Origin of the sequence: Pseudomonas sp. Irchel s3h9 (assembly GCF_900187475.1) — a bacterium.
Lineage (GTDB): Bacteria > Pseudomonadota > Gammaproteobacteria > Pseudomonadales > Pseudomonadaceae > Aquipseudomonas > Aquipseudomonas neuropathica.
Genome location: NZ_FYDH01000012.1, coordinates 1 through 208133 on the forward strand (window position 1 = coordinate 1; position 208133 = coordinate 208133).

The following is a 208133-nucleotide window of genomic DNA, read 5'->3' on the forward strand; positions in this document are numbered from 1 at the left end:
TCTTTATCGGCGCTTGGGTGAAAGGAGGAGGGGCGAAATCTCCCACGGTCTGTGCTGCGTCAACAGTCAGAATCGAGCCTTGTCCCTCCTCCTCCCTTCAAGTCCTACCATACAAGCGAGCCTGCTCACGAATGCGGCCTGCCAGCCAACCAATCTCTTGCTGATGCACCCGATCCAACTGTAGGAGTGAGCCTGCTCGCGATGACGACCTCACAGCCAACCAATCCCCACTGACCTCACCCAATTCCTGTGGGAGCTGGCTTGCCAGCGATGACGGCCTGCCAGCCAACCAATATCTACCGGTTGTACTCAATCCCTGTGGGAGTCTGGCTTGCCAGCGATGGCGGCCTGAAAACCGACCAATTTCCAACTGATTTCAACCAATCCCAATGTAGGAGCTTTGCAGGGATACGCATCAATCCAACGGCCCAATCACCTGCCGATACTTCTCCACCCCCTGCGCAGTCCCTCGACTCAACCGAATCTCCAACCCCAACGGATCCTCCCGCCGATTCCCGCTCAACTGCCGCCACCCCTTATCCACCTCCCAAACCCGCACCTGCACATCACTGACATCACTCAAAACAGCAACCCCATTCCCAGGCGCCGGCAACGGATACCGACTCCGCGACTCAGCCACCGCCCGATACAACGTGTCACCCTTGACCCACCACCGCACCCGCTGCAAAGCCCCCGGCTGATCCGCCGCCGTGCGAATAATGTCCAGCCGAAACCCCTTACTGTCGCTACTGCGCACAGTCAGAGCGGGCGGGGTGGTCGGCGGCTCATCATCCACCCCAACCTTCTTCGGCTCAGTCAACTCAATCCCCGCCCGCATCTCCACATCTCGCTGCAACTGATTCAGCGCCCGCAACAAACCGTCACTCTGCTCACTGCTCGCCTGCAAATGACTGTCCGCCCGCGTCACACTGTCCAGCCCCCGCCAGGCAATCAAACTCACCACCGCCATCAACAAAATCGCGACCATCACCTCAATCAACGTAAACCCTTGCTGGCGCTTCATTGCAGGCTGATCCTGCCACTGCCATCACGCAGCACACTCAAGCGATTCAAGCCATCCGACAACGTCAATTGCAGCGGCGGATTGATCCACTCAGCGTTCAGCACAACCTTCTGTTTCGGCTCCACCCGCACCTCCATTTTCGGACTCTGCCAGGCACGCGGCCGCAACTGCGGATCCTGCGCGAAATGATCAAACCCCTTGCCACTGTCACTGCGCCGACTAAAGCGAAACCCCTTGGCATCACTCACCCACACAATCGGCCGCCCATCCGCGCGCGCCTCCGCCTGCGCCACTTGCAGCAACTGCGCCACACGCTCGGCATCCTTGCGCAGCAACTGCAACGGATCGGGCTTGATACTCAGGCTGATCGCCGCACTGGCGATGCCGATGATCACCAGCACCACCATCAACTCGATCAGCGTAAAACCCTCTTGCCTGTTCATCGCGCGCGCGCTCCTTTGCGTCCTGCGCCATCGTGCACGGCCAACATGTAAGGCGTGTGAAATAAAACGGAGAGAATTGCCGCGTAGGCTGACAGCAGGGATAAAAAGGAGATTCAACCCATGACTTTCACCGCACGCTTTTCCCCACCCCAAATGGTCCAGGCCCTCGCGCTGCTCGCAGCGCTGGTCGGCGTGGCGACGTGGTCGTCGCTGCTACTGACCTCCGCCGAATCACACACCCCGGCAGCGGCCCCGCAGTTGCTGGCGGCGCGAAGTGATAGCCCGGCGTTGCAGTGGTTTTCCAATCAAACGGCGCCGATGGACATCAAGGTGAGCGGGGTGATGGCGGGGAGTCGGGGGGCGGTGGCGATACTGAGTTTGAACGATGGGCCGCCGAGAAGTTTTTTGCAGGGGGAGAGGGTTGGGCCTGGGGTGAAGTTGGTGGCGGTGGAGGGGGATGGGGTGGTGATTGAGCAGGGTGGGGAGAGGGTAAGGTTGGGGGTGGAGAGGTTGGGGGAGGGGGTGGTGTTGCCTAGGTTGGTGAGGCCGTGAGTTGTTGGGAGAAGGGAGTTATTTTGGCGTTTCAGTCGGGTAGAGGGTTTTGGATTGGTGGGAGATCAAGGCAAAGTGAGGCTTCGGCAATTTGCCAAGATGATGCATGGAATCCATCACGCTCTGCCTTGTGGAGTCACGCAACAGATTAAAGGCTTGTATCGATAGGAGTGATTTTAGAAAAAAATCTCTGCTGAAATTGGCGCCGACACTGATTCCAGTCTAAGAATGTAGAACTCACAGCGACTACCAATTTCGCATCAGGTAGTAAAAATTCCAAATGACGGGCTGTGGAGAAAACGGCGTGTGTTCTGATTTCGAAAAATGACGCTAATCAGTTAAAGCACCTATAGGCATGGAAGGCTGTATGTATATAAGCTCTCTTAAAATTAGAAATTTCAGGAATTTTTTAGCCTCAGAGCTTGTATTTAATAAGGGGGTCAATACTATATTGGGCGAAAATGGCTCGGGGAAGTCTAACGCTCTATACACTTTGCGTCTCCTTCTAGATGACACCCTTCCTAGAAATATTGTTAAGTTGTGCGAAGCTGATTTTTGTCGAAGTTTATCTTCCTGGCGTGGTCATTGGATAATTCTTTCCGTAGACTTTTCAGAGTTAACGGCTCACGAAGGGTGTCAGATATTAAAGCATCTTACTGGTCATATGGTGGGTGAAGGGCAAGGTACACTAACGTACTATTTTAGACCAAATCTAATTGTTAGAAAAAAATTGTTCGACTCTAATTATGATTTTGATGAGGCGAAGCAAGTATTAGATAGTATTGTTATCGATGATTACGAAGTGGTATTTACAGGAAGGTCTAAAGTAAATTTTCTGAGTGATGAATCGTATAAGGAGTTAGTTGGGGATTTTGAGAATGGTATTTTTCCTGATCCCGAAGATTTAAATTTTGATGCTTATGGAGTAAAGATATATCCAGTTCATGAAGAAGTGTCATTTACTTTTGTTAAAGCTCTCCGAGATGTGGTGTCAGATCTAAAGAACCATCGAAGTAGCCCATTGCTTTCTTTGCTGAAAGGACTTGAGTCAGAGATTGATGAGATTGAAGCGGATGGGATTTCCACGTTGGTCTCTGAGCTTAACGGAGCGATCTCAAGTCTGGATCAAATAAAGAGCTTGTCCAAAGGGATACAAAGTACACTGCATAATACGGTTGGTTATACATTCTCGCCAGTTATTGATATTCAGTCTTCACTGCCAAGTGAGCTTGATAAGTTGTTGCAAAAGTTATCGCTGACCGTTGGGGATAATTATATAGATGGCTATAGCGGTGACTTGAGTGAATTGAGTCTGGGTGGGGCTAATTTAATCTATATTGCACTTAAGCTTCTTGAGTATGAGCGTAAACAAGAGGCGGAAAAGGCTGGTCAATTTTTGATTATCGAAGAGCCTGAAGCCCATATTCATACTCATATACAAAAAACGCTATTCGAAAAGCATTCAACCGGAAAGACGCAAGTTTTTCTTTCTACACACTCCACGCATATTTCATCTGTGGCAAAAATCTCAGAGATGAATATTTTAGGGTTGGAGAGCGGTGAAGTTGATGTTTTTCAGCCAGCAAATGGGATTTCGCAAAAAGAGTGTAGTCGCATTGAAAGATACTTAAATGCTACACGTTCGACACTGCTATTCGCAAAGGGAGTAGTGCTTGTTGAGGGGGATGCCGAGCTTATAATCATTCCTGCACTGGTTAAGAATGTATTGGGTGTGTCCTTAGACGAGCTAGGGATTAGTTTGATAAATATGGAAAGTGCCTTTTTTGAGCATATTTCAAAGCTATTTGATGCTAAGAGAATTAGGAAGTGTTGCGCTATTATCACGGACTTTGATGAAAGTATTGTTGTGCTTCCGAATGATCCGGAAGATGATACGGACTATCAGCGAGATTGCCGAAACTCTCAGAAGTCCGGCCAGCAGAGAAAGGCAGCTCTAGATGATTTAATCGCTGATAATGTGTATGTTAAAGCTTTTTATGCGAGGCATACATTTGAAGTTGATTTCATCATGGCTGATAATTCACTGGAAGTAATCGAAGTTCTCTCCTCGATATACAGTAAGCCGTCTAACATAACTGCGTCAAAAAACAAGCTTTCAAATTCAAACATAGATATTTACGGAAAGGAAGTACTTCGATTAGCTGAAAAAGTAGGAAAGGGGTGGTTTTCGCTGCTGTTGGCAGAGAGGATTTCTTCACAGGTCTTCATTCCACCTTATATATTGGCTGCAATAGCCTTTGCTTGTGGCGGTCGACTATCTGAGCAGGTCTTGTACAAAATGTGTGCGCATCGCTTGAGAAATCCGATGCCGATATTAGAGGATAAGGACAAGCCGATTGCATTTTTTGAGGCAAATAAGATAGATCCTTCATCTTGTATAAATGAGTTTTTAAAGGTTTGCCCAGACGATGATTTGAGTCTTCTAATAAATTCGTTGCGTCGGTAATGTATGATATGGAATTAAGTTTGGAACAGTCTAATGCTGTTGTGTATGATGGGAATGCATATGTTTCCGCATGTCCTGGCAGCGGAAAAACAAGAGCATTAACAGCAAGAATTGCAAAGGGTGTTTTCGATTTATCCTCTCGGACAGAAAAGGTATTGGCTGTAACATTTACTAATCGTGCTGCTGAAGAGTTGCGGTCAAGAATTGAGGTCAATCATACTTATGACCATAATAAGCTTTGGGCGGGGACTATTCATTCTTTTGCGTTGGATTGGATAATTAAACCGTATGCTGCTTATTTAGATTTGACGAAAAATGGGTATTCAATTGTAGATGAGTATGAGTCAAAGAGAGTTCTCGCCAGGCTAAAAAAAGAGTGCGGGGTAGGAGTTTACGATGACGTTAATACAAGGCTTGATCGTTTTGGGAAAGCTTACAATAGGTCTAAATCAGCTGAGGCGGCATTAGAAAAGTATCACCAATTTTTAAGAGTTAATAAAAAAATTGACTTTGATCAGGTTTTGTATTTGGCTTTTCTAATCGTTTCCGGTCGCAAGGAAGTGTCCCAGCTTTTATGCTCACTGTTCCCGCTTATTTGCATTGATGAAGCTCAAGATGTCAGCGATTTGCAATATGCGATATTGTCAGGAATTTATGGTGGGGGGCAAATAAAGCCGAAATTGTTTATCGTCGGTGATACAAATCAGGCGATATATAAAAACATAGGTGCCGTTTCTAGAGATGTTGACGAACTTAATGTTGAGTTTAAAGGAGCCAACCTCAGGCTTTTTGAATTTAAGGATAACTACAGGTCTACTCAGCGTGTGGTTGATTACTTCTCTTACTTTAGAGAGGTCAAGGGAGTGGTGTCAAAGGCCTCATATTCTAATGAGCCTGGCGTAATTAAATTTTTTAATAAAAGTATAGATAAAGCTCAGTTGCCGGATGTGATTGCGGAAATAATACAGTCGACAATTGATTCAGGTGTCTCTGAAAGAGAGATTTGCGTGATAGCCCCTCAGTGGGCCCATATTAGATCAATTACTAGAGATTTGATAAAGCTACTTCCAGATGTAAAGTTTGATGCCCCGGCCCTTACTCCATTTTATGGGCAGCAAGACAATTTTTGGCTGTTAATTGCAAAGCTTGTTCTAACCGAACCCTCCGGGCGTTTGGTGGCTACTCGAAGCCGTTGGGCGTCAGAAGCACTTGAGAAGTTAGATAGGGAATTCGGCTTTGCAATTGATAGAAGCTCTAAGGAGTTACTGTATATTATAAATTCATTCTGCTCATTAGAGGTCGTAGGGACTACTTACTTGTCTAAGTGTTTTGTTTATATGATGTCCAAACTGGGTTTGGATATAGCAGGACGACTCAAGGATGAGTATGATGTTTTTTTTGAAAAGGCGAGCAAAAATATTGAGGCTAATGAAGGTCAATATGGAAACAATGTCTGTGTGTTTAAGAGCTTTTTCAAAGAGTCGGTTGGAGTTGTAATCAATACTTGTCATGGTGTGAAGGGTGAAGAATATAACACCGTAATTGCATATGGTTTGCTCCGCGGGTTTATCCCACATTGGAACGATATAATTGATAGGCCAGATTATGTTGGCTTGAGCTCTGAATCAAAAATGCTATATGTGATAGCTTCAAGGGCAAAAAAGAATCTTTACTTGTTTTCTGAGAGCGGGCGTATGACTAATAAGAAGCGTCCTTATCAGACTTCAGGGGTTATACAAGGCTATAAATATAGTTATGATTTATAGGGGAATGGGGAAGGGGATGGATTTATTTTAGAGGAAGGGAATGTTTCAAGATAATAAAACAATCCCCTTTTTTCGAATATAAAAATTTGGCGAGCTTATAAAAAATTTGCTGTCGGTACCAAATGCATGTGACTTTTATGCAGCAGTAGGTCTGTTGGTAAGTTTCTTAGGAAACCAAGTTCTAGAACCAATGCTCTTAAACGACTTTCGCCATGAAGCGCAACATGATAGAAGACAAGTATTTTTTCATACTCCGAAAGTTGAGCGGAAACCATTGATAGGTAAGGTTCGACCGAGTTTGATTCGGACTGTATGTATCCTAGAACGACAGATAGGCTTTCATGCCAACTGTGTAAGTTTTTCCTAGTTGGCTCCCAAAAGTCAGCATACATAAATTTAAGTTCATTCAGGCCTTCAAGCGTAGTAATGTGGAATTCCTTTCCGCCATCTCTAAACCTGTTTCGATATTTTGTTTTTAGCCTAGAGTGGAATCGTTCCATGCAGTCCGAGCCGGTGACTATTTTATTAGTTTTGGATAAAAGCAAGTCAATGGATTGGGTTAGAGTAGAGTGTATCTCAAGCATTTTAAGGAAAGTGACCTCAAAACTTTGTTTTCTGAAAGCGTCTACTTGCTCACTCAACGCATCTGCTGAGCGCCGCATTTCCTCCCTGGAATCTCTCAACTCTACTTTCTGAACGACTATCGTTAAAAGCAGACCCATAAAAGTGAGAAAAGTCAAAAATGGGTTAGCAATGCCACCAAAAAAATCGCCAAAAATACCGTGATTAGGCTCTTCAGATTTGTATGAATATGCAGTTAAACCAATATCGATTATAAAAATCGATAACACCACCATTAAAGCAAAAACAAAAATTCGATACAAGCCTCTAACACCTAGATCGTCGCCAGGTTTAACGAAAGACTCAAACCACTGATAAGGTTTATTCCATATTTGCAGTAGCTTTATCCACATCGGAGACATCCTTTATAAGTCTTAAGACTATTGCGACAAATTTTCAAAGGCCAAGAAAAAAAGGACCAGATTTATTTTTCAGAAAATAGATCAGTCTCCTTTGTTTTGATCCTCTTTTTTTCGTTTTTCAGTTCCATAGCCCCCAAAACCATGAGTGCTTTATCCAAGCTTCTATAGTCATTAATTTTCTGCTTGTCTAGGTTCGAATCCAGTAACTTGTCGATTACCTTGATGAATTGCCTATATTTTTTCAATTTGTTCGCGGCGGAGGTTCCCGGCGCAGGAAGCTCTGGATATTCATATCCAGCTAACGCTGGGTTTTGATCGATCAGCACTTTGCAAGCCGCTTGGACATTTCTATCTACAATCGGAAAATAATCTGGGTGGCAAAAATGAAATACTGCTGAAATTGTCGGTAACTGAAAGCCTCGAGTAGTCACGAGGGTATCGAAAAATGGCTCTAAGTTCTTAAATCGATCAGATGCGTCTATAGAGACCTTTCTGACGTTAAGGATAGCCTTGATCGCGGTAAATACATCTTCTGGAAACGGAATTTGAGACTTGTAATTTTTAATTGCAATTAAAGGTAAAATTACTTCCAAAGCTTGCTTGAATGAATCACTGGTCAATACCTTAGATGCGGTAGTTGAGTCGTATCTGGCCACCAATGCTAAAATTTCTGAATAGCGTGCGTCTGCATAGTTTGGATAGTTCGAATCAAACTGCTCCGCATATTTATCAAGGTTTTCCAATTCGCCCCTCCTGCCTCAGTTGGATACACAATCGCAAGCGCCTTCGTCGAGAAAGTGCAGGTGTTATTGAGTGTTTGCGCTCAGTTGTATTGTCCAGGTTAAATTTCCAGTTTTTTTCATTTGCTCTGACTTCATATAAAACTACGAAGGAGGGGGGCGAAAATAAGCTGCCCCTTTGTTTGCTTAACTCGCGTCGTCTTAATTGGTTTCTGGAGATGCATCCGGACATTCATCGGTCCATCGCGTAACCTTCATGTCTTTCAGTTGTTCACCAATGGTGTCAACGCGCAAGCAGGTGCCTTTCTTTGAGTAGAAGAGGATGCAGCGCGAGCTATCAAAAGAGCAGGTATCGAGTTCCAGGAAATTTTGTGCAGCCAGTTCGCGCTCTACACCGCTGTATTCATAGCCATCGCTGATGTGCATCCGGGTTGGCTTCCATCCTTGTTTGATCAACTTGAATCTGGCTGACACCAAGGGCTCATCGACTGCAATGCCAGTTGGCCCGTGCTTGTCGTTTGTCGCTTGCGTACCGCCGGCAAACGCGGCGCTTGTACCCGTGCAATATATTGCGAGGAGCAAGAAAATCGGGGCCTTCATTTAGTAGTTCCTCCAGCTGATTTGTAGCTCCCCAAAAACTTTGGATACTCGGCGTACGGTTGAGGCGGGTAGTGGTTCTTCTTGCCTGGCCCTTCCGGGAGTGCCGCCCACCTTGTGGCCGCCTTCGGCATTGCGCCCGGAATGTCTCCGGCTTTGATTTTGTCGATCACTCCGAGCGTGCGAAGAATGTCGACCGTAATAAGGTCTTGTGTATGGGGCGAAAAATCTGTCAGCCCCATCTTCTCGCCGTACTCTCGCCATGTGGCAACGTTGATTTGATACAAGCCCGATGCCGTAGTTTTACCGCCGTAGCCAGCGCCCGGATGGGTGGATTCGTCAGTGAAAGTCCATTTTCCGGTTTTAAATCCCTCGGCCCAGCCATGACCGTATTTCGCGTGATAGTCACCGCCTTCGGCTTCGCCAATAGCGAACAAATATGCCTTGACGTTTTTGTCCTTCAAATACTCTTCGTTCTCGGCCCGTCTTTTCTGTTTTTTTGCGTTCAGCTCTACAGTTTTCTGGGTTTCGTCTTTGACGGGCGTTACCGCTCTGGTGGCGACGGGAGACATCTTCCTGCCATTTCTGCTAAGGACTTCAGCCATGCCTTAGTCCTCCAGAAACAGTTGGATTGTCTCGGGCAGGTGCGAACTCACTACATGTGTGTATCCCATCTCATCACTTACGCCGTGTTCCAGGCTGCCATCAGCGCGTTGAATGGCATATTCAAGATTGGCCAAAGGTTCGCCCGACTCTTGGTCAACCAATCTGAACTTGTCGCTGAAGTGCACGGGCATCGACGTCAGACCGCTGAAAGGCGCTGATACGACGGTGTCGCCAATGATGACCGTGCCGGATCCACCGATAACCACGTTGCCGTGGCCACCGGTACTGTCTTTGGTCGCAGCATTCAGCCCATTGATGAAAACCGTAGCGCTGACGGCGCCCGTGATTGGGCTACCGCAGGCGGACTTGTCGGTCATTCGAGCGGCGGCAAGGCCGTCGAAATTTACATTGGGCGAGCCGCTGACAATAGGGTTTGTGCCATGCCCGGGGAGCGGGCAATTGGTTGGATCTGTCACTCGCGCAGCAGGTTTGCCACTCATGAAATGTTCCTTTTCAAAGTTTCAGTTTTCCTTGACCGGAATGGAGTCGATATAGGGGCGGGGGATATCGGCTGCCAAAATAATGCGGGGGTGACCAGCGTGTACGCGAGAAGAATGGGCATGTCCTGGGAGGGGCGCATAAAGTTTTACTGTCTATGTAAATGTGCTGCGCGCAGCATGCCCGAGGCAGGCGGCGCGCTCAATATTTACTTACAAATTATTGGTTGACTGTAGGAGACGGTCGCAATGCGGGGGGCAAGCTCGGGTGATCTCTAGCAACACGTGACGGGATCGATTTTAGAAATCGGGATGCGATGAGGCTCGATAAACGCCAACGTTTAAAAAGACATCTCCAAACACTCTCCCAGGCTACACATCCTTGCGCCTTTGCCTACAGCTACGCCAGAATCCGCCGGCTTGTGCGCTTTTGGGTCGGATTCTATTGTGGTCGGGTCGCTGACGAATCAGCGATCGGGTTTGGTAGCCCGGCTTAGACTTGGCGCATAGCGTCACCCGATACAGACCTTTTGGGGCTGTGTATTTATGGTGGCCATGCGCAGGGCGTCTTCGGGCGCGCCGGTTCTCCAAGTCACCGGTCTACCAACCTTCGTATGGCCACCACCCCTTCGTTTGGTAGCGAAAGATGATGGCTCCTTTTCTACGATTTGGAGATTCACTCATGATCAAACCAACACCCAACCCGCCCGAAACCGCCTCGGTTTCCCCCTACGAATCCATCGATTCCAAAAAACTCCACGAAGCCGCCGACCGCGCGCTCGACCATTACCTCTGTCCGCCCGGGTCCACGCCGCCGCCACGTAAAAATCGTGGGATGTACGCCGTGACGGCCGACAACAAAAACGAAGAACTGCTGATCGATGCCAGTGAAACGCTCGCTTCGGCTCAAACCATTGCGCAGAACGTCGCCAGTTTGTTGCCGGCGTCGCAGCGTCGGGCGCTGTTGGGGATTGCGCAGTTGATCATGCTCGGGGAGTTGGCGGTGAATCGGGCGTTGGATAATTTGCAGTTGCCGGAGTGATGCGGGTGTCGGGATCACCTGCTGATTGATCGGGTGTTCATTCTGGCGCCTTCGCGAGCAGGCTCGCTCCCACCTTTGAGCGTGTTCCAAGGTGGGAGCGGGCTTGCTCTTCAGCCGCGATCAATGTTGAGACGATGTACGCGTATCTGTACCCGCGAGTGGCGGGTTGCTTTCTTTGCGTCAATCGACTGCCAAGTTATCCCGAGCCCACTGTTCCGCCGTAGTGACCTGAATCGACTGCCGCTCGTTGAACGTCCCCGCTTTAGGCCACGACACGCCTCTGCCTTGGGCAAATACGGCGCGGTATTTTTTGATGTGGTGAGTGGGGTCTTTTTCCAGTTCCTGCATCAGGTACGGAACCGTCCAGACGTTACGCTTGAACGGCCGCCCCAGCACACGTTCTAGCAGGCTCGCCACTTGTCCATAGGTCACCGTGTCGCCAGACAGGTAGACGATCTCATTGCGAAAGCGCGGTTCGAAGAAAACGATGTCCGCTGTCAGCTTGCCGATGTCCTGCGGTGTCGTGAGCGTCACGCTGGTTTCCAGGCTGCCCAAGGCGTTGACGGTGTGGTTCTCAAAATCGACGACTTCAAATACCGGCTCGAACAGAAAACTGGTGAACATGCCGGTCGAGATGATCACCCATTCGGTTTTATCCTGGGCGCGGAGCAACTCGCGCACGTCGAGTTGCGCATCGAACAAGTCCTGCGGGCTGCCCCGGCCAATCACTTCGAAATCGACGCCGAACTGCCAGGGGAAATAGCGCTTCACGCCGGACTTGAGCGCGGCTGTCGCCAGTTTCATCGGCGTTTCACGGCCCGCGACCATGCCTGCGCAGCCTATGACGGTGTCGAATGCTGCGAACACTTCGGCCAGTTGATCGATGGAATCGTTAACCAGGTCTGCAGCGACTAGCTGAATGCCCAGACTGCGCAGTTCATCGACTTCCAGTTTTTTCTCGGGAGCTTGTGTGTTGATGGTCGAATCCCTGAGCAGGACGCTGATGGAACTGCCGGGCGAGCGCTTGGCTACCCGCGCAAGATTGCGCAGCACCGGCAGGCCGAGTTCGCCGGCGCCGAGTACGAGAATGGATTGTGGGGAAGGGTGGGTCGCTGCGGTCATGATGTCTCCTGAGATCTGTCGTCTGTATGATTTGGCGATGCTGGCACGATTGCGCAGCGCTCAGAAGAAGGCACACGCGTGATACCAGGGGGACACATGACCGATGAGGAAACCCTTAGCCAGGCAGAAGCGATCTGCCAGACGCTAAGACGAGACGATGATGGCGTGCGGCGCGAAGTCCTGGCGCACGCCGGTAGCCGCTGGTCACTGGGTATCCTGCATGCCTTGGGTGTGTACGGCACGATGCGTCATGCCGAGATCAAACGGCAAATGACGGGCGTGACTCAGCGCATGTTGACCAAGACGCTGCGTGCGCTGGAACGCGATGGTCTGCTGATACGGCGGGAGTTGGATCAAGTGCCGCCCCATGTTGAGTATGAGCTGACGGCGTTGGGTATGGAGCTGTTGGTTCGCATGTCGCCGATTTGGACTTGGGTTGTGGAGCACGTGGATGATTTTCGCGAGGCGCGCCGGGTGTTTGATGGTCAGAGTGGGAAAAAGCCTGCTTGGCAGGTTCCGGTGGTGGGGCTGGTTGATTTGGATGGGGCTGATTGAATGGTTGCTTTGGTTCAGGCCATTGCGCAGAACGTGGCGAGTCTGTTGCCGGGTTTGGGGGCTTGCGATTAGAAGCAGCCCTCACCCCAGCCCTCTCCCGGAGGGAGAGGGGGCCGACCGAGGTGTCTTGCGGGGTACGTCGACCTGGAAGATTTTGGCGATTATGGCTTGGGTGAAGGATCTTCGATTTGGCTTTGTGAGCTTGGCAATTGTGGATTCAATGAATGGCTTTCAAGTCGGTGCAGCTCTCGAATATCCCCCAATCGGTTCCCTCTACCACTGGGAGAGGGCTAGGGTGAGGGGCTTTCGGTTCGGGACAGCAAAGTCTCAAGCCTGGCCAACGGCGGAGCATCCTGGTTGCGGTCAAATACCTGAATGCCAATCTTGAGTAAGCGGCCGTTTTCGGCTGCGCTGATCAGCTGTTCACAGCGCAACAACAACCGCCCCTGATCGCAGTCCTGAGCTTTCATCCCCATCGGCAACTTCCCTTCCAACCGCAACTCAGCCATCCGACTCTGCGCCGCAATCATCGCCACCGACCGATCCCTTAAAACCCCGCTACTCTGCGTCATCAACCCCGCCACCCGCACAGCCGCTGACATCGCCACGGCAATAATCGCCAGCGCCACCAGCACCTCAATCAACGTGAAACCCTCTTCCCGCGAACGCGCACGCATAAACCGCCCAAAACCAAAACCCAGCCCTCGACGCTAACCCGCGTCCTTGACGGCTTGACGACGAAAACACCCGAGGATTTTCAACATCACTGACATATCTTCTTGCAACACTGCGCGTCGAATCGAATCAAGCCAGGGAATGTCGAGATGGATATCGCACCTTTCAAATCGCGTCAGCAACCGATGCGCACGCCGCGTGGGCAGCATGGTTTTACCCTGATCGAGATCATGGTGGTCGTGGTGATTCTGGGGATTTTGGCGGCGATGGTGGTGCCCAAGGTGCTCGACCGGCCGGATCAGGCGCGGGCGACGGCGGCGAAGCAGGATATTGGTGGGTTGATGCAGGCGTTGAAGTTGTATCGCCTTGATCACGGTACTTACCCGAGCATGAACCAGGGGCTGAAGGTGTTGGTGGAGCGGCCGGCGGATGCGAAGAACAGCAATTGGCGCTCGTACCTGGAGCGCTTGCCTAACGATCCGTGGGGGCGTCCTTATCAGTACCTCAACCCTGGCGCGAATGGCGAGATCGACATCTTTTCCCTCGGTGCCGACGGTCAGCCGGACGGCGACGGCGTGAATGCCGATATCGGTTCCTGGCAGTTGTAAGGCCGGCCATGAACAGCCGCTCGCCTGAGGGGGCGAAGCAACAGGGCATGGCGATTATCAGCGCGTTGTTGATTGCGGCCGTGGTGGCGGTGATTGCGGCGGGCATGTTGACGCGCCAGAGCGTGTCGACCCGGGCGCTGGAGGCGGATCAGCAGCGTGTGCAGGGGCGTTGGCTGGTGCAGGGCGGGCTTGAGATCAGTCGTCAATTACTTTGGGATGCGCGTCAGCGCGATCCGTTGACGCGGCTCGATCAGCCGTGGGCGCAGCGTCTCTCCGCGCAAGGTTTTGAAGGGCGGCTGGAGGATGAGCAGGGCAAGTTCAACCTGCGCAATCTGGTGGCCAATGAGCGTGTCGATGAGGCGCAGGTCGCGGCGTTTCAGCGCTTGTGCGAGTTGATCGGGGTCAGCGCCGGTTTGAGTCAGCGCATCAGTCAGCGGGTGATTGCCTCTTATCCGCGACTGCTGAATCCGCAGATAGCCGAGGCGCCGAAAAGCGGTTTCGACAGTGGCCGCGCGACCTCGCCCAACGCTTCACACAAACCGCAAAAACCGACGTTGCCGATGCTGCGCAGCATCGATGATTTGCGCAGTGTCTACGGCGTGAATGAGGCGGTGATGGGCAAACTGGCGCCGTACCTGACGGTGATCCCCGCGACGACCTGGCTCAATGGCAATACGGCCACCGCGCCGGTTTTAGCGGCTTATGTACCGGGGCTGTCGCTGGAGCGTGCCAATGCGCTGATTGCTGAGCGCGATGCCGGGCGCTGGTTTATCAACCGTGGTGATTTTGTTAACCGCTTGCGCATGCCGCAATTGGAACTGACCAGCGTCAAGGTCGGCATTACCAGTGACTGGTTTCGCCTGCGCGGTGAGGCGCGGCGTGATCAGCGGCGGGTCAGTCTTGAGGCGTTGTTGCATCGCAGTCAGGACCGCTTACCGCAGGTGATCTGGTCGCGGGTGGGCGTATGAGCCAGTTGAAAGTGGCGTTGCCGCCCTTGGCGGAACTGGATCTGCACAGTGAATTGTACTGTGCTTGGCTGGATCGTCAGGGCCAGGTCACGCGGGAAGAACGCCACACTCTCAGCCAGTTGAGCCAGCAGTCGAAACTGCCGCCGCTGGTGTGTTTTCTGCACCCGGCTGACAGCCTGTTGGCGAGTCTCGATTTACCGCCGCTGCCTGCGAACAAGATTGTCGCGGCGGTGCAGTGTGCGGCGCAGGCATTGATGCTGGGCGACAGCAGCGAGATGCACATCGCGCACAGTTCGCGGGACGAGGCCGGGCAGGTGCAGATCGCCTGGGCGCCGCGGCAGCACTTGTTGCGCTTTGGCCAGTTGCTGAAAAGCGCCGGGCTGAACCTGCGTGGTCTCTACCCGGCGCCGTACCGTTTGCCGGTGCTGCCCGGCACCGTGGCGTGCGTGCAGGACGGGCATTTGTTGCTGCGCGATAGCGTACAAGCGGCGCGGGTGCAGCCGTTGTTCGATGACGGTTTTGACGGTGTTGTGTGGGAACCGGGCGTCACTTTGCATTGGATCGGTGAGCAACCGCCGCCGGGTGCTGAACTGCCGATGGCGGGTGTGCAGCGCTGGACCGGGCCGCTTCCGGGTTGGGGGCTGCATGGCGCGGTCCAGCAACAACAAACCGAGCATCGCGGCTGGGGCAGGGCGATCGCCCTGTCAGCGTTGGCCGTGGCCATTTGGGTGATCGGTTTGAACCTTTACGCCGCTCGCGAGGCCGGGCAGGGCCAGCAGTTGAAAACCCAGATGAACCTGCGGGTAAAGCAGGCGTTTCCCGAGTTGCCGGTGATTCTCAACCCGTTGCAACAGGCTCGCCAGCAATTGGCGGCGCGGCAGAAGGGCGCGGCGGATGATCCGGCGCAGACCTTCAATCGTTTGGTGTTGCAGGCCGGTAGTGGCATGCCGTCGATGGCCGGCAGTGTCGAGCGGCTGACGTTTATCGACGGCGTCTTGCAACTGAGTCTGCTGAGTGAAGCCCGTCGCGGCGGCAATGATCAGGAGTGGCAAAGTACCTTGGCCCAGGCCGGTATCAGCGTTACGGCGGATGACGAGGGCTGGACCTTGCGTCCGGCCACTGAAGCCAGCCCAAGCGACAGCGATGACAACGGCGGAGCAGAAGAAGATGAATAAGGCCTCGCTCGCGCTCTATCGCGCCAAGTGGCAACGCTTTAACGCTCAGGTGCAGGCCCGTTGGCAGCCGTTGGCGCTGCGCGAAAAACGCATGGTTGGCGGTATGGCTGTAGCGCTGGTGGGCCTGCTGCTGTGGGTTGCGCTGATCCAGCCACCGCTGAAGAAAATCGCTTATTGGGAAGCCGAGACGCCAAAGCTGCGCGCTCAGACTGAAGCGCTGGAAGTATTGCTGCGTGAAGTCAGCGTGCGTCCCGCCGGGCAAAGCGTGGCGCAGTCGCTGGAGCAGACTCTGCAGGCCAGCGGCCTCGCCGGGCACTATCAGTTGCAAGCCGGGGAGGCGGGCGCTTGGCAGTTGACCTTCGACGCGGCACCGGCCGACGCCGTGCTCGACTGGCTGTTGAGCAACCCGGCACAACTTTCTCTGCAAGTGGTCGAGGCCCGTTTGCAACGCGCAGACAACCCCTCGACCGAAGTCACCGCCGGCACTTTGTCAGGCACCGTTCGCATGGATCAGGCGCTGGGCGCTAAGGAAGCTTCATGAAGGGGTCAGGATCCAAACCGGCACGTCTGGCGTTGCCGATGCTGCTGATGGCGTTGAGCGCGTGCAGCAACACCACCACACCGCAGAATCAGCCGCCGTTGCTGGTCGACAGCGAGCTGGGCCGGCCGCTGGCCAACACCCAGCGCAGCGGCGACGCGGTGCTCGATCGCGAGCGCGCGCAGGCTCAGGCGCGACCTGTGCCGAAGCAATTGCACAACATCACCCAGCGTGCGCGCAGCGGTGCGGCGGCGTCGGGCATTGCCTTGCCGAGTAATCCTCTGGGCGATCAACCGGTGACGCTGAATTTTGTCGACGCGGATATTCAAGCGGTGGTGCGGGCGTTGTCGCGTTCGACTGGGCAGCAGTTTCTGGTCGATCCTCGGGTCAAGGGCACGTTGACGCTGGTCTCGGAAGGTCAGGTGCCGGCGCGGCAGGCTTACGACATGTTGCTGGCGGCGTTGCGCATGCAGGGTTTTAGCGTGGTCGATGTTGGCGGTGTGGCGCAGGTGGTGCCGGAGGCGGATGCGAAGTTGCTTGGCGGGCCGATTTACAGTGCCGACAAACCGGCCGGTAACGGCATGCTCACGCGCACGTTTCGTCTGCAATACGAGAACGCAGTCAACCTTATTCCGGTGCTGCGGCCGATCGTTTCTCCGAACAATCCGATCAACGCCTATCCGGGCAATAACACCATCGTCATCACCGACTACGCCGAGAATCTGACCCGCGTTGCGCAGTTGATTGCGAGCATTGATTCACCGAGCGCGATCGACACCGATGTGGTGCAGATCCAGAACGGCATCGCTGCCGACATTGCGCCGATGGTGGCGGATCTGCTCGATGCGCCGGGCAATGATCCGACGCAGAAAATCGCGGTGATTGGTGATCCGCGTTCCAACACCATCATCATTCGCGCTGGCAGCCCGGAGCGTACGGAGCTGGCGCGTAATCTGATCTACAAACTGGATAACGCGCAGAGCAATCCGAGCAATTTGCATGTGGTTTATCTGCGTAACGCGCAAGCGGCGAAACTGGCGCAGGCCTTGCGCGGTTTGCTCACCGGTGAGAGCGACAGCGGCACTAGTGACAGTGCGCGTTCTGTGCTCAGTGCGATGGGTGCAAGCACTGGCGGCAGCGCTGGACAGAATGGCCAGAGCGGCACGCAAACCAGCGGCAGCACCTCGACCACCAACAGCAGCGGCAGCACGGGTGGCAGTTACGCGCAGGGCAGCAGTGGCAGCGCAACCGGCAGCGGCGGTACGCAGAACAGCGAACAGAACGTCGCCTTCAGTGCCGGCGGCGTGACCATTCAGGCTGACGCCACCACCAACACTTTGCTGATTTCCGCGCCGGAGCCGTTGTATCGCAACCTGCGCGAGGTGATTGATCTGCTCGACCAGCGCCGCGCGCAAGTGGTGATCGAAAGCCTGATCGTCGAAGTCGGCGAGGACGATGCCAGTGAGTTCGGCGTGCAGTGGCAGACCGGCAACCTCGGTGGCAATGGCGTGATCGGTGGCGCGAATCTGGGTGGCTCGGGGATCAACGTCAGCGGCAAAACCAGCATCGACGTACTGCCGCAGGGTTTGAACCTGGGTTACGTCAACGGCACTGTCGACATCCCCGGCATCGGCAAGATTCTCGACCTGAAGGTGCTGGCCCGCGCCTTGAAAAGTAAGGGTGGCACCAACGTGCTGTCGACGCCGAACCTGCTGACCCTCGACAACGAAGCGGCAAGCATTTTTGTGGGGCAGACCATCCCGTTTGTCAGCGGCAGTTACGTCACTGGCGGTGGCGGCACCAGCAATAACCCGTTCCAGACCGTGACCCGTGAAGAAGTGGGTTTGAAGCTCAATGTGCGCCCGCAGATTTCCGAGGGCGGCACGGTCAAGCTTGATATCTATCAGGAAGTCAGCAGCATTGATGAGCGGGCTTCGGCCAGTGCCAATTCGGCGGGGATTGTCACCAACAAACGCGCGATCGACACCAGCATTCTGCTTGATGACGGGCAGATCATGGTGCTCGGCGGTTTGCTGCAGGACGGCTACAGCCAGAGCAATGACTCGGTGCCGTGGCTGGGCGACATTCCGGGGATCGGCGCCCTGTTTCGCAACGAACGCCGAGCGATCACCAAGACCAACCTGATGGTGTTTCTGCGCCCGTACATCATCCGCGACAGCGAAGCGGGGCGCAGCATCACGCTGAACCGCTACGACTTTATGCGCCGCGCCCAGGGTGGGTTGCAGCCGGAACGCAGCTGGGCGATGCCGGACATGCAGGCGCCGCAGTTGCCGACGGCGGCGCAAGGTGTGCCGGCGGTGTTACCGAGCTCCGGCCCACGCGCAACCATTAAAGCGGTGCCGATCCAATGACGCCGACATCGCCCCTTGATCTGGAAAACGGACCTGTAGGAGCTGCCGAAGGCTGCGATCTTTTGATCTTGCTCTTCGACGGACCCAAACGTCCAAAGATCAAAAGATCGCAGCCTTCGGTAGCTCCTACAGGGATTGGGGAGGGCTTGAGATGAGCGCGCTGCCTTACGCCTGGGCCAAGGCGCAGCGGATTTTGTTGTGCGATGGCGTGTTGACCGTGTGCCCGTCGACGCCGGGCTGGTCGATCAGCGAGGCGCGGCGTCAGTTTGGCGCGACCACGATTCAGCGGGTGCGCGATGATGAGCTGGATGGCTTGCTTGCCAGCGCTTATGCCGACACGGGCAGCGCGGCGGCAGTGGTCGGTGCGGCGGAAAACGAAGTCGACCTCGACCGCCTGATGCAAGACATGCCGGAAATCACCGACCTGCTCGACACCCAGGACGGCGCGCCGGTGATTCGCATGATCAACGCCTTGCTCACCCAGGCCGCGCGCGACGAGGCCAGCGACATTCACATCGAACCGTTCGAAACCCATTCAGTGGTGCGCTATCGCGTCGACGGCACGCTGCGCGATGTGGTCTCGCCGCGCAAGGCGTTGCACGGTGCATTGGTGTCGCGGATCAAGATCATGGCCCAGCTCGACATTGCCGAAAAACGCTTGCCGCAGGACGGGCGCATCGCGTTGCGCGTGGCCGGGCGTCCGATTGATATTCGTGTTTCCACGGTGCCAACCGGACATGGCGAAAGGGTGGTGATGCGTCTGCTCGACAAACAGGCCGGGCGCCTGCATCTGGAAACCCTCGGCATGGACGCGCAGGTGTTGGCCAAACTCGATCACCTGATCCGCCAGCCCCACGGCATCGTTTTGGTCACCGGGCCAACCGGCAGCGGCAAAACCACCAGCCTCTACGCGGCACTGGCACGGCTCGATGCGAGTACCAGCAACATCCTCACCGTGGAAGACCCGGTGGAATACGACTTGCCGGGGATCAGCCAGATTCAGGTCAACGCCAAGATCGACATGACTTTTGCGTTGGCGCTGCGAGCAATCCTGCGGCAAGACCCGGACATCATCATGATCGGCGAAATCCGCGATCTCGAAACCGCGCAAATCGCCGTGCAGGCCTCGCTGACCGGACATTTGGTGCTGGCGACCTTGCACACCAATGACGCAGTGTCGGCGGTCAACCGCTTGATCGACATGGGCGTCGAGCCGTTTCTGCTGGCGTCGTCAATGCTCGGGGTTTTGGCGCAGCGACTGGTGAGGCGGTTGTGCAATCAATGCAAGGAAGAAGACCCCACCGCGCCCGGCACCTGGCGCCCGGTCGGCTGCCCGGAGTGCAATCAAACCGGCTACAGCGGCCGCACCGGCATCCACGAATTGTTTTGCATCGACGACGACATCCGTACCCTGATCCACCAAGGGGCGGGGGAGCAGGCCTTGCGCGCCTCGGCGGCCAAGGCCGGGATGTTCAGCCTGCGTGAGGACGGTGAACGCTGGATCCGCAGCGGCGCCACTGCCCCTGAAGAAATCCTCCGTGTGACACGGGACGCCTGATGAATCGCTATCGTTTTGAAGCCGCCGATGCCACCGGCAAGATCGAATCCGGGCACCTTGAGGCGGACAGCCAGGCTGCCGCGTTCACAACATTACGCGGGCGCGGGTTGACCGCGTTATCGGTGCACAAGGAAAGCAACGTCGCCCAGCACGGCGGCGGTGGATTGTTCAGCGCCAAGCTCTCGGACAATGACCTGGCCTGGGCCACGCGGCAACTGGCGAGTCTGTTGGGCGCGAGTCTGCCATTGGAGGCAGCGCTGAGTGCCACGGTCGAGCAGGCCGAGAAAAAGCACATTGCCCACACCCTAAGTGCCGTGCGCGCGGATGTGCGCAGCGGTATGCGACTGGCGGAATCACTGGCGGCGCGGCCACGGGATTTCCCCGAGATCTATCGCGCGTTGATTGCCGCAGGGGAAGAGTCCGGTGATCTGGCGCAGGTCATGGAGCGGCTGGCCGACTACATCGAAGAACGCAACAACCTGCGCGGCAAGATTCTCACCGCGTTTATCTATCCCGGTGTGGTCGGGCTGGTGTCGATCGGCATTGTGATTTTCTTGCTCAGCTACGTGGTGCCACAGGTGGTCAGCGCGTTTTCCCAGGCGCGGCAGGATTTGCCGGGCTTGACCTTGGCGATGCTCAACGCCAGTGATTTCATTCGCAGTTGGGGCTGGCTGTGCGCCGGGATCATGGCCGGCGCGTTTTGGAGTTGGCGTCTGTATTTGCGTAATCCAGCGGCGCGCTTGAGTTGGCATCATCGAGTGCTGAAGTTGCCGTTGTTCGGGCGTTTTATCCTTGGCCTGAACACTGCGCGTTTCGCCTCGACGCTGGCGATTCTCGGCGGCGCCGGGGTTCCGCTCTTGCGTGCACTGGAAGCGGCGCGGCAGACATTGTCCAATGATCGCCTGAGCCTGAGTGTCACTGAGGCCACGGCCAAGGTGCGCGAGGGCGTCAACCTGGCAGCAGCGTTGCGGGTGGAAAATGTCTTCCCGCCGGTGCTGATTCACCTCATCGCCAGCGGTGAAAAAACCGGTTCATTGCCACCGATGCTCGAGCGCGCAGCGCAAACCCTGTCGCGTGATATCGAACGGCGAGCGATGGGCATGACCGCGTTGCTGGAGCCGCTGATGATTGTGGTGATGGGCGGGGTGGTGCTGGTGATTGTGATGGCGGTGTTGCTGCCGATCATTGAGATCAACCAACTGGTCCAGTAGCCGGTTTTGATGGTGTCTGATCGGGCCCCTTCGCGAGCAGGCTCGCTCCCACAGTGTTCTGTGTTGTGAAGTCAATTGCATTCGATCATTGAGAGCACTGAGTTGATCCAGTAGTGGTGTGTCAGATGTTTTTAGGGTGTCTGACCTGGCCTCATCGCTGGCAAGCCAGCTCCCACAGGTTCTTGTGTTGTGTCGCAGATCGCATTGACAACATGGCTCCTTGTGGGAGCTGGCTTGCCAGCGATGGGGCCAGTCAGGGCAACAAATAATCCATATTTTTTTCCAGCACTTCAGCATCACCCGACCCTCAAAAGAACCATCCTCGGGTTCTCCTTTCTGTCATCTGCAACCACCCGCCAACGCCTCCAGCCCGATTCCGCCAAACCCCCGATCCAGACGCTGCGCAGCATCCGACAAACACCCGAGAAAATCCCTTCGGAAACACCGCTCACCTCCCGAGGTTTTTTCCTTTATCTGTCACCGGAAACTGCGAATTTCTCAGTGCGACTTAACCAAGGCCAACGCTAGCGAGGGCCCCGGTGAGTCCTCCCAGTGTCATGCAAGTCACCCGAAAACCTGTGTTCCCAAACCTAGTTGAAAAGGAGATTCTTCATGTTCAAGCGCACTCTGATCGCAGCCTCACTGACCGTCGCCGCTCTGGCATCCGCCCAGGCCATGGCCGTAACCGGTGGTGGCGCTTCACTGCCTGCCGCTCTGTACAAAGGTTCTGCCAACAGCATCCTGCCTGCCAACTTCAGCTACGCCGTAACCGGTAGCGGCATCGGCAAAAGTGCTTTCCTCTCCAACACCGCTTCGCAATTCGGCACCACCGGCACTGTGCACTTCGCTGCCAGCGATTCGATTCTCAACGCTACGGAACTCAGCAACTACACCGCCAACTTCGGTACTTCCTACGGCCCGCTGATTCAGTTGCCATCGGTTGCCACCTCGGTAGCGATCCCTTACAAAAAGACTGGCAACACCACCCTCAACCTGACCAGCGCGCAACTGTGCGACGCCTTGTCCGGTGCCAAGACCACTTGGGGTGAACTGCTCAACAACGACGCCAAAACCGACCCGACCCTGATCCGCGTGGTCTATCGCACGGCTTCCAGCGGCACCACTGAAATTCTCACTCGTCACCTGAACTCGGTGTGCCCTGGCCAGTTCGCCGTCAACACTACCTTTACCAGCGCTCGTCTGGGTGGCTCTCCGCTGCCGGGCAACTGGGTAGGTGTGGTCAACACGGCTGACGTCGCTACCGCCGTGAACGCTGTAAACGGTTCGATCGGTTATGTCGGTCCGGACGGTGTGAACGCGTCGAGCAACGCCGTAGTGGCGCGCATCAACGGTGTTCAGCCTACCAGCGCCAACGTCAATGCTGCCCTGTCATCGGCTGCTCTGCCAGCCACTCCATCCAACCCGGCGCAGTGGGTACCGGTCGTAGCCAACCCAGGGACCGGCTATGCCATGGCGGCCTACACCAACTTTATCTTCGGCCAGTGCTACAAGGACGCCGCTGTTGCCGCTGACGTGAAGGCCTTCCTGACCCAGCACTACAGCACTCCAGGCAACGCTGTTGCTACCGCTGCCCACGGCTTCATTCCGGTTCCAACCAACTGGAAAAACGCTGTGACCGCCAACTTCATCACCAACTCCTCCGGCAACAACCTGGACATCAACAACGCCAGCGTCTGCAACGGCGTGGGTCGTCCTTTGTAAGTCCTGCTACACGCACAATGAAATGGCAGCAGCCTTAGGGCTGCTGCCATTTTTTTTGGCCGATTTACACCTCAATCATGAAGTTTGTGTGACATCCGTTCGGTCGTGGCCCTCGCCAACAGCCTATGTCGTAACAGCAGGTTTTTGCTGGCCTGCAGCTTCGTGTGGCAATCAAAAAGGATCTCGTAGTGATGCTCGCTCGCCCATCCCGTCGCAATATCCCCGGCCAGACTTTCAGGCGTGACGTTGCCGATCCGGCGCTGTGGTTGCTCAAGCCCCTGGCGCACGCGGTGGCATTGTGTCTGGTAGCCGGCAGTGCCGAGGCGGCGACCGCGTTCAGCTCTGGCTGGTTCGCGGCCAAGGGCGCTGCGCAACAAGCCGCGGCCGCCCGGCCCGGTGCGGCTGGTTTGCCGGGGATGACGCCACCCTTGGCGCAGCAGCAAAAAGCCAACCAGCAACTGCAACGCTCGTTGCAGACCCTCAACAACACCGTGGCGGCCATTGCCGCACAGCAGGCGGCTCAGGCTGCCGGGCGCGCGGTGGCCTTGGGCAGTCTGCAGACCGTTCCGGACGGGCTGGGCGAGGGCGGCCTCAAGGTCGACAACAGCCTGACTCAGGGTTGGCTGAACGCCAAAGGCCCGCAGCAGACGCAAGCCGATGGCAAGACCAACGTGAAGATCGAGCAGACGGCCGACAAGGCCATTCTCAACTGGGAGACCTTCAACGTCGGGCGAAATACCACAGTCGAATTTGCTCAGCAGTCGAATTGGGCCGTGCTCAACCGTGTCAACGATCCGAACGCACGCGCCAGTCAGATCCAGGGCCAGATCAAGGGCGACGGCACGGTGATGCTGATCAACCGCAACGGCATCGTGTTCAGCGGCAGCAGCCAGGTCAACGTGCGCAACCTGGTGGCCGCCGCTGCCAATATCACCGACATCCAGTTCCGGGATCGTGGTCTGTATTTCGACAGCAACGGCAGCCAGCCGACGTTCACCGATGCCGCCGGCAAGGTGCTGGTGGAGCGCGGTGCGCTGATTGAAACCCACAAGCCCGCCGTCTCGACCGACGCCGGTGGCTATACGCTGTTGCTCGGCAAAGACGTTGTCAATGACGGCACCCTCAACACCGCCAAAGGCCAGACCGTGCTGGGTGCCGGTGATCGTTTTTACATCCGCAAAGGCTCAGGCACAGAAGGCAACACGTTTTCGACAACCTTTGGCAACGAAGTCACGCCCGGCTTCAAGGCTGGCGAGAGTGGCGGCCGGGTCAGCAACAGCGGGTTGATTCAGGCTGCCACGGGTGACATCACCCTGACCGGGCATGAAGTGGAGCAGGGCGGCGTGTTGTTGAGCAGCACCTCGGTCGCCACTCGCGGGACCATTCACCTGCTCAATCCGGCGAGTGACACGAGCGGCAGCGTCACCCTGGCGCCCGGCAGTGTCACGGCGGTCATGCTCGACAGCAGCGACCTGACGGCGCTGGACAGTCAGCATCAGGCGGCCCTGAGCGGGGTCAACCTCAATAACAGGATTCGCGGCGATCAGTCGCGTATCGATCTCCAGAGCGGCGGCAGTGTCGAATTCCAGAACGGTTCGATCACCCTGGCCACCGGGGGGCAGGTCGCTGTCACCGCGCAGCGTCGCAGCCTGGTTGGCGAAGGCGCGGTGATCGACGTTGCCGGCGCTGTCGGCGTCAAGGTGGCGATGGAATCGAACAACATCAAGATCAACGTGCAGGGCAACGAGCAGCGCGATGCGTCGGTCAATCGCGAGAACGGCGCGCTCAATAGTAACGATGTCTGGGTCGATGTGCGTGAACTGGTCTACGTGCCGGCCGGCACCAATGGCTATGCGACGGACCGTTGGTACACCGCGGGTGGCCTGCTGGAAGTCGGCGGTTATCTGGGCACCCAGGGGCATGGCATCGGCGAGTGGATGGCGCAGGGCGGCACAGTGAGTTTTGCCGGCAACGACGTGGTCACGCGTAAAGGATCACTGATCAACCTGTCCGGCGGCACCCTCGATGTGCAAAGCGGCGAGATTCGACAGAGCTGGCTGCGCGGTGCAGACGGTCGTCTTTATGAAGTCTCGCGTGCGCCGGGGGATCAGCTCTACAACGGTTTGTACAAGGGCTACGAGGATCACAGTGAGCGGTGGGGCCAGACCCGCACGTTCTACAACCCGCTGATTGCACCGTCCAGTCGTACAGAGTCGGGTTACACCGTGGGTCGCGATGCCGGGCAACTGGTGGTCAGCACTGGAAACGCGGTGCTGGACGGGCAACTGCTGGGTGAGGTTTTCCAAGGTGAACGACAGACTCAGGCGCCGCGTGCGGTCATCGACGGTTATGAGCAGAGCCAGACTGCGCTGGCACGGCGCGCGCAGTTGATTGTCGGCAGTTATCTGCCGAGCTATCAGGCGGCGTCCGGCGGATTGCGCTACACCCTCAATCCGCTGCTGGATCAGGTTCTGATCGGCGGCGAACGGCGGGACGAGGAATTCACCGGGGATCTGAACGGCGCCGTCGCGCAAGACCGTCAGGGCAAGTTGTTTCTCGACGCCGGCCAGCTCAATGGCTTTGATCTCGGCGCACTGAAGATTTCGGCGCTTGAGCGGATTGAAGTCAACGACGCGCTCAAGGTAGACACCGGGGGTGACATCACGCTGTACGCACCGGATGTCCGTGTTGCGGCCGATCTGACGGCGCGCGGCGGCAGTCTGAATCTGGGCAACGTGCTGAACCAGCTGCGCAGCAGCACCCTTGACGACATGCTGATTGCTGCACCGGCGGGTGAACCGGTGCAGGTGACAATCGCCAGGGATGTACGCCTCGACACCCGTGGTCTCTGGAGCAATCTGCGTACCGATCCGGACGATGTGGCAAGTCTCGGATACCTGAACGGAGGCCGGGTCTCGATCCGCAGCAGTGGCGATATCGATGTGGCGACGGGCAGCTTGATCGATGTGTCGTCCGGTGGTGCGATTCTGGCCAATGGCAAGACCCGGGGCGGCAAGGGTGGCGACGTGAGTCTTGAGTCCAGCGCGATTTCTGCGCTGGGCGATTCGCATCTGACGATGGCCGGCGACATTCTCGGTCATGGCGTGACGGGCGGCGGTACGCTCGCTATTCAGGCCAATCGGGTGCGGATCGGTGCGTCCGCAGACACGCTGCCCGAACATGCCTTGCAGCTGACGCCCGAGTTGTTCGACAACGGTTTCTCTGCCTACCGGGTTACCGGTCTGAACGGTCTGGAGGTGACGGCGGGCACACAAATCGATGTGACGATGCCGGTCTACCGTTTTGCCGACACAACGCTGAATCCGGTCAGCGGGGTCGACCCGAGCCAGGCGATGGAGCGGTGGACACCCACGCTTTATCAGGAAGACCCGCTCAAGGGCGTACTCAGTCAGCGCGCCGGTGCGAGTCTGGCGCTGCAAGCCGGCTCGAGTGAACTCGACCGGTTCGACACCGCCAGCACCCTGACGCTGGGACGCGGATCGCGCATCACGGTCGATCCCGGACAACGGATCAATCTGCGCGGGACCGGGCAGATCACCCTGGAAGGCGAACTGCAGGCCTGGGGCGGAACCCTGGATATACGTCAGCAACAGTTCGGCTCGATCGACGTTGCCACTTCACAGCAACAAGCCGACAGCAAGGCGCACAACCGCTCGATCTGGATCGGCGAGCAGGCGCTGCTGGACGTCGCGGGGCGTGCCCACACGGCGGTCGATGCGTCGGGTCGGGTCTACGGTCAGGTCGACAAGGGCGGCAGCATTATCATCGGCGGCGAAATCGATCCCAAGCGTGCGACGGCGACGGCGGCCGATGCATTTCTGATTGTGCGCGAAGGTGCACGTCTGGATGCCTCCGGGACGCAGGCCGTGCTGGACATCTCCGGGCAGGGTCCGACCCGCGTTGCCTCGGATGGCGGACGTATCAGCCTGAGTTCGTATAACGGCCTGTGGATCAATGGTCAATTGCGCGCCGCTTCAGGTGGCAGCGGTGCTGCCGGCGGACGGCTGGAGGTAGCTCTGGAGACCCCGCTGTACGCTACGCAGAAGGCGGGTGCCGAGGTTCTGCGAGCTCGGGAAATCGTCATTGGTCACGGACCGGGCGATGCAGTGTTGCCCGTGGACCTCAAGCCCGGTGACGCCGCGAACACTCTTCGTTACGGGCATGCCCGCCTGAGCACCGATACGTTGATGTCGGGCGGATTCGACAATCTGAGCGTGTTCAGCAACGGCCTCTTGTCATTTGACGGCGACGTCGACCTGCACATGAATCAGAGTCTGAATCTCTATGCTGGGGCCTTGTCCCTGGCGCAGACTTCCAGCGACTCGACGCGGGTCAATCTATCAGCGCCTTCGGTGCGGCTGTCCGGTGTGGGGACTTATTACGGTGTGGTGGGCACCATTCGTCCCCGGGTCCTGAACAGTCCGACTGCGCAAGTTTCGCCGGCGCAGTTCAACGTCAATGCCAACGTACTGGATATTGCCAACAGCCTGTCGTTCGGCGCGCAAGGGTCGATCTTGCAGAACAACGACGCCCCGGTTGAAGTCAGCCGTCGCGGCTTTGACCAGGTATCGCTGACCAGCACCGGGGACGTGCGGTTTCTTGCGCCCACCAGTGGCCAGGTGAAGTCAGAGTTGTGGACACCGGGGGACCTGAATCTGCGCGCCGCGCAGGTCTACCCTGCGAGCGGGGTCTCGGCCGAAGTCCGGGTCGGCTATCAGAGTCAGAGTTCTCTCGCCGATACCCATCGGACATTGCGCATCACTGGCCAGGGTCCGGCGCCGACAGCGCTGCCGTACTCGGTGTTTGGCACGCTGGCGATGAGCGCCAGCCGGATCGATCAGGGCGGTGTTCTGCGTGCGCCTCTGGGCGTCATCAGTCTGGGTGATCTGCTGACCAAAACCCAGGAACTGCGCCTGCTGCCCGGGAGTACGACGTCGGTCAGTGCGGCCGGTCTGGTGATGCCTTATGGCGGCACCACCGACGGTATCGAATACCTTTACAACGGCGCGCCGATCATATTGAAAGGCATCAGTGGCGACAGCGCCGGGGTGAGCCTGCGCTCGCAGTACGTGGATGTGCAGTCCGGCGCGTTGATCGACCTGTCGGGCGGCGGAGATTTGCGCGGTGCCGGGTTTGTCTCCGGTCGCGGTGGCTCCACCGATGCGCGGTTCAGTCCACTGGTGCGTAATGCCAGCGATGGAACGTTCAGTCTGCCGGGGCTGGCCAGCAACCCGGTGTACGCCATTGTCCCGGGCGATCAGAGTGCATACGCACCGATACTGGGGGAAGCGGGAGCGGTCGATCCGCGCATCGGTCAGCAGATCACCCTGGGCAGCGGCGTGCCAGGGTTGGCGGCAGGCACTTATACATTGTTGCCTTCCACCTTCACGTTGCTGCCGGGCGCGTTCCGGGTGGAAGTGAACGGCCAGGCCGCACCGGGCGCCACCAACGGCGCGGTTGCAATGCGCAACGGCTCGTGGACAAGCAGTGCGCGGATGTCGATTGCCAATACCGGTGTGCGGGACAACCTCGCCAGCCAGGTCATCGTGACATCGGCGGATGTGTTGCGGCGTTACTCGCAATACAACGAAACCACTCTGGAGCAGTTCATCGTCAGCGATGCGGCGCGCCGGGGTGTTCCGCGTGCGCTGGCGCCCATGGACGCTAAAGCGCTTAACCTGTTTGTCATCGCGGGGGGCAAGCAGGATACCGCACTGGACTTCAACGGCCGGATCGCCTTCGCAGCCGCCAAGGGAGGCGTGGCCGGGACTGCGGTGATTCGTGGCGGCAGTGGCGACAGCTTTGAGATTCTCGCCACCGGGCAGTCAGCCACGAAAGGCTTTGCCGGCGTCTCGCTGAATGCCGATACGCTCAACCGGCTGGGCGCTTCTCGTCTGGCGATCGGTGCGACCCCGACGGTGAATTACGGCACGGCCGGTAACATCGTCAGTTTCACGGGCAGTACCTACAACATCACCTTGCGTGAAGGTGCGCTGCTTTCAGCACCCGAAGTGCTGCTCTGGACCAACAGTGGGGACGGTGCCATCACGGTCGAGGCCGGTGCCGGCGTCAACTCTCTGGGACGCGGCGAGGTGCCGTACGACTCCTCGAGCGGTTTCGTCTATCAGCCCGGCGCCGCGAGTCTGCTGGTGGTGTCCAACGGCTGGACGAATGTGCTGGCGCCAGAGGTCAACGTCAGCACTGCGTCTGGCAGCATCCGCATCGGTACCTGCGATCGCCAGGCATGCGCCAATCCGGCGATGCTTTATTCGAATGGCAGCATTACGGCGGCCACCAACAATCAGTTCGAACTGGCCGAAGCGGTGCGTTTCGGCACCCGTCACTTGGCATTGGCTGTGGGTGCGGTCAACATCGGTACCACTGAAACACTGGCGGCGGTCGGTCGCCTGCCTGCCGGCCTGACGTTGAATCAGGGCGTGCTGGACCGGTTGCTGCGCGGCGATACTCAGTTTGCTGCGCCAGCCCTGGAAACGCTCAGCCTGACCACTCGCGACGCGTTCAACTTCTACGGCAGCGTCGCGCTGGACACTCTGGATCCTCAGACCGGGCGCAGCAGGTTGCAGAATCTGATGATCACGACCCCGGCCATCTACGGCCTGGGGGATACGAGCGACGTGGCGACCATCCGCACGGCCAACCTGATCTGGAACGGCACCACTCAGGCGCCCGGGGCCGTGGCCAGCGGCGGTGCGGGCACCGGGCACGGCACGCTGAACATCGAGGCTCAGCGCATCGATTTTGGCTACGGCCCTTATTCCCAACCCAACGGCCTGGATCAGAACGCTCGTCTTGCGCTGGGCTTTGCCAACGTCAACCTCAACGCCAGTGACCGCATTACCGCCAACCACAAGGGCAGCCTCGCGGTTTATGAAACGCAGGGGGCTTACGACCCGATCAAGGGTTATCTCTACAGCGGCGGCAACCTGAACCTGCGCACACCTCTGCTGACCGGGGAGGGCGGCTCGGTGAATGCGCTCAAGGCCGGCGGCAGTCTGGTATTGAGCGGGCCGACCGGGGTGGCGCCCGCCGATGCACTGGGTGCCGAACTGACGCTGGAGGGGCGTAATGTGGTGCTCGACGGCCGGATTGCGCTGGCCAGCGGCAAATTGCAGGTCAAGGCCGAGGGCGATCTGACCCTGACGAGCGGGGCTACCCTAGACTTGGCGGGCCGCACCCTGCCATTCAACGATATCAATCAGTACAGCTGGGGCGGCGACGTGGCGTTGTACAGCCGCGACGGCAATATTCGTCAGGCGGCCGGCTCGCGCATCGATCTGTCAGCGCAGAACAATCAGGCCGGCAATCTGAGTGTCGTGGCACTGTCAGACACCGCGGGCGAGGTCGATCTGCAAGGCGAAATCCGTGGCAGCAGTACAGGGCATTACGATGCCGGCGGCACGTGGGTACCCTACAAATCCGCTGGCGTGGACATACGCGCGCAACACCTGGGTGGAGCGCTGAATGAACAGTTTGCTGCGCTCAACCAACGCTTGAACGCCGGGCAAGTCTTCGGCAGTCGCAGCTTCCAGTTCAAACAGGGCGACCTGGTGATCGGCGATGGCCTCAAGGCGGGCGAGGTCTCGGTATCGGTGGACAACGGCAGCCTGACGGTGAACGGCCTGGTCGATGCCAGCGGCGAACGTGTCGGCAATATTCGCCTGTCGGCCGCCCATGGCCTGAATGTGGCGGGCGGCGCGGTACTGGATGCTCACGGTCGGGTACTGCGGGTCGACAGTTACGGCAAGATTATCGACGCGCCCAACCGGGCCATGGTCGAGCTCAGCTCCGGCGACGGCCTGCTGACCCTCGCTCCCGGTGCACGGATAGACCTGCGCCATGGCACGGACGCGGCAGTCGGCACCCTGGCGGGTCAGAATGACGGTCGCCTGCGCGGCACACTGGAACTGAACGCACCGCGACTGGGCGCCGATGACATCGCCATCGATGCCCGTGGCGCGTTGATCATCCAGGGTGCGCGGTCCATCGGGCTCAATGCCGTGCGCCGCTATACCGATGCCGCCGACGGGGTAGATCCGGCGGCCAGCGGTCGGCCTTATCAAATCATCGACCAGGCTTACCTGAACCGCATCCACGGTGACAACGACCTGTTCATCAACGCAGCCTTGGGCAACGCTGATCTGTTGCAGCGCAAACTGGCAGGGTTGAACAATGCGGGGTATGCCGATGCCTTCCATTTGCGACCAGGTGTAGAGATTGCGAGTAAAACCGCCGACGGCGATATGGTGGTGCAGGGCGATCTGGACTTGTCCGGCTATCGCTACGCCAGTCTCAACCCGAACACCGGCAAAACTTCGCTCTACGGTTCTGGCGAGGCGGGGAGCCTGGTGATTCGAGCCGGGGGTGACCTGGACATCTACGGCAGCATCAACGATGGCTTCGCGCCGCCACCGGAAACCGTGGACGATGCGGGATGGAAACTGCTGCCGGGCGTCCAGCCGTTTGGCGGCGATCTGATTGTGCCGGGGGCGGGCGTGACGCTGGCCGAGGGCACGTTGTTCCCAGCGGGCGTCAAGCTGAACTATGACTTGCCGATCCAGGCCGCCGTCCTCGCCAGCGGTACGCTGTTGCCCACCGAGGGCGTGCTCGCCGGCCCCTACACGTTGCCGGCCGGCACCGTGTTGAGCGCAGCCGTACACGATGCCTCCGGTAACCTGCTGTATGTCGCCGGAACGCTGCTCAATGACAGTGTGATATTGCCGGCCGGCAGCCGCCTGGGCGCCGGGACCCGACTCGCTCAGGCTACCGGGATGCAGGCCATGCTCTGGCCAAAAGGCGTGCCGCTGCCCAGTGTTCTGGATGACCAACAGCGTGCGGTGGGGGCGAAGTTGAGTGGGTCGCTGGCACTGCTGCGCGGCTCCCTGATTCCGTCCATGACCGATGTGGTGCTGGCTGCCGACACACCCTTTATCGAACTTCGTTCATTGAACGGTACACGCCAGGGCGCGAACTGGGCGATCGCGAGCATGTTGCCGTCGGGCAGCGCATCGTGGTCGATGCGGATAGTTGCAGGTGCCGACCTGGAAGCCGCTGACAGTCGTGTGGTGAAACCCGTCACCAGTGGCGGTGACTTACGGCTGGCAGACACTCACCTCGGGATTATCGTCACCGAGAAAAAGCTCGACAGCACCTGGTCGGCGGATAACCCGTTGGGGTATCCGGCGGGCAGCGTCGTCAGCGATGAGGACAGTTTCTGGTGCGATCTGATTCCCGGGGTCTGTCTCCCACCGGCCAAGTTCCTGTGGGCGGATGGCAACATGATGGGCATACCCGCCGGAACCCCGGTCAGTGACGACGATCTGTTCTGGTGCGACATCGATCCGGGGAACTGCCTGGCCAACAAGGGCGGGATAACCGCCAATCCCCACTCGCAGATGTTCAGCGTGCTGCGCACCGGTACTGGCGATCTGGATTTGATGGCTGCGGGCAATCTGCGCATGGACTCACCGTTCGGCGTTTATACGGCGGGCACTCAGTCCAGCGATGTCGATTCACGTTTCAACCAGGCCCGCGGCCGCCTGTCTGACGATGGATCGGTACTGGGCAGCGCCGGCAGCGCTTACGAAAAATGGGTCAATGGCGGTTCAGAAAGCCTGTATCAGGCGTGGTATCCGCAGATGGGCGGCAACCTGACGATCGGTGCCGGTGGTTCGGTGTCGGGGGACACGCTCGGGCGGCGCAGCTACGCAATGAACGCGCCACTGCGTGAACAGGTCCCCAGCGTTGCTGTGGGCAACTGGCTCTGGCGTCAGGGCGACGCAAAGGCGGATCTTCCTACGGCCTGGTGGATCAACTTCGGCAGCTACGCCACGCAGCCCTTGCCGGACCAGAGCACCGACACCGGGTCGTACCTGGTCGGGTTCACCGGCTTCGGCACGTTGGGCGGCGGCAATATCAGCCTGCGCGCTGGCGCGGATGCAGGCATGCTCAGGGCCATAGGCGATCAGTTGCTTAACCCCCGCAGTCAGGGACTGATCGTGGCAGTGGGCAGCACCGGCCGCGTTGGCGCTGACGGTAGCCTGCAGTTGACCGGCGGTGGCGACATGGACATTCGTCTTGGCGGCATGCTCAATCCGTCATTGCAGGCGAGGTCGGGGCAGAACGGCACGACACCGCCGCGACACGACCTTCAAGGCGCCCTGATCAATCTACGGGGTGCGGCACAGCTGACCGGCGCTGCTGCGGGTGCGATCAACCTGCAATATGGCGTCGAGCAATTCCAGCAGGACGCCCGGGAAACCAGAGCCTACGATTTGTTCAGTGCCAGCACCGGAGCGGCCGGCGGTGGCGTGGTCTTGATACCGGGTGATTCGGGGATGCGCATCAGCACACGCGGCGACCTGGTGATAGGGGGCGCAGCGGATCCGGGTCGGGTCAGGCTGCAGAACTCCACGCCGTTCACCACTGACAATGGCGAGGTCCATGCGGGTGGTGGACTGAGCGGCTTCTCGTTGTGGACCGGGCACACGGCCATCGATCTGTTTTCCGCCGGAGGCAATCTCACACCGAGCACACAGATGGCTGAAGTCATCACGACGTCGTCTCAAACCGTAAGTGGAATGAACAGCTCGCCGACTGATGGTCGCTTTGTATACCCCTCGATTCTTCGGGCCGTTGCAGGCCAGGGTTCCATCTATGCGGGACCGTCGGCCGCTTTCGGTGCATCAAGCAATCTGTTTCCGGCGGTGGGGTACTCGTTATTGCTGGCGCCTTCGACAAACGGGCAACTGTCGTTGCTGGCCGGTGACTCCATCTACGCCGGCGGTTATGCGATCAATCAGTCCGGCGCGAGCCCGGCAGCCATTGCGACCCCCTTTGCGCCTGCCTTCTCGGGATACGGAGCCAGCGCGAACGTGCCGTTGGTCAGCAACTACAGCCCCGATGGTGTGATCCCGAAGGGAAACCTGCGTTATCCGCTGTTTGCCTTTGGCGCCGACACCTTCTCGGGGTTAAGCGATGTACAGGGCCCGGCGCGTTTCTATGCCTTGACTGGTGATCTGGTCGGTTTACGCAGCGGCGAAACGCTGAGTTTTTCCCCGTCCGCTCGTACCTGGTATGAAGCGGCGGGGCCGGTGTGGATGATGGCCGGTCGCGATATCGTCGCGTCCGGTACTTTCCTGGGGCAGCCGACAATCGCGCCGAATGAGGAATTGGGCGGAACCCGACAAAACGTCAGTTCGACCGGCAACCTGTTCATTCACAACGACCCGCGGGATGTCTCGCGCGTATCTGCCGGGCGCGACATTCTCTACAGCAGCTTCGATATCGCCGGCCCGGGCCTTTTGGATGTCAATGCCGGGCGCAACATCCTGATGGAGAATCAGGCCGCTATTACCAGCCTCGGACCGATCACGGCGGGAGACAGCCGATCGGGGGCAAGCATCGTGTTGCAGGCCGGCGCAGGAGTGCAGGGGCCGGACTACACGCGATTCATTGCGCGTTACCTTAACGCGCAGAACCTGGCCGATCCGAACGCTTCCCTCAACGGGCAACCGGGCAAAGTGGTCAAGACCTACCTGGACGAGTTGCAGAGCTGGCTGACCCTCGGCTACGGCTTCAGCGGCAGCGAAGAACAGGCGCAAGCCCTCTTCGCCGCACTGCCGAGCGCCGAACAGGCAATCTTCGCCCGCCAGGTGTACTTCGCTGAACTGCGTGCCGGCGGTCTGGAATACAACGACGTCGATGGCCCGCGTACTGGCAGTTATCTGCGCGGTCGCAACGCCATCGCTGCGTTGTTCCCGACCACTGATGTGGCGGGCAATCCGATCCGTTACGACGGCGACATCACGATGTACGGCGGGGCAGGGGTCAAGACCCTGTTCGGCGGCGACATCCAGATGCTCACGCCGGGCGGCGGTCAGGTGTTCGGCATCGAAGGCGCGGCGCCGCCATCGACAGCGGGGATCATCACCCAGGGTTCGGGCAATATTCAGCTCTATTCGCAGGGCAGCATTTTGCTCGGCCAGAGCCGGATCATGACCACCTTCGGCGGCTCGATTCTCGGCTGGTCCGCCGAGGGCGATATCAACGCCGGTCGTGGCTCGAAAACCACCGTGGTCTACACCCCACCGAAACGCGTCTACGACACCTGGGGCAACGTGACCCTGTCGCCGTCGGTGCCAAGCACCGGCGCCGGTATCGCCACGCTCAACCCGATCGCCGAAGTGGCGCCGGGCGACATCGACCTGATCGCGCCGCTGGGCACCATCGATGCGGGCGAGGCGGGGATTCGCGTGTCGGGCAACGTCAACATCGCCGCGCTGACGGTGGTCAACGCCGCGAACATTTCGGTGCAGGGCAAGGCGACGGGTGTGCCGGTGGTGTCGGCGGTGAATACCGGGGCGATTACTTCGGCCAGTTCGGCGGCATCGTCGGCCACCCAAGCGGCGGAAGACGTGGCGCGTCAGCAGCAGGCGGCTTCGCGACAGAATCAGGCTTCGGTGTTCACCGTGCAGGTGTTGAGCTTCGGCAATGAACAACTTGCGCCGTCCCGCGATGGCGCTAGCCGTGCACCGGCCCCGGGTTACAACCCGAACAGCCCGGTGCAGGTGCTGGGCGCCGGGGCGCTGGATGAACAGGCGAAGCAGCAGTTGACCGAGGAAGAACGTGGGCAACTGACGTTGTAAAAGACTCTCGTGTAGTACGTTTGGGCGGCCGGTTGGTCGCCCTTTTTTTATATTTATGAGGTTCGTGGGTATTGTTGTCGGGTGTGGACTAACGTCAGGATTTTGATGCGCCCGTTCACTCGATAGACCAGTAGATAGTTTGGATTGACCACCATTTCCCGAGTGCCTGGTACTCGACCGGATCTGTAACCATAGGGAATTGATGAAAGCCTTTGCGTTGCTGCACCCACTTTGCGCTGCAGAGCCGCTGAAGCGTTGGAATTGTATTGTTCAATGTAATCGATAATGTCAGCCAGATCGTCCAGAGCTTGATCACTCCATTCAAGCGGCAGTGCGTCGATTCTTGCGTTTCTCTTCTAATAGTTGGTCGAGCCGCACCATGGCTTCCTCATGGGGAATGCCTGGGCGAGGATCATCCAGTGCAGCCTGCACCTTGGCACGAAACCAGCGATCGTAGCTCTCTGCCTCTTCTTCGGATTCGAACTCAGAATAAAACGGGGAAAGCAATATGCTCATATGACCTCCGTGATCAATGTCAAGCAGTCTAAGGGGGGAACGGCCCGTTGTCGTCACTGGCTGACGATGCACCCCATGAACCCTTGAGCAACCATGGGATAACGGAGCCCAGTATCTGCAAGCGCACCCTTTAAATCTGCCAGACGTTTCCCCCCCGTTGTCCGGTAATCTCGACCGCCGCTGTAGGCGTATTCCTCCCCTCCGTTTTTCAGATTTTCAGATTTTCAGGCTACAAAACCGGGTGTTCTTTCCTACAAATGCACTCAGAACGCATAGGGAATACTCACCTTCGCCCACAACATTTCCCCCTCCGGCCGGTTCTCCACATCAAATTCCTTGGCCCAGCGAATCTCCGCACTGGCGTACTTGAGAAAGGTAAAGTGCAGCGCCGGGCCAATCGCGAACACCTTGCCGCGCACACCATCATCGACGTCCTGCCCGGCAAACTGCACGGTGTGGCCGAACTGTTTGTCGTCGGTGGTCTGCTTGAGGAAGTAGCCGTTGACGCCGAGCATCAGGTCGTCGGTGATCTTGTAGCTGGCCGAATAATCGAAGTGGAAGATCTGCCCGGACTTGTAGTCAGTGTCCTTGTTCTTCTCGTTGAAGCTGTAGGTGGTCTTCATCGAGACTTCGGTGCGTTCAGTCGGCAACCAGGTGAACGAGAACAGCGGCTTGTAGGTGTAGAAATTGTTGCTGGTGTTGGCCAGTCGATCGACGCTGTACTCGCCGGTGGGCACGGTGATTTCCACGGCGGCGCCGAGGGTCAGGTTTTTGCCCATGTCCCACAGAATGATCGGCGCGATGGTGGTATCGCCCATGCCTTCGCGGGTGTCGCTCAAGCCGAACACCGAGACTTCCTGCTTCAACCACGGCTGGGCGATGTAACCGGCCAGACGCCCGCCGAACACGCGCACGGGGCTTAAATAATCGAGACGCGGAATCACCGCAGTGGATTCGATTTCGACCTTCGGTACCTTGCCGCCCAGCGAACTGATGTTGAGCTTTGTCGACTTGTAATGGTTGTAGTAGAGATTGAACGCGACCATGTTCTGCGGAAGGCTGTCGACTTCCAGCGGCAGCATGAAGAAGCCGTCGGTGCCGGTGCCGATGTTGTCGACCCCGGCTTCGGTGGCCAGGGCGGGCAACGTCAGGGTGCAACCTGCGATGAAAAGGGCGAGCGGCAAGAAGGATGTTGCACGGTTCTGGCTCATGACTGTCCTCATTATTATTGTGATTGGGACCTGGTACCGGTCGCTCGGAGCGCCGGTACGCTAGAAATAAGCGTTTGGCGTACGTTGGGGCAGGGTATTGGCGGACACCGAGGGGGGCATCTGCGGACAGTCCGTAAACCTTGTGCTAACTTCCATCGACACAACCGGTTACAAAAATAACAATCAAGCGTGATCCGGAATGTCAGCCCCATGAACGTAAAAGTCCAAGACCCGACCTTCGAACTGGCGCTGGTCTCGCCGTTCCTCCTGCAAACCCTCGCCGAAGTCGCGCAGAACAAAGGCATCGATCCCCAGAGCCTGTGCCGTGGGCTGGGTTTCACCCTTGAGGATCTGCAGGATCCGGCGCAGCGGATTTCCTATCGCCAAGCCGTGGCGATGATTCAGCGCGCGCTCAAAGTGCTGCCCAATCAGGGGTTGGGATTGTGGGTCGGCGCGCAGAACGTACTCGGTACTTTGGGTCTGCTTGGGCATGTGTTGTCGCTGTGCAAGACCTTGCGTGATGCCTTTGCGCTAGGCATTCGTCATCAACACACCTCGGGCGGGATTGTGGTGTCCAGTGTTGATGTGGTCGGCGCTCAGGTGCATCTCGATGCTGAATGTCGTCTGCCATTTGCCGATGTGCAGGTGTTTGCGGTCGAGGAGTTCTTCGCCAGTTTGCTGGTGTATGGCCGCGCGCTGGTGGGGGGTGAGTTCAAGGCGATTGCCGTGGAATTTGTGCATGCCGCACCGGATTACCTCAGCGAATACGAGCGCCTGCTCGGGCCGGACGTGCGCTTCGGTTGCCTGCACAACCGCATGCTGATCGATGCGCAATGGCTGGACGTGAATCTGCCCAATCATCATTCGCTGGCGTTGCGTCAGGCGGTGGCATTGCTGGAGCTGGAAGCGGCGCAGGTGCATCAGAAACTTGATTTGATTCAGGCTGTGGAACGGGCGATTGCGCGGGATTTGAGTAGCGGCAGTCACATCGAAAAGATTGCTGGCGATTTGAATATGAGCAGCCGTACGTTGCGCCGGCGTTTGACTGAGCATGCGCTGACGTTCGAGGCGTTGCTGGAGCAGGTGCGGCAGGCGCGGACCCTGAGTTTGCTGGCCAATCCTGATATGCCGATTGAGCGGATTACCGAGGAAGTCGGCTACAGCGATGTGCGCAGTTTTCGCCGGGCGTTCAAGCGCTGGACGGGGCTGAGCCCTAGCGCTTGGCGTAATGACGCACACCCTCACCCCAGCCCTCTCCCGGAGGGAGAGGGGGCCGACCGAGGTGTCTTGCGTCTTACATCGACCTGAAAGGTCTTTGTCGATTATGGATTCACCGATGCACGCTCAATTCAGTGTCTTACCTCGAACATCCCCTCACTGCAGCCCTCTCCCGGAGGGAGAGGGAGCCGACCGAGGCGTCTTGCGAGTTACATCGACCTGAAAGATTTTTGTCGATTATGGATTCGGTACAGCACGTTCAAGTCGGTGTAGATCTTTAATATCCCCCAATCAATTCCCTCTCCCCCCGGGAGAGGGCTAGGGTGAGGGGCTTTTGACTCCATCCAAACCCCCACAAACCCTCCGGCCACAGGTAAACTCCCGCGCACTTTCCCAAGGAGTTCACATGAGTTACTACCAGCCGGGCATTCTCGCCACCCCTGTTCCTGCGCAAGCGCGTCACCTGTTTTTCGCCCTTGAGTCGGTTGAAGCCCTGCCGCAGGCGCTCGACAATCTGCTGAATCAGGTGGACGGCAAGTCGGCAGTGGTCGGTTTCGGCGAATCCCTGGCCAAGGCCCTCAACGTGCAGATCGACGGCCTGCGCAGCTTCCCGGCGCTGACCGGCGTTGGCGTCGAGAACCCGTCAACCCAGCACGCGCTGTGGGTGTGGCTGCACGGCGTCGACCGTGGTGAACTGCTCAACCGCTGCAACGCTCTCGAAGCCGCACTGGCACCAGCCCTGCGTCTGGTCGAGATGCAGGAAGCCTTCCGCCACAAGGACGGCCACGACCTGACCGGCTATGAAGACGGCACCGAAAACCCCCACGACGAAGCCGCCATCGCTGCCGCCCTGCAAAGCGCAGGCACCGACGGCATGGTCGGTGGCAGCTTCGCCGCGATCCAGCAGTGGCAGCATGACCTCAAGGGTTTCCACAAGCTTTCGGCCGACGACAAAGACAACATCATGGGCCGTCGCCTCAGTGACAACGAAGAGATCGACGACGCGCCAGTCTCCGCCCACGTCAAACGCACCGCGCAGGAAAGCTTCGCGCCGGAAGCGTTCGTTGTGCGTCGCTCGATGCCGTGGATCGAAGGTGATCGTGCCGGCCTGATGTTCCTCGCTTTCGGCTTCTCGCTGGATGCCTTCGAAGCACAACTGCGCCGTATGAGCGGCCTGGAAGACGGCATCACCGATGGTCTGTATCGCATCAGCCGGCCGATCACTGGCGGCTATTACTGGTGCCCGCCGCTGAAGGACGGTCACCTCGATCTGCGCGCCTTGCGCATCGGCTAAAGGAAGAGACATGAACGTGGTGCGCTGGGGCATGATCGGTTGCGGCAGCGTCGCTGAACGCAAGAGCGGCCCGGCCTTCTACAAGGCGCCCGGTTCGGCGTTGGTGGCGGTGATGGGCCGACGCCTTGAGGCCGTGACTGACTATGCCGCGCGCCACGGCATCGAGCGGGTTTACACCGACGTCGATGCGCTGATCAACGATCCCGAGGTGGACGCGGTGTACATTGCCACACCGCCCGACAGCCACCACGCCTACAGCCTGAAAGTCGCTGCGGCCGGCAAACATTGCTGTGTGGAAAAGCCCATGGCGCTGAATGCCGGGCAAAGCCGCGAAATGCAACGGGCATTTGACGAGTCTGGTTTGCACTTGTTCGTTTCCTACTACCGCCGTTCGTTGCCGCGCTTTGCACAGGTGCGGCAATGGTTGGAGGAGGGGCGCATCGGTGACGTGCGGCATCTGAGCTGGACGCTGACCAAGGCGCCTTCGCCGGCGGATCTGGACGGTCGCAGCAATTGGCGCACAGATCCGGCGGTGGCCGGTGGCGGTTACTTTGCCGATCTGGCCAGTCATGGCTTTGATCTGTTTCAGTATCTGCTCGGTGACATTGTTGACGTCGCCGGATTCACCGCGCATCAGGCAGGGTTATATGCAGCGGAAGATGCCGTCAGCGCCAGTTGGCGTTTCGCCTCCGGGGCACTGGGCATGGGTTGCTGGAGCTTTGTGGCGGATCGGCGTGAGGATCGGGTCGAGATCATTGGCAGTCTCGGGCGGATCATTTTTTCGGTGTTTGATGAGCATCCCGTGCAGTTGCATGCCGATGAACACCTCAGCCTGGAAATCCCCCATCACGAGCACATCCAGTGGCATCACGTGCTCGGAATGAATGCGCATATTCGTGGAGATTCCAAACATCCCGCCGTCGCGGAACAAGCCCTCAAAACCGACTGGGTCATGGACCAGATCCTCAAACGCCACTGACCTCCAGTCTTACACCATCCCCTGTGGGAGCTGGCTTGCCAGCGATAGCGGTGGTTCAGATAGCCAATCAGTTGGCTGACAGAACGCCATCGCTGGCAAGCCAGCTCCCACAGGGAATCGCGTGTGTCATGCATCTAAGGTTATGCCCAAACAATATTTCTCACCTTGTCATAACAACTCTAAGATCACGTCATAACTCGTTATAACAAGTGATCCCGTGATGACCGATAACGTTCTCTCCCTTAGCAGCGTCCCGCTGCACACCCAACTGCGCGACGTCCTCCGTGCGCGGATTCTCGACGGCGAATACCCGCAAGACAGCCAGATGCCCTCCGAAAGCGAACTCGGTGCGTTGTTCAAAGTCAGCCGCATCACCGTGCGCCAGGCGCTGGGCGATCTGCAAAAGGAAGGGCTGATCTTCAAGATCCACGGCAAAGGCACCTTCGTCGCCAAGCCGAAAACCTTTCAGAACGTCAGCAGCCTGCAAGGCCTCGCCGAGTCGATGACCGGCCGTGGCTATGAGGTGATCAACCGCCTGCGCAGCTTCAAATTCATCCCGGCCGACAAGCGCGTCGCCGAGCGTTTGCAAGTCGCTGAGGGCGAGATCGTCGCGCAGATCAAACGTGTACGGCTGATCAATCGTGAGCCGATCTCGCTGGAAATCACCTACCTGCCCAAAGCCGTCGGCGAGCGGCTGGAGAAGGCCGATCTGGTCACCCGCGACATCTTCCTGATCCTTGAAAACGACTGCGCCATCGCCCTCGGCCATGCCGATCTGGCCATCGACGCAGTGCTGGCTGACAGCGATCTGACCCAGGCGCTGAACGTCGAGGCCGGCTCGCCGATCATGCGTATCGAGCGTCTGACCCACGACGCGCAAGGCCAACCGCTGGACTTCGAACACCTTTACTACCGTGGCGATGCGTTCCAGTACCGCCTGCGGATCGACCGGCAAAAAGGGGAGCAGGCATGACCCGCAACGTGCTCGAACAGGAATACGACATTGTCGTCATTGGCGGTGGCACTGCCGGCCCGATGGCCGCGATCAAGGCCAAGGAAAAGAACCGCGACTTGCGCGTGTTGCTGGTCGACAAGGCCAACGTCAAACGCAGCGGCGCGATCAGCATGGGCATGGACGGCCTGAACAACGCGATCATTCCCGGCCACTCGACACCGGAGCAGTACACCAAGGAAATCACCATCGCCAATGACGGCATCGTCAATCAGGCCGCCGTTTACGCCTACGCCACCCACAGTTTCGAAACCATCGAGCAGCTTGACCGCTGGGGCGTGAAGTTCGAGAAGGACGAGACCGGCGATTATGCGGTGAAAAAAGTCCACCACATGGGCGCCTACGTGCTGCCGATGCCGGAAGGGCACGACATCAAAAAAGTCCTCTATCGGCAGTTGAAACGTGCGCGGGTGAGCATCACCAATCGTCTCGTCTGCACGCGGTTGCTGACTGACGAGGAGGGCACCGTCAACGGTGTGATGGGCTTCGATTGCCGCACGGCCGATTTCCATGTGATCAAGGCCAAGGCAGTAATTCTCGCTTGTGGCGCTGCCGGGCGACTCGGTCTGCCTTCGTCGGGCTACCTGATGGGCACCTACGAGAACCCGACCAACGCCGGCGACGGCTATGCGATGGCCTATCACGCCGGCGCCGAACTGGCCAACCTCGAGTGCTTTCAGATCAACCCGCTGATCAAGGATTACAACGGTCCGGCCTGCGCCTACGTGACCGGTCCGCTGGGTGGCTACACCGCCAACAACAAGGGTGAACGCTTCATAGAGTGCGACTACTGGAGCGGGCAGATGATGTGGGAATTCCACCAGGAACTGGAGAGCGGCAACGGCCCGGTGTTTCTCAAACTCGATCACCTGGCAGAAGAAACCATCCAGACCATCGAGGAAATCCTCCACAGCAATGAGCGCCCGAGTCGTGGTCAATTCCACGCCAATCGCGGCACCGATTACCGCACGCAAATGGTCGAAATGCATATTTCCGAAATCGGTTTTTGCAGCGGTCACTCTGCCTCCGGGGTGTGGGTGAACGAACGCGCCGAGACCTCGGTGAAAGGCTTGTATTCGGCCGGTGACATGGCCGCTGTGCCGCACAATTACATGCTCGGCGCCTTCACCTACGGCTGGTTTGCCGGGCATAACGCCGCAGACTTTGTCGCCGGCCGCGAGTTTTCTGCGCTGGATGCCGCGCAGATCGAAAAGGAAAGGGCCCGGGTCTACGCCCCGCTGGATCGCGAGCACGGTCTGCCGCCGGCGCAGGTCGAGTACAAGCTGCGGCGTTTCGTTAACGACTACCTGCAACCGCCGAAAGTGACCAAGAAGATGCAGATCGGCCTGCAACGCTTCAGCGACATCGAGCGCGATCTCGAGCAGATGAAGGCCAACAACGCCCACGAACTGATGCGCGCGATGGAAACCAGCGTGATCCGCGACTGCGCCGAAATGGCCGCTCGCGCCTCGTTGTTCCGCGCCGAAAGCCGCTGGGGTCTGTACCACTATCGCGTTGATCATCCGCAGCGCAACGACAGTGAATGGTTCTGCCATTGCCATTTGAAGAAGGGCGATGACGGCCAGATGACCAGTTTCAAGAAAGCCGTCGAGCCTTACATCATCCCGCTCGACGCCGAAGAAATGCAGGCTTACGACCGCTTGCGGGTCGGTGCATTCGCCGCTTGATACATCAATAACCAGAGAGCCCGAACCATGGCCTATCAAGCTCAGGAAATCTTCTTCCGCTCCAACGCCCCCGTCACCGTGGACGAGGACAAATGCATCGCTGAAAAGGGCTGCACCGTGTGTGTCGATGTCTGCCCGATGGACTTGCTGGCGATCAACCCGGCGACGCAGAAGGCCTATATGGCGTTCGATGAATGCTGGTACTGCATGCCGTGCGAGAAGGATTGTCCGACGGGTGCCGTCAAGGTCGAGATCCCCTATCTCCTGCGTTGAAACCCGATCCCCTGTAGGAGTGAGCCTGCTCGCGATAGCGGTGTGTCAGTCAGCACATCAACATCTGGAAAACCGCTATCGCGAGCAGGCTCACTCCTACATTTGGAACTGTGACAACCCAAAGCCATCCGGTGAACCCCGGACGCTGGATTCACCGAAAACCCCTCGTTTCCCACCGCGCCCTGATCGCGGCGGAGACGAACTCAAATAAATGATTCGAGGGGAAACACTCATGTTGCGTGCAGCAATCGCCGGTCTGGTACTGGCTTCGTTCACTTTGTCGGCCTCGGCCGAAACCATCCGCATCGCCATCGGCACCCAGGACACCACCATCAATTGCGCCGCTGGCGGTCTGTTGATTCGTGAACTCGGTCTGCTCGACAAATATCTGCCCCACGACGGCGCCTACCAAGACGCGAAGTACGACGTGCAGTGGAAGAACTTCACCAGCGGCGCGCCGCTGACCAACGAGATGGTCGCCGGCAAACTCGACTTCGGCGCCATGGCCGATTTCCCAGGTGCGTTCAACGGTGTTGCGTTCGAAACTGCCGGCAAGCACAGCCTGTTCATCAGCGTACTGTCGGGGAGCATCAAGGGCAGCGGCAACGGCATCGTCGTGCCGAGTGCGTCCGGCGTGCAATCGCTGAGCGAACTCAAGGGCAAGACCATTTCCGTGCCGTTCGCCTCCACCGCCCACGGCATGTTGTTGCGCGCGGTGGCGGAGCAGGGCTGGGATCCGCTCAAGGACGTCAACATCATTGCCCAGCCACCAGAAGTCGCCGGCTCGGCGTTGCAGGCCGGCAAGATCGACGCCCACGCCGATTTCGTGCCGTTCGCCGAGCTGTTTCCGAGCCGGGGCTTCGCCCGCAAGATCTACGACGGCGCCCAGGCCAATGCGCCGACGTTCCATGGTGCGCTGGTGGATCAGGCGTACGCGAAGAAGTACCCGGAAGTCGTCGTCGCCTATTTGCGGGCGAGCATCGAGGCCAATCAACTATTGGCCGCTGAGCCGGAGAAATACAGCGAGTTGATCGCCAAAGTCACCGGCGTCGATGCCGAAGTGAACTACCTGTTCCACGGCCCACTCGGCGTGCAGACCCGCGACTTGAGCTGGAAGCCGGAATATCGTCAGGCGGTTGGTACGGCCATCGATACGTTGAAGCTGTTGAAGAAGGCTGATCGTGGCCTCGATCTGAATACGTTCATCGACGATCAATACATCCGCGCCGCGTTCAACGCGTCGGGTCTGGACTACACGGCGCAGCTGGCCAACTACGCACAGACGCCACTGAAGGCTACGGATGCGACGACGGGGAAAGCGATTACTGACTTCAGTCATGTCGCGGAAATCTGGGTGCGCGGTGAGGACAAAGTGCGCCGCTATGCCTCCGCTGAGTCCGCTTTCACTGCGTTGGCGGCGTTGAAGCAGGAAGGCAAAAACATCCGTGCCGTGTATGCACAGGCCAGTGACAGCGGGATCAAGTTGCTGGCTGAGCAGGCGTGGTTTGCCAGTGATGCGAAGGGCCGGTTGAGTGCGTTTTTGCTTAAGGGGCAGGCTCAGCAATATGCGTCGGCGCGGGGTGGCAAGGTTCTCGATTTCGCCGATGCCACTACTCAAGCGGTTGCTGTCCGCTGATAGAAGATCAAAAGCCCCTCACCCTAGCCCTCTCCCAGAGGGAGAGGGGACTGACCGCGGTGTTTGGACTCGCTACGCCGACCTGAAATACCGAGTCGAACTCAGGTTTTGAAAAGCACGCAGGTCGGCTCCCTTTCGAGTCGAACTCAGGTTTTGAAAAGCACGCAGGTCGGCTCCCTTTCGAGCCGAACGCAGGTTTTGAAAAGCACGAAGATCGGCTCCCTTTCCCCCTCGCCCCCCTGGGGGAGAGGGCTGGGGTGAGGGGGTAAATATCAGTCATCACACAGATCCAGAACCGGAAACCCGCTCGATGAAAACACCCATCCGCTGGACATCAAGAGCCGCGTCACTGCTGCTCTGCCTGCTGTTCTGGCAACTCGCCGCCAGCCACCACTGGAACCTCGGCCTCGTCACCTTCGCCAACGTGCCCACCCCCGTGGCCGTGATCGAAGCAGCGCTAGGCCTGGGCGACTCCGGCAAGCTCCTGCAGCACCTGACCGCCAGCCTCAGCCGTGTGTTCGCCGGCTACCTCGCGGCGCTAGTCATCGGCATTGCTCTCGGCCTGGCCATTGGCCGTTCGAAGTGGGCCGAAGACCTGCTGCTGCCACCGCTGGAAGTCCTGCGCCCAATCCCCGCCGTCGCGTGGATCCCCCTGGCGATCCTGATGTTCCCATCCTCCGAACTGTCGATGGTCTTCATCACCTTCACCGGCGCGCTGTTTCCGATTCTGCTCAACACCGTGCACGGCGTCGAAGGCGTCGACCCGCGTCTGATCGCCTCCGCGAAAAGCCTCGGGGCAGGGCGCCGGTCGATCCTGCTGGAAGTGATCCTGCCCGGCGCCGCACCCAGCATCATCACCGGCCTGGCGATCGGCATGGGTACCTCATGGTTCTGTCTGGTCACTGCGGAAATGATCTCCGGTCAGTTCGGCATCGGTTATTACACCTGGGAGTCCTACACGATTCAGAACTACGCCGACATCGTCGTCGGCATGTTGCTGATCGGCGTGCTGGGCATGGGCAGCAGTCTGCTGATCAAACGCCTGGGCGGGTTGTTCACGCCTTGGCATCGACCGCGAGGAAAAGCCTGATGAGCGTGATGCAAACCCCGGAAGGGCGGATCGACATTCGCCAGTTATCCATCGTCCTCGGCGCAGGGCGTGAAGCGTTCGAAGCCGTGCGCGAACTTGATTGCCAGATTGAACCGGGTCAGTTCGTGTGCATTCTTGGTCCGTCCGGTTGCGGCAAATCGACCTTGCTTGGCGCCTTGGCCGGTCACCTCAGCGCTCATGCCGGCAGTCTGAAAGTCGATGGCGCGGCGGTGTCCGGGCCGTCTCCACAGCGCGGCATGGTGTTCCAGCACCACACGCTGTTTCCGTGGCGTACGGTGCGTGACAACGTGGCTTTCGGCCTGAAAATGCGTGGTATCGGCAAGGCTGAGCGCCACCGCGCCGCCGATGAAATCCTCAAACTGGTCGGCCTCGACGGATTTGCCGAACGCTGGCCCGATCAACTCTCCGGCGGCATGCAGCAACGGGTGGAGATCGCCCGCGTGCTGGTCAACCGCCCGCGTCTGCTGTTGATGGACGAGCCGTTCGGCGCGTTGGATGCGCTGACACGTCTGAACATGCAGGAACTGCTGCTGGACATCTGGACGCGTATCCGTACCACGGTGGTGTTCGTCACTCACGACATCGACGAGGCACTGTTCCTCGCCGACCGCTTGCTAGTGATGAGCGCGCGACCGGGGCGAATCATCGAAGACTTGCGCCTGGATTTCGCCCGGCCACGCACCAGCGAACTGGTCACCAGCCCCGAATTCTCCCGACTCAAACGCCACTGCCTCGACCTGCTACGCCACGACAACGACCGACCGCTGCCGCGCCTCAACCCGCTCGGTCTGCCTCCCGAAAACCCTTTGCCGCGATTTGCCCTATGACCTCTATATTTGCTGTGACCGATAACCAGGACATTCTCGATCTGCAACCGCGCCTGACTGCCGAAGACGCCGGTGTGCGACGCATTGCGCTGATTGATCTGGCGGATCTGGAAGAACCGGATGGCTTGCTCTGGCTGGTTGATCGCCTGAGGCAAGATCCCGCCGAAGAGGTTCGCGCTGAAGCCGCACGTTTGCTGGAAGCCTGGGAAGATGAGGGCGTCGTGCAAGCCTTGTGTGAAGCCTTGACCGACACGTCGCCCGCCGTGCAATCGGCCGCCGCGCAGAGCCTGAGCTTGCTCAAAACGGAAGCGGCGGGGCAGGTGATTTTGCCGTGGACCGATCACGCCGACGTCAGTGTGCGTATCGCCGCATTCCGTGCCTTGCGTGAGTTGCGTTTCGCCGCAGCCGCGCCGGCAGCGGTTTCGGCGCTGAACGATGCCGACGCCAGCGTTCGTCGTGAAGCCGTGGGCGTGCTCGGCTGGCTCAAGCAGCTCGACGCATTGCCCGCCCTGGCACGATTGGCCAGCGCTGACCCCGACACCGAAGTACGCCGTGCTGCGACTGGCGCTTTGGGCTTGGCCTCCAGCGCCGAAGTGTTGCCAGCCCTGCGCCAGGCCTTGCGGGATGACGCCTGGCAAGTACGCGAAGAAGCCGCGACGACCTTGGGCAAGGTCGGCCACATTGACGCTGGTTCCGCGCTCGTCGAAGCCTTGAGCGATGATTATTGGCAAGTGCGCCTGCGCGCTACCCGCAGCCTCGGCCGTTTACGTTTCGCCCCGGCGCTGGACGCCCTGATCGACACCCTCGGCCATCGCATCAGCAACCTGCGCAAGGAAGCCGCGCTGGCCTTGGGCGAACTGCATGATCGCGGCGCCGTGGCCGCGTTGCAGGCTGCGCAGGACGACGGCGACCCGGAGGTGCGCAAAGCCGTGCGCATCGCCTTGAGTCAGTTGCAATGAACCCGCTGTCGATGGCTAATTCGCAAAGCGAAGGCACCTTGCGCTTGAGCTGGCCGGACGCCCGCGAACAACAGCTCTATCACGCCGAACTGCGCCGCCAGTGCCCGTGCTCGCAATGCCGCGCGTTTCGCCTCAAAGGCATGACACCACTGGTGGATGATCGCGTGCGCCTGATCGAACTCAACCCGCAGGGCTACGGCGTGCAAATGATCTTCAGCGATGGCCATCAACGCGGCATCTACCCGTGGGCCTATCTGGCAAACCTCACCTCCTGAGAGCACCATTCCCTGTGGGAGCTGGCTTGCCAGCGATGGCGGCTTGTCAGTCAACACAGATGCCGGATGTGCCGGCCTTATCGCTGGCAAGCCAGCTCCCACAGGGATCTTCAGTGTTTGGTTAATTCGTGGCCGTCATCGCCGGCCGGCAGCCATGAAAAATATCCAGCCCCGGCTGATACACCGACGTCCTCACATCAAACAACCCCAGCACCGAGTGGAACAGGTTGTCATGGCTCAGGTCCGCCTGCCCGGTCTTGCCTTGCAAACAACCGCGATCGATCCCTTCACTGGCGAGCGTGCCATTGCCAAACCACATCACCATCGGCACATGGGTCTGCGCTTGCGGCGCCAGCGCATACGGCGCCGCGTGCAGGTACAGCCCGTTCTCGCCCAGCGATTCGCCGTGATCGGAGACGTAAACCATCGACGTGTCCAGTGAGTCCTGATTGCGCTTGAGCAGTTCGATGACCTTGGCAAGGAAATGGTCGGTGTACAGAATCGTGTTGTCGTACACGTTCACCAGTTCATCGCGGCTGCAACTGCCCAACTGGTTGGTGTGGCAGATCGGTTTGAAGCGCTCCATGTCTTTCGGATACCGCTCGTAGTACTCGGGGCCGTGGCTACCGTCGGCGTGCAGGACGATGATCGCGTGGCCCTTGAGGCTGTCGATGTAGCTTTGCAGGTCTTGCAACAGCGCCTCGTCGAGGCAGTTGTTGCCGTCGCAGAATGGCCCCGGCTGATTCTTCGAAATGTCGCGATGCGGTACGCGCAGGCAGGTGCCTTTGCAGTCGCTGTTGTTGTCGAGCCACAGCACTTGCACGCCGGCACGCTGGAGAATGTCAAGCAGGCCTTCGTAGGTTTTGCCTTTCTTGTCGCTGTAATCCTCACGCGGGAACATCGAGAACATGCACGGCACCGAGACCGCCGTCGACGTGCCGCAGGAATGCACCTGAGTGAAGTTGAGGATGTCGAGTTTGCTCAGTTCGGGATTGGTATCGCGCTCGTAGCCATTCAGCGAGAAGTGATCGGCGCGAGCAGTTTCACCGACCACGAAGACCATCAGCGATTTCTTCTCGCGGCTGGCCGCCTTGGCGCTCATCACCGCGTCTTCGCCGATGGCCTGCACCACGAAATGCTTTTTGATGCCCAGGCGTTGCTTGGTGTACTTGCTGATCGCGTAGATGTAGTTGGTCGGGTTGATGAAGTGGGTGAGTTTGTCTTCTTCGCGGAAGATTGGCGCGTAGGTCGAATAGAACGCGCCCACCGAGGCGGCGATCACCAGCACACAGGCGATGATCACCAGCATCTTGTTGAGCAGACCGCGAAAGAACGGCCGATAACTGACCGGCCAGCGCCAGATCAACGCCGCCGGCAATACACCGAGCAACAGCACGTAAGCCAGCAGCTTGCCGCTGAACAACGCGGTGGCTTCGGCGGGGTTGGTTTCGAAGACGTTCTGCATCATCACCGTGTCGATGGCGATGCCGTATTCATTCATGAAATACGCGGCGCAGGCCGAGAGCAGGGCGACCACGGTGAGCACCGGTTTCAGTGTCCAGCGAAACGACACCAGTGTCAGCAGCAGGGTGATCGCGGCCCACAAAAACAGCGCGAACGAGGCGAAAAACGCCAGTTTGTGCGCGCCTTGCAGGGTGATCAGAGTGCCCAGCGCCTCCCAGGTCGCCAGGTTGTACAACGCCACCAGCGCCAGGGAGAACAGCAGCACCAGCCGGGTAGGCGTGATGGACGGTAAGCGCAGTCCGTTGCCCAAAGCCATGTCAAACATTCCTCTACTTGAATAGAACATCACGCGGTTACGCGTGTAACTGTAGAAGAGCATTAGTAAAAAATTTGTAAACATCCTGTAACAAGTTCGACCCCCATTTCCTGTACGAGCTGCCGAAGGCTGCGATCTTTTGATGTTGTTCTTAACATCAAGATCAAAAGATCGCAGCCTTCGGCAGCTCCTACAGTGGGATTTCGCTGGGTCAGAAAGATTTGCTGACGCTGGCGACGACGGTGGCGGTGCAGACGTCTTTGAAACCCCAATTGCTCAGACATTGGGTTTGTGAGAGATCGGTGTCGATGTAGCTCAGGCCCAGTACCACGCCGGCGAGGTTATGGGTGAGTTTGACTTCCCACTCGCGATAGCTGTCCTCGGCCTGCCCGGACGCCGAGTACAAATGCGGATCCTTGAAATCCATATTGCCGTAACGCAGCTTCAACCCCGAGTCGTACGGCAGTTCAGTTTCATAACCGATGTAGCTGTACAGCGAACTCTGTTTGCTATCAATTCCCGGCGCATCACTGGAGTAATACGCCGCCAGCTTCACCCCATAAACCCCGAGAATCCCGTAGACCTCGCTCTGGTTGAACTGGCTTTCCTTGGGGTAGGCGTACTTGATGTAGCCCAGATCGAGGCTGACTTCCTCGGTCGCCTGCCACAGCCAGCCGCCGTAGTAATCGACTTCCTGACGGGTTTTCAGGCCGCCGCCGAAATCGACGTTGGAACTCCACGCGCCGAGGTACAGACCGCTGCTGTGCGCGAGAGTCAGGCCGGCCTGCATGGCAGGGTCGTTCTGGGTTTGCGAGATGCCCCGGGTGCGGTAATCACTGGCTAAAGTGAGATCCACCAACAGCGCAAAGTCATCGTTTAAAGGGATCGCAAAGCTGCTCAAGGGCAGCACGCTCAAGAAACTCAGGGCGAACAGGGGCAAGGCTTTCATGTGAAGTCCCGATGTTGTGATTGTTATGGGGGCAGGAGGTAAACCTGTAGGAGCTGCCGAAGGCTGCGATCTTTTGATCTTGGTTTTTAAAATCAAAGTCAAAAGATCGCAGCCTTCGGCAGCTCCTACAGGGGGATCAATGTTGTTATTGGGTGGCGGTGTAGACCTGACGGCCGCCGAACCAGGTCTGCAAAACCTGGGTGTCATGCAGGGCCTTGTTGTCGACGCTGAACACATCGCGGTCGAGCACGATAAAGTCAGCCTGCTTGCCCGGCGTCAGCGAGCCGATCTGCTTCTCCAGGCCAATGGTCCGCGCGGCGTTGACGGTGTAGGCGTAGAACATGGTTTCACGGTCCAGACGCTCATCGGCATTGAGCACACCCAACGGTCCGACACGGGTAATCGCCTGGGCCATGGCGTTGAACGGATTCGGTGTCGACACCGGCCAGTCACTCGCGCCGGCGATCGTCGCGCCCTGTTTCAGCAGCGAATGCGCCGGGTACTGATAGCGGAAGGCGAGGGCGCTGACGTAGGGCTTGATCATGTCGGTGGTGTAGTCGTCGGCACTGGCCCACAGCAGTTGCATCGAGGCGATGACGTTGAGCGGTTTGAAGCGGGCGAACTCTTGCGGGTTGACCATTTGCAGGTGAGTGATCGAGTGGGTCACGCCGCTCTGGCGATCCTTGCGTGCCTGGGCGATGCCGTTCAGCGATTCCCGCACCGCACGGTCGCCGATCGCGTGGATGTGCACCAGCCAGCCGCGCTGGTCGATGGCGCTGACCAGTTCGCCGAAGTGTTGTGGATCGATCAGCAGTTCGCCCTGTTTGTGCGAGTTGCTGTACGGGTCGATCATCGCCGCGCTCTGTGCCGGGAATTCAATCACGCCGTCGGCGAAGATCTTGATCCCGGGCAGGGTCAGGTTGGGAATGCCCTGGAATTGCTGGCGCACCTTGTCCAGCGTATCGAGGTCGGAGGGTAGGCTTTTCGGGTTGGCCACCAACAGCGCGGCGACGTGCACGCTCATGTCGCCGCTTTCCGACAGGGCTTTATAGGCCGGCAGCACGCCGACGGTTTTCTCGGTCGGTTTGAGGGCGAACACCGCTTCACCCGGTGCGGCGTTGGCGGCAGGGTCCATCCACGCGGTGATGCCCAGGCTGTTGTTGTAGCGCACCGCTGATTTGGCGGCGTTCAACATGTCGGCAGGGCTTGGCACTGGCATCTTCGAGGCGACCCGGTCCCAACCGGCGTCGACCACAAAGCCGTTCGGCTCACCGTTGGCCAGTTTGCCGATGGTGTCTTTTTCTGCGTCGGGCAGGGTTTTCAGCAGGGCCGCATCAATCCCGGCGCGCTTGAGCATGACGTCGTTGGCCCACGCCGTGTGGTGGTCGCTGCCGATAAACACCACCGGCACATTGGCCCATTCGCCGTTGTTGAAGGTGTTGCCCAAGGCTTCGGCCTGCGCCCAGTAAACCGAACTCATGCCGGCAATGCTCAGCACGTCGCCGTGTTTGGCCTTGCCGTCTGCACGCCAGTCGCGCAGGCGTTTTTGCAGTTCGTCGAGGCTGACGACTTCGTCTTCCATGTTCGCCGAGACCATTTCCAGTCCGCCGAAAATCGCGTGGGAATGGCTGTCGATCAGGCCGGGCATCAGCGCTTTGCCTTTGAGATCGATGACTTGGGTGCCGGATTCGATCAGGGCTTTGATCTGCGCGTCGGTGCCGACCTTCAGCACTTTGCCGTTCTCTACGGCGAGGGCTTGCGCCTTGGGTTGTGCGGGGTCGGCAGTGAAAATCTTGCCGTTGAGCAGGATCAGATCAGGAGCGGCCATGGCTTCCATCGAGGCAAAACTTACAGCGACTACCAACAGACTCGGGATGAATCTTTTCATTGAAGATTTCCTTGTTATTGCGTCTGATGGCGAGATTAGTGGCTGACAGCGGTCGACAGAACGTCTCCCTCACGAAAAACGTTTTTGCCTGAATGGAAAAAGCATGGACAAACTGGGTGCATTGAAAATGTTCGTGGTCACTGCGCAGCTCGGCAGTTTCAGCCGCGCCGCCGAGCAGTTGGGCAAGACCCCGTCGGCGCTGACCAAAGCGGTCAATCACCTGGAATCGGAGCTGGGTGCACGCCTGTTTGAGCGCAGCACACGGCGGATTCTGCTTACCGAAATCGGCCGGGTGTACCTGGAAACCGCACGGCTGGTGTTGCAGCGGCTGGACGAGGCCAGCGAGGAAATCGAGCAGTTGCAGCACGGCTTGCGCGGCAACCTGAAAATCACCGCACCACTGGCGTATGGGCGGGCGTTTCTCGATCAGGTGTGTGACGGCTTTCTGCAGCAATACCCGCAGATCAGCCTGCAAGTGGACCTGTGCGATGCCTTCGTCAACCTGCTGGAAAGTGGTTACGACCTGGCGCTGCGTGAAGGCCACGATGACTTGCCGGGGCTGATTGCGCGGGTGGTGGGTAGCAATCGACTGGCCCTGTGCGGCAGTCCGGAGTACCTGGCGCGCAAGGATTTGCCGGTGACTCCGCAAACCCTTGAGCAGCATGAGTGGCTGCTCTATCAGCACCCATTGCTCAGCCGCGAATTCTGGTGGGCCGAGCGCGATGGGCAGCGCTTGAGTCTGGCGCAACCGGCGGCACCGCGGTTGCGCAGCGACAATTACGACTTGCTGCTGGCCAGTGCTTTGGCCGGGCGCGGTTTGCTGCATACGCCGCTGTGGAGCGCCGCACCGTACATTGCCGACGGGCGACTGGTGCGGGTCATGGCCGATTACGACATCGACCCGGATACCTTCGGCCCGCACATTCTCGCGGTGTACCCGAGCCATCGGCGGGCCACGGCGAAGGTGGTGGCGTTCATCGATTACATCTCGGCATTCCTCATCGAACGTGGCCTGAGCTGACAGCCCATTCCTCCGCAGAAGCAGCCTTCGGCAGCTCCTGCAGGGGCGTTATGCCAGGACGGTCAGCCATGCCGAGAGCAGCAGCAACAACGCCAGTGCCGCATTCATGCGTTTGAACGCCCGTGGCGAACCCATCAACCGTGCGCTGCCCACACCCAGCAATGCCCAGAACGTCATGCACGGCAGCGACACCAGCAAAAACGCCAGTGACAACACCAGCAGCCGCAGAGTCTTGTCACCCCCGCCAACAAACACGCTGACCACTGCCACCGCCATCATCCACACCTTGGGATTGACCAGTTGCAGCATGGCAGCGCCCAGCACGCTGAAACTTTCTTCCTGGGCATCCGCCGGGTTCAGTGATGGCGGCGTGCTGCGAAAGATCTGCCACGCCAGCCAGCTCAACCAGAGCACGCCGCCCCAGGCCATGGCATGCTGCACACGCGGGTAGCGCAGCAACGTTTCGCCGGCACCGAGGCCGACCATCAGTACGATCAGGGCCGCCGCCGCGCAGGCGCCAAAAATGATTGGCAATGTGGCGAGCAGGCCTTGGCGCGAACTGTGGCTCAACACCAGAATATTGGTCGGCCCCGGCGTGATCGAGGCAACGAAAGCAAACAGCAGAAAGGGCAGTAATGACGCCATGATCGGGATTCCCTGAAAATCAACACAGGTATCCATGATCGCCAGACGGCGTGCGTCAGTCTGGAAGGTTTGAGCAGCGTTTGCGGTAATCCGCCGGCGTCAGTTGATAGGCACGCCGGAACCAGCGACCGAGGTGGCTCTGATCGGCAAAACCGAGCACGCTGGCGACTTGTGCCGGCGTTTCACCGCGCGCCAGCAACTGCCGCGCCTTGGCCAGGCGCAACTGGATCAGGTAGGCGTGCGGCGCCAGACCGAAGGCAGACTTGAACGCCCGGCTGAGACGGAAACGGTCCACCCCGCAGACCCGCGCGAGATCATCGAGACCGATATCTTCATAGGTGTGCGCGTGCAGATAATCCCGCGCCAGTTGCGCCACCAACGGCAGGCGCGGATCGAAAACCTGGCGCTTGCGCCAGTCGAGATGACGCGTGAGCGAGCTCAGCAGACCGTCAATGGCGGTCTGCCGGACGATGCGCAGATCGCCGTCATGCAACGCATGGAAAGCGTGATTGATCGCTGTGGCCAGACGCGGGTCCTGACTCAGCGTGTCGGCAAAACCGGGCTGACTGTCGGACGGTGCGTCTTCGAACAGCGCGTGCATTTCACGCTCCAGCCAGTGCGGATCGAGGTAGAGCATCGAATAGGTAAAACCTTCCTCGGTCGGCGCCTGGCCATCGTGGATTTCCCCCGGCTCCAGCAGGAACACATTGCCCGGGGTACTGCGATGGCGTACTCGGCGGCAATTGAATTGCTGCACGCCTTGCTCGGTGACGCCGACGAGGAAGCTGTCATGCCAGTGCGGATCGTAGGCATGCCCCTGAAAATGAGCACGAATCGATTCAATCCCGGTGTCGGCATCCTGGGACAGCTCGATCCAGTTGCGTTTATCCACGAAGGCTCCAGTGTTCGCCATTGAACGGTGCGGCCCCATAAAATACCGCGCAATGCTCATCGACGTTTAGAAGATTTGTGCAGATGAGGGGGCTAGACTCTGCAGGTCACGAGCCCTTTGGCGGCAGGTGGAATGCGATGATTAACCGATGCTCGCGCGGGGTTTTACTCACCTTGATCGCCCTCAGCCTGGCGTTGGCGGCAGGCTGCTCAGGCCGCAAACACTATCCGCCTTCCGGCGTCGGGGACGCCTGCTACGCCAAAGCCTTGCCCTCGGTCGGTGAGGGCGGTCTGGCCTGGGGCTCCAGTTTGAACATGGCCCGGCAGAAGTCGATGAGCAACTGCATCCGCTATGCCGGGCGCTCTGGGGGCACGCCGGACACCTGTCAGGTGGTGTTGGCCAAGTGCCGATAGCTTTCTGTTGACATGGTTGCTTTTGGCAAATATATAGTTGCTTTAAGCAATTAACTGAGCGTTTGCCATGTCCAGCAGCCATCTCCTCGAGCAAGCCGACGTTGTGCGCGGTTTCAACCGCTTCTACACCCATCAGATCGGTGTATTGCAGGAGCATCTGCTGCAAAGCGACTACTCGCTGACCGAGTTACGCATTTTGTATGAGCTGGCGTCGCGCGGTGACCTGACCAGTGCTGAACTGCGCCAGATGCTCGGCCTCAATGCCGGCTACATGAGCCGCATCATCAGCGGTTTCGAAAAGCACGGCTTGATCCAGAAAGTGCCGTCGCCTACGGACGGCCGCGCTGCGCAATTGCACCTCACCGACCTCGGGCGCGAAATTCTGGTCCCGCTGGAAAAGGCCTCCCGCGAACAGATCGTCGCCATGCTCGAGCGATTGCCTGAACCGCAGCAGAAACAACTGATCGGCGCCATGACGCTGATCCAGACACTGCTGCAAGGCAACAAAGACTCAACCTACGTATTACGCGATCCGCAGCCCGGCGACATGGGTACAGTGATGCAACAGCAAACCGCACTGTATACCCGCGAATACGGCTGGAATTCGGAGTTCGAGGCGCTAGTGGCCGAGGTGGTCGCCAAGTACCTGCGCGATTACGACCCCACCTGTGAGCGCTGCTGGATTGCCGAAAAGGACGGCAAGGTCATCGGTTCGGTGTTCATCGTCCGCCAGGACGCGACTACCGCCAAACTGCGCATGCTCTACGTCGACGCCAGCGCGCGGGGTCTGGGCATTGGCAGTCGTCTGGTCGAGGAGTGCCTGCGCTTTGCCCGGCAGATGGGTTACCGGAAAATGACCTTGTGGACGACCAGCAACCTGACGGCTGCACGCAAGATTTATCAGCAGGCCGGGTTTGAGTTGGTGGAGGAAGAAGCGGTTCACAGCTTTGGCAAGGATCTGCTGAGTCAGACGTGGGCGCGGGTGTTGTGAGCTGTTTTTCGTCGTCGGGTGCAGTAAAAAGACAGACGAAAAAAAACCGCCTTTGCGGGGCGGTTCTTTTTGTAAACCCTGGTTTGCGACCGAGGTTTGTTGCTTCACTAGCCGAACTGACGTGTGAGGATAGTATGAGCCTTTGCGCCACCTTGCAACGGTAATAGCTTTTTTTGAACGACTTTTTCCAGGTATGTTTATTTTAATAAGCAGACAGAAATAACGGTTTACAAAGGCAATAAAACTCTCTGCATGAAATCCTTTTATTGAGGTTGTGATGCAGGCGCTCGTATGTTGGTTCGGTAGTGAGGTCTGGCTGGAAAACTTAACAGTTTCATTCCCTTTGACACGGTTTTGCACCCGTGCCGGGATGATGGCTCAGAGGGCTTTCAACCGGCCGCCTCACTAGTCGAACTGACGTTCAGGCTGAAAGCAAGCATGATCCGGTAAGCTTGCTGGAGGTTTGGCCCCCAGCCCTGGAGGCCAAAACGTATGAAGCTTTTGCTGCGTACGCTGAGCCTTGTATGGAGATTGTTTAAAGCCTTTCGCTTTTACGAGTTCCTGCGAGACCACTTTGACGACCTGAAGTAAAGGCCGTTGAGGTGGGAAAAGCCCGTTTCAGTTTCGACTGAAACGGGCTTTTTTTGTTTTCTAAAACTGTCATAAGTAGGATTTTTCTGTATCGGGTTTTTTTGGCGTGTAGGGCATTTCTTCGGCAAGTGTAGGCGTTGGACAAACCACGCCGTAATCCGCAAGAAGTGTTCGATTATCGAATACCCAAACCTTCGTCCAATTGCCCACCGTGACACTCCGGCGTACTGTGAGTGGTGATGCCTGAAACCCCGTGATCCCAAAATAACGACAACAATGAGCAATGCCCCATGGACAGCCATCTGCTGAGCGATCGCAGCAGCGTGTTTCGTCACGCTGACCCTTATGCCGTCTCCGACTACGTCAATCAGCACGTCGGCCAGCACTTCATCGGTCTGTCCAGAACCACCCACCCGCAAGCCAGCCTCAACCATCGCAAACTCGCCGATCTCGATCTGGCCCGCATCAGCTATGGCGGCAGCGTGCGCGTGACCTCCGTTGCGCTGGAGACCGTTTACCACCTGCAAGTGCTCTTGCAAGGCAATTGCCTGTGGCGCGGGCACAAGCGCGAACAGCATCTGGTGCCGGGCGAGTTGTTGTTGATCAACCCGGATGATCCGGTTGATCTGACGTACTCGGAAGACTGCGAGAAATTCATCCTCAAGGTGCCGGTCAGCGTGCTCGAATCGGTGTGCAACGAGCAGCGTTGGCAGCACCCCTCCAGCGGTATCCGTTTCCTGCGCAATCACTATCAGCTTGATGAACTGGAAGGCTTCACCAACCTGCTCGCGATGATCTGTCAAGAAGCCGAGGCCAGCGATCCGTTGCTTCGGGTGCAGGAGCATTACGCGCAGATCATCGGCAGCAAACTGATTTCGCTGATGAACACCAACGTCAGCCGTGAATGCCTGAGTGCACCGAACATCAGCTTCGAACGCATCGTCGATTACATCGAACGTAACCTGAAACTGGATTTGCCGGCTGAACATTTGGCCGCTCAAGCGAGCATGAGCCCGCGCTCGCTGTACACCTTGTTTGAACGCCAACTGGGCGTTACGCCGATGCAATACATCCGCCAACGCAAGCTTGCGCGCATCCACGCCTGCCTCAGTGACCCAAGCTGCCCGGTGCGCAACCTCACCGAGCTGGCGCTCGACTACGGCTTCCTGCACCTGGGCCGTTTCTCCGAAAGCTATCGCCAGCAGTTCGGTGAACTGCCGTCGAAAACCTTCAAACGCCGCCACTAAAACTCCCCGCTGAAACTTCCCTGAATCACCTGCAGCGCCGTCCTGCACAAAACGGATAGCGATCTGCAGGATTCGGCTATTGCCCCGTGCTACGCCTCCCTAATCTGACCTGGCCTGAACAATAACAATGGAGGCCCCGGCCATGTCCCTGGGAATCGACTACCTCAATGCCATGCTTGAAGAAGACAAGGAGAAGGGCGCCTACCGCTGCAAGCGGGAGATGTTCACCGATCCGCGGCTGTTCGAACTGGAGATGGCGCACATCTTCGAAGGCAACTGGATTTACCTCGCCCACGAAAGCCAGCTCCCCAACAACAACGATTTCCTGACCACGACCATGGGGCGTCAGCCGATCTTCATCGCGCGCAACAAGGACGGTGTGCTCAATGCGTTCCTCAATGCCTGCAGCCATCGCGGCGCCATGTTGTGCAGGCACAAGTCCGGCAACCGCTCCAGCTACACCTGCCCGTTCCACGGCTGGACGTTCAACAACAGTGGCAAACTGCTCAAGGTCAAAGACCCGAGCGAAGCCGGTTATCCCGCAGGCTTCAACTGCGAAGGCTCCCATGATCTGACCAAAGTTGCGCGTTTCGAGTCCTATCGCGGCTTTCTGTTCGGCAGCCTCAATGCCGATGTGAAATCCCTCGCTGAGCATCTGGGCGAATCGGCAAAAATCATCGACATGATCGTCGACCAGTCGCCAGAAGGCCTGGAAGTGCTGCGCGGTTCCAGCTCCTACATCTACGAAGGCAATTGGAAACTCACCGCTGAAAATGGCGCCGACGGTTACCACGTGAGCTCGGTGCACTGGAACTACGCCGCCACCCAGAACCAGCGCCAGCAACGCGAAGCGGGTGAAGCGATCAAGACCATGAGCGCCGGCAGCTGGGCGAAGAAGGGCGGCGGTTTTTACTCCTTCGATCACGGCCATCTGCTGCTCTGGACCCGCTGGGCCAACCCCGAAGACCGTCCCGCCTACGAGCGCCGCGATGAACTCGCCCGTGATTTCGGTCAGGCTCGAGCCGACTGGATGATCGAAAACTCGCGCAACCTGTGCCTGTACCCGAACGTGTATCTGATGGATCAGTTCAGTTCGCAGATCCGCATCGCCCGGCCAATCTCGGTCGACAAGACTGAAATCACCATTTACTGCATCGCCCCCAAAGGCGAGAGCGCCGAGGCCCGTGCCAAACGCATTCGTCAGTACGAAGACTTCTTCAACGTCAGCGGCATGGCCACGCCGGATGATCTGGAAGAGTTCCGCTCGTGCCAGACCGGTTACGGCGCCGGGCGTGGCTGGAACGACATGTCCCGGGGCGCGACCCACTGGGTCGAAGGCGCCGATGCCGCCGCCGAGGAAATCGACTTGAAGCCGCTGCTCTCCGGTATGCGCACCGAAGACGAAGGCCTGTTCGTGCTGCAACACAAGTACTGGCAGGAAACCATGCTCAAAGCCGCTGCCAGCGAATCACAACTGATCCCTGTGGAGGCCGTGTGATGAGCAACCTCTACGACAGCGTGCGCGATTTCCTCTACCGCGAAGCGCGCTATCTCGATGACGGCCAGTGGGATCAATGGCTGGAACTCTACGCCGCCGACGCGACTTTCTGGATGCCGGCCTGGGACGACAACGACACCCTCACCGAAGACCCGCAAAGCGAAATCTCGCTGATCTGGTACGGCAACCGTGGCGGTCTCGAAGACCGCATCTTCCGGATCAAGACCGAACGCTCCAGCGCGACCATTCCCGACACCCGCACCTCACACAACCTGAGCAACATCGAAATCGTCGAGCGCAGCGAAGGGCAATGCCAGGTGCGTTTCAACTGGCACACCTTGAGCTTCCGCTATCAGGTTACCGACAGCTACTTCGGCAGCAGTTTCTACACCCTCGATCTGCGTGACGAACAGCCGCTGATCAAGGCTAAGAAAGTCGTGCTGAAAAACGATTACGTCCGTCAGGTCATCGACATCTACCACATCTAGTCGACACGGCGAGGTGCACCATGAATTTCCAGATTGCGCTTAATTTCGAAGACGGCGTCACTCGTTTCATCGAGGCGGGTGGCCATGAAACCGTCGCCGATGCGGCCTATCGCCAAGGCATCAACATCCCGCTGGACTGCCGCGATGGCGCCTGCGGCACCTGCAAATGTTTCGCCGAGGCCGGGCGTTACGACATGGGCGACAACTTCATCGAAGACGCCTTGAGCGCCGACGAACTCGCACAAGGTTATGTGCTGACCTGCCAGATGCGCGCTGAAAGCGATTGTGTGGTGCGAGTACCGGCAGGCTCGCAGGTGTGCAAGACCGAACAAGCGAACTTCCAGGCATCGATAAGCGCTGTCCGGCAGTTGTCCGAGAGCACCATTGCCTTGTCGGTCAAGGGCGAGGCGCTGAGCAAACTGGCGTTTCTGCCGGGCCAGTACGTCAATCTGCAAGTGCCCGGCAGCGAGCAGACCCGCGCTTATTCCTTCAGCTCATTGCAGAAAAACGGCGAGGTCAGCTTTCTGATTCGTAACGTGCCTGGTGGCTTGATGAGCAGCTTTCTCACCGGGTTGGCCAAGGCCGGCGACAGCATGAACCTGGCCGGGCCGTTGGGCAGTTTCTACCTGCGCGAGATCAAGCGGCCGCTGCTGTTGTTGGCGGGCGGCACCGGCCTGGCACCGTTCACCGCGATGCTGGAAAAGATCGCCGAGCAGGGCTGCGATCATCCCGTGCATTTGATCTACGGCGTGACCAACGATTTCGATCTGGTCGAACTCGATCGTCTCGAAGCCTTCGCCGCCCGCATTCCCGACTTCAGTTTCGGCGCCTGCGTGGCCAACCCGCTGAGTGCGCATCCACTCAAGGGCTACGTCACCCAGCACATTGAACCGCGCCACCTCAATGAAGGCGATGTCGACGTGTACCTCTGCGGCCCGCCGCCGATGGTCGAAGCGGTCAGCCAATACATCCGCGAGCAGGGCATCACCCCGGCGAACTTCTACTACGAAAAGTTCGCTGCTGCGGCTGCCTGAAACCCTTCTTTCGAGGTTGTCATGAACAACAGATTCTCCAACAAGATCGCGCTGGTCACCGGCGCGGCGCAGGGTATCGGCCGCCGCGTCTGCGAACGCCTGCTGAACGAAGGCGCACAAATCGTCGCCGTCGATCGCTCTGAACTGGTTCACGAACTGCAAGCCGAGGGCGTTCTCGCGCTGACCGCCGACCTTGAGCAATACGCCGATTGCGCGCGGGTCATGGCTGAAGCCATCAACACCTTCGGCCGTCTCGACATTTTGATCAATAACGTCGGCGGCACGATCTGGGCCAAGCCGTTCGAGCATTACGAAGTCGAACAGATTGAAGCGGAAGTGCGCCGTTCGCTGTTCCCGACGCTGTGGTGCTGCCACGCAGCGCTGCCGTACATGCTCAAGCAAGGGCGCGGCGCCATCGTCAACGTCTCGTCGATTGCCACCCGCAGCGTCAATCGGGTGCCGTACGGCGCCGCCAAGGGCGGCATCAACGCACTCACAGCATGTCTGGCCTTCGAAAACGCAGAGCGCGGCATTCGCGTCAACGCCACGGCTCCTGGCGGCACCGAAGCGCCGCCCCGGCGCATCCCGCGCAATGCCGCCGAACCGTCAGCGCAAGAGCAGGCCTGGTATCAGGAAATCGTCGCGCAAACCCTCAACAGCAGCCTGATGAAACGCTACGGCAGCCTCGACGAACAGGTCGGCGCGATCCTCTTTCTGGCTTCCGATGACGCCTCGTACATCACCGGCGTGACGTTGCCGGTCGGTGGCGGCGACCTCGGTTGACTACTTTTCAAGGGACATTGAAATGCAGCGAATTCTGATTGAAAACCTGACGACGATCATCGTCGACCTGCCGACCATTCGCCCGCACAAACTGGCGATGCACACGATGCAGAAGCAGACTCTGGTGATTCTGCGACTGCGCTGCAGCGATGGTATTGAAGGCATCGGCGAAGCCACCACCATCGGCGGTCTCGCTTACGGTTATGAAAGCCCGGAAAGCATCAAAGCCAATATCGATGCGCATCTGGCGCCGGCGCTGGTGGGTATGGACGCCAACAACATCAACGCGGCGATGCAGCGGCTCGACAAGATCGCCAAGGGCAATACTTTCGCCAAGTCCGGCATCGAAAGTGCACTGCTCGATGCGCAAGGCAAGCGCCTCGGTCTGCCGGTCAGCGAGTTGCTCGGCGGCCGCGTGCGAGACAGCCTTGAAGTGGCCTGGACCCTGGCCAGCGGCGACACCGCCCGCGACATTGCCGAAGCCGAGCAGATGCTCGAAGCACGTCGCCATCGCATCTTCAAATTGAAAATCGGCGCCAACCCGCTGGAGCAGGATCTCAAGCACGTCGTGGCGATCAAAAAAGCCTTGGGCGAGCGCGCCAGTGTGCGGGTCGACGTCAACCAGTATTGGGATGAATCCCAAGCGATTCGCGGCTGTCAGGTGCTCGGTGACAACGGTATCGACCTGATTGAACAGCCGATTTCGCGGGTCAACCGCTCCGGGCAGATTCGCCTGAATCAGCGCAGCCCGGCGCCGATCATGGCCGACGAATCGATCGAAAGCGTCGAGGATGCTTTCAGCCTCGCCGCCGACGGCGCCGCCAGTGTGTTCGCCCTGAAAATCGCCAAGAACGGTGGTCCGCGTGCCGTGCTCAGAACCGCGCAGATCGCCGAAGCCGCCGGCATTGCGCTGTATGGCGGCACCATGCTCGAAGGCTCCATCGGCACGCTGGCCTCGGCGCACGCCTTCCTCACGCTCAAGCAACTGACCTGGGACACCGAACTGTTCGGCCCGTTGTTGCTGACCGAAGACATCGTCACCGAAACGCCGCAGTACCGCGATTTCCACTTGCACATTCCGCGAACTCCAGGCCTGGGCCTGACGCTGGACGAAGAGCGTCTGGCGCGTTTTCGTCGCCACTGAATCAGGAGAGTGACCATGCTGTTCCACGTAAAAATGACCGTGAAATTGCCCATCGATATGGACCCGTCGCTGGCCACCCGGCTCAAGGCTGACGAAAAGGAGCTGGCGCAACGGCTGCAACGCGAAGGCGTCTGGCGGCACCTGTGGCGCATCGCCGGGCATTACGCCAATTACAGCGTGTTTGATGTGCCGAGCGTCGAGGCCCTGCACGACACGCTGATGCGCTTGCCGTTGTTTCCCTACATGGACATCGAGGTTGACGGCCTCTGTCGGCATCCGTCGTCGATCCATACAGACGATCGCTGATCCATGGTTTCGAATCCATCCCTGAACACTGTGGGAGCTGGCTTGCCAGCGATAGCAATACACCAGCCGCCATCAATGCTGGATGACACACCGCAATCGCTGGCAAGCCAGCTCCCACAGGGAAGGTTGTCTGTCCTGAAGATTCGCGAGAACCACACAACAACAAGATGAGGTAACCACCATGACCGTGAAAATTGCCCACACCGCCGAGTTGCAAGCCTTCTTCAAAGAAGCCGCCGGTTTCGCCAACGACGAGGGTAACTCCCGGCTGAAAACCATCGTCCTGCGCATCTTGCAGGACAGCGCGAAAATCATCGAAGACCTCGACATCAGCGAGGACGAGTTCTGGAAAGCGGTCGACTATCTCAACCGTCTGGGCGCTCGTTCGGAGGCGGGATTACTGGTCGCCGGCCTTGGCATCGAGCACTTCCTCGACCTGTTGCAGGACGCCAAGGATGCACAGATCGGCTTGACCGGCGGCACACCACGCACCATCGAAGGCCCGCTGTACGTTGCCGGCGCGCCGCTGTGTGAAGGCGAGTGCCGCATGGATGACGGCAGCGAGGAGGGTGCCGCCACCGTCATGCACCTCGAAGGCCAGGTGTTCGATCTGCATGGCCAGCCGCTGGCCGGTGCCACCGTTGATCTGTGGCACGCCAACACCAAGGGCACTTACTCGTTTTTCGACCCGAGCCAGTCCGAGTACAACTTGCGTCGACGCATCATTACCGACGCCGAAGGCCGTTACCGCGCTCGCAGCATCGTGCCGTCCGGTTATGGCTGCGACCCGCAAGGGCCGACCCAGGAATGCCTGAACCAGCTCGGCCGCCATGGCCAGCGCCCGGCCCATGTGCATTTCTTTATCAGCGCGCCGGGGCATCGGCATCTGACCACGCAGATCAATCTTTCGGGTGATCAATACCTGTGGGATGACTTCGCCTACGCGACCCGTGAAGGCTTGGTCGGGGAGGTGGTGTTTGGTGAGGATGCAGCGTCGGGGCGTTATGCCGAGCTGAAGTTCGACTTCCAGTTGCAGCAGGCGCCGGACGCCAGTGCCGAACAACGCAGCCAACGGCCGCGTGCGCTGCAAGACGCTTGATACCGAGTCGTCAGTGCCCCTCACCCTAGCCCTCTCCCAGAGGGAGAGGGGACTGACCGCGTTGTTGTTAAGCATCACGCCGACCTGAACAGTTTGTGTCGAATCCATAACCGACTCGGTCGTTCAGGTCGATGTATCGCGATAGACACCTCGGTCGGCTCCCTCTCCCTCGGGAGAGGGCTGGGGTGAGGGGAACTGGTCAAGGTGATCTTCAACGCTACGCCGGCCTGAACGATCTTCGCCGAATCCAACCCGGTTGTTCAGGTCGCCGTATACCGCAAGACAACCCGGTCGGCTCCCTCTCCCTCTGGGAGAGGGCTGGGGTGAGGGGAAAAGAGGCCTAAGGTAATGCGAAAAAGATATTGGCTACGTATTTTTAAGATCGTTTAGTTTTGTCTCAACGACGAATCAAAACGCATCAAACCGATAGACCCCCGATTGCCATGACGGCACACGCTGAATCGATCACAGGTTTTTCAGGTTTGATTCACACGGGAGTGAATCATGCCGCATACCCTCGATATCACCGGATTACCGACGCTGGACCTGTCGCTGTTCGAAGGCACGGCGCAACAGCGCTACGAATTTCTCGAAAACCTGCGCCACGCCGCCCGCGACGTCGGCTTCTTCTACCTGACGGGCCACGGCATCGACAGTGACTTGCTCAAGCAAGTACAAGCCCACGCCCGGCAGTTCTTCGCCTTGCCCGACAGCGAAAAAACCGCCGTTGGCATGATCAATTCACCGCACTTTCGCGGTTACAACCGTGCCGCCTCGGAGATCACCCGTGGCCAGCCCGATCTGCGCGAGCAGTTTGATCTGGGTGCCGAGCGCGAGGCGTTGCCATTGACGGCGGGCAGCCCGTTCTGGGCGAGGCTGCAAGGCCCCAACCAATGGCCGACGGCACTGCCGGAACTGAAACCGTTGCTGCTGGAATGGCAGGAGGCGATGACGCGGATGTCGTTGCGCCTGCTGCGTGCGTTCGCTCAGGCGTTGTCGCTGCGCGCCGATGCGTTCGATCAACTCTACGGCGACAAACCCAACGAACACATCAAGTTGATGCGCTATCCCGGCCAGTCCAGCGAGTCGAGCCACCAGGGTGTCGGCGCGCACAAGGATTCCGGTTTCCTCAGCTTCCTGCTGCAAGACCAGCAGGCCGGGCTGCAGGTCGAGATCGAAGAGGGGCGCTGGATCGACGCGTTGCCGCGTGAGAACACCCTGGTGGTGAACATCGGCGAACTGCTCGAACTGGCCAGCAACGGTTATCTGCGGGCCACGGTGCACCGAGTCGTGTCGCCGCCGGAGGGCAGTGAGCGTCTGTCTGTCGCGTTCTTCCTCGGTGCGCAACTGGATGCCGTGGTGCCGCTGTATCCGCTGCCCACCGCACTGTTGCGCGAGGCGCGCGGGCCGGCGAGTGATCCGCTCAATCCGCTGTTTCGCGATGTTGGCTGGAACTACCTCAAGGGTCGTTTGCGCTCGCATCCCGATGTCGCGCAGCGCTTCTACGCCGATGCGTTGCTGCCACCACCGCCCGTTCGTAAATCCGCCTGACTCAACCACCGCTCAAGGACTCCGCACATGATCAAGAAAGCAGGTTTGACCCTGGCCGTGCTCGGCGCGCTGGTGACGTCGTTCGGTGCGCAGGCGCTTGAGCCGCTGCGCGTGGCTGCCGACCCGGTGCCCCACGCGCAGATTCTGGCGTACATCCAGAAGATCGATCCGCAGCTGAACCTCAAAGTCATCGAGATCCCCAACGGCGTGAACTCCAACGAGCTGTTGGTGCACGGTGACGTCGACGCCAATTACTTCCAGCACCTGCCGTACCTGAAATCCCAGGAAAAGGCCCTCGGCGAGAAACTGGCGGTGGCGGCCACGGTGCATATCGAACCCTTGGGCATTTACTCGCACCGGCACAAAAGTTTCGCCGACGTGCCGGTAAAAGGCACCGTCGCCGTGCCCAACAACGTCACCAATCTGAGCCGCGCGCTGTACCTGTTGCAGGACAACGGCCTGATCAAACTCAAATCCGGCTTCAACGACCCGGCGGCGGACCAGGCAACGCCCAAGGACATCGCCGAGAACCCGAAACAGCTGAAGATCCTGGAAATCGAATCACCGCAGATTCCGCGCTCGTTGGACGACGTCGATCTGGCCGTGATCAACGGCAACTACGCGCTCGACGCAGGTTTGGTGCCGGCCAAGGATGCCTTGGGTCTGGAGAAAGCCGAGCACAACCCCTACGCCAACATTCTGGTGACCACGCCGAAGCTGGAGCACGACCCGCGTATCGCGCAACTGGCCAAGGACCTGACGTCGCCCGAGGTCGCCAAATACATCACCGATAACTTCGCCGGTTCAGTGATTCCGGTGGCGGGCAGCAAGCCATGATCGCCGTCGAGCAGTTGAGCAAGACTTATCCTTCGGCCGCGCAACCGGCACTCGATCAGGTCTCGCTGAGCATTCCCGACGGTGCGGTCTACGGGATTCTCGGGCGTAGCGGGGCGGGCAAGTCGACGCTGCTGCGTTGCCTCAACCTGCTCGAACGGCCAGACAGCGGACGGATCCTGATTGACGGTGTGGATCTGCTGAAGCAGTCCGACAGTGACTTGCGCAAACAACGCCAGCGCATCGGCATGATCTTCCAGGGCTTCAACCTGCTGCATTCGCGCACGGTATTCGACAACATCGCGGTGCCGCTGGAGATTGCCAATGTCGGCAAACCGTGGCGCCACGTGCGGGTTCGCGAGCTGTTGGAACTGGTCGGTTTGAGTGACAAGGCGCAGGCCTTTCCCTCGCAATTGTCCGGCGGCCAGAAACAGCGCGTCGGGATTGCCCGCGCCCTGGCCGCAGAGCCGGCGTACCTGCTTTCGGATGAAGCCACCAGTGCACTCGATCCGGAAACCACCGAATCGATCCTGCAATTGCTTCGCGACATCAATCGGCAACTGGGCGTGACCATCGTGCTGATCACCCATGAACTGGAGGTGGTCAAGTCGATCTGCGACCACGCCGCTTTCATGGCCAACGGACGTCTGGTCGAAGCCGGGCCGGTGCCACGGCTGCTGGCCGATCCGCAATCCCAGCTGGGCGCTTCGCTGCGGCCGACCTGCGGCTTGCCGCTGGGCCACGCTGAGCCAGGCCTGAGTTTTCTCAAACAATACGGCGTACGGGCTGCGCACTCATGAACCGTACGGTCAATTGGGATGAAATCCTGCAACTGGTGTTCAACGCCACCGGTGAAACCCTGTACATGGTCCTGCTCGCGGGGCTGTTCACGCTGCTGATCGGCTTGCCGTTAGGCGTGTTGCTGTTTATCAGTCGTCGCGACGGACTGTTGCCGATGCCACGCCTGAATGCCGTGCTGGGTGGCGTGGTCAACCTCGGCCGTTCACTGCCATTCGTGGTGATGCTGATTGCCCTGATCCCGCTGACGCGGCTGGTGGTCGGCACAACGCTGGGCAGCACCGCCGCCGTGGTGCCGATCACCATCGGTGCGTTTCCGTTCTTCGCGCGCATCGTCGAAAACGCTCTGGACGAAGTCGACAAGGGTCGCATCGAAGCGATCCTCGCCATGGGCGGCGACATCGGTCATGTGATCTTCAAAGTGTTGTTGCCCGAAGCGCTGCCGGCGTTGCTGGCCGGGATCACCTTGACGCTGGTGATGCTCATCGGTTTTTCCTCGATGGCCGGGGTGATCGGCGGTGGCGGGCTCGGTGATCTGGCGATCCGTTACGGCTATCAGCGGTTCAACAATGAAGTGATGGTTGCCACGGTGGTGGTGTTGGTGATCCTCGTTCAGGGCGTGCAAAGCCTGGGTGATCGATTGGTTCGTTCGCTGGCGCATCGCCGCTAAGGATTTGTATGAGTGTGCCGGTCGCTGTAGTTCGCGAGCCACTGATTCGTGTGCGTGAGTTGAGCAAAATGTTTGGTGCGAGTCGGGCGCTGGATGCCGTCAGCCTGGACATCTATCCCGCCGAAGTGGTGGCGCTGCTCGGTGCCAATGGCGCGGGCAAGTCGACTCTGGTGAAGATCCTCGCGGGCAGCCAGACTGCCGACGCTGGCGAGATCTGGCTGGAGGGCGCGCCACGGCATTTCAGTTCGCCGCTGTCGGCGCGGCGCTTCGGTATTGTCGCGGTGCATCAACAGATCAACGAGGGCATCGCACCGGGTTTGAGTGTCGCGGAAAACCTCCTGCTCGATGAACTGTGCAAGCCGGACGCGGACTTCTGGCTCAATCGCAAACACCTGCTGGAGCGCGCCGCAAGCATTGCCGCCGGGCTGGGTTTGACTTTGCCGCTGGAGCAACCGATCGAGCATCTCGGTCAGGCCGAACGGCAATTGGTGGTGCTCGCTCGAGCCTTGGCGTTGCAGCCGCGCCTGCTGATTCTGGATGAGCCGACAGCAGCACTTTCCGATGCCGAAGCGCGGCGCTTGTTTGGTTTGATCGACACCTTGCGCACTCGCGGCGTGGCGATTCTGTACATCTCCCATCGACTCTCCGACCTGCAGCGCGTGGCGGATCGCGCCGTCGTTCTGCGCGATGGCCAGTTCGCGGGCGAGTTCACGGCACGGCAATTACCCGACGCGGTGAGCGCCATGCTCGGGCAGGCGCTGGCCGAGCATGTTTACCTGCCACGCGTGGCCGGGCGCGAAGTGTTGAAACTCAACGCCATGCAAATTCTGCCGCGCTCCGCCGCGTTCGATCTGAGCCTGCACGAGAATGAAGTGGTGGTGCTGACCGGGCTGTTGGGTGCCGGTAAAAGTGAAATCGCCGAGGTGCTGTTCGGCCTGCGTAAAGCGACCTCGGGCCGCGTGCAACTGGATGGTGCTGACTGGCGTGCGGACTCACCGTGCCAGGCCATCCAAAGCGGGGTTTTCTTCGCGGCCGAAGATCGCGCCAGTCGATCGCTGGTACCCGATTTCACTTTGCGTCGCACCCTGACTTTGCCGTTTCTCGAGCGCTTTACCCGCGGCGGTTTCATCCGCAACCGCGCCGAAGCGGCAGCGGTCGAGGCACAAGTGGCGGCGCTGGGGATCAAGACTGCCGGCATCGATGTGCCGATGACCGCGTTGTCGGGCGGCAATCAACAGAAAGTCGTGCTCGGCCGCTGGCTGCTCGGCGAAGGGCGGGTATTGATCCTTGATGAACCCTTTCAAGGCGTCGACGTGCGCGCCCGCCGCGACATCGGCCAACTGCTGCGCGACAGCGCCGAGGGGCGCGCGACTTTAGTGATTTGCGCCGACGTCGATGAAGCCCTGGAAATTGCCGACCGCATTCTGCTGGTGCGCGATCACGCCGTGGTCGCCGAGTACCCGCGTGCCGGCCTCAATCGTGCTGATCTGGTCGCCGCACTGGCCGGCAGCGACGTGACCGAACATTCCCCTCAAGCCACGCCAAGGAGCAGAGCGAGTGCCTGATTCAAGTTCGCTGTTATCGACCGAGCCGGCACGTGCCGAACGTCTGCTGCACGGGTTGATCCGCTACGGCCTGTTGTGGTTGCTGGCGCTGATCGTGGTGTTTTTCAGTGTGGCCGAGCCGGCATTTCTGCGCGTCGGCAACCTGTTCAGCATCCTGCAATCGGTGTCGATTGTTGCGCTGCTGGCGCTGGGCGTGACGCTGACCATGGCGGTCGGCGGTCTCGATCTGTCGATTGGCGCGGTGGCGGCGATGAGCCTGATGATCGCCAGTTACGTGATGGTCGTGCTCGGCTGGGGCGCGTTGCCGGCGGTGTTGATCAGTCTGGCGGGCGGTGCGCTGGTCGGCCTGCTCAACGGTTGGCTGATCGTCAAACTGCGGGTGCCGGACATTCTCGCGACGCTGGGCAGCATGTTTCTGGTAATCGGCGTGCAACTTATTCCCACGGGCGGACGCTCGATTGCGGTGGGCATGACCTTGCCCAGCGGTGAGGAAACTGAAGGTACGTTCAGTGCCGCATTTCTTGCGCTGGGGCGTGGGCGATTGTGGGAGGTGGTGCCGATTCCGGTGTTGATCACGGCGGTGGTTGCGGTGGCGGTGTGGCTGTTTCTCGAACGTACGCGCATTGGTCGTTTGTTCTATGCCATCGGCGGCAACGAGCAAGCCGCACGACTGGCCGGTGCACCGGTGCAGCGTTTCAAGTTATTGGCTTACGTGCTCTCGGCGTTGCTCGCATCGCTCGGCGGATTGTTGCTGGCAGCGCGCCTGGGTCGCGGCGACGTCAGTTCGGGCAACGGTCTGGTGCTGGATGCCCTCGGCGCAGCGCTGATCGGTTTTGCCGTACTCGGCGCGAAGAAGCCCAACGCCTTTGGCACCCTGGTCGGTGCGCTGCTGGTGGCGGCGCTGCTCAATGGCCTGACCATGCTCAACGCGCCGTATTACACACAGGATTTCGTCAAGGGACTGGTGCTGGTGCTGGCCCTGATGTTCACCTTCGGCCTCGCGCATCGGGCGCGTTGAGCCGCTTTATTCAAGGAAGTTGCATGCACGGTTCAATCACACAGTTCGCCCGTCATTGCCTCGCCGGCGCGTTGCTTTCGGCGATGGCACTGAGCGCTCAGGCCAAAGCCTTGCCCGGCGCACCCGCACCGTTCGACAAAGGTCAGGTGCAGATCGCGCTGGTGGGGTATTTGTTCTCTGGGGACTTCCCCGAGGCGTATTTGCGCGGCGTCGAAAAACAGACCGAAGCGCTGGGGGCCAACCTGCGGATATTCGATGCCCGGCAGCAAGCGGCGAGTCAGGGCGAGATGATCGATCAGGCTGTCGATCTCGGCGTCGACGGTATCATCGTCCAACTCGGTTTGGCCGAAACCCTGAAAGCACCGATCGATCGGGCGATCGCCAAAGGCATCAAGGTCGTCGCCTTCGATGTCGATCTGAACACCCCGCAAGTGACCCAGGTCGAGCAGGATCACCATGCGCTGGCGCGTCTGGCCCTCGATCAAGCCGTCAAGGACAACGGCACGAAGTTCGATGCCGGCTATGTGTACATCAGTGGTTTTACGCCAATGGAGCGCCGCGATGAGATCTGGAGTCAGGTCAAGAAAGCCAATCCGGGAATCGTCGAGAAGGCACGCTTTGGCACACTGAATCCGCCGATTGCCAACTCCGTGGCGGATCAGGCCAGCGCCGTGCTTCGAGCCAATCCAGGCATCAGCGTGATCTTTGCACCGTTCGATGAGTTCGCCAAAGGCGCAAAAATCGCCGTCGACGAAGCGGGGCTGGCGAGTAAGGTGAAGATCTACAGCGCCGATATTTCCACCGCCGATATTCAGATCATGAAAGAGTCGGACAGCGCCTGGGCGGCGACGGCGGCGGTCAATCCGCAAGTGGCCGGGGCAATCAGTGTGCGCAGTCTGGCGATGTTGATTGCCGGGGAAAATCCGGGGCATCAGGTGCTGGTGCCGCCGACGCTGATTACCCGTCAGCAGTTGCTGGATCTGGATGTGAAGAACGTTCGAGATCTGGCGCAGAAGCTACCGAGTTTTGGTGATACCGCGAATGTCGCACGGGCGTCGTGGATTCCGGTGGCCAACTAGATCCTCCTATCGACAACGATCCCCTGTAGGAGCGAGCCTGCTCGCGATAGCGGATTTGAATCCAACATTGTTGCCGGCTGATTCACCGCTATCGCGAGCAGGCTCACTCCTACAGGAGATTGGGGGCACCCTTGAAAATGGAGTGACTATGCACAACAAAGCCTCACGCTTACGCAAAAGCCGTTCGCCGAAAGCCGATCCGGCTCTTGGTAAACGACTACCCCCAGGCCAGGTACTGACGGAGCGATTTCCGATCCTGCACGAAGGCGAAATACCGAAATACGACCTCGCCAACTGGTCGCTACGCCTGTCCGGCACGCTCGCCCAGCCAATCGAATTACGTTACGCCGATCTGCAGGCATTGCCGCAACGAAAACTGCGCTGCGACATACATTGCGTGACACGCTGGTCGAAGTTCGACACCAAATGGAGCGGGGTGCATCTGCAGGATCTGTTGCAGGCGTTCGACATCCAGCCGACATCAGCGTTCGTCATGGCTCATGCCGACCCCGATTACCAGACCAACTTGCGACTTGAGGATCTACTGCATCCTGACACTCTGCTGGCCACCCATTACGCCGGCCAGCCGCTGACCGCGCAACATGGCTGGCCGCTACGGCTGGTGGTGGCGGGGCGGTATTTCTGGAAGAGCGCGAAGTGGCTGCGTGGGCTTGAATTCGTTGAGCAGGAACAACCCGGGTTCTGGGAGCAGAACGGCTTTCATCTGCACGCCGATCCGTTTGCCGAACAGCGATTCAGTGGTGATGAACTGGATATTGCCGAGGATGCCTGGCTGGAAAAAGCGTTCGATTGAGTAATGCCCGACGCAGATCAAAACTGTAGGAGTGAGCCCGCTCGCGATAGCGGAGTATCAGTAAAAAAGTTGTCAGCTGACACACCGCTATCGCGAGCAGGCTCACTCCTACAGGGATCCTGCATTTCAATCTAAAAAATTTAGTTTTAGTTGGTTAAAGTGTTGGCTCAGCAACACTTTTGTTGAACTAAGAACAATCCTTTAGAGCGATCTAACCTAAGCGTTATTGGTTCTTTTACGGCCCGCAGCCGCTCGTCTAGCATCGGCTTTCAAGGGAAACGACTCACGCTGGGGAAACTGCAACTCACCGTAAAAAAGCCTTCACTGCCTTCCAGAAATCCAAAACTACAGCAGACATTGCCGCGCATTGCTTGCCGAACTTTATTGTCGGCAACGGCCGGGTATTAACTGCGATTCAAGGAGCTGTTATATGCATTACCGTTCCCGTTCATTACTGGCGGCTGCCGTTGTGTCCGCTGTTTGGCAACTTTCGGCCAACGCCGAAGAAACTTCGGCAAGTGCCGACAACGAATCCCGACTTGGCACCGTGTTGGTTACCGGCACCCGTGGCACTTCACGAACCGTGCTCGATTCGCCGGTGCCAGTCGATGTGCTCACCGCCGAAGACCTCAAATCCGCCGGCGCCGCTGATGGTGAACTGGGCGCGGCGTTGCAGACGCTGTTGCCGTCCTTCAGCCTGCCGCGCCAATCCAACTCCGGCGGCGCCGACCATGTGCGCGCGGCGCAACTGCGCGGCATGAGTCCGGATCAGGTGCTGGTGCTGGTCAACGGCAAGCGCCGCCACACGTCAGCGGTGGTTAATGACTCCTCTAAAATCGGGCGTGGTACCGCACCCGTGGATTTCAACTCGATCCCGCTCAGCGCGATCAAACGCATCGAAGTGCTGCGTGACGGTGCCGGCGCGCAGTACGGCTCCGACGCGATTGCCGGGGTAATCAATATCATCCTGGATGACGCGCCGGAAGGCGGCGAGGTGTCTACCAGTTATGGCGCCTATCACACCCATCAGGACGCCATCGACAAGACCACCACCGACGGCCAGAACAGCGTGACCACGGCGAAGATCGGCACGCGTTTGGGCGAGGAGGGCGGGTTTATTCGTGGCGGCACCGAATACAAGGATCGCAACCCGACCAACCGCGCCGGTTTTGACGGCTTTGCCGATACCCCCGGCCAGCGCAACTATGTGATGGGCGACGGCGTAGCGCGGGACGTCAACCTTTGGTTCAACAGCGAATTGCCGCTGGCCGGCGGCAAGGCCTACAGCTTCGGCACCTACAATCAGCGCCACACCACCGGCGCCGAGTTCTATCGCTACCCGTCCGAACAGCCGCAGTTCTACCCCAACGGCTACTTGCCGCAATCGCTCGGCGACAACAAAGACATCTCCGCCACCGCCGGTTTCAAAGGCCTGATCGGTGACGAGTGGGACTTCGACAGCAGCGTCACCCACGGTCGCAATCGCTTCGATGGCTCGACCCGGCGCACGCTTAACGTCAGCCTCGGCGAAGACTCACCGACGAAGTTCGACACCGGCGATTACGAGCTGCGCCAGACCACCACCAACCTCGACTTCAGCCGCGAACTGCGTCTCGGCGAGCGCTCGTTCGTACTCGCGGTTGGCGGCGAATACCGCTACGAAAACTACCTGACCTACGCCGGTGACGAGGCCTCCTACATCGGCTCCGGAGCCGACGGCGCCAATGGCCTGCGCCCGAGCGAAGAGTCGGATCTGGATCGCAACGTGTTCGGGACTTACGCCGAGTTGTCCGGCGATCTCACCGACCGCTTCTTCGTCGACGCCGCTACCCGCTGGGAGCATTACGACGATGCCGGCAGCAAACTGACGGGCAAGCTCAGTGGTCGCTACAAACTCACCGAGCAATGGGCCTTGCGCGGTGCGGTATCGAACAACTTCCGTGCACCGTCACTGGCCCAGAGTGGCTTCCAGAACACCACCAGCAACTTTGGCGATGGCGGCACGCTGACCGACATCCGCGTGCTCTCGGTCAACGACCCGATCGCCCGCGCACTCGGCGCCGAGAAGCTTGATCCGGAAACCTCGAAGAACTTCAGCCTCGGCCTGACTTTCCAGTTGAACGAACGCTTCGATGCATCCCTGGACGTGTTCCGCATCGACGTCAAAGACCGCATCACCCTGTCACAACGCATTGGCAGCGATGCCCTCGAAAACTACATCAACGACAACTTCGGCGTTGCTGGCGTGCACGACGTCAACTTCTTCACCAACGCCGCCGACACCAGCACCCACGGCGCCGAACTGGTGCTCAACTACCACCAGCCGTTCTACGAAGGGCAACTGGGCCTGACCACCGCGTACACCTACAACCACACCAAAGTCACCAGCACCAAAGCCACGCCGTCGCAACTGACGGCGCTGGGTATTGGCAATGACGCCCTCGTTGGTGTCGAGGAAACCAACACCCTGACCGACGCGGCGCCAAAGGATCGTTTCATCTTTTCCGCCAACTGGGCCAGCGAACACTGGGGCCTGCTTGGAAGATTGACGCGCCAGGGCGAGACCACCCGTGTCTTCGATTTCGGCGATTCGCAACCGGAGCAAACCTACGGCGCTGTGTGGCAGCTGGACGCCGAGGTGGCCTACAAATTCACGCCGAAATTCAACATTGCCGTGGGCGGCAACAACCTCACCGACAACTACCCGGAACGTTCCGGTTCGGCGATCAACTACGGCGGTAACCTGCCATACGACGTGCTCTCGCCAATCGGCACCAACGGCGCCTACTACTACGCCCGCGCTACCTATGGTTTCTAACGCGGGACCGGGGCGGCATCTACCGGTGTTTCAGGCGTTGCTGATCACGCTGGGCATGGTGATCACCACCGACATCCTGAAAACCGCGCCGACCGTCGCCCTCAACGTCGGGCCAGAGCATTTCTATCTGGTGTGGGGGCTGGGCGGTGTCGCGTCGATGATTGGCGCAATGTGTTTTGCCGAGATGGCCACGGCGTTTCCGCACCCGGGCGGCGATTATCACTTTCTGCGCACGGCGTATGGCGAGCGCATGGGATTCCTGTTCGCCTGGTCGCGGTTTTCGGTGATGCACACCGGGTGGATAGCGTTGTCGGCGTTCATGTTTGCCGATTACGTCAACGCGGTGGTGCCGCTGGGGCAGTACGGTTCGGGGCTGTTTGCCGGGGCGGTGATTGCCGCGTTGGTGCTGCTTAATCTCACTGGCAAGCACATTGGTTTTATTACCCAGACCTTGTTGGTGGGGCTGTTGGCGCTGGGCTTTTTGAGCATCGCCAGTGCCGGTGTTTTTCTGGCCTGGCAAGGTATCGAAGCGCCTGCGCCGAGTCTTGCGCCCGTCGCGCAAAACACCGGTATGGCCGGGTTTTCGGCGGCGATGATTTTCGTCTTTCTGGCGTTCGGCGGCTGGAGCGATGCGGCAACATTATCGGCAGAGGTTCGCGATGGTCGACGAGGGATTTTCATTGCCATGCTCGGTGCGCTGAGCGTGTTGATGGCGATCTATCTGGCGCTCAATTGGGCGTTCGTTCAGGGCTTGGGATTCGCTGGACTGGCCGCCAGCAATGCACCGGCGGTTGAGTTGTTGAACCGTGCTTTCGGTGCACCGGGTGTCATGCTGATTTTGCTGATGGTCGGTATCGCCGCGATCGCGACCATCAACTCGACCCTGCTGGTCGGCGCTCGCACCACTTACGCTGCTGCGCGCGATGTGCCACAACTGCGCAGCTTCGGCGCCTGGGATGACCGCCATGGTGTACCGCGCAAAGCGTTACTGGCGGAAGGAGCGGTGGCATTGTTGCTGGTGCTGTTTGGCAGTTTTACTCAGAGCGGCTTCAACACTATGGTCGAGTACCTGACCCCGGTTTATTGGCTGTTTCTGAGTTTGAGCAGCGTAGCGCTGATCATCCTGCGACGGCGCTTTCCCGAGGTGCCGAGGCCGGTGAAGGTGCCGTTGTATCCGCTGTTGCCGCTGCTGTTCTTCGGGTTGTGCCTGTACATGCTGTATTCCAGCGTGACGGTGGTGGGGTTTGGGGCGTTTTTGGGGATTGCGGTGTTGCTGGTTGGTGCCGTGCTATTGGCCGGGTTGAGCCGTTTAAAAGCGAACCCTCATCGGAAACGCCGCCCGCCCAGCCCTCTCCCGGAGGGAGAGGGGGCCGACCGAGGTGTCTTGGGGGATACATCGACCTGAAAGACCGAATCGATTATGGGCTCAGTGAAGCAAAAACAGGCTGGGGTCGATTACGGATTCAGTGGTGCAAGTTCAGGCTGATTCGATTACGGATTCAGTGAGCCATGCTCAGGTCGGCGTAAATCTCCAATATCCCCGGATCGGTTCCCTCTCCCTCTGGGAGAGGGTTAGGGTGAGGGGCTTCTGATTCTAGAAGGACACCTCCGCCGGCTGCGACAACCGCAGCACCGACAAGTCCCCCGTAATACGCTTGTAAGCCAGGCGAATCGCTTCAATGTTGCCCGCATTCTTCGGGCTGTTCTCATGCAAGATCACAATCACCTTGGTGCTCAAGCGTTCAGGCTCTTTCGCGCCCTTATCCCGCCACTGCCCATAAGCATCGAACACACTGAAACCATCAGGAAATCGCGACGTCACCTCCTGATCAAGAAACTCGCGCCAGCGCGCCGGGCTGACTGCACCGTCCTTGCCATCGATCGAACCAACGGAGAAGTACAACTCGGTGCGAATCCACTGCGCCTGCGCCGGCCGCGAAATATCACCTTGCAAGGTCGAACTGGCGGGATCATGGGTGTGAACGGACGCAGGAGGAGGGCTGGCACAACCGGCGACGGCGACGAACAGCGCCGCCAGTAGAAAACGTCGAGGCATGGAACATCCTTATTGAACGATGAGTAAACCGCTCGAGTATAAGGTTGCCGTCTGACCGCCAATAAAGACCTAAAAAGCAGGCATTTAGGCGCTTCCGGAATAACCCTTCACCGCGCAAAAATTGTGGGAGCGAGCCTGCTCGCGAAAGCGATTTTTCAGACAGCGAAAATATTCCATGCCAGAGCCTTACCGATTCATTACGCACTCGCCGGCGGTTTCGCCAACGCAATCTCTGCCGCACCCAGCCGCTTGAGAATCTCGAACAGCAAATCACTTTTGGTCACCCCGACAATCCTCGGGCTAGCCACGTACCCGGTCACCGTCAAAGTAATTCCGTCCGGCGACAATTTGCTGAAGCGCACGAACGGTGCCGGTTTATCGAGGATGGTTTCGTTCTCCCGATACGTGTTGAGCAACAGGTCTTTCACCTCTTCAGGATCGATATCCAGCGGGAACACCAGTTCCAGTGACGCCACGCCTTGCGCGCTGCCGCCCAGGGTGACATTGCGCAGGTTCTGCGAGATCAGTTGCGAGTTGGGCACGATGACGATCGAGCGGTCGCTGAGCTGGATTTCCGTGGCGCGCACGTTGATGCGGCGGATGTCGCCTTCCACACCACTGATGCTGATCAAGTCGCCGACCTTCACCGGTCGTTCGGTGAGCAGAATCAGCCCCGAGACAAAGTTCTTCACGATCTCTTGCAAACCGAAGCCGATGCCCACCGACAACGCACTGACGATCCACGCCAGATTAGTCCACTGCACGCCCAGCGACGACAGCGTCAGCAGAATCACGAAGGCGTAACCGATATTGGAAAACAGCGTGCTCAACGAGGCACACATGCCCGGGTCCATGTCGGTCCTGGGCAGGAACTCGTTGTCGAGCCAGCGACTCAGGGCGCGGATCAGCCAGATGCCGATCATCAGCGCCAGCACGGCATTGAGCAGGTGGCCGGGGACGATGTTCAGCTTGCGCAACCCGGCGCCGCCAAGGATCGCCATGATGTTGCTCGCCAGTTGCCCGAGCGTGGTGCCGATGCCACCGACAAACAGAGCGATCACCGCCAGCAGCATCAGTGCGGCCCGACTGAAGCCGGACAGCAGGATCGAGATCTGATCGAGGCGGCGATCACCGATGCCCAATAACTGTTTGAGCGCCTTACCGCTCGCATGTCTGGGTGAAAATACGTGCTCGCAGACGTCCTTGATCAACTGGATCAGCAGGTAGAAACCCGACAAGACAATGTACGCCCACACCAGCTCATAACTGATGAACCGCGCCAGCGACACGTAGCCAGCCAGCAGCGCGATCGCCGAGACAAACATCGAGACGCTGGCAAGGGTGTAAATCACCCCGGCAAACGTACTGTTCGCCGCTGCCGCATCATTGGCCGCGACCAGCGCCTTGCGCACCTTGCCGACGCGCAACAACAGGACCGTCACGATCGCCAGCACAACGATCGAAATGACCCCGCGCCCGGCAATCACGATCTGGCTGCTCATGCCGGTGGCATTGCTCACCTGCACCAGCGTCACCAGCACCAATAACGTGCAGGACAGGATGCGCGGGTAGGGCCTGAGCGCCAGCGCCACCGAATCGGCAATCGCCGGCAGGCGCCACGAGGGATGTTCGGTCGACAGCAACGCGCGGCTCAACCCGGTTAGCAGCACGCACGCATACACGACTTTTTCGAACTCTTCGGAGAAGGTTTCCAGCACTGGCGGCAAAGGTTGATGACGGGTGCAGGCGTAGAACAGTAATTGCAGGGCAATGGCGGTGGTGGCGATGGTCGCCAGCGCCGAGGCGAACGCCAGCGCACTGCGGCGCAGACGTCCCTCGGGCATGCGGTAAATGCACACCCAGGTCAGACCGCGTTCGGCCAGCCGGCGGCCGAAGGTCCAGATGATCAGTGCCAGCGCCATCAACATACTGGTGTAGATGCGTTCGCCCGGCGCCCACACGGTGGCCCATGTGTCGCGCACCTGCGCAACGAAAAAGCGCAGACGCTGGCGATCATCGTCACTCGGACTCACCAGCGGCGACCAGAAACTGGGACTCAGCACGCTGTCAGTGCCCAGCGTCAGCTCACTTTCCAGCAGTGTGCGGCGTATCCCGGCGATCTGCGTAATCAGATCCGCCGCGCTCTGCTTCAGCGCCGCCAGGCTCTTCAATGTGCCGTCGACCTTGCTCTTCTGCTCGGCCAACGACGCCCGTTGCGCGACGATGTCTGCCTGCTCTTCCGCTAGATCGGCATCCGGCGCGGCCCCCAGCACCCCCAACTGCACTGCCAGTTGCGCCTGCTGCGGCAACAACGCCGCCGACAACCGATCGACATCCAGAATGAACGCCTGCACCCGATCCTGCGGGCCTTCGAGCTGGTTGTAATTGTTCGCTGCGGAAATCTGTTGCTTGAGGCCGTCGAGGCGTTGTTGCAGCGCCTGCAGTTCGCTTTGCGAAATCACCGGCAGCGGCGCGGCGGCGGTGGTTGCCGGCGCCGGCAAGTCGGCGGCCCATAGCGTCGGACTGCCGCCAACCGCCAGCATGAATGCGAAAAAAAACAACGACTTCAATGTGTTGCGCATGGGTGAGGCGGCTCGAATGGATCACACAGTCTATGAGGTTAGGTGATCGAGGCGATTGGCGCGCAAAAGTTTCCCGCAGAGCAGGGCCGGTGAGCAGAACTTGCAGACGCAAAAAGCCCGACGGGTGAGGTCGGGCCTTTATTCGGTGACGGCGGTAAAGCGCTGCACTCAGACGGCGCGGCGTTCGAGCAAACGGTCGGAACCCCCTTCGGCAACGGCATCGCTGAACAGCGGGTCGGTTTCGGTGGCGGCGGCAACGGCATCGCTGAACAGCGGATCAGTCTGGGTGGCGGCGGCTACTGCGTCGCTGAACAGCGGATCGGTTTGAGTCGCGGGAGCGGCAACAGCATTCAGGGCGAACAGTGAGAAAGCGATGCTGAGAAGGGCTTGGCGTTTCATGAGTGTGTGCTCCGTGATGTAGTGGTGGGGTCTGGAGCCGATGTTACGCCGCGCATTTGATAAGAGAACTTCATTGAATCAATGGTTGTTATTGATGCGGTTAATGGCTGTGCTTTGTGAAGGCGCAACCCTGCACTCAGTCATAGCCGATCTTGACCTGCGCACTGATCAGCTCGGCCAGCATCCGTACAGGTTCGGTGAAGGTCTGGCGCGATCGGTGCACCAGCCCGATATCACGGTGGAACGTGTGCTGACCGAGGTCGAGCACCCGGACGCCGGCAGGCCAGGCAAAGCCGGGCGCCGTCTGCGGCACCAGCGCCACGCCGACACCGTTTTCGACCAGTTTGATAATTGCCTCCAGTTCATCCAGCTCGCAGACCTCGTGCAGGGTGAAATGCATCTGCCGTAAAAAGCGGTCGACCTGCCTGCCGCCGAAAGAGGAGCGGTCATATCGTATAAACGGCTGGCTACAAAGTAATTGGCTCCAGTCATCGCCCGGCACATCGCGTGGCACGATCAACCGGTAAGGCTCCAGCGCCAGCGTGGTCCAGCGCAGATCACTTTGCAGTGAGAAGGGTGGGCGGATGATCACGGCCATGTCGATCTCGCCAGCATCCACCAGATTGACCAGTTCCATCGACAACCCCGGAACGATCCGGGATCTGCACTGCGGGCAGTGCTGGTGAAACTTCGCGAGTGCATCGGGTAGATAAGAGCGCTGCACCGACGCAATGGCGCCGATGTTGACCAGCACGCTGGGCGGCAGCCCCACCGTTGTCGAGCCGAGGCTGTCGTAGAGCCTGAGCAGTTCTTGCGATTGCAGCAGTATCTGGTGGCCCATTCTGTTGAGGTGTGCCGAGCGCCCCTTTCGGTCGAAAAGCTCGAAGCCGAGTTCGGCTTCCAGGCGCTGGATCTGGGCGCTGACGGCAGCCTGCGTGAGTCCGATCCTGTTGCCGGCTGCAGCGAAAGTACCTTCGCGTGCTACGGCGATGAGTGTCTTCAGTTCTTTGATCATTCACAAATATTAATTGTGTTTCTAAGAAATATATATTGATTTTTATGTTTGGTTTTCCGCCCTAGGATGTTTCCCATCCCCCGGCAGCGGCTGAACCCAAGGCGCCGATGACGGCAGGAATGTTCACCAACCAACAAAAACATGATTGGAGTTTCTGATGAGCCTCTCGCCTTTTCACCTCGCTATCCCCGTTTACGATCTGGCTGCAGCGCGCACCTTTTACGGTGAAGTCTTTGGTCTTGAAGAAGGGCGCTCCAGTACTCAGTGGGTCGATTTCGACTTTTATGGCCACCAACTGGTGATTCATGAACACCCGAAAACCGCGTCCCAGGAAAGCGTTCACAGCAACCCGGTCGACGGTCACGACGTCCCTGTTCCGCACTTCGGCATCATTTTGGGATGGCAACAGTGGGAAGCATTGGCCGAACGTCTGAAGTCCTTTGGCACCGAGTTTGTGATCGAACCTTACATCCGCTTTCAAGGGCAGGTGGGTGAGCAGGCCACCATGTTCCTCTTTGATCCTTGCGGTAACGCCCTGGAGTTCAAGGCGTTCAAGGATATGAGCCAGCTCTTCGCCAAGTGACAACCGTCATGGCACAACCCGGTTGTGCCATTTGGTCCCTAGTGAGCTGGAAGCTCATGACTCTAGCAACTGCCGCTGACGCAGACCTTTCCTTCCAACAAAAAGGCTAGACATGAAACGTATTCCCCTGGTGTGGCAAATCGTTGCCGGGCTGTTGCTTGGCGTGCTCGTCGGTTGGTATTTCAATACCCATCCGCAATATCAAACGTGGGTCAGCACGGAGATCCTGAAGCCCCTCGGTGACATCTTTATCAAGATGATGAAGATGGTGGTTGTACCGATTGTCTTCTGTTGCATGATTCTGGGCATCGCTGGCGGTGGCGATAACAAGTCGTTTGGCCGCATGGGCATCAAGTCGCTGGGTTATTTCTTTGCTATTACCGCGCTGGCCATTGTCATCGGCTTGTGTTTCGCAAACCTCTTTGAACCGGGTAGCGGCACCGATATTTCCGGCCTGTCGCATGGCACGGCATCGATCAACATGGAGCCCTCGAAAGGCGCGCTGGTGATCGTGCAGAACATCGTGCCGGACAATGTTCTGGTGGCGATGTCGGAAGCGAAATTGCTCTCGGTACTGTTCTTCGCCGTGCTGTTCGGCCTCGCCCTGAATGCGCTGCCAAGAGAAAAAAGTGCGCCAGCCATCGCGGTGGTTCAGAGCATTTCCGATGCGATGTTCAAAGTGGTCTCTATTGTCATGGCCTACGCGCCGGTTGGTGTCTTCGGCATGATTGGCGCCACGGTCGCGACCTTTGGTTTTGCCTCGCTGTTGCCATTGCTCAAGTTGATCGGCGTGGTTTACCTGGCGCTGGTGGTCTTTGCATTGGTGATACTCGGTGGCATTTGCTACTTGATTGGGGAGAACATTTTCAAATTGATTCGCTACTTCCGCAGTGAATTGATTCTGGCGTTCTCAAGTGCCGCATCCGCCGCCGTCATGCCGCAGTTGATGAGCCGTTTGGAGCGCTACGGTGTACCGCGGCGGATCGTCAGTTTCGTGGTGCCGGTGGGCTATGCATTCAATCTGGACGGCGCTTCGATTTTCCTCGGTGTCGCGACGATCTTTGTGGCGCAGCTCTATGGCATCGACCTGTCACTGTCGCAGCAGATCCTGCTGGTGGTGACGATGGTACTGACGTCGAAAGGCGCGGCGGGGGTGCCCGGGTTTGCCATCATCATCCTCTCCGCTACGTTGGCTTCGGCCGGTCTGCCCCTGGAGGGCGTGGCATTGATCGCGGGTATTTTCAGGATCATCGACAGCGGTACGACCACGCTGAACGTATTGGGCAATGCCATCGCACCGCTGGTGATTGCCAAGTGGGAAAGAGCCGCGCTTGAACCGTCAGGTGTTCATCCCGCTGCCGAAGTGTGAGCCTTCAAGCGTCGGCCCCTCACGTTTGAAACCGCACCGATAACGAGTGCACGCCCGCTGGCGCAGGGGCGTTTTTTTTGGGTTGCTTTACTAGACGACCGGTCTATTGAATAGGAGTGCTTATGATTGATAACGCTGTTGATACCGACCTTTTTTCGCCCATGCAGATGGGCGCGCTGCAATTGGCCAATCGAATTGTCATGGCCCCCGTGACGCGCAGCCGGATGGCCGACGACGGCGTACCGAATGAAATGCATGCGACTTACTACGCTCAGCGTGCGAGTGCAGGTTTGATCATCGCCGAGGCGACGAACATTTCCGCTCAGGGACGTGGCTATGCGATGACGCCGGGCATCTGGTCGCAAGCGCAGGTCGCCGGGTGGAAACAAGTCACCGATGCGGTGCACGCGGCCGGCGGAAAAATCGTCTGCCAGCTGTGGCACGTCGGGCGTTTTTCCAGTGTCGAGTTGCAGCCCAATGGCGAAGCGCCGGTCGCACCCTCGGCCATCAAGGCTGAGGGCAGCACGTATACCGAGAAAGGTTTTGTCGAGGTATCGATGCCTCGCGCGCTTGAGACCGCGGAAATTCCCGGAATCATCGAGCAGTACAAACTCGCCGCCGAGAATGCCAGGCAAGCCGGGTTCGATGGCGTCGAAGTGCATTCGGCCAATAGTTATCTGCTCGACCAGTTTCTGCGTGATTCGACCAATCAGCGCACGGACCTCTATGGCGGCTCCATCGAGAACCGTGCCCGGCTGACGCTGGAAGTGACGGAAGCGGTGGCGTCCATCTGGGGCAGCGACCGTGTCGGTATCCGCCTGTCTCCGGTGACGCCCGATGCCGGCAATACGCCGCCCGACAGCAACGTCATGGCGACTTACGGCTACCTGATCCAGCAACTCAATCGATTCAATCTGGCCTACCTGCATTTCGTCGAAGGCGCCACCGCCACTTCTCGCAGCGTTCCTGCGGGCGTGGATCTCGACGCGCTGAGTGCGCAGTTCGACGGCGCGTTCATTGGCAACAACAACTATGACCTGGCGATGGCGCTTGAGCGTCGGGCGCAGGGCCGTATCGATGCGGTGGCGTTTGGGCGTTTGTTTATTGCCAACCCCGACCTGGTCGAGCGCTTACGCCATGGTCTCGAACTGACCATTGCCCCGCGTGAGAGTTACTACGGCGGTGGCGCGAAAGGCTACATCGATTGGCCAACCGCTAACGCCTGAATGGCAATCCTGACACCGACCGGGCGCAATCGCATTCACTGCAAAGAGGAACGAAACATGAATTATCTACACAACAAAGTCGCCATCGTCACCGGTGCATCTTCCGGTATCGGCGCGGCCACGACGCGTGCGCTGGCGGCACAAGGGGTTCGTGTGGTTGTCGCTGCGCTGGACGAAAAGGGCTTACAGGCTTTCGTCGCCGAGTTGCGTGAGGCCGGCCATGACGTGGTCGCTTTTACTGCTGATGTGACCCGGCTTGAGCAAACCAGAGCACTCGCCAGGTTCGCGCAGGACACCTATGGCGGTGTCGACATTCTGGTGAATAACGCCGGGCTGATGCTGTTCTCCAATTGGGTCGATCTGGTCGTGGAGGATTGGGAAAAGATGATCGACGTGAACATCAAGGGTTATCTCAACGCTACCGCGGCAGTGCTGCCTGTGATGCTGGAGCAGCGGTCCGGGCAGATCCTCAACATGGACTCGGTGGCCGGCCATCAGGTCGGGCCGGCGGCGGGTGTTTACAGCGCCACCAAATTTTTTGTGCAGGCCATGACCGAGTCCATGCGCAAGGAATTGGGCGTACAGCATGGCATCCGCGTCAACACGGTCAGCCCCGGCGTTATCAATACCGGTTGGGCGGACAAGGTCAGTGATCCGCAAGGGCGCAAGGCCGCCCAGGAACTCAACCGCATCGCCATCGCGCCTGACGATGTTGCCCGGGCGGTGATCTATGCGCTCAACCAGCCGGTAAACGTCACCGTCAACGACCTGATCATTTCGCCGACGCGCCAGGACTGGTGAGTGTTGGCTGCTCCAGCCGCCGGGTGCCAGCCTTGGCTTCCGGTGGCCTTTGTAACTCCCCCCCAACGAAAGGAAACAACCATGTCGAAGAACATCAAGGCTGTACCGACCGCCGAATACACCGCTGTCATCGCCACCGCCAATCAATACGTCGAAGGTCTTCGGGTCGGTGATGCTCAAGGCGTCGCTCAAGCCTTTCATAAAGAGGCGGTGATGTACGGTTTCACTAACGGCGAATTGCTCGGCGGCCCGATCAAGAACCTGTTTGATTTCGTCGAGAAAAACGGCGCTGCCCCGCAAATCAGTACGCGTCTAGACGTGCTGGCGATCACACCGACCACCGCGGTGGTGCGCGTGGACATGGAAACCGATGCGATCGGTGCTGACTACAACGACTACCTGACCCTGATCAAAATTGGCGGCGTCTGGAAGGTCATCGCCAAGGTTTATCACCAGTTCGAGGCCTGAGTATCGGTCGATCCCGGTAGTCCGCTGCCGGGATCGGCGGATGATCAATTACAAGGGGATACGAGATGTCGAAGGTTGAGTTTTCCGCTGTCGTGGAAGGCGCTGCACAACAGGTCTGGAACGTGGTGAAGCAGTTTGGCGAGATCAAGAACTGGCACCCTTCGATTGTGGACAGCCATATCGAAGGCGCAGGACCCGAGATTGTGGGCTGCATTCGCACGCTCACGTTGAGCGATGGCGCCGTTGTCAGAGAGCGCTTGTTGTCGGTTGATGACTCGACGTTGAGGCTGTCCTACCGTTTTGAAGAGTCGCCCTTACCGCTGGACAACTACGTGGCCAGCGTGGAACTGGTTGCTTTGTCAGGCCAGGACAGAACACTGGTCAGTTGGCTGGCCAGTTTCGATCTTCGAGAACCGAACAGTGCCGAGCACTATCAGGCACTGATTCGCAGCCTGATCGTCGACGGCCATGGTGGGCTGCAGGCGCTGCTTGCTCGGTAATACAAAACCCAGGTTCACATGCCCCGCATTCCCGCAAGGAATGCGGGGCATGAAGCGAATGAATTTTCCCTCTCGCGTTCTTCGGCGTAGCGTGCTCGAAAAACCAGGAGCATTGCCGTGAGCCAAACCTCGACCAGCCCCGCAGAAAAATTCGACACCTCCCGCGCCAGCGAATACGCCCGCCAAAGCCGCATCGCGCTGGCCGGCTACGACGCCTGTCATGATCTGGCGGCCTGCATGTTGGCGGCGAGCCTGGGTTCGCGTCCGGCCAACATACTGGTGGTCGGCGCTGGCGGCACGGCGCAGGAAATCATTGCGATGGCGGCGCTGGAGCCGCAATGGCATTTCACCGCAGTCGACCCTTCCGTACCGATGTTGGAAACCGCGACAGCGCAACTGCAGGCCAACGACTTGCTGCACCGAACCCAGGTGCATCTTGGCCACGTCGAAGACCTGCCGGCTGCTGCCTCATTTGATGCGGCAACGTTGATCGGCGTGCTCCATCATCTGAACGGTGATGAGCCCAAGCGCCAGATCCTGCAAGCGATTCAGGCGCGACTCAAACCGGGCGCACCGCTGATTGTCGCCGGCAACCATTACGCCTATGCCAGCCAACCTTTATTGCTCCAGGCGTGGGGACAGCGTTGGCGGCAGCAGGGCGCCAGTGCGGAGGAGGTGAAGGCCAAGCTGGGCAAGATTCTGCAAGGCGCCGACCCGCCGCATTCCGAAGCGGCGGTTCAGGCGTTGTTGCATGAGGCCGGGTTTGGCGAGGCGACGCGGTTTTTCAGCAGTTTGTTCTGGGGGGCTTGGCTGGCGTGTAAAACGCCTTCTTGATGCGGACTGGTTCGCAAGGTGCGCTCAGACATGCCATTAACGTCACCGTCGGCGTTCGATCCATTGTTCCTTGGTCAGCCCATAGCACTTGCACAGGGCCGGTGCACTGGAGAGGCTCAACTCGGCGTCGTACAAGTATCGGCGCAGAAAAGGAGAACCGCTCACATGTCCGTTCTCACAAGCCTATTAATGTTTTTGTTCCGGATCCTGCCATATTGTGCATTGCAAGAAGAAGTACCCCAACAACGTACCTATTGGAAAACCAAACATCAATAACGCACCTATGAACTCTGATGCTTTTCTCGAAGACTCAAGTCGGTTTCTGCTTCCATAGGCAAGCAGTAAATGGACGAAAACGGCTGCTGCGCAAAACACAGGTATGCCTATTGAGGTGCTTTTATCAATCATGCATAGCCATGCAGAAAGTGAGCAGATGAGGAAATAGAATAATGCCAGGGTGATATGAAATCTCATCAGTTTAATATGATTTTTTTCATAGTTTGGCGAGCTATTTGTCATCGTGAGTCTGGCTCCGAAATAGGCGCAAGCATAAAAATAAATGTGTCGTAAATTTGGTCGGTAAACGCGCAAAACGGACAGGAAAAAAACGACCACCCGGCCCGGTCAGCGAAACGCGTGGCGCCGGTGGCGGAGAAAGACCTCTACATTGACCGGGCGCTGGCGAATATTGCGCCGTTCTTGTAGAGCAGGGATCAGCTCTCGCTGGAATCGATTGATTCCACTGCTGCCTCAGCCTCCAGTTTCGCCCGCTCAGCCTTGCTGATGTACTTGGGCTTTTTCGGCGCCAGTTTGGCGCTGGCCTTCTTGGCCTTTTCCTTGAACAACTGCTGCAGTTTCTTTTGACGATTCATGTTTTCTGTCCGGCCTGCTCTTGCGCGCAAAAGGGGCGAATCCTGACGTAAGCGTCGGGCCAAGGCAATGCCCATTCTTCACATTGCGATAAAGTCGCGCACTGCCTTGATGGTCGGTGCCGGCGCCTCTTCCATCAACCAGTGTCCCGCCGCCGGTATCACCACTTCGGTCACGTTGTCCGCGGCATTGCGCATGACGATCGCTTCGTTGTTGCCAAAGGACTTTTCACCGCCCACGGCGAGCACCGGCATGGCCAGGTGTTTCTGCAGAACGGGGGCGTTGTCGAGGGCGTCCTGACGAATGCTGCGGAACTGGGCGAATGCGGCGTGCATGGCGCCGGGGCGGGCGTAGAGCTTGGCGTAATGCTGGCGGGTGCCTTCATCGATTTTGGCCGGGGTGCCGGCGAACTCGTTCCAGAAGCGGTCGAGGTAGATGCGTTCGCGCCCGGCAACCAGACGCTCCATGTCCGCGCCGCCGAAGTCGAAGTGCCAGAGCATCGGCGAACGAACGATGTCGTTCCACGGTGTGATGCCGGGCACGGGCGCATCCATCACCACCAGGCGCTCGGTCAGCTCGGGATAGCGCGCGGCATAGGCGAACGCGACCATGGTGCCGATGTCATGCCCGATGACCACCGAGTGCTCGATCTTCAGCGCGCTCAACACCTGACGAATGTCGCCGGCCTGGGTCTTCTTGTCGTAGCCGCCCTCCGGGATCGACGATAACCCCATGCCGCGCAGATCCGGCACCACCACGGTGTGATCGCGGGCCAGATCCGCCGCCAGCGGCGCCCACATATCGCCGGTATCACCGAAACCATGCAACAGCACCACGGCCGGACCCTTGCCACCAACTCGCACATGCATTGTCGCGCCTTCGACTTTGATGTCCTGAGTGTGGAAGGTGGCGGGGAAGGGAGTGACGTCGGCGTGGACCTGGAAACTCAGGACGAGCAGGGCGAGGCCAGTCAGCAGTGGGCGGGTCATGGCGAAGTCTCCAAGCGTGGTGGCGATGGAGAGAGCGTAGACGTATCGATCAGGGGCGGCGGAGTTTCATCCGCAAGCAAATGCTGCCTCGATAAATGCCCCCAGCGCCTTCTCTTCGAGAATCTCGATCGAGAAATGTCCGAAGCGCTTGGGCAACCAGATGATGCGGGTTCCGGACGGCGATTGCAGGTTCTCGCGAGTCAGCGGCTGGCCGTTCTCGTCTTCCGGCTGAACCCCGCTGGCGAGCAGTTCGTCGTAGGCCAACTCGATATCAGGTGTCGTGTAGCAATGACGGTAAATCATGCCTTCGCCCACTGTATCCAACAGTTCCTTGAGATTTCCCGCCAGCGGCTGGACCAGCATGAAGCGTTCCTGACCGATCAACGCCACGGCATAGCGTACGTGCAGGCCCCCGCGATTCCAGGTCTGCGTTGTGGAGATTCGCGCCTGAAGGATCTGCGCGTAATAGGCACAGGCTTCTTCAAGGTCTTTGACCAGTACGTCGATGTGGCTGAACTTCAAATCCATGAAATAGCTCCTGTCAGGCAGTGTCGATGGGCTGGGCGTAATCGACGATCGGTCAGCCGGAATAAACTAAGCTGATGTGTAACGTCAAGATGACACAGGAGCAACCCACCATGAAGGCGCGCCGCATGAACAAGTCACGCACGTTGATTGCAACGATTTCCTCTCTTGCGCTGGTTGTCAGCTCGGCGATGGCATTGGCTGATCCCGGTAATGGAAAGGGCCAGGGCAATGGCAATGGCAATGGCAATGGCAATGGCAATGGCAATGGCAATGGCAAGGGTAATTCGCAGAATATGCAGGGCCACGGTAACCAGAAAGGCAATGGCAACAAGGGCAACAACTCTGGCGGTGACTGGAGTCATGCCCCTAGTATCGATCGCGGCAATGTGCTCGGGATTGTTGGCGGCTACCGCGACTACTGGAGCCCGGGACCTGCGCTGCCACCGGGCATTCAAAAGAATCTTGCACGCGGCAAACCGCTGCCGCCCGGGATCGCGAAAAAGCTCGATGGACGCCTGGTCGGTCACCTGCCGCATTACGATGGCTACGAATGGCAGCAGGTGGGCACGGATCTGATATTGGTTGCGCTGGCCACCGGCCTGATTTACGAGGTGCTCAACGGGGCGTTTGATTAAGATTTCCTGCCCCGCTGCGCACCACCTACCCCGATCAGACGATTTTCAAAGCGCTCAGCACGATCAGCGATTGCTCGGCAAAGGCCTGGGCCTGCTCGGTCAGCGCGGCGATGTTGGCTTCAGCGGTGGTCAGCGCTTTGCCGTCCTTGACCAACACTTCGTTTTGTTCGGCGATGACGCTCCACGCCAGTTGCGCCCACTCCGCCGGGTGCTGCTTGCCCTGACGGATCGCAATCAGGAACAGTTGCTGGAAACGACTGACGGTGACGCCACCCCCGGTGACCGGGCTGCTCAGCACTTGAATGTCGGCATTGAACAGCGCGCGTTTGCACAGTTGCAGGTTGAACGCGGCGCAGCGTTCATACACCAGAGCCTCGGCAGCTTCGCTCTGGCACGGGGCTACCGCGCCCATGCTGACCAGGATGGCGATGGCCTGTTCCAGATCGTCGTAGGCTATTGGTGACACCGCATCGAGCAACTGCTGCATCGTTTTGGCTTCATACATCTGATCTGCGAGGGCATTGAGGAGCGGGCGGTAAATTTCCGCTTGCAGCGTCGCTGCGCCAGCGGGGCCGGTGACGCTGGAGGCTACGTTTTCTGTCGGCTGCATCAGCACGAATCGCGTATTGAGCATGCGCGAACGGCGCTCGGTCGCGCTGAGTCGGTTGGCACCGCGCACGTACAGGTCGCGACGGAAAGCCTGGTTGACGAAATAGTCACGCGCCTGCTCGCGCATCACCGGGTGTTCGATACCGTCGAGAAAGGCCAGGCCTTCGGCGCTCAGGTTGAGTGCGTCGACCGAATCCATCGGCACCGCGGTCGTGACGTAATCGAGCTTGGCCGGGGCCAGTGCATCCACCATGTCGGCGAAATACATGCAGTTCCAGTCGCGATTGAAATATTCGTGGGCGACGTATTGGCGGTCCTGACCTTTGATGGTCTGCAGCCGGGCACCCAGACTCGGCGCGGCAATGGCGTACTTGGGGTTGGCCGCCAGCAGCGCTTCGGAAAACTGCAACGCGGCGTCGATGCGCTGATCCGCCCGCGTCGAGTGATTGGCGAAGCGGTCGTGCAGGCTGAACAATTGGCGCAACGGCGCAGCAGGCGACCAGCCCGGGAATGCGTTGTAGCTGACGTAGAGATGACCACCCGGTTTGAGGTGGCGTCGGGCGAATTCGACGATCAGTTTCTGGTTGTCACGGCTGACCCAGGTCCAGATGCCATGCAGGCTGATGCTGTCGAACTGCGGCAAATCATGGCGCGCCAGCAGTTGCTCGAAGCTGTCGTCGTAGAGTTTTGCGCCGTTGTTGCTGAGTTCCGCCAGCTCAATGGCATGGGCCGCCTGACCGGGGTGGAAGTCCGTCCCGACGAAGCCACCAGGGTTGGCCGTGGCGTGGATATTGATCGACACACCCTGGCCAAAGCCGAGTTCACAGTGATAACCGTCGGGATTGTCCAGACCGGCAAAGCCGCGCAACAACAGGCAGTAACGCTGGAATACCGGATTGATTTCCCGGCTATAGCTGTAGGTGTAGCCTTCGTCGGTGAAATAACCTTCGTTCCAGGCGTTGCTCATGGGTGCAGCCTCTTGAATCGTAATGGAAAGTGGCTCTTGTAAAAGGATGGACGTGCGTCGTTCAGTCTTGCGCAGGTCATCAGCATGTTGTCGGCAGGATCGAACCATCCGATAGGGTTCGTGCTGATATTTTGCCGGGTTTATTCATGATCGGAGTTGGCCGCTCCTCACAAACGCACGCCCATCTCCAGGGCACGGGTTTCGAAGCCGAACTCGGCATACATGCGCACCGCGCGCTCGTTGAACGGCCAGACCGTCAGGCGCAAGTCTTGAGCATTTTGCGCGATAGCCCAGTCTTTCACCCGTTGAATCAGTGCGCGGCCAATGCCTTTACCCCAAAACGTCTCGGCGACACACACCGAACCGATGCGAACAACATTCTGCGGCTGCATCAACGGCCCGGAACTGGCGGACAGGATGGCCGTGATGAACGCCACGGGCCGTTCACCTGCGCTGGCGATGAAGACGATCTGGCCAGGCTTTTCGAATACCCCCGCCCAGTGCGGCAAATCGCGGGCGAAATCTTCGGTCGCGGCGGCGTAGATGTCAGGGCGAGCGGCGTGGTGTACCGAGTTGAGCAATTGGCCCAGTTCGCACATCGCCAGAGCATCTGCAGCGGTGGCGGTGCGGTAGGTAATGACTTCTTCCATGAATAGCGCTCCTTGATTTCGTGAGGGATCTGGCGTTGTGGTTGAAAAAGAAGTCATCGGACACACGCGGGCGGTGGTCGACAGCACGCGCCGCATGTTCGTGAGCCAGTGAAAAACTCCGGCAAAGGCGTCAGCGTTCCGGTTGCTGCGCCGCCCAGTGCTTCATCTCTTCTGCGATGAAGTGATTGACCAGGTCGCTGTACATTTTCTCGATCGCGTCTGCGTTCAAACCTTCGGCGCAGGCCCATTCGCGGCGGGTGGCCAACATGGCCTGGTAACGCTCAGGTGCTCGAACCGACGTCGATGAGGTTTTGAACTTCGACGCGGCAATGACGTACTGGAAACGTTTGCCCAGGAGTTTGATAACCGCCTGATCGAGACGATCGATTTCACTCCGGATGTCTTGCATGTCCGCACAATCGGCGGGTTGTAATGTGTTGATCACTTCCATGTACGTCGTTCTCTCTTCGGGGGAATCTTTGCCGGGCAGGTGACACGCGAAAGAGGTGCCGACGATACCGGCATCCATCACTAAGATACGCTTCGCCAATGCAACCTCCCTGTTGTCGCCTGGCCGGCGCGTATTGCGGTGTGCAGCATAGATGAGGTTCTAGCGGCCTGACTACGATGCTGAGTTATGACTGACATGCTTGGGCCCCGCCAACGCCCAGGCAATCAAGCCGAACAGCGGCACAAACACGATCAGCACAATCCATACACCTTTGTTGCTCGCTTTCCCCTCGCTCTTGCGCACCCGATTGATGGCCCAGAGTTCGATTAGCAGAAGAACTGCTGCCAGTACGATCCACACGGTTTCGATTTGCATTGGCTACCTCCTGATGGTCTGTTCGTTAGGTGGCGTGCGGTGCGACGGGTTCATTTATTTTTCTTCAGTGCATTGAGCAGGCGGGCCAGTTGCAAGGCGACGCGGCCGCTGTTGTAGGTTGGCAGCAGGTGGGTGAAAGGGATCTCGATGATGCGGTTCTCGCGCACCGCGCGCAGTTGCGAGAGGACCGGGTCGTGGGCCAACAGGTAGCGTTTGCGGCGGGCGGGCGACCATTCGGCGTCGGCCAGCAGGATCACGTCCGGGTCGCTGGCCAGCAGGGTTTCGCTGTTGACGGTGACTCGATAGAGGTTGATGTCGGCGAACACATTGCGTGCTCCGGCAGCCGCCAGCAGCGGAGTGACAAAGCCACGCCGACCTTCGCTGTCGAGACCTTTGACTTCGCTGTCGAGATAGAACACGGACAACGGTTTACCTGCACCGGCCAAGGCTCGGGCGCTGGCAATGTCCTTTTCCATGGAGTCGATCAATGCTTGGGCTTTTTGCTGCTGGTGCAGCAGCTTGCCCAAGGTCAGCAAGTCATTGCGCACATGCGCGAAATAATCCAGCGAGTGCCCGTTGCAGGCGGATTCCAGCAGATACGTACCCACGCCATTGCGCGCAAGCCCCGAGCGCGAGGTCACCCCGTCGCCGAACGCCGTGGCAAAACCGCCGATCACCAGATCCGGCTTCGCAGCGTAAAGCACTTCGCTGGCCGGGTACTGCCGCGCGATTACCGGTACGCCGAAATACTCGGCTTGGCGCTGACCGGCACCGGTGTCATCCAGATACGCCACGCCGACCAGCGCTGGCCCGGCACCCAGTGCGAGGACGAGATCGGCCGCATGCTGATTGAGCGCGACGATGCGCGAAGATTGATCGGCGCTCCATTCTTCGCCGCAATTGCGGTAACTGTCGGCGAGTACAGGCATTGAGCAGAGCAGGGCGCCAAGTACGTACAGAATCGATCTCATGTCTGCGCCTTGATCAGCAAATCCGCAACCACTTCACCGCCCACCAGATGCCCCTCGACCAGCCGCTGCACATCTTCATGGCTGCGCACGCCATACCAGCAGCGTTCCGGGTACACCGTCACAATCGGCCCCAGATTGCACGGGAACTGACAGTGCGTACGGGTCAGCAAGACGCCGCCCGGCGTCTCGATGCGATCGTGCGCCAGTAAGTGCCGGCGCAAGGTTTTCCATAACTGCAACGCGCCGCGCTGGGTGCAACGCGGGCCGGTGCAGACGAATACATGGCGCGCATGCTCGGGCACCTGCGACCAGTCCGGGTGCGTGTCGACGCCGTCGACGGTTTTGATGTCACTCATCAGAAGCGGTACGTGTAGCGCACTTCGGAGGTGAACGGCCGGCCGAGGTTATCGACGTTGCTCGAACGGCTGGTGACGTAATCACGGTCGAACAGGTTCTCCACCAGCAGGCTTACGCGGTGTTGGTGGGCGTTGTCGAGGTAGCGATAGGCGTCGGCGTCGACCACTGAATAATTGCCGTACTCGACCTGCTTCGAGCTTTTGATGTCGCGGATATAGCGGATCGCACCGCCGGCACCCCACAGACGGTTTTCCGACTCATAACCCACGCGCGAGCGGGCGAAGAAGCTCGGGATATCGTTGAGGGTCACACCGCTGCGCGATTCGGTGAGGTTGCGGGTCATGTCCGCTTGCAGGCTCCACTGATCGTTGAGCGCGAGTTTGGCGTCGGCCTCGAAACCACGCATACGCACCTGGCCTTCACCGTTGACCCATTGAATGTCGTCGAGGGTGATCAAGTCGTCGATCTTGCGTTTGAACAGGGTCACGCTGGCGCTGAGTTCGCGGTCGAGCAGAAAGCCTTTGTAGTCGACACCCAGCTCCGCATTGCGGCTTTTTTCCGGCTTCAGGTTGCGATTGCCGATCTCGTCGCCCGGTTCATTGACGAACAGCTGCTCGGCGTTCGGCAGTTTGTAGGCGCTGCCGTACTGACCGCGCACCGACCAGTTGTCGTTGAGGTCATACAGCGAAGTGAGCATGCCGACCGTGGCACTGTCGCCGCCGCTCATGGCTTCGTGGCGAACGCCTATGCTCGGGTGCCAGTCGGGCAGGGCGTCGATCTGCGGACGCAGTTGCGTGTAGAAAGCGTGGGCTTCGGCCTTGTCGTTATCGATGATCAACACATCATCCTGGCCCTTGAACCATTGATTGTCGGTGCCAAACACCAGTACATGATCGCCGGGCAATTCAGCCTTGCCTTCGGCCTGCACACCCCAGTCGGTGAAGCCCCAATAGTCGTTGTGATTGATGACTTTGGTGCCGCCGCCCTCCCGGTTGTTGACGCGGGTATAACGCGTGTCCCAGTCGTTGATATGGCCTTTGACGAAGTAGCTCAGGCGCTCATTGACGGCCTGCTCGAAGGTCGCCGTGGCGATCTGCTGCACGCGGTCGTTAGTGGTCTTGTGGTTGTCGACCGGGCGGGCGAAATCGAGGTTGGCGTCGGCGTATTGGTAAAACAGCTCCAGCCGCGAATCATCGTCGAACGACTGAATCGCCTTGCCGCCGAACGTGGTGACTTCGTAAGCGCGATCCTTGCCGGAATCGTTTTTCATGTCGCGGTTGCGATAGGGCTGGTAACCGTCGGAGACGTTGTGACTGACGTACGCCAACAAACCGAGGTCGCCGAAGCCGTTAGTGAAGATATTCTCGACGCGGGCGTCTTCGGTGGTGCCGCCAAAGCTGTCGACGCCTAGATTCACTTCGCCGGCGGCTTTGCGCGATTGCGGGCTGCGGGTGACGATGTTGATCACACCGGACACGGCCTGGGTGCCGAACAACAGGCTCTGCCCACCCTTGAGCACTTCGATGCGTTCGATGGCGTTGGCCGGCAGGGTGTCCAGATAGAGGCCGCCGTACAGGCGATTGTTCAGGCGCACGCCGTCGAGCAGGATCAGCGTGTCGTCGTTGCGCCCGCCGAGCAGCGAATAGGTGCCGTAGTCGAAAGGGCCGTTTTTCGGCGCCACATACAAGCCTGGAATGAACATCTGCATCACGTGGCTGACATCGGCGCTGGGGCCGGCGCGTTCGATCTGTTCGCGGCTGACGATTTCGACCTTGCTGCCGAATCTGGCCATGTCGGCGACGGTGGTGGACTCCACCGACGGTGCGGAAACGATTTGTTGATTGAGTTCCAGCGGCGCGTCGTCGGCCAGTAGCAGCGGGCTGAACAGGCAGCCAAGGAACAGGGTTGGAGCAGAAGTGTTGAAAGGTCGAATCATTGTCTTCTCGAAAAGGATCTTCGCAGAAGAGCATGCAAGAGAAGGCATCGCGCACAGCCAATACCGGCCCATGCCCGCCCACCGCAGGATTTTGCCAAACGAAATTCCAGGCCGGTCTCCGGGCTCGCGCGTATCGAGGTTTTCACCTTCCCATGGCCGTCTGGCCACAGTGGTGTATTGAAAACATCACGCGCATACCGTTGCGGGGGCAGCACCGGACTTGTTCGAAAAGAACGTACCGGTTTCCCGTTTCACCCCATGCACGGCGGCATGGGACACCTGAAACTGGCCGGCATCTGAACATTCGAGGAGCGTCTCGTCAATGTGGCAACCAACGGGGGGGAACTATTGGATGCGTTCCAGAGCGACAAACTGGCCACTCAACCACGCATAAAGCTGAGACACCGCCGGGGTGATCTGCTTGCGATGCGGGCACACCAGACTCAACGGTGAGGCATTGCCGGGAAAATCCTTCAGTAGCACGACCAGTCGCCCTGCGATCACGTCTGCACTGACGTCCAGCCAGGATTTGTTGGCGATGCCTTCGCCGCTCAACGCCCAGCGGCGCACGATGTCGGCGTCGTCGCTGAACATCGGTCCCGAGACCTGGATCGTTTCACTGCCCAGGCTCCACTTGTCGTAGATCCGGCCGCCTTGCTGGTAGAGCAGGCAAGCGTGGTTGTGCAGATCGTCCGGCGTTTGCGGGTATCCGTGGCGCTCCACGTATTCCGGTGCGGCGACCAGCACCCGCCGGTTCCACGGTGCCAGCGGCAGCGCCACGTAGTTGGCATCTTCATTCGAGCCGTATCGAATCGCCACGTCTACCGGGTCACGAAACAAGTCGGCCATCTGGTCCGACAGGGAAAAGCGCAAGGTCAGTTCCGGGTGCTGGCGGCGAAACAGTGTGAGCCACGGCAGCAAAATGTTGCGCCCCAGATCGGACGGCGCCGTCACTTGCAACACGCCGCGCAACGTGGCGTTTTCACCGCGCAGGTTTTCCTTGCCTTGCTTGAGCGCCTCCAGCACCGAGTGGGCGGTGGGCAAGTATTGCTCGCCCTCGGCGGTTAATCGCAGGCTGCGGGTGGTGCGCGCAAACAGGCGCACGTCCAGCTCACGCTCCAGACGCTTGATCGCCGCGGCAACCTGACCGGGCAATAAATCCGCCTCATGGGCGGCAGCGGTGAAGCTGCCCAGCGCGGCGCTGCGGGTGAACAAACCCAGATCATCGATGCGGATCATTTTCACTCCTGCAGTGAAAGTGTTGGCGCATTCTGCTGGTTTTTCTTTGTGCTTGGGAAGTCGAAGATGGCGGTAAGCGAGCACATCAGCTCTTCAGACAGCGAGTTTCCATGAAAGCCATCACCTTCACCCAACACGCTTTGCCCATTGAAGATCCGCAATCGTTGCAGGACATCGACCTTCCGGTGCCAACTCCCGGCCCCCGGGATTTGCTCGTAGAAGTTCGTGCGGTGTCGGTCAATCCGGTCGATACCAAAGTACGCGCCGGAACTTTCACCAAAGAACCGAAAATCCTCGGCTGGGATGCCGCCGGTATTGTCCGCGAGGTCGGGGCTGAAGTGACGCTGTTTCAGCCTGGCGACGAAGTGTTCTACGCAGGCTCCCTTGCCCGCACCGGCAGTTATAGCGAATTTCATTTGGTGGACGAGCGAATCGTCGGGCACAAACCGCGTTCGTTAAGTGCTGCGGATGCCGCGGCATTGCCGTTGACCTCGATCACCGCCTGGGAGCTGTTGTTTGACCGTCTCGGTGTCACCGAAGGTTCAGGGCAGGGCAAGTGCCTGTTGATCACGGGGGCAGCGGGCGGCGTCGGTTCGATGCTGGTGCAATTGGCCCGACAGTTGACGCAGCTGACTGTCATCGGCACCGCCTCACGGCAGGAAACGGCTGACTGGGTCCGGCAATTGGGCGCGCATCACGTCATCGATCACAGTCAGCCGCTGCTCGCACAGTTGCAGGCACTGGGCATCGACGAGGTCAGCCATGTCGCCAGCCTGACCCATACCGAGCAGCATTTTGCGCAGCTGATCGAAGTGCTTCAACCACAAGGGCGTCTGGGCGTGATCGACGATCCTGAAAGCCTCGACGTGATGCCGCTCAAGCGCAAGTCGCTGTCGCTGCACTGGGAGCTGATGTTCACCCGTTCGCTGTACGAAACCCCGGACATGATTGAGCAGCATCACCTGCTCAATCGCGTCAGCGATCTGATTGACCAGGGCATTTTGAAAACGACTGTCGGTGAACATTTTGGCGCGATCAACGCGGCAAACATGCGCCGTGCCCATGCCTTGGTCGAGAGCGGCAAGGCCCGAGGCAAACTGGTGCTTGAAGGTTTCTGATTTCACTCATTCAGACGGGCCTGCAAGCGGGCCGGTCAGGAGCAGCTCATGCGTATGAAAAAGCTTTCTGCTGCATTGGCCATGGTCATGGCAGCGCCGTTCTCCCATGCAATCAGCGCCGTCGCGTTGCCGGCCAATGCCCCCGCCGACCGATCCTTCGGCAAGCTCGAACAGGTCCATGCGTTCTACGACGCGATGCCCACCGGCGTGACCGTCACCGAGACCGGGCGCATCTTCGTCAACTTCCCGCGTTGGGGCGACAACGTGCCGTTCACCGTGGGCGAGATCCGCGACGGCAAAGTCGTGGCTTACCCGAACGCGGCGATCAATCAGGAAAACCTCAACGATCCCAGTGATGGTCTGATCAGCGTACAGAGCGTGGTGGCCGACGGGCGGGGCCGTGTCTGGTTGCTCGATACCGCCGCGCCGGGTTTCGCAGACCCAAAACCTAAAGGCGCGAAGCTGATCGCGGTGGATCTGGTCAGCAACAAGATCGTCAAACGTCTGGTGTTCCCGGACAACGTCATGTTGCCGAGCACCTACGTTAACGACATGCGTTTCGACTTTCGCACAGGCCCGGAGGGAACGGTCTATCTCACTGACTCGTCCCTGCGTGGACCGGGCGCGATCATCGTCATGGACATCGCCAGCGGCAGTGCCATGCGCCGTTTGAGCGGTGTGCCGGCGACTTCGGTTGACCCGACCTTTGTCCCGGTGGTTGAAGGCCTGCCACTCACCGTTGAAGCTCCGGACGGCAAGCGCAAACCGCTGGGCGTGGCCTCGGACGGCATCGCGCTGTCGGCGGACGGCAAGACACTGTATTTCACTCCGCTGTCGAGTCGGCACCTGTATTCGGTGTCCACCGCGTTGCTGCGTGATGCCAACTTCAGTGAACAGCAACTGACGGCTGCCGTGCAGGATCTGGGGGAGAAGGGCGCGTCCGATGGTCTGGAGGCTGACGCCGCCGGCGCCATCTATGCCGGCGATTACGAGCACAACTCGATCCGCAAGCGTCTGCCGGACGGCCAATGGCAAACGCTGGTACACGACCCGCGTCTGCTCTGGCCAGACACATTGTCCATTGGCCCCGACGGCTATCTGTATTTCATCGCCAACCAGTTGCACCGCCAGGCGGCATTCCGTTCCGGGCAGGATCAGCGGCAAAAACCTTACAGCCTGATGCGTCTGAAGATCGACGCAGCGCCGGCGCCGACGCGCTGATTTCCAAGCGGCATTGAGTTTTACGTTTTCACTTTTCAGATCAGGAGTTCAATCATGGATCTCGTTTCTCTGGCCAAGCGCCGTTTCACCACAAAAGTTTTCGATGCCGACCGCAAGATTCCCAGGCACACACTGGAGTTGCTGCTGGAACAACTGCGCAACAGCCCGTCGTCGGTCAACTCTCAGCCTTGGCATTTCGTGGTTGCCGAGAGTGATCAGAGCCGGGCGCGAATCGCCCACAGTACTCAGGGGCCGTTCAGCTTCAACCAGCCGAAAATACTCAACGCGTCGCACGTCATCGTCTTCTGCACTCGCACGCATCTGCCGGAGGAATACCTGCAGGCGTTGCTGGCTCAGGAAGCCATGGACGGGCGTTTTCACAATGCCGAGGCGCGAGCAGGGCAGGAGCGTGGACGGCGCGGTTTTGTCGATCTGCATCGCTTCGATCAGAAAGACCTGCAGCACTGGATGGAAAAGCAGACCTACCTCGCGCTGGGCACATTGCTGCTGGGTGCCGCCTCGCTGGGTATCGACGCGACGCCGATGGAAGGTTTCGACAGCAAAGTCCTCGACAGTGAACTGGGCCTGCGCGAACAGGGCTTCACCAGTCTGGTCGTGGTGAGCCTGGGCTATCACAGCAGCGAAGACTTCAACGCAGGCCTGCCCAAGTCCCGCTTGCCGTCCCAGTCGCTGTTTACCTTTCTCTGAATGCAGCCGGTCCCAGGAGTATTGAAGATGAGCCAGTCCACAGAAACATTGATCTCGATTGCCGTGCTCAAGGCCAGGTCAGGCCAGGAACAGGCCTTGAAAGAAGGCTTGCTGGCGCTGGTTGAGCCGACACGCGCAGAGCCGGGCAATCTCGACTATGTGTTGTTTGAACTGCGCGACCAGCGCGGCACGTTCTACATGCGCGAGGCCTTCAAGGATCAGGCGGCATTGGATGCGCATTTCGCCATGCCTTACTTCAAGCGCTTTGCCGCCGCGGCGGATGACCTGCTGGAAGAGCCGCTGCAACTGATATTTCTTGAGCACGTGTCGAACTGATCCAGTCGTCCATTCAACCTGTCAGGGTGTGCAGCCATGAAAGATACCGCGCAACGGCCGACCCACGGAACGCCGGTTCACGAAGACATCGATGCCATTGAAACCAACGAGTGGCTGGAAGCCCTGGCAGGTGTCGCGAAAGTCGGCGGCAGACCGCGCGTGCGGTTCTTGCTGCTGCGACTGGCCGAGCAGGCCAGCCGTCTCGGCGTGCAAACGACGGCGAGTGCGTATTCGCTGTACCAGAACACCATCGCGCTCGAACAGCAGCCGGTTTATCCCGGGGATCTGGTGATGGAGGAGCGCATCACCTCGATCATTCGCTGGAACGCCCTGGCCATGGTGGCGAAGGCGAACAAGGCCTATGGCGAATTGGGCGGTCACATCGCCAGTTACGCCTCGGCGGCGGAAATTTTCGAGGTCGGCTTCAATCACTTTTTCCGTGCGGACAGCGAAGCCGGGCGCGGTGATCTGGTTTACTTCCAGGCGCACTCTGCCCCCGGGGTGTACGCGCGGGCCTTTCTTGAAGGGCGTTTGCAGGCGTCGCAACTGGAGCGTTACCGGCAAGAAGTGAAGGGCGGCGGATTGTGTTCCTATCCGCATCCTTGGTTGATGCCCGACTTCTGGCAGTTTCCCACGGGCTCAATGGGTATTGGTCCGATCAATGCGATTTACCAGGCGCGGTTCCTGCGGTATTTGCAGCACCGTGGGATTGCCTCGACGGAGGGGCGGCATGTCTGGGGCGTTTTTGGTGATGGCGAGATGGACGAGCCGGAGTCCATCGCCGCGCTTTCGCTGGCAGCGCGGGAGAATCTTGACAACGTCACCTTCGTGATCAACTGCAATCTGCAGCGTCTCGACGGCCCCGTACGCGGCAACGGGCAAATCGTTCAGGAGCTGGAGTCACTGTTCAGCGGCGCCGGCTGGAACGTGATCAAGGTGTTGTGGGGTTCGGACTGGGACCCATTGTTTGCCCGCGATGACGGCCATGCACTGTTGCGCCACTTCGCCGGGATGGTGGATGGCGAGTACCAGAATCTGGGGGCCAATGACGGTGCGTATAACCGCAGCCATTTCTTCGACCAGGACCCGCAGTTGCAGGCGTTGGTTGCAGACATGAGCCCGGAGCAGATCGACGCGTTGCGCCGGGGCGGTCACGACTTTCGTAAGTTGCATGCCGCGTTCGAGGCCGCGCGCAAGCACAAGGGCAGGCCGACCGTGGTGCTCGCCAAAACCAAGAAAGGTTTCGGCATGGGCCAGATCGGCGAGTCGCGCAACACCTCGCACCAGCAGAAAAAACTCGATATCGAGGTGCTCAAGGCATTCCGTGATCGTTTCGCCTTGCCGCTGGATGATGAGGCCGTGGCAGAAATGCGCTTCTACAAACCGGCTGACGACAGCCCCGAGTTGCGATACCTGCATCAGCAGCGACGGGCGCTCGGCGGTTACTTGCCCAAGCGCAACGGTGTGTCAGCACCAATAACAGTGCCACCGCTCGACAGCTATGGCCGTTTTGCGCTGAAGGCCGATGGGCGTGAAAACTCGACGACCATGGCGGTGGTGCGACTGTTCACCCATCTGATCCGGGACAAACAATTGGGGCCACGCATTGTGCCGATTGTCGCCGATGAAGCGCGCACATTCGGCATGGCGAATCTGTTCCGGCAAATCGGGATTTATTCATCCGTCGGCCAGTTGTACGAGCCAGAAGATGCCGGCGCGCTGCTCTATTACAAGGAATCGACCGACGGGCAACTGCTCGAAGAAGGCATCACCGAAGCCGGCGCGATTTCTTCCTGGATCGCTGCGGCGACGTCCTATAGCGTCAATGGCGAGCCGATGCTGCCGTTCTACATTTACTACTCGATGTTCGGCTTTCAGCGCATTGGCGACCTGATCTGGGCTGCCGCCGACCAGCGCGCCAGAGGCTTTTTGATCGGCGCCACATCGGGGCGCACAACGCTGGCCGGTGAAGGACTGCAGCATCAGGACGGCTCCAGTCAATTGATCGCAGCCACTGTGCCCAACTGCCGCGCCTACGACCCGGCATTTGCCAGCGAGGCGGCGGTCATCATCGACCATGGCGCCCGGCGCATGCTGGAGCAGCAAGAGGATGAGTTCTATTACCTGACGGTAACCAACGAGAACTACGTTCAGGCCTCACTTGAACCAGACGAACACGCGGACGTGATTCGCGGCATGCGCCTCTATGCGCGCTATGGCGAGGAGGTACCGGCGGTTCGTTTACTGGGTTCGGGAGCGATTCTGCGCGAGGTGATTGCCGCCGCACATATGCTGGATCAAGAGTGGCAAGTCAGCAGCGAAGTGTGGAGTGTGACCAGCTTCTCCGAACTCGCCCGGGATGCCCGCGAGGTGCAGCGTCAGCAAGTGTTCGGCGGCGATGTCGAGTGCCAGAGTCACCTGCTGCATTGTCTGCCCGGTAACGCTCCAGTCGTGGCGGCCAGTGATTACGTGCGCGCCTATGCACAATTGGTGGTGCCGTATTTACAGGCACCGTGCATCTGCCTGGGCACCGACGGATTTGGACGCAGCGACACACGCTCGGCGTTGCGCAGCTTCTTTGAAGTGGATCGCTATCACATCGTTTTGGCGGCGCTGGCTTCGGTCGATCCGCGGGCACATGCCCAGGCTCGGGCGAAATACGCTATCGACGCCGATGCCGAAGCCCCCTGGAACTGCTGAGCCTTCACGTTGTGTGTCCCTTCTTTCATCAACCAACAATCGCGACGGCACACTCTGGCTGCCTGCTGCGCAAATGGATCGCGTCGGCTGGCGAGCAACTGATCTGAATGGCCTGCTGACGTTCGGCCCTATATCCTTCCCGCCTGTTTGATGAAATGACTTAGGGAAGAATTGCATGCCGTTCAGGGTGATGGTGGTCGGGGGTTACGGAAATTTCGGCAGCATCGTGTGCAGACATCTGGCGCTGATGCCGGACATCGGGCTGGTGCTGTCGGGTCGTGACCCGCGCAAGTTGCAGCGCAAACTCGATGAGCTCAACAGCCATTCGGGAAACGTCTGCGAAGGCTGGTGCGGCGATGCCATGGGCGCGGAGTTCGAAGCCGCTTTGCGTGCGCTGAACATTCAGTTGGTCGTCCATACCGGCGGGCCGTTTCAGGGGCAATCCTATGCCGTTGCGCAGAGTTGCATCGATGCCGGCGTGAACTATTGCGACCTCGCGGACTGCCGCACCTTCGTCAACGGCATCGACGTGCTCGACGCGCGGGCGAAACAAGCGGGCGTGGCGATCCTCAGTGGTTGCAGCTCGGTGCCGACACTGTCTTCAGCGATCATCGATGAGCAGCGCCAGCGCTTTTCGCGCATTGACTCGATCGAGCATGGCATTTCTTCCTCGGCGAAAATGCCCGGGTTGTCGACCATCGAAGGTGTCCTGGCTTATGCCGGCAAACCGATCAAGCAACTCAAGAACGGCAAAGTCCATGAAGTTTCGGGCTGGCTGGACCTGACCCTGCGCAAGATGCCGCAGATGGGCACCCGATTGCTGGCCAACGTCGATGTCCCGGACATGGACATCTTCGCCGGTCGTTATGGTGCGCAAACCCTGAGCTTCAAGGCGGGCGCCGGTCTCAAGCTCGGCGGTTTCGCCAACGGCTTGCTGGCTCAGGCGCTGAAAGTCGGGCTGGTGCGCGACCATGCCTTGTGGGCCGGAAGACTGCATCGGCTGGGCATGCGATTCGAGCGATTCGGCGATGGCAAAAGTGCGATGTACATCGACGTGCAGGGCCTTGGTGTTGACGGCAAGCCGCTGTCGATGACCGCACAACTCACGGCTTTGAACGACAAAGGCCCGGAAATCCCCAGCTGCGCCGCCGTGGCCCTGGCCACGAAAATGGCCCAGGGCCACGTGCCAACCGCCGGCGCCAGACCGTGCGTGGGCGAAATCAGCGTCGCCGAGTACATGGCCGCGATCAACGACCCGGACAACCTGAGCCTGGCCGTGCATTTCTCGGACGGGCAGCGCTGACATGCTCTATCTGTGCCTCAAGTACCTGCACATCATCGCCGCGATCTTCCTGTTCGGTTTCGGCATGGGCTCCTACCTCTACCTGATCGCCGCCAGCCGCACCGGCAATCCGCACGTGATAGCGCACGTCGCGCGCATGGTGGTGCGCTTCGACACCTGGATCACCACGCCGGCCGGGTTTGTGCAGATCATCACAGGTTATCTGCTGATGCGGCTTTCGGGGTTGTCGATGAGCGCCGAGTGGGTGCTGACCTCGCTGATCGTCTTCTTCTGCGTCGGCTCGCTGTGGCTGCCGGTGTTGCTCCTGCAGAAGCGCCTGTATGTGATGGCGTCGAGTGCGAGCGAGGCGGGGACGGGGCTTGATGAGCAGTATCAAGCCGTTTACCGGAAGTGGTTCTGGATGGGCGTGCTCGGGTTTGCCGGGATGTTTGTCATCGTACTGATGATGGTGACGAAGATGACGCCGGTGCAGTTGATTAGCTTTCTGGCGTAGTTATTTTCAGAAAGCGCTGTTGATGATCCGGGGTTGGCAGCAGGCAGGTGTCGTACTTGCCGAACAGTCGGTATCGGTTCAGCGCGATGCGGTCGTAGGCCCAGTCGCGCAGGCCGCGCGGGAATACGCGTAGCAGCCGCAATGGCTGCCAGCGGGCGGGTAGTTGGCTGATGACTTCGAAGAACGCGTCTGAACGTTCCCAATAGTGACGGTCACGGATTACCGCCATGGTGTCGAATTGATCGACTGGCAGGCCGGCCCACGCGAGCAAGGCTTGTCCCTCCGGCGACTGCACCGCTGCCAGACGCACGCGACGTTGATGATCATGGCGAATCAAAAAACGCGCCCAGCCGTTGCAGAGTTTGCACACGCCATCGAACAGGACCACGGATTCGCCGGGGTTGAGGAACGGGGCGGGGGTAGGGCGGGTTTTCGGGGTGGGCATGGGTTTTGTGTTCAAGACGTCGGGTGTTGCGATCATAGCGCCGCCAGCAGTGGTTCGCGAATGACTGCGCTCGCTTAGGCACATGAATGTGAGAGACAGGCCACGTTCAGCAGCGCGATCTGTCGCCTGTCGCCGTCAAGCCGTTGCCTCACTTGCCCGAACGGCCCCCACTCGATCCTTGGAGCCGGCCCGAAGTTTATGCCGAAACTTCAACGCTGGCCGCTCGACGCCGTAATACGAAACACCACTGAGCAAGAACGACAGCACCAACACCGTTGCAACCTTGGACCAATCGAATGAGGTGATCGGCCAGAGGCCGTGCAGGAAGTAAATCACCAGGAAGTGATTGAGGAATACGCCATAGCTGATGTTCCCGAGAAACTCGTCAATCCGGTGAAATTTGAGTGTTGTCAGCCCGTACACCGCAGGGATGCCCAGGGCAATGCCGGCGGCCACTTCGGCGTTGGACGGCCGACGTTCGATCCAGCCCATCATGATCGCCGCAAAGATCAATGCCGCTGCCACAGCGGTACCGCCAGCAATCGCGAAACCCTTCGCCTGCGGTTTGTAGAGGTAGCTGCCGCACAGGAAGATGAACAGGACACCCGGCAACAGACGGTAGCCGTAGTAGTCGGTGTTGATGAATCCAAGGCAGGCGGGGATGAAGACCGCAACCGACAAGGCGAAGGCCGCGCCCCGTAGTCTGTAGATGAGCAGGAACGGGATCACCAGGTAGAAACACATCTCCAGTCCTAGCGACCAGGCCGGTGGCACGATTCCCGCTCCGGTCACGCCGAACATATAGAAACCGAGGGGCACTATTGCAAGGCTCGCGGCGATGTTTTTGACGTTCAGTTCAGCCCATTGCGGCGTGCCAGGCAGGAGGAAATAGATCACCGCACAAGAGAGGATGAAGTAGAACAGGAATTGCGGGTAAAGGCGCAGGGCGCGGTCCAGGTAGAACCGGCCAACTTTCTCGGGCGCCTGGTAATTGCGCTCGATCAGTGAGGTCATCACAAAACCACTGATGAGCAGGAAAGAAATCACCGCCACCACGCCCGGGTTGAACCCCATGAACATCTTGCCCATATGCGAAACAGCGACCAGGACGGCCAACAGCAGACGATAGGCTCCCACGTGTATCCCCAAAACGACCTTGTAGTTATGGCGGGTAAATTACGATGGTTTATGGGTGGATAACAGGTTTTTCTCTGCGTTCGGGGTTAAAGGATTTCAGCGGCTGATCACCTCAGGAGGCTAGGCCAGTCGCCATTGACCTTATCGTTGCGTGACGAATATCAGCTCAGGCCAAATCTCACGCCACGCTTTGGATCTAATGCGGTCCAGGAACAGGGGGTACTTTTCGGATTTGAATCGATCAGTCGGCCGCACCACTCCTGAGAACAGGTCTTCCAGCCCCAGCGGTGCTGAAACTTCCACTTCACCGTGATGATCAAGCCTGACAGCGACGGCCGTGGCAGTCTCGGGCCAGCAGGTCATTGCATCGGTCGTCGATTGATAAGGGGTATCGGCATTGCGCAGGTGCATTCGCGCCTGATTTTTTACAGACCAGTTCACTTCACTACACCGGCTCGACAGCGTTCTGACCAAAGCGGAATCCGCTTCTGTATTGGCACGTGCCGGGTCGAACCAGATGACATCGATATCATCTGGCAGCGCTGAAGGCTTGCGTTGATGCAGGTGATCCCATACCAGACTGCGCACGAAGCCGGCGGCAATCCAGCAGTCGGGCAAGTTCAGATCGCGAGCCATACGCAGGATTTTCATCCTTGCAGGGTCGTGAGTAAGCAGGGCCTTTAGTTGTGCTACGTGCTTCATCGCGTGTCCTCTATTACATCCAGTCACTGCTTGGGAGCCAGCGTGGACATTGACTATTGTCTGCTTCCGGCCAGTAGCAGACATTCGATCTAGTGCCTCTACGATCCAACCTACAGATCTCCGCCTAGCGATTGCAGCTTTTATAGCTACGCTTGCCAGCAAGAGACTGGTGCAAGTGCGCCAACTCCTTAATTGTCTGGCAAGGGAGCCAACAACCATGGATAGCACTCAGGGCGTTTATCCATCAGCGACCGTTCTGGTGGTCGACGATACCCCCGACAACCTGATGTTGATCGCCGAGTTGCTGAAGGACAAATATCGGGTCAAGGCCGCCAACAGCGGCGAAAAGGCCCTACGCCTTCTGCAGGCCGACCCGCTTCCCGATTTGATCCTGCTGGACATCATGATGCCGGGCCTGTCCGGTTATGACGTTGCCGAGCAGCTCAAGCTTGACGTTCGCATTCGCCATATACCGATCATTTTCCTCACCTCTATGACTGCCACGGAGGACGAGATTCGCGGCTTGAGCCTCGGGGCTGCGGATTACATCACTAAGCCGATCATCCCCCCGGTGCTCATGGCCAGGGTCGAGACCCAAATCAAGCTCAAGTCCGTTGCCGATTTCCTGCGCAATCAAAACGAATTTCTGGAGCGGGAAGTGCAGCGCCGCACCCGGGAGGTGATCGCCATCCAGGATGTCACCATCCACGCCATGGCTTCGCTGGCCGAAACCCGTGACAACGAAACTGGCAACCACATTCGCCGTACCCAGCACTACATCAAACACCTGGCTGAACTGTTGCGCAACCACCCGCGTTTCCGGCACTTTCTCGACGAGGACAGCATTAAGCTGCTCTTCAAATCGGCACCGCTGCACGATATCGGCAAGATTGGCATTCCCGATCGCATCCTGCTCAAACCGGGACGGCTCACCGCTGAAGAGTTCGAGATCATGAAGACCCACACCACATTGGGGCGGGACGCCATTCAGCACGCGGAGGATCAATTAGGCATAAACGTCGATTTCCTTCATTTGGCCAAGGAAATCGCCTACGGCCATCAGGAAAAGTGGGATGGCAGTGGCTATCCGCAAGGCGTGGCCGCCGACGATATCCCGATCAGCGCCAGGTTAATGGCCGTGGCAGATGTCTACGATGCGCTGATCAGCCGCCGCGTGTACAAGCCCGGCATGCCTCACGAGCAGGCGGTGAAAATCATCGGCGAAGGCCGGGGCTCGCATTTTGATCCGGACATCTGTGACGCGTTTCTCGCCAATGCCGAGCAGTTCCGCGCAATTGCCGAGCGATTTGCCGACAGCGACCAGGACATGGCCAGGCAGTTAGCACTGCTTGAGCAGATTGCCGAACGTCCCTGAATCCCGCGCATTACTCTGCACATCCAGCTGAAAGAGGCCGTTTATGAACAGACTGTTCGAGATGCTCGAGCGCCTGTCTCTGCGCAGTAAATTGATCATCGGCTTCGCTGCGCTGCTGATATTGATCCTGATATTGGGCGTGCAAAGCCTGCGCACGCAGTATTCGCTAAGAACTGAAATGCAGCAGTTGTACCAACAGGATCTGGTAGGTATCCAGCATGTGCAGGAGGTTCGGGTGCAGTTGCCGCATCTGTTGCTCGCCATGCAACGTGCAATCGCGACCAACAACGCAGACATCCGTATCAGCGCCAGAGCCCAGATGGATGTCGCCCAGGCGCGACTCCACGAAGCGCTGGAGCAGGTTCGTCCAACGCTGCGCAGGCAGAGCAGCGTCAGCAGCCTGCTGGAATTCGAAATGGTATTAAAGCGTCTGCAAAAAGACGGCGATGAGGCACTGGAGCTGGCCGGCAAGGGTTCCTTGGGTCAGGCCTTGATGTTGCTCAACAGTAAGGATTTTCTTGCGCTGGAACAGGGCGGCGATGGGCTGCTCAACCAGATCGAGAAAAACAAGGAAGCCGACATCCACGATACAGCGAAGAACCTGGCGGAGTACGCAGAGCGTAGTACTGCGATCACGTCCATCTTGCTGCTGGGTGGGTCGACGCTGGCCTTGCTGTTGACCTGGCTGGTCAGCTATTCCATACGCGTGCCGTTGAATCGCGTCCGCGTGGCGGTGGACGAATTGGCGTCCGGCAAGCTGGACGGTCAGATCCCGCACACCGATCTTCGCAACGAAACCGGCGACCTGGCGCGTGCCATCGCCACGCTGCAGCTGGAAGCTTGTCAGCTTGAGCGACAGCGCTGGATCAAAAACCACACGTCGCTCCTGCAAGTGGATCTGCAACAGGCGGAGACACCGCAGCAGTTGGCCCAGGCTTTTTTCAGCCACATCGCGCCGCAGTTGGGCATGTGCCAGGGAGCGCTTTACGTTCTCTATGAAGGCGCGGCACGCCTGCGCCTGGTTGGCGGTTATGCGGTGGACAGTGTTCACCCGCTACCCGCTGAACTTGATCTCGGTGAAGGGTTGCTTGGCCAGTGCGCACTGGATCGCCAACCCCGCCAGCTTCAGGATCTACCGGAACCGTTTTGGCATGTACGTACGCCATTGGGCGCAGCCCCGGCCAGCGTCCTGTTGGTTCAGCCCGTGATGCGTGGCGAACGCCTGCTCGGGGTGATGGAAATGGCCGGTTTTCGCCAACTGGAAGAGAACGAAGCGCTGCTGCTGCAAGAAGTCCTGCCCCGGCTGGCCGGCGCCATGGCCATTATGGAACGCAGTGAGGCAGCTCAGGCGCTGCTCTTGGAAACTCGCCGTCAGGCAGACGAAATGGGCGCGCAGGCTTTGCAACTGGAGCACCAGGCCAGCGAGCTGGAGGCCCAGCAGGCCGCATTGCGCGCCACCGAAGCCTGGTACCGCGGCATCATCGAGGCAGCACCGGACGGCATGCTGGTGCTGGGCGCCGACGGTCGCATCCTGATGACCAACCCGCAGATGGATACCCTGTTTGGCTACGCCCCCGGCGAGCTGATTGGCGCCAGCATCGAGCGTCTGGTACCGCAGGCTGCCCGCGAGCGCCATGTCAGGTTACGCGACGGGTTCATTGCCAGCGGCGGAACCCGGCAGATGGGCGGCGATCTTGACGATCTGAGCGGCGTACGCAAAGACGGCAGTTTGTTCTCCGTAGAAATTGGCCTTTCCCATCTACCGCGCCTGGAGGGGCGTGGCGTCTGTGTGTGCGCCTCGGTGCGCGATGTCAGTGAGCGCAGGGCGATGGAAGCCAGGCTGCGCACGGCCAGCGATCGTCTGAATCTGGCGCAGGAGTCCGGTGACATCGGGCTGTTCGACGTCGACCTGGTCAGTGGCACAAACTATTGGACACCCCAACTCGAAACCCTGTTTGGTCTGGAGCCAGGCGGCTTCGGCGGTACGCTGGCGCACTGGAAGGCACTGGTGCATCCCGACGATCTGGCGCGGGTCAGCAGCACGTTCGAGAGTGCCGTCCAGAGTGGCGATGATCGCGCCGAGTTCGACTTCCGGATTGTGCGTAAAAACGATGGGCAGGTGCGCACGTTCCGGTCGCTGAATCGCTTCTCACGTACGCCTGACGGCAAGCCATTGCGCGCAACCGGCATCAACATCGATGTAACCGCACTGGCAGAGGCAAGGGCTGCGGCCGAGGAGGCCACGCAGGCCAAAAGCGAGTTTCTCGCCAACATGAGCCATGAGATCCGAACACCGATGAACGCCATCATCGGCATGAGCCACCTGGCGCTGCGTACCGAACTGGATAAACGCCAGCGCAACTACATTGAAAAAGTGCACCGATCAGCGGAGAACCTGCTGGGAATCATCAACGACATTCTCGACTTCTCAAAGATCGAAGCGGGCAGGATGAGTCTCGAACAGATCCCGTTCCGTCTGGAAGATGTGCTCGACAGCTTCGCTGCCATGATCGGCTTGAAGACCGAGGACAAGGGTCTGGAGTTGTTGTTTCAGATTCCGCCTGACCTGCCCACGGCACTGCTGGGCGACCCCCTGCGACTGGGGCAAGTGCTGATCAACCTCGGCAACAACGCGGCCAAGTTCACCGAACACGGTGACATCGTGGTCGGCGTTGAAGAAGTTGCTTCTCACAACGAACACGTGCAACTGCATTTCTGGGTGCGCGACACGGGCATCGGCATGACCGTCGAGCAGTGTTCACGTCTGTTCCAGTCGTTCAGTCAGGCTGACAGTTCGATCACTCGCAAGTACGGGGGCACCGGGCTGGGATTGTCCATCTCGAAGAAGCTGGTGGAGCTGATGGCCGGTCGAATCTGGGTTGAAAGCCAACCGGGAGTCGGCTCCACGTTTCACTTCCAGGTACAACTCGGCGTACAGCAAAATGTTCCGCCGCGTCGTATGTTCAAGGCTGGCGAGCTGTTGGGCATGCGCGTGCTTGTCGTGGATGACAACGCCAGTGCCCGTGAAATCCTTTCGGGCATGGCGCGCAGCTTTGGTCTGGAAGTGGATGTCGCGCAGAGCGGTAGTCTGGCGCTGCGCATGTTGGCCGACGCCGAGCACAAGGTGCTGCCTTACGATCTGGTCTTGATGGACTGGCGGATGCCCGGCATGGATGGCATGGAAGCTGTGAGCAGAATGCATTCCGCCAGCCTGATGCGCACGCCATCGGTGATCATGGTGACCGCTTTTGGCCGCGAAGAAGCCCGCGAAGAAGCCGAGCGCCAGGGCATCCAGTTGCCGGTGGTACTGACCAAACCTGTCACGCCGTCCTCGTTACTTGAAGCCATCGGTGTCGTGCTGGGCAGAGACACCCACAGCGATACTCGGGCTGGCGAACGCTCCCTGCACAATGCCAACACCGTCGCCAGCCTCAATGGAGCGCGACTGCTTCTGGTCGAAGACAACGATCTGAATCAGGAACTGGCCAGCGAGCTACTGGAGAGTGTCGGAATACGCTTGCGACTCGCCACGCACGGCCAAGAGGCCCTGGATATTCTCGGCGAGGATGACGACTTCGATGGCGTGCTGATGGATTGCCAGATGCCGGTGATGGATGGCTACACAGCCACCCGGAAAATTCGTCAGCAACCGCGCTTCCGCACTCTGCCAGTGATCGCCATGACCGCCAACGCCATGGACGGTGACCGCGAGCGCGCGCTCGAATGCGGTATGAACGACCATATCTCCAAGCCACTCAATGTCGAAACCATGTTCGCCACAATGGCAAAATGGATCAAGCCACGAGTCGCTCAAGCTTCGCTGAACGCAGGTTTGGTCGATGGATTGCCAGATCGTCTTGAGGGCATTGATCTGGCTGCGGGTCTCGCCACCTGCATGGGGCGGCGGGATCTCTACTTACGTCTACTCTGCAAGTTTCGCGACACTCAGACAGATTTTTCCGAGCAATTCCAGGCCGCACGAATCGATCCGGATTCTGCTGCTGCCGCACGACTGGCGCACAGCTTGCGCGGCACCGCCGGCAATATCGGCGCCAAGGCCGTGGCGCAGGCTTGCACGTTGTTAGAACAGGCCTGTCAGGACGACGAGCCGGCTGAGGTCGTGCAAGCGCTAGCGATGCAGGTCGAGCATTACTTGCTCCCGACCCTCGCGAGTCTGGCGAACCTTGAGGCGGACACACTGGCCTCCACGGAGGGTGACCTGCTGGACGACTCGGCAATCAGCGAGCAACTGAACCGGCTTATTGTTCTTCTGGACGAAGGTGATACGGCGGCTTTGGACGTGCTGGCGGCCCTGCGCAACAGGCCACTCGATCAAGCGCTGGCAGAACGTCTGGCACTTGCCGCGGCGCAGGTGGAGCTGTTCGACTTTGATCGCGCCTTGAAGCTGCTTCAGTAAAATTGAGTTGGGTAAACACGTAGCCGTTTAGTTTTAATTGCAACTGACGGCTTTTGGCCGAGAGCGGCCACCCAATGCAATCTTGATCCCTTTGTGACAGCAGCCAGAACGCCGCCACAAAGGGATTACTCATCAATCCACCGGCACAACATTATCCAGCGCTTGATTTATCGCCAATTCGCCCAGCATTACCACTTGCGCAATGCCCAGCGCAGTTTTGCGGTGGCCTGGGTCGAGGAGGGCGGCGAAGTTGCAGAGCATTTCGGTGGCTGAACTGAGAGATTCGCTGGCGTTAACGAGCAGGGACTCGCTGTCGTAATCGGAGTTGGCCAGAAACATGGGAGCGTGTTTCTGGTCGCTGCCCATGATGCGTTGTGTTGGCGTGAGGTAGTAATCGAGGGCGCGTTCGGCGGCGTCGTTGAGTGTTCGCGAGTCTGGAAATTTGTAGGGTGAGACTGGATCGGTTTCTGGGGGATTCGGCGTTGGTTTGAACATAGATGAAGCTCCATATGGGACTTAAGGAGCCATCACCTTCGCTACCAAACGAAAGGTGGTGGCCATACGAAGGTTGGTAGACCGGCCCATATGGAAAATCCGGCGCGCCCGAGGGCGCCCTGCGCATGGCCACCATAAGACAAATGCTGAAAAGCATCTGCGCACGGTGACGTTATGCGTCATATGAGAGCGGGCTACCAAACCCCATCACTGTTTTTCAGTGACCCAAGAACGATAAAACCCGCGCCGCAGACGCACAAGCCGGCGGATTCTGGCGTAGTCGTAGGCAATGGCGCAAGACGTTGTAGCCTTAAGCAGGTAACGCGACGTGTCTTTTAAACAACCATGAAAAACGCCTAAACACGGCTCATCAACACTCCGTTCAAAATCGCATTCGTCGGTCCACTCTCCAGCTCAGGCAATGGCGGGGAACCCTCACGACAGGGCACGCACCAACTCTAGGTTGCAACCCCAAAAGACGAGGAAGGATACCCATGTCAGTTCACCCGATTTTGTTCCTGGGCGGTTCCGGCGCCATTGGCCACCGTTCTGCCGAAGCTTTGCGTGCTGCTTATCCCGGCGTCCCGTTGCTGATCGGCGGCCGAGACCTGGCCAAGGCTGAGCAAGCCGCCGAGGAAATGGGCGGGGCGCAGGGCGTGATTATTGACCCTGCGGCCGATGACCTGGGGCTGGGTGATCGCCCGGTCAGTGCCGTGGCGGTTTTCTATATGGATCATTCCCTTGCCGGGTTGCGTTTCGCGCAGAGGCGCAAGGTCCCGCACCTGAGCATTTCTTCTGGCATTTTCGAGATGGCGCCGCAAATCGCGAGCTACATCCACCGCCCTGATGCGGCGCCCATCGTGCTGGGTTACGAGTGGATGGTAGGCGCTACGACCGTTGCGACGCTGCACCTCGCCGAGGCCTTTGCCCGGGTGCGCGATATTCGTATCGATGCGTTGGTCGACGAGCAGGATGGCGGCGGGCCGACCGTGGCTAAGGATTTCGATCACCTGAACAAGCTGCTGCCCGCCGCCCTGACTCGGCGCGAGGGCGATTACCTCTGGCGCGAAGGGGCGGACAAGAACGTCAGCTTCAGAGCGCTGGACGGCACGCCGATGCAAGCCAGCGGCTTCTCGTCCATCGATGTCACAGGGCTGGCGGCGGCCACCGATGCGCCAAATGTTCAGTTCAATCTCGCCAGCGGAGTGAGTTCATCGCGGCGCGCCGGTCGGCCGATGTCGACCGAGATTCTCATCGAACTGCTGGGTGAGGATCATCAAGGGCGACCGTTGCACACCCGGCATGCTCTCGTTCACCCGGCAGGCGCTGCAGCGTTGACGGGGCTGAGCGTCGCCATGCTGCTGGAGCGATTGCTTGGGCTGGATGGTCAGCCGCCGACTCCGGCAGGTCTTTACTTTCCTTATCAGTTGCTTGACGCCGGTGCATATCTGCAGCGTCTGAGCAAAGAGGGTGGTGAACTGCTGGAACTGCAAGTGCAGTAACCGTTCTGCGCAGCACCGCCGACCTGCCGCTCATTCAGGTCGGCGGTGATGCACATTCACTCAACGGTTGAAACGTAAAACCGTTTTGGTGCGCGTGAACGACTCACCGAATTATTCCGAGAGCAACTTTTTACAGTCCAATAGCACGTCACTCAGGAATGGATGGATTTGCGTCGACTCCATTAAAACCAGCAACTCGGTGGCTCGTGTCCTGATGGGCATCCATTCTGCGTGATCAAAGATCAGGCGATCATTACAGTGAAATGCGGCCTCAGTAAGGCTATTGCAACGCTCCCAAATGTCTTCCAGCCGGCTCTTCACGTCCTCCGATAGCCCACTGCCGCAGATTGAAAGTACCTTTTCTATCGGGAGAATCATCTCGGACCAGACTTCACAGGCGGGGCAATCCGGGATAGTTGCCTGCTGTATGTCCGAGGCTTGAGCCAGAAACCCAAGCGCCTCGATGACCTCGCACACGGCAAGAACCTGCTTGTACTCATTCTGGCCGTACCAAGCCCATAACGTGGAGGAGAACCCCATATCAAACTCCAGAAAAATCCAGCCCCCGAGATCTCACATTTTCCATCGCTTCGAGAAGCTGGCCGTCGAAGTACTCGGAGCCATCTCTTTCCCGCACTTCGATGCGGTGTTTTGCCTCGATTAACAGGTGTTCGGGTGCGATATTCTGATTCAAAAAAGTAGCGACCATCAGATCGCTCAAATGCACTAGCGGTGTATCCCATGACTCCTTGCAGCGTTGCATCAGCCCGGTATGGGCATCCCCGCGCCATGGCCCTAAAAGATTCGAGACTGCCAATTCGGAGATCATTAACGTGCCTTACATGAATAGTCGAATTGCCGGACCGCTGGTGGCCAGCGCGAGACGCTACGTGGGCGTGCCGCTCGCGCATTCGGCCACAAAAAAGCATCAGGATGATAGCAAATAGATGGCGCTCCTCTTACGCTAGGTCTTCCGTTAGTCAGCCAGTAATCAGGTGCAGTCACCGTGCGTCAGGTCCTCGGCTTATACACCCCGGGCCATTGGCTTTGCTCGCTCGGGGGGATGAAAATCGCCTCTTAATCAAATCCTTAATGTTGCCTACAAGAACCTGATATGAAAAAGCTAAGTAACGATTTCAGCGGAGCACTCCGAACGTTCGCATATTTCATGGCCAGTGGAAGCCACTACATGCTCAAGGACGTGAAGTACCTCGATATGTATGGCTCAGAGCCCAGTGCGATTGAACAGGTCTTTGCGATATTTGCGAATGTCATAGAGATGGACGACGAAGGCAATGTCCTCAATTTCACTTACGCGCAAAAAAGGGCGACTGACTACCTACGGTCATACTGCGATCGGTCTTTCGAAGTCAAACCGCCTTTTGAGGACTGGGAAACCGAACTCTATGGGCCACCCAAAATCACGCGCTAATGTCTAGTTTACGTGCCAGCCCGAGACATCCGAGGGATGCCCGGGTTTGTATCCGCCAGGCGTCGGCGTGGCGCTTGAGAATCCTCACGGCGACTGCCAAATCCCACCAAGCGTATTACCGATCTGTTTGAGCATGATTAAGCCTCCGTCCAGTCCACCGTCGCCGTTTCGCGCCATTTCACCTCGGTGATGCCAAACCGTTCGGCCTGGGGTTTGGAGATGACTTTCAACGGTGGCTTGCCGGGTTTTGGAATCGGCGCAATGCCGGCGTCGCAACTCGCCCAGTGCCATGCGTCAGCGTTGCGCATGGTTTTTGCGCGGATGACGAATGACTTTGGCTGGCCGTGAAGTTTGTATTCGATGACGAAGATGTCGACGTTACTCATGCGCTCCTCCTTACGCTCATACGCAAATGAGTTTTGCCGACGAAAAAAATTCAAAGGATTTTCGGGGTTTGTGTCAGAGGTTTTTTTAGACGGTTGTTCTACTCCGAGCGTATTCAAATAGGGCATCGGTTTGTGACATGCCAGTGCGTCGGCGCAGGCTTTTTTGAGTACTGATTTGTACGTCCGCTTCAGATGGGGATGACTGACTGTGCCAGCGTATCCATCCCCTCAGTGAATGACCTTGTTTACAGCTCAATAACCTTCCATGAACAACACTGCTTCCAGTTGGCGGGCGCTATACGCCGAGCCCGAACGCACATTCAGCGCCTGCACAATGGCTGCGACAAGGCGGTTTGCGTCTAGCTGCGCCGGCCAGGACATGTAGGCATTGCGCCACCCGGCACGGGTCGCTCGTGGGCGACTACCGCCACGCCCACCAATCAGGCCCAGGTCAGGATATTGCGATTTGAAGTTATCGAGTTCGGCATCGTCGAGTACGGCCTCGGCAATAGCCACCAATGCAGTGGCTACGCGTGAGTCGTAGATCACAAAGTCATCTGGGTAAAACATGGCGTACAGCTTCGTCCATGCACTGTTCATTGCGGCTGGCTGTTGAGCGTTACGGTTAGCCGCCCGTTGCAGGTTGGCGACTACTGCATTGGCATCTTGTGTCGGCACGCGCACTCCGCCCCACTTGCAAATGGATGCGAACAACGCCAGCACTGCGTCGGCATTACCGGCAAGATCAGGACTGAGTTTCTGCGCCTGTTCAATAAAACCCTCCAACAAACGTTCGGTGGCTGTAAAACTCACTCCCGGCGAGGGCCAGAAGTAGCTGCTCAATCGCGCATCCAGGCCAACGACCGCCTCGGCTGGATAGAGCTTGCGGCGGCGGCGATCGTAAATTTGAAAGGGTTCCTGTTCAAGGTAACAGGCAAACCGCGCTTCCAAGGGTTTCAGACTCCGGCAGTTCGGAGATACAGGTATCTCGCAATCTGGCTCTACTTCCGTCGTCAGCTCATGCATCTCATCAAGGCTGAGCAACTCATATACGCCGTCGGCTACCCGCCGGTAACGTGCTGTTTGACCGTTACGCGTCCAGAAACCGGTGTGTTCGCACAGATTTGCCAATTGTGTACTGATCGTGCTGGCCGCGAAGAAATCCAGACCCACGCGGTAGCGTTGGCTGGTGGCAGTGGGGCTTAGGTAAACCCTGCGTTCAGTGGTTTTTAGGTCTGCGGCGCGGAAATGTAGCGGGAGTGCGCCGGCGTGGATTTCAAGGGCGATTGCGTCGTGCAGAGCCATTAGCCATTCCAAATGCTGAGAGATGAGTTTTTCGAAACGGCAGTAGGCTACTAGACCTCGCGTGTGCACTCCACACGACAACCATGCATTTGTGTATTCGCACCTTCGCCCTTATTGCGATCAATAATCTCAGATCGCCGGAATCCAGCGAAATGCTTCACCATTGACGGCAAGGCGGCCAACCGACGGGAAGGGCAGGTGCGTGGCGACAAACAGTTCGCCACTGGCCGCTGTTTCCTGCACCAAGCGCACGCGTACGCGTACGCGCACCGCTTCATCGGGGTCATGCTCGAAGCCGTTGTGCCAGTCCGGTTGGTCGAAGGCCACCGGAAACAAGGCGTCGCCAGCAAAGGTCAGACGTTCTTCGCCGGAGGAGCTGCGGCGGGCATAGGTTGCAGTGTGCGCTCGGTGACTAGACGGTTCCCGCTGTGAACGCGCAGTTCTCGAATGTCGATATCAGACACGATCATGGCGCAATCAGGCTACTGATTCACCGGACAGGCCGGGTAAGGTGACGCGTCTTCACATCAAAATAATCCCATCCAGATCATGGGGTTGATAAGAACTGCGGCAGTTGAAGGGGGCTTCTTTCGGGGGCTCGGCAGGCAACGACAGTGCTCGATTGCCTTGGTCAACTCGCTTGAATGTCGTTCAGCAGAGAATAAAAAAACCAATGATCAGCCCGAACTCAACGGATTCGAGTAGCCAATTGGCGCAGGGCTTCAAGCCTCGTCACGTCACTATGTTGTCCATTGCCGGGATTATCGGCGCCGGATTGTTCGTAGGTTCAGGACATGCCATTGCGGCGGCGGGGCCGGCGGTTCTGCTGGCTTATCTGTTCTCCGGTTTGCTCGTCGTGCTGGTCATGCGCATGCTCGGTGAGATGGCGGTGGCTAACCCCGACACTGGCTCGTTCTCGACCTATGCCGACCAGGCCATCGGACGCTGGGCCGGTTTCACCATCGGTTGGCTCTACTGGTGGTTCTGGGTTTTGGTGATTCCCATCGAAGCGCTCGCCGCCGGGCATGTGCTGAACCAATGGTTTCCGCAGGTCGATGCCTGGCTGTTCGCGTTGGGCTCGATCATTGCGCTGGTGGTGACCAACCTGTTCAGCGTGGCCAAGTACGGTGAATTCGAGTTCTGGTTCGCCATGGCCAAGGTCGTGGCGATCATCGGTTTTATCGGCGTCGGTTTTGCCGTGTTGATGGGCTGGGTGCCGGATCGTGAAGTCAGCGGCTTGAGTGGGTTGATGGCCGAGCACGGTGGGTTTGCGCCCAATGGCTTGTCGGCGGTGGTCGGCGCTTTCATCACCATCATGTTCAGCTTCATCGGTACCGAAGCGGTGACCATCGCCGCCGCCGAATCCAACGACCCGTCGCGAAACATTGCCAAGGCCACGCGTTCGGTAATCTGGCGCATTGGCGTGTTTTACCTGCTGTCGATCTTCGTGGTGATCTCCGTGGTGCCCTGGAATGATCCGTTGCTGGCCTCGGTCGGCTCTTATCAGCGCGCTCTGGAAATCATGAACATTCCCCACGCCAAGTTCATGGTCGACGTCGTCGTGCTGATTGCCGTGGCCAGTTGCATGAACTCCTCGATCTACATTGCTTCGCGGATGCTGTACTCGCTGGGCCGGCGTGGCGATGCACCGAAAGCGCTGAAGGCGACCTCTTCTGAGGGTGTGCCGCGCGCAGCGGTTATCGCCAGCACCGTGCTCGGTGCGTCGATCACTGTGTGGAGCTACTTCATGCCTGCCGGGCTGTTTGAATTCCTGCTGGCCAGCTCCGGAGCGATTGCCCTGTTGGTGTACCTCGCCATCGCGGTGTCGCAGTTGCGCATGCGGCGGATATTGCAACAGCGCAACGTCGAGCTGACCTTCCGCATGTGGCTGTTTCCCTGGTTGACGTGGCTGGTGATCGTGTTCATCTGCGCCGCGCTGGCGGTGATGATGATCACCCCGCAACACCGCACTGAAGTCACGACAACCATTGGCCTGGCGCTGGGGATTTCCTTTATTGGCCTGTTGACGTCGCGTCATCCTGCGCCGACGGCGAGGGTTACGTCGGTGGGGTAGGCATTTGCGCCGAACCTGATACTCCCTCCACGTTTGTCGGAGGGAATGGCAGACGCCTGCGTCGCGACCGATTTTTATGAGGCCATGATGTCATCGACCCCCTCCGTAGCCGACGGTGCAACCCAATCCGTCGGGTTTCTGCTGTTGGACAAATTTACCCTGATGTCATTGGCGTCCGCCGTCGAGCCCTTGCGCATGGCCAATCAACTGACGGGGCGAACGTTGTATCGCTGGCATACCTTCAGCCCCAATGGCGCGGCGGTCTGGGCCAGCGATGGCGTGCCGATCACCCCGGATGGGTCGTGGAGCAATCCCTCCGTGGCGGACACGGTTATCGTCTGCGGTGGCGTCGGCATCCAGAGCGCAATTACCCGCGAGCACACGACGTGGCTGCAAGCTTTGGCGCGACAGTCCAAGCGCTTGGGCGGGGTCTGCACCGGTAGCTGGGCGCTCGCCAAAGCCGGGTTGCTCGACGGATATGAGTGCAGCGTGCACTGGGAATTTCTGGCGGCGATGCAGGAAGCTTTTCCGCGTGTGAGCGTCAGCACCAGTCTGTTTACCCTCGACCGCAACCGCTTCACCAGCTCCGGTGGCACCGCGCCGCTGGACATGATGCTGCACCTGATTGCGCGCGATCATGGTCGTGAACTGGCCACCGCCATCTCCGAGATGTTCGTCTACGAGCGCATCCGCAATGAGCAGGATCACCAACGCGTACCGCTCAAGCATGTGGTCGGCACGCACCAGCCCAAGCTGCAAGAAGTGGTGGCGTTGATGGAGGCCAATCTCGAGGAACCGATCGATCTGGATAATCTGGCCGAATACGTCGACCTGTCACGGCGACAGCTGGAGCGGTTGTTTCAGAAATACCTGCAATGCACACCGTCGCGCTACTACTTGCGGTTGCGGCTGATTCGCGCACGACAACTGCTCAAGCAGACGTCCTTGTCGATCGTTGAGCTGGCGTACGTGTGTGGGTTCGTCTCAACGCCGCATTTCTCCAAATGCTACCGCGAGCACTTTGGCGTGCCGCCGAGTGATGAGCGCTCCGGCTCTGAGATGAGTCGCAAACCGGTAGCGCAGCCGTCAACAATCAAGCCGCTGACGACGCTCGACCAAGCGCGCAACGAATCGACGTTTGCCAGTGTTCGAATGATGGAACGTGGCGATCTGGCGTCCACGGGATGATCGGTCGGTCCTGCTTCGACAGTTGATCACTGGAGATTTCGCATCCGTATAGTTCTTGCTCCATCAGACGATTGCCAATAAACCCTCCCATTAAGGTCAATGAAGCCGGTGAGTCACCGGCACCAGGAGGGACCATGGACGCCATCGCAATTCCCGAAGGTTTCACCGCGTTTACCCGCAGCAGCCCGTTGCTTGATTTGCTGGGCCCGATCTACGCGAGGGGCAGCGGGCTGCAACTGGAACTGGGTTTATTGACCGACTCACGCCATGCGAATGGCCGTGGCACCTTGCATGGCGGGGTATTGGCGACGTTGGCCGATGTCGGGATGGGTTACGCCATGGCGTTTTCCAGCGACCCTCCACAGCCATTGATCACGGCGAGCATGACCCTGGATTATCTCGGCGCGGTGCAGATGAACGAGTGGCTGGAAGTGCGTTTGGAGTACTCGAAAAAAGGCCGGCAGTTGGCGTTTGCTGCTGTCAGTTTGCATGTTGGGGAGCGCACGGTGGCGCGGGCCAGTGCGGTGTTTGCGGTGCCAATGGGTTGAAAATGTGTGTCCATCAAAAGGTAGGTCATCGATGGAGTGCGTTTTGACGAATAGCGGGTAAATGTTTCCACGTCTTGGATAATTGCTTCTGGGCGATATCCGCACACGAATGACTGCTGTCGGCCAGAAGCTACCGTTCGAGAAACGCAGCTTCTGACCCATTACAGACATCAATTCATTGGCCACTGGTATAGATGAGCACAGCTATTAGCGCTGCGAATGGAGATAGCAGAATCAGTCCACCGACGACAACTGCCCAGCCCCAGGCAAAACCACTCTCACCCTTGAAACGGCCGCCACTCAGTAAGCCCAACACAAACACGCCAATTCGATGAGCTATCAAATCGATAATGAAGTCCATTGACCGTTTCTCCTTGCCGTTTTCCATGAAACGTCAGAACGTCCACTCCCGACCAATACTGACCACTCGATTCCGCTAGGTTCATCTGGAAGTAGACGGTGATACGAGTTGCTGAGTGCCAAAAAGATCAGCTCACTCGTAGGAAAAGTCCTACATTTCCGTCGGAAAAGCCTGAATTTTTGCCGCTAAATTTCCTGTTCAAATTTCTCCCCAGTGACTTTCGAGCGCCGGCTTGTTTAAGCCTGTCCTGAAAAAAATCAATGAATGAGAGATTTATGAACAGCATCTACCGAACTATATGGAATCGCACGTGCACCTATTTTACGGTGCCGTCGGAGTCGGCGTCTGGCGAACTAAAATCGCGAAACAGCGTTGCGCGCTTATCTTCAAGAGCCCCGGCTTTTCCCTTGAGCACGTTGTCTGCCAGCTTGTTGTTGGCCTTTTCCAGCATGGGGCACGCCACTGGTGTGCTCGTCGACGGTACGATCTATAACGGTACCGGGAAAATGGTGACATCAGGTGACAACAACCCTGCATTGCGGGTTATGAATGTCGGTGATGCGACTTGGAGCAACGGTATTCTCAGCACTTCAGGCACTGGCTTGGGCGCTGTGCTGGTAGAAACCAGCTCCACGCTGAACTTGATCGGCATGACCGTGAATTCCCTCATGGCCAATACGCCTGGGTTGGTGGCGTCTGGTGGCTCTAAGGTAAACCTTCAAAACACCGAGGTCGCTACGCTGGGCAACAGCGTCGCGTTGGATATCAAAGAAGCAAGCCAGCTAAGTGGTAACAATGTGCAGATCAATAGCACAGGTTCGGGCCTGCTCGTGACGAATGCGACGGCTGATGTCAGCAATCTCGATATCGTTACCCTCGGAGCCAACGGGTATGGAATTGCAACAACGGGGACCAGCAACGTCAACGTTCGCGGAGGCTCCATTAAAACAACCAATAGCAGGGGCTACGGAATATACGCCACCGCAGGCGGGACGGTGGTGGCGGACGATATTGCGATCAGTACTTCAGGGGACAACAGTCGTGGAGCGCTGGCCTCAGGAGAGGGGGCTTACATAAGTCTGGACGGCGGCAGCATAACCACCACCGGATCAGGGTACGCCTATGGTGCTCAGGCATCCCAAGGGGCGACCGTTGATGTCAAGAACATGGACATCAACTCTAACGCCGAAGCCGTATTTGCTGATGTTGGAGGGACGGTGAATGTCGAGTCGTCAAACCTGCACTCCACGGCCACTGCCATCTCGGCCAAACAGGGAGGTGTGGTCAATGCGAACAATGTGAAGATCACCAGCGACGGATCAGGACCTATGCTCCGGGCATCTGCAGGCTCAACCCTCAACTTGACTAACAGTGAAGTGGATTTAGGGGAACACGGCCTCTGGAGCAGCAAAATCGATGGCGGGAAAGCAACGTTCGATAATGTCCGCATCCACGGTGAGCACGGCGGCATCGGTCTCTACTCTGCATCTGGGGGTACTGTCATCGGTAAGAATGTCGATATCGCTCTCAATGGTAATGGCAGCTACGGTGTCTATGTAGGCACGGACGTCGGTTCATCGTTGAGCCTCGAAGACTCACGTGTTGTGGTCAATGGCACGACCGCCGTCGGGATCGCCGCTCTGACATCGGGCCAGCATAGCGTTCATCTCAAAAACAGCCTGGTCAGCTCCAATGACTATGCCATCAAGGGAGGGGTTCTCGCCGGTGTTGATGTGACCGCTGACGGTTCAACGATTGAAGGCAACATCTTGATGGGTTCCCGTAGCGTGGAGACTAGCGGCAAGAAAATCGAACGTATGACACTGGCCGCCACCAATGGGTCGCGACTGAAAGGCGACGTGTCGATCGATCATGATCACACGCTAGACAGCAGCATCAACCTTGAAAATGGTTCGACCTGGCAAGGTGCAGCGCAATGGCTGGATAAACTGGGTGTAAACAGTGGAAGCGCCTGGACAATGACTGGCGACTCTTCGTTGGGTGCTCTTTCGTTGAACGACGGCCGTGTCAATTTCGACCACGCCAACGGCTTGTTCAAAACGCTGACGGTGGGCAATTTGAGCGGCAATGGCAGCTTCTTGCTCAACACTGACCTGGCAACGCTGCAAGGCGACTTGCTCAAGGTTGAAGGACAAGTTGACGGGGAGCACACGCTGGTCGTTGCCGACTCCGGCCACCAGGCCCAAGGTGGTGCACTGATGCTGGTGGATACCAACGGCGGCGCGGGCAAGTTCGATTTGTACGGCGGCAAAGTCGACGTGGGTGCCTTCCGTTATGGCCTCGAGCAGCGCGGCGATGACTGGTACCTGGCTGGTACTGCACAGGATGCGGGCGGTGGCGAGGGGCCAGTGGGTGATACCGCTGGCGGTGCCGGAGACATCGTTGCGCCCATTGAACCCATTATCAGCAATCCTCAACCAGAGAACCTGAGTAAGGGCGCGAACGCTGCCATCGCTCAACAGGCGGCGGCCACGGGACTCATCGGTGCGCAGATGAATGCCTTGACCAAACGACTGGGCGAGTTGCGTATGGGCAATGATGAGGGCGGTCTGTGGACACGTGGCTTCGGCAAGGAGCAGCGCATCGATACAGGTTCCAGCCGTGCCTTTGAGCAGCAGGTCAACGGTTTCGAGATTGGCGCCGACAAGGCCATTCCTTTCTACAACGGCAAGCTGTACCTCGGCGGTATGGCCGGACAAGGTGAGGCTCGTCAGAACTTCGGCGAAGGCAGCAAAGGCCACATCGACAGCGCCATGCTCGGCACCTATGCAACCTACATCGATCAAAACGGCGTGTACGTTGACAGCGTGCTGAAATACACCCACTTGGACAACAAGGTCGATATCACCAGCAATATGGGCCAGAAGGTCGACGGTAAATACAAGAATCACGCAATTGCGGCGAGCGTCGAAGTTGGCAAGCAAATCGATCTTGGACAAGGCTGGTTCGTCGAACCACAGCTGGAAGTGCAAGCGTTCCGCGTGGGCAGTGGCGATTACACCGCAAGCAATGGCTTGAAAGTCGAGCAGGATGCCGTTACTTCTGTTCAGAGCCGAGTTGGCAGCCTGTTCGGTCGTAACATGAAGCTGAATAACGGTATGACTGTGCAGCCATACGCCAAAGCATCGTGGATTACCGAACATGCCGGTGACAGCCATGTGAGCGTTAACGACGTAAGTCTGGACAGCAAATTGCCAGGTTCGCGGGCCGAAATCGGTGGCGGGGCGATCCTGCAAACCGCCGAGAAGCACAAGTTCTTCATCGACGCGGAGTACACCAAAGGCGATGGTATCGAACAGCCTTATTCGGTGAACCTCGGCTACCGCTACGCTTGGTAAAAGCCTCTCCTGAAGGCAGTTTCAGATAAAGCGAACAGGACCCGGATCTTTGAATTCGGGTCTTGTTCGTTTGTATTTTTGTTGATGACAATCGGCAGGTTCATTTCGTTATTTCAAACAAGAAACGATTCCTTCCCAGAAAAGTAAGCGCACCTGAGGCAATTGGGGCAAATGACTAATATGCAATTGACGTTTTTGTTGGCCATTGGACGTTTAGACCACTTTCCGATAATGGCCGATAGCAGTCGCTCACAAGCGACTGCTCCCCACTCAGCCCCACACCCTCAAGCCTGATCCATCGCCGCCGCCACGCCCTGATCCTCACCGAGAAACCCACCACTCTGATGCTGCCAGAGCCGCGCATAAATACCGTTTCTGCTCAGCAACTCAGTGTGCGTCCCTTGCTCGATAATCCGCCCCTCATCCATGACAATCAGTCGATCCATCGCGGCAATCGTCGACAAGCGATGGGCAATAGCGATGACGGTCTTACCCTGCATCATTTCATCAAGGCTTTCCTGGATGGCGACTTCGACTTCCGAGTCCAGCGCGCTGGTGGCTTCGTCGAGCAGCAGGATCGGCGCGTTCTTCAGCATCACTCGGGCGATGGCGATGCGTTGGCGCTGGCCGCCGGAGAGTTTGATGCCGCGCTCGCAGACCAGAGTGTCGTAGCCGCTGTGGCCTTGCTTGTCGCTCAGTTGGCTGATGAAGCCGTCGGCCTGCGCATTGGCGGCGGCGCGGCGGATATCTTCGTCGGTGGCGTCCGGGCGGCCGTAGGCGATGTTGTCGCGAATCGAGCGGTGCAGCAGCGATGTGTCTTGGGTGACCATGCCGATGGCGCTGCGCAGACTGTCTTGCGTCACGTGCGCGATGTTCTGGCCGTCGATGCGGATTTCACCGCTGTCGACATCATAGAAGCGCAGCAGCAGATTGATCAGCGTCGATTTGCCCGCACCGGAGCGGCCGACCAGGCCGATTTTCTCGCCAGCGCGGATGCTCAGGCTCAAGTTGTCGAGGACCTGACGTTCGCCGTTGTAGTTGAAGTTCACCTTATCGAACGTCACCGCGCCGCCCGCCGGCACCAGCACGCCGGCGTTCGGCGCGTCCTGCACTTTGGGGCCACGGGTGAGGGTGGCCATGCCGTCCTGCACGGTGCCGATGTTTTCGAACAGCGACGTCATCTGCCACATGATCCAGTGCGACATGCCGTTGATGCGCAGCGCCATGGCGGTAATCGCCGCCACCGCGCCGGTGCCGACCTGACCCAGATGCCACAGCCACAGGGCATAGCCGCCGGCACCGATAATCAGCCCGACCACCAGCGCCTGATTGACGATCTCGAACTGGCTGACCAGACGCATCTGGCGGAACCCGGTGAGCTTGAAATCCTCCATCGCCGCGCGTGCGAAGTGCGCTTCACGCTTGGAGTGCGAGAACAGTTTTACCGTGGTGATGTTGGTGTAGGCGTCGGCAATGCGCCCGGTCATCGACGATCGCGCATCAGCCTGCTCCTGACCGACCTGACCCAGACGCGGCACAAAGTACACCATGGCCAGCCCGAACAACGCGACCCAGATAATGAACGGCAGCATCAGTTTCAGGGCAAAGCCGCCGGCCAGGGCGATGATCGCAATGAAGTAAACGCCGATGCCCGGTGCGATTTCGATGAGGGTGAACAACACTTCGCGCACGGCCAGTGCGGTCTGCATGACCTTGGTCGTGACCCGCCCGGAGAACTCATCGGAAAAGAACGAAAGGCTTTGCCGCAGCATCAGCCGATGGAAGTCCCAGCGCAGCCGCAACGGCAGATTGATCGCGAGGATCTGATGCTGAACCATGGTGCGCAGCGCCACCAGCCCGATGCTGATAAACAGCACAATACCGATGCCCCACAGCACACGACTTTCCTGCGCGTTGACTCCACCGCCGGCCTGCCACGTCGAGAGCAGATCGACGACCTGGCCGAGAAAGGAAAACAGCCAGGCTTCGTAGATCGACACGCCGGCACTGAGCAGCGCCAGCGCGAGGATATAACCGCGTGCACCGCGCGTGCAGGCCCACAGGAACCGCATCAGGCCGACGGGCGGGGGTGGTGCTTCGTCGGGCGGGAAGGGGTCGAGTCGTTGTTCAAACACGCGCAGCATTGTGGTCTCCGAAATCATCAGGGTCAGGGGATTCTGCCATTGAATGGCGGACTTGAGGGTTTGCATGTCACCGACTTGTCCCCATCGAGTGTCGTTGCCCGGGATCACTGCGGCGGAGAACCCCACGGATTCCGGGGGCATGCCGATCAGCTAAGCTGTCTGCTCAGACAACTTGAGCAGCGCACGATGCAGCGAACAAATCCGGTTTCGTGTTGGGAGTCGATGGACAAAGGAAATGTTTAATTTCTTTTTGACGTTTTTGTTCGTGTTGATCCCCACGGCGTCGCTTTCGCTCGACAGTTATCTTCGCTACCGAGTGGCAAAAAACCAACCGGTGAGCAAGGCGTGGAAGGGCTGCAATCATTTGCTCTCCATCCTGTTGCTCATGCAGTTGCTGGGTTTGGCGCTGTACTTTTTCTACATCGCCTGAGCGCGGCGGTTGTCGGCCTTCCAGGGAGAGGAAACCTATGCCTGAAAACCGACACCTATCGTTGTGCAAGCACTTCCCGCCTGACCTGCAACGCAAGCACAGCAAAGCCTTTGCCAGTGCCGCGCTCGGAAGCCGAATAGTTCTGATGCGCCGAGACATCCTCCCATTGGCTTACGAACTCTACGTGTAGATGATCACTGTCGGTGTCAATTTGAAACGCTATGAACCGTTCCGCTTGATCGAGGATCAAGCCATACAGGCGTGGCATTCCGGGAAAGTCGACTTCAAGATCAAGTACGACGGTTTCTGACCAATCAACACCTTGGCGCTCGCCGAAACGTGTCAAGGCCTCGGGAATATTGGTATCACGCCAGAATCGAGCGGTTTCCTTCAGGCGATGGGCAGTCACCGTATTCTGTTCCTGCACATTGAGTTGCCGCTTCTTGAGCAGACGATCTATTTCCATATTGCGCCCCCAGTATTGCTCACGCCCAAAAGCTCCCTTTTTGGATTCGTCGCTGATGCCAGCGTCCGGTGTAGCGACTAACGCGCCCCTGCGAACGTGGCGTCCATGGCCGAGCGGTCATAGTCAAGCAGGTATTGATTGTGCCGCTCGTATAGTTGCGAAAGCAGCGGTGCATTAGGGCCGACGACATCCATGCCTCTGTCGTCGTAGGGAAAAACCATGACCTGTTTCGGCAGATTGAACAGATACACATCACAGTGGGGATTGGGCTCAATAGCGCCAAAATCTTTAGTCAACGCGCACCAGAGAAATGCTTGAAGGCTTGTGATCGGCGCTTCGAACGCGATGTTGATCCAGTACTCAGGCTCTTCTTCGCAATACCATTCTTCGACATCTATCTCCTCGCTCCAGATTGAGCGTTCAGGAGGAATATCAATGCCGGCAGATCGAAATGCCCGAATCGCGGCCCGATGAGTAAAGCCATGGTTGCCTGAGTGAGTGCGCAGACACGCCACAAACGTTGCCGCGTCAGAAAAGATATCGCTGCAGATCGTTGTCGATTTTCGTAGGGCGGTCAGGAACTGCTCAATGATCCCACCCGTTTCGGAGAGCTCGAAGCGCAGACCTCCGGGGCAGGAATAGAAAAGAGGTCGGGCAAAGGCTTTGCCTTGAAAAGTCCTCTCGATTTCATCTCGTAGGTTCACGTTATCCCTTCGTATTCATTAGCCTGTCTCCTCAACCAAGGAGTTGCGGACAGATCTTACTTTAACCCCGACTCTAGAGCTAAGTCGGTGGACTCAATGAGACGGTGCCGCTGCTGGCGTTTGTGGCGAACCAACGGCCTCGACGCGCGCCGAAATCCATTTCCGGCTGTAGGCCAGCACGCCTTGAGCGATTGCCGTGGGGAAGTGAATGAAACCGTGAGGCGAGGAGGGCAGCATGTACATTTCGACCGGGGCCGCTTGCGCCCAACGTTTGGCGATGTCGAGTGTGTCGTCGCGTAGCGGATCGAGTTCACCGGCAAACAGCAGCGCGGGCGGGAGGCCGCTGAAGTCGCCGTACAGCGGAGACAGCGATGGCTGACGGCGCTGCTCGTCGGTCAGTTCGGGTGTGAGCAAGCGCAACGCCTCGACCATGCCGGGGCCGTCCAGCACCAGTGTGTCCGCAGGCGCGTTGCGTACGCTTGGCGTTCCGGTGAGGTCGTAGACGCCGTAATACAGCAGTGCGCCGTTGATACGTTGCAGTAAATCGGGCCATTGCTTCAGCGCCAACAAGGTCGCCGCCGCCAGATGGCCGCCCGCCGATTCACCGACCACCACCACGGGCAGACCGGCAAATTCGGCATCACTCAATACTCCGCGCGTAGCGTTGAGGCAGTCTTGCAGCAGACCCTCAATCGGCGTCGAAACCGCTAATCGATAGTCGACCGAAACCACAGTCACTTCGCAGGTCTCAACAATGGCCGCGTTGAAGTTGTCGTCCATCTGCGCATTGCCGATCACCCAGCCGCCACCGTGAAAATCCAGCACCACGCCTTTCGCCGGGCCTTTAGGGCGGATGATGCGCACCGGTACGTTATCAATCAGCTTACGCTCAGCGGTCAGGCCAAGCTTGCGCAACGCGCCCGAGCCGCCAATCTGACTCGCGCGCAACAGCGCTTGAATCAAGCGTGGCGTCAGGCGGTTGCGGATCTTGAACCGCGGCAGCCAGGCCAGCTTCCTGTTGAAGGCGCGCACCTGCGCCAACTCGCGCTCGCCCTGCGGCCATGGCGTTGCACTGCCCCGATTGGCACTGGTCATCAGCGGTTCTTGATCAGGATGGAAAAATTCAACGCCGCGGCAACGCACAGCCACGCCAGATAAGGAAACAGGATCAAGCCAGTGATCAGGTCCAGTTGTATCGCCAGCACCACCATCGCCGCGACCACCAGCCACAACACGGTGAGAATCACCATCGCCGCCAGCACCTGATGCGCGCCGAAGAACACCGGCGTCCACAGCGTGTTCAACGCAATCTGCGCCGCCCACAACGCCAGCACGGTCTGGCTGCCGGGGATCAGGCTCAAGCGGTAACCGGCCCAGGCCAGCAGCAGATAGATAATCGTCCAGGCCACCGGGAACGCCCAATTGGGCGGGGTGAAACCGGGTTTGTTCAGCCCTTCGTACCACGGCCCTGGTTTGAACATCACGCCGGTGGCTGCCGCCGCAGCGCAGGCCAGAAGAAAAATGAAAAAGGTCATCGCCAGTCCTTGGCTGAAATCAGCCGGTTGGGGGTTTAAGAAAGGGACGCCTCGGCAAGGAAAAAGTTTGCCATGAATTCCGGATTGGTCAGAGAGGCGATTCAATTTGAACTAAAAACTGACCGTCACGTCAGGATAATCAGTGCCTTTTCCTACTGACGTGGATGACATCATGTACACCTATCACATCAAATATCTATTCAACGGCGAGCCTCGGACTTTTCTGCTTGAACTCAAGGAGCAGCAGTTGGCCAAGCACGAGGCTGCGATGCATCTGCTGGAACTGCATCTGGGCGATGCGGAAAACGGCTTGATCATGCCTACAGCGGATTCAACGCCCGAGCAGATTCTTGAACATGCCGAGCGAGTAGGGATCACGCACATCAAGGTGGTCAGCCAGACCAATTGAAGCGTGAGGCAAATGTTGGCAAGGGCGGCGATTCATCGCATGCTGCGCGCACACTTCACTGTACGCCCGGAGGACACGTCTTGCCGACCCTGAGCCGCGCTGATCTTGCTTACGTTTTGCAAATTCTGGAGCAAGACACGATTCACGACTTGAGCCTTATTTGTCAGGCTGTGCAGATGAATCCTCGCGACCTGTTGAATCAAGTCGCGATTGCCATGGCCGATCAGTTCCTTAGCGGTGTACGCAACTTTCACGCATGCGACGAGGTGATGAATCTGTTGTTCAGCGATATCGTCAACCTCGGCATGGATGCCGAAATGCCCGAGCCGGCTTTTTCCATCTACCTCGCGTTTGATTCCGGAGAGCATTGGCACACCGGTGATAACAAGGAGGTCGTGCCGTGGGAAAAATGGACGCGACCTGAGCTCGTGCAGATTCTTGATCGGCTGGCGGGTGGCTTGTCCGGGGCTCGTCGATAGTTACACGCTTTCTAGCGCTGGATGGTCGACAAGCACGGTTGTCCGGTCTTGATAGAACTGTAAAAACTCACCCGCCGGCATCGCCTTGCCAAACAGCCAGCCCTGACCAAAATGCACGCCGTGATCGCGCAGGTAATCGCTCTGGGCTTCGGTCTCGATGCCTTCGGCGACTATTTGCAGACGCAGGCTCTTGGCCATTTCGATAATGTGGCCAGTCACTGATCCGGTGGCTGCATCCTGATCGATGTTGTCGACGAACGATTTGTCGATCTTCAGCACATCCAGCGGCAATTGCTGCAAATGCTGAAGACTCGAAAAACCCGTGCCGAAATCGTCAATGGCCGCCAGATAACCCAGCTCACGGGCGCGATTGACGGTGGTGCGGGCCGCATCAATCTCAACGAAGCCGCGCTCGGTGGCCTCCAGCCAGATCTGCTTTTGCTGCACGTTGGCGCGGCGTAACGCAGCGTCGAGTATTGGCAGGAAACGGCCACTGCTGACGTCCTTCGCCGCCAGGTTGATTGCCACGTGCAAGCCGCGCTCCTTGACCAGCAACGGGCCGAGGTCGCGCATCACATTGTCGATGACCTGATCGGTGATCGGCAGAATCAAACCACTGTGCTCGGCCAGTGGAATAAACGCATCGGGGCACACCCGCGAGCCGTCCGGATGCTGCCAGCGCACCAGTGCCTCCGCGCCGACGCAGGCACCGTCGCTGAGGCGGATGATCGGTTGATAGTGAACAACGAACTCGCGATTGCGCACCGCCAGTTGCAGTTCCGCCAGCGGCGACAGACGTTGCCGGGTGCGGCGCACGATCAGCAACACCAGCACACCTGCGAGCAAGCCACCGATCGGCAACAGCATCAATTCACGGCGGATCAGCCCTTGCATCAGCTCATGGCGCGACAGCGCGGCGATGGCGACCCAGTCGCCGCTGTGCACGAGGGTGTAGAGGTAGCCGTCGGCAAGGCCCGAGTGCGGGCCGGAATGTACGCGAGCAAGAAAGTGTTCCGCGCCCGGGCGCGAGGTGCTGACCAATTGCCCGGACGCGGTGCCGACCGCCAGGTGCAAATCCTCATCAAGCATCACCTGCAGAAACTGCTCGGGATCGACCAGCACGTTGAACGCCGCGTACTGCAGCGCCATCATCGGCTTGGCCGCAACGATGCGCGACTGCACACCGAGCGACACACGCACGCCATCCGCGGTGGTGAAGTCCTCGCGCCACGGCGCCGCATGCTGCCCGACCGGGCCCCAGGAACCGCAGGCATAAATCTCTTCTTCGACGTAACCGATCGACTTTACCGAGAGCGTGTTGATGGTCAACAGGCGCATCTCGTCGATGCTTTCCGGCGTGCACGGCGCGAGACGCGACCCAGCGATGGATTTCAGCGCGCCGGCCGCTTCACTGAAGGTGCCATGGGCACGGCTGGAGGCGACGGAAGCGAGGATTTCCAGACGTTGCTGAGCCGCTGCCAGATTCAACATCCAGGCGACGTAACCCATCAAAAGGACCGGAAGCAAGACACACGGAAGGCCCAGGAGAATGCTCCCCCAGACAATGCGTTTTTTGTTCATTTAGCGCCACCTTGGCCTCAAGGCCTGTGACGTGCGCACAGCACGGCTGTTTTCAGCCATTACAGATTACGGCTGCCGTGTAGGGTAAATACTGCTCCAGATCAACTTAACTGATTGCCCGGACTGTTTGGTTTCTCTGCGTTCTGTGAGCTGCGTGACCGGGCCTCATTACTGGCAAGCCAGCTTCCACAAGGACCGTGTTCAGAGTCTGTATCCCGCAAATCCGAGCTGTCTGTATCTATCGGCACAATTCCCTCGTTGATACCTTGCGCGCTTCGCGAACATCAACGAGGTAGCCATGGATCTCACCGCCATTCCTTTCGGTACCACCGATTGGTCAACCATTGAACCGGAGGCGCATGCCGGGGTAACCGGCACGGCTTGGTGGCGAACCTGCCAGTTTGGCGCAACGCGCGTGCGGATGGTCGAGTACAGTCCCGGCTACCTCGCTGATCATTGGTGCTGGCGCGGCCATATCCTCCTGTGCCTGGAAGGGCAGTTGCAGACCGAACTGGAGGATGGCCGCCAGTTCACATTGACTCCCGGTATGAGTTACCAGGTAGGCAACGACGCCGAAGGCCATCGATCCTTCACCGCTACTGGAGCGAAACTGTTCATCGTCGATTGAGTTTGCGCTGATGCCTTCAGGTCTTTTTCTGCTCGTGATGGGGGCTTTTCAGTCAACATCACCTCAGATGGCCGACCGCCATGGCGAACAGGTTCACTCCTGCAAGGGTTCTACGATGAGTTCGGCACTGCCATCACCATCGCTTTTGCATGATGATCGTATGTTCGGCACCGTGATATTCGTCTCGAACCCTGTCGAACCCAAGCGATCGATAAAAACCTTCAGCCGTGATCGAAGAGGGTACACGCAGCGTTGTGAAACCCTGGCCAACGGCAACCGAATGAAGTTTTTCCATCAGCCGCTTACCCAGCCCTTTTCCCTGGCAATCCGGCGCGACAAACACGCTGCGAACCACGTCCTGCTCAAGACTGGCGGTTGCCACGATGTGTTTATTCAAAGTCGCCACGTAAACCTGACGTTTGCCCAGCAAGCTGAGAATCGCCTGCGGCGAAAAGCTGCGCTGCACCTGCTCTATAACGTCTGGCGAATAGTCGCGCCCATTGGACACACGCAAAGTATTCACGATGAGCTCACTGATGTTCGCGGCATCTTCGCGTGTTGCCATTCGAATCAGATCTTCCATTTTCGTTAATTCCTGAGACTTTCTCTGCCGGTGGATGGACCAATCACGCACCCTACGGCCCGATCGCGCGGCCATTTTCGTTCAAAGCAAAACTGTCATATTCAGTATCACTTGCCTACCCATAGTGACCAGCCCAACGCTTAAACAATGAGGCTGCACCGTGTTTCAACGTCTTCTGTGTTCGCTGTCCGTACTGAGCCTGTCCATCGCCGCCGCCCACGCTGCCGAGTCTGTGCCGCTCGACACGCCGCGCCTGCAAGGCATCGACAACTTCCGCGACGTCGCCGGCATCACCACCGCGTACACCACGGCCCACGACGGCACGATGCGCAGCGGCGTGTTCTACCGCTCCAACGCGCTGACGCCGACGGCCAGCGATCTGGAGACCCTCAACAGCCTCGGCATCAAAGCCGTCTACGACCTGCGCACCCCCAGCGAAATCGCCGCGACCCCCGACACAATGCTGAGCGGTGCGACCTACCAGAACATCGACATCATCGGCAGCACCACGTCCGGCGCGAACATCACCAATATCTCCTTCAAAAGTGCCGCCGACGCCATCGCCATGATGGAGCAGACCAACCGCGCCTTCGTCAGCGACGCCGGCATGCGCGGCCAGTTCGGCAAACTGTTCAATGAACTCGCCAGCGTCGACGCCGCGCAACTGTTCCACTGCACCGCCGGCAAGGATCGCACTGGCTGGACCGCCGCCGTGTTGCAGAGCATCGCCGGCGTCGACAATGCGACCATCATGGCCAACTACCTCGCCACCAACGACTACACCGCCGCCCGTGTCGCCGCCACGCTGAAAGCGCTGCCGCCGAGCATGGCCGCGATCTACGAGCCGCTGCTCGGCGTGCAGGCCAGCTACCTGCAAGCCGGCCTCGACGAAGTCACCGCGCAATACGGCAGCATGGACAACTACCTCAAACAAGGCCTCGGCCTGTCGCAGGAAACCATCTATGTGCTGCGCGGCAAACTGGTCGAATACAACAGCCTGCCGGGGCAGGCCGGGCTGATCGGCAACGCCGCCGCCGGCGCCGAACTGCTCCGCCAATTGCAGAACACCAACCTGTCCGGCACCTACAGCGCCTACAACTACTACCTGCAATCCGCCATCGACGCCGGCACCCTTGGCGGTGTCGAATCGCAGGTCGGCGGCCAGGTGCACGCCGATGCCGCCAGCTACCTGCTGCGGCAAAACGCGATGATCGAACAAGCCGCCGCGCCATTCGCCAGCGGCACTGACCTCAAGGTCGGCCAATATCGCCTCTGGACCACCGCGCTCGCCGGCTACCTCGGCACCGACGGCTCGGCCCACGCCGACAGCAGCAACGAACACAGCCAAGGCCTGATGGTCGGCATCACCCAGCGCTTCAGCGAACAACTCAGCGCACGCGGCGGCTTCGGCTACAGCAAAGGCACGGTTGGCGGCGCGGGTGGCGAAGCCGACACCGACTTCACCTTCCTCAACGTCGGCGCCCGTTACGGCTTCACCAGCCTCGAACAAGGCTTGTTCCTCGATGCCAACGCCAGCGCCGGCTACGTCGACTACGACAGCAAACGCGACCTCGGCGGCGGCCTCGGCACCGCGAAAGGCGACACCCATGGCAACCTCACCGGCGCCACCGTCGCCCTCGGCTACCGCGCCCCGGTCAACGGCATGACCTTCGAGCCGAGCCTGGGCTTCCGAGTCAGCCACCTCGACCTCAACGGCTTCAAAGAGAAGGGCAGCGAACTGTCACTCGACGTCGACGACAACACCTCCACCCGCCGCAGCGCTGTCGCCAACCTCAACGTCGCCTTCGCCCCGGTGGCGATGGGCGCATGGCAACTGGTGCCGAGCGTGCAAGTGGGTTACGAACGCACACTGGGCGACAACCAGGTCGACAGCCAAAGCCACCTGCTGGGCCTCGACATCGAACAACGCGCCGCGTTTGATAATCGCGACCAGTTCAGCGGCGGCGTCAACCTCATGGCCAGCCTCGGCGCCCTCAGCCTCGGCGCAGAAGTCGGCGCCAATGGCGGTGGCGACAGCCACGGCTTCAACGGCGGCCTCAAGGCCAGTTACGCGTTCTAAAAAACAAAAAAACTGTAGGAGCGAGCCTGCTCGCGAAAGCGTCAGACCAGACAACATCAGTGTTGACTGGCCCACCGCCTTCGCGAGCAAGCTCGCTCCCACAATTAGCATTCCAGCTTAAGAACCGATCAATCCCGCCCGCGCAAATCCGCCGGACTCACCCCATATGCCCCCTGAAAATACCGACAAAACCGCCCCACATTACTAAACCCGAACCGCAACGCCACCTCCGTCACCGACCCCGAACCCCGCTGCTTCAACACCTCATAAGCCCGCTCCAGCCGTACCTGCCGCTGATACGCCACAATCGACATCCCGACAAACCGCCGAAACCCCTCCTGCAATGCGCGCTGACTCACATTGCTCAACCGCGCCAGATCCACACCACTCTACAACTGCCCCGGATGCGCCTTAATAAACTCCACCGCCAACTTCACATGCCGAGGCGCAACCATCGCCGTTGGCCGCCGCAATGCCTCGCTTTTGATCAACAGATCAAACTCCGTCCCCGTGCCCATATCAATCAACGCCTTGAGCCCCTGAAACGCTGCCAAATTCAGATCAACGCTGGGTTCAAAAACAATCTTCTGCAGAATCAGTTCATCCAACAGCGCCGACAGCCGCTCGGTGAGCTGATGGCGATTGATTGACATGCTTGATCATCAAAGAACCGCATTGAGCGGATGTCCGCCTTATCAATCGCCAAGCCAATGGCACACGCCGACGGACTCAGTGGCATGGTTGAAATGAACTTGTCACTGGCTTCGAGTCCCGAGGCGATATAAAGTAATGTCCACTTGATATCATGCGTGCAGGGAGCAACGATGAAGTATCTGATGAGGCTTTATTACAACACGGACGGATGGAAAAACCCCTCAGGTGTTGCGCAAGCGAAGGAGGTCAAAGGCTCTTACCCTCGTCAATTCGGTTTCGGGTACGGGGAATGGCTGCTCAGGGATGAGTGGGACTTTGATGGCTGGAGCGATACGTTCGTTCAGGAAGTAAACAAAAGCCGCAAGCGTTTGCTTAATCACGAGCAGCCCTTCGACTTACATCTTTTTAGTATTGAGCCAAAATCAAAGCGTCGATACGTTGGTGCGATTACAGAGGTCGAGTGCCTTTCTGATCAACAGGCGCAGGGCACGCTTGAGCTGTTTCAACGAAACGGCTGGTTCCAAACGATGTGTAACGAGATTGCCGAACTGGGCCACAACCTTGGAAACTTTGGACATGAAAGGTATGCGCCGATTATATTCAACATCCGATTTCGTCTGGACAACGTTACACTCTATGATGCTGGTGAATATTCGAAGTTAGGCGATCCAATCATTGAGCGATGTAAGCGTTATCAGCTTTACTCTGTGGTTGTACAAAGAGATCAAGCTCTAAGTACAAAGCGTAAACCAGCGGGCGCGGAATTCATTACCATTCCAAAAATCAAGTCGGCGACAAGAACGATCACTTATCAGCGCACGTACGAGCATGCAAGAGTTGAGGGGAACTTGCTTCGGCAACTCTGGAAAGTCTACTCTCCGAATATGGTTCTAGCTGAGCGTGAATATATCGATATAGTCGTCGAGAGTCAGGATTGTCTGATTCTGTATGAAATTAATTCTGATACTTCGCCGCGCTCTGTATTGTGGCATTCCATCGGGCAACTACTTGAATATGCTTGCCATGCTCTAGCATCAAAAAAGGCGATTAGATTGATTGCCGCGGGTCGACAGATTTTGTGTAGTGATGATGAGGAGTACCTAAGCTCGTTGCGGAGTGATTTTTCATTGCTGCTAAGTTACTTGCGTGTGTCTTTGGGTTGAGTTGTTTGGGTTGAGTTGTTTGGGTGAGTGGGTGGGCTATTAATTTCAGCCGCTTTTTCGAGTGTTGTTGAATTATTTTGAGAGTTAAGGGTGTTTATGTTGTCAATAGTTGTAGGGTCGCTTTTGGTTTTAAGTCTGGTTTTGTTGGGGTATGTTTTTTATTCTTCAGAGAAGAGTAAGGTTAGTAATACCCGAGAGCAATATGCGATTAAGTGTTTAACCGCAATTGTCGCGTTGGTGACGTTGTGCTTGACATCGATTTCCTCGAAACAAAGCATCCCTGATCAAATTGTTGGATTGATATCAAGGATCCTGGGGGCTCCCGTACCGGATACGCCGCCCGCGCCACTCAGCGAGCAAGTTTTGATGGTAATAGTAGTCGGTTTCGCAATTACTTTGATTTTTAAGTCCCACAGGAGTTGGCAGGGCGCAATTTCTGCTGATGAAGAAAACAAGCGTCGTATGAAACAGTCTACTGGCTTGATTTCTCAGGCGTTGGATGAAGTCGTACGTGTGGTGAAGGTTCAGCCCAGACGTAAGTTATATGAAAAGGAACGTCGAGTTGATCCCGTTGTTATTCCAGAAGAGCCAAACTTGGTTTGGCACGACCATGCCCGCGAACTGTTTGAGCTTTGGGCGCCTTCCGTTTCATTCGGTGCCGCTGGGCTAGGGGGCTGGCATCAGCGTGAAAAGGTGTGGTCTGGTCGAGATAAGGTCTTAAAAAAGGACATTTTTGTTTTATGTTTAATCGACTTTCCTAGTGATGGGCAGATAGATATATTTAAGACATTTGCCGCGAATTGCTCGGCGACGGCAGAGTTGTATCTTATTGTTCAATCGGTGCCAAGTGATTTCTTACTGATCGACGGGCGCGAAAGATATAATGGGTTAGTAGTGCTTTCTGAAAAATTCTTATATGAGCATATAGTTGATTTTTCTGATTATTTTAACGATGTGGTTAGAAGAGTCGAGAAGGACTGCTTTGCGGAATCAGATTTAACTATTCGAGATATTTACACGCCTTCTAGCTTGTCAAGTGATTCCGTTGGTAAGGATGTCATCGCAGACGATTTTGGAGGGTACTTGGCGGACTGGGCAAGGCGTCCTCCAGGAAAGCAGGTGGCCATCATGGGGGAGTACGGTCAGGGAAAGAGTACCGGGGCTTTGATGTATGTTTATCAATCCTATAAATCACAACTACAATCCTCCGCCGGAAGAGTTCCGATTTTACTAGAGTTACGCGGTAAAAGTCCGGCCAATTTGGCTCCTCCTGAGTTACTTGCTGCTTGGGCGCAGCAATATCAACTTCAAGCGGCAGCTCTTATGAAACTGCTGATTGCTGGTCGGCTTATTCTTATTTTTGAAGGTTTCGATGAGATGGCAAATATTGCTAGCGTAGAGGCGCGAGTTGCCCATTTCCGGTCCCTTTGGCAGTTCGCTTTCCAGAAAAGCAAAATAGTATTCACCGGGCGGCGAAATTTGTTTTTCGAAGATCGGGAGTTAAATGTTGTTTTTAAAGGGTCGCAGGAAAGTGTTTCCGGTCCCCTTTGCGATGTCTTACACTTGTGTGCTTTTGATGAGTCAAAGATTAAAGGAAGCCTCCGTTGGGTTGATGAAGTGACAGCAAATGAAATCTTGAGCGCTGCGCGATCAAGTAAGCAGATATTGGACATTGTGGCTAGACCTTCACTGCTTTATATCGTGGCAAAGCTTTGGGGTGAAATTCGGCCGTTGTTATTGCAGGGGAATATATCCTCCGCTCAAGTTATTGATAAATTCGTCATGCATAGTTATTCGCGGCAGCAGATGAAGGAGTCGCGTTTGGGATTTATGGTGTTAACCACCACTGAGCGCAGATATTTTCATGAGGGGCTGGCTGCTTATATGGCCTCTAGAGGTCGTACAAATCAAGTTGCACCATTAGATTTGCAGGCCGCGATTCAGCGCCTGTATAAGGCGTATCCTCACGATTGCCACATATCTGATAATGTGGTGTTAGAAACGGATCGTCCTCCCTTGAAGGAACGTTTTTTGCGAGATGAGGACGCAATAGAAGCAATTCTCACTGACGTCAGAACACATGGTATTTTAGTGAATGACTTAAGTCAGAGGGGCGCGTTTCGGTTTGCTCACAAGTCGTTTTATGAAATGTTGGCTGCCAAGGTTCAAGCTTATAGTACTCTCGATATCGAGAAGATGTTTTATCGTTCAATAAAGGAAGCAATGGATGGCGAAATTGAATTGGTGAGATCTAGCTCTCCCGAAATATTCGGTTTTTTCTCTGAGCTGTTTATTTTTCATTTGCGTCAGCGCTACTCTCATCGTGAAATTATTTTTTCCGCTTTCGACTTGCTTGTTGGTGCTAATAAGCCAATTGCATTTAGCCGGTGGTTTAGATTGATTCTTATCTCGGCTATGCATAATAGGTTGGTCAGAAGATGCGTGCTCGTCGGTACTATTTTGGGAATGTTGTTTTTGATATTTTCTTCGAGTGATTTTGGACGGTCCATATTAGGGCTCAGTCAGAGCAAAGCAGAATGGAAAGCTAGTTCTAGCGGTTTTTTCATCTTTTCGTCTTTGGTTTCAGGTTTGATTTTTGGATTCTTTTCTACCTCTGTTAGCACAAAGCTTGCTAGCAAAAGCAGGCTCTGGGTCGCAGTTCTGTTAGCTAGTGATACTTCATCTGGGTCAGAGGACAGTTTTGACGCGCTTCACAGAATTTTTGGTCGGCGAACTGCAGTTGATATAATTCTCAAAACGCTGGAGGAGTATCCACTGTCTCTAGCCTATATGACTAAGGCAACTGAGAGATAATTAGATTCTTAGGTGGAAATTCCCCTCATTATTAATAGTGAGAGGAGGCGGGCTGTTTTTCAATTAATTGGACACAGCCCGCCATAGATTGTTTTTCAAGCTGCTCAACAATTCATCCCCGTGCCCTAATTTCCGCAGGACTCACCCCATAAGCCCCCTGAAAATACCGACAAAACCGCCCCACATTGCTAAACCCAAACCGCAACGCCACCTCCGTCACCGACCCCGAACCCCGTCGCTTTAATACCTCATAAGCCCGCTCCAGCCGCACCTGCCGCTGATACCCCACAATCGACATCCCGACAAAATGCCGAAACCCCTCCTGCAACGCCCGCTGACTGACATGACTCAACCGCGCCAGATCCACGCCACTGACCAACTGCTCCGGATGCGCCTGAATAAACTCCACCGCCAACTTCACATGTCGCGGCGCAACCATCGCCGTAGGCCGCCGCAATGCCTCGGAATAGTTATGCGGCCACGCCTCCAACACCGCATCAATCAACATCTCGCGCAACCGCGATGGCATCAACGTCCCGCTATTGATCAGCAGATCAAACTCAGTGCCGGTGGCTAGATCGATCAACGCCTTGATCCCCTGAAACGCTGCCGAATTCAGATCCACACTCGGCTCAAAAACGATCTTCTGCAGAATCGGTTTATCCAACAGTGCCGATAACCGCTCAGTGAGCTGATGACGGTTGATCGACATCCCGTGATGCGCGTGGTCATCCAGAAAACGCATCGAACGGATATCCGCCTTATCAATCGCCAGCCCCACGTGCGACACACCAACGGATTCGGTGGCATGGTTGAAAACAATCTTGCCAGCAGTGGGAATGACGAATGTGATCTCGTCCTGTGGATCGGGGAAGGCAACGGTGAAATCACCGTGATAATGCATCCGCCGAAAACTCACCCCCTCATGTCGCCCATAAACCCCGCCAATAATGATGTTCGACGGCAGCGGCGGATTGTCCGCATAGCGATTACCAAACAACTTCGAAAAAAGTGCACCGAAGTCGTCCGAACGGAGGTTGTCGGAGCGCAGGATAATTTGCTGGCGAACAGGAGTCGGAAACACCTTGGCGGCACCTTCGGTTGGGGGCTCTAGGACAGGGGTGTAGGGTAGGGCGCCGAGGAGGTTAGCAGAGGAAATATGACCGGTTTGTGACAGCCGGAAACATGCCGTAACACCGCCGCGCCACGTTTAAGCAAAGGACACTCGGCAGCCAATCGCCGACATGGCAACCTGCTCGCCACTGTACTCAGCAAGCAAACACAGGCACCGCGCCAAGCCCCAGCCCCTGTTTGCCCAGCCCTGGAAGCCCAAAATCATCGGAGCGGCAATGCAAGCCAACACACAAATACTCCCCATCACCCTGACCCCGGAACTCGACTTCGACCAAAACGCCGCCAGCGCTTTCGGCGAATCGCTGACCCACGAATACACCCAAGCCACGCCATTCCCGCACATCGTCATCGACAACTTTCTGCAAGCAGACGTCATCGCCAGCATCCGCGAACACTTCCCGGTCGAACCGACCGACAACGAACAGACCTACGAGCGCGGCTACAAAGGCCAACTCAAACGCCAGATCAGCCCCAACGCCTGCAGCCCGTACCTGAAGAACGTGTTCAACACCTTCAACTCCGCCCCGATGCTCGAATTCCTAGAAAAACTCACCGGCATCCAAGGCCTGATTCCTGACCCTTATTTCGCCGGCGGCGGCCTGCACGAAACCAAAACCGGCGGCTTCCTCGGCGTGCATTCGGATTTTCGGCTGAACAAAAAGCTCAATGTTGAGCGGCGGTTGAACGTGATCATTTACCTGACCGAGGACTGGCAGGAGGCGTATGGCGGCAACCTGGAGCTTTGGGATGTGGGGATGAAGAAGTGCCTGAAGAAGGTGCTGCCGATTTATAACCGGTGTGTGATTTTTAATACGGATAAGGACAGCAATCACGGGCATCCGGAGCCGTTGACTACGCCGGAGCACATCACTCGGCGGTCGATTGCGCTTTATTACTACACGGCGAGTGCGGTGGGTGGGGAGCCGGGGCAGAGGAATAAAACGCACTATAAGCCGCGGCCGAAGGATCGATGGAGTTTGAGGTATTACGTGAATAAGGTGTTAAAGAAGAAGGAGTGAAGAGGCAGGGCGGGTGACAGGTTTGTGACGGACGGACAATAGATTTGACTAGAGTGACCAGGCGAATTGTTCGGCTAAATACGAGCTGACAATGCGATGTGTCTATGGCTTCAAGTCTCGATGCGCTATACAGTGATGCCTAATTGATATCATATGTGCAAGGAGCAGCGATGAAGTATCTGACGAGGCTTTGTTACAACACGGACGGATGGAAAAAACCCTCAGGCGTTGCGCAAGCGAAGGAGGTCAAAGGGTCTTACACACGCCAATTCGGGTTCGGACACGAGGAATGGCTGTTCAGGGATGAGTGGACCGTTGACGGTTGGCGCTACGCGTTTGTTCAGGGTGTAAACAAAAGTCGCAAGCGATTGCTGAAAAACGCGCAGCCTTTTGACTTACACCTTTTTAGTATTGAACCAAAGTCGAAGCGTCGATACGTAGGTGAGATTACAGAGGTCGAGTGCCTTTCTGATCAGCAGGCGCAGGGCACGCTTGAGTTGTTTCAAAGAAACGGCTGGTTCCAAACGATGTGTGATGAGATCGCGGAGCTTGGTCATGAACCAGGAAACTTGGGACATGAAAAGTATGCACCGTTTGTATTTAACATCAGATTTCGTCTGGACAACGTCACCCTCTATGATGCTGATGAGTATTCGAAGTCAGGCGATCCGATCATAGATCGATGTAAGCGTTATCAGCTTTACTCGGTGGTTGTACACGGCGATCAAGTTCCAGTCACAAGGCGTAAACCTGCGGGCAAGGATTTCATCACCATTCCAAAAATCACGTCCACGACAAGAACGATTACCTATCAACGCACGTTTGAGCATGCAAGGATGCAGGAGAAGCTGCTTCAGCAACTCAGGGGCATTTATCCTCATGAGATGGTTCGGGCTGAGCGCGAATATATTGATGTCGCTGTAGAGACCGAGGATTCACTCATACTCTATGAGATCAAGTCGGACATTTTGCCGCGCTCGGTTCTTCGGCACTCCATTGGGCAACTGCTTGAGTATGCCTACCACGCCAAAGTACGAAAGAAAGATATAAAACTGGTTGCCGTTGGTCGGCAGCCTTTGGATGTAGAAGATACTGAGTACCTTGATTTGCTTAAAGAAAGGTTTGTTTTGCCGCTAAGTTACCTTTGCGTGCCATTAGATTGAAAATGTTGTTTCTTTGATGGCGCTAAAAGTAGCGCTTTTATAGGTTGAACAGGGTCGTGGACATCCTGTGATAATGAGGGTTGTATAAAAATGGGTAATGCAACTTTTTTGAATGGGGATGGGGCAGGTTCGCCACCTTCTATGGCTGAATGCATTTATCAACTGGAAAATACTTCAGTTGTTTTTCTGAGTGCCTGGAAAAGAACACCGAAGGATTTTCAGCGTGCCGCACGTGCAAGTCAGGAGGCAATGCAGTATTTAGATCATGTTGTTAACCAGATCATGAGGGCCAGAGACCAAATGCAGTCTGATGGCTGCTACACCGGATCCGCGCTAGAAGCTCAACTAAATATTCCAAGAGCATTGTCTGCTTCACCTGTAACCCGTGTGCAGCAAGATGATCTATCTGCCTTGGGTCCGGGTAATGGAGTGCTGCCATTTTTAGGGAGTGCACTGTCTTTAGAGAAGTTGCTTAATAAGATCAAGCATCGAAGGCTTACTTCGGCCAACTTTAGGATTGGGGGCTCTGGTGAGCACGTTTTTATAGTGGGAGTCGATAAGCCGAATCGCGATCCTGACTCTATCGTTGAATTTGTAGTGGGTGATTTTTGTAAACATTGCAGTGATGTGGCTGAAATTATCTAATTATTTCTTTTGTTTGGTTTCGATTTACTTCGGGCCTGTCACAGGATGCTGCGACTAATTGCAGCAAAAAGGAGACGGATTTATTTTCTGTCTTGGTGGGCTTGTCTGATCGACCTCCATGACGGCATCCCGACCGTCATGGAGGAATTTTCGTTACTCCGTCGGCACTACGTTATCCAACGCCCGATTCACCGCCAACTCCCCAAGCATTACCACCTGCGCAATGCCTTGCAGTGTCTTGCGCGCCGGTCCGTGAACCAGACTGATCACATCCCCAAGCATCACCGAAGCCGAGCCGAGTGATTCGCTAGCATTCACCAGCAGTTCTTCAGTCTTGGTTTTTGGATTGGCGATAAACATCGTGTTGGTTTGGTACGGGGTGCTCATTATTGCTGGTGCGGGACCTAGGTAATGGGAGAGGGCGCGATCGACGGCTTCGTTGAATTTCTTTGCGTCTGGGGATTCGTCGCCCGAGATCGGATCGATTTCTGGCGGATTTGGTGTGACTTTGAACATGATGTAACTCCCTTGTGTCGCTTAAAAAGGAGCCATCACCCTCTCGCTACCAAACGGTGGGTGGCGGCCATGCACAGGTTGGTAGACCGGGACACAAGGAAAACCGGCGCGCTCGAAAGCGCCCTGCGCATGACCACCATAAAAGCCAGGCGAAAACTTTCGCCAATAGTGAAATTGCGCACCTTGTATACACGGGCTACCAAACCCGATCACTGCTATTCAGTGACCGAACCACAATAGAACCCGCATCCAAGGCGCACAAGCCGGCGGATTCTGGCGTAGTCGTAGGCAACGGCGCAAGGCGTTGTAGCCTGTTGGAAGTATTTCGGAACGCTTTTAAACGGGGTGTTGAGATGGGCCGTTTTCTGAAGCTTAAGCCCCTCGAAAACGTTCGAACCAGCCGTTGAGCCAGCACGAAAGTTTGGAGGTTAAGTCGATTTTTCCGGCGTGGCAGTAGAAGCCTTGGTTACTGTTTTCTTGAATCATCAGGTCGCCAGCGAAATCAGCATGTCAATCACATTAATCGGCACATAAACCAACGTAATCCCCGCATACGCTTTACGCGACCGAGCCAAAAACGCGCCAATCGGCAACACAATCATGATCACATCCAGCAACCCCCAAAGCGCCACCGGCGATGCCTCAAACAACGTGACATTGACGATCAGTCCCAGGCACAGATACGTGGACAGCGACAGCAATGCATAGCGCCCATCCTGTTCGAAATACACGCGCAACCCGTGCTGCTCATCCTCACTGCGGCTCGGCAGCAACAACGCCGCGGTGACAAACAGCGACAGCGTCAGCATCACCAGCAGTAGAAATTCGAGAAACGAGAAGCTCTGTTTCACCGCCGACAGTGCGTTGACCGCCCACCAGAATTGCAGCTGCATGGTAAACAGCATCACCGCCCAGACCAGTGCTACCCAATCTGGCTTGGCGACGCGGCGGATGCGGAATACCGTTAATGTGCCGAGCAGTAGGCGGGTGACGGAGAGCCCGAGGATCATCGAGAGAACGGTGGCGACGATTGGGAAGTTGTTCATCTTGCCTCTCGTGAACTCGGTTCTGGCTGTAAGGGTGTTTTGGGCAGGCTAGGTGGGGCGGGTAGGACCGTCAAACGTGGCCGTGCGGTTGGGTTGGCAGAAAACGGCTTTAGAGCCTTACGCGGAGGTAATGGATTAGGATGCCCGCAGGCTGGAATGGATCTTCTCGACTAAGGATGTGTGGTTATGGAATCTGCTTTTTCGCAAGTCACCGAGCGTTTGAACAACCGCCGGTTTTCCGTGGCGAACAATGCTCAGGGGTTGTCCGATGCGCGCACGGTGTTTGAATACTTCGTCGAAGGCGAGGCGGTTTGGGGGACTTATGCGGGTGGGCATATTCGCATGGGCAACCAGGTTGGGCGGGTAACCGGGCCGGACAGTATCGAGCTGCTTTATCAGTGCATCACCACGGATGGCGAGATCCGCGCGGGTTGGTCGCGGGGTGTGGTGGGGGTTGATGAGGCGGGGCGGACGACGTTGCGGTTTGTGTGGGGTTGGTTGTCGGGGGCCGAGGGTGGCGGGGAGTCGAGTTATGTTGAGGTGGTCGCTTAGCGATGGGGCATCTTGTGAATATCGCGTGCAGCTCGGCACTAATCTTTCAACGCAAGGATGGCTATGTCTGTAGATCTTGATGAGTTGCTGGAACGTGTCACCGATGAGCAATCGTTCATCGATTTCGTCGCGGCGCTGGGTGCTGATTTCTCCCGTGAGCGGGCACTGGAGAAGGCGACACCATCGTCTGCTTATCAGGCGGGTGCGTTAGGCTGGGAAAATGGATCGGTCGATACGTTTCTTGATGCTGCGGCTGCTTGGGCGACGGCTACTTCGAGGAATGCTCAGGCGGATGCTGCCGTTTCTAATGTCTGGCAACGGTGCGCGGAGATTTTGTTGGCTGGGAAGTTTTACGAGTGAGGCTCGCAGATCATCCGCTTTAGGCCTGCATTTTTTTGATAAGAAAACGCCCAAGGGTTTGGCGTGTCCTGGATGGTTAGGACCGCTTACTGCCTTGGGCGAGATGGGCGCAGATTAGGTGGTTGCAATGTAGACGTCAACTCTTCGCCATCACATCCCACGTGCGCATCACCTGCGTAATCGCCGCATCAATGCTCTCAATCGGCGTGTCATCCCGAGCGAGGATGGAAATCCCCTGCAGAAAGCTGTCGAACACCGTCGCCATGGCGGCTGCGTTCGTGTCATCGGCTAACAGCCCTTCACTCACACCACGCTCGACACACGCCACAATCCCGGCGCGGGTTCGGGCGCGGGAGTGGGTGAGGGCTTGAGCGACGTGGGCGTTTTCCGGGCTGGGTGCGCTCATGACGCCGAGGGTGACCATGCAGCCTTTCGGGTGGCCGTCGTCACACTGCATGCGCGCTGACTGGCGCAGGGCGGTTTCGATGGCTTGGCGTGGTGGCAGACTTTCGTCCCACAGGCATTCGGTGACTTGGGCGAAGGTCGTCAGGTAGCGCTGCACGCATTCGTCGAACAGGGCTTCTTTGGAGCCGAACGCGGCGTAGAAGCTCGGCGCGGAAATGCCGCCGCCCAGTTCAGCCTTCAACAGTGAAAGGGACGTCGAATCGTAGCCGTGTTGCCAGAACAATTGCATGGCCTGGTCGACGGCGTCGTCGCGATCGAATGCGCGGGGGCGGCCGGTTCTGGCCATAGCTAAAACTCCTCGGAAAGTGATTTGGATACTAGTCGATACATAAGTCGTTGACAACGTGCCTCGGCTGCCGCCAGTATTTTATATCGATCGGTATGCAAGTCTGATTTTCCAAACTCAAGGAGTTTCCCGTGACACCCTCAATGACTCTAACGGCTGCGCCCAAACGCCTGCCCATCGGCGCGCTGTTGGCGCTGGCCATGACCGGTTTTATCTGCATCGTTACCGAAACCTTGCCCGCCGGACTGTTGCCGCTGATCAGCGATGGTCTGGCGATTTCGCCTTCCATGGCCGGGCAGATGGTCACCGCGTACGCGCTGGGCTCGGTGCTGGCGGTGATCCCGATGACCATCGCCACGCGCGGCTGGCGTCGGCGCAATGTGTTGTTGCTGACGATTGTTGGTTTTCTGTTGTTCAACTCGATTACGGCGTTGTCGTCGCACTATGGCGTGACGCTGGTAGCGCGCTTCTTTGCGGGGGTGGCGGCAGGGTTGGCGTGGAGTCTGTTGGCTGGTTATGCGCGACGCATGGTCGAACCCGATCAACAAGGCAAAGCGTTGGCGCTGGCCATGGTCGGTACGCCGATTGCCTTGTCACTGGGCGTGCCGCTCGGCACTTGGCTGGGTGGCCTCGTCGGGTGGCGCACGACGTTTGGGCTGATGTCGGCCCTGACCTTGATGCTGATCGTTTGGGTGTTGGTGAAGGTGCCGGATTATCCGCCGCAGCCTGCGCATCAGCGTTTGTCGTTGCGCCGCGTGTTGACCACGCCGGGTGTGCGGCCGGTGCTGGCGGTGGTGATCAGCTGGATGCTGGCGCACAACATTCTCTACACCTACATCGCGCCGTTTGTGGCTCCGGCGGGGCTGGCGGATCGCGTGGATCTGGTGTTGTTGGTGTTTGGTCTCGCGGCGTTGGCGGGGATCTGGCTGACGGCGAAACTGGTTGAGCCGCTGTTGCGCAAGACCGTTCTGGTGAGTCTGGCCACGTTTGCACTGGTGTGCGTAGGGTTCGGCTTTTACGGACGGGTGCCGGAGGTGATTTATCTGGGCGTGTTGGTGTGGGGATTGAGTTTTGGCGGTGCGGCGACGCTGTTGCAGACAGCGCTGGCAGATGCCGCCGGTGATGGCGCCGATGTCGCGCTGTCGTTGAATGTGGTGGCGTGGAACAGCGCGATTGCCGGTAGCGGAGTGGTCGGCGGGGTGTTGCTGGATCGATGGGGCGTTGCCTCGTTTCCCTGGGCGATGGTGGTGTTGGTGAGTGTGGGGTTTGCCATTGCGTTCGCCGCAAGGGGGCACGGATTCAGGTCGGGGCCGCGTGGGGCGGGAGCGGCGGCGGTTGTCGGGCAATGATGTCCGGACGTGTTGGGCGGAGGTGACGCGGAAAGGCTGGCAAGCCCTATCCGTTACTCGGCGCCCCCGGCTTTCATCAGCCTGTACAAATCCTCCAGCGCGCCGCGAAACTGTGCCTGGGAAAAACTGGCCGGGCGGCTATCGGCGTCCCACCGCGTGCTGATGCCGACTTCCAGGCCGCTGGAAACGCTCAAACCAAACCGACGCCAGTGCAAAGTGTCGCCATCGATCACCTGTTCGGTCATCAGCACAAAGCAATCGAAGTTCATGTCATCGCTGCAGACCAGCAGCGGTACAAGCGTGGACGAACCGTGTTCTGCAGGCGCGAAACGGCGTTGGGCGAGGGCGTCTTCTTCCTCGTCCAGCAACCACATCAACGACAAACCATTCAAGTCGAGGTCGGGATATTCGAGATGCTCGTTGAGCCATTGCTCGATGGGGATGCCGTCGATAAACAGCCAGGCGCAGGCGCTACGGTTGCATTTCGCCTGGTGATAATCGGCGTGGATACGGTGGAGCATTGGAGAGTCCATGATCAATAGAGGATTGGCGGGTGAATCAGTGCGAAAATGCCCACGCCCGACTGAACCACCGAACAGGTTATCGCCAGCCTTGAGGGATACTGAAGGCCGACTTGCACCAGGCGTATTTAAACGCTGTTGAACCTAGGCCGCTGGATAGCTGAACGGCTCCAGAAAAATCTGTGGATCCACCCACAACCTCAGGCCAAAGGGAATGACTGAGTAACCGTCATATCGCCCGGTGAAGGTGTTCGACGCGGCGAATTCAACAAATTTCCCGCGTTTATCGTCAATCACACGGATACCGGGGCAGCCCAGCATTGTGTATTTGATAATGGGGTTGGGTAATGATCTTTCCCAGACCTGAATCTCTACATCCGAATCGTATTGCCAGATCGTCAGCTTCAGGCTGATAGAACCCTGTTCGATCAAGTATTGATGGGATGTTCCATGCCCGTCCTGATCGGGAATCACGCCTAGCGCAGCAATAAGGTCAAAAGGGTCCCATGTGAGCAGCGGCATAGCGTTTCCTTGGTCTGGAATCTGCGTTTATGGTACTCATCACTGACCTGTAAAAGTACACTCGCGTACTACTTCCGAGAGGAGCCACAACCCATGACCACTCAAACCGAAACCGCCATCCTCGCCGGCGGCTGCTTCTGGGGCATGCAGGATCTGCTGCGGCGCTATCCCGGCGTGTTGCAGACTCGCGTCGGTTACAGCGGCGGCGACGTGCCGAACGCTACTTATCGCAATCATGGTGACCACGCCGAAGCTATCGAAATCGTTTTCGATCCTGCGGTGATCAGCTATCGGCAGATCCTCGAGTTCTTCTTCCAGATCCACGACCCGAGCACAGCCAACCGGCAGGGCAATGACCTCGGGCGCAGCTATCGTTCGGCGATTTACTACCTCAGCGAAGCGCAACGCGACATTGCCGAAGACACCGCGGCCGACGTCGACGCCTCAAAACTGTGGCCAGGTCGCGTGGTGACCGAAATCGAACCGGCGGGGCCGTTCTGGGAAGCGGAGCCGGAGCATCAGGATTACCTTGAGCGTATTCCGAATGGCTACACCTGCCATTTCATTCGTTCGAACTGGAAATTGCCGAAGCGCGGGTGAGAGGTGTACGCCGCTCATTCAGCGCCAGCGCATAAGCACTGAACATATCCGCCAGCCCGTCGGCGCATATCGTGATTTCTTCCTCGGTACGCGGGCTGGCGGAAAAATCCTTTCCGACCGAACTCAGCGTGGTCAAGATCAGATCGCACGCTGCTGTACGGATCTGCTCACCGACCTCGGGCAGCAATTCTTCCGTGAACGTGGCGAAAATCTGCCGCCCGGCCGCGCGCACTTGTTGGGCCTCAGGAGCGTTGCGGTAGAGCGGAGCAGCGTCGTTCAGTGCGCCGCGCATCTGCGCTTCGTCGCACTCTGAACGAATGAATGCCTGCACCAGCGTGCGCAGGCGAGTGAGTGGCGGCTGCTCAAAGTCTTGCAGAATCCGCTGCAACATCTGCGTGGTGTGCAGCCACTCATCGCTCTGCAAGCGGAACAGGATTGCCGCTTTGTTGGAGAAGTCCTGATGCTGCGACTCGTGTGATGGTAAAACGGGTCGAAGCAGTCTCTTTTCATTACAGGTTCTTAATTGCAACTATTCACTAGTTTCCAAGTTTTGAATCCCTGATAACTCACCTCTGCAAAATAATGGCGCCATATTTTTGATCAGTGACGCCGTAGCAGAGTTTTCATTGCATTACATACAACATTGCATAAAGAAATATGCGGTGCTGGTAGCAGTCTCAGAAAACACGTCTATATTGGTTTTTAGGGCAACGCGAAGTGCGTGGAGCCCCTGTAACCTTTCACCAAGCAAGGATGCTCGATGCTCAATAGTCGGAACACAAAGTTCGCTCCAGGAAGAGGGTGGTTCATTGCGATCGTCACACTCCTATTGGCAATGGCGACGCTATCGGGCTGCAGCGTTATTAATGTTTATGACGAGGGCACATTGGTTCAAAAGTATTACGGGTTACCCATTTACACCATCGATTCGACCCAAGCGCAAAAAACTCTTTTCTTGGAAAGCCGCGGTGTCGGAATTATTAGTGGCCCGACCGGGTTATCTATCGGCTACAACAGAGAGACCTTCCTAAGCCTGCCCACCAGTAAATGCGTAGCGGTTTTCATCAATACCAGTGCCGAAGCTGCCAACACATTAAGAGCGACTCTTGAATCCGCCGGGGTCGATGTCAATACCCTGTGCATCTATCCCGCCCAAGGAGCCTTCCATGAATAAATACATTCTGACCACAACTCTTCTGATCGGTGGATGTTCACCGTTGCAGCAAGCACCTCTGGTGTATACCTCTAAACAAGTACTGGGCATTGATATTTCAGCGCCTACGACTGAATCAACGGGTTTTAGCATGAACCTTGGCTTCAAGAACATCGATGCCGCGTATGTCCCATTGGCTGTGTCGAAGGAGACCGAAGGTGTTATTACGCCAATAAAAGAAATTTATGCAACGTATGGCGAGGGACCTCAAGCTGAACGGGCTGCTGCAACCCCGGAGCAACAACAGGCAGTAGCGAAGCTGACAAAAGACCTTGTCGTAAAAGAACAACAGGTGAGTTTGCTGAAGTCGGCGAGAACCCAGCTTATCGAGCACAAAACACTAATTGACAATAAAACTTCTCTTGACTCAAAGCCGCTGTCTAAAAAGTTGTCCGAACTGTTAATTTTACCCCCAGACATAGAAACCAAACTTGAGTCCAAGCAAGTACTCACTCCAACGCAAGTGAAGGAAACTGTCGGCAGCGTGACCGAAGGTATCAATAAGAAAGAAGTCGAAGCGGGCGAAACGAAAAAAGAGATCGCTCAAGTACTGAGCATCAGCAAGCGTGACGCGATGTCGGTGTTCGGCAGCTTTGATTCAGGGCTAAAAAGCGAAGGGACATCTGGTGTTTCGCATCAATTGGGGAAAATGTTTTCCACCGGAGTCGCCGCTCAAAACCTGACGCAGGGACTTCAGCGTTATGCCGTGTTGGAGCAGTGCCTGAACCTGATCAAAAGTACTGCGGACGCAGCACAGAAAAAAGATCTGATTGCAATGTGCAGTCGTTCGACCGGTGCCGCCAACCCAATTGCGGAACCTTAGCGGCTAACGATTTGCTTTCGACTCAAGTCGATTGAGGAAGGAGCTTCTATGCGAAGTATCGTGACTGCGGTTGCTTTACTGATCTGTACGAATCTGGGGGCCTTCGAGATTCGCCCGGAAAGCCTTGATGGTGGGGCCTATGATCCTCTGTCGAGCGTGTCCAACATCTACTTCTACTCCAACAATCTGGCGAACCGCTGCCTAAAGGACAAAAACTATGTGAGAGATGGCAAAGGTCAGCCCATCCACGAGGCCATCATCAGGATCGCTTATCTGAAGGCTTACGGTTCAACGATAAAAGAGCAGACTTGGCTTTCACCTCTACTGGGGGGCGTGGAGTGGAATGACGATCCTGAAGAACTGCTTCGCAAAGCGTTTTATTACGGTGGCTGGCGGAACGCCTTGGAGTTCAGACGCAAGATTGCTCTGGAGGAAAAAGGCACCACCATCATGAACCGGTCGCACTACGGAGATTTGCAGTTCTTGCACGCGATGTTGCCAAGTGATGCCGACCAGACCATAGCCTTGCAGCGACTTCGCAGATGGTTGGAGTACACCTACCGAGTGGCAATCGGCGAAGTGCCTTACAACACTCTGCGAAGAAGCACTCCTTACAATGAGTTCTTTGCAAAAGTCGGATGCCCCTCGCCGGGTGGGAGGTGCACAGTTCTGGATCTTTACGATATGAAGCTGCACTTTCGAGTCAAGAATGGAAAACCGGCAAGCCCGGCCATGCTTCAGTTGACTCTGCAGGAGCTAGCGACTGGCGCTATCGCCCATTTGATTCAGGACAGTTACAGTGCCGGGCACACACGACGGATCGGAGGCACCGGAAAATTGATGGAAATGTACCGGTACGATGATAAGAACCGTGCGCAGCACTGCATGTTCGATGGAGGTTACGAGATGAACAAAGCCAATATCGAGAAAGCCATCCAGGAAACATCAAACTTCATGAACATGATCAAATCCGGTAGGAAGTGGGAGCAGGCAGAACCTTTCTTCGAGGACATCCTTTCGATCTGACGAGGTAGCCACTAAAGATTGAGAACCGTGCATCCAAGCTGCTTCAGTTCTCATGACACCGCCATGACAAGCAAGCCCGATCGCACGGGCTTGCACTGCTAAAACCGAACGTGATCAGGCACTCCCAAATCCCAGAAAAGAACGCAGTTTATTGCCCCACTTGCGCTCATAGAACGGCGTGGTCTCCCTGAGAAAGTAATCACTCAGGCCCGCTTCACCTTGGGACACCCGGCATAAATCAACCGGCTCGCCCTGTGGCGCGGTATCCCCGGCAACATTGCCCGCCTCACGCATAACCCGCTCAATATCACCGTCCGCCTCAATGCCCACGATCAAGTGCGGTTTTTCGTCCACCGAGGTGTCATGCATCAATGCCAGAAACGCGCGCTTCACATTGGAATGTTTGGCAAGTAGTTGCGTGAGCGAGTGGACCATTTGGGATGGGTATTCGGTGGGCTGGCCGAGCAACACGTTGGTTTCTTTCTCGACCGTGCGTTCCGTGGCGGTCTGGCCAACGGCATCGGCGAGCAAATTGTGCACCTCTTGCGGGAAAAACTCTTTGCCGTACGGCGACTTCGGATTCAGGCAGAGCAGGGCGCCGAGTGTGATTTCGAACAACGATCGGGCGGGTATCTCGAGGTAGGACTGCTCGCTGTCGATGGACTGTTGCAGTGTTTGCAGTGACGAGAAAAACGGGATGACCGGGGTGCCGTCCGGTTTTTGCCAATGGGCGATGCTGATGTTGCTGCCGGCTTCGAGATTGACGTGGCCGTCTGCCCCTCCGGCGGTGCCGAGAATGTAAACCTTCGAATTCAACAGGGTGTTGAAAAACTCCGGACGATGTGCCGGTTCGTCAGCGGCCCGTTTGAGGCTTTTTTCCAGCAGGTTTTCTGGTTGGGTATCCATGGTCTTCATCCGTGACTCGTTCTGAAACAGGGCATAGAACAGTTACATCGACGCGTGTTCGGCTGACGCCTTTGCGGGCAAACCTGTTGCCACAGGTTTGTGTATAGATCACAAAATTCAGGTACAGCGCAAATCACTGTGGGAGCTTGCCTACAAGCGATGGCGGTGGGTCAGCTAGCTTCTTCGCAACAGATACGCCGCCATCGCCAGCAGGCTGGCTCCCACAGGGTTAGGTGTCAGAGCAAACTCCACGACACCCCGACATAAACCCCCATCCCTTCACCCGGCGTAGACCGCGCGGCATCCAGTCCTTTGTCGTCATACCCCGGCGTGACCGTGGCCGCGTAGTGCTTGTTGGTCAGGTTGCGCATATCCACCCATGTCTGCCAGTCACCCTTCGGCGCGTTGTAGCCCAGCGTCGCGCCAAACAATGCGTAAGGATCGGCGTAGTAGCTGTTGGCGTAATCCACCGCCACTTTGGATACCAGTTGCGTATTCACTGCCGCAAAGAATCCCTGAGGCCAGTCGTAACGCAGCTCACCCTGGTAGTAATGCATCGGCAGGCCGGGGAGGCGGTTGTCGCCGAAGCGATCGTCATCGCGATAATGGAAATCGCTGAAGGTATACGCCTGACGCAAACTCAGCTGACGGCCATCGGCCGCCGACCAGAGTTTGCTGTTCAGGCTCGCTTCAACGCCTTGGTGCACCGTGGGGCTGGCGTTCAACTCATAAGGTGTAACGGCGTTGGCATCCGGCAACACCGACAACAATTCATGCCGCACCTGCGCGTAATACCACGCCAGACTCCATTCGCCGACGGCGCTGTCGCCACGGCCACCCAGCTCCAGTGTGGTCGCGGTCTGGTTTTGCAGTTTGATCGGGTCTTTTTGCGTGCCGGTCGCCGGGCCGTTGCCGGGCGCAAAGCGCACGTTGGAGCTGTAGATCAGCGACCACGGATGCGGCGCTTCAACCGAGCGGCTGAGGTTGCCGAACACTTGCAGATCCGGGGTGATCTGGTAGCGCAGGCCGAGGCGTGGCGCGTAATCCCAGTCGTTCATGCTGGTTTTGCCGCCGCTCTGCGGATAGGTCACGGCGCTTTCGCGGCGGGTGTAAATGGCGGCGAGGCCGGTGGTCAGCCACAGGTCGTCGGCGATTTCCAGGTCGTTGCCAAAATGCAGAACGGTGTCCGAGCCCTGATAGGTGAAGTTGCGCATGCGCGTGCCCGGCACGTAGCTTGCGGTGTTGCTGGTGGGGATGCGCACGTACTCGCTGGCGCCGTCGTTGGGCAGGTGTTTGGTCACGCGCAGGCCGACGTTGCTGCGGCTTTCCATGCCGAAAATAGTGTCACGGCGTTTGTAGTCGAAGGTGCCGCTGACGTCGGTGTAGGCGACTTTCAAGCGATTCGGGCCTTCGCGCAGGTCCATCGGGTAATCGTGATAGACGAGGCCGGTCTGGATGCTCGAGTCGTCGTCGATATAGAACGTAGTCTTGTTGCCGATGAAGGTGCTGCCCGGTTGCTTGCGGCTGTCATCGCGTGCCACATAGGACGGATTGGCCGCGCGAGGCGAGTGCTCGATGGAGTGCTTGGTCACACGCCCTGCGAGGTCGTTGTCGGTCTCGCGGTAGCGGATATAGAAGCGGGTTTCCAGGTTCGGGTTGAAGCGATAACCGAAGTTGGCGATCAGGCCTTTGCTCTCGCTGCGGGTGTGATCCTGATAGCCGTCAGCGTTGGCATCGGTCAGCGACACGTAGTAATCGAAGTCGCCGAGCACTTGCCCGGAGCTGACCTGGCGCTGCTGATAGCCGTGGCTGCCGGTGGCATAGCGCACTTGCAGTTTCGGCGCGTTGTAGCCGGTGTGGCTGACGTAATCGATGGCGCCGCCCAGTGCCAGCGCGCCGCGATCAAAGCCGTTGGCGCCGCGCAGCACTTCGACGTGATCGACCCACAGCGGTTCGAGCAACTCATACGGCGTGCCGCCCGGGCCGGTCAGCGGCAGGCCATCGAGCATCGTGTACAGCCCCGACGCATGAGCGCCCGGCGCGCGGTTGATGCCCGAGCCACGCACTGAAATCTTCACGCCTTCGTTGCCCGCCGACTGCGCATAAACGCCCGGCTGATAGGCCAGTACATCCTGATTACTCGCCACGCGGCCCTGCAACGGCTGACACATGTCGACCACGCTGGTGCCGCCGGGCACCTGATCGAGGCGGGCCTTGGCTTCCTCAACAGAGACATCACTGCCGTTGCGATCCTCGGCCGAAATCAGCACTTGCCCCAGTTCCAGACCTTGAGTCTCGGCCATTGCCGGGCCGGCGAGAGCCAGACCGAGCAGGGCGGCGGGCAGGGATTTGGACGCGGGCATCGAGAAAACTCCAGGCAGACAAGGGCAGGGCAATGAACAGTGCGACGCAACAAAGAACGAACGAAACACATGGCAATTTTGCTTTTTGCCCGGCAATGGCAAACAGCACGGCATGAACTAACCTCACGTGTCTGGTGTATCCCGTCAATCAACACTCTGTTTCCGCATTTATTGGAGAGGGCCAAGGTCATGGCAAAAGGCAAAAAGAAGGCCGCCACAGCGCCTGAAAGTCTGAAGCTGAAAAACAAGGATTACCTCGACCAGTTGCGCAAACTGCACGTCGAACTGGTCAAGTTGCAGGAATGGGTGATCGCCAAGGGCGTCAAGGTCTGCATCGTTTTTGAAGGGCGCGATGGCGCCGGCAAGGGCGGCACGATCAAGGCGTTGACCGAGCGCGTCAGCCCGCGTGTCTTTCGCGTGGTGGCGTTGCCGGCACCGACTGATCGCGAGAAAAGCCAGATGCATGTGCAGCGTTATCTGCCTTATCTACCGGCGGCGGGCGAAGTGGTGATCTTCGATCGCAGTTGGTACAACCGCGCCGGTGTCGAGCGGGTGATGGGCTTTTGCACCGACGAGCAGGCTGACAAATTTCTCAAATCGATTCCCTTGGTTGAACACGCCATCGTCCAGTCCGGAGTGATCCTGCTCAAGTACTGGCTGGAAGTCAGCCCCGAAGAGCAGACCCGCCGGCTCGAAGCGCGAATCAACGATGGTCGCAAGACCTGGAAACTGACACCCATGGACTTGAAGTCCTACAGCCGCTGGTACGACTACTCACGGGCACGGGATGAAATGTTTAAACACTCCGATACCGAACACGCGCCGTGGCTGGTAGCTGACTCCAACGACAAGCGCCGCGCACGGCTGAACATCATCACCGATGTGCTCAGCCGCATTCCGTATGAGGATGTGAAACGCGAGAAAATCGAGCTGCCCAAACGGCAGAAACCGGGCAAGTACCGGGATCCGCATTACCCATACCGGCGCGTGGCCGAGAAGTTCTGACAAACTGCCACAATCCCTGTAGGAGTGAGCCTGCTCGCGATAGCGGTGTGTCAGCCAACACATCCGCCATAGACAATCCGCTATCGCGAGCAGGCTCACTCCTACAGGGTTCGGTGGTGTATCCAAAGCAAACAGTCCATCCGTCGACTGCGCTGAACCACTGCGATGATCTTTCTTTCTATCAAGGGAGTCCCTCACGAGATCATCCCCGATGTTCGATCAGCGCAAACAAGAAAAACTGGCGGCATGGCGAAAGCTGGCGACGCAATCGCAGATGCGTCTGGACCCAGAGGAACAGTACGACGAACTGCTCAAGGCAGCCGATGAAATGGAGGAGCAGGGACTGATCACCAGCGCCGAGTGGCGGCAACTGGTGCGGGATGCGGGCAATGTGTTCATCGGGGATACGGGGCGATCAAACGGTTGAACCCGCCGCAAACGGCTACAGCGATGGATCCGCCCTGTAGCCGTTCAGGTCACTCGACCTGTCTTCGCTTTCAACTGTGCACCTCTGGAATCCTGCAGCAACCGCGCAAACGCTGCTTTGTCGATCGGCCGGCTCATGAAGTAACCCTGCACCTCATTGCATTGATCGACCCCGAGAATATCCAGCTGTTCTTCAGTTTCGACCCCTTCGGCAGTCACGGTCAGGCCCATGGCCTTGCCCAGGCCGATGATCGCCTGCACCACCGCGCGATCGTTAGTGCCGCTGCTGATCGAGGCGATAAAGCGCTTGTCGATCTTGATCCCGTCAAACGGGTAAGCGCGCAGGTAACCGAGCGATGAGTAACCGGTGCCGAAGTCGTCCATGTTCAGGCGCACACCCAATTCCTTCAGGGCATTCATGGTGGTCAGCGCGCAGTCGGTGTCGTTGAGCATCACGTTCTCGGTGATCTCCAGTTCCAGGCGACTGGCCGGGAAACGGGTCTGTACCAGCACTTCGCGAACATCCTCGACCACATCGCTGAGGGCAAATTGCGCCGGCGACAGATTGACCGACAGCAGGATGTCTTCCGGCCAGCCGAGCGCGGTTTCGCAGGCTTCGCGCAATACCCAGCGACCCAGCGGGACGATCAGATCGGTTTGCTCCGCCAACGGAATGAACAGGTCAGGGCCGAGTAGGCCTTTGGTCGGATGTTGCCAGCGCACCAGCGCTTCGACCGAAACGATGTGCTTGCCATCGATCTTGTAGCGCGGCTGATAGTGCAGGATGAATTCGTTGTGCTTGAGCGCCTGGCGCAGGTCATCCTCAAGTTGTCGGCGGGTCTGGATCTGATCGCTCATGTGCGCTTCGAAATAGCACCAGGTGTTCTTGCCCTCGGATTTGGCCTGATACAGGGCAATGTCGGCGTAACGGATCAGGTCGCTGGGCACATAACTGTGGCGCCGGCTGAGCGCGATGCCAATGCTGGCGCCGATGTGCAGCGGATGCTGCTCGAAGACCACCGGTTGATGCAGGCTGGCGATCAGGCGGGTGCAGAACTTGTCGATTTCGTGATGGCTGTCCATGCCATTAAGCACCACGATGAATTCATCGCCGCCCAGACGCGCGACGATGTCCAGTTCGCGTGTGCATTCACGCAGGCGTACGGCAACTTCCTGCAGCACGGCATCACCGGCCGGATGGCCGAGCGAATCGTTGATCGGTTTGAAGTTGTCGAGGTCGATCATCAGCAGCGACAGCGGCGGCGCGTGCTCCTTGAGCAGCAGCGCTTCATCCAGATAACGCGCGAGTTTGTTGCGATTGGGCAGGCCGGTGAGGGCGTCGTGCATCGACAAATGCTGGATCTGCGCATGGGCGGCGACTTCGTCGGTGATGTCGCTGGCGGTGCCGCGATAGCCGATAACCGCGTGCTTGTCGAAGATCGGCCGGGCGGAGAGCCGACAGTGGCGATGCTGGCCGGCGTGGTCACGGTAGGTGCAACGCAAGTCACTGGCGCTGTCTTGCTCGGTGAGATTCCTCAGCCACAGTTCCAGAGGCGTGGTGTCGCACAACAGCAGTTGACCGATGTCTTGCCCCAGCCACAGGGTTTGCGGGTAACCGGTTACCTCGCTAAAACGTGCCGAAAGGTAGGTCAGTGCCAGGGTGCGGTCGACTTCCCAGATCCAGTCCGACGCGGCTTCGGCCACCGCGCGAAAGCGTTCTTCGCTGGCTTCCAGTTCGCGGTTGGCGTTCTCCAGTGCGTGATTGGAAGTTTGCATGACAGCAAAACTCTGATCGACGTACTGCGATGACCGCAACGCGTGGCGGAAGAAGTACGCGGTCAGCAGCATTAGCACCACTATCGTCGCGCCGAGTGGTGGCAACAGTGACCACAATAAATGTTGCCCGGGCCGCTCCAGATCGGCGATCAGGCTGTAACCGGTGTTGTCCAGTGGCACCCGAGGGCGCTGCGGGTCGATGGTCTCGTCCGGCGCCAGGGTCAGGTTATTCAAGCCGTAACCGCTGCCGATCAGACGCAATTTGGTCGGCGTGAGTTTGTCGACGAACACCAGCACCGAAGTTTTCTGCGGGTCGCCGAGTGGTCGCTCATCGTTGGGAATAATCGCTGCCGCCGAGACCAGCGCCGGCCAGCCTTCGAACAGTGAATAGCGGCTGACCGGCTTGGTCAGATCACCTTGGCCCAACGCTTGATCGAGTAACTCCGTGGCGCTGACCTGCACGAACGCGGACAACTCGGCAGCGACCATTTGCCCGCGCACCACCGCGTAGCGGGTGCCTTCACGGTTGAGCACGAACACGCCGTCATAACCGTCGGTGGTGAACAGGGTCTTGCCGAGGTTCTGCTCGGTGTAGGCCCAGTCGGTGTCGACCTGACCGCTCAAATGCTCGTAGGCCGTGGTCCAGTAGGCGTAGCTGGTGATGTAGTTTTTCGAGGCGGTGATGCGGTTTTCCAGCGCGCGAGCGGAATAGAAGCGGGTTTTGTTGATCTCGTCGTTGTCGAGGCGTTCGGCAATGCCGAGCAAGGCCACGGCGGCGGCAATCACGCCACTGACAAACAGCGCACCGACCGCGAAGGCCAGGCGGCGGGTGACGGCGCTCTGGCGCGGTGGAAGCGGGGCTGCAAAGCTGGAAAGGTCCATGTGCTCGTCCTTGATCCGCTGTCTTCTGAATCTAGAACCACGGCGCGGGCGCAATGTTCAGATTCTTCTGGGGGACTGCATTGAAAGCGTAGTGAAACCCGCGTGATTTGCCTCCCCGAGTGCAGCGCGCCGATCAGCGGCCAATCCCGAAAGGGCAAGACTTCCCGCGCAAAAACCGGATAATGGCGGCCATTCGTTTAGCCGTATTCTGGTAATCCCGCATGGAAATCAAGGTCAATTTTCTCGACAACCTTCGACTTGAAGCCAAGTTCGACGACTTCACGGTGATCGCCGATCAGCCCATCCGCTACAAGGGCGATGGTTCGGCACCGGGGCCGTTCGACTACTTTCTGGCGTCGTCGGCGTTGTGTGCGGCGTACTTTGTGAAGTTGTACTGCGACACGCGCAGCATCCCGACGGAAAACATTCGCCTGTCGCAGAACAACATCGTCGACCCGGAAAACCGCTACAACCAGATCTTCAAGATCCAGGTGGAATTACCGGCGGACATCTCCGAGAAAGATCGCCTGGGCATCCTGCGTTCCATCGATCGCTGCACGGTGAAGAAGGTCGTGCAGACTGGGCCGGAATTCATCATCGAAGAAGTCGAAAACCTCGACGCCGATGCCCAGGCCTTGTTGATGCCGGTGGGCGGTTCGGACGCAGGCACCTTCATCGCCGGCAAAGACCTGCCGCTGGAGCAGACCATCGCCAACATGTCGGGCATCCTCGCCGACCTCGGCATGAAGATTGAAATCGCCTCGTGGCGCAACATCGTGCCCAACGTCTGGTCGCTGCACATTCGCGATGCGCATTCGCCAATGTGCTTCACCAACGGCAAGGGCGCGACCAAAGAGGGCGCACTGGCCTCGGCGCTGGGCGAGTTCATCGAGCGCCTGAACTGCAATTTCTTCTACAACGACCAGTTCTGGGGCGAAGAAATCGCTAACGCCGAGTTCGTGCATTACCCGGACGAGAAGTGGTTCAAGCCAGGCCCTAAGGACGAGTTGCCGAGCGAAATTCTCGACGAATACACCCTGAAGATTTACAACCGTGACGGCGAATTGCGTGGCTCGAACCTGTTCGACACCAACTCCGGCAACACCCAGCGTGGCATCTGCTCGCTGCCGTTTGTGCGCCAGTCCGACAACGAAGTGGTGTACTTCCCGTCCAACCTGATCGAAAACCTTTACCTCAGCAACGGTATGAGCGCCGGCAATACCCTGGCCGAAGCGCAGGTGCAGTGCCTGTCGGAAATCTTCGAACGCGCGGTCAAGCGCGAAATCCTTGAAGGCGAAATGGCCCTGCCAGACGTGCCGCAAGAAGTACTGGAGAAATACCCGAGCATCCTCGCCGGCATCAAAGGCCTGGAAGAGCAGGGCTTCCCGGTTCTGGTCAAGGATGCGTCGCTGGGTGGTGAATTCCCGGTGATGTGCGTGACCCTGATGAATCCGCGCACTGGCGGCGTGTTCGCCTCGTTCGGCGCGCACCCGAGCCTGGAAGTGGCGCTGGAGCGCAGCCTCACCGAGCTGTTGCAGGGCCGCAGTTTTGAAGGTTTGAACGACTTGCCGCAGCCGACGTTCTCCGGCCAGGCCGTGACCGAGCCGAACAACTTTGTCGAGCACTTCATCGATTCCAGCGGTGTGGTGTCGTGGCGCTTCTTCAGTGCCAAACCGGACTTCGAATTCGTCGAGTGGGACTTCTCAGGCGATGGCGAAAACTCCAACGCCGAAGAAGCCGCGACGCTGTTCGGTATCCTCGAAGACATGGGCAAAGAGGTCTACATGGCGGTCTACGAGCACATCGGCGCCAAGGCATGTCGCATCCTGGTGCCGGACTACTCGGAGATCTACCCGGTCGAAGACCTGATCTGGGACAACACCAACAAAGCCCTGCAATTCCGCGCCGACATCCTCAACCTGCACACCCTGAGCAAGGTCGGTCTGCGCAACCTCGCCCAAGGCCTGGAAAACAGCGAGCAGGACGATTACACCGAGATCACCACGCTGATCGGCGTCGAGTTCGACGACAACACGCCGTGGGGCAAGCTGACCATTCTCGAACTGCGCCTGCTGATCTGTCTCGCGCTGCAGAAGTACGAGCAGGCCAAGGATCTGGTCGAAGCGTTCCTGCAGTACAACGACAACACCGTCGAGCGCGGCTTGTTCTATCAAGCGGTCAACGTGGTGTTGGAGATGGAACTGGACGAGGATCTGCAACTGGAAGACTACGAAGCCAACTTCCGCCGGATGTTCGGTGACGAGCGTATGGATGCGGCGATTGGTTCGGTCAACGGTAGCGTGCGTTTCTACGGGTTGACGCCGACCAGCATGAAGCTGGAAGGGCTGGATCGGCATTTGCGCTTGATTGAGAGCTATAAAAAGCTGCATACGGCGCGGGCGAATGTGAAACAGGTCTAAGCCGGTTTCACATCGGGTTCGGTGGTGAATTCACCCCTCATCGGAACGCCGCCCGCCCAGCCCTCTCCCCAGGGAGAGGGAGCCGATCTGTGGGCTTTTCAACACCAGAGTTCGACTCGATATCTCAGGTCGGCGTATTTCAACCAGACAACTCGGTCAGTCTTTTCTCTCCAAGGAGAGGGCAGGGGTGAGGGTTTTTCGAATCCAGAGTTCGATTCGATATCTCAGGTCGGCGTATTTCAACCAGACACCTCGGTCAGTTCCCTCTCCCTCTGGGAGAGGGCTAGGGTGAGGGGCTTTGGTTTTTCCGCCCATGCGCCGCATTCGCCAGTTGCCCGGTATCCACTCGCACAAACACCGAATCGCCCACGGCCGTCAGCACATCCCCGGCAAACACCTCACAGATCACCCGGGTCTTGTGCCCGACGTCACCCTCGACTTTCGCGCGCAGAGTCAACGTCACGCCCATCGGTGTCGGTTTGATGAACTTGATGCCGAGGTTGCCAGTAACGCAGTCAATGCGCGGCAGGCTGCCGGGTTCGCGGTTTTCAGCGCGGTAGTGGTAGGCCATGGCCGTCCAGTTGGAATGGCAGTCGACCAGCATCGCGAGCAGGCCGCCGTAGACCAAGTCCGGCCAGCCGCAGTACTTGGCGTCGGGCAGGTGTTCGGCGATCACGTGAACGCCGTCTTCGTGCCAGCGGCTTTTGACGTGCAGACCGTGCGGGTTACGGCCACCGCAGCCGTAGCAGACGCCTTCAGGTGCGGCGAGGTCTTGCAAAGGGGTAACGAGGCTGGACATGGTTTTTATTATCCTGGAGGGTTGAGTCCGGTCAGGCGCAAGCGGTTGCGTCCGCCGCGTTTCGATTCGTAGAGAGCGGCGTCGCCTTGTTCGATCAGCGCCGTCAGGTGCGCGGGCGGCTTGTCGAACAGGCTGGCGCCGATGCTCAGGGTCACCGCAGCCGTGGTCGGGAACGTCTGGGAGGTCATGCTCAGAAACTGCTCACGCAACGCGTTGCCCAGTTCCATGACGCGCTCACCCGAGGTGCTGCTGAGCAAAATGACAAACTCATCACCGCCCAGGCGTGCGGTCAGCGCATTGCGCGGCAGCACCGAGCGGATCATCTCGCTCAAGGCGATCAGAAAACGATCGCCAGCGGTGTGGCCGTATTGGTCGTTGACCAGTTTGAAGTTGTCGATGTCGATCAGCAGCAAGGCGCCGGGATGCGCCGGCGAAACCTGTTCAAGCAGGCGCGGCGCGCGTTTTTCCAGGGCGCGGCGGTTATACAAAGCGGTCAGCGGGTCGCGCTCGGCGAGGCGGGCGATCTGTTTTTCGCGGCGATAACGCTCGGTGCCGGTCATCGACAGGGCGATCAACATGATTGCCATCGCACCCTCGACCAGGGAAATCTGAATGATCTCGCCGCGAAACACCGCCAGATCGATCAGCGTGCCGGGGATCACCACGGTCAAGGCTTTGGCCACGTAGAAAAGCCCGTGACCGAGCAGCACATAGCGCAACTGCACCGCGCCGACGCTCAACGATTTGCCATGGGGGCGCAGCAGCGAGCTGGCCTTGAGGGTCGACAGCGCCACCAGCAACGAATTGGCCGCCAGCATGACCTTCGACCACAGCGGCCCCTCCGGCAACAGCAGCAAGACCAGCCAGGTGACAAAGATCAGGTACCAGGCCGTCGACAAGCGTATCTGGGTGAAGCGCGCCACGCCGAGCAGAAACAGGAAATGCGCGGTCACCAGCAGGCCGTTGGCGAACCAGATGCCGATCAGCAAAAAGCCGCTGCTGCGCAGCAGGGCCAGGGTGGAGCCGACGGTGATGGTGGCAAAACCGGCGCTCCAGAACAGCAGCGAAGGCTCACGAATGCTGCGCCATTCGATCGCCAGGTACAGCGCTGCGGCGGCTGCGAGGGCGATGGAAAGGGTCAGCATCGTAGGTGGGTCGAGCGGCATTTCTTGATGAGCCTGTCTGAGTGGCAGTTTGACCGGCGATTGTAAGCGTTCGGGCGGCTTTTTCGCAGAGGTCGTGTTGCCGCGCAGATCATTGGCAGCGGGGAAGGCGCGGTCGCTCGCCGCCACCCTGACCGCCGTGCCGATCGGTCATGGCTTGGGCTCAAGCCAGGTGTCGACGACTCGGCGATCCAGCTCTTCCCAATAGGCCATGCCCAGCACCCGGGTGGTGTTAAGCCCGCGCAGGTAACCGCGCAACTGGTTGGCGGTGTCTTGGATGAGCTGCGGGTCGGTAATGCCTTTGTCCAGCAATACGCTTTCGTACTGAACCAGATATTCGGCCACACGCTCGCGAAAATCGGGCAGAACGGCGTCACGGATCAGGTCAAACGTTCTCAAGGCGAACTCCTTATGGGCTGTTTTTCTCGTTGTGGTTGAGTGTGTATCAGTCTGCACGTCACGCAACTATTGCTAGAAGTAATAGTGACCATCACGAAACGCAAGTTCTGCTTTGTCGGCAATCGGCGGAAAATCGCTTCCATCGAACACGCAGCTCAAGGAATTTGCGCGATGAACACCCTGACCCGACTGGCTTTTGTCGCCCTGCTGACAGGCGGCGCACTGTTCACAGCTCCGACTTACGCAGCCGACGCCGGGTCGTGTCACTTCCAGACCATCACGGGCAGCAGCGCTACGTTGCAGCATTCGCAAACCGTGGGTGTGTTGCTCAGCGAGAACACCCTGGACAACCTGCAATACCTTGAGCGTTACCACGACATGGCGGTCAACGGCGCGAAAGACGCGCTGGATTCGCGGATTCGTGAAGCGTTCGTTGACAGTTCCGATCCGGAACTGGCCATCGACTGGCTGGTGAATTCGCTGCAACAGCAGTTCTTGTCGGTAACCGTTTACGACAACCTTGATGCCCTGGTGCAGGCTCATCCGGACGTGGTGGTGAAGCTCGACACCTTCAACCGCTTGCTGACGCAGCGCAACAGTCTGGTTGAAGCGCGTTTTACCGCACGCTTCTACGACGCCGACCTGCAATACATCGGCAAGGCAGAAGGCGCCGTCGAGAAGCAGTTGCCTTCGGTCTGGGTGCATAACCAGGCGGCACCGGCCATCGCTGCACAGATCGGTCAGCAGCGTGACTTGCAACTCAACGCCTTGAAGCAATTCGATGTGTCGCTCAAGGCGTTGGTGGCGTCGAGCTGAACACTTAAAACATAAATGGCAACGGCGGCTCCGTGAGGCTGAACCGTTGCCGGTTGAATCGAACCTTTATTTTCAGGATGACACCGATGCGTCTTTTCTTTGTGCCTGCCATGGCTGTCGCTTCTTTACTGCTCGCTGGTTGTGCTTCGGCGCCGAATAATCCGAGCCTGACCTTGCAGACCAGCAAGACGCCTGCGCAGTACGCCGACTGCGTAGTGCCGAAGTTGCAGGGCAGTGCGTTGAACCCGACGGTTTCGCAGACTCAGCGCAGTTATCGGATTGTGGTGCCGAGCAAGGTTTCGGCTGACAACGTGCTGGAGGCTTACAAGGCTGGCGCTGGCGGCAAGGTGTTTATCTACGAGCGGCATTTGTTGGCTTCGAATCTTTTGCCTTCGAGTTTTGAGCGGGCTGCGCAGGATTGCATCTGATTTTGGCTTTTGTACGGATTTGACTGAGCTCCTTTGGTTGGCCGCAACCAACCAATTTTTTGCCTCGCGCCCTTATGTGGCTGCGGGGCTTTTTTTTGTTTGGGCTTGGCGGCCTTTGGGCCGACCATGCTCGGGGTGTTCTTTGTGAATATCCGTTGCTGCGGTGATGGCTTATTACGGTTTCGCCCTTACGGCGACTCACTTTTTTTCAAACGCCAAAAAAAGTAAGCAAAAAACGCTTGCTCCTACGTGCGGCCCGCTCGCTGGGGCTCGGGGTTCCTTCGCTGCGGGATCGATCCGGGCGCAGCGCCTACGGTTTGCTTCGCTGCACCTCCTCTCGCTGTGTTTGGCTGCGCCAAACGGTCGCTACGCTCCCACCCCCGGATCAATCCCTCCACTCAGCCTTCCGACGTCGCCTTACAGATCAAGATCAAAAGCAGGCGAGCTGACACTCGGCCTATTGAGTGGTGAAGAGCGGGGCGTGGTCGGCTTTGGATTTGTGGTGGTGCTTCCCCTCACCCCAGCCCTCTCCCGAGGGAGAGGGGGCCGATCTGTGGGCTTTTCACAGCCTGAGTTCAACGCGGTATCGCACGTCGGTGTAACTCTCCCAAACACCACCGTCAGTTCCCTCTCCCTACGGGCGGTCCGACGTTTCGGGAGGGCTAGGGTGAGGGGCTTTTGATCTGGGCTATGCAGCCGGTTGCTGTAACATGCGGCGACTTCACTTAGGCGAGCAGCGAAAATGGATTCTCACTCGATATTGACCTTCACTGTGGTCGCGGCGATTGCTATCGCCAGCCCGGGGCCTGCGACGTTGATGGCGATCAACAATAGCCTTGCTCACGGGCAGCGCAGCACTATCTGGTCGTCGCTGGGTAATGCCAGTGGGCTGTTCTGTTTGTCGGCGGCGGCGATGTTGGGGCTGGGGGCGTTGTTGGCCAGTTCTGAAGTGTTGTTTAACGCGGTGAAGATCATCGGGGCCGGGTATCTGTTCTACCTCGGGGTCAAGCAATTGTTCAAAAAGGGGCCGATGCTGCCGGATGGGATTGAAGGTGAGGCGGGCAGAGTGCGACCGACTCGCGGCAAGCTGTACAAGTCGGCGTTCCTGACGGCGGTGACCAATCCCAAGGCGACGATGTTTTTTACTGCGTTGTTTCCGCAGTTCATTGATCAGGGCGCGACGCTGCTGCCGCAGTTTCTGATCCTGACCTCGATCTTCATGGCGTTGTCGGTGTCGTCACTGAGTGTCTATGCCGCGCTGGCTTCGCGCGCGAAGGGCGTGCTGACCCGTCCGGCGTTGTCCCGTTGGGTCAGTCGTGTGGTCGGTTCGACCTTTATCGGTTTTGGCGCGGCGATTCTGACAATGCGGCGGCAGGCGGCTTAAAGCCATTTGTACCGGGCCGGGAATCTCGCCACGAAGCAGGTTCCCGACTCGGCGCTTGAGGTCACGCTCAAGGTACCGTTGTGCGCCATCGCGATCTGCGAGGCGATATACAGTCCCAGCCCCAAACCCTCGCAACGTTGCCCGGCCTCGGCCCGGGAGAACGGTTCAAACAGCAGTGGCATCAGTTGCGCTGGAATCGGTGTGCCCTGGTTGGTCAGGGAGATCACGATCTCGTCATTTTCCGCATACGCCTTGAGGACGATTGGCGCGCTGTTCGAGCCATGGGTGGCCGCGTTACCCAGCAGATTGGAAAGCAATTGGCTGATGCGCAGCGCATCGCAATAAATGCCCGCCGGCACATCCAGTTCATGGATAAACACCGCTTGGGGATGGGATGCTTGTACCTCGGCGAGGGTCAATTGCAGGGTGTGCTGCAAGTCGTCCACCAACTTGCGCTGCACCGGAATCCCGCCACCCAGACGTCCTCGGGCAAAGTCGAGGATGTTTTCGATCAACACGCCCATGCGCACCGAGCTGTTGCGAATCGCCGCAATCAGGTTGAGCGAACGCTTGTCTTCGGTTTTGCTTTCCAGCAAGTCGGCGCTCATGCGCACCGCGCTCAGTGGTGTGCGCAAGTCGTGGCCGAGAACGGCGATGAATTGCTCGCGCAGGCGCCCGAGTTCATTGGCGTTGTTCAGCTCGATCTGGGTCGCTTCCAGATGGCGTTGGGTGTCCAGGTTCATGGCGATCAATTGAGCGAACAGGGTCAGTGTTTTGGTGATGGCCGGTTCGTCGATATTGGCCGGGACCGAGTCGATGGCGCACAGCGTGCCGAAGAAGTCGCCATTGGCTTTGACGATGGGAATGGAGATGTAGCTTTCCAGCCCATAGGTTTTCGGCGTGTGGTGCAACGAAAAGACCGGGTGCGCGCTGGCGTGCCCGAAGATCACCGGCTGCTTATGTTGGCGGATCTCGTGGCAGATGGTCGATTCAAGTACCAGTTCGCCACCGGGTTTGAGCCCGAAATCAATGGAGTCATCGACAGCGCATGCCACCCAGTTGCTTTCGGTGACCCGTGCGACCGCAGCGAACCGCATGCCCGTGAGGTGTTTGACCATGCTCAGGATGACTGGCACCGCGTCAATGCTGCGGATCGCGTCAATATCAGGGGTAAAGGCCGGATTGGTCATGGCGCGATGCTTCGTGAAGAGTTCGCTCAGAGACTAACGGTTATTGCTGCTCATGACTAATGAAGAGGCCAGAAAGTACAAGGGCGCCGTGGCTTTCCCCGGCGCCCTTGTTTGTTGCTGATCAGAAGGTCAGCGACTCAGAACTTGTACTTCGCCGTCAGCATATAGCTGCGCGGGTTGCCGTAGTTGTCGTTGGAGCCCCACGTAACATTGGAGCCGATGGCGGAGTAGTAGACGCGATCAAAGATATTGTTCGCGTTGACCTGCAGATCCAGGTGTTTGTTGACCTCGTACCCGGCCATCAGGTCGGTGACCGCATAGCCGCCCTGTTCAAGGCGGTAGCTACCGTTATTGGCCAGAGCGACGTCGTTGTACATGCGGCTTTGCCAGTAAACGTTGCCGCCCACGCGCAGGTGCTGCAGCGGACCCTGGAAGCGATAGACGGTGGACACCTTGAACAGATGCTCCGGCGTGTCGGTTTCGAAACGTTGATTGTTGTTGGCCGGGTTTTCGTCCTTGATGTAGTGCGCGCGGGTATAGGTATAGCCAGCGCCGACCTGCCAGTTGTCGGTCAGCGCGCCTTGCAGTTCCATGTCCACGCCCTGGCTGCGTACCTTGCCCGATGAGCCGTAGCAGGTCAGGACCGGGCAGCCGAACTGATTGTCGGCCTGGGTGGCGCGGCCGGTCTGGTCCATCTGGAACACCGCCAGACTGGCGTTGAGGGCGCCGTCAAAGTACTCGCCCTTGATGCCCACCTCGTAGTTTTCGCCGACGATCGGTTCGAGCACCTTGCCGCCGAGATCCTTCTGGGTTTGCGGGGTGAAGATGTCGGTGTAGCTGGCGTACACCGAGTGATGGTCGTCAAGTCTGTAGATCAGGCCGGCATAACGGGTGAGGTTGCGCGTGACTTTGTAGTCGCCATCGGCCGTGCGGTCATCGTAGTCGTACCAGTCGAGACGGCCGCCGAGGATCAGCGTCAGCGGATCGGCCAGGCTCAGGCGAGTGGTCAGGTACACCGCGTCCTGGGTGGTGACGTTGCGGGTTTTGCCGTCCCGTACAAAATCAGGCTTGGGTGCGCCAATCGGCCAGGCCGTGGTGTACGGATCGTATTCCTTGGTGGTCGCGTCATACACCCGGTTGCTGGCCCCGACCACCAGTTCGTGGCTGCGGCCAAACGCTTCGAACGGACCACTGGCGAACACGTCGAGCGAGCGCTGCTTGTCGGTGTGATGGGATTGATAGGCCGTGGTTTCCAGCGGGCCGGCGTAACGCGACAGGTAAGTCCCGGAGAACTCGCCGTCGAGGGTCGAGGATGAGCCGGCGACGTGCAGTTTCCAGTCGTTGTCGAAACGATGCTCGACCTCGCCGAACACAGTATCGATCTGCAGCTTGCGGTTTTCCCAGTCGGTGCCCGGGTAGGTGGAGCGGGGCAGGTCGAGGTGGTGGCCGTTGGTGCCGATCGGCAGGCCGCCCCAGAAATAGTTGGTCTGTTCGTTCTGGCGCGAGAAGCCGAGGGTCGCGGTGGTGCTGTCGCTGAGGTCGGCTTCACCGATGGCGTAGAACAGGCCGTGGTCATTTTCTTCCTTGTCGCGGAAGCTGTCGGCGCCTTGATAGGAACTGACCACCCGGCCACGCAGGGTGCCGCTTTCGTTCAACGGGCTGGAGGCGTCGATCTCGCCACGGTAGTCATCCCAACTGCCGGCGGCACCGGTGAGGGTTACACGCTGATCGGCCGTCGGGCGTTTGCGCACCAGGTTGATCGCCGCCGAAGGGTTGCCGGCACCGGTGACCAGGCCGGTCGCGCCACGGACAATTTCGACGCGGTCGAACATTGCCAGGTTCGGTTGCACCGCCATCGAGAACGGCGAGTAGGAACTCGGCAGGCCGTCGTACATGATGGTGTCGATGTCGAAACCGCGCGAACTGTAAGTCTGCCGACCCGGGCCGCTGGCCTGACTGAGGAACAGTCCCGGCGTACCTTTCACCACGTCGTTGATGCTGGTCATATTCTGGTCGTCCATGCGCTGACGGGTGATCACCGTTACCGCTTGGGGCGTTTCGCGCATGGTCAGCGACAGCTTGGTCGCCGTCCGCATCGGGCCAGTGGTGTAGGACTGGGTGTCTTCGGTGGTGCTGCTCATCTGGGTCGCGCCGATTTCAGTCGCGTCCAGTTCTAGCGTGGCCGGCGCGGCTGTTTCAGACGTGGCAGGTGTTGCCTCGTCGGCCAGCGCCGGTGGGATGCTGGCCATGCAAATGGCGAGCGCCAACAGGTTTGGTGAACGGTTTGAGCGGCGGTGTATGGTGCGAAACGACATCAATCTGCTTCCCCAAATGATACGAAAACGAATCCAGTGCGAGTGCGTGTAGGAATTATTCGCATTAGTGTGTCAGATCATTCCGGGTGAAGAAAGCCGTACGGCTCAGTTAGTTAACGAATTTTTCACAATTGACCGGAGGCTCTACCGCGGGGGATTGGCAGGGACGTGTGAGTTTTCGGGGGCGTGCGAGGGGCAAATCAGGGCGCAGCGGCCCGGCACAAGAAACTGCGCCGGCGCTGCTGATGGGGGCACGCTCAGCGGATGAGCGTGAGGCGAAGAGGGCTCAGTTCAGATCTTCGGCCTGGTGCCGCTCGGGCACTTGAGTCGCTTCATCGCCCCAAGTGCGATTGACGCGTTGTCCGCGAATGACGGCCGGCCGTTTGGCGATCTCCTCTGCCCAGCGCTGCACGTGCGTGTATTCGTGGGCCGCTAGAAACTCGGCGGCTGAGTAGACATTGTTGCGCACCAATTGCCCGTACCACGGCCAGACTGCGATGTCAGCGATGGTGTAGCTGTCGCCGGCCAGATAGGCGCTTTCGGCCAGACGCCGGTCGAGCACGTCCAGTTGCCGCTTAGCTTCCATGGTGAAGCGGTTGATCGGGTACTCCATCTTCTCCGGCGCATAGGCATAGAAGTGCCCGAAACCGCCGCCCAAGTAGGGCGCCGAGCCCATTTGCCAGAACAGCCAGTTCAAGGTTTCGGTACGGCCCGCCGGATCCTTCGGCAGGAATGCGCCGAATTTTTCCGCCAAGTACAGCAGGATCGAACCCGATTCGAATACGCGAATGGGCGGCTCGACACTGCGATCGAGCAGCGCCGGGATTTTCGAATTGGGGTTGATCTCGACAAACCCGCTGGAGAACTGATCGCCCTCGCCAATGCGGATCAGCCACGCATCGTACTCGGCAGCGCTGTGCCCCAACGCCAGCAGCTCTTCCAGCAGAATCGTCACTTTGACGCCGTTGGGCGTGGCCAGCGAGTACAGCTGCAATGGATGCTTGCCGACTGGCAGCGTTTTGTCATGGGTAGGGCCAGCAATCGGCCGATTGATGCTGGCGAACTGGCCACCGGACGGGGCTTCGTTTTTCCAGACCTGGGGCGGAACGTACGGCGCTTTGCTCATCTAAGGGGCCTCATCTTGGCAAGTGGAAAAAATACCTCGCTGATCATAGACAGGACACCACAGAACCCGCTTCCTGTACCAGAGCGCGATTGATCGGTCGCATCAGTCATTTCGCGCGCAGGTAGCGAACCCATTCGCTGGCTTTTCTGAAGCCATAAAAACCCAGGATCGAGACGGCGATGACCGCGATCATCGGCCCGATCACGCCCAGCCCTGTGGTCATCTGGGCGTAGGCCGCGAGGGACAGGGCAAGCACCGCATAGCCGGCGAGGTACTTCCTGTAGGCGATCAAGAGCGTTGGCACCATCAGGACGACGAACAGATGAGTGGCGATGGTGATCAGGATTTGTGCGACCAATTGGACAGGCACGCTGCCCATGGATGCCTGAGCCATGGTTATCTCGGCGTCGTACAGAAACATCTGCAGTGAAATGACAGTTATTGCGGCCATTACCAGCGCAGCCAACGCCGCAATTTTTGAGCGTTTCATCTGATCTCCAACGGGTGAAGCAACGTCTGATAAATGAATCTTTCAGCCTCAGCGCTGCGGCCATTGATCCTTGATTTCAAACCACGGCGCCTTCGAAGTGACTTCCACATGTTGCTGTTTTTCAGTGGTGAACGTCGTGTCGAGCGTGCCCAGCGCAACCGAGATCCAGCCGTTGAATTCCCCTTGATTGCTTGCCCAGAACAGCGACGAGCCGCAGTGCGTGCAGAACTGGCGTTGTACCGATTCAGACGATTGATACGACTTCAGCTGGTCAGCACCTTCCAGCAATTCCAGGTTCTGGCGCTGCACGCTGCCATAGCTGGCAAACGCCGCGCCGTGGCTTTTGCGGCACTGGCTGCAATGGCAATGCGAAAGCGCCTTGGGCCGCGAACGGATCTGGTATTTCACCGCTCCGCACAGGCAACTGCCCCGGAAGGTCTGAGGGGAGGGCGTGAGCATTGTTATTGCGAATCCTTGTAGGTAATGGCTTGTTTCAAGGGGGCAGGTGACGGCGCCAGAAACCCGCTGATCAGGGAAATCACCTGTTGCTGAATGACCGCACGCGGACGACCACCGTCGCCATCGGTGCAGATGATGCTGTCGCCCGGTACATCCTCGTCGAGCATGGCCACGGCGCCAGGTTTGCAGATTGCCATGAAACTGAAGTGACTGGCGTCGCTGATCTCGACGAAATGCGATGAAGTTTTTGGCAGACGTTTGGCGAGGTCGACGGACTCCAGTTCAGCGGGCAGTTCTTTCGACGGCACGCCGGCAGCGATCACCAGGATCGGCACGGGGTAGGCCGCGAGGCTGGCGTCGGTCATCCCGCGCGACAGGCCCAGATCCAGTGAAACCACGGCAGTGACGCGCTTGTCACGCCAGTCGGCGGCCAATTGAGCTTTCGCTTGCGCAGTGTTTGCAGTGTTCATTTGTTGGTAGGCGGTGCAACTGGCGAGTTGCGTGTGGACCTTGCAGTCTTCGGCAAATCGTTCGGGGTCGAAGCGCGCGCCGCCGGTTTCGAGCACTGTCCAGCCGCCGAGAGAATGGCCCACAACAGCAATTCGATCCTTGGTCACTGCGCCGAATTTTTCTGGCTGAGCCGTCACGGCATCGATGGCGCGGCTGAGGTCAACGGGGCGTTGCCACAGCTGCGCCGCTGCTTGCGGGCTGCGGTCGCGACTGGTGGTGCCGGGGTGGTTGACCGCCGCGACGATGTAACCTTGATGGGCCAGTGCACTGGCCAGCCATGTCTGGTTGATCCAGCTACCGCCATTGCCGTGGGACAGCACTACCAATGGATGCTCGCCCTTGGCGGCCGGGGCGTCGAGCACCGCAGGCGCACCGACGAAGACCGGGTTGTCGCCGAACAGTTGTGGCGTCGCAGCGGTGGTCGCACTCGGGTACCAGACGACCATTTCTACCGGGCGCTCATTGCGCGGATCCGCCAGCGTGGCGTACTGGAAACCAACGGGTTGGGCGTCAGCGAAGGCGTGGCTGCTCAAGCAGATCAGTAGCAGGGCAGTGAGCGTTTTTTTCATTGTTGTTATCTTCCGTGATGGGCCGATTGGGCGAGGTGGACTTTGCCCGATTTCGCGCGCTTCAGCGAGCCTCTTTGAACCCGGAATCTTAAACATTTTCCATCGGCCAGCGCGTGGCCAGATGCGCTGTCAAATAATCCAGAAAGGCTTTGACCTTCGGCGTCATCGCCGCACGTTCCTGCACGCAGGCGTAGATGTCCATCGGCTCGACAACGGAGTGGGTGGCGTCGCTGTGTTCAAACAGCGGCACCAATTGCCCGCTCGCCAGATAAGGCGCTGCGACAAACTCCGCCAGCCGGGTGACCCCGGCGCCGTGAACCGCCATTTGCGCCAGTGCATCAATGTCATCACTGATGGCGGTGGCGTTGATATTGGCGTCGAAACGCTGCCCGTCGCGGATAAAGCTCCAGCGCAGAAAACGCCCGTCCAGGGGATAACGAAAGGCCAGGCAGGCATGGTTTTGCAAATCATCCGGCGATTGCGGCCACCCGGCGCGCTGAAGATAGGCCGGCGCGGCGCACATGATGAAGGGCAGCGAAACGATCTTGCGCGCGACGATGCCGTCCTCCAGTTGCGGCTTGATCCGCAGGCTCAGGTCGATACCGTCCTGAATGTGGTTGATCTTGCCATTGGTGGTCGACAGTTCGATGAGCAGGCGCGGGTGCTGTGCGGTGAAGCCGGCAATCAGCGACGCCAGCACATGGCGGCCAAAAGCAGATGTCGAGGCGATGCTCAGCCGGCCCTGCAACTCGGTTTCATCGCTGCTGATCAAGCTTTGCGCCGATTCCAGATCCGCCGCAATCCGGCGGACTTTCTCGTAGTACACCGCGCCGTTTTCGGTCAGTGCCATGCTGCGCGTGGTGCGTTGCAACAGCCGTACACCGAGGTGTGCTTCTAGCCGATTGAGCGTTTGGCTGACCGCTGCCGCACTGACGCCGAGGGTCTTGGCGGCGCCGACAATCGAGCCGGCTTCGACCACTTTGATAAAACTGGCAATCGCCGCTAACAGATTCATTCATCGTCCCGTCGTGGGTTGATTCGTAAGTTCTGCTTTATAAAGTACCTGCGGCTGAGCGTCTAGTTGCGGCAGACCGGCTTTGCTAACGTGCGGTCTCCCTGTCAATGGATGGAAACGCCTTATGAATCAACCAACAAGCTCCGAAGCCCTGATCCTTAGCCGACGCAAGCTGTCGCCGCGCGCCACGCCGTATGTGTTTGCGTTGTACATGGCGACGATCATGGCATTCCTGATGTCGTTGGTGATCACCGCTGCCAATTCGGGCATTGATAACAACTACCTGAGTAATGCCTTGCACGCCTATAAGTTGGCGATGCCGGTGGCGTTCCTGTGCATCCTGGTCGTGCGGCCGATCGTGATCAAACTGGTGGCGTTCACGGTGCATCCGCATCGTTGAAAGGCCCCGCCTCAGCAGTGACTGTTCTGGCGCCTTCGCGAGCAGGCTCGCTCCCACATTTGCAACTCAATTCCCTGCGGGAGCGAGCCTGCTCGCGAATGGCCTCACCACCGATCGACAGGTCTTGTGGGGGACTCAGAAAAACAAACAAGGATTGGCCTGAGGAAACCAATCGAAACTTCGCCAACAACCCAACTGTCCAGACCCTTAGACCTCTCGGCGGATGTTCTGCCGGGGCAGCTCCATGCAGCGGAGAAAGACGAGGATCGAGATGACGATGACAGTGGGAGATTTTCTGGTTGAGCGGCTCAGTGAATGGGGCGTTACGCGAATTTTTGGTTATCCGGGCGACGGGATCAACGGCGTGTTCGGCGCGCTGAGTCGGGCCAAGGGCAAAATCGAATTCGTTCAGGCGCGGCATGAAGAAATGGCCGCGTTCATGGCCTCGGCACACGCGAAGTTCACCGGCGAACTGGGTGTGTGCATCGCCACTTCCGGCCCCGGCGCCTCGCACCTGATCACCGGCCTCTATGACGCGCGCATGGACCACATGCCGGTGCTCGCCATCGTCGGCCAGCAGGCACGCACGGCATTGGGCAGTCACTATCAGCAAGAGCTGGATCTGGTGTCGATGTTCAAAGACGTCGCCGGGGCATTTGTACAGCAGGCCTCGGCGCCTTCGCAGGTGCGCCATTTGCTCGATCGGGCCGTGCGCACGGCCGTGGGAGAACGCCGGGTGACCGCGCTGATTCTGCCCAACGATTTGCAGGAACTGAAGTATGAAGCACCGGCTCGCGCGCATGGCACCGCGCATTCCGGGGTGGGTTACACGAAACCCAAAGTGCTGCCTTATGAAGAGGATCTGCAGCGCGCCGCCGATGTTTTGAATGCGGGCGAGAAGGTCGCCATTCTGGTTGGCGCCGGGGCATTGCAGGCGACGGATCAAGTCATCGCCGTGGCGGAGAAACTCGGTGCCGGCGTCGCCAAGGCATTATTGGGCAAAGCCGCGCTGCCCGATGATCTGCCTTGGGTCACCGGTAGCATCGGCCTGCTCGGCACCGAACCGAGCTACAAGCTGATGAGTGAGTGCGACACCTTGCTGATGATCGGTTCGGGTTTTCCGTATTCGGAGTTTCTGCCCAAAGAAGGCCAGGCGCGCGGTGTGCAGATCGATTTGCAGCCGGACATGCTCAGCCTGCGTTATCCGATGGAGGTCAATCTGGTCGGCGACTCGGCGGAAACCCTCGCCGCGTTATTGCCACTGCTCGAACAGAAAACCTCCAACAAGTGGCGCAAGAAAATCGAAGGTTGGCGCAGCAGTTGGGAGAAATCCCTGGAAAGACGCGCCATGGCCAAGGCTGATCCGGTCAACCCGCAACGGGTGGTCTATGAGCTGTCGCCACGCTTGCCCGATGAGGCCATCATCACCAGCGACTCCGGCTCCTGCGCCAACTGGTTTGCCCGTGACCTGAAAATCCGCCGTGGCATGCAGTGCTCGTTGTCCGGTGGCCTGGCGTCCATGGGCGCCGCAGTGCCTTACGCGATTGCCGCCAAGTTTGCTTATCCCGAGCGTTCAGTGATTGCGCTGGTGGGCGATGGAGCAATGCAGATGAACAACATGGCCGAACTGATCACCGTCGCCAAATATTGGCGGCAATGGGCGAGTCCGAAATGGATCTGCGCGGTGTTCAACAACGAGGATCTTAATCAGGTCACGTGGGAGCAGCGAGTGATGGAGGGCGATCCGAAGTTCGAAGCGTCGCAAAGTATCCCGGACGTGCCTTACCACTTGTTCGCCATTTCCATTGGCCTGAAAGGCATCTTTGTCGATCGCGAAGAAGACGTCGCCGCTGCGTGGGAAAAGGCATTGGCCTCGGAAGTGCCGGTGGTGATCGAGTTCAAGACCGACCCGAACGTGCCGCCCTTGCCGCCGCACATCAAGCTTGAGCAGGCGAAGAAATTCGCCACGACGTTGCTCAAGGGCGATCCGGATGAAGCCGGGGTGATCGTGCAAACCGCCAAACAGGTGCTCGGCGCGGTGCTGCCCGGCAAAAAATAACCGGTAAACGCACAGGTTTGATCGTTCCCACGCTCTGCGTGGTAATGCAGCCCGTGCCGCTCCGCGTCACTGGACACGGAGCGTCCCTTGAGGCATTCCCACGCAGAGCGTAGGAACGATCAGGCAGGAGAAAACCGCAGGTGTACTTTTGATTTTCATCGGCTGTGCAGGCTGGAGTCTGGGACGCGAGCACTGGCCGGTATTTCCGGTAGAGGGCACGCATTTGCAGCGCTACGCCGCGCGACTCAACGGCGTGGAAATCAACAGCTCGTTCTACCGCCCGCATCGCCGGCAAACCTATGAGCGTTGGGCCGATGGCGTACCGGAGGCCTTCCGTTTTTCGGTGAAAATGCCCAAACACATCACCCATGAATTACGCCTGGCAGGTTGCGAGGCGGCGCTGGACAGGTTTCTGGCTGAATGCGGCGGTCTGGGCGAACGCTTGGGCTGCTTGCTGGTGCAGTTACCACCTTCGCTGGCGTTTGACGCCGCCAGCGCCGAAACCTTTTTCACGACATTGCGCGAGCGCTTCTCCGGCGCGGTGGTGCTTGAGCCAAGGCATGAATCGTGGGTCAGCGCCGAGCCTATATTAATGACTCACCGGATCGCCCAAGCAGCAGTCGATCCTTTGCGCATCAGCCGTGATATTTCGCCAGGCGGCTGGGCGGGAACACAGTATTGGCGCCTGCACGGCTCACCGCGCATTTACCACAGCGCCTACGATTCACCTTATCTGCAACACCTCGCACACGCCTTGCTGTCAGCGACCGCTGCAGGTGCCACGACCTGGTGCATTTTCGACAACACCGCCAGCGGCGCAGCACTGGGCAATGCCCTGGCGCTGGCGACGCTGACGACAGAATGAGTCAACAGTTTCTCCGCTCATAGGCAGTGTGCCAAAGGTGCGTCGCAGGACGAAACGGCCAACGTATTCATGATTACCTGATTGCGGCTGCGCGATGTGCTGCACGTTAAGACTTTGGTCTGTCAGACCCTTTCTGCAATATCTATTGTGATATCTTTTTGATGGCGCGCTCGCTCTGAGCGATGATTTACCGGTATTCGAGCCGATTGTTTAGTGCAGGAGAGGCAATGTTGAAGGAACAATGGGTGTGCGATGAGACGTTACTGGCGCAGATGCAGGCTGCCAGCGCCGAGGAAATCGATGTATTGGTGGACGTGATCAGCGATTTCGGCCGAGGCCGGGCGGGTCTGGACGCCGAGTGCAAGAAACAGTTGATTCTGGCCAAACATGATCCCCGTGCCGATCGATACTCCGCACCACTGCTTGCACTGCTGGGCCATGAATTGCAGCAGTTCGGCGGCAATTCGGCAATGAACCTCGCGCGCCGCGCACTCGGCCTTACTGCGGTGGCCTACAGCGAAATCGTTGACGACGTGTACAAGAAGCTGAACGGCAAGAGCCCTGCGGACAAGCCACTGGCGCAGAAGGAGCGGGAAATTGCGCTGGCCCTGTTTGGTGCCGAATGGCGTGAAATGCCTGCTGCGCAACGGCACGAACGCAGCACGCACATCAAAGTCTTGTCCGGTACGTTCTCGCTGGCATCGGCCTTGGGACTTGGTGCGAGCGGTACGATCATGGGCTTGTCGGCTGGCGGTAGTGCAGCGTTGTTCACCGCTGTTTCCACCGGCCTGCGTTTGAACCCGCTGGGATTGTTGGTCACGGCAGGCATCGGGGCGCAAAGCGCGGCGGCAGAGGCGTATCGGGTCACCGTGCCGTTCGTGGCGCAGATGGGCTGGATCCGTTTGCGTCAGGAAGCGGATGCACAAGCGCCCGTTGCGCCAAAACTGGCCAATCCTGCAACGCTGGCCGGGCAGGGCGCGGCGCTGCAGGACATGGTGCTGGCCGATGAGGCGGGCGGTACGTTAATGAAGATCAGTGTGTTCGACCGCGCGCCGGTCATCACCGGCAGTGCCATTCCCGCCGGGCAACTCAGCGCACTCAACCCATTGCTGTCCAATGTCCCGGGCCTGGCGGCGCTGGCCGAGTTGCAAAACGGCAACTACGTTGTGTGCAGTCTGCCATTTGAGACGTTGACCAAAGCCAAGGATCAAGAAGGTGCGGTGCGTGCCTTCGTCACCGAAAGCGGGCGCATCAAGGAAAATGCGCACTTGTTCAGCCCCGACAACCTGCAAAACATTATGCTCAGTGGTGCGCTATGGAATGCCGTCTCGTCGGCGGTCGGGCAGAAACACCTGCACGATATCAATGAGAAACTTTCCGCCATCAAGCGCCAGCTGGATGAAGTGCAAGAAGACCTGATCAACCTGCGCCGTGATGATTTGACCGGGCTGGTGGGTTACGTGCAAAGCCTGCTTGATCACTATCCACAGGAAGGCATTGATGCGGCTGCGCTGATGCAACTGGAAAACCGCCAGGTCGACCTGGTGGCCTTGGAGACGTATTTCGAGCGGGAGATGAACAAAGAGGTGGACAAGGCGAAGGCCGTCGAAACAGGCAAGCTGTTCAATGCCGACTCCTCCCGGGTGGCTTTGCTTGAAAGTCTGTCGCGGATGGACATTTGGGTTCAAAGCTATCTGCAAGTCACGCAGTTGCGCGTGGTCGCTTACGCCTTGCTGCACATGGAAAAACCATTGGCACGCTACCGCACCGAAGCGGCGAAAGTGCTGGACAATCTGCAGCGCCTGACCGTGACCGCTGCGGCGAACCAGCAGATTTACAGTGCCCAGATGGAGTTAAGCAACACGCTGTTTTTCAGTGGCAGTGCCGACAACTTGCAACGCTTCAAATCGCAACTGGCGGCGCTCGACAATGATCTGAAAAATGGCCCGATCAACGCCAGGCAACTGCACCGCTCACTGTTCGATCAATCCGATCGTCAGGTACTGCTTCAGGTGCAGAACGGTCAGTTCATCGGCGGTCATCTGCTCGAATCGACGTTCCAACCGGCGTGAGCTCAATGCGCTGCGGGAGCGGATGTACTCCATCCGCTCCCAACGCGGCCTAGTTGCCATCGGCCACTTTTCGTTCGATCTCATCGATCTTGCGTTGCAGCGTCTCGGCGTCCTGCTCCTTTACGCGGTTAGACGAAGGCGTGATGACCTCATCAACGGCTTCGGTGTCATCGTCCCTGTCTTCAAGATCGCGCTTGACCACATTCACCGGTTTGCCGGAGGTGTCGGTGGGCGGGGCGTTCTGGATTTTGCTGTCATCGCTATTCATGGTGCTGACCTCCAGTGATGTAAACATTGGAGGTGCCGTTGCGGTGGGCGTTCGATATTTTTGCGGGGCATCAAACCAATGGCGGCTTGCGCATGCCGCGCAGCGGATCATCGAGCAATCTGAATTGCTCCAGCATGAAATCAATCAGCAAGCGCGAAGACGGCAGCATCCCGTGCCGGGTCGCAAACACTGCATGAATCATTTCAGTTCTCGGCGCCCAGTCAGGCAGGACCACGATCAGTTCCCCTCGCTCAATGAAGTCGTGTACCAACGACATTGGCATCTGCGCAACGCCAACGCTGTCGATCGCCGCGCAGCGCAGCATCGGCAGGCCTTTGGTAATCAGGTTCGGGCGATGCTGGAGGGTGAATTCCGAACCGTCCTGATGAAACAGAGTCCAGCTGTAATCGCGTTGCGGACTGCCATGATGAACACTGGGGAACCGGGCCAGATCTTCTGGTGCGCTCGGCGTGCCCAGACGACTCAGCAGTCCGGGGCTCGCAACCAGACACTGTGGCCGCTGGGACATGACGCGGCTGACCAACTCGGAGTCCTGCAGGGGCGGCGGGCGTACCCGTAACGCCAGATCGACACCCTCGGCGACCACATCGACCTGACGATCAGTCGCCTCCAGATGCACCTCCATGCGCGGGTGGATAGCCATGAAACGCGTGATGATTGCGCCCACGCACTCTTCCAGCAGTACGGATGGACAGGTAACGCGCAGCACGCCGCCCGGCTCGGCGTGAGTCAGGGCGATCGCGGCCTCTGCGGCTTCGGCTTCCTTGAGCATCGCACGGCAACGCTCGTAATAGGTTTGCCCCAGCTCCGTGACTGTGAAATGGCGGGTGTTGCGGATGATCAGGCGCACACCGAGGCGCTCTTCGAGCTGGGCGATGCGTCGGCTCAGATTGGACTTGGGAATGCCCAAGGCGCGGGCGGTCTGCGCGAAACCGCCATGATCCACCACCATGACGAAGTACTGAAGGTCATTGAGATCCAGCACGGTCGTAATCCATTCAGTCAGAAGGCGCTAACTATACAAGGCGGATCGTCCCTTGTATGGGAAACACCAGTCCGTTTTTGCGACTACCGCGATGGGTCAGCGGGGTTTTAGATTGCCGACGTTGAATGTTCAGGCTGGCGTGGCCCCGCTGATCAATTTCAAGCCGATCGTCAGCATGATGGCCAAGTTGGCTGACACTCTCAAACCACGCTTTGTAATAGCCTGAACCACCCCCGAGATCTGCGCGCCGGTTGCGCAGGCCTGTGCGATTTCTTTGGATTAACTACGTGAACAAACTCTGTGAGATGCATGCTTTCGTCATGGTGGTCGACACCGGAAGTATTTCCGAAGCCGCACGCCGTTTAGGGATGGCTAAATCGATGGTCAGCCAACGTCTGCAAAACCTGGAAAAACGCTTGGGCAGTATTCTGTTGGAACGCGGACGGCAGGCGCGCCTGACTGATTCGGGCGAGGTGTTTTATCGCTACTGCGTGCGCATTCTGGCTGAAGTCGAAAATGCCGAAGACGCTGTACAAGCCTCCCAGTCGAGCTTGCGTGGCAACCTGCGGCTGGCTGCACCGATGGCGTTCAGCATTCGCTATCTGACGCCGATCCTGTCGTCATTCGCGGTGCGTTACCCGCAATTGCAACTGGATGTCGAATTCGACGATCGGTATGTCAATCTGCACGAAGAGCGCTACGACGCCGCAATCCGTATTGGTGAGCTGCCTGATTCTTCATTGGTGGCGAAAAACATCACCGCCAACCGCCACGTCATTTGCGCCAGCCCCGACTATCTTGCTGCTCACGGTACACCACAGACGCCGCAGGAACTGTCCCGCCATTTCGCCATGCTCTATGTCAATCGCGAGCCCCATGGCATGTGGACGCTGCCGGTGAACAACACGCTGGAGTCGTTTCGCGTGCGCTGTCGCCTGCGCACCAACAATGCCCATCAACTCATGGAAGCGGCCAAGGCCGGCATGGGCCTGGCGATTCTGCCGACGTTTCTTGCCGCGCAGCCGATGGTCGCTGGCGAACTGCAAGAGGTGTTGCCAGCGTATGCACCGCGCGGCGGAAATATCTCGGCGGTGTATCGGCAATCCCTGCGCGCTTCACCGAAACTGCAGGCGCTGATCAGCTTTCTCAGTGAGCAGATCGGCAGTCCACCCGCGTGGGAAAAGCAGCTTGCCGAGCATGCTCGCCAAAGGCAGTGAGTCGTTCGGAATTAACGAAACCCCGATTCGGTTTTTGCCTGCTTATGAGCGTGTGAGTCCTTCCATATGCTTGTTCCCAACAGACGCCACTCCTGCGTCTGACAGGGAAGAAATGCATGAAGAACACCCTTGATACCGTCGACGTACTGATCGTCGGTGGCGGTTCGGCTGGTGCAGTGTTGGCGCGGCGTCTGAGCGAGAACAGCCAGCGCCAGGTCGTGCTGCTGGAAGCAGGCAACAGTTTTGCCGTGAACGACTATCCAGACATTGTCGCCAACAGCGACATTGTCGGTGCCAATGGCAACCCGCAGTTCGAGTGGGGTTACAAAACCCGGGCGGGCTACATCGAGCATCCGATTGGCGCCGTGCGCGGCAAAGTGTTGGGCGGCAGCTCTGCGATCAATGGTGCCGTGGCGATCCGGGCACGGCCCAGTGATTTCGCGCGCTGGAATCTGCCGGGCTGGGGCTATGAAGACCTGCTGCCGTTTTTCAGGAAACTGGAAAGCCACAGCCGTGGTGACAGTGCTTTGCACGGGCATGCCGGGCCGCTTCCGGTACAGCAACTGAGCCATCTGGATGTCACGCCAATGCAGCGGGCATTTATTCAGGCGACTTTCTCCTACGGCTATAAAATCATCGACGACTTTGATGGCGCCGATGCCAACGGGGTTGGTCCGTACCCGATGAACGTCGTCGACGGTGTGCGCATCAACACCGGTATGGCCTACCTCAACGATGAGGTGCGCACTCGTGGCAACTTACACATCCGCCCTGACAGCCTGGTGGATAAGGTCTTGTTCGACGGTCAACGCGCGATCGGAGTGCAATTGAGCGACGGCACGCAACTGCGCGCCGCTGAGGTCATTCTTAGCGCGGGCAGCTATGGCAGTGCGGCGATTCTGCTGCGTTCCGGCGTTGGTCCGGATGCCGATCTGCGGGCATTGCAGATTCCCGTGGTGGCAACGCTGCCAGTCGGCCAACAACTGCAGGATCATCCGTTTTACTACAACGCCTACGCGGCCAATCCACGCTTGATTGGCCGTCAATCCCCGGCCATCGGCGCCAAACTCTGGTCCCACAGCCGCAGCGCGGAGTTCGGCGATCTGGACCTGCACATCACTGCGACGCACCTGTTTCCCCACGAACAGAGCCCGACCAACATCGGCTTCGTGCTGGCGGTTGCGCTCACGCGGCCACGGTCCCGAGGCACGCTCACTCTGGCCAGTCGCGATCCGCTTACAGCGCCGATCATCGATCTGAATTTTCTCGCCGAACCCGAGGACCGTCAGCGCCTGCTCGACGGCATTCGCCTGGCCCGCAGGATCGGTGGCACAACACCGTTGAACGCCCTGATTCACAGCGAACTCAATCCGGGGGCGGGGGTTGCGTCGGACGAAGCGCTGTTGGCCAGCGTCCGGGCGAGCCTGGACACCTATCACCATCCAACTTCAACCGCTCCGATGGGTGTGCCCGGTGACAAGCATGCCGTGGTGGATTTGCAGGCCCGGGTCCTTGGTCTGCACGGGCTGCGCGTGGTCGATGCGTCGATCTTCCCCGATGTGCCGTCGGTAGCCACCAACATCACTGTGATTGCTTTTGCGGAAAAAATCGCCGCGCTTTACGCCTAATTGTCAGGACGATGCTGCTATGAACAACACTCCCGTTTTGAATTGGATCGATGGCCAATGGCACGATTCCGGTATTTACAAAGACTCGATTGACCCCGCGACGTATGAGCAGATTGGTTGTTATGCCGAGGGGAGCGCGGATACCGCGCAACGGGGCATTGAAGCTGCCCTGCGTTCGTTTGCGCAGTCCTCTTGGAAAGACGATCGCGCCCTGCGTGGCACGGTGCTGCTGGAGCTGGCGGAGGCCTTCGAACGTAACGCCGAAGCGTTGATTGACACACTGGCGCTGGAAAACGGCAAGATCCGTCCGCAAGCGGAATTTGAAGTGCGCATGGTGCCGTCCAAGTTGCGTTATTACGCGGCGTTGGCGCGTACCGAGTATGGGCGCGCAGCGGAGCCGACACCGGGGCGGATTTCCCTTGTATTGCGCCAGGCTGTCGGTGTGGCAGGCATCATCGTGCCGTGGAATTCACCGGTGGTGTTGATGATTCGTTCGCTGGCACCGGCGTTGGCCGCCGGTTGTACAACTGTGATCAAAATGCCGGGGCAGACCGCCCAGACCAATGCATTGGTCGCACGCATCATGAGCGAGGCGCGGTCACTGCCGCGCGGTGTGATCAATCTGTTCAGCGAAGCGGGTGCGGCGGGGTCTATACATCTGGTCGAGTCGCCAAAGGTGCCGGTGATCAGTTTTACCGGCAGTACCGGCACTGGCCGGGCGATCTCGGCGGCAGGGGCGCAACACCTCAAGCGTTTTGGTCTGGAACTGGGCGGTAAAACGCCGATGCTGGTGTTCAACGATGCCGATCTCGAGGCAGCCGTTCCGGTGCTGCTCAAAGCCTTGACGGTGTTCGCCGGCCAGTTCTGCATGACGGGTTCGCGACTACTGGTGCAGCGCGATATTGCCAAGGCACTGACTGATCGTCTGGCGGCCGTTCTTGAGGCCGTGCGCGTGGGGCCCGCAGCAAATCCGGCCAGTGAAATGGGGCCGTTGATCGACAAAGCCAATGTGCAACGGGTCAATCAAGTGGTCGAGCAGGCAATTGTCGACGGAGCGCAAGTGATTGTGCGCGGTGGGCCGGTCGTGGAAGGGCCACTGGCTAAAGGCGCGTTTTATCGACCGACATTCTTGCGTGTCAGTGATCCAAACATGGCTATTGTCCAGCAAGAGACCTTCGGGCCGGTGCTGACCTTGCAGGTATTCGACAGCGAAGCCGAGGCAATCGAGTTGGCCAATAACAGCGAGTTCGGTCTGGCGGCCAGCGTCTGGACCCGTGATGTCGATCGCTCGTTACGCGTTGCCCGCGAGTTGGAGGTCGGTACCGTCTGGATCAACGATTGGGCCATGGTGTTCGACGAATTCGAAGAGGGTGGCTGTAAGCAATCGGGGCAGGGCAGGCTTAACGGTGTGGCGGCCATGGATGATTTCATCGAGTACAAACACATCGCACTCAATCCCGGTCTGCGTCAGGCATGAATGCCGTGTGCTTGCAACGCTTGCTGATCGGCGCCGTGCTGGCCGGGACGCTGGCATCTTCCTCAGCCTTGTCTGCCAACGACACAAGGAATGACACGATGGCCCCAGAGCCGTTGTACGACGCTTTGCTTGATGCGCTCAATGCCACCTTCGGCCGTCATCCGGGGTTTCGTGCGACCCATGCCAAAGGCCTGTTGGTAAACGGTACATTCAAGGCTTCGCCGAACGCCAGCACCCTCAGCCGGGCTGCGCATTTGCAGGGGCAAACGGTGCCGGTGGTACTGCGGTTCTCCAACTTCAGTGGCGTACCCGCCACCGCTGACGGAGATCCGCTGGCCAGCCCGCGTGGTCTGGCAGTTCGGTTTACCCTGGCCGGCGGCGAGGTCACCGATATCGTGACGCACTCGTTCGACGGCTTTCCGGTGGCCACGCCCGAAGATTTTCTGATCTTCCTGCAAGGCATTGCCGCTAATGTCGCCACACCTCCCGATCCGCTGCCCCTGCACAGCTTTCTGGCGAGTCATCCACGGGCGCGGGCTTTCCTCGATGCACCGAAACCGGCGCCGCGCAGTTATGCGGGGCTCGAGTACTTCGCGGTCAATGCTCTGGTATTCAGTAATCATCGGGGCGTTGAAACAATCGGCCGTTACCGTATCGAGCCACTGCTCATGCAGCCGCTATTGAGTGACGCCGAGGCAGCGGCGAAGCCGGCGGATTACTTGCAGTCGGAAATGGCAGAGCAACTGGCCAAAGGATCGCTGACGCTGCGTCTGGTGTTGCAATTGGCGTCAGCGGAGGATGCTATCGAAGACGGCTCCGTTGCGTGGTCGCGTCAGCATCAGGAGGTCGAGTTGGGCATTTTCAGCCTCGACTCACTGGCGCCGGCCGATGCGCAGTTCGGCGCCCAGCAGCAGTTGGCCTTCAGTCCGGGACGTTTGCTTGACGGCATCAGCCTCAGTGCCGATCCAATGACACTGGCGCGGGATCGCATCTATCAGCGCGCGGTACTCCGGCGACAGCAACGATGAGCAGCCCTTCGGGGGCCCGTTGGAAGCAGTGGGTATTGTCATGGCTGATCGTTTTGCCGCTGTCGGTGAGCATGCCCTGGGGATTGGCGGCGCTGCTGGAGGTGGCGAACCTGCAATGGCCAGCATGGCTGTTCAAAGTGGTGGTGGCCGGGTTGATCTCTTTCAACATGGTCTACTGGATGCTGCCGTTGAGCGCTAGGCTGACGGCGCGCTGGTTGCTGCGTTGAAACCTGCGCGTCGCCCTCCACTGACGGGGAGGGCGACGCATCGGGTTCAATCCTTGAGAATGTCGCGATCCTTGGTTTCCGGCAGGAAGAACGTGCCCAGTATCGCTGTCATCACCGCAATCACGATCGGATACCACAAGCCGTAGTAGATATCCCCGGTCGCGGCGACCATGGCAAACGCCACCGTCGGCAGGAAGCCACCAAACCAGCCGTTACCGATGTGATACGGCAGCGACATCGAGGTATAGCGGATGCGGGTCGGGAACAGCTCGACCAGCCACGCGGCAATCGGGCCATAAACCATGGTCACGTAGATCACCAGCACGGTCAGCAGGAGCAATACCATTGGGTAGTTGGTTTTCGCCGGGTCGGCTTTCTCCGGATAACCGGCTTCCTTGAGCGCGGTGCCGAGGGTCGCGGTGAACGCATCGTTGCGGGTCTTGAAGTCGGCGGCCGGCAGGGCGCTGCCTTCGAAACTCTCGACGACTTTATCGCCGATGCGCACTTGTGCGACGGTGCCCGGCTCGGCAATCACGTTCTCATACGGGATCGCCCGTTTTGCCAGCAGGGTCTTCGCCAGGTCGCAGGAACTGGTGAATTTGGCCTTGCCCACCGGGTCGAACTGGAACGAGCACTGATCCGGGTTGGCGATCACTTTGACCGGGTTCTTCTCCTGGGCGATAAACACATCAGGGTTACCGTACTGGGTCAGCGCGTGGAAGATCGGGAAGTACGTCAGCGCCGCCAGCATGCACCCGACCATGATGATCGGCTTGCGCCCGATCCGGTCGGAAAGGCTGCCGAAAATCACGAAGAACGGCGTGCCGATCAGCAGCGAACCGGCGATCAACAGGTTGGCGGTTTGCGGGTCGATCTTCAGCGTCTGCAGCAGGAAGAACAACGCGTAGAACTGCCCGGTGTACCAGACCACCGCTTGCCCGGCCGTGCCGCCGAGCAATGACATGATCACCACTTTGAGGTTGTCCCAGCGCGCGAAGGATTCGGTCAGCGGCGCTTTCGACGCCTTGCCTTCAGCTTTCATTTTCTGGAACACCGGTGACTCGCTCAGCTGCAGGCGGATGTACACCGAGACGATCAGCAGCAGGATCGACAACAGAAACGGAATCCGCCAGCCCCACGCTTCGAAGGCTTCAGTGCCCAGCGCCGTGCGGCAGGCGAGGATCACCAGCAGCGACAGAAACAGGCCGAGGGTCGCGGTGGTTTGAATCCACGAGGTGAAGAAGCCGCGCTTGTTGCGCGGCGCGTGTTCGGCCACGTAGGTCGCGGCGCCGCCATACTCGCCGCCCAACGCCAGGCCTTGGAGCAAGCGCAGAGTGATGAGGATGACCGGTGCGGCAACACCAATGGTCGCGTAACCGGGCAATATGCCGACAATTGCGGTGGAGACGCCCATGATGACGATGGTGATAAGGAAGGTGTGTTTGCGCCCGATCATGTCGCCGAGACGGCCGAACACAATGGCTCCGAACGGCCGCACCGCGAACCCGGCGGCGAAGGCAAGCAGGGCGAAGATAAACGCGGTGGTTTCGTTAACGCCAGCGAAGAAGTGCTTGGCGATGATCGCTGCCAGAGAGCCATAAAGGTAAAAGTCGTACCACTCGAAAACCGTGCCCAAGGATGAAGCGAAGATAACCTTGCGCTCCTCCTTGGTGATGCCGCCGCTGCGCGGTGGACTGCCGGTGGATGCTGTGTCGATTGTGGCCATGGGTGTTCTCCGTCGTGCTTATTGTTGTAGGCCGGAGTCCCTCGTTACTGCTTGTCGCACTCTGGCCTTGTGGCATATGCCGCCATTGCTCCCGCGTGAAACTTGCACAGTCTGACCGCCTCGCATCGCTGCAAGGTTTCCTGAAGCATAATCAGCTTTTGTCAGATATCCACTCGCGAACTTGACCGTAGTGGCGATTAAAGATCACTCGCCGGCGGCCGATACCTGCCGACCAGCCCAATCAGAATTCATTTTTCAGGGAAGATGCCCATGAGTGCTTCATTGCAGAGCGCTGCCGCGCAAATCCGTCAGGCCGTACGCGTCGCCACCGAAGGTCTTGTGGGGCGTGAGCAGTTGGCCGAACTGATTGTTCTGGCCGCCGTGGCACAGGAGCATATTCTGGTCATCGGCCCACCAGGCACCGCGAAAAGTGCAGTCGTGCGCCGGGTTGCGCAATCGATGGGCGGGCGCTATTTCGAGTATCTGCTGGGGCGGTTTACCGAACCTTCGGAACTGTTCGGCGCGGTCGACCTGAAAAAGCTTCGCGAAGGCACGGTGGAAACTGACGTCAGCGGCATGCTGCCTGAAGCCGATATCGTTTTCCTCGATGAGGTGTTTCTCGGTTCGACGGCCATTCTCAACACGCTCCTTGGCGTGCTTAACGAGCGGCGCTTCCGGCGTGGGCATACGCAGATTCAGTGCCCGCTGCGGGTCTGCGTCGGCGCCTCCAACGGCTTGCCCGACGATGAAGCGTTGGCGGCGTTTGGTGACCGCTTCCTGCTGCACCTGTTTGTCGAGTCTGTGCCGGACAATCAGCTGGAAGCGATGCTCGCCGGCGGCTGGCAGTCCGAGCAACGCCCGGTTCAACAGTTGCTCGGTCTGAGCCAGCTCGACACTCTGGGTCAGGCTCTGAAGAGCGTTGACCTGAGCTCCGTGCGCCCGGCGCTGGCCCAAGCCATTCGCCGCTTGCGTGAGGCCGGCATTCAGTTGTCGGATCGACGCATCGTCAAGTCCCAGCGCCTGATCGCTGCCGCCGCGTTGCTCGGTGGTCGAGTGGAGGCCAGTGCCGCCGATCTGTGGCCGCTGCTGTATGTGTTGCCAACCAAGGAAACCCAGCAGCACGGCCGCGAGGTGCTCCGCGAGATGTTCACCCAGTCGAGCAACCGCCATCTGTTCAGCGCGGTGGAGGAGGCGACCCTGCAGCCGATGTCGCGGGTCAGCCGCCTGCTGGAAACCGCCGAGGATTATCTGGCGCGCACTGAACCGCCGGCCGGTGCCTTGCTGGAGGGGCTGCTGCGTGAGATCGACGCCAACTTCAACGACCTGACCATCCCGGCGACGTTGCACGACGTTCGCGGCCAACTCGCCCGTTTGCTGACGACTGCCGCATGAATGGCAAAGCGCTGAGTTGGCGCTGGCGCTCGCGGCCGGTGGCAGTGGCGCCGCAGGCTGCCGTGGCGTGGGGCGAAGCCGCCCGGCGTCTGCATGCGCGATTGCTGGCGATACCGGATGAACAGGCCACGCGCCTGCATGCCACCGCCAATCGCGACGTGCTGCTGGTGAGCGGCGCGGCGGCGGATCTGCCGTGGGTCGATGGCGTTGCCTATGCGGCGATGGACGAGCGTGCGCCCGGGCTTTGGTTACCCACCAGTTGGGAGCCGGATGTACCGACCGACCTGCTGGCGCACGCGTTGTCGCACCGCTTCTCGCGGGCGCCGCTGCTGCTGTGGCGTGATCCATCGGCGGTGGTACCGCTCGATCGGCAATTGCCGGTGAGCGCAGAACATTTGCAGCGAATTGACGATTTTTGGGCGGGGCGCTGATGCAGTTACCTGAATCTCTGCAACCGTGGCGCGAATGGCTGGAGTGGTTCGCCCCAGAACAACTGCCGCTTTTCGCCGATCTGCTTGGACGGCTCAACCCGGTACTGGGCCCGCTGCGCGGTGTGCAACAGGGCGGCGTGCCCGAGCCCGATGGCTTGGGCGATTTACAGAGGCGCGGGCCGTATGACCGGCTGCTGACCAGTGAATGGCTGCTGGCCGACGAAGTGCCCGACGAGTTTCTGCGCCGCGCGGCCGTGGGCGAACATCTGTTCCTCGCGCCGCAATATCGCGCGCAGCAAGCCAGTCGCCGGATTGTCGTGCTGTTCGATGCCGGGCCGTTGCAACTGGGCGCCGCACGCTTGGTGCACATGGCGCTGGTGATCCTGCTGGCACGTCGCGCGAAAGAGGCGGGTGCCGAACTGCGTTGGGGCATTTTGCAGCAGGAGCCAGCCTTGCATGAGGTCGATTCGGCGGCGCAGCTCAAACGATTGCTCGGTGCACGGACCTTCTCCACGGTGAGCGATGCGCATTGGCAGGCGTGGCGCAGTTGGCTGCATAGCGCGTCAATGCCGGTCGGCGAATGCTGGCTGGTGGGGCAACGTCTGCCGGCAACAGACCGGCAGACTTGCAGCCATCGCGTGCAAATCGCGCGAAGTCTTGATGGTTGCAGCCTGTCTGTGCACTTGCAGGCAACGGACACCCATCGCGTGCTATTACCGATGCCCGCTGAGCGTGCGGCCCTGCAACTGCTCAAAGGGCAGTTTGAGGGCGAAATCGTCAAGGCTGCGCCGACGGCCAAAGGTTGTGTGCCGCGGGTGTCGCTGACGCTACAGCCGGTGATTTCCAGCTCCGGCAGCCATGTCGCGCTGAAAATGCTCGATGAGCCCGGCATGGTGGTGATCAAGCTACCGGCGCAATACCAGAAAAAACCATTGGAAGTTCGTCGTAACCTCTGGAGCGCAGGACGTACGCCGCTGACGGCGCTGTTTTTTGGGGGCGCCATCGGGGCGGTCATGAGCGACCCTTTGCAACTGACATTCTGGAGTATTCCCGGTCTGAATCCGGTGGATAAACCGGGCCCGGAGGAGTTGAAGCTGCCGCCGGGCACGGGCAACTTCCTCCCTGCGGTCGGTTTGCATAGTCGCTCTGAAAGGCGATTGTATCTGCTCGATACTCAAGGGCATCTGGCCTACTGGACCGTGAAAAGGGACAAAAATATCGCCGCCCCGGAAACCCGCCAGACCCATCGCCTGGCGACCGATGTGATCGCCATGGCCAAGATGGCCGGTGATGCGATGGTCTATGTATGTCGTTCAGGCGGTCGGTTGTTCGCCCATCCTGTGCGTCTGGACACCGGGGCGAAGCAACCGTATGGATTGGGCCTTGCCGAAGGCGTCAGCCAGGTGCTGTTTGCCGGCATTCAGCGCGGGCGCAGCGCGTTCGGCGGCTGTGCATTGCTCACGATGAAAAACGACTGTGAGAGCTGGCGTGTGTACTCGGCCAATGACTTACCATCAGCGGCGCAATGCATCGATCTGGCCCGCGGCTGGAAAGGTATCGGTCTGCTGCAAGACGACAACGAGTGTTACTTGCTGTTGATGATCAGCCCCGGTCAGCAGGCCATCGCCCTCTGGCACGGCGATGACATGGAGACGTTGTTCACCACCAGCGAGGTGATTGCCAAGGTCAGCTTCTGTCCGTTGAGTGGTCTGGTGGCTGTGCTGACCAGCGCCCGCGAACTGCTGGTGTACGCGGTGCCGCAGCGCCTCCTGCGTTTGCAGGTGTTTTGTAATGAACAGCCGAAAAACAAGGACGACAGCCATGCTTGAAAACGCCGCGGCGTTGATCCGCCGCCCGGTCTTGAGCGGTCACCAGCGCATTGAGGGCCTGTGGTTTGCCGCTGAACGTTTCGCCCAGCACGAACGCGAGCGGTTGATCATCGAGCATTGGCAGACCGCTGCCAGCGCTTACCGTTTCGCCGATGGTGATCTGCTGCGCTTTGCTCAGCCACTGACCGTGCAGTGCGAGACCTTGCTCGGCTGGCCGTTGATTCGTCAGGGCAAGACGCTGTGTTCAGCCGTACTCGACCCGCAGGAAATGCGCGATCTGCCGGCCGCCGATCTCTGGCTGGTGCGCGGCAGCCATGTCAGTGCTCTGCATCTGCGCGATGCCGACGTGTTGGCGCCGGGTGAGTGGATTGATATCAGTGGCGTGACGTTGCTCGACACCTATGACTGTCGCAACGTATTGCCGCCGCCAGTGCTCGAGCCGTTGGAAGTCACCAGCGATGTGCGCGAGATTCTTGGCAAAAAACTGAAACCGGTCAGCCCCGAGCAGCAAAAGACTCTGCAAGCGCTGATCGCGCGTCAGCAGAAGGCGCCGCAGGTATCGCCCGATGCCGCCGTATCACCGGCGAGCGCCGGCTGGACAGTGCCTGATGACGCGCCTCTGCCGTGGCTGAAACTCAGTGTGACGCTGGTGTTGCTGGTGGCGGTGTTCTGGATGGGCGCTCAGGGCCGGCACACCGAGGTGAACGCCGTGACGCCCGCGCCGGCGACGTCGCTGTCGGTGCAGATCGGTGCTGTCGTGGTGGGCACGCTGATTGCCGGGGTCGCGTTGACCCTGTTGCTGTTCGGGTTGCGTCATCTGTTGCGGCGCGTGGCGTCGGTGCCGTTGCCATTGCCGGGTGCGCCGACCCACTCGGCCGCAGACATTGCGCCGCGGGCGCGGCCACACCAACATAAACCAGCGCTGTGGCGTCGCTGGGTGACGCGCCTGACCCGGCACTCGCGGCTGTCTGCGCTGTACGGCAGGCGTCAGGCAGCCTATATGCAGCGCATGTTCGAGATGTTCGAGAACGGCGATTATGAAGAGGCGCTGCGCCATGCGATTCCGCTGGGCGGTGGCGAGCACAGAGGTGAGCAGTCATTCGGCACCCCACAGCGGCGTCAGGATCTGTCGATCAGCCAGCACCAGGGGCTCGCCCGCTCGATGGTCTTCGAGCAAGACGTCGAGGGGCATCTGCGCCAGATCTACCGCCAGACCTTCCAGCGGCTCGACCGTGAAGGCCGGATAGAGGAGGCGGTGTTCGTCCTCGCCGAACTGCTCAAGGTGCAGCAGGAGGCGCTCGACTATCTGGAAAAACACGGCCGCCAACAACAGGCCGCCGACCTCGCGCTGGCCTGGGACATGCCCGCTGCGACCATCGTGCGTCTGCTGTGCCTGGCCGGTAACTGGCAACGCGCCTTGCTGGTGGCGCGGCGCGATGAAGCCTTCGCTGATGCTGTGGCGTTGCTCCAGGACAAATGGCCGTTATACGCCGAGCGCCTGCGTCTGGAGTGGGCCGAATCCTTGGCACGCAAAGGCCTTTGGTTGCAAGCCGTCGAGGTTGTCTGGCCGCTGCTGGCAGAGCGCGAGCGCGCCACGCAATGGTTGTTGAATGCCGAAATGGCCGGTGGCAGCCTGGCACTTGGAGCGCTGGTGAAACGGGCAATTCTGCTCCCCGACACCTTGTTCGCGTACGCCGATCAGGTCGAGCAATTGCGTGATGATCCTGCCCGCTACGCCGAGCGGGCGGCACTGGCCGAAAGCCTGTTGCAGCACAAGGCGCACGCCACCGAGTTGGCCTGGTTGGCGAGCGCCACCGTCCACGCGATTATTGCCGATCAGGTGGGCGGGCAGGGGCGTTTGTCTCTGCTGCAGTTGCAGGCACTGGTCAGCATGAGCAAGGACAAACTATTGCAGGCCGACCTGCCGCAGCAACTGCCCGCACGACCTGCACCCTACACGCAGGTCACCGGCAGCGAACCCCTGCAATGGACTGCGCCGGACATGGGCAGCCGAATGATCCGGGACGCCGTGCCGCTAACCGATCAGCGCTACTTGCTGGCATTGGGCGAGGCCGGCGCAGTGGTGGTCGATGCGCATGGCAACACGCTCTACCAATTCGCAATGCCTGCGCAATACATCGTTCTGGCCCATGGGCGGCAGGTCGCATTGCTTGTCGCTCGGCGCAATGAAGTATGGCGTATCAGCAAAGTGGATCTGGTCACGCGCGTCGCAACGGATCTCGGCGTGCAGATGTTCAGTGCGTTCAGCCGCACATTCAACGGTTCGAACTGGACCATCGGCCGTGGGCGACAACTGCGGGTGGTGGATGTCGATCGTGGATTCGAAACCCTGTGGCACGTGAGCGATTTGCCCGGAGAGGTCATTGGCATGAAGGATGACGCGTGCAACGAATCTGTATGGTTGAGTGATGCGCAAGCGGGCCTGGAGTTGTGGCACTACCGGTTACCTGAGCGACGACTGATGAAGCGAATGCCGGTGCCTGCGTTGGGTATCGACCAGCAGTACTTGCTCAGCGCTGACGGGCGATTGGAGTTCATGCGTGTGGAGCGTGAAAGCGACGAGGTTTCGGTTCTGGTGTTCGGTGGTGGGACTGATTGCAACAACTACAGCCTGCCGGATTGTGACTTCGAGCAAGACCATGATGAGTTGGTGGAAGTGCATTTGCATGAGCACTGCCGGCTGATCGGTTACCTGATCAACGACCACGACATGCGCTGGCACTTCATCGCCAGGACCAGCAACCGCCTCGTTGCGACACTGCAATGGCCTCGACAGGGTGTGCGGGTACGTTGTGTCGGTAGCGATTTCCTGCTGTTTGATGATCAGGGACGCTTGAGCCATTTCAATATGGACAATGTCACGCAACACAACCTTTCGCTGAACTGAGTGGTGAGCCGGCCTACGCTTTGACCCAGCGTTGCCGGCTCCAGGCACTCAACCAGTCGACCACAAACACCAGCACCAGCATCGCCAGAATCACCGTGCTGGCTTGCGCTTCCTGAAACAGGCTGAGGCTCACATAGAGCATCTGCCCCAATCCGCCAGCGCCGACAAAGCCGAGCACGCTGGCCATGCGGATGTTGTTTTCCCAGCGGTACAGAACGTAGGCGAGCAGTTGCGGCGCAAGGTTCGGCAGGGTGCCGTAGCAAAAGGCGAGGAGCGGATTGCCGCCCTGTAAACGAATGGCTTCGGCCGGTTGTGGCGGGGTATTTTCCAGCGCTTCGGCGAACAAACGACCGAGCACCCCAGTGGTGTGCAGGGCGAGGGCGAGGGTGCCGGCGTTCGGGCCGAGGCCGGCGGCGAGCACCATCAGCGCGGCCCAGACCAGTTCCGGAATCGCCCGCGAGGCATTGAGCAGCAGGCGCGAGGCGCTTTGCAGCGGCCAGCCGAACCGTCCGGCGGCGGGCAGGGCGAGAACGATGCCGAACACAGCGGCGAGCAGGGTGCCGAGGGCCGACATCGCCAACGTTTCCAACGATCCGTGGAAGATTGCTTTGAGGTAATCCGCGCTCAAGTCCGGGCTGAGAAAACGCTGCACATACGCGCCCATCTGCTTGAGGCTGGTGGCGCTGCCCACCTCGCCCAGATCCAGTCCCAGATAAGTGAAGGACGCGATGACCGCCAGCGCGATGCCGGCGATCAGCAGCAAGTTGATCAGACGATTCATGTCAGCCTCCAGCGCAGCAAGCGGCTGAGTTGGTCGGCGGCCAATACCAACACCAGGAAGCACAGCAGGATACTGGCGACCTCACCGCCGGCGAACATGCGGATCGACAGGTCGATCTGCTGACCCAGGCCGCCGGCGCCGACAAACCCCATCACCACTGACGCGCGGATCGCGCATTCCCAGCGATAGACTGTGTACGAGAGCAGTTCTGACCCGACGTTGGGCAACGTGCCGTAAGCAAACGCCGCCAGACGGCCGCTGCCAGCCTGCAACAGTGCGTGCGCCGGACGCTGATCGGTCGATTCAAAAATCTCCGCATAGACTTTGCCGAGCATGCCGCTGTAGGTGATGGCGATGGCCAGCACACCGGCCGCCGGCCCCAACCCTACGGCGCGCACAAACAGCAGCGCCCAGACGATTTCCGGCACGCTGCGCAGGAAAATCAACAGTCCGCGCACCGGCCAGCGCAACAGACGCCCCAGTCGGCTCGGCACGCCACCGCGTGACGCGGCAGACAGCGACAGCGCACGACTGGCGACCAGGCCCGCCGGTATCGCCAACACCAGCGCCAAAGCCATGCCGGCGGTGGCGATGGCCAGAGTTTGCAGGGTGGCTTTGAACAGTAACTGCAGAAACGCTTCGTCGTGCGCCGGTGGCCAGAATTGCGCGACAAAACGGCCCATTTCATTCTGGCTGTCGGGGAGCAATACGCCCAGATTTAGCTCGCTGAGCTGAATGCCCGGCCACAGCAAAGCAATCGCCAGCAACGTCAGCAGCAGACGCGGCCATGCGGCGGGATCGCGTGAATCGGCTTTCAGCATCGTGGAATCTGCACAGTCAGAGGCGCCACCGCAATGGTCGGTGATTGCAGTTTTTCATTGGCGTAAAGCGCGTCGAGCATTTCCGGGGTGACGCGATCAGAAGGGCTGTCGAACAGAATCTGCCCGTCGCGCAGACCGATGATTCGCGGGAAGTGCGACAGCGCCAGATCCACCGCATGCAGGCTCGCCACCAGCGTTACGTTATGTTCGCGAGCATGCCGCGAGAGGATCGACAGCGTGTGCCCGGCCATGACCGGGTCCATGGCTGACACCGGTTCGTCGGCCAAGAGGATTTCCGGCGCCTGATACAACACGCGGGCGATACCGACGCGTTGCAACTGGCCGCCAGACAATTGCTGGCAATGGGCGAACAGTTTGTCGCCCAGGTCCAGTCGCGCCAACGCCGCGCGCGCACCGGCCACATCCAGCGGATGCAACAGGTTCAAAAGACTTTTACCCAGACTCCATTGGCCGAGCTTGCCGGCCAGCACCGCCGTCACTACACGCTGACGCGGTGGCAGTGGCGGCGCCTGATGCACCAGGCCGATCCGCGCGCGCAGACGCTGACGCTGGCGGGCAGACAAGTGCCAGGCGCGTTCGCCGAGCACTTCAATCTCGCCGCTGCTGGGCCGCAGGGCGGTGGCCAGCAGGTTGAGCAAACTCGACTTACCGGCCCCGGACGGGCCAATGATGGCGACCTGTTCACCAACGCCAATCTGCAAGTCGACACCGCGCAGGGCGTCGACTCCATTGGCGTGGCGCAGGCTGCCTTGTTTGAGGCGTAGGGTCATTTCAGCAGTTCGGCGGCGCGGGCGGCTTCCTCGATGCCCTTGTAGTTCTCGGGCTTGGTGTCGATGAAGCGGCTGGCCGCTTGCAGATCAAGAATCTTCTTCTGCTCAGGGTTGGCCGGGTCCAGATCAAGGAAGGCTTTTTTGATCTTCGCTGTCAGCGCTGGGTCGAGGGTGCCGCGCACAGTCCAGTTGTAATCGAAGTAGGTCGGGGTGGTGGCGAAGACTTTGACCTTGTTGGTGTCGACCTTGCCGGCGTCGACCAGTTTCTGCCAGACGCTGGCGTTCAGCACACCGGCATCCACCTTACCGGCCTGCACCCAAGCGACGGTGGCGTCGTGGGCGCCGGAGTAGGCGACACGGCTGAAATAGCCCTCAGGCTTGATGTTGTCGTTTTTCAGCATGAAGTAACGCGGCATCAGGCTGCCGGAGGTCGACGACACCGAACCGAAGGCGAAGGTCTTGCCCTTCAAGTCGGCGAGGCTATGCACATTCGGGTCAGCGGTGATGAATTTGCTGGTGAACTGTGCATCCTGTTCGCGTTGTACCAACGGGATTACTGGCGTCGTTGCGTCAGTTTTCAAACGTGCCTGCACAAAAGTGAAACCGCCGAGCCAGGCCATGTCGAGGCGATCGGTCGCGAGTGCTTCAACCACTGCCGGGTAGTCCGCCACCGGGACGAACTGCACTTTCATGCCCAGTTGTTGTTCCAGATAAGCACCCAGCGGTTCGAACTTGCGCAGCAACTCGGTCGGGGCTTCATCGGGAATCGCGCTGACGCGCAAAACGTCGGCCGCTTGGGCCATGAATGCAGAAAAGGACAGGGCCAGGCCGGCGGTCAGTGCCAGTGTTCGTTTGAGCATGGAATTCTCCGTTTCGTGAGCGTCAAAAAGTGTGAAGAGCTGAACCAGGGCACTACGTGAGGGTAGACGAATCGGCGAGGTTATACGTATTCGCACGCGTAAAGGCCAGCGCCATCAGGGCAGGAATGGTCAAAAGCGTTCGTCGAGTATTGCCGGCAGGGTGAGCTCCTTGACGTAGCTGGCCGAAGACAGACTCAGAATCATGCGCACCACCTGAACGACATCGTGAACTGGAATCAGCTGACCCTCGCCACGCTGCGCAGCCAGATCTCGCGGCGTGCTCAGCCGATCCTCGGTGTTGAGATACCCCAGATTCAGGCAAGTCACCGCCAGACGCTGCTGTCGGTAGCCTTCGCGCAGCGTATCGGCAATCCCGCGCAGGGCGAATTTGGAGGCGCCGAAGGCGACTTCCGGACGCCCGCTTTGCGGCAGGCCTGAAGTCGATCCGGTGAGGATGATTCTGGGGTGGGGGCTTTTCAGCAGAAGCGGAAGCATGCGTTTGATCAGCAGGATTGTTGCGCTGATGTTGCAACTGACGATGGCTTGCAATTCGTCGTCCGGACTGTCGAGAAAGTCATAGGCTGGATCGAAAGCCGACTCTTCCCAGATACCGAGGTTGTAGATCAGCGTATCCAGCCCATCGTCGACGACCGCATGCTCGATGGCGTGCGCGGCTTTGGCCGGGTTCATCAGATCGGCTTCCACCCAGCGTACTGGATGCTCTGCCTCGCACACCAAACCTTCGGGACGCGTGCGGGACACACCAATCAGCGTGTCTCCCGCGTTACCCAAGCCTTCGATAAAAGCTCGGCCCAAGCCTTTACTGGCACCCACCACCAAAATGTTCATCGATCCTCTCCCTGATCTGAATGCTGATGTGGGGCAGCATGCAAACAGACGACCTCTGAAATGGCAAACGAATGGGTGTGTCCGGATATTTACGGCAACCTGGCAATCACCTTGATCTCAAAATCAAACCCATACAGCCATGTCACGCCAACCGCCGTCACCGTCGGATGCGGCGCCTCGCCCCAGAACTCGGTCAGCACCACATCCCAGATCGTCTCGAATTTCGACTGGGGATCAACGATGAATACGGTGACATCGACCACGTCATCGAAGCTGGCACCGGCTTCTTCAAGGATTGCATTGAGGTTAGTGAACGCCTGACGCACCTGATTTTTCAGGTCCGGCGCTGGCGTGCCGTCCTCGGTGCTGCCGACCTGTCCCGAGACAAACAGAAAACCGTTGGAGCGAATGGCTGGCGAGTAACGGTGGCGTTCGTAAAGCGTGCGGCGTGCGGATGGAAAAACAACATCGCGCTGAGTCATGGAAGTGTCTCCTTCATTTGAGTTGATGGAGCCACTGTAGGTATTTGCAGGCCAGCGATAAACGCGCAAGCTTGGCGTTCACTGTTTGTGAAATCCAAACAATCGAGGGCAGACCTTGGACCGTTTTGACGCAATGCAGGCCTTCGCCCGAGTGGTCGAGGCGGGGAGTTTCACCAAAGCGGCGGAAACCTTGCACATGAGCAAGACCACCGTGACCCAACTGGTTCAGCAACTGGAGGCGCGCCTGCGGGTCAAGTTGCTCAATCGCACCACGCGCAAGGTCAACGTCACCGCCGATGGCGCGGCGTATTACCAACGCGTGATCCGCTTGCTCGCCGACCTCGATGATGCCGAAACCAGCCTGCCCGGCGCGGCGGCATCACCTTCGGGCCGGCTGCGAGTGGACGTCCCGAGTCCGCTCGCACGGTTGATTCTGGTGCCGGCCCTGCCCGAGTTTCACGCGCGCTATCCGGATATCCAGATCGACATGGGCGTCAGCGACCGTATTGTCGACATCATTGATGAGAACGTCGATTGCGTGGTGCGCGGCGGCGAACTCATGGACCTGTCGCTGATGGCACGCAAGGTCGCCGATCTGCAGTTGGGGGTGTTTGCCGCACCGCAATACCTGGCGCGCGCGGGCATTCCCGCGCACCCGAGAGACCTGGAAGACAGCCACCATCGCGTGGTCGGTTTTCTCTGGGCACGCACCGGCAAACCGGTGCCATATGCCTTGCACAACGCCACTGAAAACCTGCAAATCAAGGGACGGCACGTATTGGCAGTCGATGACGGCAACGCTTATCTCGCGGCAGGTCTGGCGGGCATGGGCGTGCTGTGGCTGCCCAAGTACATGTCTGCCGCCCATCAAGCGCGTGGCGAGCTGGTGCCGCTGTTCGAAGACTGGAAACTCGCGCCGATGCCGCTCTACATTGCTTATCCGCCGAACCGGCATGTCAGCCTGAAATTGCGCGTGTTTATCGATTGGGTCGTTGAGTTAATGGCGTAGAAGCATTGTGGTGCAGTTATTGCTAGCTGCTGTGCCAGTGCCGTCAAAATACCAACACAATCAGGCGACTTGAAAGCCCGTAGTGATGAGATGCATGGCTTTCAATTCTAGGAGCTTCACCCGCATGAATATGTACATCGATATCGTCGGTGCGTGCAATCTGAGCTGCCCGTCTTGCCCAATGGGCAACTCGGAAAATCTCAATTTCAAAAAAGCCATGCAGCTCGACATGTTCAAGCAGATTGTCGATAAGGCCAAGACAGAGGGCGTCGACACCATCTACCTCTATAACTGGACCGAGCCACTGATTCATCCAAAAATTGGCGAATTTATCGAGATCATTAATGCTGCCGGCATGGGCAGCGGTATCAGCACCAACCTTAATCTCGCCAAGAATATGGAAAAGGCCCTGATGGCCGAGCCGAGTTACTTCCGTATTTCGCTCTCGGGTTTTTACCAGGAGACCTACGAAAAGGGCCATGTCGGCGGCGATATCGAAGTTGTAAAACAAAACATGATCGCCCTGCAGGAGATCAAACAGCGCCTGGGTCTGAGAACCCGTGTGGATGTTTACTATCACCGCTACCTGGATAACATCGAAGAAGAATCACTGATGCGCGCGTTCAGTGAGCGTCTTGGCTTCATCTTCACCACCGGGTATTCGGTGATGATGCCGCTGGAGAAGACACTGGCCATTGTCGAGCGTGACCCGTCTGTCACGGCTACGGACATTGACACCCTGAAACGCCTCGCATTGCCGCCGTACGACGATCTCGTCAACGTCATCCAGCAATTTCCCAAGATGGCGTGCACGCTCAAGGATGACTGGCTGGTCATCGACTGCAATGGCAACACGGTGCTTTGCTGCACGATCTTCAATCAGACCGAGTATCAGGTTGGCAAGTACCTCGACATGCCGCTTGAAGAGCTGACGCGGCGTAAATCGACGCAGAAAAACTGTGTCGACATGTGCGACCGCTGCGCCAATAAAGGCCTGCATATCTACTCGATGCATCCCAATCAGGGTGTGCTGGAGCGGCACGCGGTGAATCGCATCATCGATTTCGAGCACTTCGCCAGCCAGGGTCTCACGGTGGACAGCGAGCGTCTCGGGCGTGCGGGCGAAGTCAGCGCAGAAAACTTTGATGAAGCCCAGTACCTTCGATTGAATGACGATGTCAGGATCGCGATTTCCCAGGGATCGTTCTCCAGCGGCTATCAGCACTACGTGCTGTGTGGGCGTCTCGAGGGGCGTTTAGGCGCCGGGGTTTTCTCGGCTGTTTGAGTCAGAGATGGATTGGCGGACAACCCCCCACTGAAACTGTTCGCCATTCACCGGCGTGATTGACTCTTTGACCGATCAAGCCAACTATCGGCGCACAACAACATGACCGATGGACCCGAACTTGATCGAACGACGCCAATTCAGCGGAGGCATGAAGGGGAAAAACCTCCGCTATCTGAATGAGCAAAGCGCGGATGACCCGCGCTTGACCCGCACCGGTTTTCTGCTGCTCGAACACTTTTCGCTACCGGCGTTTACCCAAGCGCTGGACACGGTTGTCACCACCAACCTGTTGCGTCCGGGGTTGTTTTCGTCGCGCACGTTTGGCTTGGGTGACGGCGAAGTCATCAGTGATCTGGGGCTGGTCATCCGCCCTGACGCACGTCTGGATTCAGCCGCGCTGGCGCAACTGGATCTGCTGGTGGTGTGTGGCGGGTATCGCACCGAGTTGCGGGCGAGTGAGGAGTTTATTCATTTGCTTCAGGTTGCAGCGGAGCGGGGCATCAGCCTCGCCGGGTTGTGGAACGGTTCGTGGTTCCTCGGCCGCGCCGGATTGCTCGACGGCTATCGCTGCGCGATCCACCCGGAACATCGCCCGGCGCTGACTGAAATCGCCAAAACCACCCACGTCAGCAGTGAGCCTTACGTGATCGACCGCGACCGGCTCACTGCATCGAGTCCGTCCGGCGCTTTCCACATGGCATTGGACTGGATCAAAAGCCTGCACGGCAAAGCCCTGGTCGAAGGGATCGAAGACATCCTAGCCTTCGAGGAGTCGCGTTACCGGCGCATCAAACCAGACGAAAACATCTGCGTCAGTGCGCCGCTGCGTGAAGTGGTGAAGCTGATGGACGCCAATCTGGAGGAGCCGCTGGAGCTGGAGCAACTGGCGGTGTATGCCGGCCGTTCTCGTCGTCAGTTGGAACGTCTTTTCAAGGAACAACTGGGCACCACGCCGCAGCGCTATTACCTGGAATTGCGCATCACCGAAGCGCGACGGTTGTTGCAGCACACTGAGCTTTCACAAGTGGAAGTGCTGGTCGCGTGCGGCTTCGTCTCGCCGAGCCATTTCAGCAAGTGCTACAGCTCGTATTTCGGCTATCGCCCATCAAAAGAAAAACGCCTGGTCAAATAACCCAAGCCGTCACCCACCTGAATTCTCCTCGGAATCCCACGTCGGCGTACCTCCCCCAAACCCCTCGGTCAGTTCCCTCTCCCTCTGGGAGAGGGTAAGGGAATTGGTAGGCTGCACTAACCGCTTCCTCACCAGAATTCACCGCGATATCCCACGTCGGCGTACCTCCCCCAAACCCCTCGGTTGATCTGGCTTAATGATTCTGGACACCCCTAAAGGGCGTTAATCTACGCCCAACGACGAGGTGTGATTTGACCAGACGATATTTTTCGACAGATTTCAAACGGGATGCGGCTTGCCTGGTTTTGGATAAAGACTATTCGGTGAGTGAAGCCTGCGAAGCAATGGGCGTGGGCCCTACAGCTCTGCGTCGCTGGGTTGAGCAACTGCGTGCGGAGC

185 protein-coding genes, 3 pseudogenes and 1 riboswitch are annotated in these 208133 nt (G+C 58.5%); of the genes and pseudogenes, 109 read left to right on the forward strand and 79 right to left on the reverse strand.

The genetic code is table 11. The annotated features are described in order from the left end of the window. Window positions 1–415: 415 nt before the first annotated feature. Both CKW26_RS19915 and gspH read right to left on the reverse strand, forming a co-directional pair. Entirely contained in the window at window positions 416–1024 is a 609-nt protein-coding gene (locus tag CKW26_RS19915; RefSeq protein ID WP_095049822.1) for a prepilin-type N-terminal cleavage/methylation domain-containing protein, read from the reverse strand. Beyond that, window positions 1021–1467 (reverse strand): type II secretion system minor pseudopilin GspH, encoded by a 447-nt coding sequence (gene gspH / locus CKW26_RS19920; protein ID WP_038369315.1) that lies wholly within the window; start codon window positions 1465–1467, stop codon window positions 1021–1023. Before gspH ends, CKW26_RS19915 begins: the two co-directional genes overlap by 4 nt. A 120-nt stretch (window positions 1468–1587) precedes the next feature. Between gspH and CKW26_RS19925 the strand changes: the two genes are divergently transcribed. The 3 genes from CKW26_RS19925 to CKW26_RS19935 all read left to right on the forward strand — a co-directional run bounded on the left by CKW26_RS19925 (window position 1588) and on the right by CKW26_RS19935 (window position 6252). Further along, window positions 1588–2019, forward strand: a complete 432-nt coding sequence (locus CKW26_RS19925) for a type II secretion system protein N (protein ID WP_095049823.1) — start codon at window positions 1588–1590, stop codon at window positions 2017–2019. Window positions 2020–2386: 367 nt separating this feature from the next. Then, on the forward strand, window positions 2387–4486 hold the full coding sequence (locus tag CKW26_RS19930; protein ID WP_177409264.1) for an ATP-dependent endonuclease: 2100 nt from the start codon (window positions 2387–2389) through the stop codon (window positions 4484–4486). An 8-nt stretch (window positions 4487–4494) separates the two neighbouring features. Next, window positions 4495–6252 carry a UvrD-helicase domain-containing protein gene (locus CKW26_RS19935; protein WP_177409265.1) on the forward strand — a complete coding sequence of 586 codons (1758 nt, stop codon included), beginning with the start codon at window positions 4495–4497 and terminating at the stop codon, window positions 6250–6252. Window positions 6253–6347: 95 nt separating this feature from the next. Here the strand turns inward: CKW26_RS19935 and CKW26_RS19940 are convergent, their stop codons facing one another. The 5 genes from CKW26_RS19940 to CKW26_RS19960 form a co-directional block, all read right to left on the reverse strand. Continuing rightward, complete coding sequence (locus CKW26_RS19940) at window positions 6348–7226, reverse strand: putative phage abortive infection protein (protein ID WP_095049826.1); 879 nt, start codon at window positions 7224–7226, stop codon at window positions 6348–6350. A 71-nt stretch (window positions 7227–7297) separates the two neighbouring features. Next, entirely contained in the window at window positions 7298–7978 is a 681-nt protein-coding gene (locus CKW26_RS19945; RefSeq protein WP_095049827.1) for a hypothetical protein, read from the reverse strand. Window positions 7979–8176: 198 nt separating this feature from the next. Then, window positions 8177–8575 (reverse strand): hypothetical protein, encoded by a 399-nt coding sequence (locus CKW26_RS19950; protein WP_095049828.1) that lies wholly within the window; start codon window positions 8573–8575, stop codon window positions 8177–8179. Further along, a complete protein-coding gene (locus tag CKW26_RS19955) occupies window positions 8572–9177 on the reverse strand; it encodes a hypothetical protein (RefSeq protein ID WP_218251774.1) in 606 nt (201 codons plus the stop codon). Before CKW26_RS19955 ends, CKW26_RS19950 begins: the two co-directional genes overlap by 4 nt. Window positions 9178–9180: 3 nt before the next feature. Continuing rightward, a complete protein-coding gene (locus tag CKW26_RS19960) occupies window positions 9181–9678 on the reverse strand; it encodes a PAAR domain-containing protein (RefSeq protein WP_095049829.1) in 498 nt (165 codons plus the stop codon). 679 nt (window positions 9679–10357) lie between these two features. Here CKW26_RS19960 and CKW26_RS19970 point away from each other — a divergent pair. Then, window positions 10358–10717, forward strand: coding sequence for a DUF6124 family protein (locus CKW26_RS19970; protein WP_095049831.1), 360 nt, complete (start codon window positions 10358–10360; stop codon window positions 10715–10717). A gap of 180 nt (window positions 10718–10897) precedes the next feature. Here CKW26_RS19970 and CKW26_RS19975 read toward each other — a convergent pair whose 3' ends face one another. After that, window positions 10898–11839: an aromatic alcohol reductase gene (locus tag CKW26_RS19975; protein WP_095049832.1), complete on the reverse strand. Its 942-nt coding sequence runs from the start codon at window positions 11837–11839 to the stop codon at window positions 10898–10900. Between the two features lie 96 nt (window positions 11840–11935). On the opposite strand from CKW26_RS19975, the gene CKW26_RS19980 reads away from it, so the two are divergent. Further along, the gene (locus CKW26_RS19980; protein ID WP_093442434.1) at window positions 11936–12394 is read left to right on the forward strand and encodes a helix-turn-helix domain-containing protein; all 459 of its coding nucleotides are present in this window, start codon (window positions 11936–11938) and stop codon (window positions 12392–12394) included. A 290-nt stretch (window positions 12395–12684) separates the two neighbouring features. Here CKW26_RS19980 and gspI read toward each other — a convergent pair whose 3' ends face one another. Continuing rightward, window positions 12685–13071, reverse strand: coding sequence for a type II secretion system minor pseudopilin GspI (gene gspI, locus CKW26_RS19985; protein ID WP_095049833.1), 387 nt, complete (start codon window positions 13069–13071; stop codon window positions 12685–12687). 147 nt (window positions 13072–13218) lie between these two features. On the opposite strand from gspI, the gene gspG reads away from it, so the two are divergent. The 9 genes from gspG to CKW26_RS20030 all read left to right on the forward strand — a co-directional run bounded on the left by gspG (window position 13219) and on the right by CKW26_RS20030 (window position 35907). Next, complete coding sequence (gene gspG, locus CKW26_RS19990; RefSeq protein WP_095049834.1) at window positions 13219–13677, forward strand: type II secretion system major pseudopilin GspG; 459 nt, start codon at window positions 13219–13221, stop codon at window positions 13675–13677. 8 nt (window positions 13678–13685) lie between these two features. Beyond that, the gene (gene gspK, locus CKW26_RS19995) at window positions 13686–14645 is read left to right on the forward strand and encodes a type II secretion system minor pseudopilin GspK (RefSeq protein WP_095049835.1); all 960 of its coding nucleotides are present in this window, start codon (window positions 13686–13688) and stop codon (window positions 14643–14645) included. Continuing rightward, entirely contained in the window at window positions 14642–15820 is a 1179-nt protein-coding gene (gspL, locus tag CKW26_RS20000; RefSeq protein ID WP_095049836.1) for a type II secretion system protein GspL, read from the forward strand. The genes gspK and gspL overlap by 4 nt, the downstream gene beginning before the upstream one ends. Then, window positions 15813–16361 carry a type II secretion system protein GspM gene (gspM, locus tag CKW26_RS20005; protein WP_095049837.1) on the forward strand — a complete coding sequence of 183 codons (549 nt, stop codon included), beginning with the start codon at window positions 15813–15815 and terminating at the stop codon, window positions 16359–16361. Before gspL ends, gspM begins: the two co-directional genes overlap by 8 nt. Next, complete coding sequence (gspD, locus tag CKW26_RS20010; RefSeq protein WP_095049838.1) at window positions 16358–18730, forward strand: type II secretion system secretin GspD; 2373 nt, start codon at window positions 16358–16360, stop codon at window positions 18728–18730. The genes gspM and gspD overlap by 4 nt, the downstream gene beginning before the upstream one ends. Before the next feature lie 151 nt (window positions 18731–18881). Next, window positions 18882–20288, forward strand: coding sequence for a type II secretion system ATPase GspE (gspE, locus tag CKW26_RS20015; RefSeq protein ID WP_095049839.1), 1407 nt, complete (start codon window positions 18882–18884; stop codon window positions 20286–20288). Continuing rightward, on the forward strand, window positions 20288–21499 hold the full coding sequence (gene gspF, locus CKW26_RS20020) for a type II secretion system inner membrane protein GspF (RefSeq protein WP_016985711.1): 1212 nt from the start codon (window positions 20288–20290) through the stop codon (window positions 21497–21499). Before gspE ends, gspF begins: the two co-directional genes overlap by 1 nt. Before the next feature lie 612 nt (window positions 21500–22111). Next, entirely contained in the window at window positions 22112–23221 is a 1110-nt protein-coding gene (locus tag CKW26_RS20025) for a substrate-binding domain-containing protein (protein WP_095049840.1), read from the forward strand. A 191-nt stretch (window positions 23222–23412) separates the two neighbouring features. Next, window positions 23413–35907: a filamentous haemagglutinin family protein gene (locus CKW26_RS20030; RefSeq protein WP_095049841.1), complete on the forward strand. Its 12495-nt coding sequence runs from the start codon at window positions 23413–23415 to the stop codon at window positions 35905–35907. Window positions 35908–35960: 53 nt separating this feature from the next. Here the strand turns inward: CKW26_RS20030 and CKW26_RS20035 are convergent, their stop codons facing one another. From CKW26_RS20035 to CKW26_RS20045, 3 genes are all read right to left on the reverse strand, one after another. Continuing rightward, on the reverse strand, window positions 35961–36248 hold the full coding sequence (locus CKW26_RS20035) for a type II toxin-antitoxin system RelE/ParE family toxin (protein WP_371917969.1): 288 nt from the start codon (window positions 36246–36248) through the stop codon (window positions 35961–35963). After that, complete coding sequence (locus tag CKW26_RS20040; protein WP_095049843.1) at window positions 36229–36423, reverse strand: stability determinant; 195 nt, start codon at window positions 36421–36423, stop codon at window positions 36229–36231. Before CKW26_RS20040 ends, CKW26_RS20035 begins: the two co-directional genes overlap by 20 nt. 263 nt (window positions 36424–36686) lie before the next feature. Next, complete coding sequence (locus tag CKW26_RS20045) at window positions 36687–37634, reverse strand: transporter (protein ID WP_095049844.1); 948 nt, start codon at window positions 37632–37634, stop codon at window positions 36687–36689. A 210-nt stretch (window positions 37635–37844) separates the two neighbouring features. Between CKW26_RS20045 and CKW26_RS20050 the strand changes: the two genes are divergently transcribed. The 11 genes from CKW26_RS20050 to CKW26_RS20100 all read left to right on the forward strand — a co-directional run bounded on the left by CKW26_RS20050 (window position 37845) and on the right by CKW26_RS20100 (window position 48906). Next, window positions 37845–38942: an AraC family transcriptional regulator gene (locus CKW26_RS20050; RefSeq protein WP_095049845.1), complete on the forward strand. Its 1098-nt coding sequence runs from the start codon at window positions 37845–37847 to the stop codon at window positions 38940–38942. 316 nt (window positions 38943–39258) lie between these two features. Next, on the forward strand, window positions 39259–40146 hold the full coding sequence (locus CKW26_RS20055; protein WP_095049846.1) for a Dyp-type peroxidase: 888 nt from the start codon (window positions 39259–39261) through the stop codon (window positions 40144–40146). 10 nt (window positions 40147–40156) lie between these two features. Beyond that, complete coding sequence (locus CKW26_RS20060) at window positions 40157–41125, forward strand: Gfo/Idh/MocA family protein (RefSeq protein WP_095049847.1); 969 nt, start codon at window positions 40157–40159, stop codon at window positions 41123–41125. A 220-nt stretch (window positions 41126–41345) separates the two neighbouring features. After that, a complete protein-coding gene (locus tag CKW26_RS20065; protein WP_095049848.1) occupies window positions 41346–42098 on the forward strand; it encodes a GntR family transcriptional regulator in 753 nt (250 codons plus the stop codon). After that, window positions 42095–43825, forward strand: coding sequence for a fumarate reductase/succinate dehydrogenase flavoprotein subunit (locus tag CKW26_RS20070; RefSeq protein WP_095049849.1), 1731 nt, complete (start codon window positions 42095–42097; stop codon window positions 43823–43825). The genes CKW26_RS20065 and CKW26_RS20070 overlap by 4 nt, the downstream gene beginning before the upstream one ends. A gap of 27 nt (window positions 43826–43852) precedes the next feature. After that, window positions 43853–44098, forward strand: coding sequence for a ferredoxin family protein (locus tag CKW26_RS20075; protein ID WP_007959413.1), 246 nt, complete (start codon window positions 43853–43855; stop codon window positions 44096–44098). Between the two features lie 211 nt (window positions 44099–44309). Beyond that, window positions 44310–45734, forward strand: coding sequence for an ABC transporter substrate-binding protein (locus CKW26_RS20080; RefSeq protein ID WP_177409266.1), 1425 nt, complete (start codon window positions 44310–44312; stop codon window positions 45732–45734). A gap of 310 nt (window positions 45735–46044) precedes the next feature. Continuing rightward, the gene (locus tag CKW26_RS20085; RefSeq protein WP_095049851.1) at window positions 46045–46824 is read left to right on the forward strand and encodes an ABC transporter permease; all 780 of its coding nucleotides are present in this window, start codon (window positions 46045–46047) and stop codon (window positions 46822–46824) included. Further along, a complete protein-coding gene (locus CKW26_RS20090) occupies window positions 46824–47672 on the forward strand; it encodes an ABC transporter ATP-binding protein (RefSeq protein ID WP_095049852.1) in 849 nt (282 codons plus the stop codon). The genes CKW26_RS20085 and CKW26_RS20090 overlap by 1 nt, the downstream gene beginning before the upstream one ends. Beyond that, window positions 47669–48631: a HEAT repeat domain-containing protein gene (locus tag CKW26_RS20095; RefSeq protein ID WP_095049853.1), complete on the forward strand. Its 963-nt coding sequence runs from the start codon at window positions 47669–47671 to the stop codon at window positions 48629–48631. The genes CKW26_RS20090 and CKW26_RS20095 overlap by 4 nt, the downstream gene beginning before the upstream one ends. After that, complete coding sequence (locus CKW26_RS20100) at window positions 48628–48906, forward strand: DUF971 domain-containing protein (RefSeq protein WP_095049854.1); 279 nt, start codon at window positions 48628–48630, stop codon at window positions 48904–48906. The genes CKW26_RS20095 and CKW26_RS20100 overlap by 4 nt, the downstream gene beginning before the upstream one ends. Before the next feature lie 121 nt (window positions 48907–49027). Here the strand turns inward: CKW26_RS20100 and CKW26_RS20105 are convergent, their stop codons facing one another. From CKW26_RS20105 to CKW26_RS20115, 3 genes are all read right to left on the reverse strand, one after another. Next, window positions 49028–50686, reverse strand: a complete 1659-nt coding sequence (locus tag CKW26_RS20105) for a phosphoethanolamine transferase (RefSeq protein ID WP_095049855.1) — start codon at window positions 50684–50686, stop codon at window positions 49028–49030. 211 nt (window positions 50687–50897) lie between these two features. Beyond that, window positions 50898–51635: a TorF family putative porin gene (locus tag CKW26_RS20110; protein WP_095049856.1), complete on the reverse strand. Its 738-nt coding sequence runs from the start codon at window positions 51633–51635 to the stop codon at window positions 50898–50900. 145 nt (window positions 51636–51780) lie between these two features. Beyond that, window positions 51781–53523 (reverse strand): amidohydrolase, encoded by a 1743-nt coding sequence (locus tag CKW26_RS20115; protein ID WP_095049857.1) that lies wholly within the window; start codon window positions 53521–53523, stop codon window positions 51781–51783. Between the two features lie 103 nt (window positions 53524–53626). Here CKW26_RS20115 and CKW26_RS20120 point away from each other — a divergent pair, with 103 nt between their 5' ends. Further along, on the forward strand, window positions 53627–54544 hold the full coding sequence (locus tag CKW26_RS20120) for a LysR family transcriptional regulator (protein ID WP_095049858.1): 918 nt from the start codon (window positions 53627–53629) through the stop codon (window positions 54542–54544). A 48-nt stretch (window positions 54545–54592) separates the two neighbouring features. On the opposite strand, the gene CKW26_RS20125 is transcribed toward CKW26_RS20120, so the two are convergent. Both CKW26_RS20125 and CKW26_RS20130 read right to left on the reverse strand, forming a co-directional pair. Further along, window positions 54593–55189 (reverse strand): LysE family translocator, encoded by a 597-nt coding sequence (locus tag CKW26_RS20125; RefSeq protein ID WP_095049859.1) that lies wholly within the window; start codon window positions 55187–55189, stop codon window positions 54593–54595. 55 nt (window positions 55190–55244) lie between these two features. After that, entirely contained in the window at window positions 55245–56081 is an 837-nt protein-coding gene (locus tag CKW26_RS20130) for an AraC family transcriptional regulator (protein ID WP_095049860.1), read from the reverse strand. Window positions 56082–56218: 137 nt separating this feature from the next. Here CKW26_RS20130 and CKW26_RS20135 point away from each other — a divergent pair, with 137 nt between their 5' ends. From CKW26_RS20135 to CKW26_RS20230, 20 genes are all read left to right on the forward strand, one after another. Further along, window positions 56219–56494 (forward strand): hypothetical protein, encoded by a 276-nt coding sequence (locus CKW26_RS20135; RefSeq protein ID WP_095049861.1) that lies wholly within the window; start codon window positions 56219–56221, stop codon window positions 56492–56494. A 67-nt stretch (window positions 56495–56561) separates the two neighbouring features. Beyond that, entirely contained in the window at window positions 56562–57485 is a 924-nt protein-coding gene (locus CKW26_RS20140; protein WP_095049862.1) for a helix-turn-helix domain-containing GNAT family N-acetyltransferase, read from the forward strand. 881 nt (window positions 57486–58366) lie between these two features. After that, entirely contained in the window at window positions 58367–59323 is a 957-nt protein-coding gene (locus CKW26_RS20145; RefSeq protein ID WP_095049863.1) for an AraC family transcriptional regulator, read from the forward strand. A gap of 142 nt (window positions 59324–59465) precedes the next feature. Beyond that, on the forward strand, window positions 59466–60821 hold the full coding sequence (gene benA, locus CKW26_RS20150) for a benzoate 1,2-dioxygenase large subunit (RefSeq protein ID WP_093433482.1): 1356 nt from the start codon (window positions 59466–59468) through the stop codon (window positions 60819–60821). After that, window positions 60821–61309 carry a benzoate 1,2-dioxygenase small subunit gene (benB, locus tag CKW26_RS20155; RefSeq protein WP_095049864.1) on the forward strand — a complete coding sequence of 163 codons (489 nt, stop codon included), beginning with the start codon at window positions 60821–60823 and terminating at the stop codon, window positions 61307–61309. The genes benA and benB overlap by 1 nt, the downstream gene beginning before the upstream one ends. A 20-nt stretch (window positions 61310–61329) precedes the next feature. Further along, the gene (benC, locus tag CKW26_RS20160; protein WP_095049865.1) at window positions 61330–62343 is read left to right on the forward strand and encodes a benzoate 1,2-dioxygenase electron transfer component BenC; all 1014 of its coding nucleotides are present in this window, start codon (window positions 61330–61332) and stop codon (window positions 62341–62343) included. Window positions 62344–62364: 21 nt separating this feature from the next. Beyond that, window positions 62365–63126, forward strand: a complete 762-nt coding sequence (locus tag CKW26_RS20165) for a 1,6-dihydroxycyclohexa-2,4-diene-1-carboxylate dehydrogenase (protein WP_095049866.1) — start codon at window positions 62365–62367, stop codon at window positions 63124–63126. A 22-nt stretch (window positions 63127–63148) separates the two neighbouring features. Next, the gene (locus CKW26_RS20170; protein WP_095049867.1) at window positions 63149–64270 is read left to right on the forward strand and encodes a muconate cycloisomerase family protein; all 1122 of its coding nucleotides are present in this window, start codon (window positions 63149–63151) and stop codon (window positions 64268–64270) included. A gap of 15 nt (window positions 64271–64285) precedes the next feature. Then, entirely contained in the window at window positions 64286–64576 is a 291-nt protein-coding gene (gene catC, locus CKW26_RS20175) for a muconolactone Delta-isomerase (protein ID WP_095049868.1), read from the forward strand. Between the two features lie 181 nt (window positions 64577–64757). Then, a complete protein-coding gene (catA, locus tag CKW26_RS20180) occupies window positions 64758–65675 on the forward strand; it encodes a catechol 1,2-dioxygenase (RefSeq protein WP_095049869.1) in 918 nt (305 codons plus the stop codon). 504 nt (window positions 65676–66179) lie between these two features. Next, entirely contained in the window at window positions 66180–67226 is a 1047-nt protein-coding gene (locus CKW26_RS20185) for an isopenicillin N synthase family oxygenase (RefSeq protein ID WP_095049870.1), read from the forward strand. A 27-nt stretch (window positions 67227–67253) separates the two neighbouring features. After that, complete coding sequence (locus CKW26_RS20190) at window positions 67254–68063, forward strand: MetQ/NlpA family ABC transporter substrate-binding protein (protein ID WP_095049871.1); 810 nt, start codon at window positions 67254–67256, stop codon at window positions 68061–68063. After that, the gene (locus CKW26_RS20195) at window positions 68060–68860 is read left to right on the forward strand and encodes a methionine ABC transporter ATP-binding protein (protein WP_095049872.1); all 801 of its coding nucleotides are present in this window, start codon (window positions 68060–68062) and stop codon (window positions 68858–68860) included. Before CKW26_RS20190 ends, CKW26_RS20195 begins: the two co-directional genes overlap by 4 nt. Next, complete coding sequence (locus CKW26_RS20200; protein ID WP_007950374.1) at window positions 68857–69528, forward strand: methionine ABC transporter permease; 672 nt, start codon at window positions 68857–68859, stop codon at window positions 69526–69528. Before CKW26_RS20195 ends, CKW26_RS20200 begins: the two co-directional genes overlap by 4 nt. 8 nt (window positions 69529–69536) lie before the next feature. Further along, entirely contained in the window at window positions 69537–71093 is a 1557-nt protein-coding gene (locus tag CKW26_RS20205; RefSeq protein ID WP_095049873.1) for a sugar ABC transporter ATP-binding protein, read from the forward strand. Continuing rightward, window positions 71086–72111, forward strand: a complete 1026-nt coding sequence (locus tag CKW26_RS20210; RefSeq protein WP_095049874.1) for an ABC transporter permease — start codon at window positions 71086–71088, stop codon at window positions 72109–72111. The genes CKW26_RS20205 and CKW26_RS20210 overlap by 8 nt, the downstream gene beginning before the upstream one ends. Before the next feature lie 23 nt (window positions 72112–72134). Beyond that, window positions 72135–73190, forward strand: a complete 1056-nt coding sequence (locus CKW26_RS20215) for a substrate-binding domain-containing protein (RefSeq protein ID WP_095049875.1) — start codon at window positions 72135–72137, stop codon at window positions 73188–73190. A gap of 148 nt (window positions 73191–73338) precedes the next feature. After that, window positions 73339–74004 carry a sulfite oxidase-like oxidoreductase gene (locus CKW26_RS20220; protein ID WP_095049876.1) on the forward strand — a complete coding sequence of 222 codons (666 nt, stop codon included), beginning with the start codon at window positions 73339–73341 and terminating at the stop codon, window positions 74002–74004. Window positions 74005–74434: 430 nt separating this feature from the next. Next, window positions 74435–76822 (forward strand): TonB-dependent siderophore receptor, encoded by a 2388-nt coding sequence (locus CKW26_RS20225; RefSeq protein ID WP_095049877.1) that lies wholly within the window; start codon window positions 74435–74437, stop codon window positions 76820–76822. Beyond that, window positions 76812–78227 (forward strand): APC family permease, encoded by a 1416-nt coding sequence (locus CKW26_RS20230; protein ID WP_095049878.1) that lies wholly within the window; start codon window positions 76812–76814, stop codon window positions 78225–78227. Before CKW26_RS20225 ends, CKW26_RS20230 begins: the two co-directional genes overlap by 11 nt. 189 nt (window positions 78228–78416) lie before the next feature. On the opposite strand, the gene CKW26_RS20235 is transcribed toward CKW26_RS20230, so the two are convergent. The 4 genes from CKW26_RS20235 to CKW26_RS20250 form a co-directional block, all read right to left on the reverse strand. Next, window positions 78417–78878 (reverse strand): DUF3574 domain-containing protein, encoded by a 462-nt coding sequence (locus CKW26_RS20235; protein ID WP_095049879.1) that lies wholly within the window; start codon window positions 78876–78878, stop codon window positions 78417–78419. Between the two features lie 197 nt (window positions 78879–79075). Beyond that, entirely contained in the window at window positions 79076–81460 is a 2385-nt protein-coding gene (locus CKW26_RS20240; protein ID WP_095049880.1) for a DUF3772 domain-containing protein, read from the reverse strand. Between the two features lie 168 nt (window positions 81461–81628). Further along, entirely contained in the window at window positions 81629–81859 is a 231-nt protein-coding gene (locus CKW26_RS20245) for a hypothetical protein (protein WP_095049881.1), read from the reverse strand. 136 nt (window positions 81860–81995) lie between these two features. After that, window positions 81996–82874 carry a LysR family transcriptional regulator gene (locus CKW26_RS20250; protein ID WP_095049882.1) on the reverse strand — a complete coding sequence of 293 codons (879 nt, stop codon included), beginning with the start codon at window positions 82872–82874 and terminating at the stop codon, window positions 81996–81998. Window positions 82875–83031: 157 nt separating this feature from the next. Here CKW26_RS20250 and CKW26_RS20255 point away from each other — a divergent pair, with 157 nt between their 5' ends. The 7 genes from CKW26_RS20255 (at window position 83032) to CKW26_RS20285 (ending at window position 88655) form a co-directional block, all read left to right on the forward strand. Beyond that, on the forward strand, window positions 83032–83457 hold the full coding sequence (locus CKW26_RS20255) for a VOC family protein (protein WP_026000724.1): 426 nt from the start codon (window positions 83032–83034) through the stop codon (window positions 83455–83457). A gap of 112 nt (window positions 83458–83569) precedes the next feature. Then, window positions 83570–84826: a cation:dicarboxylate symporter family transporter gene (locus tag CKW26_RS20260; RefSeq protein ID WP_095049883.1), complete on the forward strand. Its 1257-nt coding sequence runs from the start codon at window positions 83570–83572 to the stop codon at window positions 84824–84826. Window positions 84827–84948: 122 nt separating this feature from the next. Beyond that, window positions 84949–86052: an alkene reductase gene (locus CKW26_RS20265; protein WP_095049884.1), complete on the forward strand. Its 1104-nt coding sequence runs from the start codon at window positions 84949–84951 to the stop codon at window positions 86050–86052. Between the two features lie 57 nt (window positions 86053–86109). Then, window positions 86110–86853: an SDR family oxidoreductase gene (locus CKW26_RS20270; RefSeq protein ID WP_095049885.1), complete on the forward strand. Its 744-nt coding sequence runs from the start codon at window positions 86110–86112 to the stop codon at window positions 86851–86853. An 81-nt stretch (window positions 86854–86934) separates the two neighbouring features. Then, on the forward strand, window positions 86935–87321 hold the full coding sequence (locus tag CKW26_RS20275; RefSeq protein WP_095049886.1) for a nuclear transport factor 2 family protein: 387 nt from the start codon (window positions 86935–86937) through the stop codon (window positions 87319–87321). Between the two features lie 65 nt (window positions 87322–87386). Beyond that, on the forward strand, window positions 87387–87821 hold the full coding sequence (locus CKW26_RS20280; protein WP_095049887.1) for an SRPBCC family protein: 435 nt from the start codon (window positions 87387–87389) through the stop codon (window positions 87819–87821). Window positions 87822–87938: 117 nt separating this feature from the next. Next, on the forward strand, window positions 87939–88655 hold the full coding sequence (locus tag CKW26_RS20285; protein WP_095049888.1) for a class I SAM-dependent methyltransferase: 717 nt from the start codon (window positions 87939–87941) through the stop codon (window positions 88653–88655). Between the two features lie 713 nt (window positions 88656–89368). Here CKW26_RS20285 and CKW26_RS20290 read toward each other — a convergent pair. The 3 genes from CKW26_RS20290 to CKW26_RS20300 form a co-directional block, all read right to left on the reverse strand. Next, entirely contained in the window at window positions 89369–89527 is a 159-nt protein-coding gene (locus tag CKW26_RS20290; RefSeq protein ID WP_095049889.1) for a DUF2986 domain-containing protein, read from the reverse strand. A gap of 78 nt (window positions 89528–89605) precedes the next feature. Beyond that, window positions 89606–90514: an alpha/beta fold hydrolase gene (locus CKW26_RS20295; protein WP_095049890.1), complete on the reverse strand. Its 909-nt coding sequence runs from the start codon at window positions 90512–90514 to the stop codon at window positions 89606–89608. A 66-nt stretch (window positions 90515–90580) separates the two neighbouring features. Further along, entirely contained in the window at window positions 90581–91042 is a 462-nt protein-coding gene (locus CKW26_RS20300) for a VOC family protein (protein WP_034155445.1), read from the reverse strand. Between the two features lie 125 nt (window positions 91043–91167). Between CKW26_RS20300 and CKW26_RS20305 the strand changes: the two genes are divergently transcribed. Continuing rightward, window positions 91168–91677 carry an anti-virulence regulator CigR family protein gene (locus CKW26_RS20305; RefSeq protein ID WP_177409272.1) on the forward strand — a complete coding sequence of 170 codons (510 nt, stop codon included), beginning with the start codon at window positions 91168–91170 and terminating at the stop codon, window positions 91675–91677. A 34-nt stretch (window positions 91678–91711) separates the two neighbouring features. Here the strand turns inward: CKW26_RS20305 and CKW26_RS20310 are convergent, their stop codons facing one another. From CKW26_RS20310 to CKW26_RS20345, 8 genes are all read right to left on the reverse strand, one after another. Next, on the reverse strand, window positions 91712–93253 hold the full coding sequence (locus CKW26_RS20310) for a class I SAM-dependent methyltransferase (RefSeq protein ID WP_095049892.1): 1542 nt from the start codon (window positions 93251–93253) through the stop codon (window positions 91712–91714). A 167-nt stretch (window positions 93254–93420) separates the two neighbouring features. After that, entirely contained in the window at window positions 93421–93903 is a 483-nt protein-coding gene (locus CKW26_RS20315) for a GNAT family N-acetyltransferase (protein ID WP_177409267.1), read from the reverse strand. Window positions 93904–94033: 130 nt separating this feature from the next. After that, window positions 94034–94354, reverse strand: coding sequence for an isochorismate lyase (locus CKW26_RS20320; protein ID WP_095049893.1), 321 nt, complete (start codon window positions 94352–94354; stop codon window positions 94034–94036). A gap of 171 nt (window positions 94355–94525) precedes the next feature. Then, window positions 94526–94729: a PLD nuclease N-terminal domain-containing protein gene (locus tag CKW26_RS20325; protein WP_095049894.1), complete on the reverse strand. Its 204-nt coding sequence runs from the start codon at window positions 94727–94729 to the stop codon at window positions 94526–94528. Between the two features lie 50 nt (window positions 94730–94779). Further along, the gene (locus CKW26_RS20330) at window positions 94780–95700 is read right to left on the reverse strand and encodes an ABC transporter substrate-binding protein (RefSeq protein ID WP_095049895.1); all 921 of its coding nucleotides are present in this window, start codon (window positions 95698–95700) and stop codon (window positions 94780–94782) included. Next, complete coding sequence (locus tag CKW26_RS20335; RefSeq protein ID WP_095049896.1) at window positions 95697–96056, reverse strand: ferredoxin; 360 nt, start codon at window positions 96054–96056, stop codon at window positions 95697–95699. Before CKW26_RS20335 ends, CKW26_RS20330 begins: the two co-directional genes overlap by 4 nt. After that, window positions 96056–97993, reverse strand: a complete 1938-nt coding sequence (locus tag CKW26_RS20340) for a TonB-dependent siderophore receptor (RefSeq protein WP_095049897.1) — start codon at window positions 97991–97993, stop codon at window positions 96056–96058. Before CKW26_RS20340 ends, CKW26_RS20335 begins: the two co-directional genes overlap by 1 nt. 91 nt (window positions 97994–98084) lie before the next feature. Beyond that, window positions 98085–98291, reverse strand: a riboswitch (cobalamin riboswitch). Window positions 98292–98338: 47 nt separating this feature from the next. Beyond that, entirely contained in the window at window positions 98339–99232 is an 894-nt protein-coding gene (locus CKW26_RS20345) for a LysR family transcriptional regulator (RefSeq protein WP_093433378.1), read from the reverse strand. A gap of 110 nt (window positions 99233–99342) precedes the next feature. Between CKW26_RS20345 and CKW26_RS20350 the strand changes: the two genes are divergently transcribed. The 7 genes from CKW26_RS20350 to CKW26_RS20380 all read left to right on the forward strand — a co-directional run bounded on the left by CKW26_RS20350 (window position 99343) and on the right by CKW26_RS20380 (window position 107111). Beyond that, window positions 99343–100350 carry a zinc-binding alcohol dehydrogenase family protein gene (locus CKW26_RS20350; protein ID WP_095049898.1) on the forward strand — a complete coding sequence of 336 codons (1008 nt, stop codon included), beginning with the start codon at window positions 99343–99345 and terminating at the stop codon, window positions 100348–100350. 48 nt (window positions 100351–100398) lie between these two features. Next, a complete protein-coding gene (locus CKW26_RS20355) occupies window positions 100399–101571 on the forward strand; it encodes an L-dopachrome tautomerase-related protein (RefSeq protein WP_095049899.1) in 1173 nt (390 codons plus the stop codon). 54 nt (window positions 101572–101625) lie between these two features. Next, window positions 101626–102279: an oxygen-insensitive NAD(P)H nitroreductase gene (nfsB, locus tag CKW26_RS20360; protein ID WP_095049900.1), complete on the forward strand. Its 654-nt coding sequence runs from the start codon at window positions 101626–101628 to the stop codon at window positions 102277–102279. A gap of 27 nt (window positions 102280–102306) precedes the next feature. Next, window positions 102307–102615, forward strand: coding sequence for a putative quinol monooxygenase (locus tag CKW26_RS20365; protein ID WP_095049901.1), 309 nt, complete (start codon window positions 102307–102309; stop codon window positions 102613–102615). A 36-nt stretch (window positions 102616–102651) separates the two neighbouring features. Beyond that, window positions 102652–105315, forward strand: a complete 2664-nt coding sequence (mdeB, locus tag CKW26_RS20370) for an alpha-ketoglutarate dehydrogenase (protein ID WP_095049902.1) — start codon at window positions 102652–102654, stop codon at window positions 105313–105315. Window positions 105316–105490: 175 nt separating this feature from the next. Beyond that, on the forward strand, window positions 105491–106618 hold the full coding sequence (locus CKW26_RS20375) for a saccharopine dehydrogenase family protein (protein ID WP_095049903.1): 1128 nt from the start codon (window positions 105491–105493) through the stop codon (window positions 106616–106618). Window position 106619: 1 nt separating this feature from the next. Next, entirely contained in the window at window positions 106620–107111 is a 492-nt protein-coding gene (locus tag CKW26_RS20380) for a DUF2269 domain-containing protein (protein ID WP_095049904.1), read from the forward strand. On the opposite strand, the gene CKW26_RS20385 is transcribed toward CKW26_RS20380, so the two are convergent. The 3 genes from CKW26_RS20385 to CKW26_RS20395 all read right to left on the reverse strand — a co-directional run bounded on the left by CKW26_RS20385 (window position 107095) and on the right by CKW26_RS20395 (window position 109395). Then, entirely contained in the window at window positions 107095–107556 is a 462-nt protein-coding gene (locus CKW26_RS20385) for a thiol-disulfide oxidoreductase DCC family protein (RefSeq protein WP_093433359.1), read from the reverse strand. The genes CKW26_RS20380 and CKW26_RS20385 overlap by 17 nt on opposite strands. Window positions 107557–107691: 135 nt before the next feature. Further along, window positions 107692–108693, reverse strand: coding sequence for an acyltransferase (locus CKW26_RS20390; RefSeq protein ID WP_095049905.1), 1002 nt, complete (start codon window positions 108691–108693; stop codon window positions 107692–107694). 141 nt (window positions 108694–108834) lie between these two features. Then, window positions 108835–109395, reverse strand: coding sequence for a nucleotidyltransferase family protein (locus tag CKW26_RS20395; RefSeq protein WP_095049906.1), 561 nt, complete (start codon window positions 109393–109395; stop codon window positions 108835–108837). Between the two features lie 217 nt (window positions 109396–109612). Between CKW26_RS20395 and CKW26_RS20400 the strand changes: the two genes are divergently transcribed. Beyond that, entirely contained in the window at window positions 109613–110770 is a 1158-nt protein-coding gene (locus tag CKW26_RS20400) for a two-component system response regulator (protein WP_095049907.1), read from the forward strand. Window positions 110771–110813: 43 nt separating this feature from the next. Next, window positions 110814–115187, forward strand: coding sequence for a response regulator (locus tag CKW26_RS20405; RefSeq protein WP_095049908.1), 4374 nt, complete (start codon window positions 110814–110816; stop codon window positions 115185–115187). A gap of 132 nt (window positions 115188–115319) precedes the next feature. On the opposite strand, the gene CKW26_RS20410 is transcribed toward CKW26_RS20405, so the two are convergent. Next, a complete protein-coding gene (locus CKW26_RS20410; RefSeq protein WP_095049909.1) occupies window positions 115320–115682 on the reverse strand; it encodes a DUF6124 family protein in 363 nt (120 codons plus the stop codon). A gap of 494 nt (window positions 115683–116176) precedes the next feature. Here CKW26_RS20410 and CKW26_RS20415 point away from each other — a divergent pair, with 494 nt between their 5' ends. Beyond that, window positions 116177–117184: a saccharopine dehydrogenase gene (locus CKW26_RS20415; protein ID WP_095049910.1), complete on the forward strand. Its 1008-nt coding sequence runs from the start codon at window positions 116177–116179 to the stop codon at window positions 117182–117184. Between the two features lie 111 nt (window positions 117185–117295). Here the strand turns inward: CKW26_RS20415 and CKW26_RS20420 are convergent, their stop codons facing one another. Together CKW26_RS20420 and CKW26_RS20425 are read right to left on the reverse strand one after the other, a co-directional pair. After that, the gene (locus tag CKW26_RS20420) at window positions 117296–117724 is read right to left on the reverse strand and encodes a hypothetical protein (protein ID WP_095049911.1); all 429 of its coding nucleotides are present in this window, start codon (window positions 117722–117724) and stop codon (window positions 117296–117298) included. Between the two features lies 1 nt (window position 117725). Then, window positions 117726–118013, reverse strand: a complete 288-nt coding sequence (locus tag CKW26_RS20425) for a hypothetical protein (RefSeq protein WP_095049912.1) — start codon at window positions 118011–118013, stop codon at window positions 117726–117728. 285 nt (window positions 118014–118298) lie between these two features. On the opposite strand from CKW26_RS20425, the gene CKW26_RS20430 reads away from it, so the two are divergent. After that, complete coding sequence (locus CKW26_RS20430) at window positions 118299–118616, forward strand: hypothetical protein (protein WP_095049913.1); 318 nt, start codon at window positions 118299–118301, stop codon at window positions 118614–118616. 137 nt (window positions 118617–118753) lie between these two features. Here CKW26_RS20430 and CKW26_RS20435 read toward each other — a convergent pair whose 3' ends face one another. The 3 genes and pseudogenes from CKW26_RS20435 to CKW26_RS20445 form a co-directional block, all read right to left on the reverse strand. Next, window positions 118754–119002 (reverse strand): DUF6555 family protein, encoded by a 249-nt coding sequence (locus CKW26_RS20435; RefSeq protein ID WP_077572547.1) that lies wholly within the window; start codon window positions 119000–119002, stop codon window positions 118754–118756. A 252-nt stretch (window positions 119003–119254) separates the two neighbouring features. After that, window positions 119255–120307 carry a hypothetical protein gene (locus tag CKW26_RS20440; protein WP_141231871.1) on the reverse strand — a complete coding sequence of 351 codons (1053 nt, stop codon included), beginning with the start codon at window positions 120305–120307 and terminating at the stop codon, window positions 119255–119257. Between the two features lie 129 nt (window positions 120308–120436). Next, a pseudogene (locus CKW26_RS20445) lies at window positions 120437–120679 on the reverse strand (MBL fold metallo-hydrolase); the annotation flags it as partial. Between the two features lie 301 nt (window positions 120680–120980). On the opposite strand from CKW26_RS20445, the gene gabP reads away from it, so the two are divergent. The 3 genes from gabP (at window position 120981) to CKW26_RS20460 (ending at window position 124117) form a co-directional block, all read left to right on the forward strand. Further along, window positions 120981–122381 (forward strand): GABA permease, encoded by a 1401-nt coding sequence (gabP, locus tag CKW26_RS20450; RefSeq protein WP_095049915.1) that lies wholly within the window; start codon window positions 120981–120983, stop codon window positions 122379–122381. Window positions 122382–122468: 87 nt separating this feature from the next. Beyond that, window positions 122469–123569: a GlxA family transcriptional regulator gene (locus CKW26_RS20455; protein ID WP_095049986.1), complete on the forward strand. Its 1101-nt coding sequence runs from the start codon at window positions 122469–122471 to the stop codon at window positions 123567–123569. Window positions 123570–123703: 134 nt separating this feature from the next. Continuing rightward, window positions 123704–124117 carry a PaaI family thioesterase gene (locus tag CKW26_RS20460; protein ID WP_095049916.1) on the forward strand — a complete coding sequence of 138 codons (414 nt, stop codon included), beginning with the start codon at window positions 123704–123706 and terminating at the stop codon, window positions 124115–124117. A 175-nt stretch (window positions 124118–124292) separates the two neighbouring features. Here CKW26_RS20460 and CKW26_RS20465 read toward each other — a convergent pair whose 3' ends face one another. Continuing rightward, window positions 124293–124478 carry a hypothetical protein gene (locus tag CKW26_RS20465; RefSeq protein WP_095049917.1) on the reverse strand — a complete coding sequence of 62 codons (186 nt, stop codon included), beginning with the start codon at window positions 124476–124478 and terminating at the stop codon, window positions 124293–124295. Window positions 124479–124753: 275 nt separating this feature from the next. Here CKW26_RS20465 and CKW26_RS20470 point away from each other — a divergent pair, with 275 nt between their 5' ends. Further along, on the forward strand, window positions 124754–127837 hold the full coding sequence (locus CKW26_RS20470) for an autotransporter outer membrane beta-barrel domain-containing protein (protein ID WP_177409268.1): 3084 nt from the start codon (window positions 124754–124756) through the stop codon (window positions 127835–127837). Between the two features lie 284 nt (window positions 127838–128121). Here the strand turns inward: CKW26_RS20470 and CKW26_RS20475 are convergent, their stop codons facing one another. Next, window positions 128122–129981, reverse strand: a complete 1860-nt coding sequence (locus CKW26_RS20475) for an ABC transporter ATP-binding protein (protein ID WP_095049987.1) — start codon at window positions 129979–129981, stop codon at window positions 128122–128124. 235 nt (window positions 129982–130216) lie between these two features. Here CKW26_RS20475 and CKW26_RS20480 point away from each other — a divergent pair, with 235 nt between their 5' ends. Continuing rightward, window positions 130217–130411, forward strand: coding sequence for a hypothetical protein (locus CKW26_RS20480; protein ID WP_095049919.1), 195 nt, complete (start codon window positions 130217–130219; stop codon window positions 130409–130411). A 55-nt stretch (window positions 130412–130466) separates the two neighbouring features. On the opposite strand, the gene CKW26_RS20485 is transcribed toward CKW26_RS20480, so the two are convergent. The 4 genes from CKW26_RS20485 to CKW26_RS20500 all read right to left on the reverse strand — a co-directional run bounded on the left by CKW26_RS20485 (window position 130467) and on the right by CKW26_RS20500 (window position 133116). Then, window positions 130467–130877 (reverse strand): hypothetical protein, encoded by a 411-nt coding sequence (locus CKW26_RS20485; RefSeq protein WP_095049920.1) that lies wholly within the window; start codon window positions 130875–130877, stop codon window positions 130467–130469. Window positions 130878–130954: 77 nt separating this feature from the next. Next, window positions 130955–131581 (reverse strand): DUF3885 domain-containing protein, encoded by a 627-nt coding sequence (locus CKW26_RS20490; protein WP_095049921.1) that lies wholly within the window; start codon window positions 131579–131581, stop codon window positions 130955–130957. Window positions 131582–131674: 93 nt separating this feature from the next. Then, the gene (locus CKW26_RS20495; RefSeq protein ID WP_095049922.1) at window positions 131675–132676 is read right to left on the reverse strand and encodes an alpha/beta hydrolase; all 1002 of its coding nucleotides are present in this window, start codon (window positions 132674–132676) and stop codon (window positions 131675–131677) included. Continuing rightward, the gene (locus CKW26_RS20500) at window positions 132676–133116 is read right to left on the reverse strand and encodes a TspO/MBR family protein (RefSeq protein WP_095049923.1); all 441 of its coding nucleotides are present in this window, start codon (window positions 133114–133116) and stop codon (window positions 132676–132678) included. The genes CKW26_RS20495 and CKW26_RS20500 overlap by 1 nt, the downstream gene beginning before the upstream one ends. 142 nt (window positions 133117–133258) lie before the next feature. On the opposite strand from CKW26_RS20500, the gene CKW26_RS20505 reads away from it, so the two are divergent. Next, window positions 133259–133525: a hypothetical protein gene (locus CKW26_RS20505; protein WP_095049924.1), complete on the forward strand. Its 267-nt coding sequence runs from the start codon at window positions 133259–133261 to the stop codon at window positions 133523–133525. Further along, window positions 133522–134004, forward strand: a complete 483-nt coding sequence (locus CKW26_RS20510) for a hypothetical protein (protein ID WP_256579934.1) — start codon at window positions 133522–133524, stop codon at window positions 134002–134004. The genes CKW26_RS20505 and CKW26_RS20510 overlap by 4 nt, the downstream gene beginning before the upstream one ends. Here the strand turns inward: CKW26_RS20510 and CKW26_RS20515 are convergent, their stop codons facing one another. Further along, on the reverse strand, window positions 134005–135513 hold the full coding sequence (locus CKW26_RS20515; RefSeq protein ID WP_256579935.1) for an EAL domain-containing protein: 1509 nt from the start codon (window positions 135511–135513) through the stop codon (window positions 134005–134007). 370 nt (window positions 135514–135883) lie between these two features. Between CKW26_RS20515 and CKW26_RS20520 the strand changes: the two genes are divergently transcribed. Then, window positions 135884–136213, forward strand: a complete 330-nt coding sequence (locus CKW26_RS20520) for a DHCW motif cupin fold protein (protein ID WP_095049927.1) — start codon at window positions 135884–135886, stop codon at window positions 136211–136213. A 133-nt stretch (window positions 136214–136346) separates the two neighbouring features. Here CKW26_RS20520 and CKW26_RS20525 read toward each other — a convergent pair whose 3' ends face one another. Beyond that, window positions 136347–136796, reverse strand: coding sequence for a GNAT family N-acetyltransferase (locus tag CKW26_RS20525; RefSeq protein ID WP_095049928.1), 450 nt, complete (start codon window positions 136794–136796; stop codon window positions 136347–136349). 160 nt (window positions 136797–136956) lie between these two features. Here CKW26_RS20525 and CKW26_RS20530 point away from each other — a divergent pair, with 160 nt between their 5' ends. Then, complete coding sequence (locus tag CKW26_RS20530; protein ID WP_095049929.1) at window positions 136957–138876, forward strand: tyrosine-protein phosphatase; 1920 nt, start codon at window positions 136957–136959, stop codon at window positions 138874–138876. A gap of 128 nt (window positions 138877–139004) precedes the next feature. Here CKW26_RS20530 and CKW26_RS20535 read toward each other — a convergent pair. Further along, window positions 139005–139631: pseudogene (locus CKW26_RS20535) on the reverse strand (helix-turn-helix domain-containing protein); the annotation flags it as partial. Window positions 139632–139700: 69 nt separating this feature from the next. Here CKW26_RS20535 and CKW26_RS20540 point away from each other — a divergent pair. Then, entirely contained in the window at window positions 139701–140693 is a 993-nt protein-coding gene (locus tag CKW26_RS20540; RefSeq protein WP_095049930.1) for a hypothetical protein, read from the forward strand. Between the two features lie 96 nt (window positions 140694–140789). After that, window positions 140790–143507 (forward strand): NACHT domain-containing NTPase, encoded by a 2718-nt coding sequence (locus tag CKW26_RS20545; RefSeq protein ID WP_141231872.1) that lies wholly within the window; start codon window positions 140790–140792, stop codon window positions 143505–143507. A gap of 112 nt (window positions 143508–143619) precedes the next feature. Here CKW26_RS20545 and CKW26_RS20550 read toward each other — a convergent pair whose 3' ends face one another. Next, window positions 143620–144591, reverse strand: a complete 972-nt coding sequence (locus CKW26_RS20550) for an AraC family transcriptional regulator (protein ID WP_095049932.1) — start codon at window positions 144589–144591, stop codon at window positions 143620–143622. Window positions 144592–144856: 265 nt separating this feature from the next. Here CKW26_RS20550 and CKW26_RS20555 point away from each other — a divergent pair, with 265 nt between their 5' ends. The 3 genes from CKW26_RS20555 to CKW26_RS20565 all read left to right on the forward strand — a co-directional run bounded on the left by CKW26_RS20555 (window position 144857) and on the right by CKW26_RS20565 (window position 147468). Continuing rightward, window positions 144857–145660 (forward strand): 2OG-Fe(II) oxygenase, encoded by an 804-nt coding sequence (locus CKW26_RS20555; protein WP_095049933.1) that lies wholly within the window; start codon window positions 144857–144859, stop codon window positions 145658–145660. Between the two features lie 170 nt (window positions 145661–145830). Then, a complete protein-coding gene (locus tag CKW26_RS20560) occupies window positions 145831–146823 on the forward strand; it encodes a hypothetical protein (RefSeq protein WP_095049934.1) in 993 nt (330 codons plus the stop codon). A 90-nt stretch (window positions 146824–146913) separates the two neighbouring features. After that, window positions 146914–147468 (forward strand): hypothetical protein, encoded by a 555-nt coding sequence (locus CKW26_RS20565; RefSeq protein WP_095049935.1) that lies wholly within the window; start codon window positions 146914–146916, stop codon window positions 147466–147468. A 153-nt stretch (window positions 147469–147621) separates the two neighbouring features. Here the strand turns inward: CKW26_RS20565 and CKW26_RS20570 are convergent, their stop codons facing one another. Together CKW26_RS20570 and CKW26_RS20575 are read right to left on the reverse strand one after the other, a co-directional pair. Next, the gene (locus CKW26_RS20570; protein ID WP_095049936.1) at window positions 147622–147984 is read right to left on the reverse strand and encodes a DUF6124 family protein; all 363 of its coding nucleotides are present in this window, start codon (window positions 147982–147984) and stop codon (window positions 147622–147624) included. Window positions 147985–148469: 485 nt separating this feature from the next. Next, the gene (locus CKW26_RS20575; protein WP_095049937.1) at window positions 148470–149030 is read right to left on the reverse strand and encodes a hypothetical protein; all 561 of its coding nucleotides are present in this window, start codon (window positions 149028–149030) and stop codon (window positions 148470–148472) included. A 186-nt stretch (window positions 149031–149216) separates the two neighbouring features. Between CKW26_RS20575 and CKW26_RS20580 the strand changes: the two genes are divergently transcribed. Continuing rightward, entirely contained in the window at window positions 149217–149582 is a 366-nt protein-coding gene (locus CKW26_RS20580; protein ID WP_095049938.1) for a hypothetical protein, read from the forward strand. Window positions 149583–149645: 63 nt separating this feature from the next. Further along, complete coding sequence (locus tag CKW26_RS20585) at window positions 149646–149942, forward strand: hypothetical protein (protein WP_218251776.1); 297 nt, start codon at window positions 149646–149648, stop codon at window positions 149940–149942. 136 nt (window positions 149943–150078) lie between these two features. Here the strand turns inward: CKW26_RS20585 and CKW26_RS20590 are convergent, their stop codons facing one another. Further along, window positions 150079–150693 carry a TetR/AcrR family transcriptional regulator gene (locus CKW26_RS20590; protein WP_095049940.1) on the reverse strand — a complete coding sequence of 205 codons (615 nt, stop codon included), beginning with the start codon at window positions 150691–150693 and terminating at the stop codon, window positions 150079–150081. Window positions 150694–150824: 131 nt separating this feature from the next. On the opposite strand from CKW26_RS20590, the gene CKW26_RS20595 reads away from it, so the two are divergent. Next, window positions 150825–152042, forward strand: coding sequence for an MFS transporter (locus tag CKW26_RS20595; protein WP_095049941.1), 1218 nt, complete (start codon window positions 150825–150827; stop codon window positions 152040–152042). A 53-nt stretch (window positions 152043–152095) separates the two neighbouring features. Here CKW26_RS20595 and CKW26_RS20600 read toward each other — a convergent pair whose 3' ends face one another. After that, window positions 152096–152563 (reverse strand): hypothetical protein, encoded by a 468-nt coding sequence (locus tag CKW26_RS20600; protein ID WP_095049942.1) that lies wholly within the window; start codon window positions 152561–152563, stop codon window positions 152096–152098. Window positions 152564–152707: 144 nt separating this feature from the next. Further along, window positions 152708–153085 carry a hypothetical protein gene (locus CKW26_RS30145; protein WP_095049943.1) on the reverse strand — a complete coding sequence of 126 codons (378 nt, stop codon included), beginning with the start codon at window positions 153083–153085 and terminating at the stop codon, window positions 152708–152710. A gap of 93 nt (window positions 153086–153178) precedes the next feature. On the opposite strand from CKW26_RS30145, the gene msrA reads away from it, so the two are divergent. Next, entirely contained in the window at window positions 153179–153685 is a 507-nt protein-coding gene (gene msrA / locus CKW26_RS20610; protein WP_095049944.1) for a peptide-methionine (S)-S-oxide reductase MsrA, read from the forward strand. Here the strand turns inward: msrA and CKW26_RS20615 are convergent. After that, a pseudogene (locus tag CKW26_RS20615) lies at window positions 153648–154154 on the reverse strand (TetR/AcrR family transcriptional regulator); the annotation flags it as partial. The gene msrA and the pseudogene CKW26_RS20615 overlap by 38 nt on opposite strands. Before the next feature lie 291 nt (window positions 154155–154445). Between CKW26_RS20615 and CKW26_RS20620 the strand changes: the two are divergent. Genes CKW26_RS20620 through CKW26_RS20630 form a run of 3 tightly spaced genes read left to right on the forward strand, consistent with a single transcriptional unit; the run spans window position 154446 to window position 156747 of the window. Continuing rightward, a complete protein-coding gene (locus CKW26_RS20620) occupies window positions 154446–154859 on the forward strand; it encodes a hypothetical protein (RefSeq protein WP_095049945.1) in 414 nt (137 codons plus the stop codon). Then, complete coding sequence (locus CKW26_RS20625; RefSeq protein ID WP_095049946.1) at window positions 154852–155721, forward strand: hypothetical protein; 870 nt, start codon at window positions 154852–154854, stop codon at window positions 155719–155721. The genes CKW26_RS20620 and CKW26_RS20625 overlap by 8 nt, the downstream gene beginning before the upstream one ends. 48 nt (window positions 155722–155769) lie before the next feature. Beyond that, window positions 155770–156747 carry a hypothetical protein gene (locus CKW26_RS20630; protein ID WP_095049947.1) on the forward strand — a complete coding sequence of 326 codons (978 nt, stop codon included), beginning with the start codon at window positions 155770–155772 and terminating at the stop codon, window positions 156745–156747. Between the two features lie 114 nt (window positions 156748–156861). Here CKW26_RS20630 and sseB read toward each other — a convergent pair whose 3' ends face one another. Both sseB and CKW26_RS20640 read right to left on the reverse strand, forming a co-directional pair. Then, complete coding sequence (gene sseB, locus CKW26_RS20635) at window positions 156862–157653, reverse strand: enhanced serine sensitivity protein SseB (RefSeq protein WP_256579938.1); 792 nt, start codon at window positions 157651–157653, stop codon at window positions 156862–156864. A gap of 236 nt (window positions 157654–157889) precedes the next feature. Further along, window positions 157890–160016 (reverse strand): TonB-dependent receptor domain-containing protein, encoded by a 2127-nt coding sequence (locus CKW26_RS20640; RefSeq protein WP_095049949.1) that lies wholly within the window; start codon window positions 160014–160016, stop codon window positions 157890–157892. 189 nt (window positions 160017–160205) lie between these two features. Here CKW26_RS20640 and ppk2 point away from each other — a divergent pair, with 189 nt between their 5' ends. Then, entirely contained in the window at window positions 160206–161021 is an 816-nt protein-coding gene (gene ppk2 / locus CKW26_RS20645; RefSeq protein ID WP_093433236.1) for a polyphosphate kinase 2, read from the forward strand. A gap of 211 nt (window positions 161022–161232) precedes the next feature. Beyond that, window positions 161233–161448, forward strand: a complete 216-nt coding sequence (locus CKW26_RS20650) for a hypothetical protein (RefSeq protein WP_093433233.1) — start codon at window positions 161233–161235, stop codon at window positions 161446–161448. Between the two features lie 44 nt (window positions 161449–161492). Here the strand turns inward: CKW26_RS20650 and CKW26_RS20655 are convergent, their stop codons facing one another. Beyond that, window positions 161493–164105: an EAL domain-containing protein gene (locus CKW26_RS20655; protein WP_095049950.1), complete on the reverse strand. Its 2613-nt coding sequence runs from the start codon at window positions 164103–164105 to the stop codon at window positions 161493–161495. Between the two features lie 221 nt (window positions 164106–164326). Here CKW26_RS20655 and CKW26_RS20660 point away from each other — a divergent pair, with 221 nt between their 5' ends. Beyond that, a complete protein-coding gene (locus tag CKW26_RS20660) occupies window positions 164327–166525 on the forward strand; it encodes an OsmC domain/YcaO domain-containing protein (RefSeq protein WP_095049951.1) in 2199 nt (732 codons plus the stop codon). Between the two features lie 283 nt (window positions 166526–166808). Here the strand turns inward: CKW26_RS20660 and CKW26_RS20665 are convergent, their stop codons facing one another. The 3 genes from CKW26_RS20665 to CKW26_RS20675 form a co-directional block, all read right to left on the reverse strand. After that, entirely contained in the window at window positions 166809–167324 is a 516-nt protein-coding gene (locus CKW26_RS20665) for a PaaI family thioesterase (protein WP_095049952.1), read from the reverse strand. Between the two features lie 8 nt (window positions 167325–167332). Then, the gene (locus CKW26_RS20670; RefSeq protein WP_095049988.1) at window positions 167333–168490 is read right to left on the reverse strand and encodes a GGDEF domain-containing protein; all 1158 of its coding nucleotides are present in this window, start codon (window positions 168488–168490) and stop codon (window positions 167333–167335) included. Window positions 168491–168637: 147 nt separating this feature from the next. After that, window positions 168638–168886 (reverse strand): hypothetical protein, encoded by a 249-nt coding sequence (locus CKW26_RS20675; RefSeq protein ID WP_093433206.1) that lies wholly within the window; start codon window positions 168884–168886, stop codon window positions 168638–168640. A gap of 171 nt (window positions 168887–169057) precedes the next feature. On the opposite strand from CKW26_RS20675, the gene CKW26_RS20680 reads away from it, so the two are divergent. The 3 genes from CKW26_RS20680 to CKW26_RS20690 all read left to right on the forward strand — a co-directional run bounded on the left by CKW26_RS20680 (window position 169058) and on the right by CKW26_RS20690 (window position 171514). Next, window positions 169058–169702, forward strand: coding sequence for an ATPase (locus CKW26_RS20680; protein WP_095049953.1), 645 nt, complete (start codon window positions 169058–169060; stop codon window positions 169700–169702). A gap of 86 nt (window positions 169703–169788) precedes the next feature. Next, window positions 169789–170130: a hypothetical protein gene (locus CKW26_RS20685; protein WP_095049954.1), complete on the forward strand. Its 342-nt coding sequence runs from the start codon at window positions 169789–169791 to the stop codon at window positions 170128–170130. Between the two features lie 742 nt (window positions 170131–170872). Continuing rightward, window positions 170873–171514: a LysE family translocator gene (locus tag CKW26_RS20690; protein WP_095049955.1), complete on the forward strand. Its 642-nt coding sequence runs from the start codon at window positions 170873–170875 to the stop codon at window positions 171512–171514. Here the strand turns inward: CKW26_RS20690 and CKW26_RS20695 are convergent. The 7 genes from CKW26_RS20695 to CKW26_RS20725 all read right to left on the reverse strand — a co-directional run bounded on the left by CKW26_RS20695 (window position 171511) and on the right by CKW26_RS20725 (window position 179188). After that, the gene (locus CKW26_RS20695) at window positions 171511–172704 is read right to left on the reverse strand and encodes a GAF domain-containing sensor histidine kinase (RefSeq protein WP_095049956.1); all 1194 of its coding nucleotides are present in this window, start codon (window positions 172702–172704) and stop codon (window positions 171511–171513) included. The genes CKW26_RS20690 and CKW26_RS20695 overlap by 4 nt on opposite strands. Window positions 172705–172841: 137 nt before the next feature. After that, on the reverse strand, window positions 172842–175019 hold the full coding sequence (locus CKW26_RS20700; RefSeq protein WP_095049957.1) for a TonB-dependent siderophore receptor: 2178 nt from the start codon (window positions 175017–175019) through the stop codon (window positions 172842–172844). A gap of 286 nt (window positions 175020–175305) precedes the next feature. Then, window positions 175306–176145, reverse strand: coding sequence for a glutathione-dependent disulfide-bond oxidoreductase (gene yghU, locus CKW26_RS20705; RefSeq protein ID WP_095049958.1), 840 nt, complete (start codon window positions 176143–176145; stop codon window positions 175306–175308). Window positions 176146–176251: 106 nt separating this feature from the next. Next, a complete protein-coding gene (locus CKW26_RS20710) occupies window positions 176252–176635 on the reverse strand; it encodes a hypothetical protein (protein ID WP_095049959.1) in 384 nt (127 codons plus the stop codon). A gap of 48 nt (window positions 176636–176683) precedes the next feature. Beyond that, the gene (locus CKW26_RS20715; protein ID WP_095049960.1) at window positions 176684–177094 is read right to left on the reverse strand and encodes a GFA family protein; all 411 of its coding nucleotides are present in this window, start codon (window positions 177092–177094) and stop codon (window positions 176684–176686) included. Window positions 177095–177096: 2 nt separating this feature from the next. Further along, the gene (locus CKW26_RS20720) at window positions 177097–178173 is read right to left on the reverse strand and encodes an alpha/beta fold hydrolase (protein WP_095049961.1); all 1077 of its coding nucleotides are present in this window, start codon (window positions 178171–178173) and stop codon (window positions 177097–177099) included. A gap of 88 nt (window positions 178174–178261) precedes the next feature. Beyond that, window positions 178262–179188, reverse strand: coding sequence for a LysR family transcriptional regulator (locus CKW26_RS20725; RefSeq protein ID WP_095049962.1), 927 nt, complete (start codon window positions 179186–179188; stop codon window positions 178262–178264). 124 nt (window positions 179189–179312) lie between these two features. Here CKW26_RS20725 and CKW26_RS20730 point away from each other — a divergent pair, with 124 nt between their 5' ends. From CKW26_RS20730 to CKW26_RS20745, 4 genes are all read left to right on the forward strand, one after another. Beyond that, entirely contained in the window at window positions 179313–179588 is a 276-nt protein-coding gene (locus CKW26_RS20730; RefSeq protein ID WP_095049963.1) for a DUF2798 domain-containing protein, read from the forward strand. Between the two features lie 271 nt (window positions 179589–179859). Continuing rightward, window positions 179860–181647, forward strand: coding sequence for a thiamine pyrophosphate-requiring protein (locus tag CKW26_RS20735; RefSeq protein WP_095049964.1), 1788 nt, complete (start codon window positions 179860–179862; stop codon window positions 181645–181647). A gap of 148 nt (window positions 181648–181795) precedes the next feature. Next, window positions 181796–182512: a DUF72 domain-containing protein gene (locus CKW26_RS20740; RefSeq protein ID WP_095049965.1), complete on the forward strand. Its 717-nt coding sequence runs from the start codon at window positions 181796–181798 to the stop codon at window positions 182510–182512. Between the two features lie 227 nt (window positions 182513–182739). Further along, window positions 182740–184584, forward strand: a complete 1845-nt coding sequence (locus tag CKW26_RS20745; RefSeq protein ID WP_095049966.1) for a hypothetical protein — start codon at window positions 182740–182742, stop codon at window positions 184582–184584. A gap of 49 nt (window positions 184585–184633) precedes the next feature. Here CKW26_RS20745 and CKW26_RS20750 read toward each other — a convergent pair whose 3' ends face one another. Next, window positions 184634–184852: a hypothetical protein gene (locus CKW26_RS20750; protein WP_095049967.1), complete on the reverse strand. Its 219-nt coding sequence runs from the start codon at window positions 184850–184852 to the stop codon at window positions 184634–184636. A gap of 70 nt (window positions 184853–184922) precedes the next feature. Beyond that, window positions 184923–185858, reverse strand: a complete 936-nt coding sequence (locus CKW26_RS20755; protein WP_095049968.1) for a LysR substrate-binding domain-containing protein — start codon at window positions 185856–185858, stop codon at window positions 184923–184925. A gap of 287 nt (window positions 185859–186145) precedes the next feature. Between CKW26_RS20755 and CKW26_RS20760 the strand changes: the two genes are divergently transcribed. The 5 genes from CKW26_RS20760 to CKW26_RS20780 all read left to right on the forward strand — a co-directional run bounded on the left by CKW26_RS20760 (window position 186146) and on the right by CKW26_RS20780 (window position 191435). After that, complete coding sequence (locus tag CKW26_RS20760; RefSeq protein WP_095049969.1) at window positions 186146–187075, forward strand: LysR family transcriptional regulator; 930 nt, start codon at window positions 186146–186148, stop codon at window positions 187073–187075. Between the two features lie 116 nt (window positions 187076–187191). Then, window positions 187192–188703, forward strand: coding sequence for a GMC family oxidoreductase (locus CKW26_RS20765; protein WP_095049970.1), 1512 nt, complete (start codon window positions 187192–187194; stop codon window positions 188701–188703). A gap of 19 nt (window positions 188704–188722) precedes the next feature. Continuing rightward, window positions 188723–190180: an aldehyde dehydrogenase family protein gene (locus CKW26_RS20770; protein WP_095049971.1), complete on the forward strand. Its 1458-nt coding sequence runs from the start codon at window positions 188723–188725 to the stop codon at window positions 190178–190180. Beyond that, window positions 190177–191208, forward strand: coding sequence for a catalase family peroxidase (locus CKW26_RS20775; protein WP_245398052.1), 1032 nt, complete (start codon window positions 190177–190179; stop codon window positions 191206–191208). Before CKW26_RS20770 ends, CKW26_RS20775 begins: the two co-directional genes overlap by 4 nt. Then, a complete protein-coding gene (locus CKW26_RS20780; protein ID WP_095049973.1) occupies window positions 191205–191435 on the forward strand; it encodes a hypothetical protein in 231 nt (76 codons plus the stop codon). Before CKW26_RS20775 ends, CKW26_RS20780 begins: the two co-directional genes overlap by 4 nt. Before the next feature lie 46 nt (window positions 191436–191481). Here the strand turns inward: CKW26_RS20780 and CKW26_RS20785 are convergent, their stop codons facing one another. Beyond that, on the reverse strand, window positions 191482–193161 hold the full coding sequence (locus tag CKW26_RS20785) for an MFS transporter (protein WP_007919119.1): 1680 nt from the start codon (window positions 193159–193161) through the stop codon (window positions 191482–191484). Between the two features lie 270 nt (window positions 193162–193431). Between CKW26_RS20785 and CKW26_RS20790 the strand changes: the two genes are divergently transcribed. From CKW26_RS20790 to CKW26_RS20805, 4 genes are read left to right on the forward strand one after another with little or no spacing between them, the layout of a single operon-like run. Continuing rightward, on the forward strand, window positions 193432–194553 hold the full coding sequence (locus CKW26_RS20790) for an AAA family ATPase (RefSeq protein ID WP_095049974.1): 1122 nt from the start codon (window positions 193432–193434) through the stop codon (window positions 194551–194553). After that, the gene (locus CKW26_RS20795) at window positions 194550–194984 is read left to right on the forward strand and encodes a hypothetical protein (protein WP_095049975.1); all 435 of its coding nucleotides are present in this window, start codon (window positions 194550–194552) and stop codon (window positions 194982–194984) included. The genes CKW26_RS20790 and CKW26_RS20795 overlap by 4 nt, the downstream gene beginning before the upstream one ends. Next, window positions 194984–196813: a hypothetical protein gene (locus CKW26_RS20800; protein WP_095049989.1), complete on the forward strand. Its 1830-nt coding sequence runs from the start codon at window positions 194984–194986 to the stop codon at window positions 196811–196813. Before CKW26_RS20795 ends, CKW26_RS20800 begins: the two co-directional genes overlap by 1 nt. Beyond that, window positions 196806–199721, forward strand: coding sequence for a bpX6 domain-containing protein (locus tag CKW26_RS20805; RefSeq protein ID WP_095049976.1), 2916 nt, complete (start codon window positions 196806–196808; stop codon window positions 199719–199721). The genes CKW26_RS20800 and CKW26_RS20805 overlap by 8 nt, the downstream gene beginning before the upstream one ends. A gap of 13 nt (window positions 199722–199734) precedes the next feature. Here the strand turns inward: CKW26_RS20805 and phnE are convergent, their stop codons facing one another. From phnE to CKW26_RS20835, 6 genes are all read right to left on the reverse strand, one after another. Next, window positions 199735–200502 (reverse strand): phosphonate ABC transporter, permease protein PhnE, encoded by a 768-nt coding sequence (phnE, locus tag CKW26_RS20810; RefSeq protein ID WP_095049977.1) that lies wholly within the window; start codon window positions 200500–200502, stop codon window positions 199735–199737. Beyond that, on the reverse strand, window positions 200499–201323 hold the full coding sequence (locus CKW26_RS20815; protein WP_095049978.1) for an ABC transporter permease: 825 nt from the start codon (window positions 201321–201323) through the stop codon (window positions 200499–200501). The genes phnE and CKW26_RS20815 overlap by 4 nt, the downstream gene beginning before the upstream one ends. Further along, window positions 201317–202114, reverse strand: coding sequence for a phosphonate ABC transporter ATP-binding protein (locus tag CKW26_RS20820; protein ID WP_095049979.1), 798 nt, complete (start codon window positions 202112–202114; stop codon window positions 201317–201319). Before CKW26_RS20820 ends, CKW26_RS20815 begins: the two co-directional genes overlap by 7 nt. Then, window positions 202111–202974, reverse strand: coding sequence for a putative selenate ABC transporter substrate-binding protein (locus CKW26_RS20825; RefSeq protein ID WP_095049980.1), 864 nt, complete (start codon window positions 202972–202974; stop codon window positions 202111–202113). The genes CKW26_RS20820 and CKW26_RS20825 overlap by 4 nt, the downstream gene beginning before the upstream one ends. A 129-nt stretch (window positions 202975–203103) precedes the next feature. After that, complete coding sequence (locus CKW26_RS20830) at window positions 203104–203823, reverse strand: SDR family oxidoreductase (protein ID WP_095049981.1); 720 nt, start codon at window positions 203821–203823, stop codon at window positions 203104–203106. A gap of 89 nt (window positions 203824–203912) precedes the next feature. After that, window positions 203913–204305, reverse strand: coding sequence for a RidA family protein (locus tag CKW26_RS20835; RefSeq protein ID WP_095049982.1), 393 nt, complete (start codon window positions 204303–204305; stop codon window positions 203913–203915). Between the two features lie 115 nt (window positions 204306–204420). Here CKW26_RS20835 and CKW26_RS20840 point away from each other — a divergent pair, with 115 nt between their 5' ends. The 4 genes from CKW26_RS20840 to CKW26_RS20855 all read left to right on the forward strand — a co-directional run. After that, window positions 204421–205314: a LysR family transcriptional regulator gene (locus CKW26_RS20840; RefSeq protein ID WP_093433130.1), complete on the forward strand. Its 894-nt coding sequence runs from the start codon at window positions 204421–204423 to the stop codon at window positions 205312–205314. A gap of 124 nt (window positions 205315–205438) precedes the next feature. After that, window positions 205439–206599, forward strand: a complete 1161-nt coding sequence (locus CKW26_RS20845) for a radical SAM/SPASM domain-containing protein (protein WP_093433127.1) — start codon at window positions 205439–205441, stop codon at window positions 206597–206599. A gap of 109 nt (window positions 206600–206708) precedes the next feature. Further along, window positions 206709–207734 carry a GlxA family transcriptional regulator gene (locus CKW26_RS20850; RefSeq protein ID WP_095049983.1) on the forward strand — a complete coding sequence of 342 codons (1026 nt, stop codon included), beginning with the start codon at window positions 206709–206711 and terminating at the stop codon, window positions 207732–207734. Window positions 207735–207985: 251 nt separating this feature from the next. Then, on the forward strand, window positions 207986–208133 hold a 148-nt coding region (locus CKW26_RS20855; protein ID WP_141231873.1), incomplete at its 3' end, for a transposase.

Bases quoted from the DNA above. Each gene is read 5' to 3' on its own strand.
- CKW26_RS20330 (WP_095049895.1), bottom strand. From the start codon at position 95,700: ATGAGATCGATTCTGTACGTACTTGGCGCCCTGCTCTGCTCAATGCCT.
- CKW26_RS20765 (WP_095049970.1), top strand. From the start codon at position 187,192: ATGAAGAACACCCTTGATACCGTCGACGTACTGATCGTCGGTGGCGGT.
- CKW26_RS19955 (WP_218251774.1), bottom strand. From the start codon at position 9,177: ATGGCTGAAGTCCTTAGCAGAAATGGCAGGAAGATGTCTCCCGTCGCC.
- CKW26_RS20105 (WP_095049855.1), bottom strand. From the start codon at position 50,686: ATGGCTTTGGGCAACGGACTGCGCTTACCGTCCATCACGCCTACCCGG.
- CKW26_RS20625 (WP_095049946.1), top strand. From the start codon at position 154,852: ATGAATAAATACATTCTGACCACAACTCTTCTGATCGGTGGATGTTCA.
- CKW26_RS20820 (WP_095049979.1), bottom strand. From the start codon at position 202,114: ATGACCCTACGCCTCAAACAAGGCAGCCTGCGCCACGCCAATGGAGTC.
- CKW26_RS20785 (WP_007919119.1), bottom strand. From the start codon at position 193,161: ATGGCCACAATCGACACAGCATCCACCGGCAGTCCACCGCGCAGCGGC.
- CKW26_RS20480 (WP_095049919.1), top strand. From the start codon at position 130,217: ATGTTTAATTTCTTTTTGACGTTTTTGTTCGTGTTGATCCCCACGGCG.
- CKW26_RS20235 (WP_095049879.1), bottom strand. From the start codon at position 78,878: ATGCCTCGACGTTTTCTACTGGCGGCGCTGTTCGTCGCCGTCGCCGGT.
- CKW26_RS20685 (WP_095049954.1), top strand. From the start codon at position 169,789: ATGCGTCTTTTCTTTGTGCCTGCCATGGCTGTCGCTTCTTTACTGCTC.
- CKW26_RS20240 (WP_095049880.1), bottom strand. From the start codon at position 81,460: ATGCGCAACACATTGAAGTCGTTGTTTTTTTTCGCATTCATGCTGGCG.
- CKW26_RS20140 (WP_095049862.1), top strand. From the start codon at position 56,562: ATGTCCAGCAGCCATCTCCTCGAGCAAGCCGACGTTGTGCGCGGTTTC.
- msrA (WP_095049944.1), top strand. From the start codon at position 153,179: ATGACCACTCAAACCGAAACCGCCATCCTCGCCGGCGGCTGCTTCTGG.
- CKW26_RS20405 (WP_095049908.1), top strand. From the start codon at position 110,814: ATGAACAGACTGTTCGAGATGCTCGAGCGCCTGTCTCTGCGCAGTAAA.
- CKW26_RS20365 (WP_095049901.1), top strand. From the start codon at position 102,307: ATGAGCCAGTCCACAGAAACATTGATCTCGATTGCCGTGCTCAAGGCC.
- benA (WP_093433482.1), top strand. From the start codon at position 59,466: ATGTCCCTGGGAATCGACTACCTCAATGCCATGCTTGAAGAAGACAAG.
- CKW26_RS20255 (WP_026000724.1), top strand. From the start codon at position 83,032: ATGAGCCTCTCGCCTTTTCACCTCGCTATCCCCGTTTACGATCTGGCT.
- CKW26_RS19960 (WP_095049829.1), bottom strand. From the start codon at position 9,678: ATGAGTGGCAAACCTGCTGCGCGAGTGACAGATCCAACCAATTGCCCG.
- CKW26_RS20495 (WP_095049922.1), bottom strand. From the start codon at position 132,676: ATGACCAGTGCCAATCGGGGCAGTGCAACGCCATGGCCGCAGGGCGAG.
- CKW26_RS19940 (WP_095049826.1), bottom strand. From the start codon at position 7,226: ATGTGGATAAAGCTACTGCAAATATGGAATAAACCTTATCAGTGGTTT.
- CKW26_RS20565 (WP_095049935.1), top strand. From the start codon at position 146,914: ATGGGTAATGCAACTTTTTTGAATGGGGATGGGGCAGGTTCGCCACCT.
- CKW26_RS20845 (WP_093433127.1), top strand. From the start codon at position 205,439: ATGAATATGTACATCGATATCGTCGGTGCGTGCAATCTGAGCTGCCCG.
- CKW26_RS20435 (WP_077572547.1), bottom strand. From the start codon at position 119,002: ATGAGTAACGTCGACATCTTCGTCATCGAATACAAACTTCACGGCCAG.
- CKW26_RS20430 (WP_095049913.1), top strand. From the start codon at position 118,299: ATGAAAAAGCTAAGTAACGATTTCAGCGGAGCACTCCGAACGTTCGCA.
- CKW26_RS20325 (WP_095049894.1), bottom strand. From the start codon at position 94,729: ATGCAAATCGAAACCGTGTGGATCGTACTGGCAGCAGTTCTTCTGCTA.
- benB (WP_095049864.1), top strand. From the start codon at position 60,821: ATGAGCAACCTCTACGACAGCGTGCGCGATTTCCTCTACCGCGAAGCG.
- CKW26_RS20710 (WP_095049959.1), bottom strand. From the start codon at position 176,635: ATGAAACGCTCAAAAATTGCGGCGTTGGCTGCGCTGGTAATGGCCGCA.
- CKW26_RS20215 (WP_095049875.1), top strand. From the start codon at position 72,135: ATGCACGGTTCAATCACACAGTTCGCCCGTCATTGCCTCGCCGGCGCG.
- benC (WP_095049865.1), top strand. From the start codon at position 61,330: ATGAATTTCCAGATTGCGCTTAATTTCGAAGACGGCGTCACTCGTTTC.
- phnE (WP_095049977.1), bottom strand. From the start codon at position 200,502: ATGAATCGTCTGATCAACTTGCTGCTGATCGCCGGCATCGCGCTGGCG.
- CKW26_RS20455 (WP_095049986.1), top strand. From the start codon at position 122,469: ATGTCATCGACCCCCTCCGTAGCCGACGGTGCAACCCAATCCGTCGGG.
- CKW26_RS20735 (WP_095049964.1), top strand. From the start codon at position 179,860: ATGACGATGACAGTGGGAGATTTTCTGGTTGAGCGGCTCAGTGAATGG.
- CKW26_RS20095 (WP_095049853.1), top strand. From the start codon at position 47,669: ATGACCTCTATATTTGCTGTGACCGATAACCAGGACATTCTCGATCTG.
- CKW26_RS19930 (WP_177409264.1), top strand. From the start codon at position 2,387: ATGTATATAAGCTCTCTTAAAATTAGAAATTTCAGGAATTTTTTAGCC.
- CKW26_RS20525 (WP_095049928.1), bottom strand. From the start codon at position 136,796: ATGGAAGATCTGATTCGAATGGCAACACGCGAAGATGCCGCGAACATC.
- CKW26_RS20260 (WP_095049883.1), top strand. From the start codon at position 83,570: ATGAAACGTATTCCCCTGGTGTGGCAAATCGTTGCCGGGCTGTTGCTT.
- CKW26_RS20750 (WP_095049967.1), bottom strand. From the start codon at position 184,852: ATGAATAGCGATGACAGCAAAATCCAGAACGCCCCGCCCACCGACACC.
- CKW26_RS20560 (WP_095049934.1), top strand. From the start codon at position 145,831: ATGAAGTATCTGACGAGGCTTTGTTACAACACGGACGGATGGAAAAAA.
- CKW26_RS19925 (WP_095049823.1), top strand. From the start codon at position 1,588: ATGACTTTCACCGCACGCTTTTCCCCACCCCAAATGGTCCAGGCCCTC.
- CKW26_RS20220 (WP_095049876.1), top strand. From the start codon at position 73,339: ATGCACAACAAAGCCTCACGCTTACGCAAAAGCCGTTCGCCGAAAGCC.
- CKW26_RS20115 (WP_095049857.1), bottom strand. From the start codon at position 53,523: ATGAAAAGATTCATCCCGAGTCTGTTGGTAGTCGCTGTAAGTTTTGCC.
- CKW26_RS20350 (WP_095049898.1), top strand. From the start codon at position 99,343: ATGAAAGCCATCACCTTCACCCAACACGCTTTGCCCATTGAAGATCCG.
- CKW26_RS19980 (WP_093442434.1), top strand. From the start codon at position 11,936: ATGACCGATGAGGAAACCCTTAGCCAGGCAGAAGCGATCTGCCAGACG.
- CKW26_RS19970 (WP_095049831.1), top strand. From the start codon at position 10,358: ATGATCAAACCAACACCCAACCCGCCCGAAACCGCCTCGGTTTCCCCC.
- CKW26_RS20230 (WP_095049878.1), top strand. From the start codon at position 76,812: ATGGTTTCTAACGCGGGACCGGGGCGGCATCTACCGGTGTTTCAGGCG.
- gspL (WP_095049836.1), top strand. From the start codon at position 14,642: ATGAGCCAGTTGAAAGTGGCGTTGCCGCCCTTGGCGGAACTGGATCTG.
- CKW26_RS20395 (WP_095049906.1), bottom strand. From the start codon at position 109,395: ATGAAGCACGTAGCACAACTAAAGGCCCTGCTTACTCACGACCCTGCA.
- CKW26_RS20470 (WP_177409268.1), top strand. From the start codon at position 124,754: ATGAACAGCATCTACCGAACTATATGGAATCGCACGTGCACCTATTTT.
- CKW26_RS20085 (WP_095049851.1), top strand. From the start codon at position 46,045: ATGAAAACACCCATCCGCTGGACATCAAGAGCCGCGTCACTGCTGCTC.
- CKW26_RS20340 (WP_095049897.1), bottom strand. From the start codon at position 97,993: ATGATTCGACCTTTCAACACTTCTGCTCCAACCCTGTTCCTTGGCTGC.
- CKW26_RS20075 (WP_007959413.1), top strand. From the start codon at position 43,853: ATGGCCTATCAAGCTCAGGAAATCTTCTTCCGCTCCAACGCCCCCGTC.
- CKW26_RS20420 (WP_095049911.1), bottom strand. From the start codon at position 117,724: ATGGGGTTCTCCTCCACGTTATGGGCTTGGTACGGCCAGAATGAGTAC.
- CKW26_RS20545 (WP_141231872.1), top strand. From the start codon at position 140,790: ATGTTGTCAATAGTTGTAGGGTCGCTTTTGGTTTTAAGTCTGGTTTTG.
- CKW26_RS20065 (WP_095049848.1), top strand. From the start codon at position 41,346: ATGACCGATAACGTTCTCTCCCTTAGCAGCGTCCCGCTGCACACCCAA.
- CKW26_RS20025 (WP_095049840.1), top strand. From the start codon at position 22,112: ATGTTCAAGCGCACTCTGATCGCAGCCTCACTGACCGTCGCCGCTCTG.
- sseB (WP_256579938.1), bottom strand. From the start codon at position 157,653: ATGGATACCCAACCAGAAAACCTGCTGGAAAAAAGCCTCAAACGGGCC.
- CKW26_RS20055 (WP_095049846.1), top strand. From the start codon at position 39,259: ATGAGTTACTACCAGCCGGGCATTCTCGCCACCCCTGTTCCTGCGCAA.
- CKW26_RS20775 (WP_245398052.1), top strand. From the start codon at position 190,177: ATGAATGCCGTGTGCTTGCAACGCTTGCTGATCGGCGCCGTGCTGGCC.
- CKW26_RS20045 (WP_095049844.1), bottom strand. From the start codon at position 37,634: ATGAGCCAGAACCGTGCAACATCCTTCTTGCCGCTCGCCCTTTTCATC.
- gspG (WP_095049834.1), top strand. From the start codon at position 13,219: ATGGATATCGCACCTTTCAAATCGCGTCAGCAACCGATGCGCACGCCG.
- CKW26_RS20120 (WP_095049858.1), top strand. From the start codon at position 53,627: ATGGACAAACTGGGTGCATTGAAAATGTTCGTGGTCACTGCGCAGCTC.
- CKW26_RS20725 (WP_095049962.1), bottom strand. From the start codon at position 179,188: ATGAATCTGTTAGCGGCGATTGCCAGTTTTATCAAAGTGGTCGAAGCC.
- CKW26_RS20440 (WP_141231871.1), bottom strand. From the start codon at position 120,307: ATGGCTCTGCACGACGCAATCGCCCTTGAAATCCACGCCGGCGCACTC.
- nfsB (WP_095049900.1), top strand. From the start codon at position 101,626: ATGGATCTCGTTTCTCTGGCCAAGCGCCGTTTCACCACAAAAGTTTTC.
- CKW26_RS20640 (WP_095049949.1), bottom strand. From the start codon at position 160,016: ATGCCCGCGTCCAAATCCCTGCCCGCCGCCCTGCTCGGTCTGGCTCTC.
- gspD (WP_095049838.1), top strand. From the start codon at position 16,358: ATGAAGGGGTCAGGATCCAAACCGGCACGTCTGGCGTTGCCGATGCTG.
- CKW26_RS20070 (WP_095049849.1), top strand. From the start codon at position 42,095: ATGACCCGCAACGTGCTCGAACAGGAATACGACATTGTCGTCATTGGC.
- CKW26_RS20375 (WP_095049903.1), top strand. From the start codon at position 105,491: ATGCCGTTCAGGGTGATGGTGGTCGGGGGTTACGGAAATTTCGGCAGC.
- CKW26_RS20715 (WP_095049960.1), bottom strand. From the start codon at position 177,094: ATGCTCACGCCCTCCCCTCAGACCTTCCGGGGCAGTTGCCTGTGCGGA.
- CKW26_RS20515 (WP_256579935.1), bottom strand. From the start codon at position 135,513: ATGGGTTACGTCGCCTGGATGTTGAATCTGGCAGCGGCTCAGCAACGT.
- CKW26_RS20195 (WP_095049872.1), top strand. From the start codon at position 68,060: ATGATCGCCGTCGAGCAGTTGAGCAAGACTTATCCTTCGGCCGCGCAA.
- CKW26_RS20815 (WP_095049978.1), bottom strand. From the start codon at position 201,323: ATGCTGAAAGCCGATTCACGCGATCCCGCCGCATGGCCGCGTCTGCTG.
- CKW26_RS20730 (WP_095049963.1), top strand. From the start codon at position 179,313: ATGAATCAACCAACAAGCTCCGAAGCCCTGATCCTTAGCCGACGCAAG.
- CKW26_RS20110 (WP_095049856.1), bottom strand. From the start codon at position 51,635: ATGAAAGCCTTGCCCCTGTTCGCCCTGAGTTTCTTGAGCGTGCTGCCC.
- CKW26_RS20655 (WP_095049950.1), bottom strand. From the start codon at position 164,105: ATGGACCTTTCCAGCTTTGCAGCCCCGCTTCCACCGCGCCAGAGCGCC.
- CKW26_RS20540 (WP_095049930.1), top strand. From the start codon at position 139,701: ATGAAGTATCTGATGAGGCTTTATTACAACACGGACGGATGGAAAAAC.
- CKW26_RS19950 (WP_095049828.1), bottom strand. From the start codon at position 8,575: ATGAAGGCCCCGATTTTCTTGCTCCTCGCAATATATTGCACGGGTACA.
- CKW26_RS20500 (WP_095049923.1), bottom strand. From the start codon at position 133,116: ATGACCTTTTTCATTTTTCTTCTGGCCTGCGCTGCGGCGGCAGCCACC.
- CKW26_RS20790 (WP_095049974.1), top strand. From the start codon at position 193,432: ATGAGTGCTTCATTGCAGAGCGCTGCCGCGCAAATCCGTCAGGCCGTA.
- CKW26_RS20135 (WP_095049861.1), top strand. From the start codon at position 56,219: ATGATTAACCGATGCTCGCGCGGGGTTTTACTCACCTTGATCGCCCTC.
- CKW26_RS20720 (WP_095049961.1), bottom strand. From the start codon at position 178,173: ATGAAAAAAACGCTCACTGCCCTGCTACTGATCTGCTTGAGCAGCCAC.
- CKW26_RS20125 (WP_095049859.1), bottom strand. From the start codon at position 55,189: ATGGCGTCATTACTGCCCTTTCTGCTGTTTGCTTTCGTTGCCTCGATC.
- CKW26_RS20585 (WP_218251776.1), top strand. From the start codon at position 149,646: ATGTCTGTAGATCTTGATGAGTTGCTGGAACGTGTCACCGATGAGCAA.
- CKW26_RS20335 (WP_095049896.1), bottom strand. From the start codon at position 96,056: ATGAGTGACATCAAAACCGTCGACGGCGTCGACACGCACCCGGACTGG.
- catA (WP_095049869.1), top strand. From the start codon at position 64,758: ATGACCGTGAAAATTGCCCACACCGCCGAGTTGCAAGCCTTCTTCAAA.
- CKW26_RS20170 (WP_095049867.1), top strand. From the start codon at position 63,149: ATGCAGCGAATTCTGATTGAAAACCTGACGACGATCATCGTCGACCTG.
- CKW26_RS20165 (WP_095049866.1), top strand. From the start codon at position 62,365: ATGAACAACAGATTCTCCAACAAGATCGCGCTGGTCACCGGCGCGGCG.
- CKW26_RS20780 (WP_095049973.1), top strand. From the start codon at position 191,205: ATGAGCAGCCCTTCGGGGGCCCGTTGGAAGCAGTGGGTATTGTCATGG.
- gspH (WP_038369315.1), bottom strand. From the start codon at position 1,467: ATGAACAGGCAAGAGGGTTTTACGCTGATCGAGTTGATGGTGGTGCTG.
- CKW26_RS20060 (WP_095049847.1), top strand. From the start codon at position 40,157: ATGAACGTGGTGCGCTGGGGCATGATCGGTTGCGGCAGCGTCGCTGAA.
- CKW26_RS20700 (WP_095049957.1), bottom strand. From the start codon at position 175,019: ATGTCGTTTCGCACCATACACCGCCGCTCAAACCGTTCACCAAACCTG.
- CKW26_RS20280 (WP_095049887.1), top strand. From the start codon at position 87,387: ATGTCGAAGGTTGAGTTTTCCGCTGTCGTGGAAGGCGCTGCACAACAG.
- CKW26_RS20090 (WP_095049852.1), top strand. From the start codon at position 46,824: ATGAGCGTGATGCAAACCCCGGAAGGGCGGATCGACATTCGCCAGTTA.
- CKW26_RS20290 (WP_095049889.1), bottom strand. From the start codon at position 89,527: ATGAATCGTCAAAAGAAACTGCAGCAGTTGTTCAAGGAAAAGGCCAAG.
- CKW26_RS20825 (WP_095049980.1), bottom strand. From the start codon at position 202,974: ATGCTCAAACGAACACTGGCACTGACCGCCGGCCTGGCCCTGTCCTTT.
- CKW26_RS20575 (WP_095049937.1), bottom strand. From the start codon at position 149,030: ATGAACAACTTCCCAATCGTCGCCACCGTTCTCTCGATGATCCTCGGG.
- CKW26_RS20690 (WP_095049955.1), top strand. From the start codon at position 170,873: ATGGATTCTCACTCGATATTGACCTTCACTGTGGTCGCGGCGATTGCT.
- CKW26_RS20380 (WP_095049904.1), top strand. From the start codon at position 106,620: ATGCTCTATCTGTGCCTCAAGTACCTGCACATCATCGCCGCGATCTTC.
- CKW26_RS20680 (WP_095049953.1), top strand. From the start codon at position 169,058: ATGAACACCCTGACCCGACTGGCTTTTGTCGCCCTGCTGACAGGCGGC.
- CKW26_RS20660 (WP_095049951.1), top strand. From the start codon at position 164,327: ATGGAAATCAAGGTCAATTTTCTCGACAACCTTCGACTTGAAGCCAAG.
- gspF (WP_016985711.1), top strand. From the start codon at position 20,288: ATGAATCGCTATCGTTTTGAAGCCGCCGATGCCACCGGCAAGATCGAA.
- CKW26_RS20355 (WP_095049899.1), top strand. From the start codon at position 100,399: ATGCGTATGAAAAAGCTTTCTGCTGCATTGGCCATGGTCATGGCAGCG.
- CKW26_RS20805 (WP_095049976.1), top strand. From the start codon at position 196,806: ATGCTTGAAAACGCCGCGGCGTTGATCCGCCGCCCGGTCTTGAGCGGT.
- CKW26_RS20425 (WP_095049912.1), bottom strand. From the start codon at position 118,013: ATGATCTCCGAATTGGCAGTCTCGAATCTTTTAGGGCCATGGCGCGGG.
- CKW26_RS20400 (WP_095049907.1), top strand. From the start codon at position 109,613: ATGGATAGCACTCAGGGCGTTTATCCATCAGCGACCGTTCTGGTGGTC.
- CKW26_RS20850 (WP_095049983.1), top strand. From the start codon at position 206,709: ATGGACCCGAACTTGATCGAACGACGCCAATTCAGCGGAGGCATGAAG.
- CKW26_RS20600 (WP_095049942.1), bottom strand. From the start codon at position 152,563: ATGCTCCACCGTATCCACGCCGATTATCACCAGGCGAAATGCAACCGT.
- CKW26_RS20265 (WP_095049884.1), top strand. From the start codon at position 84,949: ATGATTGATAACGCTGTTGATACCGACCTTTTTTCGCCCATGCAGATG.
- CKW26_RS20570 (WP_095049936.1), bottom strand. From the start codon at position 147,984: ATGTTCAAAGTCACACCAAATCCGCCAGAAATCGATCCGATCTCGGGC.
- CKW26_RS20620 (WP_095049945.1), top strand. From the start codon at position 154,446: ATGCTCAATAGTCGGAACACAAAGTTCGCTCCAGGAAGAGGGTGGTTC.
- mdeB (WP_095049902.1), top strand. From the start codon at position 102,652: ATGAAAGATACCGCGCAACGGCCGACCCACGGAACGCCGGTTCACGAA.
- CKW26_RS20250 (WP_095049882.1), bottom strand. From the start codon at position 82,874: ATGATCAAAGAACTGAAGACACTCATCGCCGTAGCACGCGAAGGTACT.
- CKW26_RS20190 (WP_095049871.1), top strand. From the start codon at position 67,254: ATGATCAAGAAAGCAGGTTTGACCCTGGCCGTGCTCGGCGCGCTGGTG.
- CKW26_RS20745 (WP_095049966.1), top strand. From the start codon at position 182,740: ATGTTGAAGGAACAATGGGTGTGCGATGAGACGTTACTGGCGCAGATG.
- CKW26_RS20275 (WP_095049886.1), top strand. From the start codon at position 86,935: ATGTCGAAGAACATCAAGGCTGTACCGACCGCCGAATACACCGCTGTC.
- CKW26_RS20835 (WP_095049982.1), bottom strand. From the start codon at position 204,305: ATGACTCAGCGCGATGTTGTTTTTCCATCCGCACGCCGCACGCTTTAC.
- CKW26_RS20300 (WP_034155445.1), bottom strand. From the start codon at position 91,042: ATGGATTTGAAGTTCAGCCACATCGACGTACTGGTCAAAGACCTTGAA.
- CKW26_RS20305 (WP_177409272.1), top strand. From the start codon at position 91,168: ATGAACAAGTCACGCACGTTGATTGCAACGATTTCCTCTCTTGCGCTG.
- CKW26_RS20100 (WP_095049854.1), top strand. From the start codon at position 48,628: ATGAACCCGCTGTCGATGGCTAATTCGCAAAGCGAAGGCACCTTGCGC.
- CKW26_RS20590 (WP_095049940.1), bottom strand. From the start codon at position 150,693: ATGGCCAGAACCGGCCGCCCCCGCGCATTCGATCGCGACGACGCCGTC.
- CKW26_RS20245 (WP_095049881.1), bottom strand. From the start codon at position 81,859: ATGAAACGCCAAGCCCTTCTCAGCATCGCTTTCTCACTGTTCGCCCTG.
- CKW26_RS20320 (WP_095049893.1), bottom strand. From the start codon at position 94,354: ATGGAAGTGATCAACACATTACAACCCGCCGATTGTGCGGACATGCAA.
- gspE (WP_095049839.1), top strand. From the start codon at position 18,882: ATGAGCGCGCTGCCTTACGCCTGGGCCAAGGCGCAGCGGATTTTGTTG.
- CKW26_RS20030 (WP_095049841.1), top strand. From the start codon at position 23,413: ATGCTCGCTCGCCCATCCCGTCGCAATATCCCCGGCCAGACTTTCAGG.
- yghU (WP_095049958.1), bottom strand. From the start codon at position 176,145: ATGAGCAAAGCGCCGTACGTTCCGCCCCAGGTCTGGAAAAACGAAGCC.
- gabP (WP_095049915.1), top strand. From the start codon at position 120,981: ATGATCAGCCCGAACTCAACGGATTCGAGTAGCCAATTGGCGCAGGGC.
- CKW26_RS20205 (WP_095049873.1), top strand. From the start codon at position 69,537: ATGAGTGTGCCGGTCGCTGTAGTTCGCGAGCCACTGATTCGTGTGCGT.
- CKW26_RS20830 (WP_095049981.1), bottom strand. From the start codon at position 203,823: ATGAACATTTTGGTGGTGGGTGCCAGTAAAGGCTTGGGCCGAGCTTTT.
- CKW26_RS20770 (WP_095049971.1), top strand. From the start codon at position 188,723: ATGAACAACACTCCCGTTTTGAATTGGATCGATGGCCAATGGCACGAT.
- CKW26_RS20415 (WP_095049910.1), top strand. From the start codon at position 116,177: ATGTCAGTTCACCCGATTTTGTTCCTGGGCGGTTCCGGCGCCATTGGC.
- CKW26_RS20050 (WP_095049845.1), top strand. From the start codon at position 37,845: ATGAACGTAAAAGTCCAAGACCCGACCTTCGAACTGGCGCTGGTCTCG.
- CKW26_RS20040 (WP_095049843.1), bottom strand. From the start codon at position 36,423: ATGAGCATATTGCTTTCCCCGTTTTATTCTGAGTTCGAATCCGAAGAA.
- CKW26_RS20475 (WP_095049987.1), bottom strand. From the start codon at position 129,981: ATGCTGCGCGTGTTTGAACAACGACTCGACCCCTTCCCGCCCGACGAA.
- gspK (WP_095049835.1), top strand. From the start codon at position 13,686: ATGAACAGCCGCTCGCCTGAGGGGGCGAAGCAACAGGGCATGGCGATT.
- CKW26_RS20485 (WP_095049920.1), bottom strand. From the start codon at position 130,877: ATGGAAATAGATCGTCTGCTCAAGAAGCGGCAACTCAATGTGCAGGAA.
- ppk2 (WP_093433236.1), top strand. From the start codon at position 160,206: ATGGCAAAAGGCAAAAAGAAGGCCGCCACAGCGCCTGAAAGTCTGAAG.
- CKW26_RS20185 (WP_095049870.1), top strand. From the start codon at position 66,180: ATGCCGCATACCCTCGATATCACCGGATTACCGACGCTGGACCTGTCG.
- CKW26_RS20345 (WP_093433378.1), bottom strand. From the start codon at position 99,232: ATGATCCGCATCGATGATCTGGGTTTGTTCACCCGCAGCGCCGCGCTG.
- CKW26_RS20200 (WP_007950374.1), top strand. From the start codon at position 68,857: ATGAACCGTACGGTCAATTGGGATGAAATCCTGCAACTGGTGTTCAAC.
- CKW26_RS20795 (WP_095049975.1), top strand. From the start codon at position 194,550: ATGAATGGCAAAGCGCTGAGTTGGCGCTGGCGCTCGCGGCCGGTGGCA.
- CKW26_RS20555 (WP_095049933.1), top strand. From the start codon at position 144,857: ATGCAAGCCAACACACAAATACTCCCCATCACCCTGACCCCGGAACTC.
- CKW26_RS19975 (WP_095049832.1), bottom strand. From the start codon at position 11,839: ATGACCGCAGCGACCCACCCTTCCCCACAATCCATTCTCGTACTCGGC.
- CKW26_RS19935 (WP_177409265.1), top strand. From the start codon at position 4,495: ATGGAATTAAGTTTGGAACAGTCTAATGCTGTTGTGTATGATGGGAAT.
- CKW26_RS20080 (WP_177409266.1), top strand. From the start codon at position 44,310: ATGATTCGAGGGGAAACACTCATGTTGCGTGCAGCAATCGCCGGTCTG.
- gspI (WP_095049833.1), bottom strand. From the start codon at position 13,071: ATGCGTGCGCGTTCGCGGGAAGAGGGTTTCACGTTGATTGAGGTGCTG.
- catC (WP_095049868.1), top strand. From the start codon at position 64,286: ATGCTGTTCCACGTAAAAATGACCGTGAAATTGCCCATCGATATGGAC.
- gspM (WP_095049837.1), top strand. From the start codon at position 15,813: ATGAATAAGGCCTCGCTCGCGCTCTATCGCGCCAAGTGGCAACGCTTT.
- CKW26_RS20295 (WP_095049890.1), bottom strand. From the start codon at position 90,514: ATGACCCGCCCACTGCTGACTGGCCTCGCCCTGCTCGTCCTGAGTTTC.
- CKW26_RS20315 (WP_177409267.1), bottom strand. From the start codon at position 93,903: ATGGAAGAAGTCATTACCTACCGCACCGCCACCGCTGCAGATGCTCTG.
- CKW26_RS20520 (WP_095049927.1), top strand. From the start codon at position 135,884: ATGGATCTCACCGCCATTCCTTTCGGTACCACCGATTGGTCAACCATT.
- CKW26_RS20650 (WP_093433233.1), top strand. From the start codon at position 161,233: ATGTTCGATCAGCGCAAACAAGAAAAACTGGCGGCATGGCGAAAGCTG.
- CKW26_RS20800 (WP_095049989.1), top strand. From the start codon at position 194,984: ATGCAGTTACCTGAATCTCTGCAACCGTGGCGCGAATGGCTGGAGTGG.
- CKW26_RS20695 (WP_095049956.1), bottom strand. From the start codon at position 172,704: ATGACCAATCCGGCCTTTACCCCTGATATTGACGCGATCCGCAGCATT.
- CKW26_RS19915 (WP_095049822.1), bottom strand. From the start codon at position 1,024: ATGAAGCGCCAGCAAGGGTTTACGTTGATTGAGGTGATGGTCGCGATT.
- CKW26_RS20665 (WP_095049952.1), bottom strand. From the start codon at position 167,324: ATGTCCAGCCTCGTTACCCCTTTGCAAGACCTCGCCGCACCTGAAGGC.
- CKW26_RS20580 (WP_095049938.1), top strand. From the start codon at position 149,217: ATGGAATCTGCTTTTTCGCAAGTCACCGAGCGTTTGAACAACCGCCGG.
- CKW26_RS20270 (WP_095049885.1), top strand. From the start codon at position 86,110: ATGAATTATCTACACAACAAAGTCGCCATCGTCACCGGTGCATCTTCC.
- CKW26_RS20670 (WP_095049988.1), bottom strand. From the start codon at position 168,490: ATGCCGCTCGACCCACCTACGATGCTGACCCTTTCCATCGCCCTCGCA.
- CKW26_RS30145 (WP_095049943.1), bottom strand. From the start codon at position 153,085: ATGCCGCTGCTCACATGGGACCCTTTTGACCTTATTGCTGCGCTAGGC.
- CKW26_RS20310 (WP_095049892.1), bottom strand. From the start codon at position 93,253: ATGAGCAACGCCTGGAACGAAGGTTATTTCACCGACGAAGGCTACACC.
- CKW26_RS20630 (WP_095049947.1), top strand. From the start codon at position 155,770: ATGCGAAGTATCGTGACTGCGGTTGCTTTACTGATCTGTACGAATCTG.
- CKW26_RS20465 (WP_095049917.1), bottom strand. From the start codon at position 124,478: ATGGACTTCATTATCGATTTGATAGCTCATCGAATTGGCGTGTTTGTG.
- CKW26_RS20225 (WP_095049877.1), top strand. From the start codon at position 74,435: ATGCATTACCGTTCCCGTTCATTACTGGCGGCTGCCGTTGTGTCCGCT.
- CKW26_RS20410 (WP_095049909.1), bottom strand. From the start codon at position 115,682: ATGTTCAAACCAACGCCGAATCCCCCAGAAACCGATCCAGTCTCACCC.
- CKW26_RS20460 (WP_095049916.1), top strand. From the start codon at position 123,704: ATGGACGCCATCGCAATTCCCGAAGGTTTCACCGCGTTTACCCGCAGC.
- CKW26_RS20145 (WP_095049863.1), top strand. From the start codon at position 58,367: ATGGACAGCCATCTGCTGAGCGATCGCAGCAGCGTGTTTCGTCACGCT.
- CKW26_RS20385 (WP_093433359.1), bottom strand. From the start codon at position 107,556: ATGCCCACCCCGAAAACCCGCCCTACCCCCGCCCCGTTCCTCAACCCC.